Genomic DNA, 225,073 nt, shown 5'->3' with positions numbered 1-225,073 from the left:
CTTGCTCTACGGTTGGCACGTGCGGGTGATCCCCGGCGATGAGCGCGGCGTGGTGGCTACGTTGTCCTTCAGCGCCGACAGCGATACCGCCGTCGCGTAGGGCGGGCTTTCAATCCGCCGCTGGCACCAACGAACGACGTCTCGCCAGGTCCCGCAGGAGGGTTTCAACCCGCGGCTGGCAGCAGCCCGAACCGGAATGCCATGTATGCGATGGCGGATCCAGACCCGCCCTACACCTGCTCCAGCCAGCCATATCTGTCCGGCGTGCGGCCATCGAACAGGCCGAAGAACAGTTCCTGCATGCGCAATGTCAGCGGACCCGGCTTGCCGGCGCCGACCTGGCGACCGTCGACCGAACGGATCGGCGTGATCTCCGCCGCGGTGCCGCACATGAACAGTTCGTCGCACAGGTACAGGTATTCGCGCGGCAGGTCGCGTTCGACCACCGCGATGCCGTGGTCGCGCGCGAGCATGATCAGCGAATTGCGGGTGATGCCGTTGAGCAGCGCCGCGCTCACCGGCGGCGTGTGCAACGCGCCGTCGAAGACCAGGAACAGGTTCTCGCCGGCGCCTTCGCTCAGCAGCCCGGTGGATGCCAGCGCGATGCCTTCGCCGAAGCCCAGCCGCCGCGCCTCGCGCGCGACCAGTTGCCCGGACAGGTAGTTCCCGCCGGCCTTGGCGCCGGCGGGAATGGTGTTGGGCGCGAAACGCTGCCAGCTCGACACGCAGGCATCGATGCCGGCCTCGATCACGTCGTGGCCCAGGTACGCACCCATTTCCCAGGCCGACACCGCCACGTCGGTCGGGGTGTCGGCCGACAGGCCGAAACCGCCGAGGCCGCGGAAGGCGACCGGGCGCAGGTAGGCCTTCGACAGGCCATTGGCATCCAGCACCTCGCGGCATGCCGCGTTGAGCTGGTCGACCGTGTAGGGGATCGGCATGTCGTAGATCTTCGCCGAGGCGAACAGGCGTCGCGTGTGGTCGCTCAGGCGGAAGATCGCGGTGCCGTCGACGCCGTCGATCGAGGTCGGATAGCTGCGGATGCCTTCGAACACCGACGAGCCGTAATGCAGCGCGTGCGACATGACATGGGTGGTGGCCTCGGCCCACGGCTTGATCGCGCCGTTGTGCCAGATCCAATCGGGGTAGCGCTGCGCCATGGCGGGCTCCAAGGTCGAATTGCGTAGTCTAGCGGCGGGTCTCGATCCCTGCGCGTGCCGCCGCCTGGACTGGTGGCACTGGGCCGCGCGGCATGGCCCTGCATCGCCGGCGAAGGCATCGATCGCGGCTCGCGGCGACGAAGCTTCGACAGCATCGATGCAACCGACGTGCCCGGTACGCGCAGGCCGCGGGGGACGACCCGGCCTGGTCCGGCCACCGGCGAGTTCGATCGGCGTGTTGCACGACTGGAGCGAGGCCGCCGTCGAAGGCTAGAAGCTCACCCACCAGCAGCCCAGCGCACGCTTCAGGCCCAGCACCGAATGCGTGGGCGTCACGCCGTTGGCAAGCGTCTGCTCCAGTCGCAACGCCACCGGCGGTTGGCGTACGGCATCGGCGTCGGCGTCGGGCTGGTTTGCGTCGGGATAGACGGCGGTGATGTCGACCAGCGGCCGATCGGAGATGGCCTGCAGCCGATCCATGATGTGGAAGGCCACGCTGCTCGACTGGCCCCGCCATTGGTAGACGCTGGCGAGGCGGTTGACGTCGCGGGTGTCGATCGACGTGCTCAGGGTGTCGACCAGGTCGCGCAAGGTGCGCGGGCAGGCGGCACGGTAAGCGGGAGCAGCGATGCCGGAGGGCGGTTGCGGCGCTGCCTGTTCGACGGCGCCCATGTCGGCGCAACGCCGGTCGGTGAAGATCAGGGTGCCGTCGGCGGCGACGCAGCGACGCACCGTGGCTGCCGCCGGACAGACCGCGCATAGCAGCAGCAACAGGAAAGGAAGGCGCAAACGCACCGGCGCAGCCTAGCCCGTGTCGCGCGCCAGCGAAAGGCGCGCGCACCAATGACGGAAGTCGCGGCGACGTGCCGTTCAGGCTTGCGAGCCGACCACCGGTCCGTCCGGTGCGCGCCGCGGCCCGCGCGACGACGGGGCGCCGCCATCGTCAGAAGGTGACGAAATAACAGCCGGCGTAGCGATGCACGTCGAAGTCGATTGCGGTCGGCGCATCGCCGCCCAGCAGGACCTGCAGGATCCCTGCATCCCCGCCGATGCCATCATCGAGGGAGGCCACCGTGGATGCGTCGGCTGTCAGCGCCGGTCCGATCTGCGCGTCGAAGTAATGGCTGTCCAGCACTGGCCTGCCGGTCAGCGCCTGCAGCCGGTCGAGCGTGCGTTCGCCCTGCCGGCTGGACATGCCGACCCAGTGGTAGCTCTCGGCGACGCGATTGACGTCCGCCAGTGCCATCGCGGCGCGCAGGTCCATCGCCAGTTGCGTCGGTGTGTGTGCGCAGCCGAGGCTCGGATCGCGACGGGCGACGACGGCGGGCGCGTTGCCGATGGTGTCGTCGATGGCATCGCCATGCCGCGATTCGTCGCGGTAGATGCGGGTCAGCAATTCGCCAGGCAATGGCGCGGCCTCGGCTCCGAACGCACTGCAGGCCTTGTCGGTATAGACCAGCGAGCCGTCGGGGGACTTGCACCGCAGGATCGCGCTGCTGGCCTGCACAGGCAGGGTGGCCGGCACTGCGGACAACAGCAGCACGGCGGCAAGGGTGGCGAGCAGCGAGCGAAGCATGGCGTGCATCCGATGCGTTGAATGGCATGGATGATCGACATCGATGGGTCAACAGCGCGTGCCAACCCGCGCATTCACCATGAACCGCGTTGAAACTCAGCGCAGGTGCCGAAGCACGTTCAGTGTTGGTTTGGAGAGGTTCAACGTATAGAAGTGCAGCGCCGGCGCGCCGCCATCCACGAGACGACGGCACATGCCGGCCACAAGTTCGGCGGCGAAGTCGCGGATCGCATCGCCGTCGTCGCCGAAAGCCTGCATGCGCTTGGCGACCCAGCGCGGGATCTCGGCGCCGCAGGCATCGGAGAAGCGCTTGAGCTGGGAGAAGTTCGAGATCGGCATGATCCCGGGGACGATCGGCACCTGTACCCCGAGCCGGCGCACGTCGTCGACGAAGCGGAAGTACGCGTCGGCGTTGTAGAAATACTGCGTGATCGCGCCATCGGCGCCGGCGTCGATCTTGGCCTTGAAGTGGCGCAGGTCCGCCAGCGCGTCCTCGGCCTGCGGATGCGTTTCGGGGTAGCAGCCGACTTCGATGTGGAACCAGTCGCCGTGCTCGGCGCGGATGAAGCCGATTAGGTCCGACGCGTAGCGCAGGTCGCCCATGCGCGCCATGCCCGATGGCAGGTCGCCGCGCAGCGCCACCAGCCGCCTGCACCCCAGCGCGCGATACAGCCGCAGCAGCTCGCGGATCTCCTCGCGGCTGCCACCCATGCACGACACGTGCGGCGCGGCTTCCAGTCCGTGCGCCTGCTTCAGATGGCGCACGGTTTCGGAGGTATAGCTCAAGGTCGATCCGCCCGCGCCGAAGGTGCAGGACACGTACTCCGGCGCCTGCGGCTTCAGCCGTTTGGCCGTGCGATCGAGCAGCTGGCGCTGCTCATCGGTTTTCGGCGGATAGAACTCGAAGGAAATGGGAACCAGGGCCATGGGCGATCCGTCTGATGGCGATACACGCAGCACGCCTTTGCTCCACGTTCCCGCGAAAGCGGGAATCCAGTGCCCTGGTTTTGGTCGACCGGTGGCACTGGATCCCTGCTCGCGCAGGGACGACGGCAAAAGACATCAGTAGCGGTAGTGCTCCGGCTTGTACGGACCTTCCGGTGCCACGCCCAGGTATTCGGCCTGCGCCTTCGTCAGCGTCGTCAACTTCACGCCGATCTTCTCCAGGTGCAGCCGCGCGACCTCCTCGTCCAGCTGCTTGGGCAGGCGGTACACGGTCTTCTCGTACGTGTCCTTGTGCTGCCACAGGTCGATCTGCGCAAGCGTCTGGTTGGAGAACGAGTTGGACATCACGAAGCTCGGATGCCCGGTCGCGCAGCCCAGGTTCACCAGGCGGCCTTCGGCGAGCAGGAAGATCGCGTTGCCGTTCGGGAACACATACTTGTCGACCTGCGGCTTGATGTTGATCCGTTGCGCGCCGGATTCATTGAGCGCATCGACCTGGATCTCGTTGTCGAAGTGGCCGATGTTGCAGACGATCGCCTGGTCCTTCATCGCCTTCATGTGATCCAGCGTCAGCACGTCCTTGTTGCCGGTGGTGGTGACGTAGATGTCGCCACGGCCGAGCGTGCTTTCGACGGTGTTGACCTCGAAGCCTTCCATCGCCGCCTGCAGCGCGCAGATCGGGTCGATCTCGGTGACCACGACGCGCGCGCCATAGGCGCGCAGCGAATGCGCCGAGCCCTTGCCGACGTCGCCGTAACCGCACACGACCGCGACCTTGCCGGCGAGCATCACGTCCATCGCGCGCTTGAGGCCGTCGGCCAGTGATTCGCGGCAGCCGTAGAGGTTGTCGAACTTCGACTTGGTGACCGAGTCGTTGACGTTGATCGCCGGCACCAGCAGCTTGCCCTGCTCGGCGATCTGGTAGAGGCGGTGCACGCCGGTCGTCGTCTCTTCGGAGACGCCCTTCCAGTCCTTGACGACCGTGGTCCAGAAGCCCGGGCGTTCCCTGGCGACGCGCTTGAGCAGCGCCTTGATCACGCCTTCCTCGTGCGAGGCGGCGGGTTCGTCGACCCAGGTCGAACCCTGCTCCAGCTCGTAACCCTTGTGGATCAGCAGCGTCACGTCGCCCCCATCATCGACGACCAGTTGCGGGCCGAGGTATTGGTTGTCGCCGCCACCGGGGAAGGTCACCGCATCGAGCGTGCAGTCCCAATACTCTTCGAGCGACTCGCCCTTCCACGCGAACACCGGCGTGCCGGTCGCGGCGATCGCGGCGGCGGCGTGGTCCTGGGTGGAGAAGATGTTGCACGACGCCCAGCGCACGTCGGCGCCGATGTCCTTGAGCGTCTCGATCAGGACCGCGGTCTGGATCGTCATGTGCAGCGAGCCGGTCACCCGCACGCCCTGCAACGGCTTGGAGGCGGCGTGCTTGCGGCGGATCGACATCAGGCCCGGCATCTCGTGCTCGGCGATGTCGATTTCCTTGCGGCCCCAGTCGGCGAGGGCGATGTCGGCGACCTTGTAATCGCCTTCGGTGGAGAAGGTCTTGTTGACAGCGTTCATCTGGCTTTGCTCCGTTCAGTGCGTCCGGCGGGGGACGGTCATCAAACGGGCGCCGTTGGTGCGTGGGGACCATGCCGAGCCTGATTCCGGCTTCGCCTGACGGCATCCGGACTTGCAGCGCCCCTCGGCAGGGGCGGGCATTCTATCGCTTTCTCGCGATGGAGGGATGGATGGGAGATGAAAAACGGGCTGCCGAAGCAGCCCGCGAAGTCGAACCCGGAGACGTCACCCGGGTAAGCGCTGCGCACCCGGGTGGATCGATATCGGCCGCGTCCCGGGTGCGGCTTCGCCTTACCCGAGCCACGGTCCTGCGGTGACCGGTCCTCGCGGTCAGTCGCGCTCCTGCGCGGCGCGCGTATCGGGATCGCCCGAATAGCGCCACGCCACCGGCGCATGCTCGGGCAGGGCGATCTCCGGCATCCCATTGGCCTTGAGCGCGGCATTGGCGGCGGCCAGGTCGCCGTTGCTCAACTGGGTGAATGCGCCCTCGACATCGCCAAGCTCGCGCTCCAGCGCGCCGGAATAGGCCAGCAGCGTCGCCGCCGGCCGGCCTTCGTACGACATCAGCGCGCCGTACAACTGGTCCATGTGCTCGCGCAGGCGTTCCTCGCCGGTGATCGCGCCGCCTTCCTTGGTCGCGACGATCTGCTTGCGGATCGCATCGGCCTTGTCGGACAACGCGGCCAGTTGCGTGCGCAGGGCATCGCCTTCGGGCAGCTTCGCCGCCGCCGCGCCCGCACCGGCGCGCACCGCCTGGATGCGCGCGACCAGGTCGCTCATGCGACCGAACATCCCGTGCACCTTCATCGTCGCGTCGAACTGCGCCTGGCGATCGGCGACGGTGAACGGCGAGCGCGGATCCAGTGCGATGTCGATCTTCTCCTCGTAGACGTGGTCGCCCTTGGTCATGCGCACGGTGTAGGTACCCGGCGGCACGCGCGGCCCCTGCGTGCTGCTGCCGGCGATCGACGCCGCCGGCGGCACCAGCGGCGGCTTGACGTTCATCGGCCAGGCGACGCGATTGATGCCGCGGCGCTTGCCCGCGGGCAAAGTGTCGATGACGCTGCCCCTGGCATCGAGCACTTCCAGCTTCAGCGGCCCGAACAGGTGCCGCGACTTCTGGTAGTACGCGATCATCGCGTCGTCCGACGCACTCGTGCCCGCATAGCTGGCGTCGCCTTCCGGCCAGCCGCCGAATGCGTTGATGCGCTGCTGCTGCGGCCGCGAGGGCAGGAATACCGCTTCCTGCTGCAGCATCGCCGGCGTCAGCGCACGCAGCGGGGTCAGGTCGTCGATGATCCAGATGCCGCGGCCGTGGGTGGCGAGCACCAGGTCGCGGTCGCGCTTCTGCACCACCAGGTCGCGCACCGAGACGGCCGGGAAATCACCGCCCTTGAACTGCGCCCATCTCGCGCCATCGTCCGGCGAGATCCACAGGCCGAATTCGGTGCCGGCATAAAGCAGGCCGCGACGCACCGGATCCTCGCGCAGCACGTGCGCATAGCCCTGGATGCCCTTGGTCTGCGCCGCGTTGGCAAGCGGCTGCCAGTGCGATCCGTAGTCGGTGGTCTTGTAGAGCATCGGCGCCATGTCGCCGAAGGTGTGGCGGTCGAAGGCGACGTAGGCGGTGCCGGCGTCGAACTGCCCGGCGTCGATGTAGGACACCCACGAGTTCGCCGGCACGCCGGCACCGGCGGTGACGTTCTTCCACGACTTGCCGCCGTCGCGGGTGACCTGCACGTTGCCGTCGTCGGTGCCGACCCAGATCACGTCGTGGTCCTTGGGCGACTCGCTGATCGAATAGATCGTGGTGTGCATTTCCGCGGCGGAATTGTCGACGGTGATGCCGCCGGACTGTTCCTGCAGCTGCTTCAGCGGATCGTTGGTGGTCAGGTCCGGCGAGATCCGGTCCCAGGTCTGGCCGTGGTTGCGGGTGCGGAACAGGAACTGCGCGCCGATGTACAGGGTGTCCTTGTCGGTCGGCGACAACGCGATCGGCGCATTCCAGTTCCAGCGCAGCTTTTCCTTGTACCCGGGCCGCGGCTGGATGTCGCGGTACTGGTGCGTGATGCGGTTGACGCGGCCGATGTTGCCGCCCTGCGATTCGGCATAGACGTAATCGTGGTCGGTGGGATCCGGGAACATCCAGAAGCCGTCGCCGCCGAACATGTTCTCCCAGCGCGAGTTGGTGATGCCGCCGGGATACGACGAATCGCCTACCCACGAACTGTTGTCCTGCAGGCCGCCGTAGACGTGGAACGGATCATCGTTGTCCACGCTCACGTGGTAGAACTGCGACACCGGCAGGTTGTTGGCCTTCCACCAGCGGTTGCCGCCGTCCTTGGACAGCCACAGGCCGCCGTCGTCGCCGGCGATGACCTTCTGCGGGTCCTTCGGATCGATCCAGACATCATGGAAGTCGCCATGCGCGCCGCCGCCGACGTTGGCGAAGGTCTTGCCGCCGTCCAGGCTCTGGATCAGCACCAGGTCCGGCTTGAACAGGCGATCGGGATTGGTCGGGTCGACGATGAGGTTGCCGAAGTAGAACGGGCGCCACACCATCATCTGGCTGTCGTCGCGGCGATCCCACGTGTGGCCGCCGTCATCGGAACGGAACAGCGCGCTTTTCGTCGATTCGACGAACGCGTAGACGACGTTGGAGTTCGATGGCGCCACCGCGACCGCGATGCGGCCGTAGGGCTTGGCGGGCAGGCCGCCGCCGGTGACTTCGGCCCAGGTCCGGCCACCGTCGGCCGAGCGATACAGGCCGCTGCCCGACGACTGCTCGGCGTTCTCGCCGCCGGAGCGGAAGGTCCACCCCTTGCGGCGGAAGTCCCATAGCGATGCGAACACGACGTTCGGGTTCTTTGCATCCACGCTCATGCTGCCGCAGCCGGTGGAGGCATTGCCGCCCTTGAGCACCTGAGTCCACGACCTGCCGCCGTCGCTGGTGCGGTACACGCCGCGGTCGCTGGAATCGCTCCACAGCTTGCCGGTGACGCAGGCGAGCACGGTGTTACCGTCGCGCGGGTCCACCGCCATCTTCACGATGCGCTCGGAGTTCGGCAGGCCGACGTTGGACCAGGTCTCGCCGCCGTCGGTGGACCGGTACACGCCATTGCCGATCGACACGGAGTTGCGGGTCCAGGCTTCGCCGGTGCCGACCCACATGTTGTCCGTGTTCGACGGGTCGATTGCGATCGAGCCGATCGACTGCACCGGCTGCTTGTCGAACTTCGGCTTGAACGTCGTGCCGCCGTCGGTGGACTTCCACAGGCCGCCGCTGGCGCTGCCGACGTACAGCACGGTGTCGCCCTTCTTGTCGTGGGTGGCGGTCACGGCGGCGATGCGGCCGCTCATGGTCGCCGAGCCGATGTTGCGGATGCCCAGGCCGGAAATCACGCCCTGGTCGAAGCGCGCGGCGGGGGTCGCGCCGGCCGCCGGCGCGGGCGCCTGCGCGAAGGCGGGCGTCGCGAACGTCGTGGCGACGGCAAGCGCGAGCAATGTCATGGAGCGATGCATGGCGGTCTCCGGCTCAGCGCTTGGCGGGGGTGGAGGAGGGGAAGGCGAACATGGCCGTATCGATCGGGGTGTTGAGCTGCGCCGATTCGATGTGGTTCTGGCCCTGCTCGAAGGGGAAGTACACCCCGTCGACCTTCTCGTATTCGCCCAGGTCCGTGGTCTGCACCTGTTCCTGGCCGCGGATGTTGCGGTGGTCGACGACGCGGATCTCGAGGAAGTAATCCGGGTCCAGGTAGATCACACGGCTGTCGCCGTTCTTGAACGTCACCCGCAGCTTGTGCGCGTCGGTGCCGTCGATGTCCTCGGTGCCGAGGTATTCGATGCGCTCACCCTTCTTCTGCGCGTCGAGCAGCGGACCGGCGATGTCGGCGGCCTGCGCCAGCGCCTTGGTGTCGTCTCCACTGAGTTTCTGCGGGTCGCGACGTCCCTGGAAGGGGTCGATGACCCAACCCTGGTGCCCGTCCCAGGCGTTGACCTGCGTCATCCCCTGCAACGAGAAATCCTGGCGGGCCATGTCCGGCGCCACCATCCAGCTTTCGGCCTTGGCTTCGAGGCCACCACCCAGCCGCAGCTTGCCCAGGGTGTGCATCGAGGTAATGGCGCGCAACGCTTCGGCACCGCCGCGGGCTTCGAGATTCTTTGCGACCAGTTCGTCGGCGCTGACGTGATTGTCAGTGGCCGCCCACGCTGGCAACGACAGGCCGGCCAGCACGGCCGACAACGCGATCATGCACGGACGCATCGTGATCTCCTCGGGAGCGGCGCCGCCAGCCCCTGGCCGCGCGAATCCCGAGCCTACCGCGAAGGGGGTGAAGGCTGTCCCGGGCCGGAGGTCATGGAGGGGCAGGCGCAGGGGCGGGGCAATGTCCCGGATCACCGCATCGGCAGTTGCCGGTGGTGCATCGCAGGTTCCTGGACGAAGGCGGGCGCGTTCACCAACCCCGTTCCGTGCCGCATTCCGCTCGCCCCCAGGCACTGGAACTCCGCCTGCTGGAGTCGGTGCCGGGACTGCGCCAATGGCGTCGCGAACGCGGCATGGAGCGATACCTGCACCCGCCGATGCGCGGGATCGTCGAGCTTGCCCTGCACCACGAACAGCGACTCGCCATCGCGTCCAAGAACAAGATGATCGACGCGCTGGACCCCATGTTCGCGGGCCGATGTCAACAATACCGCCTTGAGTCGCCGCAGCTGCACCGGTGGCTGGTGGTTCAAAGGCCCGCCCAGCGCCTCCACCTGCCGTGAAATCTCCTTCTGGAGGGCGTGATCCGGATGCGCGGGATCAACAGGCGATGGCGATTGCTCCGACCGGCGCAACGCCGAGCGCGTGCGTGGTCCAACATGCCCGACCTCTGGCAATCCGTGTGCATGCTGGAACGCCTTCACTGCCTCCTGGGTACGCGCGCCCCAGACACCATCCAGCCGCAGGCAGTTGCCGCGGGCGTCGCGGTAACCAAGGCGGGTGAGGAGTCGCTGGAGGTGATCGACGTCGTTCGTTGTCGGTGCAGCCGGAACGAGCGGCGCTTGCAGTGAATCACCAACCAGGCTTGCTTCCGGCGCCGGCCGTTCTGGCGGCGGGCGCACGTGCTGGGCGAGGAACTTCTCGAATCCATCGACATACGGCATCACCTGCGCGCGCGAAACCGCGAGGCCGCCGTAGTCTCCATTGGGGCCATCATGGTGATACTTGTAGATGTATTCCTCGCCCTGGCCTCGTCGGTTGGCGATCGCTTCGTTGTCGAGGAAATGGGCGACCAACGCTTTTGCCTGCAATGGCACGTCCCCTCGGTTCTTATCGCTGATGCCGTAATTGGCAGCCGTCCGATCAATGAACTGCCCCAGCCCATAGGCCGATGTCGTACCCGCCGCGGCGTCCGGGTTGAACCCCGATTCCACCCGCGCAATCGCAAGCACGTATGCGGTCCGATGCGGGTTCAATCCGGCCTGCCGTGCAGCCTCGACCAGCATGTCCACGACGCGCGACTGGGTTGCCGCGGTGGCATCGCCCCATACATGCGAGCTGCCCGCCAAGCGACCGTTGCCGCGGTCGATCGGATCGAGATAATGGCTGTGGGCAACGACCTGGCTGGCCCGATATGCCTGCCCGCGGGGTTGGATCAACGCTTCATGGATCGCCGGCTCGGTCATCCTTGACCTCCTTCAGGCACACCGCGCGGCCGTCCTGGTCAGCCGTGCGGTCGCACCGTGCATAGTCGAAAGTCGGGTGCGACATGCCCATGCGACGACGCAACTGATCGTATTCGCGGTTGTTCGGCGATTGCTCCGTGCCGCCGCCGAGCATCGGTGGCTGGCTTCGGGTGAGCACCTTGCCGTCGGTCGAGTAGACGTAGAACCACTCGCAGGCCCCGCAGCCTTCCGGCAGCTCCCCGAACTGCACCACGAAGAACGCCTCGCCGGACCGTGAGTGCGCGCATGCCAGCCCGACCGGCGCGTACCCGGCCATCTCGATCGGCTGCGGCAAAGCCCTCGCCGACGATGCCTGTTCGAGCCGCATGGTTGGATGGGTGCACTCCATCTGCGTGCCGACAGCGGCCGAGCTGCATGTGAGCCTGAGCGTCGATTCGCCGCAGGTGGACGTCGCTAGAGCGACAGACGACATGGAGTCGACCGTGGAACCCGATCCATCCAGTTGGACGGAGGCCTGGGGTGCGGCGGCGGCTGCCGCGCCGGACGCCGTTGGCGAGGAGGCCTGGCTGCAGCCGGCAATCAGACCCAACCCAAAAACGATGAGCGGTGCATTCCTCATTGCATCCTCCCTGATGCGATACGCCCGGCCGACCATAGAGCATCGCGCGAGGCATTTCCATCAGGGGGCGCCCTGCCGGGCTGGCGCGCGCGGGCGCCTTGCGCTGGCCCAAAAAAGAAACGGACCCCGAGGGGGTCCGCTTCCTGCCTGGCGATGCTTCGCGGAGGTTGCCCGTCGCGGCGGGTTACTTCTTCAACCCCGCATCCGCGCGCAGTTCTTCGGCCTTGTCGGTCTTCTCCCACGAGAACGCGGTGGCGGACTGCGACTTGCCGTTGGCGTCGGTGTAGTTGACGTCCTTCGGCTTGCGGCCGAAGTGGCCGTAGGCGGCGGTCGCCTGGTACACCGGGTGGATCAGGTCGAGCATCTTGACGATGCCGTAGGGGCGCAGGTCGAAGTGGCGGCGGATCAGCTGCTCGATCTTCTCGTCGCTGATCTTGCCGGTGCCGAAGGTGGTCACCGAGATTGACGTCGGCTGCGCGACGCCGATCGCGTACGACACCTGCACCTCGCACTTGTCGGCCAGGCCGGCGGCGACGATGTTCTTGGCGACATAGCGCGCGGCGTACGCGGCCGAGCGGTCGACCTTGGACGGATCCTTGCCCGAGAACGCACCACCACCGTGGCGCGCCATGCCGCCGTAGGTGTCGACGATGATCTTGCGGCCGGTCAGGCCGCAGTCGCCGACCGGGCCACCGATGACGAAGATGCCGGTCGGGTTGATGTGGACCTTGTTCTTCGGCAGCGAGGCGAGCATCGGCTTGGGCAGCACCGGCTTGAGGATGTGCTCGTAGACGCCCTCGACGAGGTCCTTCTGCTTGATGCCGGGATCGTGCTGGGTGGATAGCACGACGGCATCGAGGCCGATCACCTTGTGCTGGTCGTCGTAGCGCAGGGTGACCTGCGACTTGGCGTCCGGGCGCAGCCAGGGCAGCTTGGAATTCTTCTGCTTGCGCACCTTGGCCTGCTGCTCGACCAGGCGATGGGCGTAGTAGATCGGCGCCGGCATGAATTCCGGCGCTTCGTTGCAGGCATAGCCGAACATCAGGCCCTGGTCGCCAGCGCCCTGTTCTTCGGGCTTCTTGCGGTCGACGCCGGCGGCGATGTCGGGCGACTGCTTGCCGATGAGGTTGAGCACGCCGCAGGTCTCGCCGTCGAAGCCGACGGACGAGGAGTCGTAGCCGATGTCGAGGATGACCTTGCGGGTGAGGGCTTCGAGATCGATCCAGGCGGACGTGGTGACTTCGCCGGCGACGATCGCCACGCCGGTCTTGACCATCGTCTCGCAGGCGACGCGGGCGCGCTTGTCCTTCGCCAGCAGCGCGTCCAGCACCGCGTCGGAAATCTGGTCGGCGACCTTGTCCGGATGGCCTTCGGACACCGACTCGGAAGTGAAGAGGTAGCTGGACATCGACGGCGGCTCCGGTAGCGGGCTCCCCAAAGGGATATCCCTTGATGCGGATGAAAGGATGGCCGCGCATGATACATGCCCGGCGGCGCCGGCGCATTGTGCGCGAGCGGGGGTTAAGCGGACGGAGGGCCTGGTCACGGGTGGTCCCCGGGCGGCGCCGTTCCCGGGCTGGATGCTCCCGGGCGCCGCGCGGCGTTCGAATCGAGCACCTCCAGGCGCGAAACTGCAACGTGCCTCCGTGTGGAATGCCTGCCGACAAGCAAAGCGCGCAGCCGGGCCGCGGCCTTTAGACTGGCGCGATGGATTCCATCACCCATCTTTTCCTCGGTGGCGCCATCGTCGCCGCCATCGCCCCGGCGCGGGACCGGCGTGCAGCGCTGCTGGCAGGCGCCGCCCTCAACACGCTGCCGGACCTGGACGTGCTGCTGTTGGCGTTCAGCGACAACCCGGTGGTGCGGATGACCTGGCATCGCAGCGCATCGCACTCGTGGCTGGTACTGCCGCTGGTGGCCGCGATCCTTTGGTGGTTCTTCCGCTCGCGCGGCGGGCGCGTGGCGCGGTCGCCGGTTCGCTGGTGGTGGGGGATGTTCGCGTGCCTGATGGCGCATCCGCTGTTCGACGCATTCACCAGTTACGGCACGCAGTTGTTCTGGCCGCTGCCGATGCGACCGGTGATGTGGTCGAGCCTGGACATCATCGATCCACTGTTCACCCTGCCGTGGCTGGTGGCATGCGTGGTCGCCTGGCGTGCGCGCAGCCAGGTGGTGGCGCAGCGTGCCCTGTTGGCGGGCATCGCGCTGGGCGTGGCTTACGTTGGCTGGTCGCTGGCGGCCAAGGCGCTCGTCGAGCGGGACGCGGACCAGGCATTGGCGACGATGGGCCTTGGCGATGCACCGCGGTTCTCGGCGCCGGCGACGATGAACACCGTGCGCTGGCGGGTCATCGCGATGACCCCGGCCGGCTTTGTCGAAGGCCAGCGCTCGCTTCGCGATCCGAACGCACCGATGCGGTTCGTCGCCTATCCATCGGATACCCGGGCCTTGGCGGACGTCCGCGGGGTTCCTGCGGTGCGTCGGCTGGCGTGGTTCAACCACGGCTTCGAACAGGTGCAGGTCCACGGCGGAACGTTGACGATCGTCGACCTGCGCATGGGCAGGGCGCCGGACTTCCCTTTCCGCTTCGATGTTGCCACGCGCGGCGCGGATGGCTGGCAGGCGATCAATCCGCCGCACATGCCCAGCCTGTTCGATGTCGATTACCGGCCGTTGGCCAGGGCGCTATGGCAGCGGCTGCTGCGCGCACTGGATCACGCCGCCACCGGCAGCTCCGGGACGACGCCGGCGACCAGCGCATCGAAGTAATCCTGGGTCAGGCGCACCTGTGCCTGCGCGCTGTCGGCGCAATTGACGATGGCGCGGAAGGCAAGGTGTTCCGGCCGGTCCTTCGCATACCACCCCAGGTGCTTGCGCGCGATGCGCACGCCGGACTGTTCGCCGTAGAAGTCGTGCAGGTGCCTCAGGTGCGCGAGCAGCACGTCGCGCACTTCCTTTAGCGTCGGCTCCGGTAGCAGGGTTTCGGTGGCCAGGTAATGCGCGACCTCGCGGAAGATCCAGGGTCGCCCCTGTGCGGCGCGGCCGATCATCACCGCGTCGCAGCCGGTCAGGCGCAGGACCTCGGCGGCCTTCCGTGGCGAGTCGATGTCGCCGTTGGCGATCACGGGGATCGAGAGTTCGGCCTTGATCGCGGCGATGGTGTCGTATTCGGCAACGCCGCCGTACTGCTGGTCGCGGGTACGGCCATGCACCGCTAGCGCGGCGATCCCGGAGGCTTGCGCGATCCGCGCGATGCTCGGCGCATTGCGGTGGGCGGCTTCCCAGCCGGTGCGGATCTTCAGCGTCACCGGCACGTCGACGGCGCGCACGACGGCGTCGAGGATGCGCCCCACCAGCGCTTCGTCGCGCATCAGCGCCGAGCCCGCCCAGGCATTGCAGACCTTCTTCGCCGGGCAGCCCATGTTGATATCGATCAGCTGCGCGCCGTGGTCCACGTTGTACCTGGCCGCATCGGCGAGGATTGCGGGCACCGTCCCGGCGATCTGCACGCTGACCGGGTCCGGTTCGCCGGCGTGGTCCATGCGACGCCGGGATTTGTCGGTGTTCCAGAAGCGCGGGTCGCTGGTGGTCATTTCCGACACCGCAAGCCCGGCACCCAGCCGCTTGCACAGCAACCGGAACGGCTTGTCGGTCACGCCCGCCATCGGCGCGAGGACGACCTTGGGCACGATGGAATGGGGGCCGATGCGCATGGGCCTAGTTTAAGGCGGGTCCAGCGGCCAGCAGAGCGCAGGCAGCAGGCAGCAGGCAGCAGGCAGCAGGCAGCAGGCAGCAGGTAGCGATGCGCGAGCGCGCCTTCGCCTGGCGTGCGCGTGGGTTGCGCGCCATGGCATCGACGAGGCCCGGTTGGGCCGCCGGGGTATTCCGGCCCTGCGCCTATACGTCGCGGGCGATCACCCGGTTGCAGCCGTCGCGCTTGGCCTGCTGCAGGCGGCGGTCGGCGCCGCGCAGCAGGCCCGACAGGTCGGCGCCGTCCTGCGGCCAGGCGACGAGGCCGGCGCTGAAGGTGATGCGCAAGGGTTCGCCGCCGACTTCCGGCAGGAACGGGCGTTCGGCGACCGCGCGCCGCAGCCGGTCCAGGCGCTCCCAGCCGCTGCCGATCGGGCATTGCAGCAGCAGCACGAACTCCTGGCCGCCGATGCGCACCAGGTGCTCGCGGGCGTCGAGGATTTCCGCCATCAGCGCCGCGGTCTGGCGCAGCGCGCGGTCGCCGTCGCGCGCACCGATCTCTTCGTTGATGCGGCGGAAGCGGTCCAGGTCGACCAGCGCCAGGGTCAGCGACTGGCCGCTGGCGCGCGCGGCATCGAACATCCGCGGCATCTGCTGCAGCAGCCACAGGCGGTTGGGCAGACCGGTGAGGCCGTCGCGCCCCGACAGCTCCACCAGGCGCTGGATGCGATAGACGATCGTCGTCGTCAGCATCCCGGTGAGCAGCAACAGAACCACGCGTTCGATCTGGCTGGCCATCGACACCGTGCCGTAATCCACCGACACCAGTTGTTCTGGCGTGTGCGCCGAGGCGATGATCGCGACCACCAGCATCGCGTACTGCACGATCGCCAGGCTGGTCACGAACAGCGTCAGCCGGCCGTCGTTGCGCAGCGCGGTCATGACGATGCTGATCGGGTAGAAGCCCCAGATCACCAGGCTGTTGAGGCCCGACGCGCGATCGCCCAGCGCCAGCAGCACCAGCACGGCGGTGGTGGTGGTGATGTCGTAGGTGCTGGTGGCGAACGGCAACCAGCCGTGCGCGCGGGGGTTGCGGGCCAGCGCGAGCCACAGTTGCGCCATGATGTTGATGAACACCGCCGCCGCCAGCCCGATCAGGGTTTCGCTGATCGGCGCGCCCGCGATCGCACTGGTCAGCGGCAGCAGCAGGCAGATCGCGGACAGCAGGGCGCGGATGCGCGCCACCAGCAGTTCGCCACCGGCCCCCAGTTCGAGCATGACTTCATCGGGCTGCGCGAACAGCGTCGCCAGCACATCGCCAAGCCATGGCGTCGATTTGCGCAATGTGCCTTCCCGACAGGTCCCGGGTTGCAGCATATCCGCCGCGGTCGCGGCCGCGCCACGCAAGCCCGGCGCGGGATGCAGGGGCAGGGCCGCGGGCGCGACCCGCGCGCCAGCTTCAGCGCACGCCGTGCCAGGCCACCCAGGCGGCCAAGGCCAGGAACAGCAACGCCGCGGCCGTCCGTGCCGCCCGCAGCGGCAGGCGGTGGGCAAAGCGCGCGCCGAGGATGACGACCGGGACGTTGGCCAGCAGCATGCCGATGGTGGTCCCGGCGACCACCTGCCACAGCGGCGAGTAATTGGCCGCCAGCAACACCGTCGCCACCTGGGTCTTGTCGCCGATCTCGGCCAGGAAGAACGCCACCACCGTCGCCATCAGCGCGCCATGCGCCGACACCGGCGTGTCTTCGTCCAACGTGTCCGGCTTGAGCGACCACAGCGCGATCGCCAGGAAGCTGCCCGCGACCACCCAGCGCAACACCTGCGGCGTGAGCCAGTGGGCCACCAGCGTTCCCAGCCAGCCGGCAAGGGCGTGGTTGAGCAGCGTCGCGACCAGGATGCCGGCAACGATCGGCACCGGCTTGCGGAAGCGCGCGGCCAGCACCAGGGCGAGCAGCTGCGTCTTGTCGCCGATCTCGGCCAGCGCGACGGTGCCCGCGGAGACCAGCGCCGGGCTGAAGGAAGCAATGTCCATCGAACACTCCGGGCCAGGCGAACGGTGGACGCGAAAGCGGACAGCGACGCCGCCCGGCCCGGGTGCGCGCTGCCTGCCTTCGGTCTTGCCCGGAACGACACCGACGATGCGATCGCCTGTGCGCTGCCCCACGCGCGCCATGGCCTGCAGGCCAAGTGTGTTGACGCGCGTCCCCGCCGCGCGGGCGACGGGTGGACTACTCCCCGGAGGAGGGAATCGCCATTGTACCGGCCGCTGCGTCGCGGTCGCTACACTGGCGCGCCGCACCCGCCGCCGAAGGAGCCACCGATGGAATACCGCCGCATGGGCGCGTCCGGCCTGCAGCTGTCCGCGTTGTCCTTCGGCGCCTGGGTCACCTTCGGCACCACCGTCGGTCGCAGTCTCGCGCGCGAACTGATCGCCGCCGCCTGGGACCACGGCGTCAATTTCTTCGACAACGCCGAGGTCTATGCCCGTGGCGAGGCCGAGCGCGTCATGGGCGACGTGCTCGCCGACCTGCGGTTGCCGCGCGACGGCTGGTGCGTGTCCAGCAAGGTCTTCTTCGGCTCGGTGGCCGAGCCGCGGCCAACCCAGAAGGGGCTGTCGCGCAAGCATGTCTTCGACGCCTGCCATGGCGCCCTCCGGCGTCTGCGCGTCGATTACCTGGACCTGTATTACTGCCATCGGCCCGATCCGGACACGCCGGTGGCCGAAACCGTGCTGGCGATGGATGCCCTGATCCGGCAGGGCAAGGTGCTGTACTGGGGCACCTCGGAGTGGCCGGCCGAACTCATCGTGCAGGCGCATGCGTTCGCCGCCGAGAACGGGCTGTATCCGCCGGCGATGGAGCAGCCCGAATACAACCTGCTGCACCGCGAGCGGGTCGAGGTCGAGTACGCCGATCTCTACGCGCGTTTCGGCATGGGTACCACCACCTGGTCGCCGCTGGCGTCGGGCCTGTTGACCGGCAAGTACAACGACAGCATTCCCGCCGATTCGCGGCTGGCGCAGAAGGGCAACGACTGGCTGCGGCGCAGCGTGCTCGATCCGCAGTCCACCCGCCTGCAGCGCGCGCGCGCGTTCACCATGATCGCCGCCGAGCTACGGATCCCGCCGGCGACGCTGGCGATCGCCTGGTGCCTGGGCAACCCGCACGTGACCTCGGTATTGCTGGGCGCGACGAAGCTGGAACAGCTGCTGCAGAACCTCGACGCGCTCGAGGCCGGGGCGCGGATCGACGCCGATACCTGGGCGCGGATCGAAGCAGTCACGCGTTGAGCGGACGCCGCCTGGCGCGGCGCGCCGAAGGCGGCCGCGGGGGAAGGGCGGGTTCGGCCGGAGCGGTCCAGCGCCCTGCGCGCCTATACTCGGTCCCGATAACCGGGGAGATGCGCGATGTTCAGTGGCTCGTTGCTGGCGATGGTGTTGCTGGTGGTGTTCGTGGTGATCGTGTCCAAGGCGGTGCGCATGGTGCCGCAGGGCTACGAGTGGACGGTGGAAGCCTTCGGCAAGTACACCCACACGTTGTCGCCGGGGCTGCATTTCCTGATGCCGATCTACCAGGGCATCGGCCGCAAGATCAACATGATGGAACAGGTGCTGGAAGTGCCCAGCCAGGACGTGATCACCAAGGACAACGCGGTGGTCAAGGTCGACGGCATCGTCTTCTTCCAGGTGCTCGATGCGGCCAAGGCGGCGTACGAAGTGGCGACGCTCGAGATCGCGATCCTGAATCTCGTCATGACCAACATCCGTACCGCGATCGGTTCGATGGACCTGGACGAGTCGCTGTCCAAGCGCGACGAGATCAACACCAAGGTGCTGGTCGCGGTCGACCAGGCGACGCACCCCTGGGGCATCAAGGTCAACCGCATCGAGCTCAAGGACATCGCGCCGCCGCGCGACCTGATCGAGGCGATGGCGCGGCAGATGAAGGCCGAGCGCGAGAAGCGCGCCAACATCCTCGAGGCCGAGGGCTTCCGCCAGGCGGCGATCCTCAAGGCCGAGGGCGAGAAGCAGTCGACGATCCTGGAAGCCGAAGGCAACAAGGAAGCCGCATTCCGCCAGGCCGAGGCGCGCGAACGCCTGGCCGGCGCCGAGGCCAAGGCGACGCAGTTGGTGTCCGACGCGATTTCCGGCGGCAACGTGCAGGCGATCAACTACTTCGTCGCGCAGAAGTACATCGAGGCCTTCAAGTCGCTGGCCGAAGCTCCCAACCAGAAGTTCGTGATGATGCCGATGGAGTCGGCCGGCGTGATCGGATCGCTCGGCGGCATCGCCGAACTCGCGCGCGAGGCGATGGAGCGCCAGCCTGCGCGCGTGGTCGCGCCGTCGCCGGCGCCGCGCCAGGGGGGCTGAGCCATGCGCTGGGACGTGTTCGCCTGGGCGGTGGCGGCGCTGCTGCTGTTCGCGGCCGAAGTCCTCGCGCCGGGGGCGTTCATGCTGTGGCTGGGGCTGGCCGCAGCCGTCACCTTCGTGATCGTCCTGCTGCTGCCCATGCCGCTGCTGGCGCAGGTGGGGCTGTTCGTGGTGCTGGGGCTGGTGTCGATCCAGGTCTACCGCACCTGGTTCCGCGGACGCGGCACCCGCAGCGACCAGCCGCTGCTCAACCGGCGCGTGGCGCAACTGGTCGGGCGCGTGGTGCCGCTGGAGCGGGCGATCGTCAACGGCCGCGGACGGGTGCAGATCGCCGATGCGCTATGGGATGTCGAAGGCCCGGAACTGCCGGCCGGCGCCGCAGTGCGGGTCGTCGGCGCCGATGGCACGACCCTGCGGGTCGAACCGGCCTGATGCGAGCCACGGTAGCCCGGAGAAGGCCGAAGGCCGCACCGGGGGGAACGACGAGCCCGTGTCGCCCATGCTGATGAACCCGCAGCCCGGATAAGGCCGAAGGCCGCATCCGGGATGTGCCAGCGCGCGGGCAAAGCCCCCGGGTGCGCTGCGCTTACCCGGGCTACGCACTGCGCACTTTCGCGTGCGGCGGCGCGCGATGTTCAGGCGCGTGCCTGCGGGCGCCGGACGGACAGGCGATAATGTGCGGCTTCCACGTCGAGTCGCGCGGCCCATGACCAGCAAGACCATCCTCAACGACAGCCATCGCGCGCTCGGCGCCAAGATGGTCGACTTCGGCGGCTGGGACATGCCGCTGCACTACGGCTCGCAGGTCGAGGAACATCACCTCGTGCGGCGGGACGCCGGCATGTTCGACGTTTCGCACATGACCGTCGTCGATCTCACCGGTGCGCGCGTGCGCGAGTTCCTGCGCCGGCTGGTCGCCAACTCGGTCGACAAGCTCAAGGTCCCGGGCAAGGCGCTGTACACGACGATGCTCAACGCACAGGGCGGGGTCATCGACGACCTGATCGTCTATTACCTGTCCGAGGACTTCTTCCGCCTGGTGGTCAACGCCGCCACCCGCGAGAAGGACCTGGCGTGGATCCGTTCGCAGGCCGGGGCCTTCGACGTCACGGTCGCCGAACGCAGCGACTTCGGCATGATCGCCGTGCAGGGCCCGACCGCGCGCGAGCGCGTGCTCGGCCTGCTCGACGCCGACGGCGCGCAGGCGGCCGGCAAGCTGGGCAAGTTCGCCGCCGCCGAAGTGAAGGCCAGGGACGGCACGTCGCTGTTCGTCGCCCGCACCGGCTACACCGGCGAGGACGGCTTCGAGATCGTCGTGCCGGAAGCCAGGGCGGTGGCGCTGTGGGACGCGCTGCTCGCCGCCGGCGTCAAGCCCGCCGGCCTGGGCGCGCGCGACACCTTGCGTCTGGAAGCGGGCATGAACCTCTACGGCCAGGACATGGACGAGACGGTCACGCCTTATGAAGCCGGGCTGGCATGGACCGTTGCGCTGGACGAAGGCCGGGCGTTCACCGGCCGCGAGGTACTGGAGCGCCAGAAGTCCGCGGGCGCGCCGCGGCAGCTGATCGGCCTGGTGATGGACGAGAAAGGCGTCCTGCGCCACGGCCAGAAGGTCCTCACCGCCAACGGCGAGGGCGAGATCCTCTCCGGCACGTTCTCGCCGACGCTGGGCAAGGCGATCGCGTTCGCGCGCGTCCCGGCCGGCGCGCCGGGCGACGTGCGCGTCGACATCCGCGGCCGCGAAGTCCCGGTCCGCGTGGTCAAGTTCCCCTTCGTCCGCGACGGCAAGCCGCAGGACGGGATGTGATCCCGCGCTGCCCCTGCTTCGCTAGACTAGGCATCCTTTCCATCGACCTGCCCGACCCGGCCTGGCCACTGCACGGAGCCCCACGATGAGCGAGATCCCCGGCGACCTGAAGTTCCTGAAGTCCCATGAGTGGGCCCGCGTCGAAGGCGACGGCAAGGTCACCATCGGCATTTCCGACCACGCCCAGGGGCTGCTTGGCGACCTGGTCTATGTCGAACTGCCGACCGTCGGCGACCGCGTCGAAGCCGGTAACGCGTGCGCGGTGGTCGAGTCGGTGAAGGCTGCGTCGGACGTCTACAGCCCGGTGACCGGCAAGGTCGTCGAGGTCAATGCCGCACTGTCGGACAAGCCCGAGACGATCAACGAAGACGCCTACGGCGACGGCTGGATCTTCGTGATCGAGGCCGAGGAACCCGAACAGCTCAACGAACTGCTCGACCCGGACGCCTACGCCGAGCTGCTCGAAGACGAAGACCACTAAGCCGCACCGCTCCGAACCCGACCGGCCGCCACGCGCGGCCGGTGTCATTTTCCGCTGTCACAGTCCAATACCCGCAGGTGGAAGTCGCATGCCCTTCATTCCCCACACCGAATCCGACGTCCACGAGATGCTCGCCGCGATCGGCGCGCCCGACATCGAGGCGCTGTTCGACGAGATTCCCGCCGCGCTGAAGGTGCAGTCGCTGGCGAAGGTGCCCGAGGGCCTGTCGGAAATGGACGTCGTCCGGCTGATGCGCGGGCGCGCGAAGCAGGACGAGGCGGTGCTCAACTTCGCCGGCGCCGGCGCCTACGAGCACCACATCCCGGCGGCGATCTGGCAGATCGTCGGCCGCGGCGAGTTCTATTCGGCCTACACGCCGTACCAGGCCGAGGCAAGCCAGGGCACGCTGCAGCTGATCTACGAATACCAGACGATGATGACCCGCCTGACCGGCATGGACATCAGCAACGCCTCCATGTACGACGGCGCCACCGCCGTGGCCGAGGCGGTGCTGATGGCCGAGCGCAGCGCGAAGAAAGGACCGCGCCGGGTGCTGGTGCCCGAGTCGCTGCATCCGGCCTACCGCAAGACGGTGCAGTCGATCGTCGGCCTGCAGGACATCGAAGTGGTGACGCTCCCGTGCCCCGGCGGCTCGCTCGATCCGGCCTCGCTCTCCTCGGTCGAAGGCGAGTTCACCGCGCTGATCGTCCCGCAGCCGAATTTCTTCGGGGTGCTCGAGGATGTCGACGCGCTGACCGACGCCGCCCACGCGCGCGGCATGCTGGTGATCGCGGTGGTCAACCCGATGTCGCTGGCGATGCTCAAGGCCCCGGGCGCATGGGGTGCTACCGGCGCCGACATCACCTGTGGCGACGGCCAGCCGCTGGGCGTGCCGCTGTCCTCGGGCGGCCCGTACTTCGGCTTCCTCGCCTGCAAGAAGGAGCTGGTGCGCAACCTGCCCGGGCGCATCGTCGGGCGCACCACCGACCTCGACGGCAAGGGCGGTTTCACCCTGACCCTGCAGGCGCGCGAACAGCACATCCGCCGGGCCAAGGCGACGTCCAACATCTGCACCAACCAGGGCCTGCTGGTGACGGCGGCGACGATCTACATGTCGCTGCTCGGTCCGGACGGGCTGGCGAAAGTCGCAGCTGCGTCGGCCAACAACCTGCGCGCGCTGCGTGAACGCCTGTTGAAAATCCCCGGCGTCGAGCCGCTGTTCGGCGGCCGCGTCCACTTTCACGAACTGGCGTTGAGGCTGCCCAGACCCGCCGCCGACGTGATCGAAGCGCTCGCCGCGCGCCGGATCGTCGCCGGTGTTTCGCTGGGCGAGGACTTCCCCGGCTTCGACGATGCGCTGCTGGTCTGCACCACGGAAACCAAGCGCGTCGAAGACCTGGACGCGTTCGCCGGCGCGCTCGCCAAAGCGCTGGCGTAGCCACCGGCATCGCGTCGTCCAACCGAACCCGCGATGGCGACATCGCGGGTTTTTCATTGCCCGCGATCTGCGCGCCGAGGTGCGCGACGGTGGCGGAGCGGCGCCGATCGCTTGCGCAATTCCGCGCAAATCGGTTTGTGCGACGCGAAAATCCGACCCTTCGGAGCAAATTATTTTCGACGCCGGATCCGGCCGATGGCGGCCGCGCCGGCTGCCGCGCACGCATTGCACGCGCACCGTGGTGCAACGGCGCCCGATGCCCCGCGCGAAAAAAAAGCGCTTTAAAAAAGCGCTTTGCTGGTACGTGGAATGTGCGCGATGCGATCGGGCATCCGTGATCGCGCGCGAGCATCGCGCTCGCGCCGTGCTTCGGGGCCGCCGGGACGCGTCCGGCCGGACGAAAATAATTGCCTGGAAGTGTTGACACCTGAAAAAACCGTGATTAGGTTTCGCCCAGCAGACGCGACCTGCGGAAGAGAGTGAGTCGAACAACCCGGACAACGAGCAGCACAACGAAGCCCTCCGCCCTGAACTTCCAAAAGGTGGACGCGGGCAGCATCTCCCCCGCGAAAGGCTTCCGCTCCTTCCAGAACACCGACCTGCACCGCTTGGCGATGCAGGTTTTTTATTGCCGGCGCGGTGGCGCCCGGCAACACGAATCCGTCCCGGCGCGCCTTGCGCGTCGGCGGTTGGTCGCGGGTCCGATACCCGCGATGCTGTTTTGCACTGGGCTGCAGTACCCGAAAGTCAACTGACGAGGAGCCATTCCATGGCCATGAAGAAAGCTGCCAAGAAGTCCGCCAAGAAGGCGACGAAGAAAGCCGCCAAGAAACCGGCGGCCAAGAAGACCGCGAAGAAGACCGCACGCAAGTCCGCCGCCAAGAAGCCGGCCGCGAAGAAGACTGCGCGCAAGACCGCCAAGAAGGCGACCAAGAAGACGGCCGCCAAGCGCCGTCCGGCCAAGAAGGCCGCGAAGAAGACCACCCGGAAGACCGCCCGCAAGGCAGCGAAGCGTCCGGCCAAGAAGACCGCGAAGAAGACCGCACGCAAGTCCGCAGCGAAGAAGACCGCCAAGAAGGCGACCAAGCGTCCTGCGAAGAAGGCTGCGAAGAAGACTGCCAAGAAGACCGCAAAGAAGGCCGCCAAGAAGCCTGCTGCGAAGAAGGCCAAGCGTCCGGCGAAGCGTAAGGCGGCCCCCGTGGCCATGCCTTCGGCGCCGGCGCCGATGATGTAAGCAATCCCCGATAAGCCGTACCTGAAGCTCCTCCTCCGCACGCCCAGGCGGAGGGGGAGTTTTTATTTGTGGGCTGGGGAAGGAGTATCAGGCCGGCTGTCAGTCGCGAGCGCGCCCCGCCCTGACGAAAACGGGGATCAGCGTTTTCTCGTCGTCCCGGCGAGAGCCGGAATGACGAGCGAAGGCATGGCGATGTCCGGCATCACGCGCACCCTCATGCCGAAAGTCGGCGGGGTGCCCACTCCGGAGCGGTCACGGTCCGGAGCGACGACCAGCACGTGCGCGGCCTCTCGCAGAGCAGGTGCTGGTTGCGACTTTCACCAGGCCGGCACACAGGCGGGAAGTCACCGGGTACCGGCTTCCGCGGGAACCAGCGGAAGCCGACCGGATTCCGTCCGTCACCGGATGACGACCCGGACAGTCCTTACCGCGGCTTCGCATCCGCCGTCGACGAATCCGTCCCCGGCGCATCGTCCGAAGCACGCGCGTAGTAGCTGTCGCCCAGCGTATCGTCGTCCAGCCAGTGCGGGGTCAACCCCAGGGCACTGTCCAGGATCGTCGGCATCATGCCGCTGGGCAGCGCGCTTTCGCTGTTCCAAAGGATGGCCACGCCCAGGTCGCGTTCGGGCAGCAGTGCGATCACCGCGCGATAACCCTGCACCGCGCCGCCATGGAACACCACCCGATGGCCGGCGTAGTCGTACACGCGCCAGCCCAGCGCGTAACCCGCGGCATTGAGCCGCTCGCCGCGCCAGGATGAGCCGTGCATTTCGCTGGGCGTGTCGATCACCGGTGCGTGCAGCGTCGCCAGCAGCGACGGCGACAGCACGTCGGGGCGATGGCCGCTCTGCGCGATCAGCCATTGCGCCATGTCGCTGATGCTGGCGTTGACGCCCGCGGCCGGCAGCACTTCGTAATAGCTTGGCTTGGGCATCACCGACACCCAGCCACCACCGCCGCGGACGTGGGGTTTCGCCCAGCGCGCGCTGTTCTCGATCCCGGCCAGGCCGGTGCTGGCGTCGGTCATGCCGAGCGGTTTGAACAGGCGGTTGGCGACGTTGTCGCCGTAGCTGTGGCCGGTCGTGGCCTGGATGGCGTCGCCGATCAGGCTGAAGGCGATGTTCTGGTAGGCATAGCACTCGCCCGGATGGCAGGCCATCGGCGCGTATGCCAACCGTTGCACCAGCGTGCGGTAGTCGACGTTGGCTTCCAGATCGCGGTCGTAGGTATTGCGGGTGAGGCCATCGCGATGGCTGAGCACGTCGGCGACCGTCAACTGCTCGGCGGCGCCCGGTTCGGAAAAGCGCAGCGAGGGCATGTAGTTGATCATGCGGCTGTCCCAGCGCAGGGTGCCGTCGGACACCAGCAGGCCGGTGACGGTGCCCGCGAACGCCTTCGACAATGAAGCCAGCCGGAAGACGGTGTGCGCGTCGATCGGCTCGGCGGCCTGCACGTCGGTGACGCCATAGCCGCGCGCGCTGAGGATGCGGCCGTCCTTGACGATCGCCATGGCCAGGCCGGGCACGCGCTGGTTGGCGACCAGGGCCTGGGCGATGGCTTCGAACTGATGCACGTCGAAACCCGCCGCCAGTGGCATCACCTGCCGCGGCGGCGGAACATAGGCGATCTGTTGCGCGCTGGCCGGGACCTGCGCGCTCGCGGGCGTGGTGGCGGCGGGCGTCGGAGCCGTCACGCTGGCGACCTGGTGGTCGGCGGTGGGCCAAGGCAGGCTGGTCTGGGCGGTGGAGCCCAGCGCCAGGGGAAGCAGCAACGCAAGCGTCGCCAGCCTCACGCTGCCCAGGTGCCGGGCCCGATGATTCCCCTCGTAGTGCCGCGCGGTGCCGTCTTTCATCGGCGCTGCCCCCTGCGTATGCTGCTGCTGCAGACAGGGATCATAGCGTCTGTTTTCGGTAGTGCATGAACAAGGGGAAGAACCATGGTCACGCTTTTGATCCTGTTGGTAATTGTGGTTGTGCTGGGGTTCTGGATCGTCGGCATGTACAACGGCCTGGTCACCGGTCGCAACGCCTATAAAAATGCCTTCGCCCAGATCGACGTGCAGCTGCAGCGCCGCTTCGACCTGATCCCCAACCTGGTGGAAACCGCCAAGGGCTACATCAAGCACGAGCGCGAGACGCTCGAGGCCGTAATCGCCGCCCGCAGCGCCGCGATGTCCGGGCTGTCGGTCGCCAAGGCAAATCCGGGCGATCCCTCCGCGATGGCCGAACTGGCCAGCTCGCAGGGCATGCTGAATGGGGCGCTGGGTCGCCTGATGGCGGTCGCCGAGGCCTACCCGGACCTCAAGGCCAACCAGAACATGATGCAGCTGTCCGAGGAGCTGACCTCCACCGAGAACAAGGTCGCCTTCGCCCGCCAGGCCTTCAACGATTCGGTGATGGCCTACAACAATCGACGTGAAGTGTTTCCGTCGAGCGTCGTCGCCGGCATGTTCCAGTTCACGCCCGCGGCGCTGCTGGAAATCCCCGCCGCCGACCAGGCGCAGGTACGGGCGGCGCCGAAGGTGCAGTTCTGACATCAAGCCCCTCTCCCATCGGGAGAGGGGTTGGGGTGAGGCGCGGCGAAGCGACGGGGCCATGGATTCTCGACGAACCTCCCAGCAAGCAGTTGCTCGATTCGCATCGCTCCGCCGCCCTCATCCGCCTTCGGCACCTTCTCCCGCGGGGAGAAGGGAGGAGCTAATACCCCATGAATTTCTTCGAACACCAGGCCGCTGCCCGTCGCGCATCGACGCGTCTTGTCGTGCTGTTCGGCCTTGCGGTCGCCGGCATCGTGCTGGCGGTGGATTTCGCGGTGTGGATCGCCTTTGGCGCCGCCACCGCGCGTGACTCCGGCAGTCCCGCGGCGCTGCTGGTGTTCAGCACCTTCGCGACGCTGGCGATCATCGGCCTGGGCTCGATGTACCGCATCGCCACCCTGCGCGGCGGCGGCGAACCGGTCGCCCTGCAGTTCGGCGGGGTGCCGGTGCCCGAAGGCACGACCGACTTCAACCTGCGCCGGCTGCGCAATGTCGTCGAGGAGATCGCGATCGCCTCCGGCGTGCCGGTGCCGAAGATCTACGTGCTCGAGCAGGAGACCGCCATCAATGCGTTCGCGGCGGGCTATTCGCCTTCCGACGCCGTGGTCGCGGTGACGCGCGGCGCGCTCGACCGGCTCAACCGCGATGAACTGCAGGGCGTGATCGCGCACGAGTTCAGCCACATCCTCAACGGCGACATGCGGCTCAACATCCGCCTGATGGGGATCCTGTTCGGCATCCTCATGCTCGCCATCATCGGCCGCAAGGTGCTGCAGTTCGGCGGCCGCGGGCGCGACAGCCGCGGCGCCGCGGCGATCCTGGTCGCGGCACTGGTGGCGATGATCGTCGGTTACATCGGCCTGTTCTTCGCACGCATGATCAAGGCCGGCGTGAGCCGCACGCGCGAGTCGCTGGCCGACGCGTCGGCGGTGCAGTTCACCCGCCAGACCCAGGGACTGGCCGGCGCGCTGAAGAAGATCGGCGGCATCGCCGAGGGCTCGCAGCTCAACGACCGTGCCGATGCCGAGGAAGCCAGCCACATGCTGTTCGGCGATGGCGTCGGTTTCTCCGGCCTGTTCGCCACCCATCCGCCGCTGCTGCAGCGCATCCAGGCGCTGGAGCCCAGCTTCCGCGCCGACGAACTCGATGCGCTGCAGCGCAAATGGCTCGCCACGCCGCCCGATGGCCTGGCCGAGGACACGCGCCTGGGCCTGGATGGCGGCAGCAGCGCGCGCCTGCCCGGCGCCGGCGACCAGTTCAACGTCACCCCACCGATGGTGGTGGCGCAGGTCGCGCAGCCGGCGGCGGACGATTACCGTCGCGCCGATGCGATCGTGTCGACCATCCCCGACAGCCTGCGCGCACTGGCGGCGCAGCGCGAACAGGTGATGGCGCTGCTGCTGGGCCTGCTGTTGGACGACGATGCCGCAATTGCAGCCGCCCAGCGCACCGAAATCTCCGCGCGCCTGGGCGCCGCCGTCGCCGACCAGGCCGCCTCGCTGCACCAGCGGCTGATCGAAGAACTCCACCCGATGCTGCGCCTGCCGCTGGCCGCGCTCGCCTTCCCCGTGCTGCGACTGCGGCCGCGGCCGGAACTGGACACGTTCATGGACACGGTGGAGGCGGTGGTGCACGCCGACGGCCAGGTGTCGCTGTTCGAATACTGCCTGGGCCGGCTGCTGCAGTCGCAGGTGCGCGAGTCGCTGGATCCCGCGCGGCACGTGCGCTTCGGCCGCACGAAGATTGCCAACGCGCGCAGCGAGATCGCGACGCTGCTGTGCGTGGTCGCGCAGGCGGGCAACGACAGCCCGCAGGACGCGCAGCGCGCCTACCTGTCGGGCGTACAGCGGGTGCTGCCCAGCGACTACCTGCCGTACCGCCCGCGCGAAGGCGGCCCGCTGGTGCTGGATGCGGTCTGGGGGCCGCTGGACGACCTGGATCCGCTGGCGAAACAGGCGCTGATCGAGGCGATCACCGCCACCGTCAGCCACGACAACCGGATCACGGTCGCCGAGTCGGAACTGCTGCGCACGATCTGCGGCGTGCTGCATTGCCCGCTGCCGCCGATGCTGGAACGCGCTGCCTGAGCAGCGGTGGTCGGCGACTGGCGTGGGCACGCACACGGCCCAGGTGTTGTCGAACGTTTGGATCACGCGTCGGCCAGGATCAGGTCGGCCACACGCTCGGCAATCATGATCGTCGGCGCGTTGGTATTGCCCCCGGGAAGCGTCGGCATCACCGAGGCATCCACCACCCGCAGCCCGGCGACACCACGCACGCGCAGCTGCGGGTCGACGACTGCGGCTTCGTCGTTGCCCATGCGGCAGCTGCCCACCGGGTGGTACACGGTCTCGGCCTTGGCGCGGATGAAGGCGACAAGGCCGTCGTCGTCGAGGTCGTCGCGCGCGGGGAAGATCGGCGCACCGCGATAGGCGTCGAATGCGGGTTGCGCCAGCACCTCGCGCGAAACCCTGGCGCATTCGAGCGCCATCCGCAGGTCGAAGCCTTCCGCATCCCCCAGGTAGTTGGCTTCGATCCGCGGCTTGTCGCCCGCACGGCTGCTCGTCAACGTGATGCGGCCACGGCTGCGCGGACGCAGGAAGCAGGCATGCACGGTATAGCCGTCGCCTTGCAGGCGGTGCCTTCCATGGTCGTCGAGCATGGCGGGGATGAAGTGCAGCTGGATGTCCGCGCGCGCATCCGGCGCCAGCGGCGAGCGCACGAAGGCGCCGGCCTCGGCGATATTGCTGGTGCCGGGCCCGCGGTGGCCGCGGAGGAAATAGTCGAAGGCCACGCGCAGATCGCTCAGCCGGTCATAGGTCACCGCCTGCGTGCAATGCCGCACGGTGCTGATGTCCAGGTGGTCCTGCAGGTTGGCGCCGACGCCCGGCAGGTCGGCCACCACGTCGATGTCGAGCCGCCGCAATGCCGTCGCCTCGCCGATGCCCGACAGCATCAACAGCTGCGGTGAATTGATCGCGCCGCCGCACAGCAGCACTTCGCGCGCGGCCTGCGGGTGGAACGCCTTGCCGCGTACCGAGTACATGACGCCGCCGGCACGGCGGCCGGAGCCGCTGCCCTCGAACGTGATCCCCGACACCAGCGCCCCGCTGCGGACCGTAAGGTTCGCACGCGCCTGCGCAGGGCGCAGGTAAGCGACCGCCGCCGAGCAGCGGGCGCCGTCGCGCTGCGTCACCTGGTACAGGCCGAAGCCCGTCTGGCGCGGGCCGTTGAAGTCGTCGTTGCGAGCGTATCCGGCCTGCCCGCCGGCGGTGACGAAGGCGTCCGACAGCACGTTGACGTGGCGCAGCTCCGAGACCGACAGCGGGCCATCGCCGCCATGCAGCGCGTCGGCGCCTCGCGCGTTGGCCTCGGCGCGCCGGAAGTAGGGCAGCACCGACGCCCAGTCCCATCCGCTGGCGCCGTGCGCGGCCCAGTCGTCGTAATCGCCGGCGACGCCGCGCACGTAGCACATCGCGTTGATCGAGCTCGATCCACCGAGGACCTTGCCGCGCGGCCACCACAGCGTCCGCCCGTCCAGATGCGGTTCCGGCGCGGTGCTGTAGTTCCAGTTGAGGCGCGTATTGCCTGCCAGCTTCGCCAGGCCTGCCGGCATGTGGATGAAGGGATGGCGGTCGCGCGGGCCGGCCTCGAGCAGCAGCACCCGGTTCGACGGATCCGCGCTGAGCCGGTTGGCGAGCACGCAGCCGGCGGAGCCGGCGCCGATGATGATGTAGTCGTACATGCGTCCCCTCGTCCCTCCGCGTGCAGCGGCCTGCGTCGTCATGGCACGGCGCGTGCGCCGGTTCGCGGATCCGCCGCGGCCCTGCCGGTCCACGCCGGCCTGCATGCCATCATGACGCCGGCTTCCCGAGGATATCCCGATGCGTCCTGCCTTCCTGCTCGCCACCGTGCTGTCGCTGTCGACGGCCGTCGCCACCCGCGTCCATGCCGCCGACGCCGCGCCGACGGCACCGGCACGGACCGCGGTGCATGCCGCGCACCTGCTCGACGTCGACAGCGGCCGGGTGCTGGACGATCCCTGGGTGCTGGTCGAAGGCGACAAGATCGTCTCGGTGACCTCCGGTGGCGGCGCGCCGGCCGGAGCGGCGGTCGTCGAGCTGGGCAACGCCACCCTGCTGCCGGGCCTGATCGACGTGCACGTGCACCTGACCGGCGACCCGACCACCAGCACCGGCAACTACTACCAGGATGCGCTGACGGCGGGCCCGATGGATGCGGCGGTGATGGCGCCGACCTTTGCCAAACGCACGCTCGACGCCGGCTTCACCACCGTGCGCAATGTCGGCGCGCCGGAATACATCGACGTGGCACTGCGCAACGCGATCAACCGTGGCCTGGTCGAAGGCCCGCGCATGCTGGTGGCGACGGTACCGATCGGTTCCACCGGTAGCCACGTCGACGAGACCACCGGCTTCGCTCCCAACATCGAATTCCACGGCGTGACCGGCGTGGCCAACGGCGTCGACGCCGTCCGCGAGCGCGTGCGCGAGAACGTCAAGCGCGGCGCCGACGTCATCAAGTTCATGGCCAGCGCTGGCGTGCTGAGCAACGAGACTTCGGTGGGTGCGCCGCAGTACTCGCAGGCGGAGATGGACGCGATCGTCGACGAGGCGCATCGCTGGGGCCGCAAGGTCGCAGCGCACGCGCACGGCACCGAGGCGATCAAGATGGCGATCCGCGCCGGCGTCGATTCGGTCGAGCATTGCAGCTTCATCGACGCCGAGGGCCTGAAGATGGCGAAGCAGCGCGGCACCTACCTCGACTTCGACATCTACAACGACGACTACATCCTGTCCGAATACGCCAAGCTCGGCGTCCCGCAGGCGCAGATCGAGAAGGAAAAGCTGGTCGGCCGCGTGCAGCGCGAGAACTTCCGCAAGGCGGTGCAGGCCGGCGAGAAGATGGCCTTCGCCACCGATGCCGGCGTCTATCCGCACGGCTGGAATGGCAAGCAGTTCGCGAAGGAAGTCGAGTGGGGCATGACCCCGCTGCAGGCGATCCGTTCGGCCACGATCAACGCCGCCGACCTGCTGGGCTGGAGCGACAAGGTCGGCAGCCTGAAGCCGGGGTATTACGCCGACATGGTCGCGGTCGACGGCGATCCGCTCGCCGATGTGGGCGTGCTCGAGCACGTGGCCTTCGTGATGAAGGGCGGGCGCGTGGTGCGCGCGCTGCAGCCATGAGCGGCACCTGCGCCGGATGAGCGTGCCCGCCGACCGCGCGCATCGCGATCGCCGGCGTCGCCGGCTCATCAAGCGGCTGGCGTGGCTGGTCACGGCCGCCACCTTCGTGTTCCTGGCCTGGGGGTTCGTCTGGGAGCCCGGCCGTCTGGTCGAACGCGACTACAGCATCGCGCTCAAGCGGTGGCCGGCGCAGTGCGATGGCCTGCGCGCCGACGTGGTGGCGGACATCCATACCGGCTCGCCGCGCAACGGCGTCGACAAACTCGACCGCGTGGTGCGGCAGCTGTCGGCCAGCGACAGCGACGTGGTCATCATGGCCGGCGACTACGTGATCCTGAAGGTCCTGCTGGGCAAGTACGTACCGCCCGAAGTGGTCGCCGCGCACCTCAAGCCGCTGCTCACGCACAAGCGCGTGTATGCCGTGCTGGGCAACCACGACTGGTGGAAGAACGGCCGTCGCGTGCGTCGCGCGCTGCAGTCGGTCGGCGTGACCGTGCTGGAGAACCAGGCGACGGAAATCACGCTGGGACAGTGCCGCCTGTGGCTGGTCGGCGTGGGCGACCTGTGGGAAGGCCATCCCGACATCCGCCATGCCTTCGCCGGCGTCGACGACGACGCGCCGGTGATCGCGATCACCCACAACCCGGACCTCTTCCCGCGGATGCCGGCGCGCGCGTCGCTGGTCATCGCCGGGCATACCCATGGCGGGCAGGTCAACCTGCTGCCCGGGCAACCTTCGGTGCGCTTCGGGCATTACATCGCCGGACCGATCTTCGACCAGGGGCGGCAGTTGTTCGTGACCCCGGGGATCGGGACCAGCATCCTGCCGTTCCGGTTCCGCGTTCCACCGGAAATCTCGCGCCTGACCCTGCGCTCCAAAGGCCCGCCTGCGTCGGCGCAGTGATCGCCGCGTCCGAGGACCCGGCCGCCTTAAACCCTGCGGCGCGTCCCGGCATCCGACTGGCTATGCTCACCGCCACCGTGACCGACTGTCCGCTCGAGTCCCCGTGCGCCGCACCGCCGGTCGATATCGACCAGGGGCTCGCGCGTTCCGCCGCGCGCGGCGAGGTGGCGGCGTTCGAGGCGTTGTACCGCCGCCATGCCGGCCGCGTGCACGGCGTCATCGCCAGGCTGGTTGGACACCATGGCGCGCGGGCCGAGGACCTGACCCAGGAAACGTTCGTGCGGGCTTGGCAGGCATTGCCGGGATACCGCTTCGAGAGCGCCTTCGGCACCTGGCTGCACCGGCTGGCGGCAAACACGGCCTTGATGGAACTGCGCGCGCGCCGCAGCCGGCCGCAGTCCGACGGCGATGGTGGCCTGGATGACATCGGCACCCCCGACTCGGCCGGCCACGCAACTGCATTGTCGCTGGACCTGGAGCGCGCGGTGGCGACGCTGCCGTCACGGGCGCGCGCGGTGCTGGTGCTCTACGACGTCGAAGGCTGGAAACACGAGGAGATCGCCGAGGCGCTCGGCATGGCGGTCGGTAGTTCGAAAGCACAGTTGCATCGCGCACGCGGCCTGCTGCGGGCGCGACTGGGAGGCGAGGCATGAGCGACATCGATGACGATGGGTTGACGACGGATTCCGGTGAAGAGGCCCTGCTCGGCGCACTGCGCCGGTTGCGCGCCGACCGCATGCCCGAGCACGATCTGTGGCCGGCGATCGCGGCGTCGATTGCGGGCGACGCACGGCCGACTCGCACGCCCTGGCCCGGGCGTCGCAGCCGGCGCGTGGTGCCGTGGGCGATCGCCGCCTCCTGCCTGCTGGCGCTCGGAGCCGCCTGGCAGTGGCAGCCATCGCGTCCCGCCGACGCACGGGCGCAACTGATCACGCACGAAGCGCAGGCGATGACGCGCGAATACCAGGGCGCATTGCAGGTCATCGCGCGCAGCGCGCCAGCCAGCGTCGAGGGCGATCCCGCGTTGCACGAGCTCGACGACAGCGCCGCGCAGATCCGCCGCGCGCTGCAGCAGGATCCGGACGCGCGCTTCCTGCTCGACCGCCTGCGTCGCACCTATGCCATGCGCCTGGAACTCACCCAGCGCGCCGCGCTCACCTGACAACCACAGCCATCGCTCGCGATGGCAAGGAGCCCACCATGCAACGCCGACACCAGATCACTTCCCTTGCCCTGGCACTCTGCGCCTGCGTCGCCAGCCCGCTGCTGTTCGCGGCCACGCCCATCGACCGGACGCGCCCGCTCGACGCGCAGGGCAAGGTGCAGATCGACAACCTCAAGGGCCGCATCGAAGTCCGCGCATGGGACCGCAACGAAGTCCACATCAGCGGATCCCTCGGCGACGGGGTCGAAAAACTCGTGATCGAAGGCGGGAGCGACGACCTCGTCGTGCGCGTGCAATATCCCAAGCAGATCGGCGCCTGGCGCGGCGATCGCACCGGACCGACGCTGTTGAAACTACAGGTTCCGTTGCGCGCAAGCCTGGATATCGACTCGGTGTCGGCTGACATCGATATCGATGGCATGGCGTCACGGGAGATCGGCATCGAGACGGTCAGTGGCAATGTGGTCGCCGCGGCCGCTCCAGGACATGCGGATATCGACAGCGTGAGCGGGGACCTGCAACTGACGCTCAACAGCGATGACGTCCGGGTTGAGACTGTCAGCGGCGACACCATCCTCAAGGGTCGCCTGGCGGGCGAGGTCCATGGTGAGACGGTGTCGGGGAAATTGTCCATCGACAGCCTGGGTGGTCGCCTGCGGCGGCTGTCGACCGGGACGGTTTCCGGAGACACCGTGCTCGCCGTCGGCCTGGCCGAAGGCGGCGAAATCCGCTCCGAGACCGTCAGCGGCGATGTCCTGCTGCGGATGCCGGCCAACCTGTCGGCCCGGGTGACCGGAAAAAGCTTCAGCGGAGAGCTCAGGGCTTCCGGGGCGAAAATCCGCAAGGAGGAATTCGGTCCGGGCTCCAGTTTCGAGCAGCGCTACGGCAGCGGTGCCGGCGATGTCCGCATGGAGACTTTTTCAGGCGACGCGACCCTGGAGCTGCGCTAGGACGCACAGGTCTTCCTCACGCCGCGTCGGAATGGCACCAGCGAGGGAGGCCGAGCGGTTCCTGGCGTCGCCGACTGACGACGCCGGGGTTGGAATCCGCGGTTGAAGCCGGCCCTGCGGAAGCGCTTTCACCACGACCTGGCGTGGCGTTCGACGGTCAGGCGAGGGCGCGATCGTGCTGGCGCATCGTGTCGCTGGGTGCACGCTCGCTGAAATCCCCGTAATACGCCGCGCCACGCAGTTCCCACGACGCGAAGTCGTCCACCGAGATCGCGTCGACCGTCATCGCACGCAACTCCTGCAACTGCACGCCCTCCGCGGCACTGATCCAGCCTTCGCGCACGGCCTCGTCGAGCTGGGCGTCGAAGTCCAGCGCCTGGATGTCGTTGTTCTTCAGCGCCTTGAGGAACTTGCGCTCCACCGGCTCGGCCTGGATCACCCTGGGCAGGTAGGCGTCGACACGACCGGCCGGATTGTTGTCGCAGGGCGTGAGGAAGACGCCCGCCGCCAGCCGCGCGCGTGCGTCGCATGGCGTCATGAGGATCGCGGCGGTGCGATGGCCCAGGCGATCGCTCGGCGCCTGCGCACGCCGGCCGAGCGGGAACACCAGCAGCCACAGCAGCCAACCGACTGGACGGATCGGAAAGTTGCGCAGCGCCCCGGACAGCGCGGTCTCGATCTTGTTGATGCTGTCGTGGAAGGCCCACGCCAGCAGCGGCTGGTCGCCGACCGGATTGCCTTCGTCCTGGTAGCGCTTGAGCATCGCGCTGGCGATGTAGAGCTGGCTGAGCACGTCGCCCAGGCGCCCGGACAGTGACTCCTTGAACTTGAGCTTGCCGCCCAGCATCAGCATCGAGGTATCGGCCATCACCGCCAGCGCGGCCGAATAGCGATCGAGCTTGCGATAGAAGCGGCGCGTATAGGCGTCGCCCGGCGCCGTGCCGATCAACGTGCCGGTGAGCCCGAACCAGAATGCGCGCACCGCATTGGAGATCGCGAAACCGATGTGCCCGAACAGATTGCGGTCGAAGGCATCGATTCGCTCGCGCGGATCTTCCAGCTGCGCGGCCTTCATTTCCTTCATGACCCACGGATGGCAGAGGATCGCGCCCTGGCCGAAGATCATCAGGCTGCGGGTCATGATGTTCGCGCCTTCGACCGTGATGCTGATCGGCAGCGCCTGCCAGCCGCGACCCAGGTAATTTCGCGGCCCCAGGATGATGCCCTTGCCGCCATGGATGTCCATCGCGTCGCGCAGCACTTCGCGGCCCATCTCGGTGCAGTGGTACTTGGCGATCGTCGACGGCACCGCCGGATTCTCGCCGCGCGTCACCGCCGCGGCGGTTGCCTGCGCCAGCGCGCTGATCGCGTAGGCCTTGCCGCCGATGCGCGCGAGCGCTTCCTCGACGCCTTCGAAACGCCCGACCGACAGGCCGAACTGCTTGCGGATGCGCGCGTAGGCGCCGGTCACGCACGCGGCCATCTTCGAGCCACCGCTGGCGATGGAGGGCAGGGTGATCGAGCGCCCGATCGACAGGCATTCCATCAGCATCTGCCAGCCGCGGCCGGCGTAATCCTCGCCGCCGATCAGCTGCGACAGCGGCACGAACACGCCGTCGCCATGGATCGGGCCGTTCTGGAACGGATTGTTGAGCGGGAAGTGCCGGCGCCCGATGTCCAGCCCCGGCGTCTCGCGCGGCACCAGTGCGAGTGAAATGCCGATGTCCTTCCTGTCGCCGAGCAGGCCGTCCGGGTCGTACATGCGGAAGGCCACGCCGATCAGCGTCGCCACCGGGGCCAGGGTGATGTAGCGCTTGTTGAGGGTCAGGCGGATACCGAGCACCTGCGCGCCGCCCCACTCGCCCATGCCGACGATGCCGTAGTCGGGGATGGAGGTCGCATCGGAACCGGCGAACGGACCGGTCAATGCGAAGCACGGCACTTCGCGGCCGTCGGCCAGGCGCGGCAGGTAATGCAGCTTCTGCTCCTCGGTGCCGTAATGCATCAGCAGTTCGGCGGGTCCCAGCGAGTTCGGCACCCCGACCGTGGTGCTGACGGTCGACGAGATCGACGACAGCTTCTGGATCACCTTGTGGTTCATCAGCGCGGTGAAGCCCAGGCCACCGTATTCCTTCGGGATGTTCAGCCCGAAGAATTTGTTGCGCTTCATGAAGTCCCAGAGCTCCGGCGGCAGGTCGGCGCGCACATGGGTGATGTCCCAGTCGTCGCTCATCCGGCACAGCGCTTCGCAGGGGCCGTCGAGGAAGGCCTGCTCCTCGGCGGTGAGCTCGGGCTTGGGCTGCGACAGCAGTTGCTGCCAGTCGGGCTTGCCGGAGAACAGTTCGCCTTCGAAACCCACCGTGCCCGACTCCAGCGCGGTGCGCTCGGTGTCCGACAGCGGCGGCAGGATGCGGGTGTAGAACTTCAGCAGGGGCGCGGTGATCAGCGGCTTGCGGATCGCAGGTACCAGCAGCGGGATCGCGACCAGCGCGAGCAGCACGGCGGCGATGGCGACCGCCACGTGGCTGGCGCCGAACAGCCAGCATCCCACCAGCAGCACCGCGCTCATCGCGACCCAGACGGCCAGCCGCAGGCGATGGTAGGCCGCGACCGCGCCGGCCAGCAGCAGGACGAGGAAGGGCAGGACGATGCTCATGCTGTGACTCCGATGGTGATCTGCAATGTGCGCTGGCTGGCCGAGCCGCTGCCGCGGTGCGTTTGCCCCGGCGGCGCGGCAGTCGAAAGCGGCTCTGCGTGTGGCCCGGGCTGGCGATCCCGGGTTCAGCACGTTACCATACGCCAAAGTATGGATAGCCTGCTCGCGGCCTGTCAATTGCCTTGCGGCGCAGTCACATACTGTTCCTGACGCCAGCGTATGGATACACTGTTTCGATGACCGGTGCGACCATAGTCCCCGTGGCGAAGGCCCCCGAGCGCGGCGCACGGCTCAGTGCCGAGGACTGGGCCCAGGGCGCGCTCGACGTGATCGCCGAGCAGGGCGTCGCCGCCGTCGCGGTCGAGCCGCTGGCCCGCCGCCTCGGCGTGACCAAGGGCAGCTTCTACTGGCATTTCCCCTCGCGCGACGCCCTCCTGCAGGCGGCGCTGGAGCGCTGGGAGCGGGTGGAGCAGGAGCAGGTCTTCGGCTCGGTCGAAGCCGTCCCCGAGCCGCGCGAGCGCCTGCGGGCGCTGTTCCAGGTCGTCGCCCACGAGGCGCGGTCGCACATCATCTATTGCGAGCTGCTCAAGGCGCTCGACCACCCGACCGTGAAGCCGGTCATCGAGCGCGTCTCCGGCCGTCGCCTGGACTACCTGACCGCCTCGCTGCGGCAGGCCGGGCTGGGCCGGGTCGAGGCGCAGCATCGCGCGCGGCTGGCGTACGCCGCCTATGTCGGCTTCCTGCAACTCAACCAGCTGCACCAGCCACGGATGCAGCACGACGAGTTCGAGGACTACGTCGGACACGTCATGGCCACGCTGATCCCCGCACCATGAGCGGATCGCCCGGCCGCAACAAACACCAAGCAATGAGGACCTGGTCTTGAACGCAGTCACACTCCCGGACGGTGCGTCCACACCGGCGCCGCACAAGGCACTGGACGATGTCACCACGCAGGCGAACGGTAGCGGCCTGGAATCGCTCAACCAGTGGGTGCTGCAGGTCGCGCTGCTGACCCAGCCCGACCGCATCCACTGGTGCGACGGCAGCGACAGCGAATTCGCTGCGCTGACGACGCAGATGGAGGCCGACGGCACCCTCATCCCGCTCAATCCCCAGACCCATCCGCGCAGCTGGCTGCACCGCTCGCATCCGGACGACGTCGCCCGCGTCGAACACCTGACCTTCGTCTGCACCAGCGAGCGCGACGACGCCGGTCCCAACAACCACTGGATGGCGCCGGCCGACGGCCACGCGCAGATGGACAGCCTGTTCGAAGGCTGCATGCGCGGCCGCACGATGTACGTGATTCCCTATTGCATGGGCCCGATCGGCTCGCCGCTGTCGCGTTGCGGGGTGGAGATCACCGATTCGCCGTACGTGGTCGCCAACATGCGGATCATGACCCGGATGGGCGCACCGGCACTGGCGCGGATCGAGCGTGAAGGCCGCTTCGTGCGCGGCCTGCATTCGACCGGCGAGCTGGATCCCAACCGCCGCTTCATCATGCATTTCCCGGAAGAACTGACGATCAAGTCCTACGGTTCGGGTTACGGCGGCAACGCCCTGCTGGGCAAGAAATGCCACGCGCTGCGCATCGCCTCCCACCAGGCGCGCGGCGAGGGCTGGCTGGCCGAGCACATGCTGATCCTCGGCATCGAGAATCCGCAGGGTGAAACCCATTACATCGCCGCGGCGTTCCCGTCGGCCTGCGGCAAGACCAACCTGGCGATGCTGATCCCGCCGGAAGGCTATCGCCGCGATGGCTGGAAGGTCACGACCATCGGCGACGACATCTGCTGGATGCGCCCCGGCGCCGACGGCCGCCTGTACGCGATCAACCCGGAGGCCGGGTTCTTCGGGGTCGCGCCGGGCACGTCGCAGAAATCCAACCCCAACGCGCTGGCGACGATCCAGCACGACACCATCTTCACCAACGTCGGCCTCACCGCCGACAACCAGCCATGGTGGGAAGGCATCGACAACGGCCAGGTGCCGGTCACCGACTGGCGCGGCGAGCCCTACGACCCGGCGAAGCGTCCCGCCGCGCATCCAAACTCGCGCTTCACCGTGAGCGCGCGGCAATGTCCGAGCTGGTCGCCGATGGCCGAGGACGCGCAGGGGGTTCCGATTTCCGCGATCGTCTTTGGCGGCCGGCGCGCTTCGCTGGTGCCGCTGGTGTTCGAGGCGCGCGACTGGGCGCATGGCGTGCTCGTCGGCGCCGCGATGGGCTCGGAGACGACCGCCGCCGCGACCGGAGCGGTCGGCGTGATGCGCCGTGACCCGATGGCGATGAAGCCCTTCTGTGGCTACAACTTCGCGGACTACTTCGCGCACTGGCTGTCGTTCGACAAACCCGGTGCGAAGCTGCCGAAGGTCTTCCACGTCAACTGGTTCCGCAAGGGCGACGATGGCAAGTTCCTGTGGCCGGGCTTCGGCGACAACCTGCGCGTGCTGGAGTGGATGATCGAGCGCGTGGAGGGCCGGGCGGGCGCGGTGGAGACTCCGATCGGCAACCTGCCGCGTGAAGGCGATCTTCACATCGACGACGTCCCGCTCTCGGACGAAGCCCGGTCCAAGCTGTTCGGATTCGATGCGCCCGGCTGGCGCTCGGAGTTCGCGTCCATCGGCGAGTACCTGGACGGCTATGGCGCCCGCCTTCCCGCCGCCCTGAAGGCGGTCCGTTCATCCATCGCGGCCCAGATGGAACCGCGCTAGGGGGTCACCCGCACCCTCGCCGAAGCCGTAACCAGCTGATATCAAAAGCGTTTTGGGGCCGCGTCACCGATCGCGGCCCTTATTGTTTCCTGTACGTAAAAATTGCGTTACCCTTCGGTCGGCAGCCGCGTCTGATTTGCGCCTGACCCCAGGCCAGGCCCACCAGGGCCGGTCTTTAAATTCAACCGTCATGGTTCGGAGAGAGAAGATGACCGATCGTAAAATGTTGCCCCAGGCGATTCGCCTAGCGTTGCTTGCGGGCTCTGTGTCTCTGGTGGCGGGCAATGCCTTTGCCCAGGACGCCCAGAGCACGGATACCACCACCACCGACACCACCCAGGACACCAAGTCCACCACGCTGGACCGCATCGAAGTCACGGGTTCGCGCATCAAGCGCGCCGAGGTCGAAGGTGCGCTGCCGGTCACCGTGATCACCCGCAAGGACATTGAAGTCAGCGGCAAGACCACCGTCGCCGACCTGCTGCAGAACTCCACCTTCAACTCGTTCGGTTCCAACAAGCCGACCTCGGGCAGCTCGGCCCAGTCGATGTCGGAACTCAGCCTGCGTGGCTTGGGTGGCGGTCGTTCGCTGATCCTGATCGACGGCCGCCGTGCGCCGCTGTCGCCGCAGTTCAGCGAGGCCGGTGCCGACCTCAACTCGATCCCGCTGGCCGCGGTCGAGCGCGTTGAGATCCTGTCCGACGGCGCATCGGCCATTTACGGCGCCGACGCGATCGGCGGCGTGGTCAACATCATCACCCGCAAGGACTTCAACGGCGTTGAAGCCACTGTGGGCATGGGCTCGGGCAACTGGGGTGGCGACACCGAGGAAGGCTCGTTGCTGATGGGCGCCTCCAGCGACAAGGGTCGCCTGCTGGGTGGAGTCTCCTACAACAACCGCGACATTTCGTACGTCAAAGACAAGCCGTGGATGGAAGGCTTCCGCGGTCCGTCGTCGTTCGCCAACAACTACACCACGCCGGCCGTCAACCCGGTGACGGGTGACGTGAGCTACGGCGGCCAGATCGGACCGGTTCCGGGCGGTTGCACCAACCCGGGCTTCTACCTCGACGGGAATAATTTCTGCCGGTACGACTACAACGTCTTCGCGGCGGACACGGCGCAGCTCAAGCAGAAGGGTCTGTTCCTGAAGGGCGACTACCAGATCAATGACGACTGGTCGGTCTACATGAACACCAGCGTGACGCAGGTCGCCAGCTTCGGCCGCTTCGCACCGGCGCTCGCCGACCACGGCATCTTCATCCCGGCCGACAGCCCGAACAATCACACCGGCGAGATCAATGGCACCGGCGTGAACACCGACACGGTGCTGAAGCATCGTTTTGCCGCGCTCGGTCCGCGCGACAACTTCGACACGACCACCACGGTGGACGCGAACATCGGCTTCAACTGGCAGGTCAACGACAGCACGTCGCTGGACTTCGGCGTTCGTCGCGCCCATTCGGGTTACACCAACTTCGGCTACAACTACGTCAACGTGCCGATCGCGACCCAGTTGATCCAGGACGGCACCTACGACATCGTCGATCCGATCAACAACGATCCGGACGTGCTGGATGCGATCCGCGCCACCACCACGCGCGACTCGCACTTCAACGAAGACGAGCTGTACGCATTGGCCAGCATCGACGTGTTCGACCTTGCCGGTGGCACCTCCGGCCTGGCGGTCGGCGTCGAACACCACAAGCAGAACTTCGCCGACATCTACGATGCGCAGTCGTCGGCCGGCAACATCGGTGGATCCTCGGGTAACTCGAGTGCCGGTAGCCGCAACTTCAACTCGATGTACGCCGAGTGGCTGCTGCCGTTCACCAACTGGTTCGAGGCCGACGTGGCTTACCGCTACGACAACTACTCGGATTTCGGCACGTCGTCGGTTCCGAAGATCTCGGTGCGCTTCCACCCGATGGACAACCTGACCCTGCGCGCGAGCTACGGCGAAGGTTTCCGCGCACCGCCGCTGACGATCCTGAACTCGGAGCCTGCGTTCTCCGCCGACACCGTCATCGACGGACCGACCGCTATTGCGTTCGGCCTGGACCCGACCAAGGGCGTCCAGATCGACGGCCTGCGCGTGGCGACCCCGGATCTGCAGGCGGAGAAGTCCAAGCAGTGGAGCGCGGGCGTGGTGTATGACCCGACCGACTGGCTGAGCATGAAGTTGGATTACTACAACATCAAGCTGACCAACCAGGTCAAGTTCTTCTCGAGCCAGGAAGTCGTCAACCGCACCAGGCTTGGCCAGTTCCTGCCCTCGAACCTGTTCGTCATTCGTGACCCGTCCAACGGCGCGATCGTGCAGGTCCGTGCGGGTTATGCCAACGAGGGCTTCATCAACACCGACGGCTTCGACTTCAATGCCGCGACCAAGTTCGACCTGGGCAGCTTCGGCACGCTGAAGAACAACCTGCAGGCGAGCTACATCCGCAAATTTGAAGTCAGTGGTAGCCCCGGTACTGCTCCCTCCGACCAGATCGGAACGACGGATGCGCCGAAGTGGCGCGCGACGTTGACCAACCAGTGGGAGAAGGGTGACTTCTCGCTGGTGTGGACGATCAATGCCATGCAGCAGACCCCGTCGTACACCACTGAACTCCTGGCCGACTACGGCTATGCCAATGCTTGCCAGGCCGGCGTGGACTACGGCTACTCGAACTCGCTGTCGTGCAAGAGCTACTACATGACCCACGACGTCTCGGCCACGATGAAGATGCCGTGGAACGGCAAGATCACCATCGGCGCCATCAACGTGACGAACAAGGAGCCGCGTCTCGACCAGTTCGCCTTCACGCCCCCGTATTACAACCAGGGGCTGTACTGGGGCTACGGTCGTCAGATTTACTTCCGCTACAGCCAGACTTGGTAATCGTTGTTCTTGCGATATCGAGGGGCCCCTTTCGGGGCCCCTTTTTTTTGCGCGCGGCGACGTGCAGGTTCGCAATCCGGCCTTGCTCCCTGTCTCCCGACGATCACTTGCACGAATCAGAAGGCACGTAGCCGGATGCACCGACGGATGTCGCAGTGCGACATCGTCGCGGTTCAATGGGATGCGCCCGGATTGACGCAAGCTCCGGCGACGCGTGATGGCTCGATTGGACCATCCATGTCGGCTCCATGGGTTTTCACCGAGGGGCCGGGAGTTGGCCCGGGAGCCGGGAAAGCGGGCCTGTTGCGGCTAGAATATGCGCGCGTTTTCGATAACCCCCCGGCACGAGTGGCGATGTCCAATATCCAAGAATTGCTTTCCCAGGCTCGCCGGTCGGTTGCCGCGCGGGACATGGCAGGCGCCACGCTGCATTACCGGAAAGTGCTCGAGTCCGCGGAAGATGCGGAGGCGCTATTGCACCTGTCGAATGTCGAGGCACGTTCCGGCCATTACCGGCGCGGTCGCGATCTCGCGCTTCGTGCGCTGGCTGCCGCTGCCGGCAAGCCCGCCCTCGCGCCCAGCGTCTTGTTGTGCCTGCGGCACTTCGAAGAGACAAGCGCGTTGCGCGACTACATCGACCAGTCGCCCTTTCTTCGCGAAATGGCCGACCCGCGCACCCTGCAGCTGGTGTCTGCCCAGCTGAGCTGGAGCGGCGATCAGGAGCAGGCGATCGAGTTCATCAGCAGGGCCATTCGCTGGGATCCGCAAATGGCATCCTTGCGCGTGGCGCGCGCGCAGATGGAGATCTTCCTGGGGGATTTCGATTCGGCGCAGGAAGATCTTGAAGCGGCCCTGCGCAGCGAGCAGGACAAACCAAACGTCTATTGGACGTTGGCGCAAGTCCGCAAGTGGACTGCCGACAACAACCACATCGACGCGATCCGGCGCACCCTCCAAAGGTCTGGCTTGTCGGTGCTGGACCGCACCCGGCTGCAGTACGCCATGCACAAGGAGCTCGATGACATCGGTGATATCCCCGGTGCGTTTGCGGCCCTGGAAGCCGGATGCAGGCTTCAACGGCCCAGCCAGAAATACAGCGCGGAGGAGAATCGCCGGCTGTTCTCAAAACTCAAGGCAATACGCGTCGGCGAATTCGATCCCGGAACATTCGGCTTCACGCCGGTTTTCATTGTCGGAATGTTCCGTTCCGGCACCACGCTGCTCGAACAATTGATGGGCGGTCATCCGGGCGTTCTCAATGCGGGTGAGTTGCACGACATGGCGGCTTGCATGCGCTACGCGGCCGATCATTTTTTCCCAGGTGGTACCGACGAGATCGTGGTCGATCGCTCCGGCGGCATCGACTTCGCGCAGGTTGGCCGGCAGTACATGGAAGGGGTTCGCTGGCGCCTGGCCGGGCATGACTACCTGACCGACAAGTGGCCGCCCAATCATATGAACGTCGGTTTCATCTGCCAGGCGATGCCGTCGGCCAAGATCATCCACATGTCGCGTGATCCGCGCGAAGTCTGTTTTTCGAACCTGCGTGAGCTGTTCGGGAATGCAGCGCCGTATTCGTACGACCAGCTGGAACTGGCAGATTACAGCAACCAGTATCGCGACCTGATGGACCATTGGCGCCAGCGCTTCCCGGGCCGGATCCTCGACGTCAATTACGCGGACCTGACCCGCAAGACCGAAGCGACGATGCGCAACGTCGCCGAGTTCTGTGGCTTCCCCTTCACCGAGAAGCTGTTGCAGCCCAATTCCGAAGGCAAGAGCGTAGCGACTGCCAGCGCCGTGCAGGTACGTGACAAGGTGGTCGCCAGGGATGTGCCGAAATGGGCGCCCTACGAACAATACCTGCAGCCGCTACTCGGTGCGCTGCGATGAATGACCTACCAGTGGAACAAACATGACATCGGCGATTGACCAGACCAAGGCGCGTTACGACGACTTGCCATACAGCTCGTACCCCTACCTGCACAGTGCGCCCGAGCAGCTGGCGGCGGTGGCGACCCTGTTCGGCCTTCCCGGCCCGGAAGTGGCGACGTCGCGCGTCCTGGAGCTGGGCTGCGCGTCCGGAGGCAACCTGATTCCATTCGCACTTCGCCATCCGGCCGCGAAGGCGGTCGGACTGGATATTTCGGGCGTCCAAGTTACGAAAGGTCGTGACTACATCTCCCGATTGGGTGCCGACAACGTTGTATTGCAAGAGGCCGATTTTCTCGGGGTCGAGCCAGCCAAGCTTGGCAAGTTCGATTACATCATCGCGCATGGTGTGTACAGCTGGGTATCGCCGGAAGCGCAGGATGCTGTTCTGCGCATCATCAGCGAGTGCCTCTCGGCGAATGGCGTGGCATTCGTCAGCTACAACACGTATCCGGGTTGGAAGGCCAAGGAAATCCTCCGTGACGCGATGCTCATGCATGGAGGAACCGGCCGAAACGCAACCGAGCAGGTGGCCTACGGGCGTTCGATGCTCGCGTTCCTGCAATCAACCGCGCCGAAAGGAGGATTGACGGCGGTGGCGCTGAACGAAAATCTTGCGCATATCGTACGTGCACCGATCAGCTACTTGGCCCACGATTACCTCGAACCTTTCAACCTCCCGTGCTATTTCCACGAATTCGTGGAGCGCATCCGCGGCCACCAGCTCGCCTACCTCGGCGAAGCCCAGCCTTCGATGATGATGCCTTCCAACTACGGTCCGGAATTGGCGCGGCAGTTGTATGGCGCCCTTGGCGAGGATCAGGTGCGCGTCGAGCAATACCTCGATTTTGCAATCAGCCGCTCGTTTCGGCAGACGTTGCTGGTCCGTGCAGAACGTGCGGCGACGCTGCGCTGGCAATTGGACGAAAAGGCGGTCGGCGACCTGAATTTCGCCGCGCATCTTTATTGCAAGGACGGTCCGATCCGGTTCGACGGACAACCACAGGAATTCGCCGCGCCCTCACATGCGGCGAATCTCACGGTCGGTTTGAGCGGCCTCAAACGCGCCATCGAATTGCTGGAAAAAAGGTGGCCTGCCACGGTGACGCGTGACGAGCTGGTGCACCATGCCCAGCTCACGCAAGGAGACGTGGGTGCGGTCGCCCCGGAAATTCTTGCGGACGCCGTCGACGAGTTGCTTGAGATGCTGGTCCTGCGCGGTATGGCGCGGATCAGGTTGGCGCCGGTCGAAGTCGCCGCGGAGGTTGATGGCGTGATCATTGATCCAATCGTACGGAGGCAAGTGAACGCCATCGATGCCTCCCAGAGCCACGTGGCGAACGTCTGGCACGACAGCGTGGACATCGGCGAAGCCGAACGACTCCTGCTTCCGACCATCGACGGTGCGATCGACCGCAACAAGCTTGCGGCCACCGTCGCGACGGCCCTCCGCGAGGGGCGCATTTCGATTTCCGATGCGGGCGAACAGACCGGTGCCGATCCTGATGAACAGGCAGAGGTTTTCGTGACCCGTTTCCTGCAGCGAATGCGCGAAGCGGCGGTATTGCGGCGCTCCGTTTAGAAGCGCTGGCCCACGTCCGCAAGGCGCCACTCGAGCGGCGTTAGGAACTCGCGGTACTCCTGCCATTTCGGTCGCAACGGAAGGCTTGGTTTCTGCCTGACCTGTACCGCGCTTGCGGTGTTGACACCGCGCACCTGGGAATCGGTCTCGAGCATGGACGGCTGGTACTCGATCCCGAGGTAGGATGCGGCACGTTTGAGCTCGGCGGCTGGGTTGGTCGCCAGGGCCGTATAGGTCACATCGTGGATGCGCCCGGGAAAGCATTGCCGCCAATGCTTCATCAGTGAGAAGTATTGGCGGTAGTAGGCCGCCAGTTCGTGTTGGTCGTAGGAATAGCGGCAGGTCGTGTCCGAGAATGGTTCGCGCAGGTTGGAAAAGCATGTCTCCATCGGATCACGCAGCATGTGCAGGATCTTCGCGTTGGGCAGTGCGCGCAGGATGAATCCGATATTGAGGAAGTTCGACGGAAGCTTGTCGGTGAGAAACCGTTTGCCACCGAGGCGCCAAGCCACTGAATCGGCGTAGCCACGGCCGATGGCGGCATAGTCGAAGTCCGCGGAGGCTTCAACGATGGCAAGGTCGACTTCGGTGGGGCAATGGTGATCGGCGGCAAGCCGCAGTTGGCTGGTGAAGTCGTAGAGCTCGCCTCCCGACGCGATTTCCCCATGTCCGGCGAGCATCTGCTCCAGTAGGGTGGTCCCCGATCGGTGCATGCCGACGATGAACACCGGCGTGAAGGCCGCATCCTCGAATCCGCCTTGGGAGCCGGCTGCCACCGGCAACGATTTGAGTGCCGAAAACAACCGCTCGTCCTGCTTGGGGTCGTAGTCCACGACCTTGCGCATTGAAGTGCAGGCCGTCGCGAGCGCGTTCTTGGCGGCGGCGTAATCCCCTTGTCGATCGAGTTCGCGATGGAGGGTAAAGCCGAGCAGCGCAGCGGCCCGGGGCGTATCGGCACCAGCCAAGTGACGTATTAGTTCATTCAGATCAAGACGGCCCGCCCCGTCCCCCGGCAGCCGCGACAGCTGCCACCACGCGGGGGCGTGGTCGGGCTCGATCCGAAGGCATTCACGCAAACGGGTTTCAGCTTCGTCGAATCGGCCCAGGTTCAGAAGCGCCAGTCCCAATGCAGCCTGCAGGTCCGCCGAATCGGGATGCTCGACCGCAGCCCGGGATGCGAATTCAAAAGCGGCTTGCGGTTCGTTGATCGAACCGAACAGCCGTGCCACCAGGATGGCCACGTCGGCGTCGGTGGCGATCTCCGCGGGAAGATCCGAGATCGCCTCGCGCATTTCAGCGACGAGGTTGAACAGGCGCAGTCGACGCAACAGGAGCAGGCATTGCAGTTTGTCGGTGACCGCGCCTGCACCGTGCGCCGCCAACGCGTACCCGCGCGCGCTGACGTAGTGGTCCTCGGCCGATTCCAAGCGGGAACGCTGGATCAGCGCAAGCCTGTTACCAGGATGCGCCGCGAGGATCTCGTCGCTGATGGCTCGGGCCGCGGCGATCTTGCCAGCGGCGATCAGTTGGCGGGCTCGCACCAGCTTTTGCTGCGGAAACGGCCCTGCCGCCTTGTCGCAAGGCGCCGGCGCGGGTGTAGGCAAAGTCAAAGATCCTGTTCGTACCGGATGTAGGGCATCGCGCCGTCATCCGCTTGCCCGGTGTCGGAATTGTGGAAGGAGAACGGATTCTTTCCCCGGGTAATGACGTTGTCGGCCCCCACGGACAGCTGGCCACTCCAGGGGGTGCGCCAGGTCAGGCCGATCCCGAGCACCTCCCACTTCGATTGACCGGGGGTGTCGATGACGTGTCCCAGGATATTGGCGCCGAAAACCCCGATGCCTCCACTGAGCGACAGCGACCGCGTCGTGAACTGGTTCGGCAACAGGCCACTGGCCTGCGCGTCCAGATAGGGCACCAGGCGCGCCTTGGCCACCGTACCCGCGATGGAGACGTAGCCTTCCTGCGGCAATGCCTTGCGGGCAAACACGGTCAGGTCGCTCACGTCGATCCTGGTCGGTCCGGCGGCTGGCATGAGCCAGGAAGGCAGGGTGTCCCGGCCGCTGCCGACTCCGAGGCCGATACGGGTTCCGCCATGGGAAAAGGGCGAATTGGCCACATTGCGATGGGGAGCACCGTCGGTATCGAGGGATGCGAGCAGGCAATTGTTCGCCAAGTTACCGATCGCCGTGGAAATACCGCTCTTGCGGTCGCACAGCAGGGCCAGAGAGTCGCCCGAATCCATGCCGAAGGTTGCATCCAGCGAATTGCTGCCGAAGCGGAAGCGCCCGCCGGCACTGCTGGCATTGGCGGGCTCGAGCACGAGGACGGCTTCGACCTTGCCGCTGGCGCTGTTCCAGACAGGAAGCACCGTCTTGTCGCCGCTCGGCATCGATTGGGCGCTCGCAGTGCTCGCCGCGCCGAAGGCGAGGAGCAGGGCGAACGACAAGGACAGGCGGCGTGACATGGCGTCGATGAGACCCGTCTGGGGCCGATGAGTTCCTGGAAATCAGACAGGTCGAGCTTAGTCGATTTATGTTTCCTTAACAACTGGCTCGACCCGGGAACCTCCCCCGAGGAGGCTCGCGTGCGGCCAAGCCCCCAGTGGGCGGAAAGTGGCCTACGGGGCGCGCCCGGCGTTGATCAAAGCTCCCCCGAGGCGTCGCTGGAGCCGTTGTAATCGAGGATGCCCTGGATCGTCTCGCAGACCAGCTCCCTCTCCAGGAGGGTCAGCATCGGGTGCCAGACGTCGAAGATCAGGACAACCCGCAGGCGGTCGCTGTAATTCCAAGCCTCGTGCAGGATGGTGTCGTCGAATAGCACCAGCTCGCCCGGCTTCCAGACGTGCGTTTCGCCGCCGACCCGCAACGCACAATCCGGTGGAATGATCAGCGGCATATGGACCGTCAGGCGACTGTTGGTGGCGCCGTTGTGTGCCCCGATGTGCGTTCCCGGCTTCAATGCGGAAAAGAATGTCACAGGCGCACGACCCGGAACCATGCACATCGGTGCGTTTTCCACCAATGCCGCCACCGTCCGTGGGCAGCGTGCCGCATGCTCCTCGATGAGTTTGCCGCTGTCCCAGAAATAATAGGCTCCCCAGTCCGCGTTGTTGTTCAGCGGCTCGAATGGACCCTTGGGTTCGTCATCCGGCATCTGCACGTAGGGAACGAATTCGGCCTGTTCTTCGAGTAGCGACTGCAGTTCCTGCAACATCGCCGGGAAGGCGGCTTCGACGGCCGGCGCCCATTCGAAATCCTCGCGATGAAAGATCGGGATCGATGGCAGTCGTGCGAACGGCAGCGTCTGTGGTTTGGACAGCGCCATGTCGCGCCTTCCGGTGAGCACGTCGAGGCTGTGCTCGAAGCGCTCGAGCTGGCGGGGCGTTCCGGTGCGCATCAGGCCGCCGATGCGTCCGAGCAGGAATTGCCGCAACTCGGACTGGTTCTGTACCTGCACGCTCCTGGCGTGGTCGACGAGTTGCTTCATTTCGGGGGCCTGCTGGACGGCCTCGGGCATGTAAGCGAGTGCCCTGCCGTAGGAAGCAGCGGCGGCGCGATGCTGGTGCTTCGCTTCCAGCAGCCTGGCCTTCTCGATGTGCGGACCCCAGGCGACGGGGTCGGCCTTGATGGCTGAATCGATGGCCAAGAGCGCCGACTCGGGGTCGCCGAGTTCGGAATGCACGCGCGACAGGTTGGCGTGCGCCATCGTGTAATCCGGTGCAGCCCGTACCGCGCGTTGCAGCAGGTCACGCGCCATGGAAAGGTCGCCACGGTGCATCGCCTGCATGGCGAGATTGTTGAGTGCAGGCGGAAAATCCGCTTCGATCTCGAGCACCTTCTGCCAGCACACCGCTGCGGAAACGGCCTGGCCGCGTTGGGCCAGCTGATCGCCTTCGATCATCAGGCGGCTGATCATGGAGTCGGTATTGGCATTCATTGGGTGCTGTCCGGGAAGCCGCTGAAGATCGGCATTTTCCCCCATCGTGGCATTCCGTGCGGGCGATGGCGATGCCCGATCGACTCCCCCCGCCAGGCTGGCGGTGTTCGCAAGTTTGGACCGGGGACTGCCGGCCCTCCCGAGCCGCAAGAGGCCTCTCTCGACAATCGCCTGGCAACGCGACCTGTCACTGCAGTCGCGCGGGCGGCTCGACCTCCACGCCACGCGGCCGGAACAGGTCGCCGATCTGTGCGGCATCGAAGCGGTACTGCTGGCCGCAGAATTCGCAATGAATTTCCGCCATGCCACTTTCCGCGGCGGCCAAGGCTTCCTCTTCGCCCAGCGACTGCAGCATCGACTCGACCCGTTCGCGGGAACACGAGCATGCGAAGCGTAGCGGCCGGTTGCCGAAGACCTCGATCGTGTCTTCCGGGAACAGCCGGTCCAGCAGTGTCTGCGTCGGCCAATCCAGCAGTTCGCGGGCGCTGAGCGTGTCGAACAGGATTGAGGCACGCGTCCACCCGTCCTCGTCGCCCGCATCGCCGGGCAGCTTCTGCAGCATCAGTCCGGCGACGCGCTCCGGGTCGACCGCGAGCAGCAATCGGGTCGGCAGCTGTTCGGATTGCTTGAAGTACGCTTCGAAAGCGCTTGCGAGGTCGTCGGATTCGAGACCGACGATGCCCTGGTAGCGAACAGGCTCGCGGTCGCCGACGCCCGGGTTCTCGATAGTGATGGCAAGCAGGGCGTTTTCCCCGAGCTCGCGCAGGTCGCGCGAAAGTGGTGTGTCGCCGTCGTACTGCGCGATGCCGCGCAGCGTGCCGGCCGCCGTGCATTCGGCGAAGAGCGTGCGCAGTGGCCCGTCGCCGCGCAACTGGACCGACAGGCGTCCATCCACCTTCGCGTGCCCGGTGAACAGCGCAGCCGCGGCGCATGCTTCCCCCAGCAGTTCCTCGACCGCGGCCGGATATTGGGCGCGCGCGCGGATCTGCCGCCAGGTTTCCTCCAGGCACACGCGCACCCCCCGCACGCCGGCCTCCTTCAACAGAAAGCGGGTCAGGGCATTGCGGTCGTCGTCGGGTGGCTTTCGGGTCATGGTCGGTGTTTGGCGCGCCGGGTATGGATAATGCACGCGCCTTTCTGGGGATGGTGTCAATGAGTGGGGACCGAAAACGCGCAAGACAAGCCAATTCCAGCCGTCATTCGCGTACGCGGCGCTGGCTGCGGCGGATCCTGTTGCTGGGTGTCGTCATGATCGGGGTGAGCATTGTGCAGGTCGCGGTCCTGCGCTTCGTCGACCCGCCGTTCTCGGCCTTCATGGCCAGCCGTACGCTGTCGGCCTGGGTCCATGGGGATTTCGGCGGCACCGTCGCCTACGACTGGCGGGATCTCGATCGCATGGCGCCCAGCCTCCCGCTGGCGCTGGTCGCCGCCGAGGACCAGAACTTCCCGGTGCACCACGGCTTCGATTTCAAGGCGATCGGAAAGGCTCGCGCGAGCAACGCGCGCGGGCGCAAGGTCCGCGGCGCCAGCACGATCAGCCAGCAGGTGGCGAAGAACCTGTTCCTGTGGAGCGGGCGCAGCTGGGTGCGCAAGGGGATCGAGGCCTGGTACACGGTGCTGATCGAAAGCCTGTGGCCCAAGCACCGGATCCTGGAGATGTACGCCAACGTCGCCGAGTTCGGCGATGGCGTCTACGGTGCGCAGGCGGCGTCTCGCACGTTCTTCGGCAAGGATGCCAGTCGGCTCACGCCAGCCGAAAGCGCGCGCCTGGCCGCAGTGCTTCCCAGCCCGCGGCGCTACAACGCCGCCCGTCCCGGGCCCTACGTGCAACGCCGCAGCAGGGGCATCCAGCGACAGATGCGCCACCTGGGCGACGGTTACCTGCGCGCCGCGCACTGAGTCGCGGGCGACCGCCGCCACGCCCACTGGCGCACCGGTCAGCCGCGGGCCTCGTACCAGCCGCGCGACCGGTTGACGATGCGCACGATCGACAGCATCACCGGCACTTCGATCAGCACGCCGACGACGGTGGCCAGCGCGGCGCCGGAATGCACGCCGAACAGGCCCACGGCGGCGGCCACCGCCAGCTCGAAGAAGTTGCTGGCGCCGATGAGCGCGGACGGACCCGCCACGCAGTGCGGCACGCCGAACCGCCGGTTGAGCCAGTACGCCAGGCCGGCATTGAAGTACACCTGGACCAGGATGGGGACGGCAAGGATCGCGATGACGGCCGGCTGGGCCAGGATCTGTTGTCCCTGGAAGCCGAACAGCAGCACCAGCGTGGCCAGCAGCGCGAGCAGGGACACCGGGCCGAGCCTGCGCAGCAGGGCCTGCAACCGGGCCATGCCGCCCGCCGCCAGCAGGGCGCGACGCAGGGCGACACTGATCGCCACCGGCACCACGATGTAGAGCCCGACCGACAGCAGCAACGTGTTCCATGGCACCGTGATCGAGGAGATCCCCAGCAGCAGCGCCACGATCGGCGCAAACGCCACCACCATGATGGCGTCGTTGAGCGCGACCTGGCTCAGCGTGAAATTGGGCTCGCCGTCGCACAGGTGGCTCCAGACGAACACCATCGCCGTGCATGGCGCCGCCGCCAGCAGGATCAAGCCGGCGATGTAGGAGTCGAGCTGCGCAGCCGCCAGGTTGGCGGTGAACACATGGCGCACGAAGATCCACGCCAGCAGCGCCATCGAGAACGGCTTCACCGCCCAGTTGACGAACAGCGTCACGCCGATGCCTTTCCATTGCCCGCGCACGCCGGCCAGGGCGCCGAAGTCGATCTTCAGCAGCATCGGGATGATCATCAGCCAGATCAGGCCGGCCATCGGCAGGTTGACCTGCGCGATTTCCAGGCGGGCGATGGCCTCGAACGTGCCGGGGAACCGGTGTCCGACCAGGGTGCCGGCAATGATGCACAAGCCCACCCACAGCGTGAGGTAGCGTTCGAAGAAGCCGATGCCGGCCGCGGCGGCGGGCGCGGGGTCGATGATGGCAGCCTGGCTCACGTGGCAGCCCTGCCGGTGTCGTTATCGGCATGTGCATCGAAACCGTCCAGCGCGCATGCGAGCGCCGCGTGGCGCGCGTAACCGCTCATGCAATCTCCCGCAGCAGCGCCAAAACGCGCGCGCCGATTTCATCGCGCACGCGTCGATAGCCGGCGTCGTCCATGTCGCGGGGATCGGGCAGCGCCCACTCCTCGCGTCGCCTGGCCGGAACCGACGGACACCGGTCGCCGCAACCCATCGTCACCACCGCGTCGAATTCCAGGCCCACGACCGCGTCGAGCGATTTCGATGCGTGCGCGCGCAGGTCATGGCCCAGCTCGTCCATGAAGCGGATGGCCTTGGGATTGACGTGCCCCGAGGGACTGGAGCCTGCGCTGTAGGCTTCGACCGCGTCGCCGCCGTGCACGCGCGCGAAGGCTTCCGCCATCTGGCTGCGATTGGAGTTCTCGACGCAGACGAACAGCACGCGTCGCGGCGTGGCCGGGGTCATGCGCAGCACGCGGCCGTCTCGCCGGCGACCTGCTCGGTGGCCGGCACGCTGCAGGAGGACTTGCAGCTGCCTGCCGCCGCGCCAGCCTTCGCGTCCGGACTTTCAATGCCAGCCAGCGACGGCCCGCAGCAGCGGTCACGCGCCACCGGATCGCTGGCGGGGTCGGCGTAGTACGTGGTCGCATCGCCATGGGTGTGGAAGGTTTCCCAGAGCACGCCCTGTGGATCCTGCGCCCAGAACTTGTCCGACCGCGCGTAGCAGCAGGTGGTGCCCGCCTCCGCCAGCCCGATGGCATCGGCCGACCGCAGCCGCTCGCCGACCGCGGCGAGCGCGTCGGCGGTTTCCGCCTGCAGCCCGAGGTGGGCGATTCCGGATGCGCCGGACTTGCCGGTGGAAATCGCGAAGTTCAAGCGCGGATCCTCGAGCATCCATTTGGCGTAATCGTCCTTGCGCACGCTCGGGGCGGCGCCGAACAGGCGCGAATAGAAGGCGAGGTTGGCCTCCAGGTCGGAAACGTGGAGGTGGACGTGGAAACGGTGGCTGGTCATGGCATCAACTCCGGGGTGGGCAGGTGGGATCGCAATCGCCGCTGGCGCAGCAGTTGTCGGTCAGGTAGGCAAGCAGGGCGTCCATGCGCGGGTAGCTCGCGCGCACGCGGATGACGCGGCCTTCGCGGGTGTCGTCGACCAGCCCGGCCGCGCGCAGCACGTTGAGATGCGCGCTGAGGGTGGCTGGCGGGATGTCGAGCAACTCGCGCAGGCCGCCGACCGGCAGGCCGCCGGCCCCGGCCTCCACCAGTGCGCGGAAGGCCGCCAGGCGGGTGGAGTTGGCCAGGGCGGAGAGGGCGTCGACGGCGTCTGCGTGATTCATAATTCCATAATTCCGGAAATATAGAACAGTGTCAACCCCCCGCGGCGCTGGCACCATCGCGCCATGGATCGAACCCTGTTGACCGTCGTCGTGGCCGCCTTCAATGAGGAAGCCGCCTTGCCGCTGCTGCATCCGCGCCTGGCCACGGTGCTGGACGGCTTGCGCGCCGGCGGCGTGGAGTCGCGCGTGCTGTACGTCGACGACGGCAGCCGCGATGGAAGCTGGCGCGTCCTGCAGCAGATCGCCGCGGCCGATCCGCGGGTGGCGCTGCTGCGGCTGTCGCGCAATTTCGGCAAGGAGGCCGCGTTGACCGCCGGGCTGGACCTCATCGACGAAGGCGCCGCGCTGCTGCTCGATGCCGACGGCCAGGATCCGCCGGAGCTGATCCCGCAGTTCGTCGCCAAATGGCGCGAAGGCTTCGACGACGTCCATGGCACCCGCACCTTGCGCGAGGGCGAGGGCTGGCTGAAGAAATCCACCGCGCACGGCTTCTACCGGCTGATCGGACGCCTGTCGAAGACGCCGATTCCCGCCGACACCGGCGACTTCCGGCTGCTGTCGCCGCGCGCGCTGGCCGCGTTGCGGCAGTTGCGCGAGCGCCATCGCTTCATGAAGGGCCTGTTCGGCTGGATCGGCTTCCGCCAGGTCTCGATTCCCTACCAGCGCGAAGCGCGCGTGGCCGGCGACAGCAAGTTCAACTTCTGGAGGCTGTGGAATTTCGCGCTCGAGGGCATCACCAGTTTCACCACCGCGCCATTGCGGCTGGCGACCTATCTCGGCGTCGTCACGGCGTTGCTCGCCTTCGCCTACGCGCTGTGGATCGTGGCCAAGGCGCTGCTGTGGGGCGACCCGGTCGCCGGCTGGCCGACGATGATGTCGGTGATCCTGTTCCTGGGCGGGGTGCAGCTGGTCGCCCTGGGCCTGATCGGCGAATACCTCGGCCGCCTGTACACCGAATCCAAGCAGCGGCCGCTCTACCTCGTCGACACGTGGCGCCCGGCGTCGGGAGTATCCTCGGCCCAGGCTCCCGCAGGAGACAGCGATGCGCACCGTACGCCAGTTGCTCGAGGCGAAAACGCCTGAGGTATTCGCGATCGGGCCCAACGCGCCCGTATACGAAGCGATCGGCCTGATGGCCGACAAGCGCATCGGCGCGCTGCTGGTGATGGAGGCCGGCAAGCTCGTCGGGATCGTTTCCGAGCGCGACTATGCGCGCAAGATCGTATTGCAGGGGCGCTCGTCGAAAGACACGCCGGTGCGCGACATCATGACCCCCCAGGTGGTCAGCGTCGGGCTCGACCACAACAGCGACCAGTGCATGCAGATCGTCACCGAGCGCCGCATCCGCCACCTGCCGGTAGTGGAAGGCAATGCCGTGCTTGGCGTGGTTTCGATCGGCGACCTGGTCAAGGCGGTGATCGAGGACCAGCAGGTCGAACTGGAACAGTTGCAGCGCTACATCGCCAGCTAGGGCCTGCCGTGCGGCGCCTGTGGACGATCATCGGCGTGGCGGACGTGGCCGTCGCCCTGCGCTGGTACCAGTCGCTGCTGGGACTTGCGATGACGCCAGCGGCGCACGGGGACTTCGGCCAGGTGCTCGATACCGACGGCACCGTGCTGCTGTGCCTGCATGCCTGGGGCGCGCACGAACACCCGCCATTGAAGGATCCAGGTCCAGGGGCTCCGGGCAAAGGCCTGCTGCTGTTTTTCCGCGTCGCCGATTTCGATGCGACGCTGCAGCGGGCGCGCAGGCTGGTCGAACGCCTCGAGCACGAGCCGCACCTGAGCCCGCATACCGGCACGATGGAATTCGCGCTGCGCGATCTGGATGGGCACTACGTCATGGCCAGCGCGCTGTCGATGGAAGACGGCCGCGCGGGCGGGCGGCCATCTCCGATGCCCACCGGTTGACCACCCGGCAACGCTGCCTTGGCTTCGGCTGGGTGCCGATGCGGTTGCCTGGTCCCGGTTCCCCAGCCACTCCAGGCCAGGCGACCGTCATTTGGCGTAATGCCCGCCGCAGTCGGCATTCTTCCCGGGTCCGAGTTCGAGCGTCGCCAATAGCGCCGCCGGGGGGGCGATGCTGCCCAGCGCCAGCGCGATCGCCCCCCGCAGCCCCAGGCGCTTGAGGTCGGGCCGGAAGCTGGGGTCCTTGAACGTCCCGCCCACGACCAGCGGCGAACGCAGCACCAGCAGGCTGCGGTCCTTCGGGCGCGGGCGCAACCGGAGATCCAGCGTCTCCTCGCGCAGGTTGATGCTGCCGTCGCCGACAATGATCGTGTCGGTGGTGTCGAACGCCAGCGCGCGCGACGTCATCACGCCGTTGGCGACGGAGAAGTCGCCGAACGCGCAGCGGATCGGGATCGTGTGGTCGCCTTCGATCAAGTATTTCAACGACTCCTCGATATCGATCCCGGCCAGTTCCATCACCAGGTTGCTGATGCGTCCGCGCCCCATGCCGACGGCAACATCGCCATCGGAGCTGCCCAGCATTTTCGCGATCGAATTGCCGCTACCCGTCAGCGCCGCCCGCCCGCCGACCTTGCCGATCGCCTCCTTCACCAGCTTGGGCTCGGGCATCAGCTTGCCCAGGTCCAGCCCGCGCATCGCGATCTCGGCGTGGGTCTGGATCGGCGTCCGGCTGGCATCCATGCGGATGGTCGATCGGATATGGCCGTCGGCCACGCCGAAATCCAGCGGAACCAGCTGCAGCACGCCGGCATCGAGTTTCAGGTGCGCATCCATGTCGTCCAGCGGCAACCTGGGCGCGTTGATCCGGCGCGCCTTCCAGCGCACGTCGGCATCCATCGCGCGCAGCTTGGCCAGGTTGTAGGGCGTGTCGGGGATCACGCGCGTGCTCGCGGCCTCGCGCGCCGACAGGGCGCTGAGGCTGGCGTTGGTGGATTCGCCGCCTCCGGACTGCGGCGCCTTGCCGATGAAGACCGCCAGGTCGTCGAAGTCCAGCCGTTGCGAAACCAGGTCCGCCTTCAGGAACGGTCGCTTGCCGCCGACCGTGATGTCGGCATCCCCTGCAAGGTCGCTGTCACCGACCTTGCCGTGGAAGTCGTGGTAGTGCCACGTCGACCGCTTGCCATCCAGGTCGCGTGTCAGCCGGCCGTCGAACGCATATGGCGGCGATGGCGGCAACGCGATGCCGAGCATCGGGTAGAGCGCTTCAAGATCCTGGCCGCTGAGTGCAAGCATGAGGTCGAAGTCGCGCAGTTGCAGCGGATCGACCAGGGTGCCGCGCGCATGCGCGCGGGTCGCGCCCGCCCTCGCGTTGGCATCGATCCGATACGGCTGCTGCTTGTCGCGCAACGCCAGCGGCGACTGCGCGTGGCCCTGCACGCTGAAGGGATTGCCCTGCCAGCGACCGCTGCCCTTGACGTCGATCGGCGGGGCAACATCGCCCTTGCCGGGCGCGGTGCTGTCGACCTGGACCTCGATGTCGGTCCTGGCCGCGGCGTCGCGGTAGTGCAGGTGGCCGTCGTCGATCCAAAGGCGCCCGAATCGCGCCCGGGTATTGCCCTGTTCGCCGAACACCCAGTTGCCGACGCCCTTGGGACCTTTCTCGAGCAACAGTTCCGGATGCGCCAGGTGGATCGTCGGGATGCGCACCTGGCGGTGGAACAGCAGTGGCCAGACTTCGATGCCGAAGTCGAGCCGGTCGACGCTCGCCATCGTGTCCTGCTTCGACCAATCGGCGTTGCCGAAGCGCAGCTTGTCGGCGCGGATGGTGGTGACGCGGCCCAAGTCGACATCCAGCTGGCCGCCGATGTCGAAACTGCGGCCGGTGCGCGATTGCACCTGGCGCTCCACCGGGCCCTTGAACCAGTTCCAGTCCCACATGGCGACGAGGACCACGATGGTGATCGCCAGCACCGCCAGGCCGGTTAGCCGGGGGTGGCGGCGCAATGCTGCGACGGGCGGGACGGTGGTGCTGGGCATCGGGACTCCCGCATCGCCGCGACAGGACAGTCCGAATGGCGACGCGATGCGATGAATGCGATCGCCACCTTCACTGCCGGCAGGTCAACCGGCGGTGAAAGCCTCCCACTGCGCGTCGGATCGGCTATGCCCGCCGTGTTCGCGAGATACCTCCCGGGCGGGCCGACACGGCGCATCCACCGCACGCCACCGATGCTTAGGTGGGTCAGTCCTGCCGGGCCGCCTGCGCGTGCTCGCGGGTGGCGGCGAACCGCACCGCGGGCGCGCGCTCCTGCGCCAGCTGCAGGTTGACCCGGGTCGGGGCGAGGTAGACCAGCTCGCCGGCGGCATCGACCGCGAGGTTCATCGCGTTCTTGTCGCGGAATTCCTCGAGCTTCCTGGCGTCATCACAATGGACCCAGCGCGCGGTGGTGACCTGCACCGGTTCGAACGACGCATCCACCCCATATTCGTCCTTCAGCCGATAGGCGACCACGTCGAACTGCAGCGTGCCCACCGCGCCGAGGATCAGGTCGTTGGACATCAGCGGCCGGAAGAACTGCGTCGCGCCTTCCTCGCTCAGCTGCGCCAGGCCCTTTTGCAGCTGCTTGAGCTTCAGGGGATCGCGCAGGCGCGCGCGACGGAACAATTCCGGCGCGAAGTTGGGAATGCCGGTGAACGACAGCGACTCGCCTTCGCTGAAGCTGTCGCCGATCGAGATCGTGCCGTGGTTGTGGATGCCGATCACGTCGCCCGGGTAGGCGGTTTCAACGATCTCACGATCAGACGCCATGAACGTCAACGCATTGGCAAGCTTGACCTCCTTGCCGGTGCGCGCCTGCAGCGCCTTCATGCCGGCGCTGAACGTGCCCGAACAGATGCGCATGAAGGCGACCCGGTCGCGGTGCTGCGGATCCATGTTGGCCTGGATCTTGAAGACGAAGCCCGACAGCTGCGGTTCGTCGGGCGCGACCTCGCGCGAGGTGGTCGCACGCGGGCGCGGCGACGGCGCGTGCTCCACGAAGAAATCCAGCAGCGGCTGCACGCCGAAGTTGTTCACTGCCGAGCCGAAGAACACGGGTGTCTGCCTGCCGGCGAGGTAGGCGCTGGCGTCGAAGGGATGCGACGCGCCCTGCACCAGTTCCAGTTCATCGCGCAGTTCGCGCAGCATGTCCGCGCCGATGCGCGCTTCCAGCCGCGGATCGTCCACCGACGCGAAGATCGTCGAGTCCTGGCGGGTGAAGTTTCGCCCCTGCTCGTACAAATGGACTTCGCCCGAAACCAGGTGCACGACGCCCTTGAGCCGCTGGCCCATGCCGATCGGCCAGGTCACAGGGGCGCACTGGATGCCGAGCACGGATTCGACTTCGTCCAGCAGGTCGATCGGGCTTCGGCCCTCGCGGTCGAGCTTGTTGATGAAGGTCATGATCGGCGTGTCGCGCAGCCGGCAAACTTCCATCAGCTTGATCGTGCGTTCCTCCACGCCCTTGGCGACGTCGATCACCATCAACGCCGAATCCACCGCGGTGAGCACGCGATACGTGTCCTCGCCGAAGTCGGCGTGGCCGGGCGTGTCGAGCAGGTTGACAATGCGGCCTTCGTAAGGGAACTGCATCACCGACGACGTCACCGAGATGCCGCGTTCCTTTTCCAGCGCCATCCAGTCAGAGGTCGCGTGGCGGGCCGCCTTGCGCCCCTTCACGCTGCCCGCCATCTGGATCGCGCCGCCGAACAGCAGCAGCTTTTCGGTCAGCGTGGTCTTGCCCGCATCGGGGTGCGAGATGATCGCGAACGTGCGCCGCCGCGCGGCTTCTCTGGCCACTTCGCTTTTCTGTTCGGACATGGGAACGGCGCGCAAAGGCGCGTCAGGAAGCGGGGAAGGCCGCGATTATAGCGGCTGCCGCCTCCTTTCCCTGTCCTGGCACGGGAACCGCCGGAAGCCGGACGCCGGCGGTCAGCGGCTGCTGCCGAATGCCAGCTTGCCCTGCGGGCCGCTCATGCGGAACGGGATCGATTCCAGCCGCATGCCCCGGTTGACCTGCACGACGAAGTGCAGGTGGGGGCCGGTGGTGAAGCCGGTATTGCCCGACGACCCGATCTGCTGTCCGGCCCGGACATGCTGGCCGACGCGGACCACGACGCCGTTTTCCTGCAGGTGGGCGTACAGCGCCATCGTCCCGTCGTCGTGCAGGATGCGCACGAAGTTCGCGCGGCCGCCGAATTTCTCCAGGTTCAACCCGGCCTTGTCGAAGTCGCTTTCGATTTCCATCACGATGCCGTCGCGCGCGGCCAGGACCGGGGTACCGATCGGCGCGACGAAGTCGACCGCGTAATAGTTCTGCTCGTCGTTGTGGCTGAAGCTGCCGCCATAGCCCTGGTCGATGCGCTGTTCCGACTGCCGCAACGGCAACTGGTACAGGACATCGCGCGGTCGTGCGTTGGGATCGCCGGGGACCGTCTGCAGCCGCAATGCCACCGAATGGTTGCTGCCGGTACCCACCGCCGACAGCACCGACACCACCGCGCTGGCGTTGGCGGCGACCGTGGCGCGCGCCGGCAGTGCGGGCGCACCGGTGATGCTGGTGTCGCCGTCGGCATCGAGCATGACTTCGATCGGGCCGTCGATCAGGTTGTCGGCCCAGGCCAGGGTGCGCCCGTTGCTGGTCTCGATGCGCAGTCGCGCGACGGCCGCGGGTTCGGCCCGCACCGGGATCGTGCGGACATCGCGCACCTGCTGGCGCTTGTCCGGCGGGCGATCGCCGTAGTGGGCGATGCCGCTGGCATCGGTCCAGCGATAGATCTTGGCCGGCATCGCGGCCGGTGCCCAGCACAGCGCCAGGACGCAGGCGATCCACGCGATCGGGAGGGAACGCGGGGAGCCGGCACGCCGAAGGTGGAAGAGTGGTTTCGACATGCCGCGGAGTATGCGCAAGGCGGGTGCAACCGCGGGTGGTTGCGTCAACATATCGCTACATCAGGATAAAGCGATTGCAAGCCGGCGCGGGCCGGGGCGCGGGCTTCGGGCCCGTTGCGCCGCCCGGCGACGAAGCCTAAGACCCCGTTGGTGGCAACCCCAGTCCGGCAAGATAGCTCTCGAACGGCTGCGGACGGTCGATCGCGAAGCCCTGCGCGTAGTCAACGCCCATGGCAGTCAGGGCCGCGCACACCGACTTGGTTTCCGTGTGTTCGGCGATCGTGCGCTTGTGCAACAGGTGCGCGATGCGGGTGATCGAACTGACCACTTCGGCCGCCAGCGGCGAGACCTGCATGTCGCGCACGAAGCTGCCATCGATCTTGATGAAGTCCACGTCCAGCGCGCGCAGGTGCCCGAACGAACAGAAGCCGGTGCCGAAGTCGTCCAGCGCGAAGCGGCAGCCCAGGCTGCGCAGTTCGTTGATCACCCTTTGCGCACGCGCCGGGTCGCGCATCGCGCTGGTTTCGGTGATCTCGAAGCACAGGCGTTCGGCAGGGAAGTCGCTGCGGTGCAGTCGCTCGGACACGAAGCCGACGAAACCTTCGTCCATCAGCGTGGCTGCCGACAGGTTGATCGCGCACATCGCCACGCCGCCAGCCGCGATGGGCTGGCTTTCCAGGCGTTCCAGCGCCAGGCGCACGACTTCGCGATCGATCCGCACCGACAACTGGAAGCGTTCGGCGGCGGGGATGAAGCGGTCGGGCAGGTGCGGAGTGCCGCCCCGGTTGTCGCGCATGCGCAGCAGCAGTTCGAAATGCGCACCGGTTTCCATCGCCGGGTGCAGTGGCGCGATCGATTGCGCATACAGCAGGAAGCTGTGTTGCTGCAGGGCCTCGCGGATGCGCACGGTCCAGCGCATGCCCGACGCGGGGTCGGAGGCGTTGCCGCCCACCCCCGCCATCGAGATCCGGTCGCCGCCCAGTTCCTTGGCGTTGAAGCAGGCGGCGTCGGCCTGCGACAGGACTTCCGCGAACTCCACCTGCTCGGGCTGGAACGGCACCAGCCCGATGCTGGCGGTGGTGCCGAACTGCTCGCCGCCGACCGCCTGGTGGCTGTTCTCCACCGCATGCAGCAGCGCCTGCGCGCGCTCGCGCGCGATGGTGGGAGTGGCGTTGTGCAGCAGCACCACGAACTCGTCCCCGCCCAGGTGGCCGAGCAGGTCGCCCGGGCGCATCTGCGCGTTGAGCGAAACGGCGACTTCGCGGATCAATGCATCGCCGACCTCATGGCTGGCGGTGTCGTTGACCAGCTTGAGGTTGTCCAGGTCCAGGTAGGCCAGCGCGAGCGGCACGTTGGTCGGGTCGCGCAGCGCGCGTCGGACCTGCGCCTCGAATTCGCCGCGGTTGGGCAAACCGCTCAATGGATCGGTGCTCGCGCGCCGCAGCAACCGTCGCGCCCCGGCGCGATGCTCGTCGACCGTCATCGACAGCACGATCGGCAGGATCGCGATCAGGCACAGGTACAGCAGCAGGATGGCGACCTCGAGCGTGCCCTGCGCGGCATGGAACCCGGCCAGCCCAAGGCCCGCGAAGCCGGTGATCAATGCCACCGTCAGCAACACCGAGACCGCCGTGCGCAACGGGGTGAAGCGCAGCGCGCTCCAGAGCATCACCGTCAGCGGCAGGCTGGTCAGGCCAAGCGCGAAGTCCCGGCTCAGGCTCATGCCCCAGGCCATCAGCAGGAAGCTGGTCACGAGCGCGATGTTCCACAGCAGGCCTTCGCCGACCCCCGCCGCGCGCCACTGCCGCTTGCCCATCCGGCGGCGGACGAACCAGTCGGCCGCCAGCAGCAGGGCCGGCGTCACGCTGGCCACGCCCAGCACCTCGGCCAGCGACCAGCGCAACTGCATCGACAGCAGTTCCGCCCAGCTGGCCCGGTCGCCCTGCCAGATCGCGATGCTGCCGATGCCCACGCTGAGCAGCACCATCAGCGCCCCGCCCATCAACACCTGGAAGCCGTAGCGGACGGTGCCCGGCCGCAACGCAGGATCCCGGTGCACCACCCAGCTGGCGGCAAGCACTCCCAGGAACGCACCGAGCATCGACCACGGCAGGAACGTATCGGGCCCGGTTGCGATCCACCAGTGCGACAACCACATGGCGATGGGCACCAGCGGTGCCCAGCGCCATCCCCAGAGCACCGCAAGCGCGAGGGCCAGACCGGCCGCGGGCCAGTAAAGCGGCACGTCCCCGGGGGCGGCGATGAACTGCAGCGAATACACCACCCCGGCCCCGTAGACCGCGAGGAAGCCGGCGATGCGGGCGGCATTGCGGACGCCGAGGCGAAGGCGGGTGCCCATCATTCGGCACCCAGCGCGTCGGGCGCGGATTTGGAGCTGAGCAGCTGCAAGCGGTTGGCGCTCAGCAGGTCGGCGCTGCCCTGCTGCAGGTCCCGCATCAATGCCGGCAGTTCGGTCTGCCTGGTCGGGCGGAACGCCGCCCAGCCATCGCGCCCGTGCTCCTTGACCCAGTACAGCGCCGCATCGGCCATTTCCACCATCTGTTCCCAGCCCAGCCCCTGTTGCGCATCGCGGAACAGCGGGTACTCCGACAACCCCACCGAGCAGGTCAGGTGCAACGGTTCGGCCAAGCCAACGTCGAAGTCCGCGGTGGCAATGGCATTGCGGATGCGATGGCCGATCGTTTCCAGGTAACGGCCGCCCATGGGACGGAACACCAGCAGGAATTCCTCCCCGCCCCAGCGGGCGAGGTAATCGCTGCTGCGCGCCAGGGAACCCAGCACCTGCGCCACCTGCAGCAGTACCTGGTCGCCGGCACGATGGCCGTGCTGGTCGTTGATGCGCTTGAAGAAGTCCAGGTCGACCAGGGCGAACACCAGCACCTGGTCGTAATCGCCGCTGCGCTTGCGCTCGCGGTCGTAGTAGGCCAGGTCCGCCGGGATCTGGTTGGCGAGGTAACGACGGTTGCGCAGGCCGGTCAGCGGATCGGTCTGGCTGGCCTTTTCAAGCCGCGCATTGGCGGCATGCAGCTCGCGCGTGCGCGCCTGCACCTGGCCTTCGAGCGCGACGCGTTGCTGGGCGTGCCGCTGCAACTGGTAGCGGTAGCCGGCGTAGAGCAGCACCAGGCCCAGGGCGGCGAGCAGCGCGCGGAACAGCCAGGTCTCATGGAACAGCGGCTGGATGCGGAAACGCAATGTCGCCGGGCGCGGATTCCAGACGCCGGCGTTGTTGGCGCCGATGACCTCGAAGGTGTAGTCCCCCGGCGGCAGGTTGGTGTAGTTGGCGCTGCGCCGGCGCGCATCCTCCAGGCGATGCCAGTTGCGGTCGTATCCACGCAGCCGGTAGCGCAGTTGCACGCTGCCGGGATCCTGGAAGCTCAGCGCGGTGAATTCGAACCCGAGGTCGCGCGCCGAGGCCGGAAGCACCTGCTTGGAACCGTCCGCTGGTACCGACTGCCAGCCATTCGGCGTGCGCAGGCGTTCGACCACCAGTGACGGCGGCTGCGGGTTGCGCTTGATGTCGTCCATGTCCAGTGCCACCACGCCGTCGCGCGATGGCAGCCAGAGCACGTTTCCGGCGCGGAAGCCCTTCGACATCCCGGCGCCGTTGCAGCAGAACCCCTGCTGGCCGGCGTTGGGGTCGCCACGCTCGTTGAGCACCATTTCGCCATGGACCGGGCGGCTTCCGGATTCGCCGCTGGTCGGCAGCTCGGACATCGGCACCCGGCTGATGCCGCGGATGCCGGCGATCCACAACCAGCCATGCGGATCCTGGGTCAGGAAGAACGGCGCGTTGGCCGGCATGCCCTGCTCGGGCCCCAGTGTGTGCCAGCGACCACCGGCAAGGACCAGCAGCTGGCCGGCCAGCGAGCCCAGCAACAGGCGGCCGTCGTCCAGCGGCAGCAGGGCCGAGACGTCCAGCGTGGAGGGTAGGCCATCGCGGACTTCCAGAGGGAGCACGCGCCCGTTACGCAGTTGCCAGACGCCGGACTGCGTGCCCAGCAACATGCGGTGGTCACGATCGAAGGCGATCACCCGCACCCGCGGATCGAGCAGGCCCTGTGCCTGTCCGATCCGGGTGAGCTTGCCGCCGACGTCATGGAACAGGCCGTCGGTGGTCGGGAACCAGAGACTGCCATCGCGATCGCGCACGATGCCGTTGATCTGCGCGCTCGCCATCGGCGCGAACTCCGGACTGGAGACGACCTTGCCGTCGCGCAGCGTGACCAGGCCGTGGCGGGTGCCGATCCAGACCACGCCGGGTTCGGCGAGGATGTTGTAGGCATGCGGATGCGGGAGCGCGCTGCCGGGCACGATCAGCTGGAAGCGGCCGTGGTCGAACAGGCTCAGGCCGTCGTTGCTGCCGACCCAGATTCGCTCGTCGGTGCCGTTGCCGTCCACGGCCGGCGACAGCGACCAGATGATCGGATCATGCAGGCCTTCGCCGGTGCTGTAGCGACGCGTCCAGCCATTCCAGACCCGCGCCAGGCCGTTGAGCTGGCTGCCCAGCCACAAACTGCCTTCGCGGTCTTCCATGCCAGCGGTGACCTGCGGGAATGCCCGCGGGTGGGTATCGGGCACGAACTCCCACAGTGCGCCGTTGCGGAAGCGCCCCAGGCCGGCGTTGCTGCCGACCCACAGGTTGCCGTCCCGGTCGCCCAGCAACATCGTGACCGGCGAACGGTCCAGCGGCGTGGCCGTGACGACCGCCTGCCAGCCCGCGGCGCCGAGCCGGTACAACCCCTGCGACGTGCCGGCCCATAGTTGCCCCTGTGCATCGCGCAGGTGCGAGACCGCGGCGCTGGCGGCATCGGCCGGCAGCGGCAGGCGTGCCACACGGCCATCGGGGCCGATCCGCTCGACTGCGCCGGTGGTCGCGACCCAAAGGCCATCGTGGCGCGGCAGCAGGTCCAGCGCCGGCACCGGCCCAGGCTGGCGCACCAGCTGGTCGCCCACCACCCGGAAGACGCCATCGGTGGTGGCGGCCAGCACGCTGCCGTCGCCCAGTTCGGCCAGCGCATAGATGTCCAGCGAGGGATAGCGCCTGGGATCGGCGGCACGGATCGACCTGAACCTGCCGTTCTCGTAGACCGCCATGCCCTTGTAGGTGCCGATCCAGAGCCGCCCCGCGCGGTCTGCCAGCAACGACCGGATCCAGATGCCGGCCAGTTCGGGGGTGTCCTCCGGCGTATAGCTGACGAAGCGCACGCCGTCGAAGCGGGCCAGCCCGCTCTGGGTCCCGACCCAGATATAGCCGGTGTGGTCCTGGGCCAGGCTCAACGCGCTGATCTGCGGCAGGCCGTCCTGGATCGACCAGGTGTTGAGCACGAAATTGGCGAAGGCCTTGTCGGGCTTGAGCGCCTGCGCGGGACCGGACAGCAGCAGTGCCAGCACGAACAGGCCGGCCAGCCAGTCGCGACCGACGCCGTCAGGTCGCCGGGCCACATCGCGCGCGCGCGCGCGCCTGCGACGCCCACGCAGGAGCGGCAGCCAGCGCATTGGTTGACGCAGCGGCTTCACCACGGTCGAGGCCCCCTTGCGGCGATCCTACGCCAGCCGCGCGCATTTGAGCGAAGGGCTTTGCAAGGGTGCCGGACGGTCCGCCACGAGGCCCTCAACACTCGATGACGTTGACCGCCAGGCCGCCGCGGCTGGTTTCCTTGTACTTGTCCTGCATGTCGCGGCCGGTGTCGCGCATGGTCTTGATGACCTTGTCCAGCGACACCTTGTGCTTGCCGTCGCCGCGCAGGGCCATGCGCGAGGCATTGATCGCCTTCACCGAACCCATCGCGTTGCGCTCGATGCAGGGGATCTGCACCAGCCCGCCGATCGGATCGCAGGTCAGGCCGAGGTTGTGCTCCATGCCGATCTCGGCGGCGTTCTCGATCTGTCCGGGCGTGCCGCCGAGCGCCGCCGTCAGCCCCGCGGCCGCCATCGAGCAGGCGACGCCGACTTCGCCCTGGCAGCCGACTTCGGCGCCGCTGATCGAAGCGTTTTCCTTGTAGAGGATGCCGATCGCCGACGCGGTCAGCAGGAAGTCGAAGATGCCTTTCTCGCGCGCGGCCGGGTCCTTGGCATCGGCGCAGAAGCGCTCGTAGTAATGCAGCACCGCGGGCAGGATGCCGGCGGCGCCGTTGGTGGGCGCGGTGACGACGCGGCCGCCGGCGGCGTTTTCCTCGTTGACCGCCAGCGCATACAGGTTGACCCAGTCGAGCACCGTCAGCGGGTCGCGCATCGCGGCTTCGGGCTGGGCCGACAGCTCCGCGAACAGCAGCGGCGCCCGTCGCACGACATGCAGGCCGCCGGGCAGGGTGCCTTCCTGGCGGATCCCGCGCGCCACGCACGACTGCATCGCCGCCCACAGTTCGCGCAGTCCGGCGGCGATCTGTTCGGGACTGCGCCAGGCCTGCTCGTTCTCGAACATCAACTGCGCGATCGACAGCCCCGTGCGCTGCGCGTGCGCCAGCAGTTCGGCGCCGCTGTGGAAGGGGTAGGGCAGCGGCGTGGTGTCGGCGACGATGCGGTCCTGCGCGGCATCGTCCTGGTTGACGACGAAGCCGCCGCCAACCGAGTAGTAGTCGCGGGTGGCGATCTCGTTGCCGTCCGCGTCGTACGCGCTGAAGCGCATGCCGTTGGTATGGAAGGGCAGCTTCTGGCGCTTGTTCATCACCAGGTCGCGCTTCTCGTCGAAGGCGATCGGATGGCGGCCGAGCAGCTGGATGGTTTTCGTCGCGCGGATGCGCTCCAGCGCGGCGGGGATGATGTCGGGATCGATTTCGTTGGGCCAGTGGCCTTCCAGCCCCATCAGCACGGCCTTGTCGGTGCCGTGGCCGCGACCGGTGAGCGCGAGCGAGCCGAACACTTCGGCGCGGACCCGCGCGGTGCGCTCGAGGTTGCCGTTGTCGGCAAGCCAGTGGCTGGCGAAACGCGCCGCCGCGCGCATCGGCCCGACGGTGTGCGAGGAACTGGGCCCGATGCCGATCTTGTACAGGTCGAAGGTGCTGACGGCCATGGCGCGCGTGGTCGGGAAGGGCCCGGAGGCATGTCTGGCTATTCTATGCGCCCGCCGACGAACGCCGGCTTGCCATCTTGGACTGCGATGCGCCTGGTCCTGTTCCAGCGAGACGATTGCCAGCTGTGCGACCAGGCGCTGTCGCTGCTGGCCCAGGTGCGCGCACCGGCGTTCGAGAGCGTGTTCATCGACGGCGACGCCGCGCTGGAGGCGCGCTATGGCGTGCGCGTGCCCGTGCTGCGTGACGAAGGCGACGGGCGCGAGCTCGGATGGCCCTTCGATCCGCCGCTGTTGCGCGCCTGGCTCGGCGGGGCGTAGGCGCCGGCATCGCAAGGCTCGTGCGGCGCGTACGGGATCGCGACCGCCGATCCCGGCGGAGCGGTCATTTCGCGGGTTGCAGGCGGACTTTGGTGCTGACCGCGATCGCATCCTGGATCAGGTCGGTATCGGACCAGTCGCCAACGCCGATTCCGAATGCGAGCCGTTGCACGGTCGCCTTGCCCGCCAGGACCGGTTGCGCACCACCGGTCCAGGTGAACTCGAGCGTGACCGGCCTGCTCACCGCGTGCAGCGTCAGCGTGCCGTCGGCAGCGTAGCGGTTGCCACCGAGCGGGCGGAAACCCTCGGCGTGGTAGCGCGCCTGCGCGAAGGTGGCCGCGTCGAGGAAAGCGTCGCCAAGCATCTGGGCGTCGTAGTCGGGATTGCCGGTGGTCGCCGAGGCCAGCGGGATGTCGACGTCGAGCGTGGCGCTGCCCGGATCGGCCGGGTCGAACGAGACGCGCGTGCTGAATCCCGGGAAGCGCCCGGTGAACACCTGGTCCTGGTAGCGGCCGGCGAAGGCGAGCGTCGAGCCCGGGGCCTGCACGTAGTCGGCGGCCCGGGCCATGGCCGGTGCGCAGAGGACCGCAAGCAGGACCATGGTGGCCGTCGTCAGCCTACGCCGCGGGGCAGTCGTCGCGGCGCCCGTGGCTGCTGCCGCCAGCGGCCGGCGAACTGCGCGTTTTGCCGCGGCGCCGGTGCGAGGCGAGCCCCGGAACGTCACCGGTTTGTGCGGGAATCGGACGGCGTCTTCACGCATGGGGGTGCTCCGTTTGCGCCTGGGCCGATGGTGCGCGCAGCCAGCCACGCGGCAGCATGCGCACCAGGGTGTCGTCGCGCTGAAAAAGGTGGTGGTAGATCGCCGCCGCCGCGTGCGCCAGCGCCAGCACCACCAGCGCCCAGAACAACGCTTCATGCAGTGGCCGCACGACTTCATGCAGCGCGTCGCTGCGACTGGCCAGTGGCGGCAGGTTGACCAGGTTGAACCAGCGCAGCGGGAAGCCGGTCGATGAATTGAGCAGCCAGCCGCTGAGCGGCAGTGCGAACAACAGCACGTACAGCGCGCCATGGGTGAGCGTGGCCAGGTGCGCCTGCCAGCGTGGAATCCCGCTGAGCACGGCAGGCCTGCCCGCGTACAGCCGCCATGCCAGGCGCAATACCCCCAGCACCAGGATCGTCATTCCGGTCGACTTGTGCAGCATGTAGAAGAAGATCTTGTGCGGCGTATCCGGCAGGTCGACCATGGTCAGCCCCAGGTAGGCCATCACCAGGATCAAGGCGACGATCAGCCAGTGGAACGCCTGGCTGATCGCACTCCAGCGTTGGCGGTCAGGCGCGGTCATGCCGGGTTGCCCATCGCGGGCGCGGCACCGGTGGGCGCGGGCGGCACGGCTGCAGGCACGGCCGGTTCTGGCGAAGGAGCGCCCGCGGAACGGTCCAGGATGGCTTCGGCCTCGATCCGCAACCGCACCTCGTCGCCGATCACGGTCGGCCAGGCGCGGATGCCGAAATCACTGCGGTGCAGCGTGGCAGTGGCCGAAAAACCGGCCACGCGATGGAATGGCGGCAGCGACAGGCGCTGCAGCTGGTTGAAGGTCACGGCCAGGCAGGTGTCGCGGCCGACCCCATGCAAGGTCAGTGTCCCGCACACCGACGCATGGGTCGGATCCCTCGCCTCAACCCGGTGCGAAACGAACGTCGCCACCGGCCACGCCTGGACATCGAGCAGGTTGCGCGCGGAGGCGGCGCGGTTCCATTCCGCATCGCCCAGGTCAAGCCGGCCAAGCGGCACGCTGACGGAAATGCTGGCCGACGACCAGTCATCGGGATCGAACACCAGCGTGCCCGTGCTGCCCGACACCGTGCCCAGCGCATGCGAGAACCCGGCGTGGCTGATCGCGAACACTACCCGCGTGTGCACCGGATCCAGTCGATAGGTGCCGCCCTGCGACTGCGCCGCCAGTGGCAGCGCGAGCAGGACGCAGGCCACGGCACGCGAAACGCGCCTGCCGCGCCGCGGCGTGTCGCGCCTGCATGCATCGTACGGTCGCGACACCAGCACCCGCATCGGTCTCTCCCGGTCACCGGCAATCCCGGCGCGATGGCGGATTCTAGGCCCGAGCCGATGAATGCCTTGCACGGGCCAGCTCGCGTTGCGACCATCGGGCCCCGCACCTTGCGGCTGGGGAACGACGTGAACGCACGATCCAAGGCCTGGTGGCGGGGGCTGCCGTTGTTGTTGTGCGCCTGGATCGCCGCGGCGCCTGTTGCCCGTGCCGGGCTGCCGGAAACCCCGCAGCCGCAGCAGATCACGGTCGCCGACGGCTTGCCGTCCAACCGCATCAACGACATTGCCGAAGACGCCTTCGGCTACCTGTGGATCGCCACCAGCGACGGCCTCGCCCGTTACGACGGCATCGGCTTCCAGGTCTGGCGCGTCGGGCAGGGCCTGCGCGACAACAACGTCTGGGCCGTGCATGTCGATGCACGCAACCGGGTCTGGGTCGGTACCAGCACGGCGGGACTGGCGGTGCTGGACGTCGACCGGCGCGTGTTCCGCTACTACGACCATGCCTCGGATCCGCGCATCGGCGGCGACGACATCTGGACGATCACCTCCACCCGCGATGGCGCGCTGTGGTTCGGAACCGCCGACGCAGGGCTGCACCGGCTGGATCCCGACGGCCGCATCACCCGCTTCCTCCCGCGCGCCGGCGATCCGCACAGCGTTCCGGATGCGGGGATCGTGCAACTGGTGGTGGCGCCGGACGGCACGCTCTGGGTCGGCACCAAGAATGGCGTCGCGCGCTGGAACGGCCGCGACTTCGACCGCCTTCCGGCATCGGCCTTGAACGCGCCCGCCGTCAACGGCCTGTCCGTCGACACCGACGGCGCGCTGTGGATCGGCACCCCGCGCGGCGTCAGCGTGCGCCGGCCCGACGGCAGCACGTCGCTGCGGCCTTGGCCCGGTTACGACAAACCCTTGTTCCACATGCTGCTGCGCGATGGCGGGGGGATCTACTGGCTGGACACCGTCGACGGCTTGGGACGCGACAGCGAATCCGCGCTGGATGCCTCCGGCGCGACCGAAGCCGGCGTCGTCCGCAACGTGCCGCTGTACAGCAACTCCGCCCACGGCGCGGTCAAGCCGTCGTGGTCGCGCGGCTATGAAGATCGCGAAGGCGGCCTGTGGTTCGGCAGCACCGACAGTGGCCTGTGGTACCTGCGCACCTACTGGCATCGATTCTCGGTGCTGTCGCGCCAGCTCGACGATCCGGCGTCGTCGGCCAACGCCTACGTGCACGGCATCTCCGCCTCCCGGTCGGGCGACATGTGGCTGGTCGGCAGCGGCGGCATGCTCGACCGGCTGGATCCGGAAACCGGCAACATCCAGCACGTGCTCGCCGACGCGGGCCTGGGCTACATGCCGATGGCGGTGCACGAGGATCGCGCCGGCAAGGTCTGGATCAGCTACTACCGCGGGCTGGCGCGGCTGGATCCCGACGACGGCCGCGTGCGCCGCTGGAGCGCCGACGATCGGGTCGACGCTGCGCTGCCGAGCGAGCGCGCGTGGTTCGCCGAGACCTCCGACGGCGTGTTGTGGACGGCCTCCGAACTCGATGGCGTGCAACGCCGCGACGGCGACGGACACGTGCTGGAAACCATACTGCCCGGACATTCCGGCCTGGCCGCGGGCAGCAGCCTGCACCAGATCGACGCTGGCGCCGATGGCGGCATCTGGATCGCCGGGTCCAACGGCCTGCTGGCGTGGAATGCGGGCGACCATCGGTTCCAGCCGGTGCCCGGCGTGCTCGATGCGACCGTCTACGGCTTCGCGCTGGATGCGGACGCGCATACGGTCTGGATCGCGCGTTTCGGCGCGCTGGAGGCCTACCGCTGGCAGGGCGACGGATTGCGGCTGCAACGCCGCTTCGATGCACGCCAGGGCCTGCCGGCGGTGGCGCCCAACGGCCTGACCATCGACAGCAACGGCGTGGTCTGGCTGACCAGCGTGCGCGGCCTGATCCGCTTCGATCCGGCCACGCGCTCGTCGCGCGTCTACGGCGTGCTGGACGGCCTGCCGAGCCAGGAGTTCGGCGAGCGGCCGATCCCGCGGCCGCAGGACGGCCGCATTGCCGCCGCAACGCCGGACGGGCTGGTGCTGTTCGACCCGGCGGTGGTGCATCCGGCGGCCACCGCGCCACGGCTGGTGATCGAGTCGGCCAGCGTGCGCCGCGGCGATGCGACGATCGAACTGCCGGCGACGGACGGCTTCGAGCTCGCGTACGGCGATCGCGACCTGCGCATCACCGCGCGCCTGCTGTCCTTCGACAACGCGCGCTCGCATCGCTACGGCTTCGACCTGAAGCATTACGACACCGACTGGGTCGAAGTCGGCGCCACCGGCGAGCGCACGTTCTCGCAACTGCCGCCCGGCGACTACCGCCTGCGCATCCGCGCCAAGACCGCCGACAACGTGTGGTCGCCCGTGCGCACGCTGGGCTTCCGGATCGCGCCGCCGTGGTGGCGCACGCCGTGGGCGATCGCGGCGCTGGTGCTGCTGGCGGTGCTGGCGGCCTGGCGGGTGGCGGCGACCTATCGCGCGCGCCTGCGGCAGAAGCACGAGTGGCAGCTGGCCGAGCACAAGCGCGACGTCGCCGAGCAGGCCTCGCTGGCGAAGACCCGCTTCCTGGCGACCCTGGGCCATGAAGTTCGCACGCCGATGACCGGCGTGCTCGGCATGAGCGAGCTGTTGCTCGGCACCGACCTGGATCCCCGCCAGCGCAGTTACACCGAGTCGATCCGGCGTGCGGGCAACCACCTGTTGCGGCTGGTCAATGACGCGCTGGACCTGGCGCGGATCGAGGCGGGCAAGCTCGAGCTCGACGACCAGGTGTTCTCGCTGCGCGGCATGCTGGAGGAAGTGGTCGAGCTGATGAAGCCTCTGGCACAGCAGCGGGGGCTGGCGTTCAACGAGCGCATCGATGCCGACGTCCCGTCGGTCGTGCGCGGAGACGCGGTCCGGATCCGGCAGATCCTGCTGAACCTGCTCGGCAACGCAATCAAGTTCACCGAGCACGGCAGCGTCGGACTGCACATCGCCGCGCTCGGTGCGCAGGACGTGCGCTTCGAGGTCAGCGACACCGGCCCGGGGCTCAATGCCGAACAGGCATCGCGCCTGTTCCGCCGTTTCGAGCAGGCCGATGCGCGCACGTCGGCGCGCTACGGCGGCAGCGGCCTGGGGCTGGCGATCAGCCAGGAACTGGCCGCGGCGATGGAAGGGCACATCGAGGTGGAGAGCACGCCCGGCCGCGGCACGCGCTTCATCGTCACCCTGCCGTTGCCGCGCGCCGATCCGCTACCGGGAACTGCCGGGAGCGCAGTTACGCCAACGCCGGGGGCCTCCCGGGGACTCGAGGTCCTGCTGGTCGAAGACGATCCCACCGTGGCCGAAGTCATGGTCGGCCTGCTGGGCGCGCAGGGCCACCATGTCGTCCACGTCGCGCACGGGCTGGCGGCGCTGGCGCGCGTCGCGGGTGGACGCTTCGACCTGGCACTGCTTGATCTCGACCTGCCGGGACTCGATGGCCTGGCGCTGGCGCGGCAGCTGCGGGCGCAGGGATTCAGCGCGCCACTGCTGGCAGTGACCGCGCGTGCCGATGCCGACGCCGAACCCCTGGCCCGCGCCGCCGGCTTCGACGGCTTCCTGCGCAAGCCGCTGACCGGCGGGCTCCTGCTGGCGGCGATCGAGTCGCTGCTGCCGGAGACCGAGGCGACGTAGGCGAACGCCGTCCGCATTCGGGCGGATGAATTTGCGTTTAGGAATGCGGTGATAGCGTGCGCGCACCTTCGCACCATCCGCGAAGCGCGGGCACGCATGAGCATCAACGACGAATCCGCGGCCACGCGGCTGCTATGGACCGGCGGCTGGGCCTCGACGTTCCAGTTGTTGCGGGTGCTGTTGCAGCAGCGCCGGCCCGTGGTCCCCTATTACCTGGTCGACTCCGGGCGGCCTTCGACGCAGGTCGAACTGGCCACCATGGAGCGCATCCGCGCGCGCCTGGCCCTGCTGCATCCCGGCACGCGTGCGCTGCTGGCTGGGACGCGCATCTGCCAGGTCGCCGACCTGGCGCCGGATGCCGAAGTGGATGCGGCTTTCCGGCGGGAATTGCAGGGCGCATTCATCGGCAGCCAGTACGCCTGGCTGGCGCGCTTCTGCCGCCAGCATTCGATCGACGACCTGCAGCTGTGCATCCATCGCGACGACCAGGCGCACGCGGTGATCGAGCCTTTAGTGATCCGCGTCGCCGGAGTCGACGGCACCTGCACCTGGCGCATGGATCCGAACTTCCGCGCCACCGACCCTGATCCCTGCCTGCTGTTCGATCGGTTCTCGCTCCCCTTGTTCGAGACCAGCAAGCTCGACATGTCGCGCGCGGCCGAGGAGCAGGGCTGGACCGCGCTCATGCACATGACCTGGTTCTGCCATCGTCCCGGCCGCGACCAGCAGCCTTGCGGCCGCTGCAACCCGTGCCTGTACACGATCGAGGAAGGCCTGGGCTGGCGCATCCCTGCAGGACGGCGCGCGACCTCGGCCGTCTACCGCACCTTCGTGCGGCCGTTCAAGGCGCCGGCGAAGGCGCTGCTGCAGAAACTGCAACCGCGCGCGGGCTGATCGACAGGCGCTTACGGTTCGCGCCCGGTCGACTCAGGCTGGGCGGTACGGCCGTGCGCTGTGCTCGTGGACGGCCGCGACCAGCGCGGCGACGTGCTGCGGATCCATGTCCGGCGACAGGCCGTGGCCAAGGTTGAAGACGTGTCCCGCACGTGAGCCGCCGTTGCCGGCCGCGTAGCTGTCGAGGGTAAGCCGCACCTGTGTGGCGATCGCTTCCGGCGCGCCGTAGAGCATCGCCGGATCGAGGTTGCCCTGCAGCGCCACCTGGCCCCCGGTACGGCGGGCGGCCTCTTCGAGCGTTACCGTCCAGTCGACGCCGAGACCTTCGCAGCCGCTGGCGGCGAGGTCTTCCAGGTAGGGTGCATTGCCCTTGCCGAACAGGATCAGCGGGGCGTGGGCGTCGCCTTCGCCGCGCGGGAGCTCGCGCGCGATCCGCTGCAGGTAGGGCAGCGAGAATTCGCGATACATCGCCGGCGACAGTGCGCCACCCCAGGTATCGAAGACCTGCAGCACCTGCGCACCGGCGGCGCGCTGCGCGGCGAGGTAGGCGATCACCGCATCGGTGTTGACCGACAGCAGCCGGTGCAGCGCGGCCGGATCGTTGAGCGCCATCGCCTTGATGGTCGGGAAGTTGTCGCTGCCGCCGCCTTCGACCATATAGCAGGCCAGCGTCCACGGGCTGCCGGAAAATCCGATCAGCGGCACGCGGCCGATGCCGTCGGCATCCCGCAGCTCGCGCCGGATCAGGCGCACCGCATCCATGACGTAGCGCAGTTCGGACTCCATGTCCGGCACGCCCAGGCGCGCGATATCGTCTGCCGTGCGCAGCGGGTGCTCGAACTTCGGACCTTCGCCTTCGACGAAATACAGGCCCAATCCCATCGCATCGGGGATGGTGAGGATGTCGGAAAACAGGATCGCGGCGTCCAGCGGGAACCGCGCCAACGGCTGCAGCGTGACTTCGCAGGCGAGTTCCGGCGTCTTGGCCATCGCCAGGAAGCTGCCGGCGCGCGCGCGGGTGGCGCGGTATTCGGGCAGGTAGCGTCCGGCCTGGCGCATCAGCCAGACGGGGGTGCGGTCGACGGGTTCGCGGCGCAGCGCGCGCAGCAGGCGATCGTTGTGCAGGGGCATCGGCGGGAAACTCACTCTTCTATGTCGTCATTCCCGCGACGGCGGAAATCCATGGATGTTGCGGTTGGTCCGGCGCGCAGTCGCAGCCGAGGTGATGCCGGTTTGGAACGCCGCTTGCGGGAAACAAAGGAAGCGGTCGCATTGACGACGCCGCCCGCCGTCAACGCGGTGCCTCCGCCCCCTGCGCGAACATCAGCTGGAAGCCCTTCTTCAACTGCGCATCGCGGGCGCGCTCGAAGGCCGCCTGCGCGCTCGCCTGGTCCAGGTACTGTTCGCGCTTGAGCTGGCTGCGGCCGCCGATCTGCCCGCTTTCGCGCACCAGCGCCCAGCCGCCAAGCAGGTCCGGTTCCAGCATCAGTTGCACGAAGCGGGGGGCTTCGCGGCCGTCGGGATGTTGTTGCAGCAGCAGGCGCATGGCCGCGCATTGTAGCCGGACGCCCCGGTCTTCCCGCTGCAACGCGACCCGCGCTGGGCGGCCGCGGCCGGTGCGGCGGCTGCGTGCGCCGGGAGTCAGGTGGAGTGCAGCACCTGCCGCACCGCGTCGTCCGGCACCGCAGGCTGCACCCGCGCCGCGCCCGCGCGTTCCCACAGCACGAAGCGCAGCCCGCCGGCCTGCGCCTTCTTGTCCAGGCGCATGCGTGCCAGCAGGGCCTCCGGATCCAGGCCGGGCGGCAGCGCTACCGGCAAGCCGAACTGCTGCAGCAGCATCCGCAACCGGTCGGCGTCGGCCGCGGGCGCCAGGCCGAGCGCCGTCGACAGCCTCGCCGCCAGGACCATGCCGATGGCGACGGCCTCGCCGTGGTTGCAGCCGCCGTAACCCTGTTCGCTCTCGATCGCGTGGGCGAAGGTATGGCCGAAGTTGAGCAGCGCGCGTTCGCCGTGCTCGCGCGGGTCGCGCGTGACGATCGCGGCCTTGTGTTCGCAGCTGCGTGCGATGGCCTGCGCCAGCGCGGTCGGGTCCGACGCCAGCAGGGCCTCGGCATGGGCCTGGAGCCAGTCGAGGAACGCAGCATCGACGATCGCGCCGTACTTGATCACCTCGGCAAAACCGGCGCGCAGTTCACGCGCAGGCAACGTGCGCAGGGTATCGGTGTCGGCGAGCACCGCGCGCGGCGGGTGGAAGGCGCCGATGAGGTTCTTGCCCTGCGGCAGGTCGACCGCGGTCTTGCCGCCGACCGAGGAATCGACCATCGCCAGCAGCGTCGTGGGCAGCTGCACAACATCGATGCCGCGCATCCAGCACGCCGCCGCGAAACCGGCCAGGTCGCCGACGACGCCGCCGCCGAGTGCGAACACGCAGGCATCGCGGGTGGCGCCGAGTTCGGCCAGCTCGCGGCTGAGCTCGGCGAAGCTGGCAAGGGTCTTGGACGCTTCGCCCGAGGCGATGCAGCTGACGATGACCTGCGCATCCGCGCGCTTTGCCTGCAACGCCGACGCCACGCGCGCGGCGTACAAGGGCGCGACGTGGGTGTCGCTCACGACCAGCACATGGCGACCGCGCACCTGCGCGGCCAGCCGCGCGCCATCGTCGAGCAGGCCCGGGCCGATGTCGATCGCGTACGGCGCCGCGCCGCCGACATCGACGCGTCGGATCCCGGACGTCATGCCGCGACCGCGCCGCGCTGCCAGCGGCCTTCGAGCAGTCGCGCCAGCGCGCTGGCGGCATCGGCCGACGACAGGCCCTCGGTGTCGAAGCACAGGTCGGCGACCTGCAGGTACAACGGGGTGCGGAAGGCGGACATCGCCTGCAGGACCTCGGCGCGGTCGTCGCGCTGCAGCAGCGGCCGGCTGCGATCGCGCGCCAGGCGTTGCAGCTGGCCGTCGACGCTGACCTGCAGGTGGACCACGAAGCCGCGTGCCTGCATCGCTTCGCGATTGCCGGCATCCAGGATCGCACCGCCACCGGTGGAAATCACGCGGCCGTCGCCGGCGAGCAGTTCGGCCAGCGCCAGTCGCTCGCGGGCGCGGAAACCGGCTTCGCCTTCGCATTCGAAGATCGTGCCGACGGCGGCGCCGGTGCGCAGTTCGACGTCGCGGTCGGCATCGACGAAGGCCAGCCCGAGCGCGTCGGCAAGCCGCCGCCCGATCGACGTCTTGCCCGCGCCCATCGGGCCGACCAGCACGAGGTTGGGTGCCGGGTTCATGTCAATGCGGCCATGTCAACGCGCCCATGTCATCTCGCCCAGCGGATGCCGCTGCGCGTCGAGCGCGATCGTGCGGTCGGCGATCGCGGGCCACGTGCGCATCGCCTGCCGGCTGACGCGCTCGAAGAACTGCACGAAGCGCTGCACCTGCGCCTGGCTCATCGCCTGGCGATCGGGGTGCTGCGCCTGCAGCGTCTGTTCCTGCTGCCAGCGCCACTGCGGCACGATGTCGAAGCCCGGTCCCTGCAGGAACAGCAGCCGGTCCAGTCGCGTCCACAGCGGCGGATAGTCGCGGCCGAGCGCAGCGTTGCTCCAGCGCCGCCAGGTGCCGTCGGGATCCTCGTCGCGTTCGAGCGCATTCATCGGTTCGACGAGATCATCCGGCGCCTGCGGTGGTACTTCCAGGAACCAGCCTTCCAGGATCACGCCGTCGGCGCCCTCCACCAGCGGCCACTGCGCGCGCGGCAGGCGGTCGTCGGCGATCTTGTCGAACCGCGGCAACGCCACCGGCCGCTGCGCGCGCAGGGCATCGAGGGTTTCACAGGCGAGCGCGACGTCGTGCGTGCCGGGTACGCCGCGGGTGGCGCACAACGGATGCACTTGGCGCGCGAGCGCCTGGCGTGCCTCGTGGCCGAGGTAGAAGTCGTCGATCGACAGCGCCACCAGTCGCCGGCCCCGCTGCGCGGCGCGCGCGACCATCTGTGCGCTCAGGGTCGACTTGCCGGTCCCCTGCAATCCGGCGATGGCGTAACAACGGCTGGCGTGGGCCTGCATGTCGGCCAGGATGGCGTCGACGAACGCGTCGGCGTAGCCGGCATGAGCCGGAGGGTGCGGTGCGGCGGTCATCGCGAGACAATGCGCCCGGGCAAGAACGGACGAATAGTATGGCCGACCTGTATGGACAAGCGCTGGCGACGTTCGATGCGCTGTTCGAGGAAGCGCTGGCCGCCGGCGAGCCCGACCGCACGGCGATGGCGGTCGCCACCGCGACGCTGGATGCGCGTCCGTCGCTGCGCACGGTGCTGCTCAAGGCGCACGACGCGCGCGGCTTCGTTTTCTACACCCACCTGGACGGGCGCAAGGGCCGGGAGCTGCAGGCCAATCCGCAGGCCGCGCTGCTGTTCCACTGGCCGCGCGTGCGGCTGGGCGTGCAGGTGCGGATCGAAGGCGCGGTCGAGACCGTGGCCGACGCCGAGGCCGATGCCTACTTCGCCTCGCGGGCGCGGGTGAGCCAGCTCGGCGCGTGGGCGTCGAAGCAGTCCGAGACGCTGGATGCGCGCGAGACCTTCGAGACGCGCCTGGCGCAGGTCGAACGTGAATTCGAAGGCCGCGACGTGCCGCGCCCGCCGCGCTGGACCGGCTTCCGGGTCAAGCCGAACCGGATCGAATTCTGGTACGCCGCGCAATACCGGTTGCACGACCGCACGGTGTACGAGCGCGACCGCGCGGGCGACTGGTCGACGCGGATGTTGTATCCGTGAGCCACGGACGGGCGATTCGTAGCAGCTTCAGCCACGAGCTCTTCCCTTGCGATCGATGCGGCAAGGATGGCTGCCAACTGAGGCCTTGTTTCCAACGATCGATGCCACGAGCGTCCGCGCGACGATCGCCAGAAGCGTTCGCATGAGCGGACCGCAACGGATCGTCTGCCTCACCGAGGAGCCGACCGAAGTGCTGTACGCGCTCGGTGAGCAGGCGCGGATCGTCGGCATCAGCGGGTTCACCGTGCGCCCGCCGATCGCGCGGCGGGAGAAGCCCAAAGTCAGCGCGTTCACTTCGGCCAAGATCGACGAGATCCTCCGGCTGGAACCAGACTTCGTCGTCGGCTTTTCCGACATCCAGGCCGACATCGCCAGTGCGTTGATCCGCCATGGCGTCGAGGTCTGGATCAGCAACCATCGCAGCGTCGACGGCATCCTCGACTACATCCGGCGGCTGGGTGCGCTGGTCGGTGTCGGCGCAAAGGCAGAGGTGTACGGCGACGGTCTCCGCGCAGGCCTGGACGCCATTGCCGCGCGGGCAGCGGCGTTGCCGCGGCGGCCGAAGGTCTACTTCGAGGAATGGGACGAGCCGCTGATCAGCGGCATCCAGTGGGTCGCCGAACTGGTGCGCATCGCCGGTGGCGACGACATCTTTCCCGAACGCGCGGCGCAGTCGCTGGCCAAGGGCCGGATACTCGAAGATTCCGGCGAGGTCGTCGCGCGCCGCCCGGACATCATCCTCGGCTCGTGGTGCGGCAAGAAATTCCGCCCCGACAAGGTGGCCGCGCGCGCGGGCTGGGCGGCGATCCCCGCCGTGCGCGATGGCCAGCTGCACGAGATCAAGTCACCGATCATCCTGCAGCCGGGTCCGGCGGCGTTGACCGACGGCGTGCGCGCGATCGCCGCGATCATCGATGCCTGGGCCGCGGCGCAGCCGCCTACTGCGGATAGAACTCGCGGCTGAAGCTCATCGCCGCCGGCGGCTGTCCCGGCACTGACAGTTGAAGGTCGAAGCGCAGCGTGGCCGGCAACGTGGTGGACATGGTGCCGATCGAATCCATTGCGTCGCCGTCGCGCACCTGCCGCATCGCGACGGTTTGGGTGCCGCCGGTCAGGTCACGTGCACGGGCAGTGACCATCACCGGCACCGGGGTGGCCGACGCCGGCGGCCCCTTGCCCGCGACCACCAGCAACAGCAACGTGCGTGGATCGCGCGCGACGCCATATTGCCGGGCGACGCTCGCCGGGAGGAGCGAGGTCTGCACGACGCTGGCCCGCACCCAGGTGTCGCCGACCTGAAGGACCGCATCGCCGGTGGCGACGGCCGCGGCGCTGTCGTTGTCGTTGGCCGCAGGGGCAGGCGATGGCGCGTTGCATGCGCTGGCCAGCACCATCGAAAGCGCCAGGGCTGCCAGCCTGAGGAGGCGAACGTTCATGCGCACGGCGCCTGCTCGAACTGCCGGGACAGTTCACGGCTGCGCCGGCTGGCCGCATCGATCGCATCGCCGACCAGCGCGGGCAGTCGCCCATGCTCGAAGACCTCGATCGCGGCCTCGGTCGTCCCGCCGCCGGAGGTCACGCGCGCGCGCAGCTCGGCCGGCGTCGCGTCCTCCTCCACCAGCATGCGCGCCGCCCCCAGGATCGTGCGCAACACCAGCGTCCGCGCCGCTGCTTCGGGCAGGCCCTGCGCGCGGGCGGCGTCGAGCATCGCCTCGGCCAGCAGGAACACGTAGGCCGGGCCGCTGCCCGACACCGCGGTCACGGCGTCCAGCAGCGCCTCGTCGTCGAGCCACACCACCGGGCCGGCGCTGGCGAGCAGGCGTTCGGCGCAGGCGCGGCCATCGGCGTCGACGCGCGCGTTGGCGAACAGACCGGTGACGCCCGCGCCCAGCAGCGCCGGGGTGTTGGGCATCGCGCGCACGATCGGCAATCCGCCGCCGAGCCATCGCTCCAGTTGCGCGGTGGTGATGCCGGCGGCAATCGAAACCACCAGCGGCGATGCTGCCTGCGCGGGCCCGGAGAGCGCCTCGCAGATGTCGCGCATCACCTGCGGCTTGGCGGCCAGCAGCCAGGTGCCGGCGCCAGCGACGGCGTCGCTGTTGTCCGAGAAGACCGGGACATCGAAATCGCGATGCAGGGCTTCGCGCACGCCTGGGACCGGTTCGGCGACCTGGATCGACGCCGCCGCGGTGCCGTCCCCCAGCAGGCCGGCGATCAGGCTGCGCGCCATGTTGCCGCCGCCGATGAAGGCAAGTGTGCCCGGCGTGGCCGGCAGTGCATCCGTATCCGTCATGGTCGTCCGTGTTTGCGGGCAGGGCAGTGTAAGGTGCCGTGAGTGATCCCTCAGTGCGCGCCCCGGCCGGTTGTCGGCGCCGGACGGGCCCCGAACAAGGCCGTGCCCACCCGCACCAGCGTGGCGCCTTCGGCGATGGCCTCGGAGAAATCGCCGCTCATGCCCATCGACAGGGTGTCGATCGCGGGATGGTCTTCGCGCAGGCGGTCGAACAGCCGCTTCATCCGCGCGAAGGCCTCGCGCCTGCGAGCCATGTCGGGAGCGGGCGCGGGAATGGCCATCAGTCCGCGCAGCGCCAGGCGTGGCTGGGCCACGATCGCCGACGCCAGCGCGGCGACATCCTGCGGCCGGCAGCCGTGCTTGCTGGCCTCGTCGTCGATGTTCACCTGCACCAGCACGTTCAGCGGCGGCATCGATGCCGGCCGGTGCCGTGCCAGGCCATCGATCAGTTTCTCCCGGTCGACGGTCTGCACCCAATCGAAGGTCTCGGCCGCATCACGCACCTTGTTGGATTGCAGGTGGCCGATCAGGTGCCACTCGAGCCCGGGATCGGCGAGCAGCGCGCGCTTGGCCTGTGCTTCCTGCACGTAGTTCTCGCCGAACGCCGGTCGCCCCTGTTCATCCCGGCCGCGTCCCTGTTCATGCAGCAGCACGCGCCATGCGGCCGCCATTTCCGCGACCGCGGTCGCAGGCTGGTGCTTGGAGACCGCCAATAATCGCGGCGATGGCCGACCAGCGCTGCCTGCGGCGTTTTCCAGTCGTTGCAGCAGGGATTTCAAGGCGCGCGCAGGCACGTCGGGATCCTGTCGGGTCGGCGGATTGACGCCGGAAATTTCAGCCTATACTGCGGCGCGGGGGGCCTGGATTCCACCCGGGTGCGGCTGGATGCGCATCCTGGCGGTCAACAAAGCGCCGCGGAAACTTCGCAAGCATCAGTCGAGCTCAGGGGAGCACGCATGGATATCGCCGAGCTGTTGGCGTTTTCGGTCAAGAACAAGGCTTCGGACCTGCACCTGTCGGCCGGCCTGCCGCCGATGATCCGGGTCGATGGCGACGTCCGCCGCATCAACATACCGGCGCTGGACCACAAGCAGGTCCATGCGCTGGTGTACGACATCATGTCGGACAAGCAGCGGCGCGATTACGAGGAATTCCTCGAGGTCGATTTCTCGTTCGAGATCCCCGGGCTGGCGCGCTTCCGTGTCAATGCCTTCAACCAGAACCGCGGAGCGGGCGCGGTGTTCCGCACCGTGCCGTCGGAAGTGCTGACGCTCGAGGACCTGGGTTGCCCCAAGATCTTCAAGGACCTGATCGACCAGCCGCAGGGGCTGATCCTGGTGACCGGGCCGACCGGCTCGGGCAAGTCGACCACGCTGGCGGCGATGATCGACCACATCAACAAGAGCGAATACGGTCATGTCCTCAGCGTCGAGGACCCGATCGAATTCGTGCATACCGCGCAGAAGTGCCTGATCAACCAGCGCGAGGTGCATCGCGACACGCATGGCTTCAACGAGGCGCTGCGCTCGGCGCTGCGCGAGGACCCCGACTACATCCTGGTCGGCGAGATGCGCGACATCGAGACCATCCGCCTGGCGCTGACGGCCGCGGAAACGGGCCACCTGGTGTTCGCCACGCTGCATACCTCGTCGGCGGCCAAGACCATCGATCGCATCATCGACGTGTTCCCGGCCGGCGAGAAGCCGATGGTGCGCTCGATGCTGTCCGAGTCGCTGCGTGCGGTGATTTCGCAGGCGCTGCTCAAGAAGGTCGGCGGCGGGCGCACCGCGGCCTGGGAAATCATGGTCGGCACCCCGGCCATCCGCAACCTGATCCGCGAAGACAAGGTCGCGCAGATGTACTCCTCGATCCAGACCGGCCAGCAGTACGGAATGATGACACTGGACCAGCACCTGCAGGACCTGGTCAAGCGCAACCTCGTCACCAAGGGCCATGCGCGCGATTATGCGAAGGACAAGCGGCTGTTCGACTGACCTCGACGGCCGTGGGTATTCGGACTGGGAATCCGGACCCGGATTGGCAGGCAGTCGTGTGATGCTTCCGCCATGAACCGTTTTCCCGAAGACCGATCCCGAACCGAACCCCCGGAGTCACGGCATGAGCAGCATCGATTTCACCTCGTTCCTGAAGCTGATGGCGCACCAGAAGGCGTCCGACCTGTTCATCACCGCCGGCATGCCGCCGTCGATGAAGGTCAACGGCAAGATCTCGCCGATCACCCAGAACCCGCTGACGCCGCAGCAGTCGCGCGACCTGGTGCTGAACGTGATGTCGCCCCCGCAGCGCGAGGAGTTCGAGCGCTCGCACGAGTGCAACTTCGCCATCGGCGTGTCCGGCGTCGGCCGTTTCCGTGTCAGCTGCTTCTACCAGCGCAACCAGGTCGGGATGGTGCTGCGCCGGATCGAGACCAAGATCCCGACGGTCGAGGAGCTCAGCCTGCCGCCGATCATCAAGACGCTGGCGATGACCAAGCGCGGGATCATCATCTTCGTCGGCGCCACCGGCACCGGCAAGTCGACGTCGCTGGCGGCGATGATCGGCTATCGCAACCAGAATTCCACGGGCCACATCATCACCATCGAGGATCCGATCGAATTCGTGCACAAGCACGAGGGCTGCATCATCACCCAGCGCGAAGTCGGGATCGACACCGACAGCTGGGACGCGGCGCTGAAGAACACCCTGCGCCAGGCGCCGGACGTGATCATGATCGGCGAGGTGCGCAGCCGCGAAGGCATGGACCACGCAATCGCCTTCGCCGAGACCGGCCACCTGGTGCTGTGCACGCTGCACGCCAACAATGCCAACCAGGCGATGGACCGCATCATCAACTTCTTCCCCGAAGACCGTCGCGGCCAGCTGCTGATGGACCTGTCGCTCAACCTCAAGGGCGTCGTCGCGCAGCAGCTGATTCCAACGCCCGATGGCAAGAGCCGGCGGGTGGCGATGGAGATCCTGCTCGGCACGCCGCTGGTCCAGGACTACATCCGCGACGGGGAGGTGCACAAGCTGAAGGAAGTGATGAAGGAATCCACCAACCTTGGCATGAAGACCTTCGACCAGGCGCTGTTCGAGCTGTACCAGGCCGGTGAGATCTCCTACGAGGACGCGCTACGTTATGCGGACTCGGCCAACGAGGTCCGCCTGCGGATCAAGCTCGCCCAGGGTGGCGATGCGCGCACGCTGTCGCAGGGCCTGGATGGCGTCGAGGTCGCGGAAGTCCGCTAGGGGTTTCCACCGCCGGCCAGCGGCCGGACCGGTCCGACACGGGACCCATCGGCATCGGCCGTGGGTCCCGTGGCCGTTTATCGCCGGCCCGGTATCGCCCGGATGCGCGCCATCAATGCCAATGCATCGAACGGCGCGTGCACCTTGGCGTCGTTGTCGAAATAACAATAGACGTCGCGCCCGCCCCGCTTGCGGGCCGCGCCGCCGATGCGCCGCGCGCCGGCGAGCTCGGCGCCCTGCGACCATGCCGTGATGCGCGTCGCCCAGCGGTCCAGGGCCGCGCCTGCGTAGCCACTCACGTAGAGCTGTGCATCGCCGTGCAGGCGGACGTAGACGAAGTCGGCGGTGACATCCTCGGCATAAGGGAATTTCCCCCCCGTGTCGGCGACGACGAGCGCGACGTTGTGGCGACGCAACTGGGCGAGGAAGGGAGCCGTGCAGAAGCTTTCGTGCCGGACCTCCATCGCGTGCCGGAGCGGACGATCGCGGTCGATCGCCAGTGCGCTGCGCCCGCGCATGCGGCCGACGTCGCGGCGGCGGGCGACCGCGAGCGCTTGCCCGCTGCTGCGCGGAAGTTTCGCCAAAAAGGCTTCGATGACATCGGCGTCGTAGCGGAAGGTTGGCGGCAATTGCCAGAGCATCGGCCCCAGCTTGTCGCGCAGGCGCAGCACCCCGGAGGCAAGGAAATTCGCCAGCGGCTTGTCCAGGTTGCGCAGCCGCAGGATGTGGGTCAGGTACCGCGGGCCCTTGACCGCGAATTCGAAATCTTCCGGCGTCGCGTCATGCCAGGCGCCGTAGCTCGCCGGCGTCTGCAGCGAGTAGAACGATCCGTTGATCTCGATGCTGTCGAAGCGGCGCGAAGCGTAGTCCAGCTCGGCACGCTGCGGCAGGTCGCGTGGATAGAACACGCCGCGCCACGGCGCATAGCGCCAGCCGGAAATGCCGATGCGGATCGCCATCGGGCGATGCTGGCGCGAGGGTGGTTGAAGCCGCGTGAGCCGCCTCCGGCATCCGGCATCCTGCGTCCCGGTAGAAGCGGCTTCAGCCGCGAGCTCTTGTTTTGGAACCGGCCGGAAAAGCCCGCGGTCGAAGCCGCTCCTACGTAGCGGTGCGGTTGCGCGAAGTCACGTTACTTCGGCGCCAGGCGCGTGGGCAGCGGAACGTTGCACAGGTCGATATGGCCAGCCGGCACCTTGTACCAGTCGTCGCGACGATTGCGGCGTGACTCGACCACGGCCCGGAACAGCGGTGTATCCGTGCGCAAGACCTGCAGGGCGGTGCGCTGCGCGGCCGGTACGTCCGAGGCCAATGCGATCGACTGGATCGGAACGCGCTGCGCCGCCTTTTCGTAGAAGCCCAGCGGTCCGGTGCCACGGGGCAGCGTGGATAGCAACTCCATCCCCTGCACCACGCGACCGACGACGGTGATGTTGCGATCCAGCTGCCGGGGCGACTGGCCATCGACCACGTACAGCTCGCTGCCGTTGCTGGAGTCCGCGGCCATGTCGCGCCCGGCCCCGACGGCGCCGTAGCAATGCGCCAGCCAGGTGCTCCCCTGCTGCGGATCGCGCGCGACCGGGAAGCCGTCGCTGAAGCCAACCTCGGGCGCCCAGCCGTCGCTGTCGGGCAGTCGTTCGAAGGGAACCCCGGTACTGCTACGAGTGAATTCCGCCGGCAGGTGCGCCTTCGCCGTGCCAAGCGACCTGCGGTCCTTGTCCTCTTCGGTCGGATCGCCCCATTGCACGACGAAATTGTCCTGCGAACGGTTGATGCTCAGCCCGTCCCAGTAATGTTCATGGGCCAGCGTGCGGATGTTGGCCACGTGGGCGGGTGCGAAAGCCGGCGCCAGTTCGATCACCACCCGGCCGCTCGCCAGTTGCAGGTAGAGCGTGTTGGCCGGATCCAGGCGACGCCAGTCCGAAGGCTGCGAGGCATCCAGCAGCTCCTGCATCGATTTGGGCTTGTCCGCGTTGGGCGCGACGCCATCCGCCGGCCGCGGCGTGACCGGCCCGGCGGCGCGTGCCGGCGCGCAGGCTGGCAGGAGACAGGCCGAAAGCAGGCAGGCGGACAGCAGGCAGGCGGACGGCGTGGCGATGCGCATGGGCAACTCCTCGAAGGTCGCCCGAGTTTAAAGGCGGTCGTGCGCCCTGCGGCGAGCCTGCCCATGCGCGTGTGGCGATCCTCAGTCGTCGTGGCTGCGACCGGAACCGGATTTCTTGCCGCCGCCGTCCTGCTTGTTGACGGTGGCCCAGGCGATGCGCTCGGCGTCGTCCTTGGATTTGCCTTCCTTCTTTTCGCTCTCCTCGATGTGCTGCGCCTGGCGCTTCTGCTTGTCGGTGTAGCTGGATTTATCGCCCTGTGTCATGGGTTCCTCCGACGGCCGCGAGGGGAAGGCGGCCTGCGCGGGAACCTTACGTCGGCGACCGTCAACGGCCAGCGAACCGGTGCCACGCAACGGGTCGTCTGTCCGGGGGACACGGTGACTACTGGCACATCCGCTATATCGGAGTGGACACTAGTATTGCCTCCGTCCTAGATGTAGGTCTCCCATGAGCGATCCCAATCCCACTGCCGAGCTCGTCGAGTCGCAATCGCGCAAGTTCCAGAAGGAACTCAGCGCAGGCACCGTGTCGCTGGCGCTGCTGGCGGTCCTCGGCGGCGCGCCCGAACCGATGTACGGCTACCAGATCGCCAAGCGGCTCGAGCAGACCGGCCAGGGCGTGCTCGCCGGCAAGCAGAGCGCCCTGTATCCGGTGCTGCGCAACCTCGAGGGAGCGGGCCTGCTCGACAGCCATGTCGAACCCTCGATCGCCGGCCCTCCGCGCCGCTATTACCGGATCACGATCGCCGGCCGCGAGGTGCTCGCGGCCTGGATCGGCGCCTGGCGCGCCACCCGCGATTGCGTCGAATCCGTCCTGCCGGGCGGCAGCAGCCCCAACCCCAGCGCCAATCACCTGGAACCTGCACCATGAACAGCCTTCCAACCAGCATCGCGTCCTACCTCGAGCAGCTGCGCGCCGCGCTGGGCAACGCCGATCCGGCCCTGGTGCAGGACGCGCTTTACGACGCCGAGGAATACCTGCGCTCGGAACTGGCCGAGCAGCCGGGGCGATCGGAAGCCGAAGTCATCGCCTCGGTCGCCGGCAGCTATGGCGCGCCGGCGGAAGTCGCCGACATCTACCGCGAAACCGAAGCCACCGTGCAGACGGCCCTGCGCGCGCCGCCACCGCCGCCGCGACGTTCGCTGATCGGCCGCTTCTTCGGCGTCGCCGCCGAACCCCGTACCTACGCCGCGCTGTTCTACATGGTGCTGGCGCTGGCGACGGGCATCTTCTATTTCGTGTGGGTGGTCACCGGGATCTCGATGTCGGCGGGATTCGCGCTGCTCATCATCGGGGTGCCGTTCGTGATCCTGTATTTCGGCTCGGTGCGCGTGCTGTCGCTGGTCGAAGGTCGGATGGTCGAAGCCATGCTGGGCGAACGCATGCCACGCCGCCCGTTGTACGGTGGGCGCGGGCGGCCGTGGCTGCAGCGCATCGGCGCGATGTTCACCGATCCGCGCACGTGGTCGACCCAGCTCTACTTCCTGCTGATGCTGCCGCTGGGGATCGTGTATTTCACCTTGGTGGTGAGCCTGCTCAGCCTGTCGCTGGCGCTGGTCGCTACGCCATTCCTGATGCTCGTCGGGCATGGCGACGCGATCACGCTCGATGGCGTCGGCATCGACCTGATCGGCGCGCCATGGAGCGGGCCCTTGGCAGGTATCGTCGGGGTCCTGCTGCTGTTCGCTTCACTGCACCTGGTGCGGCTGATCGGTGGCTGGCACGGGCTGCTGGCCAAGCACCTGCTGGTGAAGTCGGCGGGGTAGCGCGAAGCGTCGGGGAATCGAGTCGCGAGCGGCGAGCTCGCGGCTCAAGCCGCTCCTACGCAGGGCGGCGATCGGCGGCCGCGATGAAATCGCGGACCTGCGGGTAGACCTCGGTGCGCCAGCGGCGGCCACTGAAGATGCCGTAATGGCCAGCCCCGGCCACCGTCAGGTGCGCCCGCGCGGCTTCGTCGATGCCGGTGCACAGCGCATGCGCCGCGCGCGTCTGGCCCCGGCCGGAGATGTCGTCGAGCTCACCTTCGATCGTCATCAATGCGGTGCCATGGATCTTCGCCGGGTTTACGCGCTCGCCGCCGACGTCCCAGAGCCCGCGCGGCAACAGGTGCTCCTGGAACACGATGCGCACGGTGTCGAGGTAGTACTCGGCCGGCATGTCCAGCACCGCGTTGTATTCGTCGTAGAAGCGCCGGTGCGCGGCGGCGTCCTCGAGGTCGCCCTTGACCAGATCCTGATAGAAATCCCAGTGCGACTGGAAGTGGCGCTCGGGATTCATCGCCATGAAACCGGCGTGCTGCAGGAAGCCGGGATAGACGCTGCGCCCGCGCCCCGGGAAGTTGCCCGGTACGGCCTGGATGACGTTGTCCTCGAACCACGACAGCGGCTTGTGGGTGGCGAGGTTGTTGACTGCGGTCGGCGATTGCCGGGTGTCGATCGGGCCGCCCATCATCACCAGCGAGCGCGGCGTCGGCTCACCGGCCGTGGCCATCAGCGACACCGCGGCCAGCACCGGCACCGTCGACTGGCAGACACTGACCACGTGCAGTCGATCGCTGCCGATCGCGCGCATGAAGCGCTGCAGGCTGGCGACGTAATCGTCCAGCGTGAACGCACCGTCGCCGGCCGGCACCATGCGGGCGTCGATCCAGTCGGTGATGTAGACCTTGTGGCCCTGCAGCAGCGTGCGCACGGTGTCGCGCAGCAGCGTGGCGTGGTGCCCGGAGAGCGGCGCGACCACCAGCACCGGCGGATCGTCCTTCAGCCCGGCGATGCTGCCGGCGTCGTCGCTGTAGCGCTTGAAGCGCAACAGGCGGCAGAAGGGGGTGCGTTCGACTTCCTTCTCGACGACCGGGTAGGCGGCGCCGTCGATCTCGACCTCGTGCAGGCCGAACTCCGGCTTTTCGTAATCCTTGCCGATGCGGTAGAGCAGCTCGCAACCGGCCGCCACGCGAGTGGCCTCGGGCATGCCCGCCAGCCAGCTGCCGGGGGCGGAGAACATCTTGGCGCCGGCCTCGGCCCAGTAGGTGTAGGGCGCCATCCCGGCGCGCCAGAGTTCATGGAACTGGTAGAGACCTTGCCCGGCGAACAGCATGCGCATCCCCTGCACCTGCGGATCGGTGCGGCAGTGCAGCATAACCGTGCGAAGTCGCCGCGGCCGTCACCGGACTGTGACGCATGCCTCAGTTTGGCAGGCGTCAGTCCTGGGCCTCCAGCGCAGTCGCCGACCCCCGGCGCGCCGGCGAAAGCCAGCAATGCGAGCCGAGCGCGGTGAAGCCCAGTGCCGCCAAGCGCTGGCGATAGAACCGTGCCGGGCGCGGCTTGAACTCGTGCTCGTCGCCCTCGGCGGCATCCTCGCGGGCGAAAGTCTCCAGGAACGCCACCCCGCCGCACAGCGCCGCCAGCCCCGGCAGTCCGCGATCGAGCTCTCGGGTGGGCAGGTAATGCAGCACGTCGCTGCACACCAGCAGGTCGACCGGCGCGCAGGGGCGCAGCAGGCCGAAGTCGCCGAAGCGCGCGAAGTGCACGTTGCGCGCGCGCCCGTAACGCTCGATCGCGTAATGGCTGGCGTCGAAGCCCAGGTACCGGGCGTCCGGACGCAGCCGCCGCAACGGCGCGCGCCAGGCGCCTTCGCCGCAACCGATGTCCAGCACGCTGCGCAGCGGACGCTCGAGATGGTATTCGGCCGTCGCCACGGCCAGCGCGACCTTGCGCGCCAGCCGCTGCGCGCCGCCGATGCCGCGCTGGCGATACCACTGGTCGAAGTAGGCGCGGTCGTAGGTCTTGGTCATCGGGCGGGCGCCGGGAGGGTGCGTATCATCGCATCACGCCGCGGCCGCCCCGCCGCGCTGGAGCGATGCATGGGCCAGGCCTACTTCCTCACCAAGACCGCCCACGTGGTGTTCGTGATCGCGTGGATGGCGAGCGTGTTCTACCTGCCGCGGATCCTGGTCAACCTGGTCGAAGCCGGCGACGCGCCGGCGGTGCGTGCGCGGTTGCTGCTGATGGGGCGGCGGCTGTATCGCTTCGGGCACGTGATGTTCGGCTTCGCGCTCGTGTTCGGGCTGGCGCTGTGGTTCGGCTTCGGCATCAGCGGGGCGTGGCTGCACGCCAAGCTCGCGCTGGTCGTGCTGCTGCTGGTGCACTTCGTCGTCGCCGGGCGCTGGCTGAAAGGCGTCGATGCGGGACGCGCATTGCCCTCGACCACGGCGCTGCGCTGGTTCAACGAGCTGCCGGTGCTGCTGCTGGTGGCGATCGTCTACCTGGTGCTGGTCAAGCCGGCATTCCTGCACGGATGAGGGGCCGCCAGCGCGAGCTCGCACTGCGCTTCCTCGCCGAACCGGCCGACGTCAACTACGGCGGCAAGGTCCATGGCGGCGTGGTGATGAAGTGGATCGACCAGACCGGCTACGCGGCCGCGCTGGGATGGAGCGGCCGCTACTGCGTCACAGTCGCGGTCGGCGGGATCCGGTTCGTCGCGCCGATCCGCATCGGCGACCTGGTCACCGTCTCGGCCAAGCTGGTGCACACCGGCACCAGCAGCATGCAGTTCGCCGTCGACGTGACCGCGCGCGATCCGCGCGAGGGGGGTGCGGGCGAACGGTTATGCACCCATTGCGTGATCGTGTTCGTCGCGCTCGATGCGGTGGAAGGCGCACCGACGCCGGTGCCGGCCTGGGCGCCGGGCACCGACGAGGACCGCCGGCTGGCGGACTACGCGCGCCAGGTGATGGAATTGAGCAAGGGGATCGAGCAGACCATCGCGCGCTACCGCGACGCGGACGCCGACGCCTGAGCGACGCCTGGCCAGAACGGACGCGCAACAAAAAAGGCCGCCCGGAGGCAGCCTTCGCAATACACCATCAACTGCGCTCAGAGCCCGGCGACGCGCCGCGCTTCCATGTACTTGTCGCTCCAGTAGCCGCTTTCCAAGCTGGAGACGGTGACGTCGCGGCCGGTGCGCGGCGCGTGGAGGAAGCGGCCGTCGCCGACATAGATGCCGACGTGGTCGACGCGCTTGCCGTGGTGGGTGCCGAAGAACACCAGGTCGCCGGGGGACAGCTTGCTGCGGTCGCTGATCAGCTGGCCGCTGGTGGCCATGTCGCGCGAGACGCGCGGCAATTCGATCCCCAGCGCGCTGCGGAACACATAGCCGACCAGGCCGCTGCAGTCGAAACCGTCGGTGCTGGTGCCGCCCCAGCGATAGGGCGTGCCGAGCAGGGCGAGCGCGTGCTGGAGGACGCTCTGGATGCGGCCGGCGGGCGCGGGACGGCCATTGGCCTGGTGCGGGTGGATGGCCGACGGGCGCAAGGTGGCGCCGGCGAACATGGCGCTGCGGTTGGGAAGCTGGATTTCATCGCTGATCGCTGGTGCTGCCAGCGGCGCGGGCGTGATGCTGGCGGCGGCGAGCGAGCCGGTCTCCGCGACGGCGGGTACGGCCTGCTGGGCCAGGACCGGTGCGGCAGTCATCAGCAGCAGGCAGCCGCACAAGGCGGCGCGCAGGCCCCGGCGCGGGGCGGAGGAAGGGGTGGCGGCAGGGCGGCCAAGCGATAGGTCGGATGTCGTCACGCGGACTTCACTGCTGTGAGGTGGACGTGATGGTGCCCCAGCCTTCCCGCCAAAGGGTTCAAATTGCGTTATGAAAAGGTGAAAACAGGGGCGATGCCCGTCACGGTTCAGCCCCGTAACCCATTCATTTCAGTGAAGAACGCGCTTGGCGCCTGAATAGTGGTCGCGCCAGTAGGGTCCGTCGAGCCGGTCCAGCCGCACCGTGCCGCCGGTGCTGGGGGCGTGGACGAAGCGGCCTTCGCCGACATAGATGCCGACGTGGCTGACGGCGCCGGCGCTGCCGAAGAACACCAGGTCCGCGGTCGCCAGGCGATCTTCGGGAATCCGCGGCCCCTGCATCGCCGCCAGGTCGCGCGAGCTGCGCGGCAAGCGCAGGTCGAGCATGTCGCGGTAGACGTAATTGACCAGGCCGCTGCAGTCGAAGCCGCCTTCGGGCGTATTGCCGCCGTAGCGGTAGGGCGTGCCGACCAGGCCCAGGGCGCGCATCAGCACGGCATTGGCCGACGCCGGATCGGCCGGCGCCACCGTCGGCCAGGCGCGCGTGGAAGCCGACCGTGGTGGGGCACGGCGGACGGCGTCGTGGCCGCAGCCGGCGAGCAGTCCCAGGGCCAGCAGGCCGCCGAGCAGCCGTCCTCCGGGAAGGCGGTCCCATCGCGATGGCGCAATCCGCAACCGGCGCTTCGAATCCGTGCCAGCGCGTGCGCCGCACACAACCGCGATCAACGCCTGCCATCGCGCGGCGCGTGGCACAGGGGCGTGTCTCGAGGTCGCGTTGGCTGGCGCCGCGTCGGGTGAGCCGGGATAATGTGCGGCTCCGCGGAGGCCGGCTTGGGCATGCGTATTCACGCCGCACAGCTTCGCGCCTTCACGCCGCTGCGACAAGCGTGCGGGCGACCCGCACGTTTCTCCCCTGCCGCATCGCGGCCCAACACGAGAGCCGCCATGAAGATCGAGAAAGACCGCGTCGTGCGTTTCCACTACGCCGTGTCCGAGCCCGGCCAGGAGGCGCTGGAGAGTTCGCGCGAAGGCGAGCCGCTGGCGATCCTGTTCGGCCACGGCAACATCATCCCGGGGCTGGAAAAAGCAATGGAAGGGCACGAAGCCGGCGACAGCTTCAGCGCCGATGTCGCTGCCGCCGACGCCTACGGCGAGAAGCGCGACAACCTCAGCCAGCGCGTGCCCAAGAAGCACTTCGGCGCCCAGCGCCTGGAGCCTGGCATGCAGGTGGTGCTGAACACCAACTTCGGCCCGCGCGCGGTGACCATCCAGAAGGTCGGCATGAGCGTGGTCGACGTCGACCTCAACCATCCGATGGCGGGCAAGGACCTGCATTTCGACATCGACATCGTCGAGGTGCGCGAGGCGACCGCCGAGGAACTCGAGCACGGGCACGTGCACGGCGACGGCGGCCACCACCACTGATTGGCTGCGTGCGCGGCAGCAATGAAAACGGCCCGCTCGCGCGGGCCGTTTCCGTTTGCAGCCTGGAACGATGGATCAGTTGACGCCGACCGCACTCCACGCCGCGGCCACCGCGCTGGTCGAATATCCCAGGTCGGAGGCGGCGTTGATGGTCGCGGCGCGCGCACCGGCGTAGTTGGTGTTGGACGTCATGTACACCGTCAGCGCGCGGTACCAGATCTTCTCGGCCTGCACGCGGCCGATGCCGGTCACGCTGCTGCCGTTGCACGTCGGCGAGCTGACGGTATGGCCGCCGAACGACTTCGCCGCGCTGCCTTCGGCCAGCAGGTAGAAGAAGTGGTTGCCGATCGCCGAGCTGTAGTGCACGTCGAGCGAACCGACGTTGCTGCTGTAGCAGTCGGGCGACGTGCCATCCAGGCTCGGCTGGTACATGTAGCGCAGCGCCTTGGTGCCGTTGGGATTACTCATGTACAGCTCTTCGCCGATCATGTAGTCCGGGGTGTCGTTGGCATTGTTGGCATAGAACTCGACCATCGTGCCGAAGATGTCGGAGTTGGACTCGTTCAGGCCGCCCGACTCGCCGGAGTAGGTGAGGTTGGCGGTGCGCGCGGTGACGCCGTGCGACATCTCGTGGCCGGCGACGTCGATGTCGACCAGCGGATAGATCGAACGCCCGTCGCCGTCGCCGAAGGTCATGCAGAAGCAGCTGTCCGACCAGAACGCATTGGAATAGCTGCGGCCGTAATGCACGCGACTCAGCGCGCCCTTGCCGTCGTTGGCGATGCCGTTGCGGCCGTGGACGTTCTTGTAATAGTCCCAGGTGGTGGCGACGCCGTAATGCGCGTCGGCGGCCACGGTGGCGCGGTCGGCGGTGCTGTTGTTGCCCCAGCTGTTGTCGGCGTCGGTCAGCAGGGTGCCGGTGCCGCTGGTGCGACCGCCCAGGTCGGTGGTGTAACCGCCGCCGCGACTGTCGTCCTTCATCTGGTAGGTGCCGCTGCTGCACTTCTCGGTGGTGATGGCGACGTCGCCCGAGAACAGCGATTGGCCGGTGCCGCTGGCGCTGGTGATGCCCGAGCAGGTCGTGCCGCCACCGCCGCCGCCACCAGGCCGCTTGGCCTTGGCCTGGCGTGCGGTCTCCACCGTATCCCACTGGCCGAGCAGCGCGCCGGTATGCGCGTTGATGACGTAGTGCATGTCGGTCGGGGTCTGGTCGGCCTTGATGCCCGAATACATGACCTCGTAAGCCAGCGTCGGCGCGCCGCTGCGCGCGTCGATGATCAGGCGCGACGTCGGCACGCCGTTGAAGCCGGTGCCGAAGCGGGTGCCGGCCTCGACGATCGCCTGGTTGGCGCTGATGGTGGGCGTGATGTTGGGCCGGCCCGCGGTCTTCAGCGTCTGGCTGATCGACTTCAGGCTGCCGTTGCGCTCGTGGACGACGACGTCGCCGCCCAGAACGGGCAGGCCACGGTAGGTGCGGTCGAAGCGCACGTGTTCGGTGCCGTTGCGGTCGACGATCACGTCGCGCGCGACGAAGCGGTCGGCATCGGCGCGGTGCAGCGCCGCACCATGGCCGTCGATCAGGCCCAGCGCGCGGCTGACGGAGGCGGCGTGTGCCGGCATCGCGGCGATCGCGGCGGCAGGCAGCGTCAGCGCAGCGACGACAGCGACGCTGAGCAGGTGGTTTTGCAACTTCATTCGGTAGGACCCCTTAAGGTGTGGACGCCGTGCAGGCGGCGGCGTGCCATCTGGCACGGCAGCGACCATTACCCAGCCGGGGCCCTGCGTCATGGCGCGGTGCACCATACGGATGGCGCGACCGACGAATGGCTTCGGGAGCGTGATGTGGTTCACAGAAACCGGCTTGGTGCTCCGGTTTTTCGTGACCACCACCTCGGGAAGTATGTTGCGGTGCAAAATAAATGCGCAGCCGAAGGACGGGTTTTGGCCTGCGGCGAAGGTCCGGGGAGACGCGGTGAAGGAAGTGCTGATCATCGGGGGCGGCGTGGTCGGACTCGCCTGCGGGCTGGCCCTGCGCGAAGCCGGCCGTCCGGTGCGGGTCCTGGAGGCCGGCACCGTCGGCTGCGGAAGCTCGCATGGCAACTGCGGCACGATCACCCCCAGCCACGCGTTGCCGCTGGCCGCCCCGGGCACCGTCGGCCGCGCGCTGCGGTGGATGGCGACGCCGGATGCGCCGCTGTACGTGAATCCGAAATTCGATCCGGCGTTGTGGTCGTGGCTGCTGCGTTTTGCCGGGTGTTGCAACCGCCGCGACTGGCTGCGCGCGGGCGCGGCCAAGGCGGCGCTGTTACAGGCCTCGCGCCAGGCCTTGCCGGAGTGGGTCGCCCGTTACCGGCTGGAATGCGAATTCCAGCCTGGTGGCACCGACCACGTATTCCGCAGCGAACAGGCGCTGGCCGGCGTCCAGGCCGAGCGGCGCGCCCTCGCCGAGCTGGGGATCGCCAGCGAGCTCATCGATGGCCCGCGTTACCAGCGCGAGGAGCCCGCACTTCTCGACGGCGTCGTCGGTGCGGTGCGATTCCAGGGCGACGCCAGCCTGCGCCCGGACCGCTACGTCGCCGGGCTGGCACGCGCATTGCGCGAGGCCGGCGGCGAGATCGTCGAAGGCTGCGAGGTGACCGGCCTGCGCGAGGACGCCGACGGCCCGTGCCTGCGGACCAAGCGCGGCGACATCCGTGGCGCGGCCGTGCTGGTCGCCACCGGCGCATGGTCGCCGCGACTGGCCGCGGCGCTGTCGCCCGGCCTCGGCCCGCTGCGCCGGGCGATGCAGCCCGGCAAGGGCTACTCGATCACGTATGCGCGCCCGACCCCGGCGCCGCGGCGGCCGCTGGTGCTGCACGAGCGCAGCGTCTGCGTCACCACCTGGGAAGACGGCTACCGGCTGGGCAGCACGATGGAGTTCTCGGGCTTCGACGACACCCTCAACCGCCGTCGGCTGGCCGCGCTGGAGCGCGGTGCGCGCGAGTACCTGCGCCAGCCGCTGGGCCCGGCGCGACGCGAGCAGTGGTTCGGCTGGCGGCCGATGACCTACGACGACCTGCCGATCATCGGTGCGGTGCCGGGGACGCGGTCGCTATGGCTGGCGACCGGCCATGGCATGCTCGGCGTCAGCATGAGCGTCGCCACTGCGCAACTGGTCGCGGACCTGATGACGGGCCGCGCGCCGCACGTCGATCCGGCCCCTTATCGCCTGGAACGCTTCTGACGTGAGCCGCGCCCGCCACGACTTCGACCTGATCGTGCTCGGCGCCGGCTCCGGCGGCCTGGCCGCCGCGTTCCGCGCCGCCCACCACGGCGCACGCGTGGCGCTGCTCGGCGAAGGTCCGCTCGGCGGCACCTGCGTCAACGTCGGCTGCGTGCCGAAGAAGGCGATGTGGCTGGCCGCGGATCTCGCGCACCGGATGCAGCTGGCGCAGGCGCTCGGCTTCGACATGGGCACGACCGCGCCTGCGCTCGACTGGCCGGCGTTCATCGCCCATCGCCAGCGCTACATCGGCAACATCCACGCCAGCTACCAACAGCGGCTCGACGCCGCGGGGATCGCGTTGCTGCCGCATCGCGGCCGGCTGCTGGCGCCGGACAGCGTCGAATGCAGCAATGGAGTGCGATTGCACGCTCCTTCGATCCTGGTCGCCACCGGGGGGCGGCCGCAGCGGCCATCGATCCCCGGCGCGGAACGGGGCATCGATTCGGACGGCTTCTTCCATCTGAACGCAGCGCCGGCGCGGGTGGCGATCGTCGGCGCCGGCTACATCGCGGTCGAGCTGGCCGGCGTGCTGCAGGCGCTGGGCAGCCAGGTCGACATCTTCGTGCGCCGCCGCCGGCTGCTGGACAGCTTCGACGAAGACCTCACCACGCAACTGGTCGAGGACCAGCGACAGCACGGCATCCACACCCGCTTCGACAGCAACCTGCAGTCGTTGCATGCCGATGCTTCGGGCAGGCATGTCCTGCGCGACGCGACAGGACACGACAGCGGGCCCTTCGATGCGGTGATCTTCGCCACGGGCCGGAAGCCGGCGAGCGATGGCATCGGACTGGAGGCGCTGGGCGTGGCGATGGATCCGCGCGGGCACGTGCTCGTCGATGCCTTCCAGCGCACCAGCGTTGCCGGCATCCATGCCGTGGGCGACGTCACCCCGGCGGTGGCGCTGACGCCGGTGGCGATCGCGGCCGCGCGGCGCTTGATGGATCGCCTGTTCGGAGGCCAGGCCGACGCGAAACTCGATTACGACGGTATCGCGACGGTCGTGTTCACCCATCCGCCGATCGGCAAGCTCGGACTGACCGAAGCGCAGGCGCGCCTGCGGCATGGCGACGCGGTGCGGGTGTATCGCGCCGGGTTCCGGCCGATGCTGCATGCGCTGGCCGATTCGCCGCAGCGCAGCCTGTTCAAGCTGGTGTGCGCCGGGGAGGACGAGCGCGTGGTGGGCATCCACCTGCTGGGCGAAGGCGTGGACGAGATCCTGCAGGGTTTCGCGGTGGCGATGAAACGCGGCCTGCACAAGCGCGACCTCGACGACACCGTCGCGATCCACCCGACGTCCGCCGAAGAGCTGGTATTGATGCGCTAAGCGGTCGGACCACGCCTGCGCGATCAGGCATCCTTGGCTCGAAAAGGCAAACCGGATCCGCATGGACACCTTCACCCTGCACCACGGCACCGCGCCGCTGCTGGTCAGCCTGCCGCACGACGGCAGCGAAATCCCCGCCGACATCGCGGCACGGATGCATGCCAGCGCCCGTCGCGCACCCGACACCGACTGGCACGTCGCGCGCCTGTATGCCTTCGCGCGCGACCTGGGTGCGTCGGTGCTGGTGCCGCGTCATTCGCGCTATGTCGTCGACCTCAACCGGCCGCCCGACGACGTGTCGCTGTATCCCGGCCAGAACACCACCGGGCTGTGCCCGATCGTGCAGTTCAGCGGCGAGCCGGTGTACGTCGACGACGACCAGCATCCCACGCCCGCGGAAATCCAGGCGCGCGTGGAGCGCTACTGGCGCCCCTACCACGCGGCGCTGGCCGGCGAACTCCAGCGCCTGCGCGCGCAACACCCACGCGTGGTGCTGTGGGAAGGCCATTCGATCCGCGGCGAGTGCCCGTTCCTGTTCGACGGCCGGCTGCCGGACTTCAACCTGGGCACCGCCGGTGGTGGGAGTTGCAGCCCCGCACTGCAGGACACGCTGGTGTCGATTCTGTCGCGGACGGACGGATACGATTTCGTCGCCAACGGCCGCTTCAAGGGCGGCTACATCACTCGCCATTACGGGGATCCGGCCAACGGGATCGATGCCGTGCAGCTGGAGATCAGCCAGCGGACCTACATGGACGAGGACAGCTTCGCGTGGGACGACGCGCGCGCCGCAGGCACCCAGCGGGTGTTGCGCACGCTACTGGAGTCGGTGCTGTGACCGGTGCCTCCACGCGCCCACGCGGCGAGGGCATCGGCCAGCGCCTGCTGGTACTGGTGGTGTTCGCCGCTGTTGCCGGACTCGTGTGGCTCGCGCACAGCGGTCGCTACGACGCGCAGGTCAACCGCCTGGCGGCCGGGCTGCACCATCTCGCGGACGCGGTGCTGCACTGGAGGCACTGAGCGGCGCCGGCGTCGGTGCAGCCGCGTCCGGCAGTACCGGGGGCCCCGACCCGGCGTGCGCCGTGTCGCCGCCTGATCAGACTTCCAGCGTCGCGAGGTCGCCTTTGAGTTCCAGCCAGCTCTTGCGCTCGCCTGCGCGCTTCTTCGCCAGCAGCATGTCCATCAGCGAGCGCGTGCCGGCATCGTCCTCGTTGGTCAGCTGCACCAGCCGCCGCGTGTCGGGGTGGATGGTCGACTCGCGCAGCTGCTGCGGGTTCATCTCGCCCAGGCCCTTGAAGCGGGTGACGTTCACCGCACCGCCGAAGCCTTTCTTCGCATCGGCCTTTTCGCGCTCGATGCGCTCCAGCAACAGGCGCTTCTCCTCTTCGTCCAGCGCATAGAACACCTGCTTGCCGACATCGACGCGGAACAGCGGCGGCATCGCGACGAAGATGTTGCCGGCGGCCACCAGTGCGGGGAAATGCTTGAGGAACAGCGCCGACAGCAGGGTCGCGATGTGCAGGCCGTCGGAGTCGGCATCGGCCAGGATGATCACCTTGCCGTAGCGCAGCCCGGAGATGTCGTCCTTGCCCGGGTCGCAGCCGATCGCCACTGCGAGGTCGTGCACCTCGTTGGACGCCAGCACGCTGCCCGAGGCGACTTCCCAGGTGTTGAGGATTTTCCCGCGCAACGGAAGGATGGCCTGGAAATCCTTGTCGCGCGCCTGCCGCGCGCTGCCGCCGGCCGAGTCGCCTTCGACCAGGAAGAGCTCGGTACGCGAAAGATCCTGCGAAATGCAGTCGGCCAATTTGCCGGGCAGGGCCGGCCCCTGGGTGACCTTCTTGCGCGTCACCTGCTTCTCGGTCTTGAGCCGCGCGCTCGCGCGTTCGATCGCCAGCTGCGCGATCTTCTCGCCGAACTCGGTGTGCTGGTTGAGCCACAGCGAGAACGCATCGTGCGCGGCGCCCTCGACGAAACCCGCGGCCTGGCGCGAACTCAGGCGCTCCTTGGTCTGGCCGCTGAACTGCGGGTCGGTCATCTTCAGCGACAGCACGAACGCCACCCGGTCCCACACGTCTTCCGGCGCCAGCTTCACGCCGCGCGGCAGCAGGTTGCGGAAGTCGCAGAACTCGCGCAGCGCATCGGTGAAGCCGGTGCGCAGGCCATTGACGTGGGTACCATGCTGCGCGGTGGGGATCAGGTTGACGTAGCTCTCCTGCACCAGCTCGCCGTCGGGCACCCAGGCGACCGCCCATTCCACGATCTCGGTCTCTCGGGCCAGCTTGCCGACGAACAGCTGCGGCGGCAGCAGCTCGCTGCCCGCCAGTGCGCCGCGCAGGTAATCGCGCAGGCCATCCTGGTAATGCCATTCGTCGCGTTCGCCGCTGGCCTCGTCCAACAGGCGCACCGTCAGCCCCGGGCAGAGCACCGCCTTGGCGCGCAGCAGGTGGCGCAGCGCGCGCAGGTTGAATTTCGGGGTGTCGAAGTACTTCGCATCCGGCCAGAACCGCAGCCGGGTGCCGGTGTTCTTCCTGCCGACGCTGCCGACGATTTCCAGCTTCGACGTGCGGTCGCCATCGGCAAACCCCATCCGGTATTCATGGCCGTCGCGGCGGATGAAGACATCCACGCGCGAGGACAGCGCATTGACCACGCTGACGCCGACGCCGTGCAGGCCGCCGGAGAAGGTGTAGTTGCGGTTGTTGAACTTGCCGCCGGCATGCAGCCGGGTGAGGATCAGTTCGACGCCCGGGATCTTCTCCTCCGGATGGATGTCCACCGGCATCCCGCGGCCGTCGTCGGCCACCTCGCAGGAGCCGTCGGCGAACAGGGTGACCTCGATCGTGCCCGCGTATCCGGCCAGCGCCTCGTCGACCGCGTTGTCGACCACTTCCTGGGCCAGGTGGTTGGGCCGGGTGGTGTCGGTGTACATGCCCGGCCGGCGCTTGACCGGGTCCAGGCCGGAGAGGACTTCGATGTCGGCGGCGTTGTAGCGGGAGTTCATGGACGATCCGGTGCAGGTTCGGCGCACATTGTCGCAGCATCGCCGCGCAGGCCGCTCGCCGGGCCGCTGGACGCCGCACCGGGCGTGGCGGATGCCGCCGCGGTCGCCGCGCGGACCGCCAGCCGCTAGAATGCGGGTTTCCAGCCACGCCCTGCCCATGACTTCCGCAAGCTCGACCACCCCGCTCGTATTCGTCACCGGCGGCGTCGTCTCCTCACTCGGCAAGGGCATCGCGGCCGCCTCGCTGGCGGCGATCCTCGAAGCGCGCGGCCTGCGCGTGACGATGATGAAGCTCGACCCCTACATCAACGTCGATCCTGGCACCATGAGTCCGTTCCAGCACGGCGAGGTGTACGTCACCGACGACGGCGCCGAGACCGACCTGGACCTGGGCCACTACGAGCGCTTCCTGCGCACGCGCCTGTCGGGCAAGAACTCGATCACCACCGGCAAGATCTACGAGTCGGTGATCCGCAAGGAGCGTCGCGGCGATTACCTCGGTGGCACGGTGCAGGTCATCCCGCACGTCACCGACGAGATCCGCCGCTGCATCGACGATGCGACCGCTGGCTTCGACGTCGGCCTGGTGGAGATCGGCGGCACGGTCGGCGACATCGAGTCGCTGCCGTTCCTGGAGGCCATCCGCCAGATCCGCACCGAACGCGGGCCGGAGAAGGCGCTGTTCATGCACCTGACGCTGGTGCCGTTCATCGCCGCCGCGGGCGAGCTCAAGACCAAGCCCACCCAGCACTCGGTCAAGGAGCTGCGTTCGATCGGCATCCAGCCCGACATCCTCCTGTGCCGCAGCGAACAACCGCTGCCGGACAGCGAGCGGCGCAAGATCGCGCTGTTCACTAACGTGCCGGAGAAGGCGGTCATCTCCGCCGTCGACCTGGACAACATCTACAAGATCCCGATGTGGTTCCACGACCAGCGCCTCGACCAGATCGTCGTCGAGCGCCTGCACCTGCCGGTCACCGGCGAGGCGGACCTGGCCGAATGGGAAGCCGTCGTCGATGCCAGCGTGCATCCGGTCGACGAAGTCACCATCGCGGTCGTCGGCAAGTACATCGACCACCAGGACGCCTACAAGTCGCTCGCCGAGGCGCTCAAGCACGGCGGCATCCGCCAGCGCACGCGGGTGAAATTGAAATGGCTGGAGTCGCAGGACATCGAGCGCGAGGGCGGCCCGGCGCTGGCCGGCGTCGACGGCATCCTGGTGCCGGGCGGCTTCGGCGATCGCGGCTTCGAAGGCAAGGTCCTCACGGCGCAGTACGCACGCGAGCAGGGCATCCCGTACTTCGGGATCTGCTACGGCATGCAGGCGGCGGTCGTCGATTATTCGCGCCACGTGCTCGGGCTTAGCGACGCCAACAGCAGCGAGAATGACCGTCAGTCGGCGCACCCCGTGATCGGCCTGATCACGGAGTGGCGCACGGCGTCGGGCGACATCGAACGCCGCAGTGAAGCCAGCGACCTCGGTGGCACGATGCGCCTGGGCCTGCAGGACCAGCGGATCAAGCCCGGCACGCTCGCGCACAAGCTCTACGGCGCCGATGTCGTCGGCGAACGCCACCGCCATCGCTACGAGTTCAACAACCGCTACCGTTCGCAGCTCGAGGACGCGGGGCTGGTCATCAGCGCCAAATCGATGGACGACCTGCTGGTGGAAATGATCGAGTTGCCGCAATCGCAGCATCCGTGGTTCCTCGCCTGCCAGGCGCACCCGGAATTCCTGTCGACCCCGCGCGACGGCCATCCGCTGTTCGTCGGCTTCATCCGCGCCGCGCGTGAGCACAAGGCGCAGGCCGGTGGGCGCTTGTTGAAGGAGGCGACGGCGTGAGCGCGCTTCGCACGAACGCCCTACGCACCGGAGCGCAGGCATGAAGCTTTGCGGCTTCGAGGTCGGCCTCGACCAGCCGTTCTTCCTCATCGCCGGTCCCTGCGTGATCGAGTCGATGCAGCTGCAGCTCGACACCGCCGCGACGCTGAAGGAAGTCACTGGCGAGCTCGGCATCCCCTTCGTCTTCAAGTCCAGCTTCGACAAGGCCAACCGCACTTCCGGCACCAGCTTCCGCGGTCCGGGCGTGGAAGAAGGCCTGAAGGTCCTGGCCGAAGTGAAGCGCCAGCTCGGCGTGCCGGTGCTCACCGACGTGCATGAGTACACGCCGCTGGACGAAGTCACCGCGGTCGTCGATGTGCTGCAGACGCCGGCGTTTTTGTGCCGCCAGACCGACTTCATCCAGAACGTCGCGCGCGCCGGCAAGCCGGTGAACATCAAGAAGGGCCAGTTCCTGTCGCCGTGGGAAATGAAGCATGTCACCGCGAAGGCCAAGGCCACCGGCAACGAGCAGATCATGGCCTGCGAGCGCGGCGCGAGCTTCGGCTACAACAACCTCGTGTCCGACATGCGCTCGCTCAGCGTGATGCGCGATACCGGCTGCCCGGTCGTGTTCGACGCGACGCATTCGGTGCAGCTGCCCGGCGGTGCCGAAGGCCGGTCCGGCGGCCAGCGCGAATTCGTGCCGGTGCTGTCGCGCGCCGCGATGGCGGTCGGCATCGCGGGAATCTTCATGGAGACCCATCCGGATCCGGACAAGGCGCTCAGCGATGGCCCCAACGCCTGGCCGCTGGCGAAGATGCGCCCGCTGCTGGAGACGCTGCTGGAGATCGACCGGATCACCAAGAAGAACGGCTTCCTGGAATCGATGTAGGGCAGGTTCCGTCCAGCCCATTCTTCGTCTGCATCCAAACGTTCCGCTCGCCCGACCGGCGAATCGACCCCGACCCACAACGCAAGCATCCCCATGACCACGATCAGCAAGATCCACGCCCGCGAAATCCTCGACAGCCGCGGCAATCCCACCCTCGAAGCGGAAGTCACGCTCGACGACGGCAGCTTCGGCCGCGCGCTGGTGCCTTCGGGCGCGTCGACCGGCTCGCGCGAAGCCGTGGAACTGCGCGATGGCGACAAGACCCGCTACCTCGGCAAGGGCGTGCTCAAGGCGGTGGCCAACGTCAACGGCCCGATCGCGCAGGCCCTGCAGGGCTTCGATGCCGCCGACCAGGCGGGCCTGGATCGCCGCATGATCGATCTCGACGGCACCGAGAACAAGGGCCGGCTGGGCGCCAATGCGCTGCTCGGGGTGTCGCTGGCCAATGCGCACGCGATGGCCGGGTCGAGGAAGCTGCCGCTGTGGCGCTATCTCGCCGGCGACCGCGCGCCGATGCTGCCGGTGCCGATGATGAACATCATCAACGGCGGAGCGCATGCCGACAACAACGTCGACCTGCAGGAATTCATGGTGCTGCCGGTCGGCTTCGATTCGTTCTCCGAAGCGTTGCGGTCCGGCACCGAGATCTTCCACGCGCTGAAGTCGGTGCTCAAGGGCCGCGGGCTGAGCACCGCGGTCGGCGACGAGGGCGGTTTCGCGCCCGACCTGCGCAGCAATGCCGAAGCGCTGGACACGATCCTGGAGGCGATCGGCAAGGCCGGCTACAAGGCCGGCGAGGACGTGCTGCTGGGCCTGGACGTGGCCTCGAGCGAATTCTTCGAGAACGGCAAGTACAACCTGGTGGGCGAGGGCAAACGCCTGACCTCCGAGCAGTTCGTCGACTTCCTCGCCAACTGGAGCCAGCGGTACCCGATCATCACGATCGAGGACGGCATGGCCGAGCAGGACCGCGACGGCTGGAAGCTGCTCACCCAGCGCCTGGGCGCGCGCGTGCAGCTCGTCGGCGACGACAACTTCGTCACCAACCCGGCGATCTTCCGCGAAGGCATCCGCGAGGGGATCGCCAACGCGATCCTGGTCAAGGTCAACCAGATCGGCACCCTGACCGAAACGCTGGAAACGATCGCGATGGCCGACGCCGCGCGGTACGCGGCGATCGTCTCGCACCGTTCGGGCGAGACCGAGGACACCACCATCGCCGACATCGCGGTGGCCACCACCGCCACCCAGATCAAGACCGGCTCGCTGTGCCGCAGCGATCGCGTCGCCAAGTACAACCAGTTGCTGCGGATCGAGGAGCAACTGGGTGCTGGTGCGCGCTACGCCGGGCGCGACGCCTTCGTCTCGCTCCAGCGCTGACGCCGCACGCCACGCCATGCGCGCGCTGGGCATCGTGCTGGTACTGCTGCTCGCGCTGCTGGCGTGGCTGCAATACCGGCTGTGGTTCGGCAGCGGCGGCGAACGCGAGGTGGCCGCGCTGCAGGCGCAGGTGCAGCGGCAGGCGCGCGACAACGCCGGCCTGCGGCAACGCAACGACGCGCTGGCCGCCGAGGTGCAGGACCTCAAGTCCGGCGAGGCCGCGGTCGAGGAGCGCGCGCGCAACGAGCTGGGGATGATCAAGCCCGGCGAGACGTTCTATCGCGTGGTCGAGCCGGAATCGGCCGCAGCGCCGCCTGCCACGCCGGAGCGGGAGCCGGCGCCATGACCCGGGACCCCGGCCGCAGCGGCGTCTGGGCGGTGGTGCCGGCCGCGGGGCGCGGGACGCGCATGGGCAGCGACGTCGCCAAGCAGTACATCCAGATCGGCGGCCAGCCGCTCATCGCCCATGCGCTGCAGGCATTGCTGCGACACCCATCGGTCGAAGGCGCCGTCGTCGTCTTGTCGCCGGACGACGCCGCATGGCCAGGCTGGCAGTCGATGGCCGACAAGCCACTGCTTACCTGCAGCGGTGGCGACACGCGGGCCGATTCGGTCCTCGCGGGATTGGCGGCATTGCCCGACAGCGTGCGCGCCGACGATTTCGTGCTGGTGCACGACGCCGCGCGCCCGAACCTGGCGCAGTCGGACCTGGACCAGCTGCTCGAGCGCGGCCGCAACGATCCGGTCGGCGCGATCCTCGCCGCGCCGGTGCGCGACACGCTCAAGCGCGCCGGCGACGATGGCGGCATCGACGGCACCGAGCCGCGAGAGCGCCTGTGGCGCGCGTTGACACCGCAACTCTTCCGTCGCCTGCAGCTGGCGCGCGCGCTGGAAGCCGCGCGCGACGCCGGGCGGGTGGTCACCGACGAATCGATGGCGATGGAGCGCCAGGGACTGCGCCCCCTGCTGGTCGAAGGCAGCGAGGACAACTTCAAGATCACCACCATAGCCGACCTGTCGCGCTTCGCGCACGTGCTGTCGCAGCGATGACCGCCGTGCGCATCGGCCATGGCTTCGACGTCCATGCCTTCGGGCCTGGCGACCATCTCATGCTCGGCGGCGTGCGCGTGTCGTTCGAGCGCGGCGTGGTCGCGCACAGCGATGGCGATGTCATCCTGCATGCGCTTTGCGATGCGATGCTCGGCGCGCTGGCGCTGGGCGACATCGGCAGGCACTTCCCGCCGTCGGATCCGCAGTGGCGTGGCGCCGACAGTCGCGCGTTCCTGCGTCAGTGCAACGAGTTGCTCGGACAGCGCGGCTGGCGGCTCGGCAACGCAGACATCACCGTGGTTTGCGAGCGGCCGAAGATCGATCCGCATGCCGGCGCGATGCGCGCGGTGATCGCCAGCGACCTCGGGATTGATGCCGATGCGATCAGCATCAAGGCCACCACGACCGAGCGCATGGGCTTCACCGGCCGTGGCGAAGGCATCGCCGCGCACGCGGTGTGCCTGGTCGTGCGCGACCTCCCCGCGTGAGCAGCACCTCCCTTCCGCGTGCCCATGGCGGCGCCGTCCTGTCGGCGGTCATGCGACAGGCTCCCGAAGACTTCAGGGTCGAGGAACTCGATGGATTCGAGGCCACCGGCAGTGGCGAACACCTGCTGCTGGATGTCGAAAAACGCGGCATGAACACCGCCTTCGCCGCCGCGCGCATCGCGCAATGGGCGGGCGTTGGCGATGTGGCCATTGGTTATGCCGGCCTCAAGGACCGGCATGCGGTGACGCGGCAACGCTTCAGCGTGCACCTGCCAAAGCGGGTCGCGCCCGACGTGGCGATGCTCGATTCGCCCGAGTTGCGCGTGCTGGGACAAGCCTGGCATGCGAGGAAGTTGCCGCGGGGAGCGCTTGCGGGCAACCGGTTCGAAATCATGCTGCGCGCCGTGGTCGGCGAGCGTGCCGCGATCGACACCCGGCTTGCCGCGATCGCAGCCGAGGGCGTTCCGAATTTCTTCGGCGAGCAACGCTTCGGGCGCGAGGGCGGGAACGTACGCAATGCACTGGCGATGTTCGAAGGCCGCCGGGTCCGCCGCGACCAGCGCACCATGCTGCTGTCGGCTGCGCGCTCGGAACTGTTCAACCGGGTGCTGGCCGCCCGGGTTGAGGCCGGTCATTGGAACCGCGGTCTCCAGGGTGAGGTCTGGATGCTCGATGGCAGCCGCAGCGTGTTCGGCCCGGAAGATCCGACGCCTGCGTTGGAAGCGCGATTGGCGGCGTTCGACATCCACCCCACCGCGCCGCTCTGGGGGCGCGGTACTCCCCGGGTGCGCGACGCCGCGCTGGCGATCGAGCTTTCGGCGCTGGACGACGCGCTTTCGCTGACGTTGCGTGGGGGCCTGGAACAGGCGGGCCTCAAGCAGGAGCGGCGGGCGACGCGAATGCGACCGCAGGCGATGGCCTGGGACTGGCCCCAGGTCGATGTGCTGAGACTGCGATTCGAGCTGCCGCCGGGATGCTATGCGACCGCCGTCACGACCGAACTCGGCCCAACGCAGGACCGCTCGTCGGAAAGCGCCGGCGCGGACGCTCGCCTTCCTGCTGGCGGCGTATAAGCGGGGCCAGGGACATTGGTCTTCCCCGTGGCGATGGAATCGATGCCGAAAGTGCGGTGCCGATCCAGTAGCTTGCGCCCGCATCAAGAGCGCTTGCCCGCCGTAATGGCTGATCGATGCCCACTGCGGCCCACTGAAGGAGCGACCCCATGAATGCAGTGTTCAATGCCGGCTGTACGATCATCGCCGGGATGTTGCTGGCCGGGTGCGCCACCACCCGCGAACCCTCCGCCAATGCCATGAGCCGTGCGCCGGCATCCCAGGCGTCGCAGGAAATCGACACAGCCTACGTCCAGCGGGTCGAACGCGAAGCGCGGCGCGACGATGTCGACGTGCAATGGGTCCATCCGCCGACAAAGGCGGCATCTTCGTCCAGCGATTCCGACTAGGACTTGCCGCCGGCGCCCAGCAGCACCAGCACCGCGCCATGTCCGCCCTGGGCGGGCGGCGCGGAGTGGAAGGCGAGCACGTCCGCGCGCTGGCGCAGGACCCGATCGACGAGGTTCTTGAGCACCGGCACGCCGCTGTCCGAATGCAGGCCCTTGCCGTGCACGATCGACACGCAGCCCAGCCCCGACCGCGTGGCCTCGCGCAGGAAATCGCGTAACAGCGCTTCCGCCTTCACCGCATTGCTGTGATGCAGGTCCAGTTCGTCCTGCGCGGCGAAGTGTCCGCGGCGCAGGCGCTGCAGCACCCGCGCGGGGACGGTGTCGTGCCGGTAGGACAAGGCATCGCCCGCTTCCAGCCGGTCCGCATCCAGTGCGCGACGGAATTCATCGCGCGCGTCGGCTTCATCGCGGACGCGCATGCGCGGCAACGGGCGTGGCCGCGACGGCTGCGGCTGCGCGGGGGCCTGGGGTAATTCGCGCACCGGGCCGATCGCCGCGCGGAACAATGCGGCATCGTCTTCCTCGCCCAGCGGCGTGTCCTGCGGCGGCGGCTTTCGACCCGGGTTCATGCGGCCAGCCTAGCGTGCACGGCGTGCCTGCGCGACAACGTCGGAGTGCTCGTCCAGGTCGCGGCGAGGGCGCGACAGCCGTTCCGCTATCATGGCCGGGATGCGCTTGCGGATGATCGGACGGCGAATGCGGGTACTGGTGAGCAATGACGACGGTGTGGACGCGCCGGGCATCCGCATCCTCGCCGCAGCGCTGCGCGAGGCCGGGCACGATGTGCTGGTCGTCGCTCCGGACCGCGACCGCTCCGGGGCGAGCAATTCGCTGACCCTGGACATGCCGGTGCGGGTGATCCAGGACGACGCCTGCACCTGGCGCGTCTACGGCACCCCGACCGACTGCGTGCACGTCGCCATTACCGGCCTGCTCGATTGCGAGCCGGATATCGTCGTTTCCGGCATCAACAACACCGCCAACCTCGGCGACGATGTCATCTACTCCGGCACTGTTGCGGCGGCGATGGAAGGCCGCTTCCTCGGCCTGCCCGCGCTGGCGCTGTCGCTGGCCAGCCGCGACCACCGTGCCCACCATTACGAAACCGCCGCGCGCGCCGCGATCGAGCTGCTCGCACGACTGGCCGCCGATCCGCTGCCCGCCGACACCATCCTCAACGTGAACGTGCCGGATGTGGCCTGGGCCGACATTGCCGGCTTCGAAGTCACCCGGCTGGGCAACCGCCATCGCGCCGAACCGTGCGTGCAGCAGGCCGACCCCCGCGGCCGGACCTGGTGGTGGATCGGCGCGGCCGGCGCAGCGCAGGATGCGGGCCCCGGGACCGACTTCCATGCGGTCCGCGGCGGCTGCGTCTCGATCAGCCCGATCCACGTCGACCTCACCCGCATGCAGGCGCTGGAGCCGCTCGCGCGCTGGGTCGGCGGCCTGGCGCAATCGCTGCGCGTCGCCCCACCCGGATCCGCACCATGACCGCGCGCATGCGGCTGCAACCCGAGGCGGTCGGCCTGGGCATGACCTCGCAGCGGGTGCGCGACCGCCTGATCGAGCGCCTGCGCGCGGGTTCGCCGCAGACGCCGGGCATCGCAGACGAGCGGGTGCTCAATGCGATCCGCACCGTTCCGCGGCATCTGTTCGTGGATGAAGCGCTGGCCACGCGTGCGTATGAGGACACCGCGCTGCCGATCGGCCATGGCCAGACCATCTCGCAACCGTGGGTGGTGGCGAAGATGACCGAAGCGCTGTTCGCCGATGGCCGGCAGCCGGCGAAGGTGCTGGAGATCGGCACCGGATCCGGATACCAGGGCGCGATCCTGGCCGCACTCGGGTTGGAGGTGTACACCGTCGAGCGCATCGGCGAACTGCTGCGCGTCGCACGCAAGCGGTTCCGTACCCTGGGCCTGAACGTGCGCAGCAAACACGACGATGGCCGCATCGGCTGGCCGGAAGCGGCGCCCTTCGACGCCATCATCGTCACCGCCGCGGCACCGACGCTGGTGGATGCGTTGTCCGCGCAACTCGCGCCCGGCGGCACGCTGGTCGCCCCGGTCGGTGCCAGCGGCGCGCAGTCGCTGCTGCGTCTGCGCAAGCAGGCCGACGGCGCGATCGAAGCGGACACGCTGGCGCCGGTGGTTTTCGTGCCGCTGCTGTCCGGGATCGTCGATCGATGAGGACAGCGGCGGAATGAAATTGTTCGGGCCGCTGTACGAACGCACCCTGCGCTGGGCACGCCATCCGCGCGCGCCGGCCCTGCTGGTGCTGCTGAGCTTCGCCGAGGCGATCATCTTCCCGGTCGCGCCGGAAGTGATGCTCGCGCCGATGTGCCTGTCGCGCCCGCGTCGCGGTTTCTGGTTTGCGTTTCTGAGCCTGGCGGGGTCGCTGGCGGGCGCGATCGTCGGCTACCTGCTCGGGCATTACGCCTTCGAAGCGCTGCGCCCGGCGCTGGCGTCGATGGGATGGCTCGAGCACATCGACGCGCAGGTCGCGATGCTGCGCGGCATCGCCGCACAATCGCCGTGGAAAACATTCTGGTTGCTGGTGCTCGCCGGCTTCGCGCCGATTCCGCTGAAATTCTTCACCTGGGCCTCGGGCATCGTCGGCGTGCCGCTGCTGCCGTTCATGGCGAGCATGTTCGTCGGCCGCGGAAAGCGCGTGTTCCTGGTCGCCGCGGCGATCCGTATCGGCGGTCCGCGCGCCGAAGCGGCATTGCGGCGCTACATCGAACCCCTCGGCTGGATCGCGCTGGCGCTGATCGCCGCGCTCGTCGGCTACGTCGTCTGGAGATCCCGCACTTGATCGATTCGCGCTGGCCCGTTGCCCCGTCGATGTTCGCATTGCTGGCGATCGCGCTGCTGTCCGCACTGCTGCTGTCGTCCTGCGGCAGCGCGCGCGTTGTCCGCGGCTCGGGCACGCGCCATGGCGCCGGTCCGGTGCGCGTCTCGACGCCGAAGTACGGCGCCACCGCCCTCGTCCACCGCGGCCAGACGGTGTATCGGATCGCCACCGACAATGGCATCAGCGCCCTGGATCTGGCCGTGTGGAACGACATTCCGCCGCCTTACACGATCTATCCCGGGCAGCGCCTGCGCCTGTATCCCTCCAGCAATCGCGCCCGCGCGGCGACGCCGACACGCAGGCCGTCGACACGACCGCCGCCGCCACGCGGTTTGGTGGTCGCGCCGACGGAGCAGGAGCGTGCGCCGGTCACCGGCGCTCCGGCCGGCGCTCCCTTTGCATGGACCTGGCCCGCGGATGGCGCCTTGGTCGGCCGCTACGTCGCTGGCGAACCGACCCAGCAGGGCATCGACATCGCCGGCGACGCCGGACAGTCGATCCGCGCGGCGGCCGATGGCGTGGTGGTCTACTCCGGCTCCGGCCTGGTCGGGTATGGCGAGCTCGTGATCGTCAAGCACAATGACGAATGGCTTTCGGCCTACGGCCACAACCGGGCGCGCCTGGTCAACGAAGGCGAGCGGGTGAAAGCCGGCCAGCAGATCGCGGAAATGGGCCACAGCGGCGCGGCGCGCGACATGCTGCATTTCGAGATCCGCTTCAACGGCAAGCCGGTGGACCCGTTGGGATACCTGCCGCGCAAGTAGCGCCGGGAAACCTGACGCGCTCGGCCTGCGGCAGGTGGGGCCGTTTCAATGTCAGCCTCGATGGCGCGCCGGATCGGGCCGCGCGAGTCGACCGTGTTCAGCCACGTTGCCCACAGTCGTGGCGGCGCAGGCGCCTGCACGACGCCGCGCTTGGGACATCTTCAATACGCCGGGTCGTCGCCTGCATTGCGCATGACGAACGCCGCCACCACCCGCCGGCCTTCACCCGCCAGCACGCTGTAGGTGCGTGCGGCGGCGTCGTTGGCCATGACTTCCACGCCCAGTCCGCGGGTCAGGAAGGCGGCGAGGATCGCCGGTGGCGGGAAGACCTGGCGCGCGCCCGTGCCGAGCACGACCAGTTCGGGCGCCAGTGAAAGGATGGGTTCCAGTTGCGCCGGCTGTAGCGCGGCGGCGTCAACCACCGGCCAGTCCTCGACGAGGGCATCGGGTGCGATCAGGAAACTGGCGCGCAGCATGCGTTCATTCACCAGCGCGTGCGCGTGGTCGGCGCCGCGCAGGAACCAGCGGTAATCGGGGCGTTCAAGGTTGAGCTGCATCAGGCTGGACCTCCGAGCCAACGAAGCATCAGGCGTCAAGGCGGCGATACGCGGTCAAAGCGATTGCCGCACGGATCCGAAGGCCTTCGCGGCTAGCCGCGCGGCAACACGATCTGGCGATGATCCTGGCTGGGCTTGTAGAGCACGGCGACATGGCCGATCCGCTGCACCAGCGCAGCGCCGCAGCGCGCGACGAGTTCGTCGATCAGCGCATCGCGGGCCTCGCGATCTTCCGCGGCGACCTTCACCTTGATCAGTTCGTGATGCTCGAGCGCGGCGTCGACTTCCTGCACCAGCGCCGGGCTGATGCCCTTGCCGCCGACCTGCAGCATTGCTTTCAGGCCATGCGCCTGACCGCGAAGGAAACGGGTCTGGGCGTTGGTCAGGGAAAGCGACATGCGCAGCACGGGTGGTGAAGGGCGTGCAGGGTATCATGCGGGGATCGGCCCGCCCTCCGGGCCGCTCCGTCCCGCACGGACGCCCGAGCAAGGCCGCGCATGGCGACCCGCAGCAAATCCAGCCAACGCTGGCTCAAGGAGCACTTCTCCGACCCCTATGTGAAGAAGGCGCGGGCCGAGGGGCTGCGTTCACGGGCGGCGTACAAGCTCGAGGAACTGGTCGAACGCGACCGCCTCCTCAAACCGGGCATGGTGGTGGTCGACCTGGGCGCCGCACCGGGCGGTTGGTCACAGTGGCTGCGCCAGGCGATGGTCACGCTGTACCCCGCCAACAGCGGCCGGGTGATCGCGCTGGACATCCTGGAGATGCCAAGCCTGGCCGGCGTGGAGTTCCTTCATGGCGATTTCAGGGAGGATGCGGTCTTATCGTCGCTGGAGGGGATGCTGGGCGGCCTGCCAGTCGACCTTGTGCTGTCGGACATGGCCCCCAATAAGAGCGGTATGGATGCGGTCGACCAGCCGCGGATGATGCATCTGGCTGAACTGGCGATGGATTTCGCCGACCGCCACCTGCGTCCCGAGGGCACGTTCCTGATCAAGCTGTTCCAGGGCGTGGGGTTCGATGAATACGTGCGGGAGCTGCGGCGGCGTTATGCCAAGGTGGTGATCCGCAAGCCGGATGCGTCGCGCAAACGTTCCCCGGAGGTCTACGCGCTGGCGCTGGGTCGGTTGGCGCAGACGAAGAAATAAAGCGCCCGCGCCTGTGGTATCCGTGCCGGCACGATGCGCGATTGTGGTTCGATGATGTTTCCAAGCCCGTGTTTTGAGCCCGCGAGGGCAAGGTAGCGTAATGAACGATCTGGCCAAGAATCTGATGCTCTGGGTGGTGGTCGCCGTCGTGCTGATGGTGGTCTTCCAGAGTTTCAGCCCGAAGTCGGCCGCCGCCGATGCGCTGACCTACGACCAGTTCGTGCACGAGGTGAAGGACAGCCGCGTCGCCAAGGTCAACATCGCCGAGGATCGCACCAAGATCGAGGGCGAGCGCAAGGACGGCAGCAAGTTCACCACCTACAACCCGGGCGACAAGGATCTGGTCAACGACCTGATCAACCATGACGTCACCACCGTGCAGGCGCCGCCGTCGAGTGGCCTGTCGCTGGGCATGATCCTGCTCAACGTGGCGCCGTGGCTGCTGTTCATCGGCATCTGGGTGTATTTCATGCGCCAGATGCAGCAGGGCGGCGGCAAGGGCGCGATGAGCTTCGGCCGCTCGCGCGCCAAGCTGCTCAACGAGGACCAGACCAAGGCCACCTTCGCCGACGTCGCCGGTTGCGACGAGGCCAAGGAGGAAGTCTCCGAGCTGGTCGAATTCCTGCGCGATCCCGGCCGCTTCCAGAAGCTCGGCGGCAAGATCCCGCGCGGCGTGCTGATGGTGGGTCCGCCGGGTACCGGCAAGACGCTGCTGGCCAAGGCGATCGCCGGCGAGGCCAAGGTGCCGTTCTTCTCGATCTCCGGTTCGGACTTCGTCGAGATGTTCGTCGGCGTCGGCGCCTCGCGCGTGCGCGACATGTTCGAGCAGGCCAAGAAGCAGGCGCCGTGCATCATCTTCATCGACGAGATCGATGCGGTCGGCCGCCATCGTGGCGCGGGCTTGGGCGGCGGCCACGACGAGCGCGAGCAGACGCTCAACCAGCTGCTGGTGGAGATGGATGGGTTCGAAGGCGGCGAAGGCGTGATCGTCATCGCCGCGACCAACCGTCCCGACGTGCTGGATCCGGCGCTGCTGCGTCCGGGCCGTTTCGATCGCCAGGTCACCGTCGGCCTGCCGGACGTCAAGGGCCGCGAACAGATCCTCAAGGTGCACATGCGCCGCGTGCCGCTGGCCGACGACGTCGAGCCGATGGTGGTCGCGCGTGGCACGCCGGGCTTCTCCGGCGCCGACCTCGCCAACCTCGTCAACGAGGCGGCGCTGTTCGCCGCGCGCGAGAACGGCAAGGAAGTGCGCATGGATCATTTCGATCGCGCGCGCGACAAGATCCTGATGGGCACCGAGCGCCGTTCGATGGCGATGAGCGAGCAGGAGAAGACGCTCACCGCATACCACGAAGCCGGCCATGCGATCGTCGGACGGCTGATGCCCGAGCACGATCCGGTCTACAAGGTGACGATCATTCCGCGCGGCCGCGCGCTGGGCGTGACCATGTACCTGCCCGAGGGCGACAAGTACAGCTACAACCGCACCGCGATCGAGTCGCAGCTGTGCTCGCTGTACGGCGGCCGCGTCGCGGAGGAGCTGGTGTTCGGCGAAGGCAAGGTCACCACCGGCGCCTCCAACGACATCGAGCGGGCGACCAAGATGGCCCGCAACATGGTCACCAAGTGGGGCCTGTCGGAACTGGGCCCGATCACCTTCGGCGAGGAGGAGGACGAAGTCTTCCTCGGCCGCTCGGTGACCCAGCACAAGAACGTCTCGGACGAGACCGCGCGCCGGATCGACGAGGTCGTGCGCGGCATCCTCGACCGCGCCTACGAGCGCACGCGCGCGATGCTGACCGAGAACCTCGACAAGCTGCACACCATGGCCAAGCTGCTGCTGCAGTACGAGACCATCGATGCGCCGCAGATCGAGGCGGTGATGACCAATCGCGAACCGCCGCCGCCGACCAACTGGTCCAAGGGCGGGCCGGCGCGCGAGCAGCCCAAGCCGTTCACGATCGGCGGTCCCGCGCCGCAGACCTGAGCACGGCCGCCGCGCCCGACGCGTTTCAGGCCCGAAACCCCCGCCCGAGGCGGGGGTTTTTTATTGCCCGCTGCCGGGCGGCGGCCCGTGTAGCATTCCCGCGTGCCCGGCACCGCCGATGACAGGGAGGCACGCATGCGGAACTGGGCGGCAGCGCTGAAACGGTTCGTCGAGGAAGTCCGGCGCCGTCGCGTGTTCCGCGTCGCGGTGGTGTTCCTGGTCGTGGGCTGGATCGTGATCCAGGTGGCCGGCGCGACGTTCGGCCCGCTGGGGCTGCCGGACTGGTCGCTGAAGCTGGTGATCATGCTGGTGGCGTTGAGCTTCGTGCTGGCCTGCGCCCTGGCCTGGACCTACGACATCACCACGCGCGGCATCGAACGCACGCCGCCCGCAGCGGCGGTGGCTTCGCCGGCACAGCCGCACGCGCCCGAAGCATCGGTCGCCATCTTGCCGTTTGCCGACCTGAGCGAAGCCCACGACCAGGATTATTTCTGCGATGGCCTGGCGGAGGAGATCCTCAATGCGCTGGCCGCGATCAGCGGCATGCGCGTGGCGTCGCGGACCTCGTCGTTCCGCTTCCGCGACGGCCACGCCGACGCGCGCGAGATCGGCAAGGCGCTCAATGTCGCCGCGATCATGGAAGGCAGCGTGCGCAAGGCCGGCGACAGGGTTCGCGTCACCGCGCAGCTGGTCAATGCCGGCGACGGCTACCACCTGTGGTCGGAGAATTTCGATCGCGGGCTGGAGGACATCTTCGCGATCCAGGAGGAGATCGCGCGCAGCGTCGCGCGGGCCCTGCGGGTCACGCTGAACAGGCCGGAAGTGCTCGATCTGGAGCGTAACGCCCCGCGCAACGTCCGCGCCTACGAGTTCTACCTGCGCGGCCGCCAGATCCAGGCGATGAAGAGCACCAACAGCTGGCAGAGCGCGCCGGAAATGTTCCGTCGCGCGATCGAGCTGGACCCGGCCTATGCGCAGGCCCATGCCGGGCTCGCGGACGCGTTGACCGGCCTGTTGATCTGGCGCCTGGTCCGTCCCGAGGACGTGCTGGACGAGGCCTCCGCCGCCGCAAGGCGGGCGCTGGAGCTGGCCCCGGAGCTGGCCGAGGCGCACGTCGCCCACGCCAACACCTTGTCGCTGGCCGGCAACAACGACGAGGCGACGGCTGCCTTCGAGCGCGCGATCGCGCTCAACGGCGAACTCTACGAAGCCCATTACTACTTCGCCCGGCATTGCTATGCGCACGGGCAGTTCCGGCGCGCCGTGGACGAGTTCGAGGCGGCCCATCGCACGCGTCCGGATGAGTTCCAGGCACTGACGCTGGGCATGAATGCCGCCGACGCGCTGGGTGATTCCCGCGACGGCGAATCCATGGCCCGGCGCGCCCTGGCGCTGGCGCTGGCCGAAGCCGATGTGGATCCCGAGAACGGCCGCGCACGCTACCTCGCCGCCGGCCTCCAGGCCCGGCTCGGGGATTACGAAGGCGGGCGACGCAACATGGAGGTGGCCCTGCGGCTGCAGCCGGAGGATTTCGGCACGCTCTACAACGCGGCCTGCTTCCATGCGCAGATCGGCGACACCGAGCGCGCGCTGGACATGCTCGACCTGGCCGTCGACACCGGCCAGGGCTTCCGCGACTGGATCGAGCACGACCACGATTTCGTGGCCATCCGCCACCTGCCGAGGTTCCGGGCCATCGTGTCCCGGATCGACGCCACGCCGGACGCGAAGGCATGACGGCGATGACCGCTGCAACAGCCTGGGCACGGCACGAAACGATGGAGTCGCCCTGATGTTCGATCTCTCCCCACGCCTGGATTGCGCGGGACGCGCCTTGGTGCTCGATCGCCCGCGGGTGCTGGGCATCATCAACGTCACCCCCGATTCGTTCGCCGACGGCGGCGAGCACGCCACCACCCGATCCGCCATCGACCATGGCCTGGCGTTGGCGGAGCAGGGCGCCGACGTGCTCGACGTGGGCGGCGAATCCACGCGCCCGGGTGCGCGTGAAGTCGGCATCGATGATGAGTTGCGGCGGGTGATCCCGGTGATCGAGGCCCTGGCGCAACGCACCGCGCTGCCGATCAGCATCGACACCTCCAAGCCCGGGGTCATGCGGGCCGCGGTGGCGGCCGGGGCGGGAATGATCAACGACGTGTACGCGCTCCGGCGCGACGGCGCGCTCGAAGCCGCCGCCGCGCTCGGCGTGCCCGTGGTGCTGATGCACATGCAGGGCGAGCCGCGGTCGATGCAGGATGCGCCGACGTACGACGATGTCGTCGCCGAGGTGCACCGCTTCCTGGCCGAGCGGATCTTCGCGGCGGAGATGTCGGGGATCGACAAGAAGCGCATCGTCGTCGACCCCGGCTTCGGCTTCGGCAAGACGTCGGCGCACAACCTGCTGCTGCTGGCGCAGTTCGAACGCTTCACCGAGCTTGGCGTACCCGTGCTGGCGGGCCTGTCGCGCAAGAAGACCATCGGCGAGTTGACCGGTCGCGATGATCCGCGCGAGCGGGTGCACGGTTCCGTTGCCGCCGCGCTGATCGCCGCGCAACGCGGAGCGCGCCTGCTGCGCGTGCACGACGTGGCCGCCACCGTCGATGCGCTGAAGGTCTGGAACGCGGTGGCCGCGCAGCCGATGCCGAAACCGAAATCGGCGTCGCCGACGATCCGCTGGCCGGACGACGATTGAACGCCCTCGTAGCCTCCGCCCTGCGTAGCCCGGGCAAGCACAGCGCACCCGGGCGGGGGCGCGAAACAGCCTCGCGAGGCGCCCCTGGCGATGCCCCAGGCACGTCGCATTGCCCACGCCGATCCCGCACTATGCGCACTTCCCGTTCATGTCGCCCGAGGACCGCATGCAGACCTGGCTTCGCCGCAAGGACATCGACAAGGTCTGCATCCATGAGGAAGGGCGCCGGCTGGTCCCCAGCCTGGGCTGGCCGCACCTGGTCGCGCTCGGCATCGGCGCCATCGTGGGCACCGGCATCTACACCCTGATCGGCGTCGGCGCCAACCTCGCCGGGCCGGCGGTGCTGCTGTCGTTCCTGATCGCCGGCATCGTCTGCGCCTGCGCCGCGCTGGCCTACGCGGAGATGGCGACGATGATGCCGGCCGCCGGCAGCGCCTACACCTACAGCTACACCGTGCTGGGCGAAACCATCGCCTGGGTGGTCGGCTGGAGCCTGATCCTGGAATACACGCTGGTGGTCAGCACGGTCGCCGTCGGCTGGTCGGGTTACGCGGTGGGTTTCCTCAAGGGCGTCGGTATCGACATGCCCTTGGCGCTGACGGTGGGCCCGCACGCGGGCGGACTGATCAACCTGCCGGCGATCGCCATCACCTGGGTCGTCGCCGGGGCGCTCATCGCAGGCACGCGCGAAAGCGCCACCGTCAACGCCTTCCTGGTGGTGGCCAAGCTGCTGGCACTGGGCGTGTTCGTCGCCATCGCGCTGCCCGGCTTCGACGCCAGCAACCTGCATCCGTTCATGCCATACGGCTTCGCCGAATCCACCGGCCCGGACAATGTCAAGCATGGCGTGATGGCCGGGGCGGCGATCATTTTCTTCGCGTTCTACGGCTTCGACGCGATTTCCACCGCGGCGGAAGAGACGAAAAATCCGTCGCGCGATCTTTCGATCGGCATCATCGGCTCGATGGTCGGCTGCACGCTGATCTACATGATCGTGGCGCTTGCGGCGGTCGGTGCGATGCACTACACGGTGTTCGGCCACAGTCCCGAGCCGCTGGCGCTGATCATGCGCGAGCTCGGCCACGGCGTGGCGGCGAAGGTCATCGCCGCGGCGGCCGTGATCGCGCTGCCGACGGTGCTGCTCGCGTTCTTCTACGGCCAGAGCCGGATCTTCTTCGTGATGTCGCGCGACGGACTGCTTCCCCGCAGCCTGTCGAAGGTGGGCCGGCGCGGCACGCCGGTCGCGATCACGGTCTTCACCGCGATCGTGACGTCGGCGCTGGCCGGGGTCGCGAGCCTGGACGAGATCGCCGCGCTGGCCAATGCCGGCACCCTCATCGCCTTCATCGCGGTCGCGGCCTGCATGCTGGTGCTGCGCAGGCGCGATCCACGGCGCACGCGCGCGTTCCGGGCGCCGCTGGCGTGGGTGATCGGCCCGGTCGCGATCCTGGGTTGCGCCTATCTGTTCACCAGCCTGCCGACCCGGACCCAGCTGTGGTGCCTGGCGTGGAATGCCTTCGGGCTGCTGGTCTACCTGCTGTATGCGCGTCGCAGCAGCCTGCTCGCGCAGGGCCGCGATACCTGATGCCGGCGCGATGAGTGCCGGCGTGCGACCGTGCGCCATCGCGCTGATGGGCCCGACCGCATCGGGCAAGTCGGCGCTGGCGCTGGAATGGGCGCAACGCTTCGATGGCGAAATCGTCAGCGTCGACTCCGCCCTGGTCTATCGCGGACTGGACATCGGCGCCGCCAAGCCCACGGCGGCCGAGCGCGCGCTCGTCGCGCACCACATGCTCGACCTGCGCGATCCCTGGCAGACGTATTCGGCGGCGGAGTTCGCCCACGATGCGCGCGCGGCCATCGACGACATCGTGTCGCGCGGGAAACTGCCGATCCTCGCCGGCGGCACCGGGCTTTACTTCCGCGCGCTGCTGCGTGGACTGGCGCCGATGCCGGAGGCCGACCCACAGCTGCGCGCGCAGCTGGCCGCGCAGGCGCAGGCGCGCGGCTGGGATGCGCTGCATTCGGAACTCGCTGCCGTCGACCCGCAGGCGGCGGCGCGCATCCATCCCACCGATGCGCAGCGCATCCAGCGTGCGCTGGAAGTCTGGTGCGCCAGCGGGCGCTCGATCAGCGACTGGCAACGCGACCACCGTGGGAAGCCGCTGCCGTTGCGCGTGCTCAAGCTCGCCCTGGCCCCCGTCGATCGCGCGCAGCTGCACGCCCGCATCGAGCACCGCTTCGACGCCATGCTCGACGAAGGTTTTCTGGACGAAGTGCGGCGGTTGCGCGCGCTGCCGGGTCTGCAATCGCATCCGCATCCGCTCGAGTTGCCGGCGGTGCGCGCCGTGGGCTACCGGCAGGCCTGGGAATACCTGTCGGGCGACACCGATGCCGATGCGTTCCGCGACCGCGCGATTTTCGCCACCCGGCAACTGGCCAAGCGCCAGCTCACCTGGCTGCGCGGCGAACTCGACGCGCGCTGGCTGGACACCATCGCCCAGCGCGACGAGCTGGACGCTGCCGCGCGCCTGTTCCTGCGGCAACGCCCCGCGTAGGAGGGGCTTCAGCCGCGAGCCCCTGGCATCGGTCGGGCATTCGGATCCAACCACGCCAAAAGCCTGCGGAAGCCGGCAAGTCCGTTCCCCGAACGCGACGCAGTTCCCTATCCCCGCCGCCGCGGTTGTGCAACCATCGGGCGGTCGCCGCCATGGGGTATGGGTCGGGCGACGCCGAACCGGCACAGACCGGCGGCATCCAACACCGAGAAAATGGGGAAAACACCATGTCCAAGGGGCAATCATTGCAGGATCCCTTCCTGAATGCGCTGCGTCGCGAGCGCGTGCCGGTTTCGATCTACCTGGTCAACGGCATCAAGCTGCAAGGCACGGTCGAATCCTTCGACCAGTTCGTCGTGCTGCTGCGCAATACCGTCAGCCAGATGGTCTACAAGCATGCAATCTCCACCGTGGTGCCCGCGCGCAACGTCCGCGTCGGCCCGGGCGGTGGGTACGTGCAGTCGGGCGAAGGCGAGCCGGGCGAGGGCGACGACGAGGCCGAATGACGCGACCGGCGGGTTGCACCGGGCGGCATGGCCACGACACCTGCGCCTGCCCGGCATGCGGGTCGAACTTCACCCGTGCGTCGTAGCGCCCGGATCGACGCCACCTTGAACCCGGGCCCGGCGACCCCCATTGCATCCTTCCCCGCGCCGTGGGGCAGGAGCCGCCCTTGTTCGAACGATCCCGCCGGGGCGAAATCGCCCTGTTGATCCAGCCCCACGCCGGCGGTCCGCCGGACGACGGCGCGCTGGAGGAATTCTCCGACCTGGCGCGTTCGGCCGGGGCCACCGTCGCCGCCACGCTCAACGCGCGCATCGACAAGCCCAATCCGGCCACCCTGATCGGCAGCGGCAAGCTCGGGGAGGTCAAGGCCGCCTGCGACGCCACCGGCGCCGACCTCGTGCTGGTCAACCACCCGTTGTCGCCCGGCCAGGAGCGCAACCTGGAAAAGGCCCTGCAGCGCCGCGTCGTCGACCGGACCGGGCTGATCCTGGACATCTTCGCCCAGCGCGCGCACAGCCACGAAGGCAAGCTGCAAGTCGAACTGGCCCAGCTCAAGCACATGGCCACGCGCCTGGTACGTGGCTGGACCCACCTGGAGCGCCAGCGCGGCGGTTCGATCGGCCTGCGAGGCCCGGGTGAAACGCAGCTGGAAACCGACCGCCGCCTGCTGCAGAAGCGCGTCGAGCAACTGCAGAAGCGCTTGGACAAGGTCGACGTGCAACACACGCAGATGCGCCGCGCGCGCGTGCGCAGCGAATTGCCGCGCGTCGCGCTGGTGGGCTATACCAACGCCGGCAAGTCAACGCTGTTCAATGCGCTGACCGGTGCCGATGCGTACGCTGACGACCGCCTGTTCGCGACGCTCGATCCGACCGTGCGCCGCATCGTCCTGCCCAGCGGCAGCGCGGTGCTCGCCGACACCGTCGGCTTCGTGCGCGACCTGCCGCACGAGCTCGTCGCCGCCTTCCGCTCGACCTTGTCCGAAGCGCGCGAGGCCGACCTGCTGCTGCACGTGGTCGATGCCGCCGATCCGCTGCGCGACGAGCGCATCGCGCAGGTCGACTCGGTGCTGCGCGAGATCGGCGCGGGCGAAATCGCGCAACTGCTGGTGTTCAACAAGATCGACCGGATCACCGTGGGCGGCGACGATGGCGCGGAGGCGGCGATGGCGCCGCGCCGCGATCGCCCGGCTGCCGATGGTGGCGCACGCGAGCGGGTATGGCTTTCCGCGCGCGACGGCGATGGACTGGAGCTGCTGCGCCAGGCCCTCGGCGCCCGGCTTGGGTTGCGACGGATCCACGCCGAACTGCAATTGCCCTCGTCCTGCGGCCAGCTGCGGGCTCGCCTGCACGAGATCGGCGCCATTCGTGGCGAGCAGCACGACGAGCACGGCTGGACGCTGCGGTTGGACCTGGCCGAAGCCGACGCGCTGAAGATCGCCGCACAAGCCTACGGCCGCCCGCTGCAGCCGCTGCTGGACGGCGCGGCGGCCGCATCGCGGGCCGAACCGGTGGCGGCCGGTTAGAATCCCGCGGTCGACCGGCCCTGCGCCGGACGAACGCCGATGCACCCTTTTCATGGAGCAGGCATGGCCTGGAACATCCCCGGCGGATCGAACAAGGATCCGCGCAACCCCCGCGATCGCAGTGGCGCTGCCGGTGTCGTCGACCGTTTCCTCGCGCCGGTGCGCGGGTTGTTCGGCGGCAGCGGCGGCATCGCGCGCTGGATCGGCCTGCTGGTCGCCTTGTGGCTGGTGTTCAACTGCTTCGTGCTGATCACCGAGCAGCAGCGCGGCGTGGTGCTGCGCTTCGGCCAGTTCGATCGCGTCCTGCAACCCGGTCCGCACCTGAAGTGGCCATGGCCGGTCGAGCGTACGATCAAGGTCAACGCGACCCAGAGCCAGGCGTTCAACGACACCGTCCCGGTGCTGACGCGCGACGGCAACATGGTCAGCGTCGAGCTCAACGTGCAGTACCGGATCAACGATCCGAAGCTGTTCCTGTTCGGCACCCGCGATGCGACCAAGGTGCTCGAACAGGCGGCGTTGAGCACCGTGCGCGAAACCGTCGGCCGCTCGGACCTGGACACCGTGCTGGGTGCGCGCGGCGGCCTGATCGGCACCGTCAACCGGCAGCTGCAGGCGTCGCTGGACGAATACCGCACCGGCCTGATCGTGTCGGAGCTGAACCTGCAGAACGCGCGCTTCCCCGATGAGGTGAAGGACGCCTTCGACGAAGCCCAGCGCGCCAACGCCGACAAGACCACGGCCATCAACCAGGCCAAGGCGTACGCGGCGAAGATCGTGCCCGAAGCGCGCGGCCAGGCGGCGCGCCTGCGCACCACCGCCGAGGGTTACAGGACGGCGTCGATCGCGCGCGCCACCGGCGATGCCGAACGCTTTTCGCTGCTGCTCGACCAGTACAAGCTCGCGCCGGAAGTCACCCGCAAGCGGCTATGGCTGGAAACCGTGCAGGAGGTGCTGTCCGAGAACCGCAAGGTCGTCGGCGGTGACAGCCGCCAGCTGATCTACGTGCCAATGCCGGGCGCCGGCAATGGCGGCGGAAGCACGAGCGGCAACGCACTGCCGCCGCTGCCGGTCGACATCGCCGCGCCGACCGTCAATGCCACCAGGGGCGTCGCCGACAGCGACGCCCGGCCCGAACGCAGCACGCGCCCGACCGGACGCGAGGAGCCATCGCGATGAAATATTCCGCCTGGGTACCGCTGGCCGTGGTGCTGGTGCTGGCGCTGTTCGGCTCGTTCTACGTGGTCAGCGAAGGCCAGAGCGCGATCGTGCTGAACCTGGGCAAGGTCGTGCGCAGCGACATCGGCCCGGGGCTGCATTTCAAGATCCCGTTCGTCGAAAGCGACCGTGTGTTCGACCGCCGCCTGCAGGTGCTCGATGCCAATCCCGAGCGCTACCTGACCTCGGACAAGCAGGACATCAGCCTGGACTTCTTCGCCATCGGGCGCATCGATGACGTGCGCGCGTTCTATCGCGCCACCGGCGGCGACGAGGAAGTCGCCGTGCAGCGCCTGGCGCCGATCATCAAGAACGCGCTCACCGGCGAGATCAATTCGCGCACGTTGCAGGAAGTGGTGTCGGGCGACCGCGAGAAGGTCGTCGCGCGCCAGCTCAGCAGCATCAACCGCGGTGCCGGCACACTCGGTGTGCACATCCTCGACATCCGCATCAAGCGCGTCGACCTGCCCGAGGACAGCAACGTGCTGAAGTCGGTGTATGACCAGATGCGTTCGCAGCGCCAGCAGGTCGCCAGCCAACTGCGCGCCGAGGGCGTCGAGCAGGCGCAGACGATCCGCGCCGAAGCCGATCGCCAGCAGCAGGTGCTGCTCGCCGAAGCCGAGCGCGATGCGCAGAAGCTGCGCGGCGAAGGCGACGCCAAGGCGGCCGGCATCTATGCCGCCGCCTACGGGCGCGACCCCGGGTTCTATGCGTTCCATCGCAGCCTGGAGGCGTATCGCAACGCCTTCGCCGACGGCGACGCGGTGATCGTGCTCGACCGCAACGATGCCTTCCTGCAGTACCTGCGCAGCGACAAATAAGCGATGACCGATCTGTGGTCGGCGCTGTGCCTGGTCGCGGTGCTCGAGGGCCTGTTCCTGTTCGCGACCCCGGGGGCATGGAAGCGCGCGGCCGAAAAGCTGCACGCCATGCCCGACCGCAGCCTGCGCGCCGTCGGCGCGGTGGTGGTCGTGCTGGGCCTGCTGGCGCTGTTCGTCGTCCGGCGGGCTGTAGGAGAGGGCTGAGCCCTCCGTCCATCCGCGCCTTGCCAGGGTAGGCAGCCATCCGGCGGCGTTACGACGCGCCTCTCCCTACCATGGGCGCAGCGCTGGCCCCGGCCGGTCAAAACCCGGATAATGCACAAAAGCCGGGGGGCGACCTCCCGGCTTTTTTCGTGACCGGGTTCTGTGGGCGCGGCTTCAGCCGTGAGTTCTCCCTACGGCCACCGTATCGAAATGCTCGCGGCTGAAGCCGCTCCTACGAAACGCTGCAGGGAGTTCCGCCATGGGTCAGTCAGTCGTCGTTCTCGGGGCCCAGTGGGGCGATGAAGGCAAGGGCAAGATCGTCGACCTGCTGACGCAGGACATCGGCGCGGTGGTGCGCTTCCAGGGCGGCCACAACGCCGGCCACACCCTCGTCATCAACGGCAAGAAGACCGTCCTGCACCTGATCCCGTCCGGCATCCTGCGCGACGATGCGTTGTGCCTGATCGGCAACGGCGTGGTGCTGCATCCGGGCGCGCTGCAGAAGGAAATCGCCGAACTCGAGGAAACCGGCGTCGACGTGCGCTCGCGGCTGAAGATCAGCCCGGCGACGCCGATCATCATGCCGTACCACATCGCACTGGACCAGGCCCGCGAGAAGGCCGCCGGCGGCAAGGCGATCGGTACCACCGGCCGCGGCATCGGCCCGGCTTACGAGGACAAGGTCGCGCGCCGCGGTATCCGCGTCGCCGACCTGAGTTATCCGAAGGAATTGGCGGAGAAGCTGCGCAGCACGCTCGATTACCACAACTTCGTGCTCACGCAGTACCTGAAGGTCGAACCGGTCGACTTCCAGAAGACGCTCGATGAGGCCTTGGCCTTCGGCGAATACATCGAGCCGATGAAGTCCGACGTCGCGGGAATCCTGCACGACCTGCGCAAGCAGGGTAAGCGGGTTCTGTACGAGGGCGCACAGGGCTCGCTACTCGACATCGACCATGGCACGTATCCGTACGTCACCTCGAGCAACACCACCATCGGCGGCGCGCTCGCGGGCACCGGCGTGGGGGCCGATGCGATCGACTACGTGCTCGGCATCGCCAAGGCGTACGCGACGCGCGTCGGTGGCGGTCCGTTCCCGACCGAGCTCGACGACGACATCGGCGAAGGCATCCGCAAGCGCGGCCAGGAATTCGGCGCGACCACTGGCCGCCCGCGCCGCTGTGGCTGGATCGATCTCGTCGCGCTCAAGCGCGCCGTCGCGATCAACGGCATCAGCGGCCTGTGCATCACCAAGCTCGACATCCTCGACGGCATGCCGACGCTGAAGATGTGCATCGCCTACCAGTACCGCGGCAAGCGCACCGAATACGCGCCGCTCGACGCCGAAGGCTGGAACGAGTGCGAGCCGGTGTATCTCGAATTCCCGGGCTGGCAGGAATCCACCCACGGCATCACCGAATGGGAAAAACTCCCCGCCGCCGCCCGCGCCTACCTGCGCGCGCTGGAGGAGTTGTCGGGTTGCCCGCTGGCGATGGTCTCAACGGGACCGGATCGCGACGCGAATATCGTGCTGCAGGATCCGTGGGCGTAATCCAGCGTTTCGAACCCCCATTGCCCTGAATCTGGGTTTCGGAAGCGTTGAAGGGCAAGCATTTTTAATGCAATGTCGCACTTTCAGCACGTCGCCAAGGAAGGCGTCGGCAAAGCGGGAACAACATGCGTGACCTCACATGGAGTAGTGAAAATGCGTCAGATCGAAACTCGATTGCGGCGGGTGCGCCTTGCCACGTTGATCCTCGTCCTTGCCAGTATGTGTTTGGCTGCTTGCCACCCGGAACCTTCGCCCGCCGCCGCCGCGCAGCCATCTAAGAGCGACCTCGCCCAAAGTCGAACAGGCGTGCCCGTAGCGAAGGGTATGACAGAAGGCATGGCGTACGCTGACATGCGCGCCCTCGTTCTGGCCGACGGCTGGGTTCCAGTTGCCGACAAGAAATGCAACTACAACGTAGTCGGCGCCGGCTTCAAACCGCTGTGCGCAGAGCACCCTGACTTGGGCTCATGCAGCATCTGCTCCAACCTCCCCGAACTCAGTGCCTGCAGCGGTGACGCCTATTGCGGCATGTACTTCTCCAAGGACGGGAAGCGCTTGCATGTTGTCAGCTACGGCGATATCCGGGACTGGAATGTCCATGGCGACCGTTCCCAGTTAACGGTAAGCGGATGGGATGCCGCCGTAGAACCCGCTCCGCGTTGAGCAAAGGCACGAATGAGCAAGGAGGCTCAATGACGAATCAGTTGGGAGATCTGATAAGCCGTGGAGAAGGAGGTTATAACTCCTACAATCGTGGCACTTTGCATGGGCACATAGTGCCCGCTTCGAAAGCCTGCGATTTCTCCAATGTGACGATCGGCGAGTTGCTGCGCCGGCAGAGCCTGCCTCCGGGAGATCCCGAAAAGATATTTGCGGTTGGCAAATATCAAATCATTCCGACAACAATGCTGGATGCCGTCCAGAAGATGCGCATTGAGCCAGAAGAACGCTACACGCCCCAATTGCAGGAGCGGATCTTTGCCGACTACCTGATCAAAATCAAACGCCCTCCCATCTACGACTATATTGTCGGGAAAGCAGGCTCGACACTCTACGCAGCGCAAAAAGCAGCCGCGCAGGAGTGGGCGAGCATCGACGATCCGGACACGCCGGGCAAACCGTTTGGGAGCTATGCGAAACACGGGAATCGATCGACCACGCGATCAGACCAAGTCGCTGCGGCACTTGATTCGATGCGTGAAGCCTATGGGGCCGCCATCAATCGGGGATTTGCTTCAGGCGAGGCTTGGCGACTTGTAAGTGGGCAAATCTCAGGGCGAGACCATACTAAAAACGTACTTGATGATGCGCGGGCAACGCCTGCGCGAAAGGATACATCCGAGCAACGCGAAATCCAGACGCTTTTGCAACGGATGGGCTACAAAGGCGAAAACGGTCGGTTGCTCAAGGTTGACGGCGACCTAGGCCCCAACAGCAGGCACGCCATAAGATCATTCCAGTGTGCTCACCACCTCCACGTCGACGGCGTCATCGGCAAGGAGACATCGGCTGCCTTGGAAGACGCCCGCCGTTGGCCATTGCTCTCGGAGGAGACGCATCCACAGCATCGGTTGTACGAACAGGTCGAGCACGGCTTGCGCCAGTTGTCGAATAATCCCCTCCGTGGAAGTCAGGATCTGGCAAACACGGCCGTGGCGCTGACCATCGCCGCGCATGTCAATGGGATGGACCGGGTGGACCACGTCGTGCCCGGATCGAACGGGGTCAACCTGTTTGCGGTGCAGGGTCGCTTGGATGATCCGGCACATCGCCGAGTGCATGTCGAGCTTGCGCATGCGCTGGCGCATGTCGACCGGCCATTCGAAATGCCCGCGCGGCGGCTCGCGCCCACGCAGTCGACACTGCATGCCCCGCACTTGGCTCCGTCTGCGCAGCAGGCGACAGGTGCGCCTGCCATGGCCGGCCCCTGAAGAGGCGTGGATCGTCGTCACCCGACGCGGGGCGCCGGTTCCGGCGAGGGCGGTCGCTTCGCCAGCGATGAAATTCGTCCTCGACTGCTGCCAGAGCGGTAGGATCGCGTAACCGTAATCATGCGTCGAAGTTCGCCTCGTACCTTCTGCCCGCCCAGGGTCAACATGCAGATGAGAGCCATCCTGTCGGTCGCCGCACTGTGCTTACTGGCACTGCCGGCGCACGCGGACCAATACCAATACCTGACGCTGGAGCAGGCGACGCGGGCGATGCAGGCCATCGGTACGGACACCGTCGTCCAATCGTTCTGCGCTCCATGTGACGAAGTGAAGTCGCAGCCGTTGACCGTCGCCTCGATTTCGATCGGCCGTATCTGGGAAGGCGACTCAGCGGAGCCGTACGCGTCCGATGGACGGACGTTCTGGGAGGTGGTGGTCAACGATCAATCCGTCGACCTCGCCTATGTGTACCTCCACCGGGATGGCCGCTGGGAGAACCTGGCGCTCCTGCTGGGCCTGGATGCGGTCAAGGTGCCCCGTTACCTCTCGGCGCAACAGCTCACGCCTTAACCTGGCAGTGCGGGCTCGGCGGAGCCTTCCACGCGTGTCGGCCCAACCGGCATTCGCGCTTTTTTCATGCCTTCCTGCCGAGCATGGCCGGCGCGAGGATCGCTCGCGCCCGCGGCCCGTGCATGAGTCTGGTCGAGTACCAACGCAAGCGCCAGTTCAACAAGACGCGCGAACCTGCGCCCGGCAAGCCGCTGCCCGAGGGCAAGCGGGCGATTTTCGTGGTGCAGCTGCACCACGCGTCCCGTCGGCACTACGACTTCCGGCTGCAGGTCGGCGATGCGCTGAAGTCCTGGGCGGTGCCGAAAGGGCCGAGTTACGATCCGTCGGTCAAGCGCATGGCGGTGGAGGTCGAGGACCACCCGATCAGCTACGCGAACTTCGAGGGCGAGATCCCGAAAGGCCAGTATGGTGGCGGCCACGTGGCGCTGTTCGACACTGGCGTATGGTCGACGCCGCACGATGCCGAGGCGCAGCTTGCCAAGGGCCACCTGCGCTTCGAGCTGTTCGGCGACAAGCTCAAGGGCGGCTGGCACCTGGTGCGCAGCGGCAAGCCGGCGAAGCAACCGCAGTGGCTGCTGTTCAAGGAGGACGACCAGTACGCCGGCGACCTCGAAGCCGACGACCTGCTCGCCGATGTCACCGCGCCGCCCGAGGCCGACGCCAAGCGCGCGGGCCGCGGCAAGGCCAACAAGAAAAAGCAGGCGACCGTGGCGCCGAAGCGCAGGCCGCGGCGCATCGACTGGGCGAAGAAGGCGGCGAAACTCACCGGCGCCCGTAAAAAGGCCCTGAAGAACGAAGCCTTCGAACCGCAACTTGCGCGCCTGGGCGATCACCCTCCGGAAGGGCCGCAATGGCTGCACGAGATCAAATGGGATGGCTATCGCCTCGTGACCACGATCGTCGACGGCGTCGCGCGGATCTGGTCGCGCAATGCCATCGAGTGGACGGCGAAGGTGCCCGAGATCGCAGCAGCCATCACACAGCTCGGGCTCAAGGCGGGCGCACTCGACGGCGAGCTGATCGCGGGCACGGGAACGCAGCAGGATTTCAACCTGCTGCAGGCCACGCTGTCGGGCGAGCAGCAAGGCACGCTCGTGTACGTGCTCTTCGACCTGCTGCATGTCGACGGGATCGCCATCGACAACGCACCGCTCGTGGAACGCAAGCAACTGCTGGCCGAGCTGCTGGACGACCCGCCCAGGCATCTCGCGCTGAGCACACACATCGAAGCCGACGGCGATGCCGCCTACAAGCTCGCGAGCGAACAGAAGTTCGAAGGCATCATCTCCAAGCGCGGGGACCGGCCCTACATGTCCGGTCGCGGCGACGACTGGCGCAAGACCAAGCACCTGCAGACCGAGGAATTCGCGGTGGTCGGCTACACGCCGGGCAAGGGCAATCGCGGTGGGTTCGGGTCGCTGCTGCTGGCGCGGCCAGACCCCGTGCATGGCTGGAGTTACGCCGGGCGCATCGGCTCGGGATTCAACAACGAACAGATCCGCAAGCTGACCCGGCGCATCGGCAAGGCCGGCAGGACGGAGCCGACCGTGCATGTCACCGAGGCGGTGCGCAAGGACATCCGCGGCGCGCTGTGGTTCGATCCGATGTTCGTGGTCGAGGTCTTCCTGCGCGGCACCGGTGGCTCGGGCGTCTTGCGGCAGGCCTCGCTCAAGGCGGTGCGGCCGGACAAGGATGTGGGAAGTCTCGCCGACACCGATCGGGTCGCAGGCGGGACGGGGACGCCGCCACGGACGGGCAGGTCGACGGCACGCAAGGCGACCACGGCAAGATCACCAGGGGCCGTGAGTCGCGGCCGAGGCGAGGGGGCATCGACGCCCGTGCGCATCACCAGCCCTGGAAAAATCATCTTCCCCGACAGCAACATCACCAAGCAGCAGGTCGCCGACTATTACCTGGCGGTCATGGACCACCTGCTGCCCGGTGTTGCGGGCCGACCGCTGTCGATCATCCGTTGCCCCGAAGGCGCGGGGAAACCGTGCTTCTTCCAGAAACACCACACGCCGGGCCTCGAGCACGTCAGCCTCGTGCGCCTGAAGGAAGAGGCCGGCAACAATGCCAGCTATCTCGTCGCCTACGATGCCGCCGGGATCATGGAGCTGGTGCAGTTGAATGGCCTGGAGTTCCATCCGTGGGGCTCGCATGCCGACGATCCCGATGTCGCCGACCGCGTGGTGTTCGACCTCGACCCCGGGCCCAACGTGCCGTGGAGCGAGGTCAAGAAATCCGCCGAGCACGTGCGCGGCCTGCTCAGGCAGGCCGGGCTGAAGTCGTTCCTGCGCACGACCGGCGGCAAGGGCCTGCACGTCGTGGTGCCGCTCAATCCCGGCTGCCATTGGGACATCGTGAGGAATTTCGCCCGCGGCTTCGCCGAAGCTCTCGCCAGGGCCGAGCCGCAGCGCTACCTCGCGGTGTCGACGATCAAGCTGCGGCCGAACAAGATCTTCGTCGACTACCTGCGCAACGGTCGGGGCGCGACCGCGGTGGCGTCGTATTCGCTGCGCGCGCGCGATCGTGCGCCGGTGGCGATGCCGATCGCCTGGTCGCAGCTGGCGGCGCTCAAGCGCGGCGATGCCTTCACCCTGAAGGACGTCCCCGCGTTGCTGAAGCGGCGCAAGCGCGATCCCTGGGCCGGCATCGATGACGTCGGGCAGGACCTGTCGCGCTGGGCGGGCGGCTGATGGCGCGGCCGGACCATGGCCACTGGCCCCGGCGGCCATGGAGCGTCCGCCATGGGCAGAGTGCAGGGACGGTGCGCGGCTGGCACGCCGCATCGGCACGCTGGGCTTCCTGGCGCGCGCGATCGCCGGGCAGATCCCGGCCCTGATGGATGCCTTCGGGCGCCACCACCGCAGGACCCGTCCCGCACAGGCATGATGGCGGCCTGCCAGCCGCGGGAGCATCGCTCCGGGAGCCGCCATGATCGAACTCGTCATCGACCAGCGCCGCAAGGATCTCGGCGGTTTCGAAGTCGGCCGCGTGCTGCCGTATGCAAAGCGGCGCATGGTCGGCCCCTTCGTCTTCTTCGACCACATGGGGCCGGTGGCGTTTGCCCCGGGCATCCCGCGCAGCGTCGACGTGCGGCCGCATCCGCACATCGGCCTGTCGACCGTGACCTATCTTTTCGCCGGCGAGATCATGCATCGCGACAGCGTCGGCTCCGAGCAGCCGATCCGCCCGGGCGAAGTCAACTGGATGACGGCCGGGCGCGGCATCACCCATTCCGAGCGCTTCGAGCAGGCGCGCCACTTCGGCGGGCCCATGGATGGCATCCAGGCGTGGGTGGCGCTGCCGGAGGACGTGGAGGAAATCGCGCCGTCGTTCTCGCATTTCGACGCGGCGGCGTTGCCGTCGTTCGACGATGCCGGCGTGCGCATCCGCCTGATCGCCGGCCAGGCCTGGGGCAGCAGCGCGCCGGTGCCGACGCATTCGCCGATGGCGTATTCGCACTGCGTGCTCGAGGCCGGCGCGCGCCTGTCGGTGCCCGACGACTACACCGAGCGCGCGGTGTATGTCGCCGACGGTTCGGTAGAAATCGCACGGCAGACCTTTGGTGCAGGGCGCATGGTGGTGCTGACCGCCGGCGTGCCGGCCACGGTGCTGGCACTGGAGGCGTCGACGGTGATGCTGCTGGCGGGCGAACCGCTGGGCGAGCGCTTCATCGAGTGGAACTTCGTGTCGTCTTCGCGCGAGCGCATCGCCCAGGCCAAGGCGGACTGGGTGGCCGGCCGGATGAAACTGCCCGACCTGGACCACGAGGAATGGATCCCGCTCCCCCCCGAGCCGGCGCCGCCAAATCCGATGTCCTGATGCGATCGGGCAGGGCGGCGGGCGCGGGCGGCCCGCGGGTGCTGGCGCGACAAACGACGACTCGCGACGGACGCGGCGGCGTTCACCGCGGCACGGCCGGCTTCGCAGCACGCTTACAGCCGCTGGACTAGCGTGACGACAGGAGGGCTGCAATGTCCGAAATCCACTTCGATAGCCTGCAGGACGCGTTGCAGCACGCCAACGACCGCATCGACGTGGCGCTGGCCCGCACGATCCAGCTGGAGGCCATCACCGACGCCCACCACGCGCTGTTGAGCGCGGTCGCCGCGACGCATCCGGACCCGGTGGCCTTGCGCGAGGAATGGCGGCGCATCTCCTCGCTGATCGTCGCCAGCTCGCAGATCCGCCCGCCCGACGATGCTGCAATGGAGATCCGCGCCGAACAGACCCAGGCGCAGGTGGAACTGATCAGCGAAATCCTCGACAGCCTGGCGTCGGAATCGGAGGAGTGAGGGCGGCGTTGTAGCAGGGTAGGCAGGCGATGCGGGTCGGGATGTCAGGGGGCGCCGGTTGCGGCGCAGGAAAGCGCCGCGCCGTTCGATGTCTTCTGGCACGACGGCCCCTCATCCAGCCCTCGGGCACCTTCTTCCCAGCGCTGCGGGGAGAAGGGAACTTCGTCAGAACTCGTACGACGCGCCGATGTAATAGCTGCGTCCCAAGCCCGGCTCCAGGCCGCCGCCGAACACGCGCGAGTAGTACTTGCGGTCGGTGAGGTTGGAAATGCCGCCCAGCAGGCGCACGTGCGGTGCCACCCACCAGTCGGCGGAGGCGTCGACGACCGTGTGCTGCGGCACCCTGGCCGGGATGTAGTTGGCATCCACCGGCGTCCCCAGCGGGTTGTTGGAGTCCTGCCAATACTGGCTGGCGACGGTGACCGCCGACAGCGACAGCTTCAGGTGCTTGTCCTCGCGATACGCGACGCCGACGCGAGCCAGATAACGCGGCGAGAACGCAGGCGTGTTGCCGGCGTTGGCCGGGTTGATCGTCGAGGTGAACCGCGCATCGAGCAGGCTCAAGCTGCCGAACACCGACAGGTGCCGCGTCGTCTGCGGGTCGCGTGCGGCGAGGAAGTCGTAGTCGAGCTGGCCTTCGAAGCCGCGATGGCGGGTGTTGCCGGTATTGACGTTGATGGTGTTGCCGGGAGGCGCCGAGGGGCCCGCCGGCTGGCTTTCGATACGGTCCTTGACGTCGATCCAGAACAGGCTCGCGTCGTAGAACAAGCCCGCAACCGGCGTGCCGTGCACGCCGCCTTCCCAGGACAGCACGTGGGTCGGGTCCGGATCGTTGATGTCGCCGGCGGCGGTACTGCCGAAGGGCGAGCCGATGTCGAAATACCGCACCGGGCGCCAGCCCTGCGAGACGTTGAAGTAGCTCTCGTTGGCGTGGCCGAAATCGTTGCCCAGGCCCAGCCCGAACAGCGGCACGGTGTGCGACACATGGCGATCGACCAGCTCGCGCGACAGCGACAGGGGCTTGATCGTCTCCTTGATGTCGATGCTTTCGTGGTCGATGCGCAGCGACGGCACCAGGTGCCAGCCGTTGCTGAAGCGGAACACGTTTTCCGCGAACACGGCGGCATAGCGGCTCGACCGCGCCTGCCGCAGGCGTGCGCAGGCGACGTCGGCGAAGTCGGCGCAGGCACGGCCGAAGCGGTCGTCCTGCGCGGGCGCGAGGCCGGCTTCGGTCCACTGCCGGAACGGCGCATCCGAGCCGTACAGGGTGGTGCCGACGGTGAAGGCGTTGCCGCGTCCCCAGCGGTGGACCACGCGCGCATCCACGCCGCTGAAACGGAACTGCTCGTCCTGCAGGGTCGAGGTCGTCGGCGCCGGGCCGCGATCCTGCGACCGCGACGCCTGGTCCTGGTAGCCGGTCCAGGCCTTGGCGACCAGCTTGGTCTTCTCGTCGAACTGGCGCTCATGGCTCACGCTCAGCACGTGCCGCTGCGTCCACAGGCGATTGAATGGCGTGGTCGTCTGCGTTTCGTCGGCAGCGAACTGCGGATAGCTCAGCTTGCCCGCTTCGCCCGCGTGCAGGTCGTAGGAGTGCAGGTCCAGCGCCGTGTACGAGTTCGCATCGGGGCGGTAGCCGAGATGCAGGTCGAGCCCGCGCAGCGTGGAGTTGCCATTGTCGCGCTGGCCGTCGCTGCGGCGGTAATGCACGTCGGCCAGGTAGTCCCACCGGCCCGACGTACCCGATACCTGGTTGAAGGTGGCGAACATGCCGTCGCTGCCGACGACGTTTTCGCTATAGCCGGCGAACGGACGATCGGCGACCGGCTTGCGGCTGACAAGGTTGACGGTCGGCGGCGGCTCGGGGCCATACAGCAGCGAGCTGCCGCCACGGATCAGCTGCACTTCCGACAACGACTGCGGCGGCGGGAAGGTGTAGACGGTCGGGAACCCGACCCAGTCGCCTTCCAGTGGAATGCCGTCGAGCAGCACGGTGACGAATTCGGATTCCTGCGGATTGCCGATGCCGCGGTAGCTGAGGTTCAACTGGCCCGGCGCCTGCTGCTCGGACACCAGCAGCCCCGGCGTCTGCGCGAACAGGTTGCGCAGCGTGTTGTCGGGCACCGTGGGGATGTTCTCGACCTTGGTGATCGAGGTCTTCTTGGTCACCGTGATCAGCGCGCCGTCGACCTCCGGCATGATGTGGAGCAGCTTCGGCCAGCGGTCCTCGGGGGAATGTCCAAGCACCTCGACCTTGTCCAGCGTGGCCGCCTGCTGCGGGTCGTCCTGGGCGGGCTGCACCGGCGCAGCGGATTGCGCCAGCGCGGGACAGGACAGGCATTGGGCGACGGCGAGCGCAAGCGCGCCGGGAACGAAGGCGATTGGTTTCATCGGTGATCCTGGGTTTTGACGACGAAGGCGCGGCCCGTTTCCCGCAGGGCCGCGCAAAGCAGGGCGTGATGCTGGCATGGTCCGGACGCGGATGCCAGTCGACGAATGGCAGGGTGGCCGATGGCGGGAATGTGCCCCGGGCCGCCAGGACCCGTGGCCGTGATGCCGCATTCGAGGGCGCCGGCCGCAGGTTCGCCACGCAGCGGCAACGGCTGCGGCGCCAGGCTGCGGACTCGCGGGACCGGCGGTACAAGTGCCGATACCGTGTCCGTCAGCGCGCGCCCGGCGTCGACGAACATTTCACCGCTCCGGGCCTTCATCGGAAACCTCCTCCTTCGCTGCGAGCCAACCATGCCGATCACCATCGCCGCCTTTTCCGGCAGCCTGCGCCGGGGCTCCTACAACACCGCGCTGCTGCAGGCCGCCGCCGGCCTCATGCCTGAAGACAGCCGCATCCAGATCCACTCGATCGCGGCCTTCGGGCTCTACAACGGCGATGTCGAGGCCGACGAGGGCATTCCGCCACCGGTGTCCGCGCTCAAGGATGCGATCGCCGCCGCCGACGGTTTCCTCATCGCCACGCCCGAATACAACAACAGCATTCCGGGCGTGGCGAAGAACGCCATCGATTGGCTCAGCCGTCCGCCTGCCGACATCCGGCGCGTGTTCGGTGGCAAGCCCGTGGCGATGGTCGGAGCCAGCCCCGGCGGTTTCGGCACGATCCTGTCGCAGAACGCCTGGCTGCCGGTCTGGCGCACCCTCGGCGCGGAGCTGTGGACCGGGGCAAAGCTGATGGTGTCGGGCGCCGCCAAGGTGTTCGACGCGCAGGGCAGCCTGGTCGACGAACGCACGCGCGACTCCCTGCGGGGTTTCCTGCAGGGCTATGTGGAGTACGTGCGCGACAGGCAGCGACCCTGATCGCCGCGGGTAGCGGCACGGACCAAGGGCGGCCCGGCGGACTCCGGAAACGGTGACAGGTCACGTTCCTGCCGGTCGGCGGCCGGCATGATGGCGTGATTTTCGCCACAGGGGGCGTTGCGATGAACGATGGGGGCGGGCGGCCATGGGCCGAACCGGAGACGTACCGGACGTTGCTGGAATCCACGCGCGCGATTCCATGGAAGATCGACTGGGCCTCGATGCGCTTCGCCTACATCGGCCCGCAGATCGAGCCCTTGCTCGGTTGGTCGCCGCAGAGCTGGGCGACGGTGCAGGACTGGGCCGAGCGCATCCATGCCGACGATCGCGAGCGCGTGGTGTCGTTCTGCGTGGCGCAGTCGCAGGCGGGCGTCGACCACGAGGCCGACTACCGCGCGCTCACCGCCGCTGGCGACTACGTCTGGATCCGCGATGTCGTGCACGTCGTGCGCGATGCCGACGGCGCGGTCGAGGCGCTGGTGGGTTTCATGTTCGACATCAGCGAGCGCAAGCGCACCGAAGAGCACGTGCTGCGGCTGCAGGCGGAACTGGAGGTGTTGTCCTACACCGACGCGCTCACCGGGCTGGCCAACCGTCGCCGATTCGACGCGGTGATGGCGCAGGCCTGGGCGCAGGCCGCACGCACGCAGGAGCGGCTTGCGTTGGCGATGTTCGATATCGACGATTTCAAACCGTACAACGATGCCTACGGGCACCTGCAGGGCGACGCCTGCCTGAAACAGGTGGCCGGCCTGCTGGCCGCTGCGGTGACGGCGCCCGATGCCTTGCTGGCGCGCTTCGGCGGCGAGGAATTCGCGCTGGTGCTGCCGCGCACCGATGCCGACGGTGCGCGTGCGATCGTCGAGGACTGCCGCGCGCGGCTGGCGGTCGCGCGGATTGTGCATCCGCATTCGCGCACCGGCGGCATCCTCACCATGAGCGCGGGCATCGGCAGCGCCGTGCCTGCCTGGGACGCACCCTGGCTTGCATTCGTGGAGACGGTCGACGGCCGCCTGTACCGGGCCAAGGATGCCGGCCGCAACCGCGTCGTCGGCGAGCCCTAGAGGCTCCAAATCCTCTTTAGACATGGCTGTATGGCGCCTCCGGCTGGAGGCGGACAAGCTGCGCCCGACACCACCACGGGAACCGCCATGAAGCTGCTCGCACCCGCCACCGCGCCCGCACTGGACCTGGTCGACATCTACGGCCTGCCGATCAACATCGGCCGCACCGGGCGTCGGACGCTGCTGTCGTTCTTCCGCGACGCGGCCTGCCCGTTCTGCAACTTCCGTGTCTACGAGCTGACCCATCACCACCAGAGCCTGTCGTCGCTGGGGCTGGACATCGTCGCGGTGTTCGGATCCTCGCAGGCCGAAGTGCTGCGCTTCGTCGCGCGCCACCCGCGCCCGTTCCGCGTCGCCGCCGATCCGGTCGGGCAGTCGCACGCGCGCTATGGCATCGAGCGTTCCCTGCTGCGCAAGCTCAAGGCGATCGTGACCCGCGTGCCGACGCTCCTGCGTGGCCTGCGCATCGTCGGCCTGGCCGGGCTCAACACCAACAACCTGATGCCGGCGGACTTCCTGATCGACGAGGACGGCCGCATCGTCGAGACGTGGTACGGCAGCGATGCCGGCGACCGCATCCCGCTGGAACGGGTGGAACTGTTCCTGGCGCGTGGCCTGATCGCGCGCGCCGCGAAGACACCGGTGCCCACCGCGGAAAGCACGCCGGTCGCGCGCAGGGCATCGGCTTGACGATGGGCTGACCGGCATCGGGCCGCGGTCCGCGCGACGTGTCGCGTGCCGGCCATGTCGCGATGCGGTCAGCAAGATGAACACCAGCGTCGCAGCATCCGCGACGTCGTCACGGCATCGTGCGCCTCCTTTGGAGGCGTCCATGACCCGTCGTTCCGGCAGCGCCGATCTTCCCCTGCACGGTGGCCGCGTGCCGGCGTGGCTGGCCGATCGCATGACCCGCCTGGGCGCGGTGATGTGCGAGGCGATCGTCCACGAATACGGACGCGATGAACTGCTGCGTCGGCTCGCGCATCCGTTCTGGTTCCAGTCCTTCGGCGCGGTGATGGGCATGGACTGGCATTCCTCCGGCATCACCACCAGCGTGATCGGCGCGCTCAAGCGGGGCCTGGCGCCGCTCTCGGGCGAGTTGGGAATCCACGTCTGCGGCGGCCGCGGGCGGCATTCACGCAAGACGCCGGGGGAACTGCTGGCGATCGGCGAGCGCGTCGGGATCGACGGCGCGGGACTCGCGCGCGCCAGCCGGCTGGTGGCGAAGGTCGACAGCGCGGCGGTGCAGGATGGCTTCGACCTGTACCTGCACGGCTTCATCGTCGCCGACGACGGCAAGTGGGTCGTGGTGCAGCAGGGCATGAACGGCGCATCGAAGCAGGCGCGCCGCTATCACTGGCTGTCCGAGCAGCTGACGAGCTTCGTCGACGATCCGCATGCCGCGGTGGAAGGCCAGGGGCAGGGCAACATCGTCAACCTCGCCGACCGGCGCGCGGCGCGCTCACGCGATGCGCAGGTCGAGCTGCTGCGATCGATGGGCGTGGAGGCCATTGCGCGCGAGTACTCCAGGATCGCAGCGGCGGAGGACGCGCCTGGTGCGAAGCGCGCACGTGTCCGGCCTGGCGGTGAAGGCGGAACGGGTGCGATGGAAGGCCGACAGGCGGCACGGTTGCCCGTAACGGCGCGGGCCGCGGGCGGCAGCAACGATGCGACGGCGCCATTGCAGCTTGGCCTGCTGCCGCACCTGTCGCTCCCCGACCACCACGACGTGCGCGGCAGCGATGTCGTCCTGCGCCGCCTGCACGGCAACCTCGCCGCAGCTGCCGAATGTGGACCGCAGGATTTCACCGAGTTGCTGCAGGTCCCGGGCGTCGGCGCGCGCACCGTCCGCGCGCTGGCGCTGGTCGCCGAAGTGCTGCATGGCGCGCCCTGCCGCTTCACCGATCCGGCGCGCTTCTCGCTGGCGCATGGCGGCAAGGACCGGCATCCGTTCCCGGTGCCGACGAAGGTCTACGACCACACGATCGCCGTGCTCAAGCGCGCGGTGCACGACGCCAGGCTCGGGCGCGAGGAACAGCTGCAGGCGTTGCGGCGGCTGGACGCGCAGGCACGCCGGCTCGAAGCACGCGCGCGCGGCCCGTCGGTGGAGGCGCTGATCGCGGACGAGCTTCGCGCCTCGCACGGCTACGGCGGCCGCAGCATCTTCGGCTGGGAGGCCGAGATCGACGCAGCCGCCGCGCACCGCCAACAGGCCTCGCAGTCCGCACGCCGGTAGGAGCGGCTTCAGCCGCGAGCTCCTGCCCTCGATGCGGGTAATGGGTGTCGATGGCTCGATGGCCGGAGGGTCCAGGCTGGGGGAGCTCGCGGCTAAGCCGCTCCCACCGCGACCGCCTGCGAATTACACCCGCTGTCGCCGCTGTCGCCGCTGTCGCCGCTGTCGCTGCTGTCGCGATGGTGCCGCCATCAATCCGTAGGCGCCGTCTCCACCAGCTTGGCCAGCAGCACCAGCGAGTCCTGCCAGCCCAGGTAGCAGTTCTCCAGTGGGATCGCGTCCGGCAGGCCTTCCTGCACCACGTGCAGTTCGGTGCCGCAGGACACCGCGCGCAAGGTGATCGTCACCATGATTTCGCCCGGCAGGTTGGGATCCTCGAAGCGGTCGCTGAAACGGATCAGCGTGTTGGGCTCCAACTCGAGATAGGTGCCGCCGAACGCATGGCTTTCGCCGGTGGCGAAGTTGGTGAACGACATCCGGTAACGGCCACCGACGCGGGCATCGACTTCGTGCACCTTGCCGGTGAAGCCGTTGGGCGGCAGCCACTTGACCTTGGCGTCGGCGTCGAGGAAGGCGCGGTAGACACGCTCTGGCGGCGCGCGCAGCACGCGGTGCAGGCGGACGGTGTTGGGCATGGCGATCTCCTGGTGGCGGGCCTGGCGATCATGCGACGGTTGCGGCGTCATGGCGAATGCGTGCGTCCGGCGATGGCGTGCGTACCTTGGGGCGGCTCCACCGCCGGAGCCGTGCTGACGACAGCTGCGCGTGCTGCGAAGACGTCCAGTCATACTGCGTCGCCACCCGCCGCTGAACCGATCTCCATGGGCGACACGACCGCCACACCCACGTCGCCGACGCGGCCTGCAGGGACCGCGCCGCGGACGATCGGCCTGTTCGCCTACGACGACATGCAGGCGCTCGACCTGGTCGGACCGCTGGACGTGTTCGGGGCCGCCAATGCGCATGCGGCCGGCTCGGCGCCCTACGCATTGTGCGTCATCGGTTTGACGTCCGCCCCGGTGCGGGCGGAAAACGGACTGACGGTCATTCCGGACGTCGTGCTCGAAGATGCCCCGGCATTGGATACGCTGCTGATCCCCGGCGGCGTCGGCAGCCGCACGCTCGCCGGCGATCGGCTGCTGTTGGATTTTCTCGTCCAGCGCGCGTCGTCGACCCGCCGCATGGTGTCGGTGTGCACCGGCATCTACCTGCTGGCGGCCACCGGACTGCTCGATGGCCGCCGCGCCACGACGCATTGGCGGTTCGCCGCGGACGTCGCCCGTCGCTTCCCGGCGGTGCGGCTGCAACCGGAGTTCCTGTTTTTGCGCGACGGCGGCTTCGCGACCTCCGGCGGACTGACTGCCGGCATGGACCTGGCGCTGGCGTTGGTGGAAGAAGACCTCGGCGCGCAGGCGGCACTGGAGGCGGCGCGCGAACTGGTCATGTACGTCAAGCGGCCGGGCAACCAGGCGCAGTTCTCCGCGCCGCTGGCGGCGCAATGCCAGGGCGGAGGACGCCTGGGCGCACTGGTGGACTGGCTGATCGCGCACCCGGGCGAACACATCACGGTTGATGCCATGGCCGATTCCGTGGCGATGAGCGCGCGCCATTTCCGCCGCGTCTTCGTCGAAACCTTCGGCAGCACGCCGGCGCGTTTCGTCGAGCACCTGCGCCTGGACCAGGCCTGCCTGCAATTGGCCGAAGGCCGCACGCCGATCGGCCGCATCGCGGCGAACGTGGGGTTCAACAGCAGCGATGCGTTCGGTCGCGCCTTCCGGGTGCGCTTCGGTGCGTCACCGCTGGAATACCGCGAGCGTTTCGGACGCTGACCTTGGCCGGAATCGTCGGCTGCGTGGCCGCTGCCGCCGTGCGCACGCCGGGACAATGCGGCATCACCACCGCAATGGAATCCCATGAAACTGCTCCTGCCCATCGCAACCATCGTTGTCGCCGGTGTGGCAATCGCCATCGCATCGAACCTCGCATCCGGGGCGCGGGCGAACGACGTGCCCGCGACGCTGGCCCAGGCGCCGGTCTATTCGCTGACCGGGAAGCTGGAGTTGCCGGCCAACTATCGGCAATGGATTTACCTCGGCACCGGGCTGGACATGAGCTACAACCCCAAGGCGACGGCCTCGGATGCGCCGGTGTTCGACAACGTTTTCGTCGACCCGGCGTCCTGGCAGGCGTTCCAGGCCACCGGCACCTGGCCCGAGCAGACCCAGATGCTGCTGGAAGAGCGCGCCTCGTCCAGCAAGGGGTCGATCAACCAGCGCGGGCATTACCAAAGCGGGCAGGTGCTCGGGCGCGAAATGCACGTCAAGGACAGTGCGCGCTTCGACGGTGGCTGGGGCTTCTTCAGCTTCGATGACGACACCGCGGCCGGACAGATCCCGACCACGGCGGCCTGCTACGGCTGCCATCGCGCCCACGCCGCGGTCGACACGACGTTCGTGCAGTTCTATCCAACCCTGTTGCCGGTCGCGCAGGAGAAGCGGACGCTCAGTGCCGGCTACCTGCGCGATGAGGTGCAGCGGCTGCAGGCGTCGCGCAGTCGCTAGCTTCTTTCTCGCCGAGCGCGCCCGCCAGGCGGCGGAGGCATCGCCAGGCCGGCGCACGGCGGGATTGCACCGCGCAACGCGCGCTTGCGCACGCAACGGCTGCCACGATCCCAGGTCGACCTGGCAGTGGGGACTTCGGCCACGCTGTACAGGCCGTTTGCACGGGCCGTCGCCGCGCCATCGCCAGGTCGCGCCTGGCGACAGTCGGTAGTCGCAGGCGCAAGTGGGCCGCTCGACCGGCACCGGCGAAGCGATCCGTCGCCGCGGGCCGTCGCCCGTTCCATCGACAGCGTGGTTCGTCCATGGGGCGGTTCCGCCGGCGTGGCGGATGGCGAGACTGCCTCATCCGCGATGGGGGCTTGTCATGCAGGCAATGGACGGTATCGATGCGAACGGCGTATCGCTCGCGCACACGCCTGCCGTGGCGCCGGCCGCGCGCACGCCGGCCATCGGGCGACGCACGCGCGCCGCGTCGCGCATGGCGGCGATGGCCTGGTTCGCGACCGCGGTCCTGGGGCAGGGCATGTTCGCCACGTACGTCGTCGGCTTCTATGGGCGCGCGGCGGCACACGGCCATCCCGAGCGCTGGAACGAGGTGCTCGCTGTCGGTATGTGCCGGGCGATACCGTCGGCAACCTGGTGCTGGCATCGCACCTGCTGTTCGCGCTGGCGGTGACCGCCGGGGGCCTGCTGCAGCTGGTGCCCGCGATTCGCAACCGATGGCCGCGCCTGCACCGCTGGAACGGACGTGCCTTCGTGGTGTCCGCGATGGCCGATGCTTCGGGCGGGCTGCAAATGGTCTGGACTCGCGATGTCGTTGGCGATGCCTGGCAGGACGTCGGCATGACCGTCCTTGCGCTGCTGATCCTGGGTTGTGCCGCGCTGGCCTGGCGCTAGGCGCGGGCACGCCGCTTCGAGGCGCATCGGCGCTGGGCGCTGCGGCTGTTCCTCGTCGCCAATGGCGGCTGGTTCTTCCGCATCGGCGTGATGTTCTGGCTGGTGGTCAACCAGGGTCCGGTCGGCTTCGATCCCAAGACCTTCACCGGACCCTTCCTCAACGTGCTGTGTTCGCGCAGTTCGTGCTGCCGCTGTGCGCGCTGGAGGCGTACCTGCGCGCCTGGAAGTCCAGCGCAACCGGCGCTGGCCTGATGCGCGCGACAGCCCTCATCGCCGACGACGAACCGCTGCTGCGCGATGCCCTCGCGCGGCAGCTGGCGCAGGCCTGGCCCGAGCTGGCGATCGTCGCGCAGGCCCGCAATGGTCGCGACGCGGTCCGGCTGTTCGAAGCGCACCGCCCCGACATCTGCTTCCTCGACGTGCACATGCCGGGCCTGTCGGGGATCGATGCCGCACGCCAGATCGGCCGGCGCGCGCACCTGGTGTTCGTGACCGCCTACGACCAGTACGCCGTGGAGGCGTTCGCCAGGGCGTGCTCGACTACCTGGTCAAGCCGGTCGAACCGCCGCGCCTGGCCGAGACCGTCGCGCGACTGCGCGAGCGGCTGGCCGTCGCGCCGCCGGCCCCGGACCTGCAGGCGCTGCTGCAGCAACTGGCCGCGCAACTGCAACCACCGGTGGCGTTGCCAGCGCCGGTTCGCTGGATCCGCGCCCAGGCCGGGCAGGGGTTGCGCACGATCGCCGTCGATGACATCGATTACCTGCGCGCGGATGCCAAGTACACCCGCGTCGCCTGGCACGAGGATGGCGGACGCGCCGCCGAAGCCCTGATCGGTACCGCATTGAAGAACCTCGTCGCGCAGCTGGACCCGCTGCAATTCGCACAGGTGCACTGCTCGACGGTCGTCAACCTGCGCGCGATCCTGCGCAATCGCGGCGAAGTACTGCCGGTGAGCCGCAGCTACCTGCACCTGTTCCGGCAGATGTGATCTGGCGCGCCGCGCGCCGCTCATTCGCCGGGGTGGTAGACGCGCTCGATGTGGCCCTTGCGCTGCTCGGGCCAGAAATAGACCGTGCGCAGGTTGCCGGTGGTGTAGCGCTCGGCATCGTCATTGAAGTGCGGCGACTGCGGATGGCCGCTTTCGCCGCCCGCGGTGATCGCGCGCGCCTGGACCTTGTCGCCGAATTCGACCACCGCGACGAAACTGTTGCCGCTGGTGCCGTAGTAGCGCTTCGTGCCGGGCCAGCGGTGCGCGCCGAACGATGCAAGCGAGCCCCAGCGCGATGAGGTGAACGGCACCGGGATGCTCGGTTTTGCGTCGTCGAACGGCTGCACGATTTTACCGTCGATGCGCTGGAAGCGGTTGATCTCGCCCCAGGGCGTGCCCCAGTGGCCGAAGTCGTGCCGCAGCCGGTCGACAGCTTCCACCAGCGCATGCAGGCGCGCCTTCGCGCCGGCTTTTCCCGCCATCGCGTCATAGATCGACAGGCCTTCGGCGGCATCGGCGCGACTGAGCTCGTCCCAGAGCGTGTCGCCCCAGAACACCGCCAGCGAGGTCGGCATCGACGCGATGCCCCAGCGGTAGTCCCAATGGCGCAGCATCGCGATCGGCCCGGCAAGCCGCGCCTTCAACGGATCACTCGCCGGCAGCGCGTCGTAGTCGGCGACCAGGATCGGCAGCTGGCGTTCGAACGCCGGCAGCCACGGATCGAAAGCGGCCGCGATCAGCGAATCCAGGGTGAAATCGCGTCTGCCGTCGAGCACCCGGATCGCATGCAGGCCGCGCGGATTCTCGCCGAAGGTGTCCATGTAGCGCGGATAGTCGGCGCGTTTTGGACTGTATTTCCCGGCGGCAGAATACGGCCAGTCGTTGGTGTTGAACAGCCAGCCGTTGGGCGGGCTGAGCAGGTGCGGCGCCTCGTTGAGCGCGTGCAGGCCATGCCAGTCCGTCGCCGGATCGCTGCCGTCGACCGGCCGGGTGTAGTCGAAGCGGTCGTCGCGGCGCGGGATGAACTGCGGATGCAGATAGGCGATCTCGCCCTTGTCGTCGGCGAAGATGGTGTTGTTGGAGGAATTGGCCTTCAGTTCGGCGACCTTCAGGTAGCTGGCATAGTCGCTGGCCTTGGTGCGCAGCCAGCTCTGCTCGAGCGCCTCGACCGGCTTGTTCATCAGCGCGATCGCGATCCACTTGCCATCGGCGGCGCGCACGATCGGACCGTGATGGGTGGAATACGCGGTGAAGCTTCGCGTTGCCATCGTGCCATCGGGCCTGCGGTACGGCACGTCGATGCGGCGTTCGGCCACCGGCCACAACGCATCGCCGTAGCGATAGGAGCGATGGCCGTCCTTTTCGACGATGGTCTCGGCGAATTCATCGACGACATCGGCGCCGGTCGAGGTGTGCATCCAGCCGATGTGGTGGTTGAAGCCCTGGTAGACGAAGAACTGTCCCCACGTCACCGCGCCGTAGGCATCGAGCCCGGCGTCGCTGGTCATCTGCAGTTCGGAGCGGAAGAAGAACGAGGTGTGCGGATTGATCAGCAGCAGCGCGTGGCCGTCGGTGGTGAGTCCTGGCGCGATGGCAAACCCGTTGGAGCCGGTCGGTTCCTGCCAGCTGGCGGGTTCGGCGCGAGCAACGGATTCCGATCCGTGGTCGTAGAACGCCTGCAACTGCGGCAGCGACACCCGCTCGATGTCGCCACCGATGCTGCCTTCGCTGAAACTCAGCGCCATCCACGGCTCGAAGTGGCGGATCACCCGCGGATGCACGTCCGGGTGCGTGGCCAGGAACAGATTCAGGCCGTCGGCCCAGGCGACCATCAACGACCGCAGCCAGTCGGGGCTTTGCGCATACAGCGTGCGCAACTGCACGGGATCGACGAAGAGTTTCTGTCGCAGGTCGGACCACAGCGCCGACTCGCCTTCGGCCTCGGCCAAGCGTCCGAGCGCGTTGAGGTAGTTGGTTTCGATCCGGTTGAAGTCGTCCTCCGCCTGCGCGTAGGCCATGCCGAACACCGCATCGGCGTCGCTGTGGCCATGCACATGGGCGATGCCCCAGTCGTCGCGCGTGATCGTGGTCGCGGCGACTTCACGCTGCCAGCGTGCGGATTCGGTGGTCGCCGGTGGCGCTGCCGCCTGCGCGCCGCAGGCGAAGAGCAGCGCGGGGAAGACGACGGCAAGCATGCGCGGACCGCGCGTGTTAGACCACGTGTCAGGCCGGCGCATGGCGACTCCGTCGGAGGGTATCGACCGGCAGGATAAGTCGATCCCCGCGCGACCGCACCACTGCACGACTGGGTCTGCCGCACGGCTGCGTGCAGCGGCGCGCAGTGACTCAGCCGATCAGCAGCGTCGCAACCACCACGCCGCCAGGCCGATGCCGACCAGGCCGACCGCGGCGGAGCGCGCGCCAGGCGACTTGCGCACGGGCCTTCCCGGGAACCTTCGTCGGTCCGATGTCGGTGAACGGCACGCGCAGGTACTGCGCCTGGCCGCCGTCGTAACCGCCTGCGGCGTGCGAACAGCCGTAGACACCGCCGACCGCGGTCGCTTCCGGATTGACGTCGTGGCAGTTGGAATGCAGCTCGCGCGGGCAGAAGCAGCCGGTGCCGCAGAAGATGTTGGACGGCACCAGCACGTGGTCGTCGGGCTTGGGGTTCTGCATGTTGCCGCCGACCTCTTCGACGATGCCTGTGAACTCGTGCCCGAAGATCGTGCCCACGCGCGTGTCGGGAACCAGGCCGTGGTGGAGATGCAGGTCCGAGCCGCGGATTCAGTGCGCGTCACCCGTACGATGGCGTCGCCGGGATGCTCGATGTGCGGATCGGGCACGTGTACGGCGCGCACTTTGTAGGGGCGGCGATAGGGGGTCGCAAGCATCGGCGGGTCCTCGATCGGTCGGTATCCGAACTTGGCCGCTGCACCAATCGCGGGCGCCATGGCGAGCGGCCCGCGTGCGCATTCACGATTGCGAATTGTCGCCGTCCGTCGCGGGATCCGACCGGACAGGCTCGACAGTGGGCGGAACTGTGACGACGATGGTTTGCATGAGGCTCGACATGCGATTTGCTTGCGCGATCGGGCTGGGGGGCATCGGCGTCATGGAGCGATTGGGGTGGTGGTTGTGTGCCGGCCTGGCCTCGCTGGGGCTGCCGGTCACCGTGGGCGCGGCGGAGCCGCCGCGGGCGGAGGTTGCCGATCCGGGCGATGGCCACCTGGCGTCGCCGGCGGCGGACGCCTTGCGCGAATCACATATCACCTATCCGCTCGAGGTCGACGGCTGGCACGCGGTGGGTGAGCATCGGTTCGAGGACCAATCGCATGGCGTTTGCGTGCGCTTCGTGCACGGCGACGACCTGGATCGCTGGATCGACCTGTACTTCTATCCCGCTGGCGCGCTGTCACCATCGCAGTTCGCTGCTGCCGCACGCGAAGAGGCAGACCTGATCCGCCAGGCGCATGTCCAGGCCCGGCACGAAGCATTCGACATGGGGCCGCTGCAGGCATTCGCGCCTGTCCCGCAGGATGGAGGCGGCGGCTTGCTTCCCGGGCGGTCGCTGGACCTGGCCTATGCCGTCGACGGTGCGAGCTACAGCTCGGCCATGACCCTGTTGCTGGACAGGATGCATTTCATCAAGGCGCGTTTCAGCATTCGAGACGAGCACCTCTCGCGTGGCGCCACCCGCGAACAGTTGGAACTGTTCACGGCGCGGCTGCAGCAGCGGGTTCGGATCGTGGCGATCGGTGCCAACCAGGGGCCGAACATGGCGGCAGCGGTCCCGCCGCCGTTGCTGATCGCCGATCGACCGGGCATGCGCCAGATCCGGCTCGACTATGGCGTCGCCGGGCTGCTGGGCGCCCGCGAGCCAGCCGCGCAGGCCTCGCAGGCCCAGTCCGGCTGAGCCATGCCTGGGATGCGTGACCGCGTCCGAAGTTCGTGTTCCGCGAAGGACACCATCTTGCGATGCTGTGACCGGTTGCCCAGAAGCGCGCAGCCGCTGGCGTTTCCATTTGCTCCCGAGGAGTGAACGCCATGAGCGCCAGACTGCCCAGCCGCATCGATCGCTTTGAACCCATCTTCCGCGGCCTACTTGGCCTGGCCCTGGTGGCGGGCGTGGCCTGGGCGTTGACCCACGGCAGCACTCCGGGCGGACTGGGCCTGCCGCTGCACTGAATCGTCGCAGCGTAGCGGTGGGTCCGGCGCCGCCTGGCGTCGAGCTTGGCGACGTGCCATTCGACCCGGCGCCCTTTCCTGCGCGCCGACTCAGTGATCCAATATCCGCCGGTTTTGCGCAGGACTCCCCATGTCGTTGCTGTCGGATCGCATCACGGCGGACGACGTCGTGGCGGCGGCCCCATTTCCCCTGCTGGTGGCCCGGGGCGTGCTCGATCCGCTGGCCGCTGCCGCCTTGGGCGAAGATTTTCCCCGTTATCGTGGCGCAGGCTTTTTCCCGCACGCGCGCGAGGATTGCGGACCGGCGATCAACTCCCTGGTCGATCAACTCACCGGGCCGGCGTTCTCCGACGCACTGGGGGAGCTGCTGGGCATCGCGCAGATGTCGCAATACCCCGTACTGGTGACGATCTGCCGCGCGCTGAACCTGCGGCACGGCACCATCCACACCGATAGCCCATCCAAGGTCGCCACTGCGCTGGTCTACCTCAATCCGGACTGGATGCCGTCGCATGCCGGCTGCCTTCGCTTCCTGCGGGCGAGCAACGACATCGAGGCGCTGGCCTGCCCTGAAATCAGGCCGGTCTATGGAACGCTGGCGGCATTCCGTCGCACCGACAATTCCTTCCACGGACACCTGCCCTACCAGGGCGAACGCCACGTGATCCAGGTCGCCTGGCTCGTCGACGCCGCCGCAGTGGATCGCAAGGCGAGGCGCGGTCGCACATCGCGTGCGATCAAATGGCTGATCGGGCGGATCGATCCCTGGTTCGGCAAGGGCCGCGACAAGGACGCCGCGCACCTGGGCTGAAACTGCGTCAGGCCACGCTGATCTCGTCGTCGCCCACCCGCACCACTTGCCCGGCGTGGATCTTGCAGGTCTTGCGCAGCTCGATCCGGCCGTCGACGCTGACGATGCCCGAAGCCACGATCGCCTTGCCCGCGCCCCCGCTATCGCACAGGCCCGTGAGCTTGAGGAGCTGGTTGAGTTCGACGTACGCCTGTTCGAGCTTGAACCGATGGTGTCGCATAGGGGCGGCGATGAGGGGATCCTCCCAGATTTGCAGCGGCGCAGGCCGGATGCAAGCGCCGTGCGGCTCAACCGCCGCGCGGCTCAACCGCCCTTGTAGAGGCCGGGGAACATGGCCTTCAGGTGTACAAGCTTGGGCGCGTCGTTGTAGACGATGTAGGGATCGTTGGGATGCTGGCTCAGGTAGTTCTGGTGGTAGCGCTCCGCGCGATAGAACCCGTCGAGCGGTTCGACCCGGGTCACGATCGGCGCGGAAAACACCTTGGCTGCCGTCAGTTGCGCGATGTAGGCATTGGCGACTTTCTGCTGCGCGGGAGTCGTTGTGAAGATCTCGGACCGGTATTGCGGACCGACGTCGGGAGACTGCCGGTCGAGCTGGGTCGGATCGTGCGCCACCGAGAAATAGATCTTCAGCAGTTGTCCGTAGCTCACTTTCGTCGGGTCGAAAACGACCTTGACCGACTCGGCATGGCCGGTGCGTCCGGTGCCGACGACATGGTATTGCGCGGTCATTGCCGTGCCGCCGCTGTAGCCCGAGATGGCGCTGGTGACGCCGCGCACGTGGTCGAAGACGGCCTCCACGCCCCAGAAACAGCCGCCGGCGAACACCGCCGTCTGCTCGCCCCGGGCCGCAGTGGCTGGAATGTCGAGCTTGGGATCGGGCAACGCAACCGGATTGCTGCGCGCGAAGCCGGCGCTGCAGGCCATCAGGCCGGCCAGCAGCGACATCCCCAGCAGCGCCTGCATGGGCCGCCCCCGGTTCGGTTCCGCCTGCGGGGACCAGGGCCGGGCATGGGATCGTGGCTGACGCATGGCGAGGCTCCAGTCAGGCGGGGTCATGCCGCGGCGAATGCCAGCGCGACGGAATTCATGCAATAGCGCAGGCCGGTGGGATCGGGTCCGTCGTTGAAGACATGACCCAGGTGCGCGTCGCAACGCGCGCAGGAAATCGCCGTGCGGAGCATCCCGAACCCCTTGTCGGTGGATTCATGCACGTTGCGCCGCGAAATTGGCTTCCAGAAACTCGGCCAGCCGGTGCCGGAGTCGAACTTGGTCCTGGAGTCGTAGAGTGCGGTGTCGCAGCAGATGCACCGGAAGACGCCCCGGCGGTGCTCCTCGAGCAGCGATCCGGTGAAGGCGCGTTCGGTAGCGGCATGGCGGGTGACCTCGAATGCCAGCGGGGTGAGCTGCTGCCGCCACTGGGCCTCGGTCTTGGCCAGCTTGTCGACGCTGACACTGCGCAGCAACCGGCCGTCATTGGAGAACTCGCTGAGCTTGACCTTGGCCGGCAAGGCCGTCGTCCCGGCGACCGCGGCTTCGCTCTGGCGGGCGCAGCCGATCGCCAACCCGGCCAGCACGATGCCGGAATGGGAGAGGAACGCGCGCCGCGACAGGGGCGCATGCGGCAGAGGGTGGGGCGGATGACGATTCATGCCTGACGCGTCCTGGGAAATGAATGCGGGGCGAAAAAACCTATGCGCGCGACGTCGGCCGCGCCATGGTCGGACCGCGCGCCGCCGCGGCGGTTCACCCTGGGGGCGCATCCGGCGTCTGCCCCGGCATCGGGTTTCGGGTCGGTTCAGCGTCCCCTGGACGTCGGCGCGTGCCCGCCTGGCCCGCTCAGCGCGCGTTGATGCCGTAGCGTCCCGGACCGAGCAGGATCAGTGCCAGCGCGGTGCCCAGGAACATCCCCTGCAGCTCCAGCGCCCAACCCCCCTGCGGGCCCAGTTGCGTCAGCATGGCCATGTGCGCGAGTGCGAAGGCGAACAGCATGTTGATCGCCACCAGCGCCGCGCCGATACGGGCGTAGAAGCCCAGCAGGAGCATCAGCGGGCCGAGGACCTCGCCGACCAGCACGCCGTAGGCGATGAAGGTCGGCCAGCCATGCGCGGCGACCATGCCCTCGATCGGTCCGATGCCGCCGCGGAGCTTGGCGATGCCGTGCAGCAGCACAAGCACACCCAATGCAATCCGCAGGATGAGCTTGCCAACGTCGACCTGGTTGTTCTGGTTCATGCATCGCTCCCCGATGGTCGCCGGCCCCCGGCCGGCTGTCGCGAGCATAACCCCAGCGTGCGCCTGCATGCGGCCTTGACGTGCGCTGCGACAGCGTTGGAGGCGGGACCGCAGGAGTCGCCATGCGCACGACCGAATTGAAGTTCGAACCTGGCTTCAGGGTGGCCTTCGATATCCGCCAGCTGCAGGCGGCGGAAATGGTGATCGCCCCGGGCGAAAGCGAAGGCGGGCCCGGCAATCGCCATCGTGGCGCGGACCAGTGGCTGTTCGTGGTCGGTGGCGAGGGTGTCGCCGTCGTTCAACCCGCCGGGGGCGAACGTCGCGAAATCGCGTTGCGCCCCGGCACCCTGCTGGTGATCGAGCGTGGTGAGGCGCACGAGATCCGCAACGACGGCAACGCCCCGTTGCAGACGGTGAACTTCTACTCCCCGCCGGCGTTCGACCGCGACGGCAATCCGGTGGGGCCAGGGCAGGATTGATCCGCGTTTTGAGCAATGAATTCCGCGACCCGGGAGCAGCGGCTGCAGTCGCGAGTTCACGCGCGATCCGGCATGCCTTCGGACGGGGGCACGCTTGCGGCAGGCGCCGGATCGAACGAAGCGTTTTTCGCGTCGCGGGTGCTTCCGCCGGCTGGCTAGCGGATCGACAAGCGGATCCGCCGACCGTTCCAGTCGAGGATCACGCCGTCTTCGGTGATCGCGGTCACCACCGCGTCGCCGGCACGATCGCCTTCGCGCAGCCGGTTGCCGTCGATGATGACGAAGCGCCTGGACGAATCGGCATTCCACAAGTGCATGCTCAGCTTCAACGGCGGCAAAGCCTTGCGCTCGCCGATGCTCAGGTCGGAGAGGGCGATGGTGTCGTCGATGGTGTTTGCCGGCGAGGCCGGCTGCGCCGGCGTGGGGGACGGCATCGGCGTGTCGCGGCCCGCTGCAGCCGGTGGTGGCGGCGCGGGCGCCACAACTCGAGCCGGCGCGGAGGCGCCGGGTGCTGCGGTCGATGCGGAGGCTGCTGGCATGGGCGCCGGTTGCCTTGGCACCTGGTCCACCGGCGAGAGGCGTGCGACCGGTGGCAACGTTGCCCGCGCGGCTTCGTGGCGGTCACTTTCGACGCCGGCAGGCACGGATGGCGTGGGCGCCCGGGCAGGCCACCGGTGCCAGGCGACAAACAGCAATACGGAGACGACCACGGCCGCGCCCGACCACCCCAGCCACGACGGCGGTCCGAGACGGGTGCTGGCCACGGCGAGCGGCAGTTCGCGGTGGATGTCGGGTGCCTGCCCGCGGCGGCGCTCGGCCTCGGACTTGCGCAGCGCTTCCAGGATCAGCGACATGTCAGTCGAGCTCCCGCAGCAGGCGTGGTCCGGGGCCGTCGGCTGCGAGCGCGAAGCGTGTTTCCGGACCGATCACGCCATCGCTGGCCAGGCCATGCTCGGCCTGGAACGCGCGCACGTCGCCGCTCGGCGTCGGGGACGCATTGCCTGCGCGCGGGGTACGCCAGATGGCAATGCAGTCGCCGGTCCAGATTCGCTGCAGTGCGACGCGTGGGACGTCGATGACTGCGCCGCCAACGTCCAGGCGCGCATCCAGCGCGTCGACGCCCAGCAACAGCGCCCATGCGCCGTGGTCGGCAGCGTGCAATCGCAACAGCACCGGTCGTCCGATCGTCGCCAGCGTGTCGATGCCAGCGCGCAGCCGCAGGCAGAACACATCCGCCGCCAGGGTCGGCGCACAGCGCGCGGCGATGGTGATGTCGGCGTCGTCGGTCGGCAGGCTCCACGCCTGCAACAGCGCACGCCATGCCTCGGGGGACGCCGACGGGACTGCAGCGACATGCTGGACCAGCGCATCGCCCTGCAGTCGCGGGGGCCGGATCGTTCCCTTCCCGGTGGGCGGTGGCGCGGTGATCGCGGCCATGCGCGGCGCTGCCGCGCGGGCGACGGCGACCGTTGCGGTCGGTGCTGGGCGCAGGACCAGCCAGGCCGCGCAACCGAGCACGACCAGCGCGCACGCAGCAAGAAGTTCCTTGGAGAAGCCTTCCTGCCGCCTGCGGGGTGCCAGCGCTTCCTTCGCGGCACTGTCCACCAGTCGCGCATCCACGCGCGTGGCTTCGCGCGCGTAGCCCGCCAGCAGGCTGCGCTCGGCAATGATGTTGATCAGGCGCGGCACGCCGCCGGCATGCGCATGCAGGCGCTTGATCGCCGCGGGCGAAAACGGCAGGTGCAGCCCGCCAGCGATGGCGTGGCGATGGCGCAGGTAACGCTCGGTCTCCGCGGCGTCCAGCGGGGTGAGGTGGAAGCGCGCGGTGATGCGCTGCGCGAGCTGGCGCAGGTCCTCGCGCGCCAACAGCGTGCGCAGCTCCGGCTGCCCGAGCAGGATCACCTGCAGCAGTTTCTGGGTATCGGTTTCCAGGTTGGTGAGCAGGCGCACCTGTTCCAGTGCTTCGATCGACAGGTCCTGCGCCTCGTCGATGATCAGCACCACGCGCAGTCCCTGCGCGTAGGCATCGAGAAGGTAGCGGTTGAGTGCGTCGACCAGTGCCTTCAGGCTGCCGCGCGCGGGGCGCTGGGCGCCGTCGATGTCGACGTGCAGTTCCTCGCAGATCGTCTCCAGCAATTCCACCGGCGTCTGCCGCGGATTGAGCACGAGTGCGACGCGGGTGTTGGCCGGCACCTGCTCCAGCAGCAGCCGGCACAGGGTGGTCTTGCCGGTGCCGACTTCGCCGGTCAATTGCACGAAACCGCCGCCGCCGCCCTGGCCGATCCCGAACAACAGGTGCGCCAAGGCATCCCGGTGGCGCTCGCTGAGGAAGACGAAGCGCGGATCCGGGGTGATCGAGAACGGCGGCTCCTTCAGGCCGAAGTGCTCGAGATACATGCGTGGACCGGTCGGACGGGAGCGCTAGCCTGCCACGAAAGCGGCAATGCCCGAAACCAGGCGCTGCGCGGCGCGTTTCCAGGAGTGGCGCGAACTGTGATCACTCAGCCGCGGTCCAGCGCCGCGGCGATCGTCGTCACTCGGCCGCCCCCTTCGCCTCCGCCGTCCCGAGCATTTCCGGATGCTGCAACGGCCGGGGACGGCTGATCAGCGGATGCACGACCACCGCGCCGAGGATGATGGCGACGCCGGCGTAGAACTGCACGGACAGTTGGCGCTGTTCGTGCAGCAGCAGCATCGCCAGCACGATGGCGTAGACCGGCTCAAGGTTCACCGCCAGCTGCGCGGCGAAGGCACTCATGTGACGCAGCGCCACCAGCGACAGGGCGAACGGCAGCAACGTGCAGGCCAGCGAGAGCGCGAGCAGCAGCAGTGCATCGTGCAGGCCCGGCAACACCAACAGGCTTCCGGACAAGGCGGGGAACAGCCGCGGCAGCAGCGGCGCCAGCAGGGTCAGCGCCAGGGTGCCGGCGCCGAGCTCGATCGCGGTCACGGTCAGCGGATCGGCGTGTTCGACCAGGCGCTTGTTGAGCGAACTGAACAGCGCCACGAACACCGCAGACACCGTGCCCACGGCGATCCCAAGGCGCATGCCGTGCGGGACGCCGCCCACAACGAGCGCGACGCCAGGCAGCACCGCGATGCCCAACAGCAGCTCGCGGCGCGAAAAGCGCCGGTGCGCGAGCCTGGGCTCGACCAGGGCGGTGAACACCGTGGCCAGCGCGATGCAGGTGGCGCCGACCGAAGCATTCGACAACTTGATCGCGCCGTAGAACGTCAGCCAGTGCAGCGACACCAGCACGCCGATCCCGGCATACGCCAGCAACAGGCGTGGGCTCATCGCGCGCAGGCCGCGCCACACCGGCGGCAGCAGCGCCAGAGCGACCACGACGATGAGCATCCGCCACCACACCAGCGGCAGCGCGGCGAGGGTGATGAGCTTGCCCAGGATCGCCGTGAATCCCCACAGCAGCACGCAGGCGTGGATCTGCAGGAACGCCTTGCGGGTGTCGGTCATGGGCATCCGTGCATTATCGCCGCCGGGCCGCGGCACGATGCGGGTCTTGCCTCACTCGTCGCGCGGGAAGCCACGACCGGCCTTTGCCAGCCGCTGCCGTGCACCGGGCGCCTCGCCCGGCTCGCCTTCGACGTCCTCCAGCGCGCCGGGGAAGCTCGACAGCGTCCGCAGGATGCTGAATGACCCGTCGGTTTCCGGCACGACGGCAGCGACGGCCTGCACCGAGTCGATGCCTGCTCGCCTCGGGCCTGCCATCCAGGCACGGGACGCGGCACGCGACCGTCAAGGCGACGGGCCGTCCCGGGCGCTATTTAGCGAGCGCGCGCAGCAGCGAGATCGCGGCGGCCGGGTTGCGCTCCTTGGCACTGGCGATGAAGTAGATGAAGACGTCGCGTGGCCGACTGGCGAGCCTGCGGGCCGGCTCCAGCCGCGGCAGGTCGTCCGGTTGCCCGCCGCTGGCCCAGGTCCGCGCGCGTTGCATCCATCTGCGCAGTTGCGGCGCCGTGTAGCCGGTGGCGATGTCGCTGCGCGAACGCATCAGGCGCGCGTAGACGAAGTCGGCAGTGACGTCGGCGAAGGACGGATGTTCGTCCGAGTCGGTGAAGACCGTCGCCATGTCGCGGCGGCGGGCCAGCGCCAGGTACCCGGCGTCGACGAAGTCGTGCACGCGCACGTCGAGCACGTGCCGGATGCTTCGCCCATCGACCGTGTCGGGCAGCAGGTCGAGGAAGGCGGCGAAATCCTTCTTGGCCAATGTTCGCGCCGGGTCGAACTGCCACACGATCGGCCCGAGCTTGTCGCCCATGACGGCGATGTCGCCGAGGAAGGCGTCGACCTGCGCGCCGGTGCTGGCGAGCGTGCGCGCCATGGTGATGCGCATCGGCGCCTTGGCCGAGAACACGAATCCGGCTGGGGCCTCGTCACGCCACTTCGCGTAGGTTGCCGGCTTCTGCGCGCCGTACCAGGTGCCGTTGACCTCGATCGTGTTGACATGGCGGCTGGCGAACTCCAGCTCGCGTCGCTGCACCAGGCCCTTCGGGTAGAAGTTGTCGCGCCACGGCGCGTAGGTCCAGCCGCCGATGCCGACGCGGATGCCATCGACGGCCGGCGGGCACGTCGATGGCAACTGCGGGCCGGTGGCTGGCTTGGCCATGTTCGATTATCGGATCGGTTCGTCCAGCATCAGCTCATGGACGTAGCGCGTCGGCGGCGCCCCATAGGAAAGCACGCGGTCGTGGTAGGCCTTGAGGTTGAACCTGTCGCCAAGCCTGGCCTCCATCGCGCGGCGCAGGTCGTACTGCTCCTGCACGCCGACGAAGTAGGTCGGCAGCTGCGCCGACGACAGCTGCGCGCGCACCCACTTGCCGGCGGCCTCGCGCTCCTGCTGGAACGCCTGCTGCGTCATCAGCTGCATCGCCTGCTCGCGGCTCCAGCCGTCGACGTGCACGCCCTGGTCGAGGATCGCGTTGGCGATCGTGCGCAGGTAGAACTTCAGCTGCACCAGCCGGAACAGCGGGTCCGAATCCATGTAACCGGCCTGCGTCATCATGTTTTCGGTGTAGACCGCCCAGCCTTCTGCGAACAGGCCCGACCGCAGCACCGCGCGCAGGGTGGAGGGGAACTGCGCCGAATGCGCGCCTTCCAGGTAGTGGCCCGGCATCGCCTCGTGGATGGTGAGCAGCTGGATCATCCGCGAGTTGTATTCGCGCAGGAAGCTTTCGGCCTGCGCATCCGTCCAGTCGTCCGGGATCGGCGAGATCGCGAAATAGGTATCCAGCCCCTTGTCCAGCGGCCCGGGTGAATCGCAATAGGCCACCGCGACGCCACGCTGGAACTCGGGCATCAGGATCACCTTCACCGGATCGTTGGGCACGGTGACCAGGTCCTTGTCGCGCACGAACGCCGTCGCCTTCACCAATGCCTGCTTGGCGGCATCGACGACATCGCTGCGCGCCGGATGCTGCACGTAGGCCAGTTCCAGCGCCGCCTCGATCGCCTTCTGCTGCTGCGCATCGGTCGGCGCGGCCGGGGTCGGCGGCGCATGCGGCTTGCCCTTCAGCACGCCGCGCGCGATGTCGTACATCTCGCCGCGCACGCGTGTGAGCTCGGCCTGTGCGCGCTGCTTGATCTCCTGCCGGGACAGCGCCGAATCCAGCGAGAACCGCAGCTTCTCGTCGTAGAGCTTCTGGCCGATGCGGAAGTCGCCCTTGGCGTTGGGAACCAGCGATGTGTCCAGCCACGCCTGGTTGTCGGCCACCGCCTTGCGCAGGCCGGCCACAGCGGCGTCCAGCCGCGAGCGGTCGGCGCCGGTGAGCTGAGCGGCGTTGGGCGTGATGAATTCATCGACCAGGCTCAGGATGCCGGCGTTCTGCTTGGCGACGGTTTCGGCGTGGATCGCCGGCACCCGCGCCGGGTCGAGGTTGGCACGCATCTGGGCGAAGATCCCCGGGATCTTCTCCATGCGCACGGTCGCCGCCTTCAGCCGCTGCGGCAGCGGCGCGTAATCGCGCGCCATGGTGTTGTAGATCGCGCCGCCGGCAAGGCTGTTGTAGACCTGAGGATCCCAGACCCAGCTCTGGAACGTCTGCATGTTCCAGATGTCCGAACGCAGCTGGTTGCGCAGGATCGCGGCGTCGACCTGGTTCTCGCGCGACAGGCGCGCGGGATCCATCGCATCCAGTTCGGCCAGCAGCGCCTGGCTGAAATCGACCATGCGCTGGCGGCCGTCGGCGCTGAGGTCGTCGACCTCATTGTCGAAGCGATGGTCGCCCAGCTGGGTGGCGGTGATCGGGTTGAGCTGCATCCAGCCATCGAGCCAGCGTCGGGACAGATCGGCGAAACGCGCGTCGGCACTGGAGGTCATGGGTGCGCCGGCGGGTGCGGCGGCGGAAGACGCGACGGTGGAAGCAGGCATCGACTGGCACCCCGCCACCACGGCGGTGAGCAGGGCAGCGGCAAGCAGCGAAGGGCGCATGGCAGGTCCCGGCGTTGGAGAATCGCAAGCATACGGACCGCGGGCCCCGGGGCGCCAATGGGGATCGCGGTACGGGACGCCTTACGCCTCGTGGGGGTGTTGTGCCAGCCAGTATTCAGCCGGCTGCGGGCGGCCGAACAGGTAGCCCTGGCCGTACACGCAGCCCATGTCACGCAGCATGCGTAGTTGCTGCTGGTTCTCGATGCCCTCGGCGACGACTTCCAGCCCGAGCGAGCGCGCCAGGGCAAGGATCGCGCCGATCACGGCCAGGCTGCGCGAGGACTCCTCCTGTCCCAGCGGCGAGACGAACGACTGGTCGATCTTGATCATCTTCAGCGGGAAGCGGTGGACGTAACCCAGGGACGAATAGCCGGTGCCGAAGTCGTCGAGCGCCGCCTCGATGCAGGCCGCGCGAAGTCTTTGCAATACCTTGGCCACCGCCGCTGGGTCGCCCAGCAGCGTCCCTTCGGTGACTTCGATCCGAAGCTTGGCGGGATCGAAGCCGGTATCGGTGGTCACCGCGAGCAGGCGTTCGTCGAGGTCCTCGTTCTGGAAATGGCGGGGCGAGATGTTGACGGTGATGAAGCCGCCCTCGCGCACCAGTCCGGCACCCGCGGTGCAGGCCATGTGGTACATCTGCCAGTCGATCGCCTCGATCTGGCCGCTGTCCTCCGCGACGCGCAGGAATTCCCCCGGCAGCAGGACGCCGCGTTGCGGGTGGTTCCAGCGCACCAGCGCCTCGTAGCCGACAGTGTGCGCATCGGCCAGGCGCACGAGCGGCTGGAAATATGGTTCGAACTGGCCATCGGAAAGCGCGGTGCGCAGCTCGTGCTCCACGCCCAGGACGTCCATGGCGGTGCGCTGAAGCGACTCGTCGAACAACACGAAGCGGTGCCGCCCGGCGCTCTTGGCCCGGTACAGCGCGATGTCTGCATCGCGCAGGATCTCGTCGGTGGTCTGGTAACGCGCATCACCGACCGCGATGCCGATGCTCGCCGATGGATGCAGCTCGTGGTCGTTGACGACCAGCGGGCGCTTGAGCGCCTCGAGCACGCGCTGGGCAACCTTGCAGGCGGTCTGCGGGATGGGGGCGTTCTCCAGCAGCAAGGCGAATTCGTCGCCCGACAGGCGGGCCACCACGTCGGGTTCGCGCACGCACTCGCCCAGTCGTCGCGAGACTTCCTGCAGCACCTGGTCACCGGCCAGGTGCCCCAGGCTGTCGTTGATCACCTTGAACCGGTCGACATCCAGGTACAGCAGGGCGAAATGGCGATCGCCATTGCGACGCACGCCGGCTATCGCACGTTCGACCCGGTCGCGCAGGTACACCCGGTTGGGCAGTCCGGTCAGCGGGTCGTGCATCACCTGGTGCTGCAACTGTGCCTCGACCTGCTTGCGCACCGCGATCTGCTCGCGCAGCTCCAAGGTGCGCTCCTCGACGCGCTCTTCCAGGCGCACGTTCGATTCCAGCAGGGCTTCGGCCGCGCGCCGGCGCTGGATGCTGCTCGCCAGCTGGTAGGACACGAATGTCAGCAGTTCGGCGTCGCGCGGGTTGTAGCGGATCTGCGGCATGTAGCTCTGCACGGCAACCACGCCGAAGGCCGCGTCGCTGCCGATCAGCGGTACCCCGAGCCAGCATGCGGTAGGCGAGTCGATGTAGTTGCTGTCGATCTCGCCGGACTCGACCAGCGCGCGTGCGGCCTCGGGGCCGTCGACGAGTTGCGGGCGCACGCTGCGCAGGGTGTATTCGGTCAGCCCGCGCCCGAGAGGCCGCGCGGCCGGGTGCGCCCCTTTCTGGTCGACGCGGTAGGGAAACTCGAGGGTCTGGCCGTCCTCGGACAACAGTGCGATGTAGAAGTTGTCGGCGTTGATGAGGTCGGAAATTATCGAGTGCACGTGCGCGAAAAACCGCTCGCTGCTCTCGTCGGAACTGGCGAGCGCGGCGATCTGGTACAGGGCCGCCTGCAAGCGCTCGCCGCGCAGGCGTTCAGTCACTTCCTGGCGCAACTCCTCGTTGATGTCGGCCAGCTGGCGCGTGCGCTCGTCGACCCGGCGCTCCAGTTCCTCCTGGGTCTGCTTGCGCTCCAGCGCGGTGAGGATGTGCTGGGAGACGAAACCGAGCAGCGCCATGTCGGAGCTGCTGAAGATGCTCTGCTGCTGGTAGCTCTGCACCACGATCACGCCCTGGACCTGGCCTTCGCGCAGCATCGGCACGCCCAGCCAGTCGATGCTGTCGGCGCCATGCGGGCTCATCGGGCCCGGCACCTGCAGCTTGTGCTGCTCGGCGTTGCCGATGAGCGGCTTGCCCTCGCGGATCACCCACCAGGTGGGGCCATGCTTGATCCGGTCCAGGGGGAATTCGGTGCCGGCGACGGGGCCTTCCTCGTCGACGCTGTCGACGAAGTACAGGAAGCGGATGCTGTCGGACGCCTGGTCGAACAAGGCAATGAAGAAGTTCTCCGCATACATCAGTTCGCCGACGATGCGGTGTACTCCGCGCAGCATGTCGGGCATGTCGAGGTCCGAACCGGCCATGTCGGCGATCGCGAACAGCGCTCGTTGCAGCTTTTCGGTCTGTGCGAGCTGGGCCACGGTGTCGTGCAGCCGCTGGATCACCAGCACTTCGGCCATGCGCGCCCCGGCGGCCTGGAGCGTGACCAACCGGTCGCTGGAGATGGCCTGGGACTCGTGCAGCACGGCGACGCCGCCGTCGCGGTCGCAAAGCACGCACGCCTGCGGCGGGCGGTCGCGGCCTTCGCGCGCGGCACCCAGGGCCTGCGTGGCCGCGGCCAAGGCAGCGGGTTCGAGCGCTGGCGAGGGATAGGATTCGATGTTCTGCGGCCATTGGTTCGACCAAAACAGGCAGGTGCCCGCCTCGGCGGGTGCGCCATCGCCATCGAGCAGCACGGCGGCGACCTGCGAAGGCGTCGTGGCATGCAGGAGCCGGTCGGCCAGTGACGCGGCTTCGCTTTCGCAGGTGGAATCCGACATCCTGGTGTCCATGGCGAAATCTTCGTCAAGTATCCATCAAAGCCGCCATCCTGGCGGTGATGGGTGCCGTCAAGGGCGCGGGCCATGCGCCAGGCGCCGGCTGGCGCTGCCGGCGCGGGATGGTCGGCAATCCGGTCGCGCGCCGGATCAGTCGTCTTCGGCCTCGAATTCCACCAGGACATCCAGGTCGAACGCGAGCGCTTCGACGGCTTCGCGGACCTTGGATGCGGTTGCCTGGTTGGGGGCGTTGATTTCGATGTCGTGGGCATCGGCCGCGATGGTGTTCTCGCTCAGGCCCGCGGAACTGGAGTCGGCGTCGTCCATGTGCGGCATCAGGTCGCCCACCTCCTCGACGTGCTCGATTCCGTCGAGGCTTTGCAGCAGGTTGATGACGGCCCGGGTATCGTCTTCGGAACCGGTCAGGCGCATACGCAGGGTGGGCATCGCGGGCTTCTCTTGGCGGGGTGGAAGGAGCCTAGGCAGCCGCTGGCTAAATCGACGTGATGGCGCCCACCCCGGCCCGTACTGAACGTGCGGAACGGGCGCATCGTAGATTGCCGGTGGCCGACGGCAGCGTGGAGAGCGCCGATTCCTTCCCGTGCGATCCAGCGCTTGTGCGGCATCGGGGCAGGCGTGCGCGCGTCGCGGCCATCGCGTCGTCGTGCGGCCGGCCACGTGCATGGGTGAGGGCGACGCCACCGGGCCGCTTGCGCAGGCGCTGGCGCACGCGGAGCGGCTGTTGGCGAGCCACCCGGCGCTGGCGGTCGAGCAGGCCGCCGAGATCCTCGCCGCTGCCCCCGGCCACCCGGTGGCACGGCTGCTGCAGGCGGCCGGCTGCAATGCGCTGGGCCGCCACGCCGAGGCACTGGCGCTGGCCGCCCCGCTGGCCGCCGCGCATCCGTCCTGGGCCCGCGCGCACCTGGAACATGGGCAGGCGTTGGCCGGAACCGGCCGGGCGGACGATGGCATCGTCGCGATGCGGCATGCGCTTGCGCTCAAGCCCGACATGCCGGGAGGCTGGCGGATCCTTGCGGACGTGCTGCAGGCGTCCGGCGACACCGACGCCGCGGGCCAGGCCTATGCCCGCCACGTGCGCCACTCGACCCGCGACCCGGGCCTGCTGCAGGCCGCCGCCGCGCTTTGCGACGATCGCATCCCGGAAGCCGAGGCGTTACTGCGTGCGCACCTGGGTCGCGCGCCTACGGACGTCGCCGCGATCCGGATGCTGGCCGAGGTCGCTGCGCGACTGGGCCGCGACGATGATGCGCTGCAATTGCTCGCGCGCTGCCTGGAACTGGCGCCCGGCTTCCACGCCGCCCGCCACAACCACGCGCTGATCCTCAATCGCTGCAACCGCCACGCCGAAGCGCTGGCCGAAGCGGAGCTACTGCTGGCCGCCGCGCCCGGCAACGCCAGCTATCGCAACCTCAAGGCGGTGATCCTCAGCCGCATCGGCGACGCCACTCAGGCAATCGAACTGTATGAAGCGCTGGTCGCCGAGCATCCCGCGCACCCCAGGCTCTGGACCAGCCACGGCCACGCGCTGAAGACAGCGGGATTCCAGCCGCGCGCGATCGATGCCTATCGTCGCGCTATCGCGCTCGACCCGGGGCACGGCGAAGCCTGGTGGAGCCTGGCCCACCTGAAGACGTTCCGCTTCGACGCCGACGACATCGTCGTGATGCGCCAGCAGTTGCAACGCCCCGGACTGACGCAGGAAGCCCGCCACCACCTGGAGTTCGCCCTGGGCAAGGCCCTGGAGGACGAGGGCGACTACGCCGCGTCGTTCCGCCATTATCTGGCCGGCAATACGCTGCGCAAGGCGACCGCGCCGCATGACCCCGACGACATCACCGCGCGCATGCGCCGGGCACGGCAGGTCTATACGCGCGAGTTCTTCGAGGCACGCGCGGGCGCTGGCAGCCAGGCGCGCGATCCGATCTTCATCGTTGGCCTGCCGCGCGCCGGGTCCACCCTGGTCGAGCAGATCCTGTCGAGCCATTCGGCGGTGGAAGGCACGATGGAGCTGCCGGAGGTCATCGCCATCACCCGGGAACTCCGGCAGCGTTCGGCATCGCCGTGGGCGACGTCGCACGGCGCAACGGCAGGCGCCCGCTTCGGCGGGCGTCCTGCTGTCCGGCCCCGGCCGCCGTGTCCCTGCGATCCGTCACAGGGGCGGCGCAATCCGGATACGACTTGATCGATTCACCAGGGGTATCCGCTGCGGGCATCTTCCGCCCCCTTGTTAGAATTGGCGCATGTCCGACATGTCGTCCCAGGCCGCGGTTTCGCTGGCCAACCAGGTGCTGATCGCCTTGCCGGCGTTGGCCGATTCCCCGTTCGAGCGCAGCGTGGCGCTGATCTGCCAGCACGACGAGGAAGGGGCGATGGGCGTCGTGTTCAACCGCGCTTCGGAATACACCCTGGGAGAGGTCTTCCAGCAGATGGGCATCGAAAGTGCCGACCAGGCCCTGTGCGCACAGCCCGTGCTCGCCGGCGGTCCCGTGCATCCGGAGCGCGGCTTCGTGCTGCACGACGGGGAGCGCGAATGGGATTCGACGCTCGCGATCGCCTCGCGGCTGTACGTCACCACCTCGCGCGACATCCTGGAGGCGATCGCGCGCGGCGACGGCCCGGCTCACGCCACGGTTGCGCTGGGCTGCGCCGGATGGGGCGCTGGCCAGCTGGAAAGCGAGCTGGTGGACAACAGCTGGCTGACCGCCCCGGCGGATCCCGAACTGCTGTTCTCGCTGCCGCTGGATGCGCGCTGGCGGGCGGCGGCAGGACGCATCGGCGTCGACATGAGCCGCATCGCCGATTACAGCGGCCATGCCTGAGGACGCCATCGCCACCGACCCGATGCCTGGCGCAATCCCCCGCGATGGGACGGTGCTTGGTTTCGATGTCGGTTCGCGCCGGATCGGGGTCGCGGTCGCCAGCCTCTTCGGCCAGGGCGCGCGGGCGCTGGCGGTGATCGACGTGCATGGCCACGGCCCGGACTGGGTCGCGATCGATCGCCTGCACGCCGCATGGCGGCCCAATGGACTGATCGTCGGCGACCCGATGACGCTCGACGGTGGCGACCAGCCGATCCGACAGGCCGCCCATGCGTTCGCAGCCCAGCTGCGCTCGCGCTATGCGCTGCCGGTGGTGCTGGTCGACGAGCGCGCGAGCTCGATCGAGGCCGCGCAGCGTTTCGCCGCAGAGCGTGCGCAGGGGCGAAGGAAACGCCGTGATGCGGTCGCCCTGGATGCCGTGGCCGCCGCGGTCATCGTCGAACGTTGGCTGGCGGCGCCGAAAGATGCGGTCGCGATCCCCTGAATCTTCCTACTTCGACGACGTCAACGATGAACCAGCAAACCGACGACGATGGCCGCCTGCGGCACCTGCTCACGCTCGACGGCCTGCCGGCAGCGACGATCCGCGGGCTGCTCGATCGTGCCCAGCAGCTGCATGCCTCCCCTGCGGCATCGCATGCGTTGCGCGGCATGCTCGCCGGTACCGCGGTCTGCACGCTGTTCTTCGAGCCGTCGACACGGACGCGTTCGAGCTTCCAGCTGGCGGCAACCCGACTGGGCGCTGACGTGCTCAACTTCGATGCCGCGACGTCGTCGACCAGCAAGGGTGAGACGGCCGTCGATACCTTCCGCAACATCGAAGCGATGGGCGTGCGCGGTTTCGTGGTGCGCGACAGGATCGATGGCGCGGTCGCGGCGCTCGCCAGCGCCGCCCGCCCGGGCACGGCCCTGGTGAACGCCGGCGATGGGCGCAGCGCGCACCCGACCCAGGGCCTGCTCGACATGCTGACGATCCGGCAGGCCAAGGGCGACCGCTTCGAGGACCTGGCGGTGCTGATCGTCGGCGACATCAGGCATTCGCGGGTCGCGCGATCGGATCTCCATGCACTGCGCGCGCTGGGCGTACGACGCATCCGCGCCTGCGGCCCGGGCAGCCTCCTGCCCGACGACGACACGTTGCAAGGCTGCGAGGTTTTCGACGATTTCGACGCCGCGCTCGAAGGCGTCGACGTGGTGATGATGCTGCGCCTGCAGCGCGAGCGCATGCAGGAAGGGCTGATCGAATCGATCGATGGCTACCACCGCGATTACGGCCTGGGCGTCGAGCGCCTGCGCCGTGCCGCTGCCGATGCCATTGTGCTGCATCCGGGGCCGATGAATCGCGGCGTGGAGATCGACGATGCCGTCGCCGACGGACCGCAATCGCGCATCCTGCAGCAGGTGGCCAATGGCGTCGCGGTGCGGATGGCGATACTGGAAGCCGTGCTGGGTCGCTAGGGAGTCCCGGCTGCGGCCTTTGGCCTTACCCGGGCTGCGTCGCGTGGAATTCCAAATTGCCGCAGCCCGGATAAGCGCAGCGCATCGGCGGACTTCGCGCCAGTCATCGTAGCCAGGACAAGCGCAGCGCATCCGGGGCGCTCTGCGCCAGGTTGCAGCGCGGGCGGTGTCGATGCGACCACTGGCATGGTCGCGCAGTGCGCGATCGCTAGTGCAGCAGCACCAGTGTCGCCAGTCCGAGGAAACTCAGGAACCCCATCACGTCGGTCACCGTGGTGAGGATCACGCTTCCCGCCAGCGCCGGATCGAAGCCCATGCGCTTGAGCGTCACCGGCACCATGACGCCGGCCAGCGCGGCCGAGGCGAGGTTGATCGTCAGCGCACTGGCGATCACCAGCGCCAGCGGCCATTCGCCGAACCACAACCAGACGATTCCGCCCAGCAGCAGTCCGAGCGCCAGCCCGTTGAGCAACGCGACCCGGATCTCCTTCCAGATCAGCACCCGCACGTTGGACGCCGCCAGTTGCCCGAGCGCGAGCCCGCGCACCACCAGCGCCAGCACCTGGGTGCCGGCGTTGCCGCCCATGCCGGCGACGATCGGCATCAACACCGCCAGCGCGACGATGTGCGCGATCGTGCCCTGGAACTGCTTGACCACGCCGGCGGCGAGGAACGCGGTGCCGAGGTTGATCGTCAGCCACAGCAACCGGCGCTTGGTGGCGCGCTTGACCGGCGAGAACAAGTCCTCGTCCTCGTCCAGGCCGGCGGCGCCGAGCGCCTGGTGCTCGGCCTGGTCGCGGATGATGTCGACCACGTCGTCGATGGTGATGCGGCCGAGCAGGATGTTGTTGTCGTCCACCACCGGCGCGGAGATCCAGTCGTGGTCGGAGAACTGCCGTGCGACCGCGCCCGAGGATTCCTCGACGTCGATTGCGGGTTGCTCGTCGTCGAGCAGCTCGTTGATCGGGGTGCTGGCTTCGTGCGTCAGCAGCGATTGCAGCGCGATCCGCCCCAGGTACTGGTGGCGGCGGCTGACGACGTAGATGTGGTCGGTGTGGTCGGGCAACTCGCCGCGCAGGCGCAGGTAGCGCAGCACGACGTCGACGGTGGTGTCGGCGCGCACGGTGACCACGTCGGGGTTCATCAGGCGCCCGGCGCTGTCCTCCGGATACGACAGAACCTGCTCCAGCCGCTCGCGGTTCTCGCGGTCCATCGACTTGAGTACTTCGTCGATGACGGTGTCGGGCAGGTCCTCGACGAGGTCGGCGAGGTCGTCGATGTCCAGGTCCTCGACCGCGGCCAGGATCTCGTCCGGGTCCATGTCGGCGATGAGCCCTTCGCGCACGTCGTCGCCGACATGCAGCAGCACCTCGCCATCATCCTCCGGATCGACCAGGCCCCAGACCACGGTACGCTCGCCGGGCGGCAGCGATTCGAGCAGGTTGCCGATCTCCGCCGGCGACAGGGTGTTGACCAGCCGCCGCACCGGACCCAGGCGCCCGCTGTCCAGCGCGTCGGAAAGCAGACGCAGCTGGCGCGCGGTCTTGTCGTGGCGGACGGCTTCGACCATGCGGGGGTCCGGTTGCCTGGGGCGGGGCGCGCGTCCCCGCGAGGGCGGGACGACGTCAATGCAGGGCGTGCATGCGGGGCATTATCGCCCGCGGCCTGCCTGCTGCCCACCCCGCGCGCGAATGGCCTGGGCAGGACCGCCTAGCGTTCGCGCAGTCGTCCCAGCATGCGACGTATCGCGTTGAATACCTGCCCGGCGAAACCGCCATCCAGCCGCGATTGCAGGGTGGCGATGTCGCAATACAGGCGCCGGTTGTGGCCGTCCCGGGTGGCGAGCAGCTCGCGCAAGTCGGCGACATCGCGCTCGGTCAGCACGCGCCCGGGTTGCAGGTGCGGGGGCAGGGCGCGATCGACGTAGACGGTGGAATGCTTCAACGCCGTCTGCTCGGCCGGACGTTCGCGGGTATGGAAATACAGCGCGATCGACCTGCGGCTCAGATCCTTGCGGTCCGCGGGCAGGGTGATGCGCGGGAACCCATGCCAGCTGTGCTCGGTGGTCTCGACAATCACGCAACGGTTGAAGGCCGGCACGACTTCGACCACTTCATCGGTGTCCGGATCGGGGGGGCGCGATGCAGCTCCAGCGCGCCGCCCCAGCCAGCTTGCCACTCCGGCGTCGGGTACACGATCAGGTTCAGCCGCCGATGCCCCGCCGGTGCCCGGGTGGAGGTTGAAGTCGATGTGGTTGTCCAGCGCCTGCCCGTGGCGGTTCTCATGCGTGCCGCCGCCGCAGTAATCGCGGTCATAAAGCAGGTCCGGGATGTTGGTCAGGCGTCCGACGAATTCGAGGAAGGCTGGCGACTGCACCAGGCGTCGAGTTGCTGGTAGGCGCCGCCGGGCGCTTGGATGCGTTCGAGCACCGACTTATTGCCGGCCACGCCATCCTCGTTGAGCGGGTTGCCGCGCTCGAATGCCGGAACGCGTGCAGCAGCGTCTGCGCGAACGGTGTGGTGAAGAAGCCATCGATGACGCAGTGGCGGAACGGTCGCGCCTGCCCGAAGCCGGCGCGGATCGTGCCCGCCCGGGCGATGACGGCAGGCGCGATGCAGGTGGACAGGTCGCTCGGAAAGGATGTCATCCAGCGGCAGGCCGGTTGTCGTCGAGCCAGGCCTGGATCGCGGCACGGTCGCCCGCCCGGAGCAAGGCCGGCGCGCGCGCGCGCAGGGTCGTCAGGTCGCAGGCTCGGATGGCGCGGCGCACTTCCAGCAGGGTGCCCGGGTGCATGCTGAACTCCACCAGGCCAAGGGCCAGCAGCAGCGGGACGAAGTCCGGTTCCGATGCCATCTCTCCGCAGACCGCCACCGGGATGCCGCGCTTGTTGGCCAGCGTGATCACCGATTGCAGCAGCCGCAGTACCGCGGGGTGCAGCGGCGTGTACAGGTCCGCCAGCGCCTCGTTGTTGCGATCGATGGCCAGCAGGTACTGGACGAGGTCGTTGGTGCCGATCGACAGGAAATCGGTGAGGCCGACGAAACCCGGCACTGCGATCGCCGCCGCCGGCACCTCGATCATCGCCCCCACCGGGATCGCGTCGGCGACCTCGTGGCCTTCGCGACGCAGGTCGGCAACCACCTTCCTGAGCAGGCTGCGCACGGCGACCATTTCCTCGCGGCAGCACACCATCGGCACCAGCAGGCGGACGGGTCCGTAGCCAGAAGCGCGCACGATGGCGCGCAACTGTGCTTCGAACAGGCCGGGATTGCGCATCGACAGGCGTACGCCGCGCACGCCCAGCGCGGGATTGGGCTCGTTGCCCAATGCCAGCCCCGTGCGATCGGCCTTGTCGGCGCCGACGTCCAGGGTGCGGATGGTGACGGTGCGGCCGGTCATCCCCAGGACGAGGTCGCGATAGGCGCGGAACTGGGTGTCCTCGTCTGGAAGCACCCGGCTGTTCAGGAACAGGAATTCGGTACGGTACAGGCCGATGCCCGCCGCCCCGAGCGCGTGGGATTCGGCCACGTCCTCGCGCGATTCGGCATTGGCCCACAGTTTGATGTCGACGCCATCGCGGGTGCGCGATGGCTCGCGGCGCAGGCGGTTGAGCTGCTTGCGCTCGCGTGCATACTCGCGGGTGCGGGCGCGATGCGCGCGAAGGTCGTCGGCATCCGGGTCGCGCACCACCAGGCCGATGCCGCCGTCGACCACCAGGACGTCGCCATCGTTGATCTTGGACAATGCCTGGGCCACGCCGACCACCAGCGGCAGGTGCAGGCTGCGGGCGAGGATGGCGCTGTGCGACAGCGTGCTGCCGCCGGCGGTGACCACCGCCATGACGCCCTGTGACTGCAGTTGCAGCATGTCGGTCGGGGCGATGTTGTCGGCGACCACGATCTCGCCGGCCACCCCGCTGACGTCGGTCTCGCGTCGATGCAGCGCGGCATGGATGCGGCTGATCACCTGGTCGATGTCGTCGATGCGGGTGCGCAGGTACGCATCGTCCATGCCGGTGAAGATCGCGGCGATGCGGTCGCGCTGCAGGCGCAGCGCATAGTCGGCCGAGTAGCGCTCCTTGCGGATCAGCGCGTCCAGGCCCTGCAGCAGTTCCGGATCGTCCAGCAGCAGGGCGTGCAACTCGAGGAACTCGCCGACCTCCTGCGCCAGCACGCCCTGCAGGCGCTGGCGCAGCGCGCGCATCTCGCCCCGGACCACGCGGATCGCATCGTGCAGGCGATCCAGTTCGGCATCGACGTCCTCGATGCGCTGCTCGGTGACCTCCAGCACGTGCGGCAGCCGCACGCGTGCGCGCCCCAGCGCGCTGCCGCGCGAGGCGCCGTTGGCGGGCAATGACAGCCGCATCAGGCGTCCTCGTCGAACTTGCGCTCGAACAGGTCGGCCACGGCGGCGGCGGCGGCGGTTTCGTCCACGCCATCGACGCGCAGCAGCACGCTGGTACCCGGCCCGGCGGCGAGCAGCATCACGCCCATGATGCTCTTGGCGTTGACCTCGCGACCCTTGGCGATAAGCGTTGCATTGGAGCGGTAACCGGCAAGCACCTGGACCAGGCGCGCGCTGGCGCGGGCATGCAGGCCCAGGCGGTTGCCGATGGTGAGTTCGCGCTCGATCACGTCAGGCATCGTCCTGGATGACGCCATTGCGCGCGCCGGCGGCGGCAATGGCAGGGAGTTCGTCGAGTTCGAGGTCGGCGTAATTCATCACCCGCAGCAGCATCGGCAGGTTGAGCGCAGACACCCGCCGCACGGGCGTGCCGATGCGTGCCAGCTTCGACGCCAGGTTGCTGGGCGTGGCGCCATAGAGGTCGGTCAGCAGAAGCGCGCCGTCCCCATCGTCGACGCGCCGCAGTGCCGCGCTCGCGGCCGGCAGCAGGGTGTCGGCATCGCCGTCCCAGGGCACTTCGAACGCCTCGGTCTTCAGCGGCAGCTGGCGAAGCAGCCGCGTGGCCGCGGCGATCAGCGCCGAGCCGATGCCTTCGTGGGTGATGAGCAGGACGCCGACCGTCATGTCATGAAGTTAGCAGGCGCGGCGATGCACCGGAAGCACCGTGGTCGCGTCGGCACCCTCGTCGCTCAGTCCAGCTCGCGGTGGTAGACCGCGACCTCGCCGTAATCGCGGGTGCGGCAATGCTGGGCCAGCCGTTCGGCCAGGTACACCGAGCGGTGGCGTCCCCCGGTGCAGCCGAAGGCGACGGTGACGTAGCTGCGCGTGTCCGAGCGCAGGCGCGGCAGCCAGGTGTCGAGGAACTGCTCGACCTGGTTGACGTACTCGTTGACGAAGTCCTGGCTGTCCAGGTACCAGCGCACGGCCTCATCGCGTCCGGACAGCGGCCGCAGTTCCGGATTCCAGTGTGGGTTGGGCAGCACCCGTGCATCGAAGACGAAATCCGCGTCCGCCGGCACCCCGCGCTTGTAAGCGAAGGATTCGAACAGCAGCGACAGTGAATCCTCGGTCGCCAGGCCGAAATCGGTGATTACCTGGCGTCGCATCTGGTGGACGTTGAGCTGGCTGGTGTCGATCACGATGTCGGCGATCTGCCGCAATGGCTTGAGCACCTGGCGCTCCAGCGAGATCGCGTCGGCGAGCGCAAGCCCGAGGTGGCTCAGCGGATGCCGCCGACGCGTGTCGGCGTAGCGCTTGAGCAGCACCGTCTCGGTGGTGTCGAAGAAGACGAGCTTCGGGTCAAGGCCCAGCGCCCCGACCGCCGACAGCCACTCCGGGATGTTGGACAGGTCGGTATGCCGGTTGCGCACGTCGATGCCGACGGCGAGCTTGCCTGGCGCGCCATCGTCGCGCGCGACGCTGCGCACGAATTCGGGCAGCAGTTCCGCGGGCAGGTTGTCGACGCAGTAGAAGCCAAGGTCTTCGAAGGTGTTGAGCGCGACCGACTTGCCCGAGCCGGACATGCCGCTGACGATGATCAGGGAGGGGGCGGTGGGCGGCTGCATGCCGGTCAGGAGGAGCGTTCGAGGAAATGGCTGTGGCGGGCCATGAATGCAGCGGCCGGATCGACACCCTTGGCGCGCAGGATGTGCCCGCGCGCGGCGGCTTCGGTCAATACCGCGAGGTTGCGGCCCGGCATCACCGGCAAGGTGATCATGGGAACGTCGAGGTCGAGCACGCGGCGCGCGCCGATGTCGCCGGTGATGCGCTCCAGCCCGCCGGTGGACCGGGCGGTTTCGGTCGAGCCTTGGTTCGGCTGGGTCAGGTGCACGATCAGGCGCAGGTACTTGTTCTTCTTCACCGCGGTGTCGCCGAACATCTGGCGGATGTCGAGCACGCCCAGGCCGCGCACTTCCAGCATGTCCTGCAGCATTTCCGGACTGGTGCCGTCGAGCACGTCGGGTGCGATCTGGGTGAACTCGGGTGCGTCGTCGGCGACCAGCCGGTGGCCACGCGTGATCAGCTCGAGCGCGAGCTCGCTCTTGCCCGAGCCCGATTCGCCGGTGATCAGCACGCCGATCGAATAGATCTCCATGAACACGCCATGCAACGTCACCCGCGGCGCCAGTGTGCGTGCCAGGTGGTATTGCAGGTGGTTGAGCAGCTCGTGGCCGCGCTTGGGCGACGTCCACAGCGGCGTGCCGAATTCCTCGGCGGCCAGGCGCAGGTCCTCCGGGCAGGGCTGGTCCTTGCTGATCACCAGCGCCAGCGGCGCGAAGCCCACGATCTTGGCGATCGTCTCCCAGCGCTGGCGCGAATCCAGGCCGTCGAGCCAGGTGAGTTCCTCGCTGCCCAGGATCTGCACCTTGTTGGGATAGATCGCGTTGAGGTAGCCGGCCAGCGATGGCCGCCGGGCGACCGTGTCGACCGACTCCAGCACGCGGCATGCGCCATTGAGCCCGGCCAGCCAACGCAGGCCGAGGCGTTCGCGCTGCTGTTCGAACAATTCGCGGGCGCTGATCTTGGACGTCATGCGGGCAGCGGGGTGGTCGCGGATTCGTGCGGTATCGCCAGGCCAGGCCAGCCTGCCGCGGGGCCCGGCGCAAATCGCAGGCCGCGCGCCATCATGGAATCCCGGCGCCCAGCACGCCGCGCAACGCCAGGACATCCGGCGCGTCGCGAAGCGCCGCGCGGAATTCCGGGTCGGCGAAGCGTTCGGCCACCTGCGACAGCAATTGCAGGTGTTGCTGGGTGAAATGCTCCGGCGCGGCCATGGCGAGCACCAGGTCGACGGGCGCGCCGTCGGCCGCGGTGAAATCGATCGGCGGTTGCAGGCGCAGGAATGCCGCGCGCGTCCGGGTGATCCCGGCGATGCGCCCATGCGGGATCGCCACGCCATGGCCGATCGCGGTGCTGCCCATGCGTTCCCGCTGGCGCAGGCCCTCGGCGATCGTGCCGGCCGGCCCATCGCCGGCCGGTCCAGCCAGCAGGCGCGCGGCGGCGTCGAGCACGCCATCGCGACTGCCGGCATCGGTCAGCACCACGATGCGGTCGGGCGCTAGCACTTCGGACAGGGACATCGCGGGCAGGGTCCCGGGCAACTCAGGCGAAATCGCCGCTGCGGGCGGGGCTTTCGCCGCGGTGGTGGTCGACGAGCTTTTCCTTGTGCTTGCCAAGCAGGCGGTCGAGCTTGTCGGCCAGCAGGTCGATCGCCGCGTACACGTCGACGCCGCTGGCGTCCGCGTGCAGCGTGCGGCCGGCAAAGTTGACCGTGCACTCGGCGCGCTGGTCGGTCTTTTCCACGCCCAGGATGACACGGGCGTCGATGGGCTGGTCGAAATGCCGCTCCAGCCGGGCCAGCTTGCTCTGCACGTATTCGTGCAGCGCCGGGGTGACGTCGATCTGCTGGCCGTGGGTCTCGATGCGCATCGGCAACCTCCTTGAACGGTGGGTGGACCGTGGCCGCGTCGCTTTCGACAGGCCACGGCCACAGACTACCCCGGGACGGCGTGGGGCGGCATGAGCCGTACGCCGTTCAGCCGATCCGAACGCGCTCCTGCGAGGACACGATCCCCATTGCCTCGCGGTATTTGGCGACCGTGCGCCGCGCCACCGGGACCCCGGCGGCCTTGAGCGCTTCCGACAGGAGGGCATCGGACAGGGGCTTTCGGGGGTTCTCGGCTTCGACCAGGCGCCGGATCATGCTCTGGATGGCGATGCTGGAGGCCTCCCCGCCGCCGTCGGTGTCGATCCCGGAGGCGAAGAAACTGCGCAACGCCACCGTGCCACGCGGGGTACGCACGTATTTACGCGCGATCGCGCGCGACACCGTCGATTCGTGCAACCCGACCTCCGCCGCCACTTCGCGCAGGGTCAACGGACGCAGCGCCTGGGCTCCGAACTCGAGGAAGCCGGATTGCTGCCTGACCAGGCAGCGCACCACCTTGAGCAGGGTTTCACCGCGGGCCTCGATGTTGCGCAGCAGCCAGCGCGCCTCCTGCAGGCGACCACGCAGGTAGCCGTCGCTGGCCCCGGCGTGGCCGATCATCTGCTCGTAGCCGCGATGGATGGTCAGGCGTGGCGCGCGCCCCGAGGCCAGTCCGACGCGCCAGACGCCCTGCCGCCGCCAGATGACGCAGTCCGGCGTGATGTAGGTATCGGCCGGCAGGCTGCCGATCTGGGCGCCCGGGCGTGGATCGAGCGAGCGCAGCAGTCGCAGCGCGGTATCGGCTTCGCAGAGCGTGCAGTGCAACTCGCCGGCGACGCCGTCGATGCCGATTTTCGGCAGCCGGTCGATCGGGCCAGCGGCGATGCGCAGTGCCAGCGGCTTGCCCGGGGTGTCGTCCGGCAATGGCGCCAGTTGCAGAAGCAGGCACTCGCCGAGGTCACGCGCGCCGACTCCGGCCGGATCGAATCCCTGCAACTGGCGCAGGACCGCGAGCATCTCGTCTTCGCTTACGACCAGGTCGGGACGGACCGCCTCGCACAGCGCCTGCAGCGACTCGCGCAGGTAGCCGTCGTCGTCGATGGCGTCGATGAGCGCGGCACCGATGCGACGGTCGCGCGCGGACAGGTGGGTCAGGTGCAATTGCCACTGAAGGTGGTCGCGCAGCGACTGCGGTTCGGCGACCCGGTCGGCGGCATCGCCATCGTCGTCATCGTCGGAATGGCCAATCCGTTGCTGCCAGGGCTCGTCGCCGCCGGTCCAGGGCGCCACGTCGTCCGGCGGCGGCGCGTCGTCATCGCCGCCAGCGGTACCCGGGGCGTCCCCGGCGCCAGCTTCGGTCGTGCGCAGCTCCCCGGGTTCGGCCCAGTCCAGCAGTGGGTTGGACTCCACGGCTTCGGCCAATTCGGCCTCCAGTTCCAGCGCCGACAGCTGCAGCAGGTGGATCGCCTGGCGCAGCTGTGGTGTCAGCACCAGCTGCTGGCCTAGCGATGTCGTCAGACGGGGCTTCATACCGGAGGACGCGTCCAGGGTTCGGACGGCGATGCGCTCTGGCCGGTCGCTGGGCCCCCGGCGCACCGGGAACTACAGACGGAAGGATTCGCCCAGGTAGACGCGTCGCACGTCAGGATTGGCCAGCAGCGCGTCCGGAGCCCCCTGCGCGAGCACGCCACCCTCGCTGAGGATATACGCGCGGTCGCAAATGCCCAAGGTCTCGCGGACGTTGTGGTCGGTGATCAATACACCGATGCCGCGGTTCTTCAGGTGACGGACGATGCGCTGGATTTCCCCTACCGAGATCGGGTCGACACCGGCGAACGGCTCGTCCAGCAGCATCAGCCGCGGCTTGGCCGCCAGCGCGCGGGCGATCTCCACCCGGCGCCGTTCGCCGCCGGAGAGGCTGGCGCCGCTCTGGTCGGCCACGTGCGCGACCTGCAATTCCTCCATCAGGCTCTGGAGTTCGCGCTCGCGGCCGGCACGATCCAGGTCCGGGCGCAGTTCCAGGACCAGGCGCAGGTTGTCCGCGACGCTGAGCTTGCGGAACACCGAGGGTTCCTGCGGCAGGTAGCCGACCCCGAGCTTGGCGCGGGTATACATCGGCTCGGCGGTGATGTCCCGGCCGTCGAGCACGATGCGCCCGGCGTCCGCCGGCACCAGGCCGACGATCATGTAGAAGCAGGTGGTCTTGCCGGCGCCGTTGGGGCCAAGCAGCCCGACCACCTCGCCGGCGTCCAGGGTCAATCCGAAATCATGGACGACTTCGCGCGCGCGATAGCGCTTGCGCAGTCCTTCGGCGACCAGCATCAGGGCGTGGTCGGCGTCGAGGTGGGCGCCGCGGGGGGGGTCGCCCCGGCCCCCGGAGTGGATTCCGGAGCCGTTCCGGTCGCCGGAGTCGCGGCTGCGGGCGGCGACGCCGGGTGCTTGGGCATGATCCGCATTTTGACCCGGCCGTTGCCTTCGCCGCCGCTTTCGATCGCACCCGTCTTGAGGTTGTAGACGACCCGCTCGCCGCTCATCGACCCGCGTGGCTGCTGCAATTCGACATTGCCGGTGAAGACCACGACCTCGTTGTGCAGGTTGTAGTCGACGTTGCCCGCACGCGCCGTCATCGGCGTACCGTCGTCCATCTGCTGGTTCAGCACGACCGGATTGCCCTTGAAGACGGCACGTGCAATCTCGTCGTCGTGCATCGTGATCTCGGCCGTCGCGGACGTGATGTGCAACGTGCCCTGCGTGATCTCGACACCACCCGTCAGCAACGACACGCTGTCACTCTGGAACGTCCCGCTCTGGTGGCCGGATTCGATGTTCATCGGCTGGTTGCGGTCCGAGGTCCGGGCCCATGCCGCGCCGAAGGCCAGCAATCCCAGCAGGAGCATCGTCGATTTAGCGAGGCGGGACATAGTGGGAGCGTACCTGGGACATGAGTTGGTAGCGTCGCGTGCCGAAGTCGACCTGCATGCCACGAGCATGCATTGTAAGGCCGGGCTGGGTCACGGTCACAAACGCGCGGGTGGCTGCCTTGCGGGAGTTGGGGAAAACGTTCAGCTGCGAGGTCTTCATCGCGATCCGGCTGGGCTCCTCCGATGGACTGAGCGTCCGCACGTTGCCCGTCAGGCGGATCTGGTCACGATTGGCGCTTACCCAACCCTTGTTCGATTTCACATGCCAGTAGTGGCCGCTCTCGTTGGGGAGCAGGAACAGCGGCGTCGTCAGGTCCATGGTCCTGGCGCCCGGGGTCTGCTGCAGCATCGGCGCGCGTAGGGTGAACGCCTCCTTCCCATGGTCGTCCAGCGAGATCAACTCGAAGTCCCGCAGGACGTAATCAGACAGGCCGGTGCCCGCCCCCTGGGTGGGCGCCTTGGGCCGCTGGTGCAGCACCGCCCAGCCGCTGACCAGCGCGCCGGCCAGCAGCAACACGGTGGCGACGGCACGCCAGTTCATTGCGTCACCGCAGGGGTGAGTTGCGCCGAGGGTGTCTGCGATTCCAGAGACTGTGCCAGGGCGTCGCCAGCCTTGCCGTGTGCGGCGAGCAGCAGGTCGCACAGTTCGCGCGCGGCGCCGAGGCCACCGCAGGCGACGGTGCGCCAGTGCACGCGCTCGCGTACCCATGCGTGCGCATCGGCCGGCGCCACCGACAGGCCCGCCGCCTGCAATGCGGCAAGGTCGACCAGGTCGTCGCCCATGAAGGCGACGGCGGGCATGTCGATGCCGAGCTCGCTGGCGATGCCGCCGACGCAGGCCAGTTTGTCGGCGATCTTGGTGCAGGCGCGCACGCCCAGTTCCCGCGCCCGGCGCTCGACGATCACGCTGGCGCGGGCGGTGACGAGCGCGACTTCGAACCCATGCCGGCGCAGCAAGGCCAGGCCGAGCCCATCGCGGACGTGGAAGGCCTTGAGTTCACGCCCTTCGCTGTCGAACAGCAGCCGCCCGTCGGTGAGCGTGCCGTCGACGTCGAAACACACCAGTCGCACGCCGGCCGCACGGGCAAGCACGTCGGCGGGATAGTCGGAAATATGCGAGTAGGTCATCGAATGTCGCGAAGGGTGGTGGCGAAGTCACGGCCGTGGAGGGGTGGCCCGATGCTGTCGGTAAGGCAGGCGGACGGCGGTGGCCGGTGGCATGTCGGGCTGCCGCGATCCCTCGCGGGCGGGGCGACATGGGCCGGGCCCTTAAACCACCCGCGCCCGCAACAGGTCATGAATGTTGAGCGCGCCGACCACGCAGCCGGCGCCATCGAGCACCAGCAATGCGTTGATCTGGTGCGTTTCCATCAGCTTGGCGGCTTCGACGGCAAGGGCGTCGAAGCCGATGGTTTTCGGCGCCCGGGTCATGACCTCGTCGATGCGCGTGCGGCGCAGGTCGATCGCGGCGTCGTCGAGCGTGCGTCGCAGGTCGCCGTCGGTGTAGAGGCCCAGCAGCCGGTTGTCGTCGTCGACGACGGCCGTCATCCCCAGGCGCTTGCGGCTCATCTCCACCAGCGCCTGGCTCAGGGTCGCATCGGCGCGCACGCGCGGGACATCGTCGCCCGAATGCATGACGTCGGTGATGTGCAGCAACAACCGCCGGCCAAGCGCGCCGGCCGGATGCGAGCGGGCGAAATCATCGGCGGTGAACCCGCGCGCCTCGAGCAGCGCGACCGCCAGCGCGTCGCCCAGCGCCAGCGCGGCGGTGGTGCTCGTGGTGGGCGCCAGCGCCAACGGACAGGCTTCGGCGGGCACGCTGACATCCAGGTGCACGTCCGACTCCAGCGCCAGCGTCGACGATGGCCGCCCGGTCATCGCGATCAGCCGGTTGCCCTGGCGCTTGAGCACCGGCAGCAGCATCAGCAGTTCGTCGGTCTCGCCGGAATTGGACAAGGCCAGCACGACGTCGGCATCGGTGATCATGCCCAGGTCGCCATGCCCGGCTTCGCCCGGATGGACGTAGAAGGCGGGGGTGCCGGTGGAGGCGAAGGTCGCGGCGATCTTGCGCGCGACATGCCCCGACTTGCCCATGCCGATGCACACCACGCGGCCGTGGCAGGCGAGCAGCAGCTGGCAGGCGGCGGTGAAGGCGCCGTCGATCCGCGCGGCCACCGCCTCGAGGCCTTGGATCTCCACCGCGAACACGCGCCGGCCGCTCTCGGCGACATCGAACGCGACCGCCTTGGGCATCGAAATCAGGGACTCGGACGGCATGCGGGTCGCGGCTTTCCGCTAGACTGAATGGCTCTTAGTTTACGCGCTTCGCGCAGCGGCCCATGAATCCCGACCAGATCCGTCAGCTGATCGAACAAGGCCTGCCCGGCGCGCGCGTCGAGGTCCAGGGCGCCGACGGGGTGCATTTCGATGCGACCGTCGTGTCGGAGGCCTTCGCCGGCAAATTGCCGCTGGCGCGCCACCGGATGGTCTACGCGACCCTGGGCGGGCGCATGGGCGGCGAAATCCATGCCCTGGCGCTGAAGACCCTCGCCCCCGGCGAAGCGGGGGCCTGATGGACAAGATCCTGGTCGAAGGCGGCCGCGCGCTGCGCGGCGAGGTGCGCATTTCCGGCGCCAAGAACGCCGTGCTGCCGATCCTGTGCGCGGCGCTGCTGGCCGATGGGCCGGTGACGATCCGCAACGTGCCGCGCCTGCACGACGTGCGCACGACCCTGCGCCTGCTCGGCGAACTGGGCGCCGGCATCGACGTCAGCGACGACCACGTCATCGGCATCGACCCGACCCGGGTCAACAGCCACGTCGCGCCCTACGAACTGGTCAAGACCATGCGCGCCTCGGTGCTGGTGCTCGGGCCGTTGCTGGCGCGCCATGGCGCGGCCGAAGTGTCGTTGCCCGGCGGCTGCGCGATCGGTTCGCGCCCGGTGGACCAGCACATCAAGGGCATGCAGGCGCTGGGCGCCGAAGTCAGCGTCGACCACGGCTTCATCAAGGCCAGCGCCAGCCGCCTGCGCGGCGGCCGTGTCGTGTTCGACATGGTCAGCGTCGGCGCCACCGAGAACGTGCTGATGGCGGCCACGCTCGCCGAAGGCCGCAGCGTGCTCGAGAACGCCGCGATGGAGCCTGAAATCGTCGACCTGGCGGCGTGCCTGGTGGCGATGGGCGCGCGCATCGAGGGCGCCGGTACCGGGCGGATGGTGGTCGAAGGCGTCGAGCGGCTGCACGGCGGCGAACATTCCGTGGTGCCCGACCGGATCGAGACCGGCACGTTCCTGGTGGCGGCGGCGATGACCGGCGGCCACGTGACCGCGACCCACGCCCGCCCGGACACCATGGATGCGGTGCTGGGCAAGCTGCGCGAAGCCGGTGCCGCGATCGAATGCAGCGACGACCGCATCACCCTGGACATGCAGGGCCGACGCCCGCGTGCGGTCAACATCACCACCGCGCCGCATCCGGGATTCCCGACCGACATGCAGGCGCAGTTCATGGCGCTCAACTGCATCGCCGACGGCGTCGGCGTGATCAACGAGACGATCTTCGAGAACCGCTTCATGCACGTGCAGGAGCTGCTGCGCCTGGGTGCGGACATCCGCGTCGAGGGCCACACCGCGATCGTGCGCGGCGTGGACGTCCTCAGCGGGGCGCCGGTGATGGCGACCGACCTGCGCGCATCGGCGTCGCTGATCCTGGCCGGACTGGTTGCCCAGGGCCAGACCACGATCGACCGCATCTACCACCTGGATCGCGGTTACGAGAACATCGAAGCCAAGCTGTCGGCGCTGGGCGCGAGCATCCGGCGCGTTTCGTAACCCGTTTGGCAGGAGCGGCTCCAGCCGCGAGCTGCTGCTCTTGCGATCGACACGAGAGCGCGCGGCTGAAGCTGCGGCTACACAAGCCGCTGCGGCGGGGAGCGGGCGCCGCGCTAGTGCAGCGCGGTCAGCTTCAGGTCCATCTCGTCCTTGCCATCCTTGCGCTGCAGGATGCGCGCCGGCACCGGAATGCCGTCGACCACCCATAGCATCGTCTGCTTGTCGCCGTCGGTGCGGGTGACCTTGGTCGCTTCCTGCGGCTTGCCTGCGATGGTGATGGTTTCCTTGCCGGCGACCTGGTAGCTCATCTGCTTGGCGCGGCCGTCGTCGACCATCCGGTAGTTGAGCGGCTTGCCCGCGGCGACATCGCGCGCGATCGCCAGGTTGACCAGCATCGCATCGAGGTCGCCGGCCTGCAGCGCCACCGGACCGCTGCGTTCGGGTTTGACGTCGCCGCTCCAGCGCGCCTCGCCCTTGGCCCAGTCGTAGGTTGCGTTCTTGTCGCTGTGCTTGACCAGCAACATCGAGGAATCGGTGCCCGACAGCGGCCGCCACTTGCCGTCCTTGTCCTCGAACGTCGTGCTCTGGCTGAGGTTGGCCAGGCCGTTGTGCACGTCGAGCGTGTATTTCCAGCGGTTGGCGCCCGCCGATGCCAGCGTCATCCGGCCCTGCGCCTGCAGGCCCATGTAGTTGGCCTGGTAGTCGGCGGTGAACGGCTTGATCGCCAGTGCCGGTGCGCTGGCGGCGAGGACGAAGGCACCCAGCAGCAGCGGTGCCAGGCGCTGGCCGACGGCGGCGCGGAACAACGGAACTCGGTTCATCGGGCGACTCCTTGGTATTGGATCAAGCGCAGGTCGGTGCTGTCGGCACCGTCCTCGCGTTGCAGGATGCGGATCGGCGTGGGGACGCCGGCAGCCACCCAGATCAGGGTGTCGTCGCCGCCGTCCTGCAGGCGGTTGGCGCGCATGGCGTCGTAAGCCAGGTCGCCTGCCGCCATGGTTTCGGTCTGCGGTGCGACGATCCAGTGATGGTCGCGCACGCGGCCGTCGTCGACGAAGCGATAGTCGAGCACGCGCCCCGGCGCCGCATCGCGGATCACGGCCAGGTCGATCAGCAGGCCGCTCATGTCGCCATCGCGCAACGCGACGGGGCCGGCGTGACCGGGCTTGACGTCGCCGGTCCAGGTCGCCGTGCCGCGCGTCCAGTCGTACACGCCCACGGTCTTGCGGCTGGAGAAAAAGGCGCGCTTGACCGTGCTTTGCGCCAGCGGCCGGTAAGCGTGGCCGTCGGTGTCGAACAGCGTGCTCTGCTGCAGGTTCAACCCGGTCAGGCGCGCCAGTCCGCGGCCCTGCATGCCCAGGTCGATGCGCCAGCGCGCGCCGTCGACATGCGTCAGCTGCAGCGTCGCCTGTCCCAGCTCATGGCCATCATGGAAGACCTGGTAGGTGGCGCTGAACGGTTGCAGTGGCGGTACCGGCAGCGTCGACATCTCCGCCGTCGCCGGCACCACGGGTGCCAGCTGCTGGGCCGGGAGTGGTCGCGGCGCCGCGAGCAATGCCAGCGGCAACAGCGCGGCGAGGGGAAGGAGACGGCTCATAGGGGCGCCATCATGGGAAGCGCTGGTTGGCTGCCAGCTGAAGCGGGGTCGCGAGCGGCCTGCCATCGAGCTGCACGCGCTCGTCCCGCAGGGCGATGCGGCCTTGCGCGATCAGCTGCAACGTCCGCACCAGCAGTGGATGCTCGCGCGCCAGCACCCGGCGGGCGAGGGTTTCGGCATCGTCGCCAGGTTGCACCGGCACCCGCGCCTGCGCGATCACCGGGCCGCCATCGAGATCCGGGGTCACGTAATGCACGCTGGCGCCGTGCTCGGCCACGCCGGCCGCCACCGCCTGGGCGTGCGTATGCAGGCCCTTGAAGGCGGGCAGCAACGACGGATGGATGTTGACCAGGCGTCCACGCCGCGCCTGGACCTCGCGTTCGCCGATCAGGCGCATGTACCCGGCGCAGACGATCAGGTCCGGCTTCCGGGCATCGATGGCATCGAACAGGGCCGCGTCGTGCTCCAGCCGCGTCGCGAAGCCGCGCGGCGCCACCACCTGCGTCGCAAGTCCCGCCGATCGCGCGCGCTCCACCGCCGGGGCATTGGCGCGATCGCAGAACACGCCGACGATGCGCGCGTCCAGCTGTCCGTCGCCGATCGCATCGACCAGCGCCTGCAGGTTGCTGCCACGGCCGGAGACGAGGACGGCGAGATCGAGGCTCATGGGGCTGGGTTTTCGTAGCCCGGGTAAGCACGGCGCACCCGGGGTCTGGCTGGGAGAATCCGTGGTGTCGTCGCGGCGCGATTCGTCCCGGGTGCGCTGCGCTTACCCGGGCTACGGACCATCGCGGTCAGCCGATGCGGACGCGTTCGCCGCCGGCCGCGGCCACGACCTCACCGATCGGCCGATGCGCCAGGCCGAGGCGATCGAGGTCGGCGCCGACCGCGGCGACATCGCCCGCGGCAACCACCAGCACGAAGCCGACGCCGCAGTTGAACGTGCGCCACATTTCCTCGTCGGCGACCGCGCCTTCGCGCTGCAGCCAGTCGAACACCGGCGGCAAAACAATCGTCGACGCTTCGATCCGCAGCCCGAGCCCGTCGGGGATCACGCGGATGATGTTCTCGGTCAGGCCGCCGCCGGTGATGTGCGCCATCGCATGGATGCCGCCGTCGCTGACGTCGTGCCGGGACAGCAGTTCGAGGATGGGTTTGACGTACAACGCCGTCGGCGCCATCAGCGCGTCGATCAGCTTGACCCCACCGACGTCGACATCGCCCGGACGCCCGGCGCGGTCGAAGATGCGCCGGATCAGCGAGTAGCCGTTGGAATGCGGGCCGCTGGACGCGATCCCGACCAGCACGTCGCCCGCGCGCACCTTGTGGCCGTCGAGCAGCTTCGATTTCTCCACCGCGCCGACGGTGAAACCGGCCAGGTCGTATTCGCCCGGCGGATACATGTCGGGCATCTCGGCGGTCTCGCCGCCGATCAGGGCGCAGCCGGCGAGTTCGCAGCCCTTCGCGATGCCGCCGACGACCGCGACCGTGGTCTCGACGTTGAGCTTGCCGGTGGCGAAATAGTCGAGGAAGAACAGCGGCTCGGCGCCCTGCACCAGCACGTCGTTGACGCACATGCCGACCAGGTCGATGCCGATGGTGTCGTGGCGGCCGAGCTGTTGCGCCAGCTTGAGCTTGGTGCCGACGCCATCGGTGCCGGACACCAGCACCGGCTCGCGGTATTTCCCGGAGAGGTCGAACAGCGCGCCGAAGCCGCCGAGTCCGCCCATCACCTCGGGCCGGAAACTGCGTCGCACCAGCGGCTTGATGCGCTCGACGACGGCATTGCCGGCATCGATGTCGACGCCGGCATCGCGATAGGTCATCGGCGCCGGAGCGCCCGAAGCAGGGGAGTTGGGGCTGTTCACGCCGATCCAGGCAGCACGCGCGCAGGCGCTGGGCCGGCGATTTTAGCAGCGCGCGGACGCCGGCATGGACGCGATGGCGCGGGTACGGCACCATTTCGGCTCGTTTCGCGGAAGGATGGACGATGCGTCGGGCAATCCGGATGGCGTGGATCACGGGGTCGCTGCTGGGCCTGCTTGCCATGGGGATGGGCGTGGCCTCGGCGCAGCGTGTCGAGGGCGATCGCGCTGCCGCGCAGGGCCTCTACCAGGCCGAAGTCAGCGTCCACAGCCAGGGCGAGAGCGAGCGCGGTACCGGCTTCGCGCGCGCGCTGGCGCAGGTTCTCGGCAGGATCTCCGGCGACCGCAACGCCGCCCAGCGCCCAGGCGTGGGCCAGGCGCTGCGCACTGCGAAGGACCTGGTCGACAGCTACGACTACCGCCAGGACGAGGGGGTCTCGCCCACCACCGGCGCGCCGACCTTCGACACGACCCTGATCGTGCGGTTCGACCCGGACAAGGTCGACAACCTGGTCGCCGCCCTGGGCGTTCCGGTGTGGCCGCAACCCCGGCCCAAGCCGGTGCTGTGGCTGGCGATCGACGACGGCCGCGGTGCGCGCCTGGTGGGCCTGCCGCAGGCCAGCGCAGCGCGCGCGGTGCTCGATCGCGCGGTCGACCGCGGGTTCAAGCTCGGCCTGCCCGCCGGCAGCGCCGCCGAACAGGCCGCGGTCGGCGCGATCTGGCGCGGGGATACGGCTGCCGTTGCGCGCATCTCGGCGCGCTACAACCCGCCGATGCAGCTGATCGGCAAGCTCTACCGCAGCAGTGGCGGCTGGACCGGCGACTGGACATTCGTCGACCACGGCCGGGTCCTGGGCCACTGGACCGACGAGGAGCCCGATGCCCGCCGCGCCATGGCGGCCGGCGCCGATGGCGCGGCCGATGCGCTGGTGCGTCGCTACGCCAAGGCCGAGAGCGCCGGGACGCCGGGCATCTTCCGCGTCACCTTCGTGGGGATCGACAGCAGCGAGGACTTCATGCGCCTGTCGGGCTACCTGCAGGGGATCGCCGTCGTACGCCACATCACCCCGGTGCGCGCGACCCCGGCTGGACTGGAGGTCGACCTGGACCTGGCCACGGGAATGGAAGGCTTCCGGCGCCTGATCGATGACGACGTGCTGGTCGATGAATCCGGCGAGCGGCCGGCCGACGCCGGTGCCCAGGACATCGGCTCGGTCTTCCGGTTGCGCTGACACAGCCATGACCCCGTCGGCGAATCACGAGGTGGCGCTCTTCCTCCGGCGCCTGCAGTGGGGGCTTGGCGCGCTGCTCGCCGGCTGGCTGCTATGGCTGCTGGCGCCGGTGCTGACACCGTTCGTGGTGGCGGCGCTGCTGGGCTGGCTCGGCGACCCGCTGGTGGACCGCCTGGAACGTTCCTGCCGCTCGCGCAACGCCGCCGTCGCGGTGGTGTTCAGCGTGATGACGGCGCTGGTGCTGCTGGCGTTGCTGCTGCTGTTGCCACTGCTGCAGCGCCAGGTCGTGACCCTGGTCGAGTCCCTGCCGCATTACCGCGACTGGCTGGTCGGCACCGGCCTGCCATGGCTGGAGCAGAAGACCGGCCTGGTGCTGGTGGAATGGCTGGATCCGCAGCACCTGATCGCGCTGGTGCGCGCGCACTGGGAGCAGGCGGGCGGAACCGCGGCGACGCTGCTGGGCTACCTGTCGCGCTCGGGCTTCGCGCTGCTGGGCTGGGTGACCAACCTGGTGCTGCTGCCGGTGCTGACGTTCTTCTTCCTGCGCGACTGGGACCTGATCGTGGAGCGGGTGGCGGCGCTGGTGCCGCGCGACCACGCACCGGTGGTGTCGCGGCTGGCGCAGGAGTCCAGTTCGGTGCTGGGTGGGTTCCTTCGCGGGCAACTGCTGGTGATGCTGATCCTGGGCGTGCTCTACGCCGCGGGCCTGACCGGCATCGGCCTGGACCTGGGCATCCTGATCGGCCTGATCGCCGGCGTGCTGACCTTCGTGCCCTACCTGGGCCCGGCGACGGTCATCGTGCTCGGCGGCATCGCGGCGCTGGTCGAATACGGCGACTGGCAGCACGTCGCCGGCGTGCTGGCGGTGTTCGGGATCGGCCAGGTGATCGAAAGCTTCTGGCTGACGCCGAAGATCGTCGGCGATCGCATCGGATTGCATCCGGCGGCGGTGATCTTTGCCGTGCTCACCGGCGGCCAGCTCTTCGGATTCCTCGGCATGCTGCTGGCGCTGCCGGTGGCGGCGATCGCCAACGTGCTGCTGCGCTACGCACACCAGCGCTACACGCACAGCCGGCTGTACGCGGGCGAGGGGCCGGTGTCCGCCCACGCGCGTGTCGATGCCGACGTCGATGCCGGGCTGGCGGCGGTTGCGGTCGTCGCAATCGAGCCCGTCGCGGCATCCGTGCAGGAAACCGCGACTGGCCACCCCGCCGCGGGCCGATCGCCCGCCGGGGACGCTCCGGCGTGAGCGACGACCAGCCGCTCGCCGAGCGCGCGACGATCGCCAGGCAGTTGCCGCTGGCGCTGCGGTACCCGCCCGACCAGCGCCTGCAGACCTTCGTCGGAGCAGGCGGGGCGACCCTGGCGCAATTGCGCGCGCTGGCCGGGGGGCAGGTTGGCGATGCCTACCTGCAAGGCGGCGAGGGCGCCGGCAAGACCCACCTCGCACTGGCCGTCTGCGCCGCCGCCGAAGGCGCGGGCCGGCAGGCCACGTACGTGCCACTCCCCGTCGCGCGCGGCCGGCTGGGCGACGCGCTGGACGCGCTGGAAGGCAGTGCGCTGGTGGCGCTCGATGGGCTGGATGCGATCGCAGGCATGCGCAACGACGAAGTGGCACTGTTCGATTTCCACAATCGTGCGCGCGCCGCGGGCATCGCCCTGCTGTACACCGCGCGGGTCGCGCCCGATGCGCTCCCGCTGACCCTGCCGGACCTGCGCTCGCGGCTGGCGCAGTGCGCGCGGATCGTGCTGTCGCCGCTCGACGACGCCGGACGTCGTGACGTGCTGCGCGAACGCGCCCAGCGGCGCGGCCTGGTCGTGGACGAAGCGGCCTACGACTGGCTGCTGCGTCGGGTCGGCCGTGACCTGGGCGGACTGACGGCGTTGCTCGACCGGCTGGATCGCGCTTCGCTTGCGGCCAAGCGGCGGATCACGGTGCCGTTCCTGCGCGAAGTGCTCGACGCCGACGCCTGAGCGGGCGCGTCGCGGGTTTCGGCCTCCAGGCAATCCGGTTCGGTGTCGTAGCCGAGATAGAAGTACGCGTGCCAGAGCGGCGTACCAACCGGACGTGGGGTGGCCCAGGCGCCCAGGTGCAGGCCTTCGCTGCTCGTGCAGCTGACGAACCAGGCGCTACCCGAGGCCAACTGCGCGACGACGCGCGCATGGCGTTGCCCGAATCCGCGTGCGCCGCGCACGACGATACCGATCCCGCCGTCGTCGTCCGGAAGCGGCTGCTCGAGTTGCAGCACGAACAGCCGTCCCGCGGGGTCGCGGGCGCGCAATGCCGCGCATTGGCCGGCATCGCGGATTGCCTCCAGGCGGGCCCAGGCCGCGGCCTGCGGCAGCGAGGGAAACACCACCGCCACGCGTTCGCCAACCCGTGCATCGGCGCCATCGATCGTCGCGCACAGGATGCCATCGCGAGCGCTGGCAACGCCAAAGGATGGCGCCGCGCTGCGCCCAGCGCCTGCAACCGCCGCCGGCATCAGCGACAGCGCCAGCAGCGCGACGGCGATGCGGGTCATCATCGCGCCGCCAGCGCGTGGTCGAGCTGCGCCAGCCGCTCGGGGGTGCCGACATCGGTCCAGGCGCCGCGGTGGTATTCGCCGCCGACCGCGTCGCGCGCCATGGCCGCACGCAGCAATGGCGCAAGCTTGAAACGCGGCGGTGTCGCATCGACGCCGGGCGCCTGGCCGATCACTGTGCGCCAGTCCCCGAGCAATCCGGGCCGGTACACGCCGATTCCGGAAAACGTCAGCCGTGCGTCGCCTTCGCATGCGACCCGATCGCCGCGCAAGGCGAAGTCGCCCTGCGGATGCTGCGGCGGATTGTCGACCAGCACCAGGTAGGCATCGCCGGCCGGTTGCGTCGGCAATCGCGCGAAGTCGTAGTCCGTCCAGATGTCGCCATTGACGGCGAGGAAGGGCGCGTCGCCCAGCAGCGCCAGCGCGTGCAGCATGCCGCCGCCGGTTTCCAGTGGCGTCGGTCCTTCGTGGGAGTAGTGCAGGCGCAGGCCCCAGCGTCCACCGTCGCCGAGGGTGGCGGGAAACTGTTCGGCCAGCCACGAAGTGTTGACCACCACGTCGCGCACGCCGATCGCCGCGAGCTTTTCCAGGTGCCACGCGATCAGTGGCTTGCCGCCGGCGGGCAGCAGCGGCTTGGGCGTCGTCGCGGTCAGCGGCCGCATGCGCTCGCCCAGGCCGGCGGCCAGGATCAGCGCCTTCACCGAACGCCGCCGAGGACGATTATGGCGTCGGTCATGTCGAAGCCGGCATCGCCGGCTTGAGACGGTTGTCGATCAGTGACTGCAGCGGCGCCAGCTCCGGATACTTCGGTAGCACCGCATCCATGTAGGCGAAGAAACGCGGCACGTCCTGCAGGTATTTCGGCTTGCCATCGCGATGCCACAGCCGCGCGAAGATTCCGATCACCTTCAGATGCCGCTGCACGCCGATCCAGTCGGCGTCGCGACGGAAGCATTCGCGCGCCGGCACCGGCAGGCCGGCCTCGCGCGCGCGCTGATGGTAGCGATCGAGCCAGCCTGCGACGCGATCCTCCGGCCAGCTGAGGAAGGCATCCTTGAACAGGCTCAGGGCGTCGTAGGCGATCGGGCCGACCACCGCGTCCTGGAAATCGAGCACCGCCAGTCCTTCGGGAACCGGCATCAGGTTGCGCGGCATGAAGTCGCGATGCACCAGGACCCGCGGCTGCGCCAGCGCCGCATCGATCAGCCGCCGGTAGACGAGCTCGAGCGCCTCCAGCTCGCCGCAATCCAGCGTGAGCCCGAGGTGCCGGGCGATGAACCATTCGTCGAACAGGCGCAGTTCGCGTGCGAGCAGCGCCTCGTCGTACGCGGGAAAACCAGCCGGCGGCGCGATCGCCTGCAGCTGCAGCAACTGGGTGATGGCGGCGTCGAAGACCCCATCGGCGTTGCCGGAATCGATCACCTGCAGGCAGGTCCGCGCGCCGAGGTCCTCGAGCAGCAGGAAACCGGCATCGACGTCCTGCGCCAGCACCCGCGGCACGCGCACGCCGCCGCCTTCGAGCAGCGCGCGGATGCGCAGCCATGGCCGCACGTCTTCCTTGTCCGGTGGCGAATCCATGACGATCCGCGCCGGCGCGATGCCGGTCGTGCGCCAGTAGCTGCGGAACCCGGCGTCGACCGACGCACGTTCCAGTCCGGCGGTCGCATCGCCCAGCGCCGCACGCGCCCAGGCCAGGCGATCGTGTTCGCGCGTGGCGATCGGGTCGGCGTCGCGGGGCATGCGGTCTCCGGCAGGGCAGCGTCGATGCGCAGGGTAAACTGCGCGCCGGATCCTTGCGAGGCGACCATGACCCAACTGCAACCGGTGCTGCTGTCCGGCGGATCGGGCACGCGCCTGTGGCCGCTGTCGCGCGAGGCCTATCCCAAGCAGTTCCTGCCACTGGCCGGCGACGAGACGATGCTGCAGGCGACCTGGCAGCGCGTCGCCGCGATCGCTGGCGCACCGCCGATCGTGATCGCCAACGAGGAGCACCGCTTCCTGGTCGCCGAGCAGCTGCGACAGATCGGCGCGCCAACGCCGGCGATCGTGCTCGAGCCGGTCGGGCGCAACACCGCACCGGCCATCGCGGTGGCGGCGCTCCAGGCGATGGCCTCGGGAGAGGATCCCCTGCTGCTGGTGCTGCCTTCGGATCATGTGGTGCGCGATGCTGGCGGGTTCCGTGCTGCCGTCGTTGAAGCGGGCGTGGCGGCCGCGCAGGGCGCGCTGGTGACTTTCGGCATCGTGCCGACCGCGGCGGAAACCGGCTTCGGTTACATCCAGGCCGCCACCGGCCAAGGCGACGGACTGCGCAGGGTCGCGCGCTTCGTCGAGAAGCCCGATGCCGACACCGCGCGGTCCTATCTCGCCGCGGGCGACTATTACTGGAACAGCGGCATGTTCCTGTTCCGCGCCTCGCGCTACCTGGCCGAGCTCGAACGCTTCCGCCCCGAGATCCTGGCCGCGAGCCGGCAGGCCTTCGCGCTGGCGCGACGCGACGGCGATTTCATCCGCCTGGACAAGGACGCATTCGTCGCCTGCCCCGCCGATTCGATCGACTACGCGGTGATGGAGCATACCGACGAGGCTGCGGTATTGCCGGTCGACATCGGCTGGAGCGACCTGGGCTCCTGGGCGGCGCTTTGGGATGTGGCCGCACGCGATTCCGAGGGCAACGCCACGTTCGGCGACGTCATCGCCATCGACAGCCACGACAGCTATGTGCATGCGCACAGGCTGGTGGCGTTGGTGGGAGTGGACGAACTGGTGGTGATCGACACCGACGACGCGGTGCTGGTCGCGCGCAAGGACCGCGTGCAGGACGTCAAGCACGTCGTTTCCCGGCTCAAGGCCGACCAGCGCAGCCAGGCCGCGTTGCACCGCGAAGTGCATCGGCCGTGGGGCAGTTACGACTCGGTCGATGTCGGCCCCGGCTTCCAGGTCAAGCGGATCAAGGTCAAGCCGGGAGCGCGGCTGTCGCTGCAGTCGCATACCCGGCGCGCCGAACACTGGATCGTGGTCAGCGGCACGGCGCGGGTGACGCGCGACAACGACGTATTCGAGCTGCATGCCAACCAGTCGACCTACATCCCGATCGGCGCCAGGCATCGCCTGGAGAATCCCGGCAGGCAGACGCTGGAGCTGATCGAGGTGCAGTCGGGCGATTACCTGGGCGAGGACGACATCGTCCGCTACGACGACGTGTACGGGCGCGCTTAGCGCGTTCCAGATCGCCACGTCGTTCGGAAGGCGCCTGGGATCGCGGCGGCCCGGCGGCATGGCGTTCATTTTCGCGCTGCGACCCGGGTGCGCCGCGCTTACCGCGGCCACGGTTTCGCGAAGAGTGTGGTGCTCGGGATCGTGTAGCCCGGGTAAGGCCGAATGCCGCACCCGGGGTGCTGCGACAAGTGCGACTATTTCGCGTGCAAGTCGCCGGGCACCGTCAGGGCAGGCGACGCCGCCGGCGGAACAGGCTCACCACCAGCAGGATCGCGATCGCGCCCAGCAAGGCACCGAGGAATCCCGCCGGCTGGCCCGGCCGGTACCAGCCCATCTGCTGGCCGAACCAGCCCGCCAGCAGCGCGCCGGCGATGCCCAGCAACGTGGTGAAGATCAGGCCCATGCGATCGCGGCCGGGCTTGAGCAGGCGTGCGAGCACGCCCACGACGAAGCCGATCAGGATGATGGCCAGCCAGTTGTGGGTGCCGAACAGGTTCCAGTGCATGCGGGCCTCGGTGGCGGAGCAACGGACGCGAGCTTAACCAGCCGCGGTGTACGCACGGCGAAGGAGACCCACGCCGTGGGCATCGGGCCGCACGATCAGCAGCAGCCGTGCTTGCCGTGGTGCTCGCCACCGGCCACGGCGCCGACCCCGGTGGTTTCCCCGCGCAGGCTCGCCGCATGGTGCTCGGCGATCACCCGCGCCACGCACGACGTCACCCGCTTGCCCATCGGGACGTGCAGGAATTCGTTGGGGCCGTGCGCGTTGGAATGCGGCCCGAGGACGCCGGTAATCATGAACTGCGCGCCGGGGAATTTCTCACCAAGCATGCCCATGAACGGGATCGTGCCGCCTTCGCCCATGTACATCGCCGGGCGGCCGAAGAATTCCTGGCTGGCGGTGTCGATCGCGCGCTCCAGCCACGGTGCGCTGGCCGGTGCGTTCCAGCCGCTGCTGGCCTTCTCCAGCTCCAGCGTGACCTTGGCGCCATTGGGCGGATCGCGTTCGATGATGCGCTTGAGGTCCTCGCCGGCGCGCTTGCCGTCCAGCGTCGGCGGCAGCCGCAGGGACAGCTTCAATGCGGTGAACGGACGCAGCACGTTGCCGGCCGAGGCCAGCGGCGGGATGCCGTCGACGCCGGTCACCGACAGCGCCGGCCGCCAGGTGCGGTTGAGCACGAGCTCGGATACGTCATCGCCGCCGTCGAACATCGGCGTCATTCCCGGCAGCAGCGGGAACTTGTCGTAGACCTCGTCGCCCAGCACCTCGGCGACCTTGCGCGCTTGCGCCAGGCGGTCGGGCGGGACTTCGACATGCAGGCTGTCGACCAGGATGCGGCCGGTGTCGGCGTCCTCGATCCGCGCCAGCAGTTGCCGCATCAGCCGGAAGCTCGATGGCACGATCCCGGAGGCATCGCCCGAATGCACGCCTTCCTCCAGCACCTGCACGGTGAGGTTGCCACCGGCCAGGCCGCGCAGCGACGTCGTGCACCACAGCTGGTCGTAATTGCCGCAGCCCGAATCCAGGCACACCACCAGCGACGGCTTGCCGATACGATCGGCCAGGTGGTCGACATAGGCGGGAAGGTCGCCGCTGCCGGATTCCTCGCAGGCTTCGATCAGCACCACGCAGCGCGCGTGCGGGGCGCCCTGCTGCTGCAGCGCCTGGATCGCCGCCAGCGAACCGAAGATCGCGTAGCCGTCGTCGGCGCCGCCGCGGCCATAGAGCCGGTCCTCGCGCAGCACCGGTTCCCACGGACCCAGGCCTTCATCCCAGCCGGTCATTTCCGGTTGCTTGTCCAGGTGGCCATAGAGCAGCACGCAGTCCTCGCCGCTGCGTCCGTCGGTCGCCGGGATGTCGAGGAAGATCAGTGGCGTGCGGCCGTCCAGCCGCACCACCTCGACGATCATGCCGTCGACAGGCTGCTTCCGTGCCCAGCGCTCCATCAAGGTCACTGCGGCGTCCATATAGCCATGGGCGACCCAGTCGGCATCGAACATCGGCGACTTGTTGGGGATCCGGATGTAGTCGCACAGCTGCGGGACGATGTCCTGGTCCCACATGTCGGACACGAAGCTGTCGATCGCGGTCGCCTGCAGCGACGCGGGGCCCTGTGGCGCGGGGGCGGTGGGCTGGGCGGGGGTGGCATCCATGGGCAGCGGTTCCGAAGGTCGAACCGTCATTCTACAAGCCCGCTCCTCACGGGCTCGTCTGTAGGACTTTTCCGACAGCCTCGCGCGGCATTGACCGGCTTCGCGCCAGGGGCTGCGGCGATACGGTGCCTGCATGGGATTCGCGCAGACTTTCTCCACCGGCAGGGACCAGGCCGGCATGAACGGAATCCCACCCTCGAAGGAATCGACATGAATACTGCAATCGCCACCAGGGCCCGGCTGCTGGGCCGTGCACTCGCCCTCTCGCTGCTGCTCGCCAGCGCCGCCCATGCCGCCGACCGTGCCCCTGCAAGTGGCGTGGACCGGGTCAACCTCAACACCGCCGACGCCGCCACCATCGATCGCGTGCTGCTCAACATCGGCCCCTCCAAGGCCGAAGCCATCGTTGCCTATCGCAAGGCGCACGGCAGCTTCAAGAGCCCCGAGCAGCTGGCGCTGGTCAAGGGCATCGGGCTGAAGACGGTCGAGAAGAACCGCGGGCGCATCGTGCTTGGCGGCAGCGCCGTGCCGGCACACGCATCGCGGCCAGCGGCCCCGTCGGCCCGCCGCTGACGCAACGCGACAACCGGGGCGCGCGCGGCCGCGTGCCGCCCCCGATCCACTGGGGCAGGCAGCGCGGAGCGCGCCTGGCACCAGGCAAGGACGCCCCGAGGAAGCCCGGCAAGGAGGCCGGAACAGGGACGTATGCCGCCCGGCCCCGCTGGAAGCAGGGTCGGGCGGCTTCTTTTCGTCGCTCGCGTGCATGGCTCCGATGCGCCGGACGATGGCCGGGACGCGCCCGCCAACGGCCGCCGTCGCGGCCGCACTACACTGTGGGCATGCCTTTGTCCGCCGAACGCACCCGCGTCATCCCCGCGCGCCTGTACCGGCGCGAGCGCTGGAAGAACCAGCTCGGATGGACGCGCGAGATCGCCCGTTCGGCCGGCGAGGGCGACTGGACCTGGCGGTTGTCGATCGCCGAGATCGAACAGGATGCGGCGTTTTCGCGTTTCGATGGCGTCGACCGCGAGCTCGTGCTGCTGTCGGGCAACGGTCTGCGGTTGTGTTTCGACGATGGCCAGGTCAACGAGTTGCTGCCGCCTCACGATCGCCTGCGGTTTTCCGGTGAGCGCGCTGTCAGCGGGCAGCTGATCGATGGCCCGACCCAGGATTTCAACCTGATGTGGCGTCGCGATGCGATCGATGCCCAGCTCTGGCACCGGCCGCTGGTGGGGCCGATGGTGGTGTTCGTCGAACCAGGCAGCCTGTGGGCCGTGCACCTGATGGCCGGCCAGGCGCGTTTTGCCGCTGCCTCCGGGCTACCGGATCTGGCGACGGCGGACACCGCGCTGCTGGCGGCGCCGGGCAGCGCGCGCGAGCGCTTCGTGCTCGATGGTGGCGGCGAACTGCTGCTGGCCCGCTTGCAGCCACAGCGCTGACCGGATACCGGGCGCCGTTAGAACAACGCCGGCAACACCACCGCGGCCGATACCGCGGCACCCAGCCCGAACACGCTCAGCGCCCATTGCCGCGCACTGCGTCCGCGCGCCCACATCCACAGCCCCGACAGCCCCAGCAGCAGCATGCCGACGGCGAAGCTGTCGCCGAGCAGCACCCACGCCCAGCCGCCGCCGACACCCTTGTGCAGGCGGTTGAAGGCCGCCAACCAACTTTGCCGGCTGTGTTTGACTTCGGCCTGCGCCGCGCCCGGTGTGTATTGCAGCGACCACGAGGCGCGCGCGTCGCCTCCCGACAGGTTCCATTGTTCGGCGCCGCCATCGCTGCCGCGTGGCGGTCCCTTGCGGATCGTCTGCGCGTCCAGGTGCTGGCTGTCGCGCAGCCAGAGCGACAGCGCCTCGGCCGATGCGCGTGCGGAAACCGGGACAGACAGTTGCACACGACCGGCATCGCTGCTTTCGCCCTGCGGCCAGGCGTTGTCGCCGCTGCGATGGTTCATCACCAGCCCGGTCAAGCCGTAGAGCACGGCGGCGAGCGCGCCCCACGCGCCGATCCACAGATGCAGTTGCCGGATCCAGCGGTGGGTACGCGCGTGGTGGGTGCGGGTCGGGGTGGGCTTGCGGTGCATGGAAGGAATGGTCATTGCGCGGCGTGGAAGATCGGATGGCGGCCTGGCTGCGCTCAGGGCTCGGCCCAGAGTCGCAGCAGGTTGTGATAGAGGTTGGTCAGTTGCAGCAGCGCATCGCGATCGGCGTTGGCGGCCGTGAGTTTGCGCACGCTGGCATCGAGCTCCAGCAACATGCGGCGCCGCTGCGCGTCGCGGACCATGCTCTGTACCCAGAAAAACGCCGCCAGTCGCGCACCGCGCGTCACCGGCTCGACCCGATGCAGGCTGTCGGCCGGGTAGACGACGAGGTCGCCTGCGGACAGCTTCACTTCGTGCTCGCCGTAGGTGTCGCTGACGATCAGCGCGCCGCCGTCGTAACTGTCCGGTTCGCTGAGGAACAACGTGCCGGCCACGTCGCTGCGCAGCCACCCGCCGCCATCGAGTGCCATCATCGCGCCGTCGACATGCATGCCGTATTCGCCGCCGCCTTCGTAGCGATTGAAGCGCGGCGGCATCGTTTGCGCCGGCAGCACGGCGGCATGGAACAGCGCATTGCCCGCCAATGCCGCCAATACCTCGGCCCCCAGTTCACGCCGCAGCGGGGAGGCGTCGGGCAACTGCCGGTTGCGCTTGACCTGCGCCCCCTGCGCGCCCACGGTCTCGCGCCCGTCGACCCATGGCGCGGCTTCCAGGCGCTGGCGCATGCGCTCGACCTGGGACGGTTCCAGCACCTGCGGAATGTGCAGCAGCATCGAAGGCTCCGTGTGCGTTGGCTCTGGCGATGTCCGCCGGCCATCCACGCTCGATCAGAAGTGGAAATCCGCGCTCAGCAGCACCGAACGGCGCACGCCGGGGACGTAGCGATAACCGCTCTTGTTGATCGCCGCGACATAATCCCTGTCGAACAGGTTGTAGACATTCAGCCGCAAGCCGAACTTCGGGCTGAAGGCATACGTCGCCACCGCATCGACCACCCAGTAACCGTCGGTGCTGGCGGGCGTGCCGATGGCGCGGTCTGTGCCGCGGTGCAGCCCGCCGTTGTAGCGGGCGCCACCGCCAAACGTCAGGCCGTTGCCGGCGTCGTAGGTCGACCAGCTGGTGAACGCGTTGCGCGGCGTGTACGCCAGGTTGCCCGAGCCATCCGCGGTCACCGCCGGTCCGGCGGCGACGCTGGTATCCATGGTGGTGTAGCCGGCCGAGAGCGACCACGCGTCGGTGATGCGGCCGATCGCACCGAGCTCCACGCCGCGCACGCGCTTCTCGCCCGCCTGCAGGTAGGCGCTGTCGTCGGTGGGATCGACGATGACTTCATTGCTGATGCGGGTGTCGTAGAGCGCCGCGGCCAGCAGCAGGCGACCATCGGAGAACTCCCACTTGGTGCCGGCTTCCGCAGTGCGCGCCTTCTGGGGGTCGAAGATCGGGTTGTTGGCGTTGTTGCTCGCCGTGCTCAGCTCCAGCGTGGCGCCGCCGGGAGGCTGTTGCGAAGTCGCGTAGTTGGCGTAGAGGCTGCCGTTGGCCGCCGGCTTGTACAACAGGCCGACGTTCCAGTTGAACAGCGTGTCGCGGGCACGCGCGTTGTTGGGGACCAGCGAGCCCGCCGGCAACGTGCCACACAACGGCGAGCGGGTGGCGCTGCAGACCGCGATCGCGTCCAGCGCGGTGCGGTAGCGATCCAGGCGGACGCCGGCATTGGCCTGCCAGCGCGCATTGAACGCGAGCGTATCGAATGCGTACAGCGCCGCGGTGTCCGTGCGCGCGCGGCCGTGCGCGCCGTTGCGTCCGTAGGCCGGGCTGCTAGCGCTGGCATCGGGCCGATAGAGGTTCGCGGCTGGCCAGGTGCTGCCATCAAGGGCGGCCTGTCCGTGCGTGAGCAGCGTTTCCCGGCTGACTTCCACGCCTGCGCTCAGGTCGTTCTGCATGCCGCCGACCTCGCCCGAATGCAGGCCGAAGTTGGTCTGGTTGGTGACGATGGTGTTGCGCTGGTCCTTGAAGTTGGGATTGCTGCGCGCGATGGTCCAGGTCGAGCGGTCGTCCGGATCGGGCGTGACCCAGTTCGCCTCGGTGGTAGTGAACGAGGTCAACAGGAAGTCCTGCTGGTTGCGGCCCCAACGCGTGGTGTTCTGCAACCGCGCGCCGTCGGAGAACGCGTGCTCCACGCGCACCGTCGCCATGTCGATCGTCTGGTCGTCATGGTCGGACGCGGTGCCGTAGAAATTGCTGCTGTCCACCGGCGGCGCGTCCGACAGCCACGGGCGCGCGGGATCGGGCGAGGAAAATCCAGGCAACCCGATCGTCGGCACGAAGCCATCGGGAATGTTGTCCTGGCGCACGTGCAGGTAGTCCAGATAGACGCGGGTCGACGTGCCCAGCCCGAAGGCCAGCGTCGGCGCGATGCCCCAGCGTTTGTTCCTCACTTCGTCGCGACCGGCGACGCCGCCGTCCTGCGCCATCACGTTGACGCGGAATGCACTGTGCTCGCCGATGGCGCGGTTGAGGTCGGCCGTGGTGCGCTTCTGGTCCGCGCTGCCGAATGAAACGCTGCCGTCGACGGCGTCCTCCATGCGCGGCTGCTTGCTCACCATGTTGATCGCGCCGGTCGGCGAACTGCGGCCGAAATCCGTCCCCGCCGGCCCCTTCAGCACTTCGACCTGCTGGATGTTGAACACATCACGCGACACCGAGCCCAGGTCGCGCACGCCGTCGACGAAGATGCTGCTGGACGCGTCGAACCCGCGCATGTACACGGTGTCGCCGGTGCTGGTGCTGCCATTTTCCCCGGCATAGAAGGTGCCGACGCCCGGGCTGTTGCGCAGCGCCTCGACCAGCGAAGTCGCGCCCTGCTCGTTGAACAGGTCGTTGCCGATCACGCTCACCGTGCGCGTGGTGTCGACCAGCGGCTGGGTGAATTTCGGCGAGCTCAGGTCCGAGGGGCCGTACTTCAGTCGCTGGGCCACCACAGAAATATGGTCGAGGGCCTCGGCAGGGCCGGACGTGCCGCCGCTGCCCCCCGCGGCGTTCACCGCGTCCTGGGCATCCTGCGCCGATGCCGGCAGGGCAAGCAGGCCCCCGGCGAGGAGGGTGGCGAGCGACAACGGGCTGGCGAACAGGAGCGGATTGCGCAGGTGCTTACGGCTACGGATGGGGGACATGCAGGGAGGGAAACCGGTGCGGGAATCCGCCCATTCAACCGCAAATGATAAGCATTCGCAACAACTGGACGGCGCATGTCGCGTCCGGGAGCGGGCGTCCAAGCCGCAAACGGGCTCAGCCGGATGACGGGAGGATCAGTCGCGGATCGTCCGCGGGTCGTCCATTGGCGTGCCGCCAGCGACCATGCACCGCTGCCGCGCGCAAACCGGTCACCCGCGATCGTCGCGCGTCCAGACCGCGCCTTCCGCCACCTGGGTGGGGAACTTCACCACCGGCGAATAGGCCGGCGGATTGAGCGCGAGCCCATTGCGCACGTCGAATTTCGAACCGTGCAGCACGCATTCGATGGTCGCCTCCTCGGCGTCGAACGGGCCGGCCGACAATTCGAAATCCTCGTGGCTGCAGCGATCCTCCAGCGCGTAGAAATCGCCGTCGTAGTTGACGACCAGGATCGCCGTGTCGCCGTCCCACGCCACCCGCGATTCGCCCGGCAGCAGCTCGCCGGTGGCGCACACACGCACCCAGCCGACAGTGCCGCCAGCCGCGCTCACAGCGGCTTCTCCAGCACTTCGAAGCGCAGGTCGTCGCGTTTGGGATCGCCGAAGCGCGCGTCGCCATAGGGGAAGGGCTTGTGGATCCCGGTGCGGCGATACCCGCGTCGCTCGTAGAAGGCGATCAGTTCGTCGCGCACGTCGATCACGGTCATGCGGATCGCCGGCAGCTGCCAGTCATCGCGCACGATGCGCTCGGCTTCGGCGAGCACCTGCTTGCCGATGCCGGCGCCCTGCAGGCGCGGCTGCACCGAGAACATGCCGAAGTAGCCGGCGCCGTCCTGTTCGGCGATGTGCGCGCACGCGAGCAGGTCGCGCGTGCCCGCTCCCCCGGACGCCTGCTCGGCGAGCAGGAACACATTGCCCGGCGATGCCAGCGTCGCCAGGATTTCATCGTCACCAGTGCGACGGCCATCGAGCAGGTCCGCTTCGGTCGTCCAGCCCGCGCGACTGGCGTCGCCGCGGTACGCCGATTCCACCAGCGCGACGATCGCATCGACGTCGTCGCGGCCGGCAAGACGGAACTGCAGCGCGGCCGTCATGCGAATCGGTACGCGAGATAGCGCAGCCACGGCCACGCCATCGCTGCCAGCAACAAAAGCAGCAGGGGCAGCGCAACCCAGAGCACGAGCTTGATGGCCTTCGCGGCGCGACCCTGGATGGCTTCGGCGCGGGTATTGATGTTCTCCACCCGGCCCAGCTGCGCCTCGTACATCTCGAACTGCCGCCGCTGCAGCGCCAGCGCCTCGCCCTGGCGTTCGATCTGAAGCCGCTGCTGGTCGCGAATCTCACGCAGCAGGCTGGCGATCTCTTCGGTCATCGTCATCGGTCCCCGTTCGCCTTCCCCAGGAGCGGCTCCAGCCGCGAGCCCTCGCGACACCACCGGAAAATTCTAGCCCAGCAAGCGCCGGACCTTGCGCAGCGCCGCGACGAACGCCTCGATCTCGTCATGCGTGTTGTAGAACGCGACCGACGCGCGGCAGGTCGCGGGCACGCCGAAATACTGCATCAGTGGATGCGCGCAGTGATGGCCGGAGCGCACTGCGACGCCTTCCAGGTCGAGCAGCGTGGCCAGGTCGTGCGCATGCGCGCCTTCGACCAGGAAGCTGACGACGGACGCCTTGTGCGGCGCGGTGCCGAAGATGCGCAATCCCTCGACCTGCTGCATGGCCTGGGTGAGATGCGCCAGCAGGTCGGCCTCGCGCTCGGCGACGCGGTCCATGCCCAGAGCATCGAGGTAATCGACCGCGGCCCCGAGGCCGATGTGGCCGGCGATGTTCGGCGTGCCGGCTTCGAACCGGTGCGGTGGATCGTTGAAGACCGTGCCCTCGAAGCGCACCTGCCGGATCATCTCACCACCGCCAAGGAACGGCGGCATCGCCTGCAGGTGTTCGCGGCGGCCCCACAAGCCGCCGGTGCCGGTCGGCCCGCACATCTTGTGGCCGGTGAAGGCATAGAAGTCGCAGCCGATCGCGGCGATATCGACCGCCATGTGCGGCACCGCCTGCGAGCCGTCGACGACGGTGACGATCCCGCGCCGGCGCGCCTCGCGGCAGATCCCGCGCACCGGATTGACCGTGCCAAGCACGTTGGAGACGTGCGTGACGCCGAGCAGCTTGACCTCCGGCGTCATCGCCGCGTGCAGCGCATCCAGGTCGAGGGCGCCGTCGGGCGTGATCTCGGCGACCCTGATCACCGCGCCGGCGCGCTCGGCGATCAGCTGCCAGGGAACGATGTTGGCGTGGTGCTCCATTCGCGTGAGCAAGATCGCGTCGCCCGGCTTGAGCCGCGGCAACGCCCACGCATAGGCGACCAGGTTGATCGCGAAAGTGGTGCCGCTGGTGAGGACCATCTCGTCGGCGCGCACGTTGAGGTGGCGTGCGAGCTTGCCGCGCGCGGCCTCGTAGGCTTCCGTCGCCTCGCTGCCGAGCGCGTGCACGGCGCGGCTGACGTTGGCGTTGTGGCGTCGGTAGAAGTCGTCGACCGTGTCGATGACGACCGCGGGTTTCTGCCCGGTATTGGCCGAATCCAGGTAGACCAGCGGCTTGCCATGCACCTGGCGCGTGAGCAGCGGGAAGTCGGCGCGCACGCGCGCCCAGTCGACGGCCGGGTCGGCCGCGCCCGCCAGTGCTGGCGTCGGGCGGGCGGTGTTCATGCCACCTCCATCCGCGCCAGCGCGTGGTCCAGCGCGGCCGTGAGGACATCGCGCAGGGCAGCGTGTTCGATCAGCGCGACGACTTCGCGGCAGAACGCCCCGGTCAGCAACCGGCGCGCGGCCGGTTCCGGCAGGCCGCGCGAACGCAGGTAGAACAGCGCGGTGGGATCGAGCTGGCCGACGGTTGCGCCATGCGCGGCCTTGACCTCGTCGGCATGGATCTCCAGCACCGGCTGCGCATCGATCTCGGCGTTGTCGCCGAGCAACAGGTTCTTGTTCGACAGCGTCGCATCGCTGCCGTCGGCGCCCGGCCGGATGACGATGCCACCGTGGAAGACGCTGCGCGCGCGGCCCGCGGCCAGCCCGCGCCAGACCAGGTCGCAGCGGGTGTCGCGCGCGATGTGCTCGATGCCCAGGCGGGTTTCCAGGTGCTGCCGGCCGCTGCCGAGCAGCACGCCGTTGGCCCGCACGCTGGCGCCGGTGCCTTCCAGCCGCACGTTGAGTTCATGCCGCGACAGGGCGCCGCCGAGCTCGAGGTCGACGCGGGTGTAGCGCGCCTGGCCCGCCAGTACCGCATCGGTGCGCGCCAGCGCGATCGCGCCCGTGGCTTCGTCCTGCACGCGGGCGTGGACCAGTTGCGCGCCCCGGCCCAGGTGCACGTGGGCGAGCGTATTGCCGAGGTTGGCGTGCGCGCCGCCGCAAAGATGGTGCTCGACCACCGAGGCGCTTGCGTCCGCGCGCAGTGCGATGAGATGCCGCGCGTGCCAGGCGACATCGCCCATCGCCGGCGCGCCGATGAAGACCAGGTGGATCGTTGGCGCGACCGACACGCCGTCGTCGATCCGCAGCACCGCGCCTTCGTCGGCGAGCGCGGCATTCAAACGTGCGAAGACTTCGTCGCGACCGTCGAAGCGCCGCTGCAGCACGTTGCCGTCGCGTGGGCTGCCTTCGCGCAGCAGCTGCGACAAGGGCAGCAGTTCGACCCCGTCCGGCAAACCGCGGCCATCCGAAGCGGAGGGATCGAAGCGGCCATTGACGAACACCAGCCGCGGCGCGGGGAGGGCAGCGACCAGTGCCGGGTCGTACGTCGCGAGCGCGATCGGTGCCGGCTCGAAATTCCGGCGCTCCAGCGCGCGCAGCGGCGCGTACTTCCAGGCTTCGCTGCGCGGACCCGGCAGGCCTTCGGCGACGATCGCGTCGAGCTGCGCGCGCCGTCCGGCGTCGCCACCAAAGCCAGCCGCCAGCGAGTCGAGCAGGGCGCTCATCAGGCGGCGGCCCCGGGCGCCACGCGGTCCTGCAGCCAGGCGTAGCCGTGCTGCTCGAGCTCCAGTGCCAGTTCAGGCCCGCCGGTCTCGACGATGCGGCCGTCGGCGAGCACGTGCACCACGTCCGGGCGGATGTAATCGAGCAGGCGCTGGTAGTGGGTGATCACCAGGAATGCACGCTCGGGCGAGCGCTGCGCGTTGACGCCATCGGCGACGCTCTTGAGCGCATCGATGTCCAGTCCCGAATCGGTCTCGTCCAGGATCGCCAGTTTCGGCTCCAGCACGGCAAGCTGGAAGATCTCGTTGCGCTTCTTCTCGCCGCCGCTGAAACCTTCGTTGACGCCCCGCTGCAGCAGCCGGTCGTCCAGGTGCAGCACGGCGAGCTTCTCGCGCACGCGCTTGAGGAACTGCATCGAGTCCAGCTCCGCCTCGCCGCGCGCCTTGCGCTGCGCGTTGAGCGCCGAGCGCAGGAAATAGGTGTTGTTCACGCCCGGGATCTCGACCGGGTACTGGAAGGCGAGGAACACCCCCGCGGCCGCGCGCTCCTCGGGTTCAAGCGCCAGCAGGTCGCGGCCTTCGAACCGGACCGAACCTGCGGTGATCTCGTAGCCCTCGCGGCCGGCGAGCACGTTGCCCAGCGTCGACTTTCCGGCGCCGTTGGGGCCCATGATCGCGTGCACCTCACCGGCCTTCACGTCGAGCGAAAGGCCCTTGAGGATGTCGCGCCCGTTGATGCGGGCATGGAGATTTTCGATGGTGAGCATGGGCATGCAACGGTTCCAGGATTCTTTGGTAGGAGCGGCTCCAGCCGCGGGCTTTTTGTCCGGGAAGTCTGTGGCTGGCGATGGCGGGTACGGCAGAGCTCGCGCTTGGCGCCGCGCCTGCCCACCACGGCCGGGTCAGCCGACGGCGCCTTCCAGGCTGACTTCCAGCAGCTTCTTGGCTTCCACCGCGAATTCCATCGGCAGCTCGCGGAAGACCTGCTTGCAGAAGCCGTCGACGATCAGCGACACCGCGTCCTCCTCGCTGATCCCGCGTGAGCGGCAATAGAACAGCTGGTCGTCGGAGATCTTCGAGGTGGTCGCCTCGTGCTCGACCGTCGCCGACGGATGCTTGACCTCGATGTACGGGAACGTGTGCGCGCCGCATTGCTTGCCGATCAGCAGCGAGTCGCACTGGGTGTGGTTGCGGGCGCCGACCGCGCTGCGCTCGACCTTGACCAGCCCGCGGTAGGAATTCTGCCCGCGGCCGGCACTGATGCCCTTGCTGACGATCTTGCTCTTGGTGCGCTTGCCGACATGGATCATCTTGGTGCCGGTGTCGGCCTGCTGGCGATGGTGCGTGAGCGCGACCGAATGGAACTCGCCGACCGAGTCGTCGCCCAGAAGAACGCAGCTGGGATATTTCCAGGTGATCGCCGAACCGGTCTCGACCTGCGTCCAGGTCACCTTGCTGCGCGCGCCGCGGCATTGCGCGCGCTTGGTGACGAAGTTGTAGATGCCGCCGACGCCGTTCTCGTCGCCGGGATACCAGTTCTGCACCGTCGAATACTTGATCTCGGCATCGTCCAGCGCCACCAGCTCCACCACCGCCGCGTGCAGCTGGTTCTCGTCGCGCATCGGCGCGGTGCAGCCTTCCAGGTAGGAAACGTGCGAGCGCTCCTCGGCGATGATCAGCGTGCGCTCGAACTGCCCGGTGTGGCTGGCGTTGATGCGAAAATACGTGCTCAGCTCCATCGGGCAGCGCACGCCCTTGGGGATGAACACGAAGCTGCCGTCGGAAAACACCGCGGCGTTGAGGGCGGCGAAATAGTTGTCGCCGGTCGGCACGACGCTGCCGAGGTATTGCCGCACGAGGTCTGGATGCTCGGCGATCGCCTCGGACATCGAGCAGAAAATGATCCCCTTGTCGGCCAGTTCCTTGCGGAAGGTGGTGCCGACGGACACCGAATCGAACACCGCGTCGACCGCGACGCCGGCGAGCTTGGCGCGCTCGTGCAAGGGCACGCCGAGCTTGTCGTAGGTATCCAGCAGTTCCTGCGGGACGTCGTCGAGCGACTTGTATTTGGGGCCCTTGGGCGCGGAGTAATAGCTGATCGACTGGAAGTCGATCGGTGCGATCTCGAGTTTCGCCCAGTGCGGCGGCGTCATGGTCAGCCAGTGCCGGTACGCGTCCAGGCGCCACTGCGTCATCCACTCCGGCTCGTGCTTGCGCGCGGACAGGGCGCGGATCGTGCCTTCGTCCAGCCCCGGCGGGAGCGCGTCGGATTCGATGTCGGTGACGAAGCCGGCGTCGTAGCGACGGCCCAGCTGCTCGATGATCCCGGCGTTTTCAACCACGGTGGTTTCGATGCCCATGTCGTGCCTCAGGCCGTGGCCAGCGTGGCGGGGATGCGTCGCGGGAGCCGCGGCGGCGGGGCCAGCATCTGCGCCAGGGTGACTTCGCGCAGGGCATCGGCGACGACGTCGTTGATCCGGCGCCAGTTGGCGCGCACGCCGCAGGAGGATTCGATGCCGCAGGCGCCGTCATGCAGGCTGCATTCGGTCATCCCCAGCGGGCCTTCCATCGCCTCGACGATCTGCACCAGCGAGATGTCGCTCGCGGCGCGCGCCAGCCGGTAACCGCCGTTGCTGCCACGGAAGGCCGCGACCAGCCCGGCCTGCGCCAGCGGCTTGAGCAGCTTGGCGACGGTGGGGACCTCGAGTCCGGCCTGCTCGGCCAGTTCGGTCGCGCTGAGCACGTCGTCCGGCCGCGCGGCGAGCACGGTCAGGACCACGGTGGCGTAATCGGTGAGCTTGGTGACGCGGAGCATGGCCCTGGCCGGAGAAAGCGTACCGAAATTGTACGATTTCCCCGTCCCCGGGCCAAGCACTCCCGGCGGCCGGGTCAGGTACCGGTTGGCGCCGGTGGCTGGGGCGGCGGCAGTACGAGATCGAGGTAGGGCGGTGGCGGGGTCGCGCCGGGCGGCAGGTAGGCCGGTGCGGGCTGGCCCGCCGGGCCCAGCGAATGCACGAAGCGGTACAGCGCGCGGCGATCGTCTTCATGCATCGCGCGCAGGGTGAAGTCCGGCATCAGCGGGCGGGTATGCAGGTTGGCGCTGTACTGCATCCAGCCCGCCTCATCCATATCGGCCAGTTTCAAGCGCAGGTTGGCCGGATAGGTCGTGCCCCACGGGCCGTGGTTGCCCAGCGGCGAACCGACCAGCCATTGCGATGTCGGCAAGGTGCCGCCGCTCTCGTTCCAGCCCGGGGTGTGGCAGTCGTTGCAGCCGCCCATGCGCACGAGGTACTCGCCGCGGGCGAGGGTGTCCGCTTCGCCGCCCCTGGCGCCGGCCGCAGCAACAGCCGCGTCGCTGCGAGGTTCGGCGCTCGCCGGGGCGACGCCGCGACTGCAGCCGGCGGTGGCCGTCACGACGGCGGCGCAGAGCATGATGGTGCCGATCGACGTCAGGGGCAGGGCGGGGCGGTTCAACGGAAGGATCATGGTCGTGGTGCAGGAGGAGACAAGCGCCAATACGCAAGCCATGGCGCGCAGCGGCCATGGCCATGGCTTCGTCACGCCACTCCGGGCGACAATGGCCGACTCCAGCACGGAACCCAACGCATGCCCCGCAAGATCGTCGCCCGCAAATCCGCCATCCACGGCAACGGCGTGTTCGCGCTGGTCCCCATCGCCAAGGGCGAACGCATCGTCGAATACAAGGGCCAGCGGCGCACCCATGCCGAGGTCGATGCCGGCGACACCGGCGCGGCGGACAGTGGCCATACCTTCCTGTTCACGCTGGACGACGACTGGGTGATCGACGCCAACTTCGGCGGCAACAGCGCGCGCTGGATCAACTACAGCTGCAATCCCAACTGCGAAGCGGTGCTCGAGGAAAACGAGAAAGACCCGAAGAAGTCCAAGGTCTTCATCGAAGCCAAGCGCGCGATCAGGCCCGGCGACGAGTTGACCTACGACTACGGCATCACCCTGGACGAGCCGCACACCGCGCGCATGAAGAAGATCTGGGCCTGCCACTGCGGCGCGAAGAACTGCACCGGCACGATGCTCAAGCCCAAGCGCTGAGCGGCGTTCCCCGCAGGAGCGGCTGCCGCGCGGAGGAGCGGCTCCAGCCGCGAGCTCTTGACTGCACCAGGACCGCCGGAAGCTCGCCGCTCAAGCCGCTCCTACCGGGACCCGGGCGTAGCGCAGGGCGGATGCGCAAGCCATGCAAAGGGTTGCCATGACTTCCGTCAGGCGGCAGCGCGGGCGCTGGCGCGTAGGCTGCGCGCCACTGGCTGGAGTCCCCGCGCATGCGCCGCTTGTTGCTGCTCGCCCTCATCGGCGCCGCGCTGGCACCTCCGGCCCGGGCGCAGGACACCCATCCCGTCGACGCGAGTCGCGTCGTCATCGACGGCCGCATCGATCCGGCCGAGTGGGCCGGCGCGCGACATGTCACCGACTTCCGCCTGACCGTCCCGGCGTCGAAGGCGCCGGCACCGTATCCGACCGAAGGCTGGATCCTCGCCACGCCCGAAGGCCTGGCGATCGCGATGCACAACACCCAGCCTGCGAGCGTGCCGCGCACGCGCCAGGTCGCGCAGCGCGATGCCGGAGCGCAGGCCGACCGCGTCAACCTCTATGTCGACTTCGATGGCGACGGCCGCACCGGCTACAACTTCACGGTGCTGCTGTCCGACAGCATCATCGACGCCACGATCACCAACCAAAACCAGTTCAGCACCGATTGGGATGGCAACTGGCGGCACGCCGTCAGCGACGATGCCGAAGGCTGGTCGGTGGAGTTGCTGATCCCCTGGAACGCCGCCCCGATGCGCGCGGGCAAGGGAGGCAAGCGCACGATCGGCGTCTCGATCGATCGCGTCGTGGGCGTGACCGGCGAGCGCATGTCGTGGCCCGCGGTGCCCTTCGCCGAGCCGCGGTTCCTGTCGGTGCTGGCGCCGATCGAGATCCCCGCCTACAGCCAGTCACTGCTGGCGATCACGCCGTTCGCCGTCGGCGTCTTCGACAACATTCGCGGCCGGAGCGACTTCGATACCGGCGCCGACGTCTTCTGGAAGCCCAACGGCGGCTTCCAGCTCAGCGCCACGCTCAATCCCGACTTCGGCCAGGTCGAGAGCGACCAGCTGGTGGTCAATTTCAGCGCGGTCGAGACCTTCTTCAGCGACAAGCGTCCGTTCTTCACCGAGAACCAGGGGTTCTTCGATGTGCCGTTCGGATCACTCGGCGCCGATCGTCTGATCTACACCCGCCGCGTCGGCGGCCCCGCCGACGACGGCAGCGGCGCCGGCGACGTCACTGCCGCGGTGAAACTCAACGGCAGCGCGGCGGGCATCAATTACGGCCTGTTCGCCGCCACCGAAGCCGATGAGGTCGGCCGCGACTTCTACGCGATGCGCGCCACGCGCGATTTCGATTCGCAGGGCATCGGCGCGATGGTGACGCGCGTCGACCGTCCGTTCCTCGATCGCGAGGCGACCGTCTACGAGTTCGACCATCGCTGGAATCCCAATCCCCGGCTCGGCATCCGCACCACTGTCGTCGGCAGCGACATACAGCCGCAGGGCCAGGCGACACGGGACACAGGCGTGCAGGTGCTGGTCGACCAGGACCTGGGCAACCAGTGGCGCCAGCAGCTCTATGCCGAGCACCTGGGCGACGGATTGCAGCTCAACGACTTCGGCTACCTGCAACGCAACAACTACAACTACCTGCGTTACCAGTTCGCGCATCGCGAGACCGGGCTTCCGGCCGCCTCGCGGTACGCCGCGCACGACTGGCGCTACACCTTCGCCGCGCGCCGCAACGACCATGGCGTGCGCCTGTCGGACGCCGCCCAGGCCGAGGTGGCCAGCGACCTGCGCAACGGCGGCAACGACTTCATGCAGCTGGCGTACTTCAGCGCCGGCCACGACGACCTGGTCACGCGCGGCAACGGCGTCGTCGACGTACCCGGCAAACTCTACGGGTTCTACGAGCGCTTCACGCCGCGCAAGGGTCGCTGGTCGCGCTACTGGCACCTGCGGTACGCGGCCGAGGGGCTCGATGGGCCGGCGCATGGTTCGATCGAGCTCGATTTCGAGCCGACGTATTTCGTCAACGACAACCTGAGTTTCTCGGCGGGGTTGTTAGCACTGCACAACCCGGACTGGTTGCTGCAGCCGCCGACCGTCGACGCTCCCGGCAACCTGCTTGCCAGCTACCGCGCCAACCAGCTGTCGCTCAACGGCGGCGTGCAATGGATCATCAGCCCGAAGCAGGAACTGCGGGTGAAGCTGGAGACGATCGCGCTCGATGCGCGCGTGCGCCAGGCGTGGCGCGTGGCGCCGGACGGGGCGGCGGTGGCCAGCGACGAGCCGGTGTCGGACTTCAGCCTGCGCAACCTCGGGTTTCAGATCCGCTATCGCTATGAGCTGGCGCCGCTGTCCAACCTCTATATCGCCTACGTGCGCGGCGGCGCCGGAACCCAGGCGTACGCGCAGCAGGTCGGTCCCTTGCTGGGGGATGCGTTCTCGCTGCGCGACAGCGAGCAGTTGCTGGTAAAGCTGAGTTACCGGTTCGAGCTCTAGTCGGCAACAGGCGCGAAGCAGCGGCCAGAAGCCGGTGCCAGCCGTGCCTAGGGGCTGCCGGCCGCCTTCGGGGTGGCGAAGAACAGATGCTTCGGCTCCGGGCGCGAGCGATCGAATTGCCTTCCCACCAGCGTGTGCATCCTGTCTGCTGGCGGCAGGACGATGTCGACGGCAGTCCGCACGCGCGATCGAACGCCATGCCATCCAAGCTCTGAAACCTCACGCTGCGAATACGAGCGTTGGCGTGTGTATTTTTCCACAGCATGCGAATAGCTCAACGCGACGTAATGGCGCAGGATGAAGGGCGATGGATGGATCTTGCGACCTTCGAACACCGCGGCGTGGCCACCGGTAGATACGAGGTCAACAGGACTCCCTGTCCGCTTCCAAAGCTTTACCTGGCGATTTTCCCGCGGCGCGAAGAAGTAATACCTGCGCATCGCGGCAACGTAATCCGTGCCCTCGTACCGCTCGTCGCATGACGTCGGGAAGAACAGGAATTCGTCGAAATTGATCGCGTTGAATCCTTCGAGATCGGCGGCTTCGATGGCCTCACGCAAAGAGGCGAATGGCTCGGGTGCTTCGCGGATCTCATCCGCGTCGTAATGCATGAACCAGTCGGCATCGAGTGTCCGAGCAAGGCGCTCCTCGTTGCGAAGGATCCCCTCGAGATCGAAGTAGCCCGGATAGGGATACCGTTCCAGGAAGATGCCGCGCCCGGCGAACTCCCGCACGATGTCGGCGCTGCCGTCGCTCGAATCGTTGTCGATCACACAGACATCGATGCCCTGCTCCAGGAGGTGGGACAGGCAGCGACGCAGGTAGAGCGCCTCGTTGCGGACGGTCATCAAGGCAACGATCCTCACGCGGCCGGAACTCCGGCTCGGTCTCCGGCGAGCGCCATCGCGAGGTCCGCGCTTGCCGCCTGTGCGTGGCCGCGAACGCCTTGCGAGATCGCATGGACCAGCGCGTCATCCCCGGCCTTGGCAAGGATGCGCGCTTCGCGTGCGGCAAGAGCGGCCGCGTCCGCGGCTTCTTCCGGACGGATCAGGAAATCCAGGATGTCGTACTGGCTGTAGAAGACTTCACGCTTGTCGCGCCAGTAACCATTGCGGCCGCTGTTGACGCTTTGCGCAGCGGGCGAGAACGGGTTGAAGAACATCACTGCGGGAATCCCGAGCGTCCAGGCCACGACCCCGAGATGGTAGGTGTCCGTCACGACCATCCGGCATTCGAGCAGTCTGCGCAGCAGCGAAGGAAACGAGGTCGTCGGATGCCCCTCGCCGGCGGCCAGCGCCGGAAACGCGGAGCGGGATCCCCAAGGCAACCAGTGCCGTTGCAGGCCCAGTGCCGTTGCCCACCGAAGCGCCACGTCGCCGATGACGTCCCGACTGCCGCCGCCGCGCCCGACGAACCAGCCGACAACGTCGGCAGTCGCCGTTCCCGCGCATGACGGGTAAAGCGACGCCAGTCCGTCCCGATCAATCGCCTGTGCGCAGTCACCGCCCCAGAATCCGGTGCGATAGTCCCCAGACAGGCGTGCCAGCTTGCCGGCGGAGATCACATCGCGCACCCATAACCGACGTGCCCCGGCGATGAAGCGCCTCAACGCGGCGCCATAACCAGGCGAGGATTCATCCTCGATCGTGTTGAACAGCAGGGTGGTGCCGAACGAACAGGTGCGGGCAAGTACCGGATCCGGCGTGCCGGACATCAACAAGTCATCGTTGATCGACGGTCCGGCCGCTGCCTTCGCGGCGTCACGCAAGCGTGAATCGATGCCTTGGAGCGCGCGGAGGTACTGGGCCATGTGCAGGAAATCGCCCCAGTACAGGATGCGATCTGCCGCGAGGAACCGTTCCCGCTCCCCGGGCTGGGAAAAATCGCGGCAGGCCAGCCCGGAACTTGCGGCAGCGTCCAGGAGCGCTGTGTCCGTACGTTCCTTGCTGGGCACCCGATCCTCGATCGAGTGCACCCGATAGACGGTCGCCGAAGATTCCAGCCGATGCCGGCGCAGGAAAAGACGCAGGCCCGTTTCGACCGCTGACATGCCCGGGTTGTATCCAGGCGGCGTGGCGACGAGTATTGAAAGCGACATCAGCTCATTCTGGTTAGGCGCAGGCGCTGCCGTTGTGCCCATTTTGCATGGGTCGGGCGACACGCCGTCCCGTTGGCATCATCGGATCGTACGATCCCGCCCACTTTCGTGGATCGGACTGGGATGCGATCCCAGCCGGCCGAGTCCCGATGAAGGCCGCCAATTGCGCATGGCGGCAGCCTCAGGGCTCCACCGCGCGCAGGCTTGCCGAACCGATATGCCACGCGCGCTGGTCGGCGCTGGCCCCATCGACTACCGCGCGCCGGAGCGTGTAGCTGCCGATGTAACGCCGCGTGGCCCCGTCATGCAGCGTCGCGGTGATCGTGACCGGGACCTGGAGATAACGCGAACCCGCGGCGGCATCGATGCGCCCCGGCGCACCCAGCTGCACGCTCACCGCATCGGTATTGGCGAAGCCGTCGGCGAACTGCTGCAGCGTCTGGCCGCTGCTGCGTCCACCATCGGACCACAGCGCCCAGGCATGCGCGTAATCGTGGTGCTGGATTGCCGCGTAGTAATCGGCGATCACGGCGAGCGCGTCCTGCACCGAAGGCTCGGCGCCGGTGACCGGTATCGAGCTGTCGCTGGGAGCCACGCCCGCGGAACTTCCTTCCATCGTGATATCGCCGCTGACATTCGCCAGGGCTGCCGATGCATTACCTGGGGGCACCGCGTCGGTTACCGCGGCGCCCTGGGCAATGAGCGCCTCGCCGACCGGGTTGGGGCCTGGCTTCGCCGGCATCCCGGTCACCGAGCCGCCGGTGGGCGCGGGCTTGGGGAGGATCACCTGATCTTCGCTGGCCGCGCCGGGATCGGCGTCGCCATTGCCGGTGCCGGGGTTCGGGTTGCAGCCGAGGATCGCGACGAGCGATGCCAGCAGAACGACCAGTGCGGCTGTGCGCGGAAGGCTCATCGCGATTGATCCAGGTGCACGACCACCCGCCCGTCGTCGATCGTGGTCGCCCCGATTCGACGCGCACCCAGGCGTTGCAGGAGGCTGCCGTCGAATTTGTAGACCGGTTCATTGCGGGCGTAATCGGCCAGCCAGCGGCTGATGAGTTCACGCCCGGTGCCACCCATGGCGCCGCCGAGCGAGGGGACATCGACCGACTCCAGCGTGGGCTGGTCCAGGTGCAGGCCCAGCGAACGTGCATCGAAGCGCAATCCGCTCGCGACCGCGAAATGCCCGGCCGGTTGCTGGCTGTTGCGCCCGAGCGCGCCGAAACCCACGTCGAAGTCCAGCCGCAGGCGATGGCTGCCGGGCGGAATGCTCAGGCGCGGATGCAGCACGGTGAGCGTGACCAGGCCACCGAGCTTGTCGTAATCGCGCGGAAACCGCGTATCCAGGTAGCCCTGCAATTGCGGTGCACCCAGCGAGATCTGGTTGCCGAGCAACCCGGCGATCGCGCCCATGCTGGTGCAGGCAGCCAGCACGCCGGCGGCGGCGAAGGCCAGGCCCAGGGTACGCATCAGTCGCATGGGCCTGCTCCAGCGGTCGGGACCGACACCATCGGGCTGCATGGGTGAAAGTGGGGTGGCGAGGCGGGCAGCGACGTTCCGGGCGATCACAGCGTCCTTCGTCCCGGGTTCAACCATGCAAGCAACAGGCCGAGCAGCAGGGTGGCGATCGTGCCGAACACCAGCTGCTTGTGCACCAGCGCGGCCGGCAGCGGCTGCACGGCGTAATGGATCAGGTAGCCCGGCACGGTGGCGACCGCCGCGATCGCGGCGCCGAAACGCAGGCCCTGGCCCAGCGCCGGACGATTGGGGTGCATGCCCATGCGATACAGCCAGGTCAGGCCGAAGCCGATCAATACGTGCGCGGCGAGCATGTACGGCAGGTAGGCCTGCGCCGATACCTGGTCGCGCATCAGGCCGGCGGCGACCAGCGCGTTGTAATCGCCCTGCAGCAACCAGCCATGCACGACGAAATCCAGCAGCAAGGCAGCGATCGACACCACGATCCCGCACACCCAGAAGCGCTTGTCGCCCATGGTCTTGTCCATCCTGTGTCCGCGACCACCCTTCGGGGCCGCGCTCCGTAATGGGGAATGAGGTCGCCGCGGGGGACGGCGACCGCGCGATGCTAGCGCGCCGGGCCGGCGCACGATAGGCGCCCACACGCCGGATTGTGCGCTGGCGGCGCTCCTACGAAGGACGATCCGGCGCTGGCCCGGATGGCCTGCGCACGCTGTCGATCGCGGCGATGAAGGCGTCCGGGCCGGGCCAGGGGCTGATGCGGCCGAGCTTCTTCCTGCCGCGGAAGACGAGGAACGTGGGGATGCCATGCAAGCCGAACCGCGTGGCCATCGCGCGATCGTCGTAGACGTTGTCGTGCAGCCATTGCACGTCCGGCCAGGCGAAGGCCGCGGGCGACTGCGCCAGCTGCGCCTTGGCGATGTCGCAATTGGGACAGTCGCCGCCCCACAGGAAGAGGATGCGCAGCCCCTCGTCGTCGGCCAGCCGTGTGTCCAGGGTGGCGCTGGTCACCGCCTGCATCGGGAAGCGGGAAAAGAAGCCGGGCAGTTCCGATCCGGACATGCGGCGTCGCTCAGTCGATCGCGCGCCGCAGGCCATCGATCGTGGCTTCGTCGAGCAGCAGCACGATCGAGGTGTCGGTTTCGATCGCCGCCAGGATCGCCTCGCGCGGGCCCGTCCGCCATTCATCACTGCCGTAGAACGCCTCCTGGCTGGCCTCGCGTTCGGCCAGGTCGACGTAGGCACGGATCAGCACATACGCGTCGCGGTCGTGCGCCGACGGCCGGCAGGCGACGACATCGACATGCCAGCGCCGCAGCATCGGCAGCGACTGGGTTTCCATCAGCCGCGCGAAGTCCCCACGGCGGCCGGGCTTGAGCTGGTAACTGCGGATTTCGACGGCGCGTGCCATGCCGGGCATGGTAGCGGCAACAAGCAGCCGCGCCAGCCATCCACTGTGAAATCGGAAGCCACCGAGGCAGAAAAAGCCTGGCTCGGCTGGTTTCCCCCCGGCCTCTTGATTGGTGTTGACGTGGCCATGGCCTGGCCATGGCCGTTGCCGTTGCTCTTGCTGCGGCTACTGCCCTCTTGTGACTTAAAGGCCGCCGAGCATCGCAGGCGCGGGGGGCCGCAGAGGCGCCCATGTCTGAGCGCAGCGAGTTTGGGCGCCGTGCCGCCCGTGCCGAGAAGCGCAGGGCACCGGGGACGGCTTCACCGTCTCCGGCGGCTGTCAGGAGCAAACGGTTTTGGTGACTTTTGCCAAGACAAAAGTCACTCGCGCGAAGCGCGAAAGCCTTGGGCTTGATCTGACGACGTCCGCAGGACGAGTTGCCGTTGCCTCATTGTTTGTGGCGACAAAAGAGCAGGCACTGGATCCAAGCTTTAGCAGAAAACACCCCAGCGGCAGCCACAAAAAAGGGCCGGTCGAAACCGGCCCTTCCTGCAGGCGGACGAACCGCCCGCGACGCGTTGCCGATGGATCAGGCAGCGGCGTCCTTGAGCTTCTTGAGCGGACGCACCTTGACCTTGACCGAAGCCGGCTTGGCCGCGAACCACTGCTCTTCCTTGGTGAAGGGGTTGATGCCCTTGCGCTTGGGCTTGGCCGGAACGTTGACCGCGGTGATCTTCAGCAGGCCCGGCAGGGTGAACGAACCGACGCCCTTCTTGCTGACCGATCCATGCACCGCGCCTTCCAGCGACGACAGCACGGCGCGCACGTCGCGCGGCGCCACGCCGGAATTCTCGGAGATGTGCGCGACCAGGCCGGACTTGCCCAGTGCTTCCTTGATCGGCTTCGGTGCGGCCGGCTTCGCGGCCGACTTGGCGGCCTTCGGAGCGGCTTTCTTCGTTGCGGCTTTCTTCTTCGCCATATGTGTCCCGTGGTACTCGATAGATGGATGGGTTCGCCAGGAATTCCCCTCGGCCTGCGGAATGTAGGCGATGCGCAACGCGCCGCCAAGCCCCGCGAGGCGGTTTTTCGCGGGTTTTTTCATCCCGGCGGCGCGGTGGTTCCGATCCGGTGCCTTCGCGCCGCCGGAAAACGCGTCAATCCTCCTCGTGCCGGGGGCGCCAGGCGTCGACCAGCCGCTGCTGCACCTGCGGTGGAACCGGCTCGTAATGGCTGAAATCCAGCGCATAGCGGCCACGCCCGGCGGTCACCGACTTGAGCTCGGCGGCATAGCCCTCGAGCTCCGACAGCGGCACCTGCGCCTTGACCACGATCTCGCCACCGCGCGCCGAACCGGTGCCGTTGATGCGCGCGCGCTTGGACGCCAGTCCGCCGCTGATGTCGCCCATGTGCTGCTCGGGGGCCGCGACTTCGAGGTCGACGATCGGCTCCAGGACCTGCGGCCGGGCCTTGGCGATCGCGTCCAGGAAGGCCTTCTTGCCGGCGGTGACGAAGGCGACCTCCTTGCTGTCGACCGGATGGAACTTGCCGTCGAACACGGTGACGCGCACGTCCTGCAGCGGATAGCCCGCCACCGCGCCGCTGGCCAGCACCTGGCGCACGCCTTTCTCGACCGCGGGAATGAACTGCCCCGGAATCGTGCCGCCCTTGACCTCGTCGGTGAACTCGAAGCCGGCGCCGCGCTGCAGCGGTTCCACCCGCAGGAACACCTCGCCAAACTGGCCCGCGCCGCCGGTCTGCTTCTTGTGCCGGTGGTGGCCTTCGGCCTTGCCGCTGATGGTTTCGCGGTAGGCAATCCGCGGCGGACGGGTGCTGACTTCGACCCCGTATTTTTCCTTCAGCCGGTCGAGCATCACCCGCAGGTGCAGGTCGGACAGGCCGCGCAGGACGGTCTCGTTGAGCTCCATGTTGTGCTCGACCACGAACGCCGGATCCTCCTCGGCGAGCTTGTGCAGGGCATTGGCGAGTTTCTGCTCCTGGCCCTTGTGCGCGGCCGTCACCGCCAGCCCGAACATCGGCCGCGGGAATTCCATCGGCGCCAGGTGGATCTGGTCCTCGTCATGGCTGTCGTGCAGCACCGCGTCGAAATGCAGCTCCTCGACCTTCGCCACCGCGGCGATGTCGCCGGGAATCGCCTGCGCGATCTCGACATGGTCCTTGCCGCGCAGCTTGAACAGGTGCGCGACCTTGAACGGTTTCTTGCCGTCGTCGACGAACAGCTGCGAATCGCGGCGGACCGTGCCCTGGTAGACGCGGAACACGCCGAGCTTGCCCACGAACGGGTCGTTGCTGATTTTGAACACGTCGGCGATGACATGCGCGTCCGGATCGGGCGTCGCTTCCAGCGGCGTCGCACCGTCGCCCTGGCCCTTCACGAACGGCGGCGGATTGGCCTCGCCCGGATGCGGCAACAGGCGCTCGAACACGTCGAGCAGTTCCATCACGCCGGCGCCGCTGCGCGCGGAGACGAAACACACCGGCACCAGGTGGCCTTCGCGCATGCACTGTTCGAAGGCGTCGTGCAGTTCCTGCCCGGAAAGGCCGCCTTCGCCGAGGTCCAGGTAATGGTCCATCACTGTCTCGTTGATCTCGACCACCTGGTCGATGATCTTCTGGTGCCAGTCGGACACCGGCCCCAGGTCGCTGGTGCCGCTGGATTGGCGGAAGCAATCGGCCACGCGCTTGCCGCCTTCGGCCGGCAGGTTGAGCGGCAGTACTTCCGGCCCGAAGGCGCGGCGCAGTTCGTCCAGCAGCTCGCCGAGCTTGGCGCCGGGATGGTCGATCTTGTTGACCACGATCAGCCGGCACAGCCTGCGCGCGCCGGAGTATTCCATCATCCGCCGGGTGCCGTGGCCGATGCCGGTGTCCGCATCGACGACGATCGCGACCGTTTCCACCGCCGTCAGCGCCGACAGCGTCGGGCCACGGAAGTCCGGGTAGCCGGGAGTATCGATCAGGTTGACGTGCACCGGCGGCTGGCCGGCCGGCGCGTGGTCGATGCTGGCGATCGCCGCATCGATGGAATGGCCGCGGTCCTTTTCGATCGGATCGAAATCCGACACCGTGGTCCCGCGCTCGATGGTGCCTGCCGTGGTCAGGGCGCCGCCGGCATGCAGCAGGGCTTCGAACAGGATGGTTTTGCCGGCGCCGGGATGGCCCGCGAGGGCCACGTTGCGGATCTGCTGCGTGGAATAGGACATGAGGCCGTTGCTCCCGTGGTTGGGGTCGAAGGCCGTCATGGCTGTCCGCTGCGGAAGCGCTGCCGTCCGAGCGGGCGCTCGGCGGGCGGTCATGGCGGGTACCGGCAGGCGGGTGCCGGGAGCAAGAGACTCCCGCACGCCGGGGCGGGGGTCAAGCGATGCGATGGCGACGTCGCCACGATCGCGCCGGCGCGAATCCGTCGCCATCCCGCTCACGTCCGGCGGCGTACCCTGCGGTTCCCGTCCGAAGGAGTGCGCCCATGTCCATCACCCGTTACGCCACCGCGCATTGGCAGGGCGACCTCAAGAGCGGACAGGGCACGCTCGCCACGCCCGCGAGCGGCCTGCTCGATGGCACCCGTTACGGCTTCAACACCCGCTTCGGCGATGCCAGAGGCACCAATCCGGAGGAACTCATCGCCGCCGCGCATGCCGGCTGCTTCGCGATGGCGCTGTCGGCCAAGCTTGCCGAGGCCGGCCATCCGCCGGCATCGCTGGACGCGCGCGCGGACGTGACGCTGTCGACGGACGGCGGCCCGTCGATCTCGTCGATCCGGCTGACAGTGAACGCCGACGTGCCCGGGATCGACGCGATGAAGTTCCGCGCCCTGGCCGAGGATGCGGAAAAGCACTGCCCGGTGTCGCGCGCGCTCAGCGCAGTGCCAATCAGCATGGAGGCGAACCTGGGGTGAGTCGCGATCCGGCGCGGACGCAGCCGGCGGCGGGTTTCCAGCCCGCGGTTGCCTGCATCAAGGCCAGTCGATTTCCCCGCGCACCACTGTGCACGCGCGACCGCCGGACCACACTTCGCCTTCGCGGTCGACCAGCAGTTCGATGATCGCGTCGTGGCCAACCTCACGCCCCTGGCTGACGCGATAGAAGCCGGTGTCGCCGGGAAGGGCGTCGCGCGAGGCAAGCCATGCGGCGAGCGTGGCGTTGGCGGCGCCGGAAGCGGCATCCTCGAAATGCGCCGGCGCGCCGACCCAGGCGCGCACCGCCAGGTAGTAGACCGGATCGTCGCTGCGCGCGAACACGCACAGGCCCATGCTGTCGGTGGCGTGCGCCAGTGCACTCACCGCATCCCAGTCCGGCGTCGCCGCGCGCAACGCACGTTCGTCGGCGATCTCGACCAGCCACCAGCGGCGGCCGCCATCCATCAATGCCGGCGGCAACCGGCCCAGCGGCAGGCCATGCAGCACGGCCTGCAGCTTCGGATCGTCGGCAGCGGCGACGGCCATCACCCGCGCCGGCGGCGTGCGCACCGCGATCGTGCGGGTCGCGCCTTCGCCAACCACGCGCAGGGGCAGCAGGCCGGCGATGCCTTCCTGCACCAGCAGGCCGTCGCGCGGTCGTGCCAGACCCGCCTCCAGCACCGCATGCGCGGTGCCGACGCTGGGATGGCCGGCGAAAGGCACCTCGCGGCGCGGACTGAAGATGCGCAGGCCGTAACTGGCCGCGTCGCTGGACGGTGGAAACACGAAGGTGGTTTCCGGCAGTCGCGTCCAGCGTGCGATGGCCTGCATGTCGTCGTCGCCCAGGCCGTGCGCGTCGAGCACGACCGCCAGGGGATTGCCGTCGCCCGGGCGTCCGGCGAAAACGTCCAGCTGCACGTAAGGCCGTTTCATGCGCGCACCTGCGATGCGGCGCCCCAGGCGAGCGCTCCATCGATCACGCATTGCACCTGGCCACCGATCCACGCCTCGCCGTCGGCGTCGATGCGCACATGGACGATGCCGTCGCGCCCCAGTTCGCGGCCCTGGCTTGCGACATAGCGCCCACCGGCGCCGGGCAGCGCGCCGGCGGCGGCCAGCTGCGCGGCGATGCAGGCGTTGACGCTGCCGGTCACTGGATCCTCCGGAATGTTGTCGGCCGGGCAGTACGCGCGGACGACGAGTTGATGGTCCGGCGCATCGCTGCGCCCGTAGACGGCGAGCCCGACAGCGTCGCTCGCACACGTCAGCGCCGCGATCGCGGGCACGTCCGGCTGCATCGCGCGGACGACGTCGCCATCGGCAAGCTCGACCACCCACCACGATGGCCCGTTGTTCCACAGTGCGGGCGCCTGGCGGCCGCGTGCCAGGCCGGCCACGGCCGCCTCGAGCAGCGCCGCACGCGCCTGCGCTGCGCCGTCGACGGGATGCGCACGCGGCGCCCGGACATGGATGCGGCGCGCCTCGCCGTCGGTGTCGACCTGCACCGGCAGCAGGCCCGCCGCGCATTCCTGCACGAGCCGGCCGTCGCGGGGTTGCGCGAGGGCGGCGTCGAGCACCGCCCAGGCGGCACCGACGCTCGGATGCCCGGCGAAGGGCAACTCCTGGCGCGGGGTGAAGATCCGCACCCGGTAATCGGCGTCCGCCGTGGTCGGCGGCAACACGAAGATCGTTTCGGAAAGATTGGTCCAGGCCGCGAAGGCCTGCATCGACGCCGCGTCGAAGCCGTGGCCGTCGAGCACCACGCCCAGCGGATTGCCTGCACCGGGACGGTCGGCGAACACATCCAGCTGCAGGTAGCGGCGCGACGCGGGCGAAGAGGGCATGGCAGGGCGACCGGGAACGGCCGCCCAGTGTCGCAGACGCCGCCACCGCCGGGGCGGTTGGCGCCCGGTCCTGGCTGCCTTCCGTCGGCGCCCGGCGTCGGGAATCGCGCCTGCAACGTCTAGAATGCGGCGCTTGCCTGCGCCGTCCGCCCGTCCGTCGGGCGCCCGCTGCCGGGCGCGTCACTCCGGATCGTTTCCGCGCCAGGACCCCATGTCGATTCCCGATCGCTGGATCGTGCTCAAGTTCGGCGGCACCTCGGTGTCGCGCCGCAACCGTTGGGACAACATCGGTGCGATCGCCCGCAAACGCATGGCGGACGAAGGCGTGCGCGTGCTGGTCGTGGTCTCGGCGCTGTCGGGCGTGACCAACGCGCTGCAGGCGATCGCCGACGGCGGTGACGTCGCGGGCATCGAAGCGCTGATCGCGCGCCACCAGTCCTTCGCGGGCGAACTCGATCTCGATCCGCAGGCGGTGCTCGGCGAGCGATTCGCGGTCCTGCGCGCGCTGGCCGCCGATGCGCGCGCCGCGCCGCGCACGCTCGACTGGCAGGCCGACCTGCTGGCGCAGGGCGAATTGCTGTCCTCGACCCTCGGCGCGGCCTACCTGCGGGCGCAGGGACTCGACTTCGGCTGGTGCGACGCGCGCGAATGGCTGGCGGCGATCGCGTTGCCGAACCAGAACGCGTGGTCGACGCGGTTGTCGGTGTCCTGCCGCCACGATGGCGACGACGCCCAGCGCGCACGCTTCGCCGCGCAGGCGTCGCCGCTGCTGCTGACCCAGGGCTTCATCGCCCGCCACGCCGACGGCGGCACCGCGATCCTCGGCCGCGGCGGTTCGGACACGTCGGCGGCGTATTTCGGCGCGTTGCTCGGCGCGCAGCGGGTCGAGATCTGGACCGACGTGCCGGGCATGTTCAGCGCCAATCCGCGCGAGGTGCCCGACGCGCGCCTGCTGGCGCGATTGGACTATGCCGAGGCGCAGGAAATCGCCACCACCGGCGCCAAGGTGCTGCATCCGCGCTCGATCGGCCCTTGCCGCGATGCCGGCGTGCCGATCGCCATCCTCGACACCGAGCGCCCGGACCTGCCCGGCACGCGCATCGACGGCGGCGTGGCGACGGTGCCCGGCGTCAAGGCGATCAGTCGTCGCAACGGCATCGTGCTGGTGTCGATGGAAAGCATCGGCATGTGGCAGCAGGTCGGTTTCCTGGCCGACATCTTCGAGCGTTTCAAGCGCCACGGGCTGTCGGTGGACCTCATCGGCTCGTCGGAAACCAACGTCACCGTGTCGCTGGACCCGAGCGAGAACCTGGTCAGCAGCAACGTGATCGAAGCGCTGAGCGCGGACCTGGCGCAGATCTGCCGGGTCAAGGTGATCGCGCCCTGCGCGGCGATCACCCTCGTCGGTCGCGGCATGCGCTCGCTTCTGCACCGGTTGTCGGACATCTGGGCCGCGTTCGGTCGCGAACGCGTGCACCTGATCTCGCAGTCGTCCAACGACCTGAACCTGACGTTCGTGGTCGACGAGGCCGATGCCGAAGGCCTGGTGCCGCAACTGCATGCGCAGCTGATCCGCAGCGGCGCGATGCCGGTGCAGGACGCGGGCGTGTTCGGCCCGAGCTGGCGCGAGATCGCGCAGGGCCGGCCATTGCGCGAGATTCCATGGTGGCAGCGCGAACGCACGCACCTGCTGGCGCTGGCGGAAGCCGGCACACCGCGCTACGTCTACGACCTGGCGACCGTGCGCGCGCGCCTGCATGCGCTGCTCGACGCCGGCCCGGTCGACCGCTGCTTCTATGCGCTCAAGGCCAATCCGCACCCGGCGATCCTGCGTGTGCTGGAGGCCGAAGGCTGCGGATTCGAATGCGTCTCGCGCGGCGAGCTCCAGCACCTGTTTGCGGTCCTGCCGGCGCTGCCCCCGGCGCGCGTGCTGTTCACCCCGAGCTTCGCGCCGCGCGCCGAATACGAAGCCGCGTTCGCGCGCGGGGTCACGGTCACGGTGGACAGCATCGAACTGCTGCAATGCTGGCCGGAGCTGGTGCGCGGCCGCGCCGTGTGGCTGCGGCTGGACCTGGGGCGCGGCGACGGCCATCACCAGAAGGTGCGCACCGGCGGCAGCGATGCCAAGTTCGGCCTGCCGATCGCGCGGATGGATGCGTTCGTCGCCCAGGCGCGCGCGCTGGACGTGCGCATCACCGGGCTGCACGCGCACCTGGGCAGCGGCATCGAAGCGACCGGGCACTGGCGCGACGTGTATGCGGAACTGGCGGCGCTGGCCGATGGCATCGGCACGGTGGACACCATCGATGTTGGCGGCGGCATGCCGGTGCCGTACCGGCCGGACGACGTGCCCTTCGACGTGGCCGCCTGGGCGCAGGGCCTGGCCGCGATCAAGGCCGCGTATCCGGCGCTGGCGCTGGCGATCGAGCCTGGCCGCTACCTGGTTGCGCAGTCCGGCGCGCTGCTGCTGCGGGTGACGCAGGTGGTCGACAAGGATGGCGTGCGCCGCGTCGGTGTCGATGCGGGCATGAATGCATTGATGCGGCCGGCGCTGTACGAAGCCTTCCACGACATCCGCAACCTGTCGCGCGCGGATGCCGCGGAGATGGCGATCTTCGACATCGTCGGCCCGATCTGCGAGAGCAGCGACGTGCTCGGCCAGCAGCGCGCGCTGCCGGCCGACACGCGCGAAGGCGATGTGCTGCTGGTCGCCGACGCCGGTGCCTACGGCATGGCGATGGCCAATACCTACAACCTGCGTGCGCTGCCCGCGGAAGACGTGATCGAAGAAGGTGCGAGCGATGTCTGAGTGGCGGTTCCAGCGCGATGCGATCCAGGCATTCGCCTTCGTGCGTTGCGATTTCGACCCGGCGACCGGCGTCGCGCGACTGGTTTATGCGTTCGACGACGGTCCCGAGCTGGTCGAGACGATCACGGTCCCGGGTGCGCCGTTCGTGCTGGACGAAGCGTGCGCGCAGGCGGCGCAACGCGCGCTGCAACTGCTGCACCTCATTGCGGGCGTGAGCTATTACAAGGCGGCGGTGCCCGGGACGATCCGCATCGACGGCTATGCGATCGATGCGGAGACGGCGGCATTGCTGGAAACGATCTACGTCCAGGGCCTGGGCGAGTTCGCGTACCGCAATGGGTTGAACGTGCACGGGATCAGGTTCCCCGCTGTGCTCCCCTCTCCCCGCGGGAGAGGGGCTGGGGGTGAGGGTATGCAGTACCTTGGAGCTTCGTCGGATGGCGCACCCTCGCCCCAACCCCTCTCCCGGAGGGAGAGGGGCTTGAACGCACCCTCACTCGGACTGCGCCACCACGCGCTGGTCGCCATCGGCGGCGGCAAGGATTCGCTGGTGTCGATCGAGTCGCTGCGCAGCCTCGGCGTCG

The 225,073-nt window shown here is 68.3% G+C and carries 216 protein-coding genes, 2 pseudogenes and 1 riboswitch (2 of these 219 cut by a window edge); of the genes and pseudogenes, 103 read left to right on the top strand and 115 right to left on the bottom strand.

All coding sequences use genetic code 11. The annotated features are described in order from the left end of the window. Window positions 1–100: the end of a sensor histidine kinase gene (locus G7B67_RS01600; protein WP_166206889.1), read on the top strand. It extends 1,244 nt beyond the left edge of the window; 100 of the gene's 1,344 nt are visible here — the last part of the coding sequence; its start codon lies off the left edge, out of view; the stop codon is at window positions 98–100. Window positions 101–230: 130 nt separating this feature from the next. On the opposite strand, the gene G7B67_RS01595 is transcribed toward G7B67_RS01600, so the two are convergent. The 10 genes from G7B67_RS01595 to metK form a co-directional block, all read right to left on the bottom strand. After that, complete coding sequence (locus G7B67_RS01595; protein WP_166206726.1) at window positions 231–1,160, bottom strand: branched-chain amino acid transaminase; 930 nt, start codon at window positions 1,158–1,160, stop codon at window positions 231–233. Window positions 1,161–1,430: 270 nt separating this feature from the next. After that, a complete protein-coding gene (locus tag G7B67_RS01590; protein ID WP_166206723.1) occupies window positions 1,431–1,955 on the bottom strand; it encodes a DUF4124 domain-containing protein in 525 nt (174 codons plus the stop codon). Window positions 1,956–2,103: 148 nt separating this feature from the next. Then, entirely contained in the window at window positions 2,104–2,736 is a 633-nt protein-coding gene (locus G7B67_RS01585) for a hypothetical protein (protein ID WP_166206720.1), read from the bottom strand. Between the two features lie 96 nt (window positions 2,737–2,832). Next, window positions 2,833–3,657, bottom strand: coding sequence for a methylenetetrahydrofolate reductase [NAD(P)H] (gene metF, locus G7B67_RS01580; protein WP_166206886.1), 825 nt, complete (start codon window positions 3,655–3,657; stop codon window positions 2,833–2,835). Window positions 3,658–3,798: 141 nt separating this feature from the next. After that, window positions 3,799–5,244 (bottom strand): adenosylhomocysteinase, encoded by a 1,446-nt coding sequence (ahcY, locus tag G7B67_RS01575; RefSeq protein WP_166206717.1) that lies wholly within the window; start codon window positions 5,242–5,244, stop codon window positions 3,799–3,801. A 40-nt stretch (window positions 5,245–5,284) separates the two neighbouring features. Beyond that, window positions 5,285–5,376, bottom strand: a riboswitch (S-adenosyl-L-homocysteine riboswitch). Between the two features lie 198 nt (window positions 5,377–5,574). Further along, on the bottom strand, window positions 5,575–8,766 hold the full coding sequence (locus G7B67_RS01570; protein ID WP_207780845.1) for a WD40/YVTN/BNR-like repeat-containing protein: 3,192 nt from the start codon (window positions 8,764–8,766) through the stop codon (window positions 5,575–5,577). 13 nt (window positions 8,767–8,779) lie between these two features. Then, complete coding sequence (locus tag G7B67_RS01565) at window positions 8,780–9,508, bottom strand: LolA-like protein (RefSeq protein ID WP_166206714.1); 729 nt, start codon at window positions 9,506–9,508, stop codon at window positions 8,780–8,782. Window positions 9,509–9,639: 131 nt separating this feature from the next. Continuing rightward, window positions 9,640–10,914, bottom strand: a complete 1,275-nt coding sequence (locus G7B67_RS01560) for an XVIPCD domain-containing protein (protein WP_166206711.1) — start codon at window positions 10,912–10,914, stop codon at window positions 9,640–9,642. Then, window positions 10,892–11,533 carry a hypothetical protein gene (locus tag G7B67_RS01555; RefSeq protein WP_166206708.1) on the bottom strand — a complete coding sequence of 214 codons (642 nt, stop codon included), beginning with the start codon at window positions 11,531–11,533 and terminating at the stop codon, window positions 10,892–10,894. The genes G7B67_RS01560 and G7B67_RS01555 overlap by 23 nt, the downstream gene beginning before the upstream one ends. A gap of 184 nt (window positions 11,534–11,717) precedes the next feature. Continuing rightward, window positions 11,718–12,941 (bottom strand): methionine adenosyltransferase, encoded by a 1,224-nt coding sequence (metK, locus tag G7B67_RS01550; RefSeq protein WP_166206705.1) that lies wholly within the window; start codon window positions 12,939–12,941, stop codon window positions 11,718–11,720. Window positions 12,942–13,240: 299 nt separating this feature from the next. Between metK and G7B67_RS01545 the strand changes: the two genes are divergently transcribed. Further along, window positions 13,241–14,302 carry a metal-dependent hydrolase gene (locus G7B67_RS01545; RefSeq protein WP_166206702.1) on the top strand — a complete coding sequence of 354 codons (1,062 nt, stop codon included), beginning with the start codon at window positions 13,241–13,243 and terminating at the stop codon, window positions 14,300–14,302. Here the strand turns inward: G7B67_RS01545 and dusB are convergent. The 3 genes from dusB to G7B67_RS01530 form a co-directional block, all read right to left on the bottom strand. Further along, complete coding sequence (gene dusB, locus G7B67_RS01540) at window positions 14,248–15,246, bottom strand: tRNA dihydrouridine synthase DusB (protein WP_166206699.1); 999 nt, start codon at window positions 15,244–15,246, stop codon at window positions 14,248–14,250. The two genes, G7B67_RS01545 and dusB, sit on opposite strands and share 55 nt — an antisense overlap. A gap of 184 nt (window positions 15,247–15,430) precedes the next feature. After that, entirely contained in the window at window positions 15,431–16,567 is a 1,137-nt protein-coding gene (locus tag G7B67_RS01535) for a GGDEF domain-containing protein (RefSeq protein ID WP_166206696.1), read from the bottom strand. A 115-nt stretch (window positions 16,568–16,682) separates the two neighbouring features. After that, a complete protein-coding gene (locus tag G7B67_RS01530; protein WP_166206693.1) occupies window positions 16,683–17,258 on the bottom strand; it encodes a TMEM165/GDT1 family protein in 576 nt (191 codons plus the stop codon). A gap of 288 nt (window positions 17,259–17,546) precedes the next feature. Between G7B67_RS01530 and G7B67_RS01525 the strand changes: the two genes are divergently transcribed. From G7B67_RS01525 to G7B67_RS13595, 7 genes are all read left to right on the top strand, one after another. Next, complete coding sequence (locus tag G7B67_RS01525) at window positions 17,547–18,515, top strand: aldo/keto reductase (RefSeq protein ID WP_166206691.1); 969 nt, start codon at window positions 17,547–17,549, stop codon at window positions 18,513–18,515. Between the two features lie 117 nt (window positions 18,516–18,632). Continuing rightward, a complete protein-coding gene (locus G7B67_RS01520) occupies window positions 18,633–19,595 on the top strand; it encodes an SPFH domain-containing protein (RefSeq protein ID WP_166206688.1) in 963 nt (320 codons plus the stop codon). Window positions 19,596–19,598: 3 nt separating this feature from the next. After that, window positions 19,599–20,027, top strand: a complete 429-nt coding sequence (locus G7B67_RS01515; RefSeq protein ID WP_166206685.1) for an NfeD family protein — start codon at window positions 19,599–19,601, stop codon at window positions 20,025–20,027. Window positions 20,028–20,301: 274 nt separating this feature from the next. Next, window positions 20,302–21,402, top strand: a complete 1,101-nt coding sequence (gene gcvT / locus G7B67_RS01510) for a glycine cleavage system aminomethyltransferase GcvT (protein ID WP_166206682.1) — start codon at window positions 20,302–20,304, stop codon at window positions 21,400–21,402. Between the two features lie 85 nt (window positions 21,403–21,487). Further along, window positions 21,488–21,883, top strand: a complete 396-nt coding sequence (gcvH, locus tag G7B67_RS01505) for a glycine cleavage system protein GcvH (RefSeq protein WP_166206679.1) — start codon at window positions 21,488–21,490, stop codon at window positions 21,881–21,883. 88 nt (window positions 21,884–21,971) lie between these two features. Then, the gene (gcvPA, locus tag G7B67_RS01500) at window positions 21,972–23,321 is read left to right on the top strand and encodes an aminomethyl-transferring glycine dehydrogenase subunit GcvPA (RefSeq protein ID WP_166206677.1); all 1,350 of its coding nucleotides are present in this window, start codon (window positions 21,972–21,974) and stop codon (window positions 23,319–23,321) included. Window positions 23,322–24,090: 769 nt separating this feature from the next. Continuing rightward, window positions 24,091–24,555 (top strand): hypothetical protein, encoded by a 465-nt coding sequence (locus G7B67_RS13595; RefSeq protein ID WP_166206674.1) that lies wholly within the window; start codon window positions 24,091–24,093, stop codon window positions 24,553–24,555. A gap of 424 nt (window positions 24,556–24,979) precedes the next feature. Here the strand turns inward: G7B67_RS13595 and G7B67_RS01490 are convergent, their stop codons facing one another. After that, window positions 24,980–26,407, bottom strand: coding sequence for a serine hydrolase domain-containing protein (locus G7B67_RS01490; protein WP_166206671.1), 1,428 nt, complete (start codon window positions 26,405–26,407; stop codon window positions 24,980–24,982). An 84-nt stretch (window positions 26,408–26,491) separates the two neighbouring features. Between G7B67_RS01490 and G7B67_RS01485 the strand changes: the two genes are divergently transcribed. Both G7B67_RS01485 and G7B67_RS01480 read left to right on the top strand, forming a co-directional pair. Beyond that, a complete protein-coding gene (locus tag G7B67_RS01485) occupies window positions 26,492–27,088 on the top strand; it encodes a LemA family protein (protein ID WP_166206668.1) in 597 nt (198 codons plus the stop codon). Between the two features lie 173 nt (window positions 27,089–27,261). Then, a complete protein-coding gene (locus tag G7B67_RS01480) occupies window positions 27,262–29,178 on the top strand; it encodes a M48 family metallopeptidase (protein WP_166206666.1) in 1,917 nt (638 codons plus the stop codon). Window positions 29,179–29,240: 62 nt separating this feature from the next. Here the strand turns inward: G7B67_RS01480 and G7B67_RS01475 are convergent, their stop codons facing one another. Beyond that, window positions 29,241–30,836 carry a GMC family oxidoreductase gene (locus tag G7B67_RS01475; RefSeq protein WP_166206664.1) on the bottom strand — a complete coding sequence of 532 codons (1,596 nt, stop codon included), beginning with the start codon at window positions 30,834–30,836 and terminating at the stop codon, window positions 29,241–29,243. Window positions 30,837–30,975: 139 nt separating this feature from the next. Here G7B67_RS01475 and G7B67_RS01470 point away from each other — a divergent pair, with 139 nt between their 5' ends. The 5 genes from G7B67_RS01470 (at window position 30,976) to G7B67_RS01450 (ending at window position 35,317) form a co-directional block, all read left to right on the top strand. Beyond that, window positions 30,976–32,298: a Xaa-Pro dipeptidase gene (locus G7B67_RS01470; RefSeq protein ID WP_166206662.1), complete on the top strand. Its 1,323-nt coding sequence runs from the start codon at window positions 30,976–30,978 to the stop codon at window positions 32,296–32,298. Between the two features lie 22 nt (window positions 32,299–32,320). Then, window positions 32,321–33,202 carry a metallophosphoesterase gene (locus tag G7B67_RS01465; RefSeq protein WP_207780844.1) on the top strand — a complete coding sequence of 294 codons (882 nt, stop codon included), beginning with the start codon at window positions 32,321–32,323 and terminating at the stop codon, window positions 33,200–33,202. Window positions 33,203–33,264: 62 nt separating this feature from the next. Then, window positions 33,265–33,855: an RNA polymerase sigma factor gene (locus G7B67_RS01460; RefSeq protein ID WP_166206658.1), complete on the top strand. Its 591-nt coding sequence runs from the start codon at window positions 33,265–33,267 to the stop codon at window positions 33,853–33,855. After that, window positions 33,852–34,364 carry a hypothetical protein gene (locus G7B67_RS01455; RefSeq protein WP_166206656.1) on the top strand — a complete coding sequence of 171 codons (513 nt, stop codon included), beginning with the start codon at window positions 33,852–33,854 and terminating at the stop codon, window positions 34,362–34,364. Before G7B67_RS01460 ends, G7B67_RS01455 begins: the two co-directional genes overlap by 4 nt. Window positions 34,365–34,402: 38 nt before the next feature. Next, complete coding sequence (locus G7B67_RS01450; RefSeq protein ID WP_166206654.1) at window positions 34,403–35,317, top strand: DUF4097 family beta strand repeat-containing protein; 915 nt, start codon at window positions 34,403–34,405, stop codon at window positions 35,315–35,317. A gap of 157 nt (window positions 35,318–35,474) precedes the next feature. On the opposite strand, the gene G7B67_RS01445 is transcribed toward G7B67_RS01450, so the two are convergent. Beyond that, a complete protein-coding gene (locus G7B67_RS01445) occupies window positions 35,475–37,973 on the bottom strand; it encodes an acyl-CoA dehydrogenase (RefSeq protein WP_166206652.1) in 2,499 nt (832 codons plus the stop codon). Between the two features lie 236 nt (window positions 37,974–38,209). Between G7B67_RS01445 and G7B67_RS01440 the strand changes: the two genes are divergently transcribed. The 5 genes from G7B67_RS01440 (at window position 38,210) to G7B67_RS01420 (ending at window position 47,092) form a co-directional block, all read left to right on the top strand. Further along, window positions 38,210–38,809 carry a TetR/AcrR family transcriptional regulator gene (locus G7B67_RS01440; protein ID WP_166206650.1) on the top strand — a complete coding sequence of 200 codons (600 nt, stop codon included), beginning with the start codon at window positions 38,210–38,212 and terminating at the stop codon, window positions 38,807–38,809. A gap of 157 nt (window positions 38,810–38,966) precedes the next feature. Further along, a complete protein-coding gene (locus G7B67_RS01435) occupies window positions 38,967–40,691 on the top strand; it encodes a phosphoenolpyruvate carboxykinase (GTP) (RefSeq protein ID WP_425482397.1) in 1,725 nt (574 codons plus the stop codon). Between the two features lie 208 nt (window positions 40,692–40,899). Continuing rightward, window positions 40,900–43,578, top strand: coding sequence for a TonB-dependent receptor plug domain-containing protein (locus G7B67_RS01430; RefSeq protein WP_166206646.1), 2,679 nt, complete (start codon window positions 40,900–40,902; stop codon window positions 43,576–43,578). A 354-nt stretch (window positions 43,579–43,932) separates the two neighbouring features. Further along, window positions 43,933–45,471 (top strand): tetratricopeptide repeat-containing sulfotransferase family protein, encoded by a 1,539-nt coding sequence (locus G7B67_RS01425; RefSeq protein WP_166206644.1) that lies wholly within the window; start codon window positions 43,933–43,935, stop codon window positions 45,469–45,471. 22 nt (window positions 45,472–45,493) lie between these two features. Next, entirely contained in the window at window positions 45,494–47,092 is a 1,599-nt protein-coding gene (locus tag G7B67_RS01420) for a methyltransferase regulatory domain-containing protein (protein WP_166206642.1), read from the top strand. Here G7B67_RS01420 and G7B67_RS01415 read toward each other — a convergent pair. The 4 genes from G7B67_RS01415 to hslO all read right to left on the bottom strand — a co-directional run bounded on the left by G7B67_RS01415 (window position 47,089) and on the right by hslO (window position 52,124). Further along, the gene (locus G7B67_RS01415; RefSeq protein ID WP_166206640.1) at window positions 47,089–48,633 is read right to left on the bottom strand and encodes a tetratricopeptide repeat-containing sulfotransferase family protein; all 1,545 of its coding nucleotides are present in this window, start codon (window positions 48,631–48,633) and stop codon (window positions 47,089–47,091) included. The two genes, G7B67_RS01420 and G7B67_RS01415, sit on opposite strands and share 4 nt — an antisense overlap. Window positions 48,634–48,698: 65 nt before the next feature. Continuing rightward, the gene (locus G7B67_RS01410; RefSeq protein ID WP_166206638.1) at window positions 48,699–49,559 is read right to left on the bottom strand and encodes an XOO1806 family protein; all 861 of its coding nucleotides are present in this window, start codon (window positions 49,557–49,559) and stop codon (window positions 48,699–48,701) included. Between the two features lie 176 nt (window positions 49,560–49,735). Then, window positions 49,736–51,289 (bottom strand): aspartyl/asparaginyl beta-hydroxylase domain-containing protein, encoded by a 1,554-nt coding sequence (locus G7B67_RS01405; protein ID WP_166206637.1) that lies wholly within the window; start codon window positions 51,287–51,289, stop codon window positions 49,736–49,738. Next, window positions 51,219–52,124, bottom strand: coding sequence for an Hsp33 family molecular chaperone HslO (hslO, locus tag G7B67_RS01400; RefSeq protein ID WP_166206635.1), 906 nt, complete (start codon window positions 52,122–52,124; stop codon window positions 51,219–51,221). Before hslO ends, G7B67_RS01405 begins: the two co-directional genes overlap by 71 nt. A gap of 59 nt (window positions 52,125–52,183) precedes the next feature. Between hslO and mtgA the strand changes: the two genes are divergently transcribed. Further along, window positions 52,184–52,930, top strand: coding sequence for a monofunctional biosynthetic peptidoglycan transglycosylase (gene mtgA / locus G7B67_RS01395; protein ID WP_166206633.1), 747 nt, complete (start codon window positions 52,184–52,186; stop codon window positions 52,928–52,930). Between the two features lie 38 nt (window positions 52,931–52,968). On the opposite strand, the gene arsB is transcribed toward mtgA, so the two are convergent. The 4 genes from arsB to G7B67_RS01375 form a co-directional block, all read right to left on the bottom strand. Beyond that, window positions 52,969–53,994: an ACR3 family arsenite efflux transporter gene (gene arsB / locus G7B67_RS01390; RefSeq protein ID WP_207780850.1), complete on the bottom strand. Its 1,026-nt coding sequence runs from the start codon at window positions 53,992–53,994 to the stop codon at window positions 52,969–52,971. Between the two features lie 133 nt (window positions 53,995–54,127). Beyond that, window positions 54,128–54,532 carry an arsenate reductase ArsC gene (locus G7B67_RS01385; protein ID WP_166206629.1) on the bottom strand — a complete coding sequence of 135 codons (405 nt, stop codon included), beginning with the start codon at window positions 54,530–54,532 and terminating at the stop codon, window positions 54,128–54,130. Further along, on the bottom strand, window positions 54,529–55,080 hold the full coding sequence (locus G7B67_RS01380; protein ID WP_166206626.1) for an ArsI/CadI family heavy metal resistance metalloenzyme: 552 nt from the start codon (window positions 55,078–55,080) through the stop codon (window positions 54,529–54,531). Before G7B67_RS01380 ends, G7B67_RS01385 begins: the two co-directional genes overlap by 4 nt. A gap of 4 nt (window positions 55,081–55,084) precedes the next feature. Then, window positions 55,085–55,402 (bottom strand): ArsR/SmtB family transcription factor, encoded by a 318-nt coding sequence (locus tag G7B67_RS01375; RefSeq protein ID WP_166206623.1) that lies wholly within the window; start codon window positions 55,400–55,402, stop codon window positions 55,085–55,087. Window positions 55,403–55,465: 63 nt separating this feature from the next. Here G7B67_RS01375 and G7B67_RS01370 point away from each other — a divergent pair, with 63 nt between their 5' ends. From G7B67_RS01370 to G7B67_RS01360, 3 genes are read left to right on the top strand one after another with little or no spacing between them, the layout of a single operon-like run. Next, window positions 55,466–56,485, top strand: a complete 1,020-nt coding sequence (locus G7B67_RS01370; RefSeq protein WP_166206620.1) for a glycosyltransferase family 2 protein — start codon at window positions 55,466–55,468, stop codon at window positions 56,483–56,485. Next, window positions 56,445–56,873 (top strand): CBS domain-containing protein, encoded by a 429-nt coding sequence (locus G7B67_RS01365; RefSeq protein WP_166206617.1) that lies wholly within the window; start codon window positions 56,445–56,447, stop codon window positions 56,871–56,873. Before G7B67_RS01370 ends, G7B67_RS01365 begins: the two co-directional genes overlap by 41 nt. Window positions 56,874–56,881: 8 nt before the next feature. After that, window positions 56,882–57,313, top strand: coding sequence for a VOC family protein (locus G7B67_RS01360; protein WP_166206614.1), 432 nt, complete (start codon window positions 56,882–56,884; stop codon window positions 57,311–57,313). A gap of 87 nt (window positions 57,314–57,400) precedes the next feature. On the opposite strand, the gene G7B67_RS01355 is transcribed toward G7B67_RS01360, so the two are convergent. The 6 genes from G7B67_RS01355 to G7B67_RS01330 form a co-directional block, all read right to left on the bottom strand. Further along, window positions 57,401–59,350 (bottom strand): AsmA family protein, encoded by a 1,950-nt coding sequence (locus G7B67_RS01355; protein WP_166206611.1) that lies wholly within the window; start codon window positions 59,348–59,350, stop codon window positions 57,401–57,403. A gap of 205 nt (window positions 59,351–59,555) precedes the next feature. Continuing rightward, complete coding sequence (locus tag G7B67_RS01350) at window positions 59,556–61,172, bottom strand: peptide chain release factor 3 (protein ID WP_166206608.1); 1,617 nt, start codon at window positions 61,170–61,172, stop codon at window positions 59,556–59,558. Between the two features lie 111 nt (window positions 61,173–61,283). Further along, a complete protein-coding gene (locus G7B67_RS01345) occupies window positions 61,284–62,243 on the bottom strand; it encodes a peptidoglycan DD-metalloendopeptidase family protein (RefSeq protein WP_166206605.1) in 960 nt (319 codons plus the stop codon). A 136-nt stretch (window positions 62,244–62,379) separates the two neighbouring features. Then, window positions 62,380–64,602 carry a putative bifunctional diguanylate cyclase/phosphodiesterase gene (locus G7B67_RS01340; protein ID WP_166206602.1) on the bottom strand — a complete coding sequence of 741 codons (2,223 nt, stop codon included), beginning with the start codon at window positions 64,600–64,602 and terminating at the stop codon, window positions 62,380–62,382. Further along, window positions 64,602–67,706, bottom strand: coding sequence for a ligand-binding sensor domain-containing diguanylate cyclase (locus G7B67_RS01335; protein WP_207780843.1), 3,105 nt, complete (start codon window positions 67,704–67,706; stop codon window positions 64,602–64,604). Before G7B67_RS01335 ends, G7B67_RS01340 begins: the two co-directional genes overlap by 1 nt. Window positions 67,707–67,875: 169 nt before the next feature. After that, window positions 67,876–69,273 carry an L-serine ammonia-lyase gene (locus G7B67_RS01330; RefSeq protein WP_166206596.1) on the bottom strand — a complete coding sequence of 466 codons (1,398 nt, stop codon included), beginning with the start codon at window positions 69,271–69,273 and terminating at the stop codon, window positions 67,876–67,878. An 87-nt stretch (window positions 69,274–69,360) separates the two neighbouring features. Here G7B67_RS01330 and G7B67_RS01325 point away from each other — a divergent pair, with 87 nt between their 5' ends. Beyond that, entirely contained in the window at window positions 69,361–69,591 is a 231-nt protein-coding gene (locus G7B67_RS01325) for a glutaredoxin family protein (RefSeq protein WP_166206593.1), read from the top strand. 64 nt (window positions 69,592–69,655) lie between these two features. Here the strand turns inward: G7B67_RS01325 and G7B67_RS01320 are convergent, their stop codons facing one another. The 3 genes from G7B67_RS01320 to G7B67_RS01310 form a co-directional block, all read right to left on the bottom strand. Beyond that, window positions 69,656–70,192, bottom strand: a complete 537-nt coding sequence (locus G7B67_RS01320; RefSeq protein ID WP_166206590.1) for a YceI family protein — start codon at window positions 70,190–70,192, stop codon at window positions 69,656–69,658. Between the two features lie 151 nt (window positions 70,193–70,343). Next, window positions 70,344–70,934: a cytochrome b gene (locus G7B67_RS01315; protein ID WP_166206587.1), complete on the bottom strand. Its 591-nt coding sequence runs from the start codon at window positions 70,932–70,934 to the stop codon at window positions 70,344–70,346. After that, window positions 70,931–71,581: a YceI family protein gene (locus tag G7B67_RS01310; protein ID WP_243412194.1), complete on the bottom strand. Its 651-nt coding sequence runs from the start codon at window positions 71,579–71,581 to the stop codon at window positions 70,931–70,933. Before G7B67_RS01310 ends, G7B67_RS01315 begins: the two co-directional genes overlap by 4 nt. Before the next feature lie 204 nt (window positions 71,582–71,785). On the opposite strand from G7B67_RS01310, the gene G7B67_RS01305 reads away from it, so the two are divergent. Further along, window positions 71,786–75,373, top strand: coding sequence for an ATP-binding protein (locus G7B67_RS01305; protein WP_243412193.1), 3,588 nt, complete (start codon window positions 71,786–71,788; stop codon window positions 75,371–75,373). A 96-nt stretch (window positions 75,374–75,469) separates the two neighbouring features. Beyond that, on the top strand, window positions 75,470–76,267 hold the full coding sequence (locus tag G7B67_RS01300; protein WP_166206579.1) for a 7-cyano-7-deazaguanine synthase: 798 nt from the start codon (window positions 75,470–75,472) through the stop codon (window positions 76,265–76,267). A 33-nt stretch (window positions 76,268–76,300) separates the two neighbouring features. Here the strand turns inward: G7B67_RS01300 and hemE are convergent, their stop codons facing one another. The 5 genes from hemE to G7B67_RS01275 form a co-directional block, all read right to left on the bottom strand. Continuing rightward, window positions 76,301–77,398, bottom strand: a complete 1,098-nt coding sequence (hemE, locus tag G7B67_RS01295) for a uroporphyrinogen decarboxylase (protein ID WP_166206576.1) — start codon at window positions 77,396–77,398, stop codon at window positions 76,301–76,303. 160 nt (window positions 77,399–77,558) lie between these two features. Next, on the bottom strand, window positions 77,559–77,813 hold the full coding sequence (locus tag G7B67_RS01290) for a WGR domain-containing protein (protein WP_166206573.1): 255 nt from the start codon (window positions 77,811–77,813) through the stop codon (window positions 77,559–77,561). A 95-nt stretch (window positions 77,814–77,908) separates the two neighbouring features. Beyond that, the gene (aroB, locus tag G7B67_RS01285; protein ID WP_166206570.1) at window positions 77,909–79,003 is read right to left on the bottom strand and encodes a 3-dehydroquinate synthase; all 1,095 of its coding nucleotides are present in this window, start codon (window positions 79,001–79,003) and stop codon (window positions 77,909–77,911) included. Further along, entirely contained in the window at window positions 79,000–79,542 is a 543-nt protein-coding gene (locus tag G7B67_RS01280) for a shikimate kinase (RefSeq protein ID WP_166206567.1), read from the bottom strand. The genes aroB and G7B67_RS01280 overlap by 4 nt, the downstream gene beginning before the upstream one ends. Window positions 79,543–79,557: 15 nt before the next feature. Further along, entirely contained in the window at window positions 79,558–80,388 is an 831-nt protein-coding gene (locus G7B67_RS01275) for a kinase (RefSeq protein WP_425482394.1), read from the bottom strand. A gap of 38 nt (window positions 80,389–80,426) precedes the next feature. On the opposite strand from G7B67_RS01275, the gene pdxH reads away from it, so the two are divergent. Together pdxH and G7B67_RS01265 are read left to right on the top strand one after the other, a co-directional pair. Beyond that, the gene (gene pdxH / locus G7B67_RS01270; protein WP_166206564.1) at window positions 80,427–81,023 is read left to right on the top strand and encodes a pyridoxamine 5'-phosphate oxidase; all 597 of its coding nucleotides are present in this window, start codon (window positions 80,427–80,429) and stop codon (window positions 81,021–81,023) included. A 142-nt stretch (window positions 81,024–81,165) separates the two neighbouring features. Further along, a complete protein-coding gene (locus G7B67_RS01265; protein WP_166206561.1) occupies window positions 81,166–81,987 on the top strand; it encodes an ABC transporter substrate-binding protein in 822 nt (273 codons plus the stop codon). On the opposite strand, the gene G7B67_RS01260 is transcribed toward G7B67_RS01265, so the two are convergent. Genes G7B67_RS01260 through G7B67_RS01250 form a run of 3 tightly spaced genes read right to left on the bottom strand, consistent with a single transcriptional unit; the run spans window position 81,962 to window position 84,110 of the window. Beyond that, window positions 81,962–82,459 (bottom strand): DUF4426 domain-containing protein, encoded by a 498-nt coding sequence (locus G7B67_RS01260; RefSeq protein ID WP_166206558.1) that lies wholly within the window; start codon window positions 82,457–82,459, stop codon window positions 81,962–81,964. The genes G7B67_RS01265 and G7B67_RS01260 overlap by 26 nt on opposite strands. Continuing rightward, window positions 82,456–83,316, bottom strand: coding sequence for a pyrroline-5-carboxylate reductase (gene proC, locus G7B67_RS01255; protein WP_166206555.1), 861 nt, complete (start codon window positions 83,314–83,316; stop codon window positions 82,456–82,458). Before proC ends, G7B67_RS01260 begins: the two co-directional genes overlap by 4 nt. 50 nt (window positions 83,317–83,366) lie before the next feature. Beyond that, window positions 83,367–84,110 (bottom strand): YggS family pyridoxal phosphate-dependent enzyme, encoded by a 744-nt coding sequence (locus G7B67_RS01250; RefSeq protein WP_243412192.1) that lies wholly within the window; start codon window positions 84,108–84,110, stop codon window positions 83,367–83,369. Window positions 84,111–84,272: 162 nt separating this feature from the next. Here G7B67_RS01250 and G7B67_RS01245 point away from each other — a divergent pair, with 162 nt between their 5' ends. Beyond that, window positions 84,273–85,310 carry a type IV pilus twitching motility protein PilT gene (locus G7B67_RS01245; RefSeq protein WP_166206552.1) on the top strand — a complete coding sequence of 346 codons (1,038 nt, stop codon included), beginning with the start codon at window positions 84,273–84,275 and terminating at the stop codon, window positions 85,308–85,310. 124 nt (window positions 85,311–85,434) lie between these two features. Continuing rightward, on the top strand, window positions 85,435–86,565 hold the full coding sequence (locus tag G7B67_RS01240) for a PilT/PilU family type 4a pilus ATPase (protein WP_166206549.1): 1,131 nt from the start codon (window positions 85,435–85,437) through the stop codon (window positions 86,563–86,565). 77 nt (window positions 86,566–86,642) lie between these two features. Here G7B67_RS01240 and G7B67_RS01235 read toward each other — a convergent pair whose 3' ends face one another. The 3 genes and pseudogenes from G7B67_RS01235 to G7B67_RS01225 all read right to left on the bottom strand — a co-directional run. After that, a complete protein-coding gene (locus G7B67_RS01235) occupies window positions 86,643–87,524 on the bottom strand; it encodes a DUF72 domain-containing protein (RefSeq protein WP_166206546.1) in 882 nt (293 codons plus the stop codon). Window positions 87,525–87,694: 170 nt separating this feature from the next. Further along, window positions 87,695–88,666 carry a peptidylprolyl isomerase gene (locus G7B67_RS01230; protein WP_166206543.1) on the bottom strand — a complete coding sequence of 324 codons (972 nt, stop codon included), beginning with the start codon at window positions 88,664–88,666 and terminating at the stop codon, window positions 87,695–87,697. Window positions 88,667–88,762: 96 nt separating this feature from the next. Continuing rightward, window positions 88,763–88,930 (bottom strand): annotated as a pseudogene (locus G7B67_RS01225) (HupB); the annotation flags it as partial. A gap of 184 nt (window positions 88,931–89,114) precedes the next feature. On the opposite strand from G7B67_RS01225, the gene G7B67_RS01220 reads away from it, so the two are divergent. Beyond that, window positions 89,115–89,537 carry a PadR family transcriptional regulator gene (locus G7B67_RS01220; RefSeq protein WP_166206537.1) on the top strand — a complete coding sequence of 141 codons (423 nt, stop codon included), beginning with the start codon at window positions 89,115–89,117 and terminating at the stop codon, window positions 89,535–89,537. Then, a complete protein-coding gene (locus tag G7B67_RS01215; protein WP_166206534.1) occupies window positions 89,534–90,433 on the top strand; it encodes a sensor domain-containing protein in 900 nt (299 codons plus the stop codon). Before G7B67_RS01220 ends, G7B67_RS01215 begins: the two co-directional genes overlap by 4 nt. 55 nt (window positions 90,434–90,488) lie before the next feature. On the opposite strand, the gene G7B67_RS01210 is transcribed toward G7B67_RS01215, so the two are convergent. Together G7B67_RS01210 and G7B67_RS01205 are read right to left on the bottom strand one after the other, a co-directional pair. Then, a complete protein-coding gene (locus G7B67_RS01210; protein WP_166206874.1) occupies window positions 90,489–91,766 on the bottom strand; it encodes a polyhydroxyalkanoate depolymerase in 1,278 nt (425 codons plus the stop codon). Window positions 91,767–91,863: 97 nt separating this feature from the next. Further along, window positions 91,864–92,457, bottom strand: a complete 594-nt coding sequence (locus G7B67_RS01205; RefSeq protein ID WP_166206531.1) for a class I SAM-dependent DNA methyltransferase — start codon at window positions 92,455–92,457, stop codon at window positions 91,864–91,866. Between the two features lie 69 nt (window positions 92,458–92,526). Here G7B67_RS01205 and G7B67_RS01200 point away from each other — a divergent pair, with 69 nt between their 5' ends. Both G7B67_RS01200 and G7B67_RS01195 read left to right on the top strand, forming a co-directional pair. Then, on the top strand, window positions 92,527–92,964 hold the full coding sequence (locus G7B67_RS01200; RefSeq protein WP_166206528.1) for a CopD family protein: 438 nt from the start codon (window positions 92,527–92,529) through the stop codon (window positions 92,962–92,964). Further along, window positions 92,961–93,461: an acyl-CoA thioesterase gene (locus G7B67_RS01195; protein ID WP_166206525.1), complete on the top strand. Its 501-nt coding sequence runs from the start codon at window positions 92,961–92,963 to the stop codon at window positions 93,459–93,461. Before G7B67_RS01200 ends, G7B67_RS01195 begins: the two co-directional genes overlap by 4 nt. A gap of 77 nt (window positions 93,462–93,538) precedes the next feature. On the opposite strand, the gene G7B67_RS01190 is transcribed toward G7B67_RS01195, so the two are convergent. Further along, complete coding sequence (locus G7B67_RS01190; RefSeq protein ID WP_243412191.1) at window positions 93,539–94,234, bottom strand: C40 family peptidase; 696 nt, start codon at window positions 94,232–94,234, stop codon at window positions 93,539–93,541. 129 nt (window positions 94,235–94,363) lie between these two features. Then, on the bottom strand, window positions 94,364–94,900 hold the full coding sequence (locus G7B67_RS01185) for a C40 family peptidase (RefSeq protein WP_425482396.1): 537 nt from the start codon (window positions 94,898–94,900) through the stop codon (window positions 94,364–94,366). 276 nt (window positions 94,901–95,176) lie between these two features. Between G7B67_RS01185 and G7B67_RS01180 the strand changes: the two genes are divergently transcribed. Next, the gene (locus G7B67_RS01180) at window positions 95,177–95,656 is read left to right on the top strand and encodes an FKBP-type peptidyl-prolyl cis-trans isomerase (protein ID WP_166206519.1); all 480 of its coding nucleotides are present in this window, start codon (window positions 95,177–95,179) and stop codon (window positions 95,654–95,656) included. Window positions 95,657–95,731: 75 nt separating this feature from the next. On the opposite strand, the gene G7B67_RS01175 is transcribed toward G7B67_RS01180, so the two are convergent. After that, window positions 95,732–97,345 carry a M4 family metallopeptidase gene (locus G7B67_RS01175; RefSeq protein WP_166206869.1) on the bottom strand — a complete coding sequence of 538 codons (1,614 nt, stop codon included), beginning with the start codon at window positions 97,343–97,345 and terminating at the stop codon, window positions 95,732–95,734. A 283-nt stretch (window positions 97,346–97,628) separates the two neighbouring features. On the opposite strand from G7B67_RS01175, the gene G7B67_RS01170 reads away from it, so the two are divergent. The 4 genes from G7B67_RS01170 to G7B67_RS01155 all read left to right on the top strand — a co-directional run bounded on the left by G7B67_RS01170 (window position 97,629) and on the right by G7B67_RS01155 (window position 101,268). Further along, window positions 97,629–98,879, top strand: a complete 1,251-nt coding sequence (locus tag G7B67_RS01170) for an NAD(P)/FAD-dependent oxidoreductase (RefSeq protein ID WP_243412190.1) — start codon at window positions 97,629–97,631, stop codon at window positions 98,877–98,879. A gap of 1 nt (window position 98,880) precedes the next feature. Continuing rightward, on the top strand, window positions 98,881–100,248 hold the full coding sequence (gene gorA / locus G7B67_RS01165; protein ID WP_166206513.1) for a glutathione-disulfide reductase: 1,368 nt from the start codon (window positions 98,881–98,883) through the stop codon (window positions 100,246–100,248). 61 nt (window positions 100,249–100,309) lie between these two features. Further along, the gene (hutG, locus tag G7B67_RS01160; RefSeq protein WP_166206510.1) at window positions 100,310–101,086 is read left to right on the top strand and encodes an N-formylglutamate deformylase; all 777 of its coding nucleotides are present in this window, start codon (window positions 100,310–100,312) and stop codon (window positions 101,084–101,086) included. Next, window positions 101,083–101,268, top strand: coding sequence for a hypothetical protein (locus G7B67_RS01155; RefSeq protein ID WP_166206507.1), 186 nt, complete (start codon window positions 101,083–101,085; stop codon window positions 101,266–101,268). Before hutG ends, G7B67_RS01155 begins: the two co-directional genes overlap by 4 nt. A 76-nt stretch (window positions 101,269–101,344) precedes the next feature. On the opposite strand, the gene parE is transcribed toward G7B67_RS01155, so the two are convergent. Continuing rightward, window positions 101,345–103,252: a DNA topoisomerase IV subunit B gene (gene parE / locus G7B67_RS01150; protein ID WP_166206504.1), complete on the bottom strand. Its 1,908-nt coding sequence runs from the start codon at window positions 103,250–103,252 to the stop codon at window positions 101,345–101,347. 157 nt (window positions 103,253–103,409) lie between these two features. Between parE and pyrG the strand changes: the two genes are divergently transcribed. From pyrG to G7B67_RS01110, 8 genes are all read left to right on the top strand, one after another. Beyond that, entirely contained in the window at window positions 103,410–105,095 is a 1,686-nt protein-coding gene (gene pyrG, locus G7B67_RS01145) for a CTP synthase (protein WP_166206501.1), read from the top strand. Window positions 105,096–105,135: 40 nt separating this feature from the next. Beyond that, a complete protein-coding gene (kdsA, locus tag G7B67_RS01140; RefSeq protein WP_166206498.1) occupies window positions 105,136–105,966 on the top strand; it encodes a 3-deoxy-8-phosphooctulonate synthase in 831 nt (276 codons plus the stop codon). Between the two features lie 93 nt (window positions 105,967–106,059). Next, on the top strand, window positions 106,060–107,346 hold the full coding sequence (gene eno / locus G7B67_RS01135; protein ID WP_166206495.1) for a phosphopyruvate hydratase: 1,287 nt from the start codon (window positions 106,060–106,062) through the stop codon (window positions 107,344–107,346). Window positions 107,347–107,362: 16 nt separating this feature from the next. Then, on the top strand, window positions 107,363–107,692 hold the full coding sequence (ftsB, locus tag G7B67_RS01130) for a cell division protein FtsB (protein WP_166206492.1): 330 nt from the start codon (window positions 107,363–107,365) through the stop codon (window positions 107,690–107,692). Further along, window positions 107,689–108,396, top strand: a complete 708-nt coding sequence (gene ispD, locus G7B67_RS01125; protein ID WP_166206489.1) for a 2-C-methyl-D-erythritol 4-phosphate cytidylyltransferase — start codon at window positions 107,689–107,691, stop codon at window positions 108,394–108,396. The genes ftsB and ispD overlap by 4 nt, the downstream gene beginning before the upstream one ends. Further along, on the top strand, window positions 108,393–108,884 hold the full coding sequence (gene ispF, locus G7B67_RS01120) for a 2-C-methyl-D-erythritol 2,4-cyclodiphosphate synthase (protein WP_166206486.1): 492 nt from the start codon (window positions 108,393–108,395) through the stop codon (window positions 108,882–108,884). The genes ispD and ispF overlap by 4 nt, the downstream gene beginning before the upstream one ends. Next, window positions 108,881–109,957 (top strand): tRNA pseudouridine(13) synthase TruD, encoded by a 1,077-nt coding sequence (gene truD, locus G7B67_RS01115; protein ID WP_166206483.1) that lies wholly within the window; start codon window positions 108,881–108,883, stop codon window positions 109,955–109,957. Before ispF ends, truD begins: the two co-directional genes overlap by 4 nt. A 149-nt stretch (window positions 109,958–110,106) precedes the next feature. Further along, window positions 110,107–110,346: a hypothetical protein gene (locus tag G7B67_RS01110; RefSeq protein WP_166206480.1), complete on the top strand. Its 240-nt coding sequence runs from the start codon at window positions 110,107–110,109 to the stop codon at window positions 110,344–110,346. Here G7B67_RS01110 and G7B67_RS01105 read toward each other — a convergent pair. Beyond that, window positions 110,343–110,915 carry a Smr/MutS family protein gene (locus G7B67_RS01105; RefSeq protein WP_166206477.1) on the bottom strand — a complete coding sequence of 191 codons (573 nt, stop codon included), beginning with the start codon at window positions 110,913–110,915 and terminating at the stop codon, window positions 110,343–110,345. The genes G7B67_RS01110 and G7B67_RS01105 overlap by 4 nt on opposite strands. Before the next feature lie 127 nt (window positions 110,916–111,042). On the opposite strand from G7B67_RS01105, the gene surE reads away from it, so the two are divergent. Genes surE through G7B67_RS01085 form a run of 4 tightly spaced genes read left to right on the top strand, consistent with a single transcriptional unit; the run spans window position 111,043 to window position 113,963 of the window. Next, complete coding sequence (gene surE, locus G7B67_RS01100) at window positions 111,043–111,837, top strand: 5'/3'-nucleotidase SurE (protein WP_166206866.1); 795 nt, start codon at window positions 111,043–111,045, stop codon at window positions 111,835–111,837. Continuing rightward, window positions 111,834–112,535 carry a protein-L-isoaspartate(D-aspartate) O-methyltransferase gene (locus G7B67_RS01095; RefSeq protein ID WP_166206474.1) on the top strand — a complete coding sequence of 234 codons (702 nt, stop codon included), beginning with the start codon at window positions 111,834–111,836 and terminating at the stop codon, window positions 112,533–112,535. The genes surE and G7B67_RS01095 overlap by 4 nt, the downstream gene beginning before the upstream one ends. 13 nt (window positions 112,536–112,548) lie before the next feature. Further along, window positions 112,549–113,160 carry a YqaA family protein gene (locus tag G7B67_RS01090; RefSeq protein ID WP_166206471.1) on the top strand — a complete coding sequence of 204 codons (612 nt, stop codon included), beginning with the start codon at window positions 112,549–112,551 and terminating at the stop codon, window positions 113,158–113,160. Between the two features lie 29 nt (window positions 113,161–113,189). Continuing rightward, a complete protein-coding gene (locus G7B67_RS01085) occupies window positions 113,190–113,963 on the top strand; it encodes a peptidoglycan DD-metalloendopeptidase family protein (protein WP_166206863.1) in 774 nt (257 codons plus the stop codon). 161 nt (window positions 113,964–114,124) lie between these two features. Here G7B67_RS01085 and G7B67_RS01080 read toward each other — a convergent pair whose 3' ends face one another. Together G7B67_RS01080 and yhbY are read right to left on the bottom strand one after the other, a co-directional pair. Further along, the gene (locus G7B67_RS01080) at window positions 114,125–114,520 is read right to left on the bottom strand and encodes an Mth938-like domain-containing protein (RefSeq protein ID WP_166206468.1); all 396 of its coding nucleotides are present in this window, start codon (window positions 114,518–114,520) and stop codon (window positions 114,125–114,127) included. Window positions 114,521–114,612: 92 nt separating this feature from the next. Next, window positions 114,613–114,918 carry a ribosome assembly RNA-binding protein YhbY gene (yhbY, locus tag G7B67_RS01075; RefSeq protein ID WP_166206465.1) on the bottom strand — a complete coding sequence of 102 codons (306 nt, stop codon included), beginning with the start codon at window positions 114,916–114,918 and terminating at the stop codon, window positions 114,613–114,615. 99 nt (window positions 114,919–115,017) lie between these two features. Here yhbY and rlmE point away from each other — a divergent pair, with 99 nt between their 5' ends. From rlmE to G7B67_RS00980, 19 genes are all read left to right on the top strand, one after another. Beyond that, the gene (gene rlmE, locus G7B67_RS01070; protein WP_166206462.1) at window positions 115,018–115,668 is read left to right on the top strand and encodes a 23S rRNA (uridine(2552)-2'-O)-methyltransferase RlmE; all 651 of its coding nucleotides are present in this window, start codon (window positions 115,018–115,020) and stop codon (window positions 115,666–115,668) included. Window positions 115,669–115,768: 100 nt separating this feature from the next. Beyond that, window positions 115,769–117,658 (top strand): ATP-dependent zinc metalloprotease FtsH, encoded by a 1,890-nt coding sequence (gene ftsH, locus G7B67_RS01065; protein WP_166206459.1) that lies wholly within the window; start codon window positions 115,769–115,771, stop codon window positions 117,656–117,658. 135 nt (window positions 117,659–117,793) lie between these two features. After that, a complete protein-coding gene (locus tag G7B67_RS01060; RefSeq protein ID WP_166206456.1) occupies window positions 117,794–119,395 on the top strand; it encodes a TPR end-of-group domain-containing protein in 1,602 nt (533 codons plus the stop codon). 55 nt (window positions 119,396–119,450) lie between these two features. Continuing rightward, complete coding sequence (gene folP / locus G7B67_RS01055; protein ID WP_166206453.1) at window positions 119,451–120,350, top strand: dihydropteroate synthase; 900 nt, start codon at window positions 119,451–119,453, stop codon at window positions 120,348–120,350. Window positions 120,351–120,516: 166 nt separating this feature from the next. Next, a complete protein-coding gene (locus G7B67_RS01050; protein ID WP_166206450.1) occupies window positions 120,517–121,935 on the top strand; it encodes an amino acid permease in 1,419 nt (472 codons plus the stop codon). A gap of 10 nt (window positions 121,936–121,945) precedes the next feature. Next, a complete protein-coding gene (gene miaA, locus G7B67_RS01045; RefSeq protein ID WP_166206447.1) occupies window positions 121,946–122,908 on the top strand; it encodes a tRNA (adenosine(37)-N6)-dimethylallyltransferase MiaA in 963 nt (320 codons plus the stop codon). Between the two features lie 227 nt (window positions 122,909–123,135). Beyond that, window positions 123,136–123,414, top strand: a complete 279-nt coding sequence (gene hfq / locus G7B67_RS01040; RefSeq protein WP_166206444.1) for an RNA chaperone Hfq — start codon at window positions 123,136–123,138, stop codon at window positions 123,412–123,414. 167 nt (window positions 123,415–123,581) lie between these two features. After that, window positions 123,582–124,940 carry a ribosome rescue GTPase HflX gene (gene hflX / locus G7B67_RS01035; RefSeq protein ID WP_166206441.1) on the top strand — a complete coding sequence of 453 codons (1,359 nt, stop codon included), beginning with the start codon at window positions 123,582–123,584 and terminating at the stop codon, window positions 124,938–124,940. 63 nt (window positions 124,941–125,003) lie between these two features. Further along, window positions 125,004–126,119 (top strand): FtsH protease activity modulator HflK, encoded by a 1,116-nt coding sequence (hflK, locus tag G7B67_RS01030; protein ID WP_166206438.1) that lies wholly within the window; start codon window positions 125,004–125,006, stop codon window positions 126,117–126,119. Continuing rightward, the gene (gene hflC, locus G7B67_RS01025; protein WP_166206435.1) at window positions 126,116–126,979 is read left to right on the top strand and encodes a protease modulator HflC; all 864 of its coding nucleotides are present in this window, start codon (window positions 126,116–126,118) and stop codon (window positions 126,977–126,979) included. The genes hflK and hflC overlap by 4 nt, the downstream gene beginning before the upstream one ends. Window positions 126,980–126,982: 3 nt before the next feature. Further along, complete coding sequence (locus G7B67_RS01020; RefSeq protein WP_166206432.1) at window positions 126,983–127,183, top strand: DUF2065 domain-containing protein; 201 nt, start codon at window positions 126,983–126,985, stop codon at window positions 127,181–127,183. Between the two features lie 259 nt (window positions 127,184–127,442). Further along, a complete protein-coding gene (locus tag G7B67_RS01015; RefSeq protein ID WP_166206429.1) occupies window positions 127,443–128,735 on the top strand; it encodes an adenylosuccinate synthase in 1,293 nt (430 codons plus the stop codon). A gap of 153 nt (window positions 128,736–128,888) precedes the next feature. Continuing rightward, complete coding sequence (locus G7B67_RS01010; protein WP_166205908.1) at window positions 128,889–129,398, top strand: hypothetical protein; 510 nt, start codon at window positions 128,889–128,891, stop codon at window positions 129,396–129,398. A gap of 29 nt (window positions 129,399–129,427) precedes the next feature. Continuing rightward, a complete protein-coding gene (locus tag G7B67_RS01005) occupies window positions 129,428–130,666 on the top strand; it encodes a peptidoglycan-binding domain-containing protein (RefSeq protein ID WP_166206426.1) in 1,239 nt (412 codons plus the stop codon). Between the two features lie 171 nt (window positions 130,667–130,837). Continuing rightward, on the top strand, window positions 130,838–131,236 hold the full coding sequence (locus tag G7B67_RS01000) for a hypothetical protein (RefSeq protein WP_166206423.1): 399 nt from the start codon (window positions 130,838–130,840) through the stop codon (window positions 131,234–131,236). A 122-nt stretch (window positions 131,237–131,358) separates the two neighbouring features. Next, the gene (gene ligD, locus G7B67_RS00995) at window positions 131,359–133,935 is read left to right on the top strand and encodes a DNA ligase D (RefSeq protein ID WP_166206420.1); all 2,577 of its coding nucleotides are present in this window, start codon (window positions 131,359–131,361) and stop codon (window positions 133,933–133,935) included. Window positions 133,936–133,972: 37 nt separating this feature from the next. After that, complete coding sequence (locus G7B67_RS00990; protein WP_166206417.1) at window positions 133,973–134,131, top strand: hypothetical protein; 159 nt, start codon at window positions 133,973–133,975, stop codon at window positions 134,129–134,131. 42 nt (window positions 134,132–134,173) lie between these two features. After that, window positions 134,174–135,064 carry a pirin family protein gene (locus tag G7B67_RS00985; protein WP_166206414.1) on the top strand — a complete coding sequence of 297 codons (891 nt, stop codon included), beginning with the start codon at window positions 134,174–134,176 and terminating at the stop codon, window positions 135,062–135,064. Window positions 135,065–135,216: 152 nt separating this feature from the next. Then, entirely contained in the window at window positions 135,217–135,537 is a 321-nt protein-coding gene (locus G7B67_RS00980; RefSeq protein ID WP_166206411.1) for a hypothetical protein, read from the top strand. A 165-nt stretch (window positions 135,538–135,702) separates the two neighbouring features. On the opposite strand, the gene G7B67_RS00975 is transcribed toward G7B67_RS00980, so the two are convergent. Next, window positions 135,703–137,925, bottom strand: a complete 2,223-nt coding sequence (locus tag G7B67_RS00975) for a TonB-dependent receptor family protein (protein WP_166206408.1) — start codon at window positions 137,923–137,925, stop codon at window positions 135,703–135,705. 264 nt (window positions 137,926–138,189) lie between these two features. On the opposite strand from G7B67_RS00975, the gene G7B67_RS00970 reads away from it, so the two are divergent. The 4 genes from G7B67_RS00970 (at window position 138,190) to G7B67_RS00955 (ending at window position 142,143) form a co-directional block, all read left to right on the top strand. Beyond that, entirely contained in the window at window positions 138,190–138,843 is a 654-nt protein-coding gene (locus G7B67_RS00970; protein ID WP_243412189.1) for an NADPH-dependent FMN reductase, read from the top strand. Window positions 138,844–138,965: 122 nt separating this feature from the next. Next, window positions 138,966–139,907 (top strand): GGDEF domain-containing protein, encoded by a 942-nt coding sequence (locus tag G7B67_RS00965; RefSeq protein WP_166206405.1) that lies wholly within the window; start codon window positions 138,966–138,968, stop codon window positions 139,905–139,907. An 87-nt stretch (window positions 139,908–139,994) separates the two neighbouring features. Then, window positions 139,995–140,597 (top strand): redoxin family protein, encoded by a 603-nt coding sequence (locus G7B67_RS00960; protein WP_166206403.1) that lies wholly within the window; start codon window positions 139,995–139,997, stop codon window positions 140,595–140,597. Window positions 140,598–140,739: 142 nt separating this feature from the next. Then, on the top strand, window positions 140,740–142,143 hold the full coding sequence (locus G7B67_RS00955) for a DUF763 domain-containing protein (RefSeq protein WP_166206400.1): 1,404 nt from the start codon (window positions 140,740–140,742) through the stop codon (window positions 142,141–142,143). A 188-nt stretch (window positions 142,144–142,331) separates the two neighbouring features. On the opposite strand, the gene G7B67_RS00950 is transcribed toward G7B67_RS00955, so the two are convergent. Beyond that, window positions 142,332–142,775, bottom strand: a complete 444-nt coding sequence (locus G7B67_RS00950; protein ID WP_166206397.1) for an SRPBCC family protein — start codon at window positions 142,773–142,775, stop codon at window positions 142,332–142,334. Between the two features lie 186 nt (window positions 142,776–142,961). On the opposite strand from G7B67_RS00950, the gene G7B67_RS00945 reads away from it, so the two are divergent. The 6 genes and pseudogenes from G7B67_RS00945 to G7B67_RS13550 all read left to right on the top strand — a co-directional run bounded on the left by G7B67_RS00945 (window position 142,962) and on the right by G7B67_RS13550 (window position 146,586). Next, window positions 142,962–143,969: a GlxA family transcriptional regulator gene (locus G7B67_RS00945; protein WP_166206394.1), complete on the top strand. Its 1,008-nt coding sequence runs from the start codon at window positions 142,962–142,964 to the stop codon at window positions 143,967–143,969. An 84-nt stretch (window positions 143,970–144,053) separates the two neighbouring features. After that, on the top strand, window positions 144,054–144,701 hold the full coding sequence (locus G7B67_RS00940; RefSeq protein WP_166206391.1) for a cytochrome P460 family protein: 648 nt from the start codon (window positions 144,054–144,056) through the stop codon (window positions 144,699–144,701). Window positions 144,702–145,065: 364 nt separating this feature from the next. After that, entirely contained in the window at window positions 145,066–145,377 is a 312-nt protein-coding gene (locus G7B67_RS13270) for a hypothetical protein (protein ID WP_207780841.1), read from the top strand. Further along, complete coding sequence (locus tag G7B67_RS00935; protein ID WP_207780840.1) at window positions 145,341–145,598, top strand: DUF2306 domain-containing protein; 258 nt, start codon at window positions 145,341–145,343, stop codon at window positions 145,596–145,598. Before G7B67_RS13270 ends, G7B67_RS00935 begins: the two co-directional genes overlap by 37 nt. Window positions 145,599–145,849: 251 nt before the next feature. Continuing rightward, a pseudogene (locus tag G7B67_RS13555) lies at window positions 145,850–146,059 on the top strand (LytR/AlgR family response regulator transcription factor); the annotation flags it as partial. Window positions 146,060–146,130: 71 nt separating this feature from the next. Then, window positions 146,131–146,586, top strand: a complete 456-nt coding sequence (locus G7B67_RS13550) for a LytR/AlgR family response regulator transcription factor (protein ID WP_341480452.1) — start codon at window positions 146,131–146,133, stop codon at window positions 146,584–146,586. 20 nt (window positions 146,587–146,606) lie between these two features. Here the strand turns inward: G7B67_RS13550 and G7B67_RS00925 are convergent, their stop codons facing one another. Beyond that, window positions 146,607–148,823: a penicillin acylase family protein gene (locus tag G7B67_RS00925; RefSeq protein ID WP_166206385.1), complete on the bottom strand. Its 2,217-nt coding sequence runs from the start codon at window positions 148,821–148,823 to the stop codon at window positions 146,607–146,609. A gap of 109 nt (window positions 148,824–148,932) precedes the next feature. Next, window positions 148,933–149,319, bottom strand: coding sequence for an alcohol dehydrogenase catalytic domain-containing protein (locus tag G7B67_RS00920; protein WP_243412188.1), 387 nt, complete (start codon window positions 149,317–149,319; stop codon window positions 148,933–148,935). Between the two features lie 337 nt (window positions 149,320–149,656). On the opposite strand from G7B67_RS00920, the gene G7B67_RS00915 reads away from it, so the two are divergent. The 3 genes from G7B67_RS00915 to G7B67_RS00905 all read left to right on the top strand — a co-directional run bounded on the left by G7B67_RS00915 (window position 149,657) and on the right by G7B67_RS00905 (window position 151,582). Further along, the gene (locus tag G7B67_RS00915) at window positions 149,657–150,499 is read left to right on the top strand and encodes a hypothetical protein (RefSeq protein ID WP_166206382.1); all 843 of its coding nucleotides are present in this window, start codon (window positions 149,657–149,659) and stop codon (window positions 150,497–150,499) included. Between the two features lie 131 nt (window positions 150,500–150,630). After that, complete coding sequence (locus G7B67_RS00910; RefSeq protein ID WP_166206379.1) at window positions 150,631–150,771, top strand: hypothetical protein; 141 nt, start codon at window positions 150,631–150,633, stop codon at window positions 150,769–150,771. Window positions 150,772–150,901: 130 nt separating this feature from the next. Continuing rightward, entirely contained in the window at window positions 150,902–151,582 is a 681-nt protein-coding gene (locus G7B67_RS00905) for a 2OG-Fe(II) oxygenase (RefSeq protein WP_166206376.1), read from the top strand. A 7-nt stretch (window positions 151,583–151,589) separates the two neighbouring features. Here G7B67_RS00905 and G7B67_RS00900 read toward each other — a convergent pair whose 3' ends face one another. The 4 genes from G7B67_RS00900 to G7B67_RS00885 form a co-directional block, all read right to left on the bottom strand. Continuing rightward, entirely contained in the window at window positions 151,590–151,802 is a 213-nt protein-coding gene (locus G7B67_RS00900) for an RNA-binding S4 domain-containing protein (RefSeq protein ID WP_166206373.1), read from the bottom strand. A gap of 83 nt (window positions 151,803–151,885) precedes the next feature. Then, on the bottom strand, window positions 151,886–152,548 hold the full coding sequence (msrA, locus tag G7B67_RS00895) for a peptide-methionine (S)-S-oxide reductase MsrA (RefSeq protein WP_166206370.1): 663 nt from the start codon (window positions 152,546–152,548) through the stop codon (window positions 151,886–151,888). Between the two features lie 89 nt (window positions 152,549–152,637). Beyond that, complete coding sequence (msrB, locus tag G7B67_RS00890; RefSeq protein ID WP_166206367.1) at window positions 152,638–153,234, bottom strand: peptide-methionine (R)-S-oxide reductase MsrB; 597 nt, start codon at window positions 153,232–153,234, stop codon at window positions 152,638–152,640. Window positions 153,235–153,421: 187 nt separating this feature from the next. Further along, the gene (locus G7B67_RS00885) at window positions 153,422–153,817 is read right to left on the bottom strand and encodes a DoxX family protein (RefSeq protein ID WP_166206364.1); all 396 of its coding nucleotides are present in this window, start codon (window positions 153,815–153,817) and stop codon (window positions 153,422–153,424) included. Window positions 153,818–153,939: 122 nt separating this feature from the next. Between G7B67_RS00885 and G7B67_RS00880 the strand changes: the two genes are divergently transcribed. Next, on the top strand, window positions 153,940–154,296 hold the full coding sequence (locus tag G7B67_RS00880) for a cupin domain-containing protein (RefSeq protein ID WP_166206361.1): 357 nt from the start codon (window positions 153,940–153,942) through the stop codon (window positions 154,294–154,296). A 155-nt stretch (window positions 154,297–154,451) separates the two neighbouring features. On the opposite strand, the gene G7B67_RS00875 is transcribed toward G7B67_RS00880, so the two are convergent. From G7B67_RS00875 to G7B67_RS00840, 8 genes are all read right to left on the bottom strand, one after another. Next, complete coding sequence (locus G7B67_RS00875; protein ID WP_166206358.1) at window positions 154,452–155,150, bottom strand: general secretion pathway protein GspB; 699 nt, start codon at window positions 155,148–155,150, stop codon at window positions 154,452–154,454. A gap of 1 nt (window position 155,151) precedes the next feature. Beyond that, the gene (locus G7B67_RS00870) at window positions 155,152–156,693 is read right to left on the bottom strand and encodes an ExeA family protein (RefSeq protein ID WP_166206355.1); all 1,542 of its coding nucleotides are present in this window, start codon (window positions 156,691–156,693) and stop codon (window positions 155,152–155,154) included. A gap of 136 nt (window positions 156,694–156,829) precedes the next feature. After that, window positions 156,830–157,777 (bottom strand): DMT family transporter, encoded by a 948-nt coding sequence (locus G7B67_RS00865; protein WP_166206352.1) that lies wholly within the window; start codon window positions 157,775–157,777, stop codon window positions 156,830–156,832. Between the two features lie 45 nt (window positions 157,778–157,822). Next, on the bottom strand, window positions 157,823–158,026 hold the full coding sequence (locus G7B67_RS00860; protein WP_166206349.1) for a hypothetical protein: 204 nt from the start codon (window positions 158,024–158,026) through the stop codon (window positions 157,823–157,825). A 52-nt stretch (window positions 158,027–158,078) separates the two neighbouring features. Then, complete coding sequence (locus tag G7B67_RS00855; RefSeq protein WP_166206346.1) at window positions 158,079–158,924, bottom strand: DUF72 domain-containing protein; 846 nt, start codon at window positions 158,922–158,924, stop codon at window positions 158,079–158,081. A 6-nt stretch (window positions 158,925–158,930) separates the two neighbouring features. Then, window positions 158,931–160,745 (bottom strand): DUF885 domain-containing protein, encoded by a 1,815-nt coding sequence (locus tag G7B67_RS00850; protein ID WP_166206343.1) that lies wholly within the window; start codon window positions 160,743–160,745, stop codon window positions 158,931–158,933. A gap of 81 nt (window positions 160,746–160,826) precedes the next feature. After that, window positions 160,827–163,736 (bottom strand): sensor domain-containing diguanylate cyclase, encoded by a 2,910-nt coding sequence (locus G7B67_RS00845; RefSeq protein ID WP_166206341.1) that lies wholly within the window; start codon window positions 163,734–163,736, stop codon window positions 160,827–160,829. Window positions 163,737–163,883: 147 nt separating this feature from the next. Continuing rightward, window positions 163,884–164,180 carry a hypothetical protein gene (locus G7B67_RS00840; RefSeq protein WP_166206338.1) on the bottom strand — a complete coding sequence of 99 codons (297 nt, stop codon included), beginning with the start codon at window positions 164,178–164,180 and terminating at the stop codon, window positions 163,884–163,886. A 235-nt stretch (window positions 164,181–164,415) separates the two neighbouring features. On the opposite strand from G7B67_RS00840, the gene G7B67_RS00835 reads away from it, so the two are divergent. From G7B67_RS00835 to G7B67_RS00820, 4 genes are all read left to right on the top strand, one after another. After that, window positions 164,416–165,936 (top strand): tetratricopeptide repeat-containing sulfotransferase family protein, encoded by a 1,521-nt coding sequence (locus G7B67_RS00835; RefSeq protein WP_166206335.1) that lies wholly within the window; start codon window positions 164,416–164,418, stop codon window positions 165,934–165,936. Window positions 165,937–166,003: 67 nt separating this feature from the next. Next, a complete protein-coding gene (locus G7B67_RS00830) occupies window positions 166,004–166,573 on the top strand; it encodes a YqgE/AlgH family protein (protein ID WP_166206857.1) in 570 nt (189 codons plus the stop codon). After that, the gene (ruvX, locus tag G7B67_RS00825) at window positions 166,566–167,057 is read left to right on the top strand and encodes a Holliday junction resolvase RuvX (RefSeq protein WP_166206332.1); all 492 of its coding nucleotides are present in this window, start codon (window positions 166,566–166,568) and stop codon (window positions 167,055–167,057) included. Before G7B67_RS00830 ends, ruvX begins: the two co-directional genes overlap by 8 nt. A 26-nt stretch (window positions 167,058–167,083) precedes the next feature. Next, window positions 167,084–168,031: an aspartate carbamoyltransferase catalytic subunit gene (locus tag G7B67_RS00820; protein ID WP_166206329.1), complete on the top strand. Its 948-nt coding sequence runs from the start codon at window positions 167,084–167,086 to the stop codon at window positions 168,029–168,031. A 208-nt stretch (window positions 168,032–168,239) separates the two neighbouring features. On the opposite strand, the gene mgtE is transcribed toward G7B67_RS00820, so the two are convergent. The 15 genes from mgtE to G7B67_RS00740 form a co-directional block, all read right to left on the bottom strand. Continuing rightward, on the bottom strand, window positions 168,240–169,601 hold the full coding sequence (gene mgtE / locus G7B67_RS00815; RefSeq protein WP_166206326.1) for a magnesium transporter: 1,362 nt from the start codon (window positions 169,599–169,601) through the stop codon (window positions 168,240–168,242). A 140-nt stretch (window positions 169,602–169,741) separates the two neighbouring features. Continuing rightward, the gene (locus G7B67_RS13370; RefSeq protein WP_243412187.1) at window positions 169,742–170,407 is read right to left on the bottom strand and encodes a 2OG-Fe(II) oxygenase; all 666 of its coding nucleotides are present in this window, start codon (window positions 170,405–170,407) and stop codon (window positions 169,742–169,744) included. 267 nt (window positions 170,408–170,674) lie between these two features. Beyond that, a complete protein-coding gene (gene ptsP / locus G7B67_RS00800) occupies window positions 170,675–172,396 on the bottom strand; it encodes a phosphoenolpyruvate--protein phosphotransferase (protein ID WP_166206317.1) in 1,722 nt (573 codons plus the stop codon). Next, window positions 172,396–172,665 carry an HPr family phosphocarrier protein gene (locus G7B67_RS00795; RefSeq protein WP_166206854.1) on the bottom strand — a complete coding sequence of 90 codons (270 nt, stop codon included), beginning with the start codon at window positions 172,663–172,665 and terminating at the stop codon, window positions 172,396–172,398. The genes ptsP and G7B67_RS00795 overlap by 1 nt, the downstream gene beginning before the upstream one ends. Window position 172,666: 1 nt before the next feature. Further along, entirely contained in the window at window positions 172,667–173,059 is a 393-nt protein-coding gene (locus G7B67_RS00790) for a PTS sugar transporter subunit IIA (protein ID WP_166206314.1), read from the bottom strand. Between the two features lie 65 nt (window positions 173,060–173,124). Next, window positions 173,125–174,000 (bottom strand): RNase adapter RapZ, encoded by an 876-nt coding sequence (rapZ, locus tag G7B67_RS00785; RefSeq protein ID WP_166206311.1) that lies wholly within the window; start codon window positions 173,998–174,000, stop codon window positions 173,125–173,127. Between the two features lie 5 nt (window positions 174,001–174,005). Beyond that, window positions 174,006–174,968: an HPr(Ser) kinase/phosphatase gene (gene hprK / locus G7B67_RS00780; protein ID WP_166206308.1), complete on the bottom strand. Its 963-nt coding sequence runs from the start codon at window positions 174,966–174,968 to the stop codon at window positions 174,006–174,008. 91 nt (window positions 174,969–175,059) lie between these two features. After that, complete coding sequence (locus G7B67_RS00775) at window positions 175,060–175,515, bottom strand: PTS sugar transporter subunit IIA (RefSeq protein WP_166206305.1); 456 nt, start codon at window positions 175,513–175,515, stop codon at window positions 175,060–175,062. Window positions 175,516–175,537: 22 nt separating this feature from the next. Next, window positions 175,538–175,864, bottom strand: coding sequence for a ribosome hibernation-promoting factor, HPF/YfiA family (hpf, locus tag G7B67_RS00770; protein ID WP_166206302.1), 327 nt, complete (start codon window positions 175,862–175,864; stop codon window positions 175,538–175,540). Between the two features lie 106 nt (window positions 175,865–175,970). Continuing rightward, on the bottom strand, window positions 175,971–177,392 hold the full coding sequence (locus G7B67_RS00765; protein WP_166206299.1) for an RNA polymerase factor sigma-54: 1,422 nt from the start codon (window positions 177,390–177,392) through the stop codon (window positions 175,971–175,973). A gap of 72 nt (window positions 177,393–177,464) precedes the next feature. Then, a complete protein-coding gene (gene lptB, locus G7B67_RS00760; protein ID WP_166206296.1) occupies window positions 177,465–178,184 on the bottom strand; it encodes an LPS export ABC transporter ATP-binding protein in 720 nt (239 codons plus the stop codon). Next, window positions 178,184–178,783 (bottom strand): lipopolysaccharide transport periplasmic protein LptA, encoded by a 600-nt coding sequence (gene lptA, locus G7B67_RS00755; RefSeq protein WP_166206293.1) that lies wholly within the window; start codon window positions 178,781–178,783, stop codon window positions 178,184–178,186. The genes lptB and lptA overlap by 1 nt, the downstream gene beginning before the upstream one ends. Continuing rightward, window positions 178,767–179,324: an LPS export ABC transporter periplasmic protein LptC gene (gene lptC, locus G7B67_RS00750; RefSeq protein WP_166206290.1), complete on the bottom strand. Its 558-nt coding sequence runs from the start codon at window positions 179,322–179,324 to the stop codon at window positions 178,767–178,769. Before lptC ends, lptA begins: the two co-directional genes overlap by 17 nt. Next, the gene (locus G7B67_RS00745; protein ID WP_166206287.1) at window positions 179,321–179,911 is read right to left on the bottom strand and encodes a KdsC family phosphatase; all 591 of its coding nucleotides are present in this window, start codon (window positions 179,909–179,911) and stop codon (window positions 179,321–179,323) included. The genes lptC and G7B67_RS00745 overlap by 4 nt, the downstream gene beginning before the upstream one ends. Window positions 179,912–180,052: 141 nt before the next feature. After that, window positions 180,053–181,036, bottom strand: coding sequence for a KpsF/GutQ family sugar-phosphate isomerase (locus tag G7B67_RS00740; RefSeq protein ID WP_166206851.1), 984 nt, complete (start codon window positions 181,034–181,036; stop codon window positions 180,053–180,055). 86 nt (window positions 181,037–181,122) lie between these two features. Here G7B67_RS00740 and G7B67_RS00735 point away from each other — a divergent pair, with 86 nt between their 5' ends. Beyond that, a complete protein-coding gene (locus tag G7B67_RS00735) occupies window positions 181,123–181,356 on the top strand; it encodes a BolA family protein (protein ID WP_166206284.1) in 234 nt (77 codons plus the stop codon). Further along, window positions 181,356–182,612, top strand: coding sequence for a UDP-N-acetylglucosamine 1-carboxyvinyltransferase (murA, locus tag G7B67_RS00730; protein WP_166206281.1), 1,257 nt, complete (start codon window positions 181,356–181,358; stop codon window positions 182,610–182,612). Before G7B67_RS00735 ends, murA begins: the two co-directional genes overlap by 1 nt. Window positions 182,613–182,725: 113 nt before the next feature. Here murA and G7B67_RS00725 read toward each other — a convergent pair whose 3' ends face one another. The 4 genes from G7B67_RS00725 to purM all read right to left on the bottom strand — a co-directional run bounded on the left by G7B67_RS00725 (window position 182,726) and on the right by purM (window position 186,035). Continuing rightward, complete coding sequence (locus tag G7B67_RS00725; RefSeq protein ID WP_166206278.1) at window positions 182,726–183,433, bottom strand: DUF3108 domain-containing protein; 708 nt, start codon at window positions 183,431–183,433, stop codon at window positions 182,726–182,728. Further along, window positions 183,430–184,209, bottom strand: a complete 780-nt coding sequence (locus G7B67_RS00720; RefSeq protein WP_166206275.1) for a DUF3108 domain-containing protein — start codon at window positions 184,207–184,209, stop codon at window positions 183,430–183,432. The genes G7B67_RS00725 and G7B67_RS00720 overlap by 4 nt, the downstream gene beginning before the upstream one ends. Before the next feature lie 10 nt (window positions 184,210–184,219). Further along, the gene (purN, locus tag G7B67_RS00715; RefSeq protein WP_166206272.1) at window positions 184,220–184,876 is read right to left on the bottom strand and encodes a phosphoribosylglycinamide formyltransferase; all 657 of its coding nucleotides are present in this window, start codon (window positions 184,874–184,876) and stop codon (window positions 184,220–184,222) included. Window positions 184,877–185,003: 127 nt separating this feature from the next. Further along, on the bottom strand, window positions 185,004–186,035 hold the full coding sequence (purM, locus tag G7B67_RS00710; RefSeq protein ID WP_166206848.1) for a phosphoribosylformylglycinamidine cyclo-ligase: 1,032 nt from the start codon (window positions 186,033–186,035) through the stop codon (window positions 185,004–185,006). 164 nt (window positions 186,036–186,199) lie between these two features. On the opposite strand from purM, the gene G7B67_RS00705 reads away from it, so the two are divergent. From G7B67_RS00705 to hda, 3 genes are read left to right on the top strand one after another with little or no spacing between them, the layout of a single operon-like run. Further along, window positions 186,200–187,306 carry a DUF2066 domain-containing protein gene (locus G7B67_RS00705; protein ID WP_166206269.1) on the top strand — a complete coding sequence of 369 codons (1,107 nt, stop codon included), beginning with the start codon at window positions 186,200–186,202 and terminating at the stop codon, window positions 187,304–187,306. 7 nt (window positions 187,307–187,313) lie between these two features. Beyond that, window positions 187,314–188,555: an AI-2E family transporter gene (locus G7B67_RS00700; protein ID WP_166206266.1), complete on the top strand. Its 1,242-nt coding sequence runs from the start codon at window positions 187,314–187,316 to the stop codon at window positions 188,553–188,555. Between the two features lie 32 nt (window positions 188,556–188,587). Next, window positions 188,588–189,280, top strand: coding sequence for a DnaA regulatory inactivator Hda (hda, locus tag G7B67_RS00695; RefSeq protein WP_166206845.1), 693 nt, complete (start codon window positions 188,588–188,590; stop codon window positions 189,278–189,280). Window positions 189,281–189,830: 550 nt separating this feature from the next. On the opposite strand, the gene murU is transcribed toward hda, so the two are convergent. Further along, window positions 189,831–190,532, bottom strand: coding sequence for an N-acetylmuramate alpha-1-phosphate uridylyltransferase MurU (gene murU / locus G7B67_RS00690; protein ID WP_166206263.1), 702 nt, complete (start codon window positions 190,530–190,532; stop codon window positions 189,831–189,833). 31 nt (window positions 190,533–190,563) lie between these two features. Next, window positions 190,564–191,571, bottom strand: coding sequence for an aminoglycoside phosphotransferase family protein (locus tag G7B67_RS00685; RefSeq protein ID WP_166206260.1), 1,008 nt, complete (start codon window positions 191,569–191,571; stop codon window positions 190,564–190,566). A 66-nt stretch (window positions 191,572–191,637) separates the two neighbouring features. On the opposite strand from G7B67_RS00685, the gene G7B67_RS00680 reads away from it, so the two are divergent. Next, window positions 191,638–193,047, top strand: coding sequence for a mannose-1-phosphate guanylyltransferase/mannose-6-phosphate isomerase (locus G7B67_RS00680; protein ID WP_166206257.1), 1,410 nt, complete (start codon window positions 191,638–191,640; stop codon window positions 193,045–193,047). 223 nt (window positions 193,048–193,270) lie between these two features. On the opposite strand, the gene G7B67_RS00675 is transcribed toward G7B67_RS00680, so the two are convergent. Both G7B67_RS00675 and G7B67_RS00670 read right to left on the bottom strand, forming a co-directional pair. Further along, window positions 193,271–193,552 carry a GlsB/YeaQ/YmgE family stress response membrane protein gene (locus G7B67_RS00675; protein ID WP_166206254.1) on the bottom strand — a complete coding sequence of 94 codons (282 nt, stop codon included), beginning with the start codon at window positions 193,550–193,552 and terminating at the stop codon, window positions 193,271–193,273. A gap of 95 nt (window positions 193,553–193,647) precedes the next feature. Then, on the bottom strand, window positions 193,648–195,111 hold the full coding sequence (locus G7B67_RS00670; protein ID WP_425482395.1) for a M20 family metallopeptidase: 1,464 nt from the start codon (window positions 195,109–195,111) through the stop codon (window positions 193,648–193,650). A 300-nt stretch (window positions 195,112–195,411) separates the two neighbouring features. On the opposite strand from G7B67_RS00670, the gene G7B67_RS00665 reads away from it, so the two are divergent. Beyond that, window positions 195,412–195,774 (top strand): ComEA family DNA-binding protein, encoded by a 363-nt coding sequence (locus G7B67_RS00665; protein ID WP_166206251.1) that lies wholly within the window; start codon window positions 195,412–195,414, stop codon window positions 195,772–195,774. Window positions 195,775–196,040: 266 nt separating this feature from the next. After that, window positions 196,041–196,640 carry a HutD/Ves family protein gene (locus G7B67_RS00660; protein WP_166206249.1) on the top strand — a complete coding sequence of 200 codons (600 nt, stop codon included), beginning with the start codon at window positions 196,041–196,043 and terminating at the stop codon, window positions 196,638–196,640. A 17-nt stretch (window positions 196,641–196,657) separates the two neighbouring features. On the opposite strand, the gene G7B67_RS00655 is transcribed toward G7B67_RS00660, so the two are convergent. The 12 genes from G7B67_RS00655 to G7B67_RS00600 all read right to left on the bottom strand — a co-directional run bounded on the left by G7B67_RS00655 (window position 196,658) and on the right by G7B67_RS00600 (window position 207,858). Continuing rightward, the gene (locus G7B67_RS00655) at window positions 196,658–197,302 is read right to left on the bottom strand and encodes a PepSY-associated TM helix domain-containing protein (RefSeq protein WP_166206247.1); all 645 of its coding nucleotides are present in this window, start codon (window positions 197,300–197,302) and stop codon (window positions 196,658–196,660) included. A gap of 38 nt (window positions 197,303–197,340) precedes the next feature. Beyond that, entirely contained in the window at window positions 197,341–198,018 is a 678-nt protein-coding gene (locus tag G7B67_RS00650) for a Fe2+-dependent dioxygenase (RefSeq protein ID WP_166206245.1), read from the bottom strand. A 54-nt stretch (window positions 198,019–198,072) separates the two neighbouring features. Beyond that, the gene (locus tag G7B67_RS00645) at window positions 198,073–200,415 is read right to left on the bottom strand and encodes a catecholate siderophore receptor Fiu (RefSeq protein ID WP_166206243.1); all 2,343 of its coding nucleotides are present in this window, start codon (window positions 200,413–200,415) and stop codon (window positions 198,073–198,075) included. Window positions 200,416–200,625: 210 nt separating this feature from the next. Further along, window positions 200,626–200,967, bottom strand: a complete 342-nt coding sequence (locus tag G7B67_RS00640; RefSeq protein WP_243412186.1) for a non-heme iron oxygenase ferredoxin subunit — start codon at window positions 200,965–200,967, stop codon at window positions 200,626–200,628. Then, window positions 200,964–201,509 (bottom strand): GNAT family N-acetyltransferase, encoded by a 546-nt coding sequence (locus G7B67_RS00635; protein WP_166206241.1) that lies wholly within the window; start codon window positions 201,507–201,509, stop codon window positions 200,964–200,966. The genes G7B67_RS00640 and G7B67_RS00635 overlap by 4 nt, the downstream gene beginning before the upstream one ends. Next, entirely contained in the window at window positions 201,506–201,787 is a 282-nt protein-coding gene (locus tag G7B67_RS00630; protein ID WP_166206239.1) for a hypothetical protein, read from the bottom strand. Before G7B67_RS00630 ends, G7B67_RS00635 begins: the two co-directional genes overlap by 4 nt. Window positions 201,788–201,859: 72 nt before the next feature. Further along, on the bottom strand, window positions 201,860–203,122 hold the full coding sequence (locus G7B67_RS00625) for a cysteine desulfurase (protein WP_166206237.1): 1,263 nt from the start codon (window positions 203,120–203,122) through the stop codon (window positions 201,860–201,862). After that, entirely contained in the window at window positions 203,119–204,387 is a 1,269-nt protein-coding gene (gene sufD, locus G7B67_RS00620; RefSeq protein WP_166206235.1) for a Fe-S cluster assembly protein SufD, read from the bottom strand. Before sufD ends, G7B67_RS00625 begins: the two co-directional genes overlap by 4 nt. Beyond that, window positions 204,387–205,151: a Fe-S cluster assembly ATPase SufC gene (gene sufC / locus G7B67_RS00615; RefSeq protein ID WP_166206836.1), complete on the bottom strand. Its 765-nt coding sequence runs from the start codon at window positions 205,149–205,151 to the stop codon at window positions 204,387–204,389. The genes sufD and sufC overlap by 1 nt, the downstream gene beginning before the upstream one ends. Before the next feature lie 135 nt (window positions 205,152–205,286). Next, window positions 205,287–206,744 (bottom strand): Fe-S cluster assembly protein SufB, encoded by a 1,458-nt coding sequence (sufB, locus tag G7B67_RS00610; protein ID WP_166206233.1) that lies wholly within the window; start codon window positions 206,742–206,744, stop codon window positions 205,287–205,289. A gap of 8 nt (window positions 206,745–206,752) precedes the next feature. Continuing rightward, window positions 206,753–207,199 carry an SUF system Fe-S cluster assembly regulator gene (locus G7B67_RS00605; RefSeq protein ID WP_166206231.1) on the bottom strand — a complete coding sequence of 149 codons (447 nt, stop codon included), beginning with the start codon at window positions 207,197–207,199 and terminating at the stop codon, window positions 206,753–206,755. A gap of 74 nt (window positions 207,200–207,273) precedes the next feature. Further along, window positions 207,274–207,858, bottom strand: a complete 585-nt coding sequence (locus G7B67_RS00600) for a hypothetical protein (RefSeq protein WP_207780838.1) — start codon at window positions 207,856–207,858, stop codon at window positions 207,274–207,276. Between the two features lie 132 nt (window positions 207,859–207,990). On the opposite strand from G7B67_RS00600, the gene G7B67_RS00595 reads away from it, so the two are divergent. Both G7B67_RS00595 and G7B67_RS00590 read left to right on the top strand, forming a co-directional pair. After that, window positions 207,991–208,455 carry an SET domain-containing protein gene (locus tag G7B67_RS00595; RefSeq protein ID WP_166206228.1) on the top strand — a complete coding sequence of 155 codons (465 nt, stop codon included), beginning with the start codon at window positions 207,991–207,993 and terminating at the stop codon, window positions 208,453–208,455. A gap of 227 nt (window positions 208,456–208,682) precedes the next feature. Next, window positions 208,683–210,959, top strand: coding sequence for a DUF5916 domain-containing protein (locus tag G7B67_RS00590; protein WP_166206226.1), 2,277 nt, complete (start codon window positions 208,683–208,685; stop codon window positions 210,957–210,959). Window positions 210,960–211,006: 47 nt separating this feature from the next. Here the strand turns inward: G7B67_RS00590 and G7B67_RS00585 are convergent, their stop codons facing one another. From G7B67_RS00585 to fusA, 9 genes are all read right to left on the bottom strand, one after another. Next, window positions 211,007–211,807, bottom strand: a complete 801-nt coding sequence (locus G7B67_RS00585) for a glycosyltransferase family 2 protein (RefSeq protein WP_166206223.1) — start codon at window positions 211,805–211,807, stop codon at window positions 211,007–211,009. A gap of 14 nt (window positions 211,808–211,821) precedes the next feature. After that, window positions 211,822–213,057, bottom strand: a complete 1,236-nt coding sequence (locus G7B67_RS00580) for a hypothetical protein (protein ID WP_166206220.1) — start codon at window positions 213,055–213,057, stop codon at window positions 211,822–211,824. A 181-nt stretch (window positions 213,058–213,238) separates the two neighbouring features. Further along, complete coding sequence (locus tag G7B67_RS00575) at window positions 213,239–213,970, bottom strand: hypothetical protein (protein ID WP_166206217.1); 732 nt, start codon at window positions 213,968–213,970, stop codon at window positions 213,239–213,241. Then, on the bottom strand, window positions 213,967–214,536 hold the full coding sequence (locus G7B67_RS00570; RefSeq protein WP_166206214.1) for a DUF1439 domain-containing protein: 570 nt from the start codon (window positions 214,534–214,536) through the stop codon (window positions 213,967–213,969). The genes G7B67_RS00575 and G7B67_RS00570 overlap by 4 nt, the downstream gene beginning before the upstream one ends. 86 nt (window positions 214,537–214,622) lie before the next feature. Beyond that, the gene (locus G7B67_RS00565) at window positions 214,623–215,063 is read right to left on the bottom strand and encodes a hypothetical protein (RefSeq protein WP_166206211.1); all 441 of its coding nucleotides are present in this window, start codon (window positions 215,061–215,063) and stop codon (window positions 214,623–214,625) included. A gap of 142 nt (window positions 215,064–215,205) precedes the next feature. Further along, entirely contained in the window at window positions 215,206–215,598 is a 393-nt protein-coding gene (locus G7B67_RS00560; protein ID WP_166206208.1) for a thioredoxin family protein, read from the bottom strand. 10 nt (window positions 215,599–215,608) lie between these two features. Beyond that, window positions 215,609–215,947, bottom strand: coding sequence for an NIPSNAP family protein (locus G7B67_RS00555; protein WP_166206205.1), 339 nt, complete (start codon window positions 215,945–215,947; stop codon window positions 215,609–215,611). A gap of 568 nt (window positions 215,948–216,515) precedes the next feature. Then, entirely contained in the window at window positions 216,516–216,905 is a 390-nt protein-coding gene (locus G7B67_RS00550) for an HU family DNA-binding protein (protein WP_166206830.1), read from the bottom strand. 175 nt (window positions 216,906–217,080) lie between these two features. Next, window positions 217,081–219,144 (bottom strand): elongation factor G, encoded by a 2,064-nt coding sequence (fusA, locus tag G7B67_RS00545; RefSeq protein ID WP_166206202.1) that lies wholly within the window; start codon window positions 219,142–219,144, stop codon window positions 217,081–217,083. 260 nt (window positions 219,145–219,404) lie between these two features. On the opposite strand from fusA, the gene G7B67_RS00540 reads away from it, so the two are divergent. Beyond that, window positions 219,405–219,836, top strand: coding sequence for an OsmC family protein (locus G7B67_RS00540; RefSeq protein WP_166206199.1), 432 nt, complete (start codon window positions 219,405–219,407; stop codon window positions 219,834–219,836). A gap of 57 nt (window positions 219,837–219,893) precedes the next feature. On the opposite strand, the gene G7B67_RS00535 is transcribed toward G7B67_RS00540, so the two are convergent. Then, window positions 219,894–220,769, bottom strand: a complete 876-nt coding sequence (locus tag G7B67_RS00535; protein ID WP_166206197.1) for a PhzF family phenazine biosynthesis protein — start codon at window positions 220,767–220,769, stop codon at window positions 219,894–219,896. Then, complete coding sequence (locus G7B67_RS00530) at window positions 220,766–221,680, bottom strand: PhzF family phenazine biosynthesis protein (RefSeq protein ID WP_166206194.1); 915 nt, start codon at window positions 221,678–221,680, stop codon at window positions 220,766–220,768. The genes G7B67_RS00535 and G7B67_RS00530 overlap by 4 nt, the downstream gene beginning before the upstream one ends. 211 nt (window positions 221,681–221,891) lie before the next feature. Here G7B67_RS00530 and G7B67_RS00525 point away from each other — a divergent pair, with 211 nt between their 5' ends. Continuing rightward, window positions 221,892–224,489, top strand: a complete 2,598-nt coding sequence (locus tag G7B67_RS00525; RefSeq protein WP_166206191.1) for a bifunctional aspartate kinase/diaminopimelate decarboxylase — start codon at window positions 221,892–221,894, stop codon at window positions 224,487–224,489. Continuing rightward, window positions 224,482–225,073, top strand: the 5' portion of a protein-coding gene (murL, locus tag G7B67_RS00520; RefSeq protein WP_166206188.1) for a UDP-N-acetyl-alpha-D-muramoyl-L-alanyl-L-glutamate epimerase. 863 nt of this gene lie beyond the right edge of the window; the window shows 592 of its 1,455 coding nt (coding positions 1–592); it begins with the start codon at window positions 224,482–224,484; the stop codon falls past the right edge of the window. Before G7B67_RS00525 ends, murL begins: the two co-directional genes overlap by 8 nt.

The organism is Cognatiluteimonas telluris, assembly GCF_011320095.1.
GTDB lineage: Bacteria > Pseudomonadota > Gammaproteobacteria > Xanthomonadales > Xanthomonadaceae > Cognatiluteimonas > Cognatiluteimonas telluris.
This window is presented reverse-complemented; position numbering and strand designations above follow the sequence as displayed.

Coding starts and splice junctions, on each gene's coding strand:
- ftsH (WP_166206459.1), top strand. CDS start 115,769: ATGAACGATCTGGCCAAGAATCTGATGCTCTGGGTGGTGGTCGCCGTC.
- G7B67_RS00625 (WP_166206237.1), bottom strand. CDS start 203,122: ATGAACACCGCCCGCCCGACGCCAGCACTGGCGGGCGCGGCCGACCCG.
- G7B67_RS00940 (WP_166206391.1), top strand. CDS start 144,054: ATGAAACTGCTCCTGCCCATCGCAACCATCGTTGTCGCCGGTGTGGCA.
- G7B67_RS00525 (WP_166206191.1), top strand. CDS start 221,892: ATGTCGATTCCCGATCGCTGGATCGTGCTCAAGTTCGGCGGCACCTCG.
- G7B67_RS00605 (WP_166206231.1), bottom strand. CDS start 207,199: ATGCTCCGCGTCACCAAGCTCACCGATTACGCCACCGTGGTCCTGACC.
- G7B67_RS01420 (WP_166206642.1), top strand. CDS start 45,494: ATGACATCGGCGATTGACCAGACCAAGGCGCGTTACGACGACTTGCCA.
- G7B67_RS01595 (WP_166206726.1), bottom strand. CDS start 1,160: ATGGCGCAGCGCTACCCCGATTGGATCTGGCACAACGGCGCGATCAAG.
- G7B67_RS00680 (WP_166206257.1), top strand. CDS start 191,638: ATGACCCAACTGCAACCGGTGCTGCTGTCCGGCGGATCGGGCACGCGC.
- G7B67_RS00980 (WP_166206411.1), top strand. CDS start 135,217: ATGTCCGAAATCCACTTCGATAGCCTGCAGGACGCGTTGCAGCACGCC.
- G7B67_RS01520 (WP_166206688.1), top strand. CDS start 18,633: ATGTTCAGTGGCTCGTTGCTGGCGATGGTGTTGCTGGTGGTGTTCGTG.
- G7B67_RS00955 (WP_166206400.1), top strand. CDS start 140,740: ATGACCCGTCGTTCCGGCAGCGCCGATCTTCCCCTGCACGGTGGCCGC.
- hslO (WP_166206635.1), bottom strand. CDS start 52,124: ATGACCCGAAAGCCACCCGACGACGACCGCAATGCCCTGACCCGCTTT.
- G7B67_RS00830 (WP_166206857.1), top strand. CDS start 166,004: ATGTCGTCCCAGGCCGCGGTTTCGCTGGCCAACCAGGTGCTGATCGCC.
- G7B67_RS01570 (WP_207780845.1), bottom strand. CDS start 8,766: ATGCATCGCTCCATGACATTGCTCGCGCTTGCCGTCGCCACGACGTTC.
- lptB (WP_166206296.1), bottom strand. CDS start 178,184: ATGCTGGTCGCCGAAGGACTGCGCAAGCGCTATCGCGCGCGCGAAGTC.
- proC (WP_166206555.1), bottom strand. CDS start 83,316: ATGACGGATACGGATGCACTGCCGGCCACGCCGGGCACACTTGCCTTC.
- G7B67_RS00965 (WP_166206405.1), top strand. CDS start 138,966: ATGAACGATGGGGGCGGGCGGCCATGGGCCGAACCGGAGACGTACCGG.
- G7B67_RS00530 (WP_166206194.1), bottom strand. CDS start 221,680: ATGCCCTCTTCGCCCGCGTCGCGCCGCTACCTGCAGCTGGATGTGTTC.
- G7B67_RS01080 (WP_166206468.1), bottom strand. CDS start 114,520: ATGCAGCTCAACCTTGAACGCCCCGATTACCGCTGGTTCCTGCGCGGC.
- gcvH (WP_166206679.1), top strand. CDS start 21,488: ATGAGCGAGATCCCCGGCGACCTGAAGTTCCTGAAGTCCCATGAGTGG.
- G7B67_RS00845 (WP_166206341.1), bottom strand. CDS start 163,736: ATGTCGGATTCCACCTGCGAAAGCGAAGCCGCGTCACTGGCCGACCGG.
- miaA (WP_166206447.1), top strand. CDS start 121,946: ATGAGTGCCGGCGTGCGACCGTGCGCCATCGCGCTGATGGGCCCGACC.
- eno (WP_166206495.1), top strand. CDS start 106,060: ATGACCACGATCAGCAAGATCCACGCCCGCGAAATCCTCGACAGCCGC.
- G7B67_RS00720 (WP_166206275.1), bottom strand. CDS start 184,209: ATGAGCCGTCTCCTTCCCCTCGCCGCGCTGTTGCCGCTGGCATTGCTC.
- G7B67_RS00905 (WP_166206376.1), top strand. CDS start 150,902: ATGTCGTTGCTGTCGGATCGCATCACGGCGGACGACGTCGTGGCGGCG.
- G7B67_RS00860 (WP_166206349.1), bottom strand. CDS start 158,026: ATGGCAGGCCCGAGGCGAGCAGGCATCGACTCGGTGCAGGCCGTCGCT.
- sufD (WP_166206235.1), bottom strand. CDS start 204,387: ATGAGCGCCCTGCTCGACTCGCTGGCGGCTGGCTTTGGTGGCGACGCC.
- G7B67_RS00555 (WP_166206205.1), bottom strand. CDS start 215,947: ATGGCACGCGCCGTCGAAATCCGCAGTTACCAGCTCAAGCCCGGCCGC.
- gcvPA (WP_166206677.1), top strand. CDS start 21,972: ATGCCCTTCATTCCCCACACCGAATCCGACGTCCACGAGATGCTCGCC.
- hemE (WP_166206576.1), bottom strand. CDS start 77,398: ATGCCCCTGCACAACGATCGCCTGCTGCGCGCGCTGCGCCGCGAACCC.
- aroB (WP_166206570.1), bottom strand. CDS start 79,003: ATGACGTCCGGGATCCGACGCGTCGATGTCGGCGGCGCGGCGCCGTAC.
- fusA (WP_166206202.1), bottom strand. CDS start 219,144: ATGTCCTATTCCACGCAGCAGATCCGCAACGTGGCCCTCGCGGGCCAT.
- G7B67_RS01050 (WP_166206450.1), top strand. CDS start 120,517: ATGCAGACCTGGCTTCGCCGCAAGGACATCGACAAGGTCTGCATCCAT.
- G7B67_RS00580 (WP_166206220.1), bottom strand. CDS start 213,057: ATGTCGCTTTCAATACTCGTCGCCACGCCGCCTGGATACAACCCGGGC.
- G7B67_RS01560 (WP_166206711.1), bottom strand. CDS start 10,914: ATGACCGAGCCGGCGATCCATGAAGCGTTGATCCAACCCCGCGGGCAG.
- metK (WP_166206705.1), bottom strand. CDS start 12,941: ATGTCCAGCTACCTCTTCACTTCCGAGTCGGTGTCCGAAGGCCATCCG.
- purN (WP_166206272.1), bottom strand. CDS start 184,876: ATGAGCCTCGATCTCGCCGTCCTCGTCTCCGGCCGTGGCAGCAACCTG.
- G7B67_RS01455 (WP_166206656.1), top strand. CDS start 33,852: ATGAGCGACATCGATGACGATGGGTTGACGACGGATTCCGGTGAAGAG.
- hflK (WP_166206438.1), top strand. CDS start 125,004: ATGGCCTGGAACATCCCCGGCGGATCGAACAAGGATCCGCGCAACCCC.
- G7B67_RS01020 (WP_166206432.1), top strand. CDS start 126,983: ATGACCGATCTGTGGTCGGCGCTGTGCCTGGTCGCGGTGCTCGAGGGC.
- G7B67_RS01005 (WP_166206426.1), top strand. CDS start 129,428: ATGACGAATCAGTTGGGAGATCTGATAAGCCGTGGAGAAGGAGGTTAT.
- G7B67_RS01445 (WP_166206652.1), bottom strand. CDS start 37,973: ATGAGCATCGTCCTGCCCTTCCTCGTCCTGCTGCTGGCCGGCGCGGTC.
- dusB (WP_166206699.1), bottom strand. CDS start 15,246: ATGCGCATCGGCCCCCATTCCATCGTGCCCAAGGTCGTCCTCGCGCCG.
- G7B67_RS00570 (WP_166206214.1), bottom strand. CDS start 214,536: ATGCGACTGATGCGTACCCTGGGCCTGGCCTTCGCCGCCGCCGGCGTG.
- G7B67_RS00975 (WP_166206408.1), bottom strand. CDS start 137,925: ATGAAACCAATCGCCTTCGTTCCCGGCGCGCTTGCGCTCGCCGTCGCC.
- hutG (WP_166206510.1), top strand. CDS start 100,310: ATGGACACCTTCACCCTGCACCACGGCACCGCGCCGCTGCTGGTCAGC.
- G7B67_RS01485 (WP_166206668.1), top strand. CDS start 26,492: ATGGTCACGCTTTTGATCCTGTTGGTAATTGTGGTTGTGCTGGGGTTC.
- G7B67_RS00565 (WP_166206211.1), bottom strand. CDS start 215,063: ATGGACAAGACCATGGGCGACAAGCGCTTCTGGGTGTGCGGGATCGTG.
- G7B67_RS00685 (WP_166206260.1), bottom strand. CDS start 191,571: ATGCCCCGCGACGCCGACCCGATCGCCACGCGCGAACACGATCGCCTG.
- G7B67_RS00950 (WP_166206397.1), bottom strand. CDS start 142,775: ATGCCCAACACCGTCCGCCTGCACCGCGTGCTGCGCGCGCCGCCAGAG.
- ligD (WP_166206420.1), top strand. CDS start 131,359: ATGAGTCTGGTCGAGTACCAACGCAAGCGCCAGTTCAACAAGACGCGC.
- G7B67_RS00540 (WP_166206199.1), top strand. CDS start 219,405: ATGTCCATCACCCGTTACGCCACCGCGCATTGGCAGGGCGACCTCAAG.
- ftsB (WP_166206492.1), top strand. CDS start 107,363: ATGCGCGCGCTGGGCATCGTGCTGGTACTGCTGCTCGCGCTGCTGGCG.
- ahcY (WP_166206717.1), bottom strand. CDS start 5,244: ATGAACGCTGTCAACAAGACCTTCTCCACCGAAGGCGATTACAAGGTC.
- hfq (WP_166206444.1), top strand. CDS start 123,136: ATGTCCAAGGGGCAATCATTGCAGGATCCCTTCCTGAATGCGCTGCGT.
- G7B67_RS01280 (WP_166206567.1), bottom strand. CDS start 79,542: ATGAACCCGGCACCCAACCTCGTGCTGGTCGGCCCGATGGGCGCGGGC.
- G7B67_RS01440 (WP_166206650.1), top strand. CDS start 38,210: ATGACCGGTGCGACCATAGTCCCCGTGGCGAAGGCCCCCGAGCGCGGC.
- msrB (WP_166206367.1), bottom strand. CDS start 153,234: ATGAATCGTCATCCGCCCCACCCTCTGCCGCATGCGCCCCTGTCGCGG.
- G7B67_RS01370 (WP_166206620.1), top strand. CDS start 55,466: ATGGATCGAACCCTGTTGACCGTCGTCGTGGCCGCCTTCAATGAGGAA.
- G7B67_RS01095 (WP_166206474.1), top strand. CDS start 111,834: ATGACCGCGCGCATGCGGCTGCAACCCGAGGCGGTCGGCCTGGGCATG.
- G7B67_RS01220 (WP_166206537.1), top strand. CDS start 89,115: ATGAGCGATCCCAATCCCACTGCCGAGCTCGTCGAGTCGCAATCGCGC.
- G7B67_RS00880 (WP_166206361.1), top strand. CDS start 153,940: ATGCGCACGACCGAATTGAAGTTCGAACCTGGCTTCAGGGTGGCCTTC.
- G7B67_RS01200 (WP_166206528.1), top strand. CDS start 92,527: ATGGGCCAGGCCTACTTCCTCACCAAGACCGCCCACGTGGTGTTCGTG.
- G7B67_RS01090 (WP_166206471.1), top strand. CDS start 112,549: ATGAAATTGTTCGGGCCGCTGTACGAACGCACCCTGCGCTGGGCACGC.
- G7B67_RS01240 (WP_166206549.1), top strand. CDS start 85,435: ATGAGCAGCATCGATTTCACCTCGTTCCTGAAGCTGATGGCGCACCAG.
- G7B67_RS01340 (WP_166206602.1), bottom strand. CDS start 64,602: ATGGGCACCCGCCTTCGCCTCGGCGTCCGCAATGCCGCCCGCATCGCC.
- G7B67_RS00765 (WP_166206299.1), bottom strand. CDS start 177,392: ATGAAGCCCCGTCTGACGACATCGCTAGGCCAGCAGCTGGTGCTGACA.
- ispD (WP_166206489.1), top strand. CDS start 107,689: ATGACCCGGGACCCCGGCCGCAGCGGCGTCTGGGCGGTGGTGCCGGCC.
- yhbY (WP_166206465.1), bottom strand. CDS start 114,918: ATGTCGCTTTCCCTGACCAACGCCCAGACCCGTTTCCTTCGCGGTCAG.
- murA (WP_166206281.1), top strand. CDS start 181,356: ATGGACAAGATCCTGGTCGAAGGCGGCCGCGCGCTGCGCGGCGAGGTG.
- G7B67_RS01460 (WP_166206658.1), top strand. CDS start 33,265: ATGCTCACCGCCACCGTGACCGACTGTCCGCTCGAGTCCCCGTGCGCC.
- G7B67_RS01110 (WP_166206480.1), top strand. CDS start 110,107: ATGAATGCAGTGTTCAATGCCGGCTGTACGATCATCGCCGGGATGTTG.
- mtgA (WP_166206633.1), top strand. CDS start 52,184: ATGAGTGGGGACCGAAAACGCGCAAGACAAGCCAATTCCAGCCGTCAT.
- G7B67_RS00960 (WP_166206403.1), top strand. CDS start 139,995: ATGAAGCTGCTCGCACCCGCCACCGCGCCCGCACTGGACCTGGTCGAC.
- G7B67_RS00550 (WP_166206830.1), bottom strand. CDS start 216,905: ATGGCGAAGAAGAAAGCCGCAACGAAGAAAGCCGCTCCGAAGGCCGCC.
- G7B67_RS01195 (WP_166206525.1), top strand. CDS start 92,961: ATGAGGGGCCGCCAGCGCGAGCTCGCACTGCGCTTCCTCGCCGAACCG.
- G7B67_RS01555 (WP_166206708.1), bottom strand. CDS start 11,533: ATGAGGAATGCACCGCTCATCGTTTTTGGGTTGGGTCTGATTGCCGGC.
- G7B67_RS00650 (WP_166206245.1), bottom strand. CDS start 198,018: ATGCTGCTGCACATTCCGCAGGTGCTGGAACCGTCCCAGGTCGAGCGC.
- G7B67_RS00870 (WP_166206355.1), bottom strand. CDS start 156,693: ATGTATCTCGAGCACTTCGGCCTGAAGGAGCCGCCGTTCTCGATCACC.
- G7B67_RS00595 (WP_166206228.1), top strand. CDS start 207,991: ATGCCCCGCAAGATCGTCGCCCGCAAATCCGCCATCCACGGCAACGGC.
- G7B67_RS01405 (WP_166206637.1), bottom strand. CDS start 51,289: ATGCCGCACAGATCGGCGACCTGTTCCGGCCGCGTGGCGTGGAGGTCG.
- G7B67_RS01525 (WP_166206691.1), top strand. CDS start 17,547: ATGGAATACCGCCGCATGGGCGCGTCCGGCCTGCAGCTGTCCGCGTTG.
- G7B67_RS01545 (WP_166206702.1), top strand. CDS start 13,241: ATGGATTCCATCACCCATCTTTTCCTCGGTGGCGCCATCGTCGCCGCC.
- msrA (WP_166206370.1), bottom strand. CDS start 152,548: ATGCAGGCGCTGCTGGGGATGTCGCTGCTGGCCGGCCTGATGGCCTGC.
- G7B67_RS00535 (WP_166206197.1), bottom strand. CDS start 220,769: ATGAAACGGCCTTACGTGCAGCTGGACGTTTTCGCCGGACGCCCGGGC.
- G7B67_RS00655 (WP_166206247.1), bottom strand. CDS start 197,302: ATGACCATTCCTTCCATGCACCGCAAGCCCACCCCGACCCGCACCCAC.
- G7B67_RS01085 (WP_166206863.1), top strand. CDS start 113,190: ATGTTCGCATTGCTGGCGATCGCGCTGCTGTCCGCACTGCTGCTGTCG.
- G7B67_RS00585 (WP_166206223.1), bottom strand. CDS start 211,807: ATGACCGTCCGCAACGAGGCGCTCTACCTGCGTCGCTGCCTGTCCCAC.
- G7B67_RS00740 (WP_166206851.1), bottom strand. CDS start 181,036: ATGCCCAAGGCGGTCGCGTTCGATGTCGCCGAGAGCGGCCGGCGCGTG.
- G7B67_RS01490 (WP_166206671.1), bottom strand. CDS start 26,407: ATGAAAGACGGCACCGCGCGGCACTACGAGGGGAATCATCGGGCCCGG.
- G7B67_RS00915 (WP_166206382.1), top strand. CDS start 149,657: ATGCGATTTGCTTGCGCGATCGGGCTGGGGGGCATCGGCGTCATGGAG.
- G7B67_RS01470 (WP_166206662.1), top strand. CDS start 30,976: ATGCGTCCTGCCTTCCTGCTCGCCACCGTGCTGTCGCTGTCGACGGCC.
- rapZ (WP_166206311.1), bottom strand. CDS start 174,000: ATGCAGCCGCCCACCGCCCCCTCCCTGATCATCGTCAGCGGCATGTCC.
- G7B67_RS00735 (WP_166206284.1), top strand. CDS start 181,123: ATGAATCCCGACCAGATCCGTCAGCTGATCGAACAAGGCCTGCCCGGC.
- lptA (WP_166206293.1), bottom strand. CDS start 178,783: ATGTCCCGCCTCGCTAAATCGACGATGCTCCTGCTGGGATTGCTGGCC.
- G7B67_RS00925 (WP_166206385.1), bottom strand. CDS start 148,823: ATGCGCCGGCCTGACACGTGGTCTAACACGCGCGGTCCGCGCATGCTT.
- G7B67_RS01425 (WP_166206644.1), top strand. CDS start 43,933: ATGTCCAATATCCAAGAATTGCTTTCCCAGGCTCGCCGGTCGGTTGCC.
- G7B67_RS01290 (WP_166206573.1), bottom strand. CDS start 77,813: ATGCGCCTGCTGCTGCAACAACATCCCGACGGCCGCGAAGCCCCCCGC.
- G7B67_RS00835 (WP_166206335.1), top strand. CDS start 164,416: ATGGGTGAGGGCGACGCCACCGGGCCGCTTGCGCAGGCGCTGGCGCAC.
- G7B67_RS00660 (WP_166206249.1), top strand. CDS start 196,041: ATGCCTTTGTCCGCCGAACGCACCCGCGTCATCCCCGCGCGCCTGTAC.
- G7B67_RS00790 (WP_166206314.1), bottom strand. CDS start 173,059: ATGACGGTCGGCGTCCTGCTCATCACCCACGAAGGCATCGGCTCGGCG.
- G7B67_RS01450 (WP_166206654.1), top strand. CDS start 34,403: ATGCAACGCCGACACCAGATCACTTCCCTTGCCCTGGCACTCTGCGCC.
- G7B67_RS01385 (WP_166206629.1), bottom strand. CDS start 54,532: ATGACCCCGGCCACGCCGCGACGCGTGCTGTTCGTCTGCGTCGAGAAC.
- G7B67_RS00675 (WP_166206254.1), bottom strand. CDS start 193,552: ATGCACTGGAACCTGTTCGGCACCCACAACTGGCTGGCCATCATCCTG.
- G7B67_RS00990 (WP_166206417.1), top strand. CDS start 133,973: ATGGAGCGTCCGCCATGGGCAGAGTGCAGGGACGGTGCGCGGCTGGCA.
- G7B67_RS00700 (WP_166206266.1), top strand. CDS start 187,314: ATGACCCCGTCGGCGAATCACGAGGTGGCGCTCTTCCTCCGGCGCCTG.
- G7B67_RS01205 (WP_166206531.1), bottom strand. CDS start 92,457: ATGACCAAGACCTACGACCGCGCCTACTTCGACCAGTGGTATCGCCAG.
- sufB (WP_166206233.1), bottom strand. CDS start 206,744: ATGGGCATCGAAACCACCGTGGTTGAAAACGCCGGGATCATCGAGCAG.
- G7B67_RS00865 (WP_166206352.1), bottom strand. CDS start 157,777: ATGCCCATGACCGACACCCGCAAGGCGTTCCTGCAGATCCACGCCTGC.
- G7B67_RS00630 (WP_166206239.1), bottom strand. CDS start 201,787: ATGACCGAAGAGATCGCCAGCCTGCTGCGTGAGATTCGCGACCAGCAG.
- G7B67_RS00670 (WP_425482395.1), bottom strand. CDS start 195,111: ATGTGGGACCAGGACATCGTCCCGCAGCTGTGCGACTACATCCGGATC.
- G7B67_RS01515 (WP_166206685.1), top strand. CDS start 19,599: ATGCGCTGGGACGTGTTCGCCTGGGCGGTGGCGGCGCTGCTGCTGTTC.
- G7B67_RS01260 (WP_166206558.1), bottom strand. CDS start 82,459: ATGAACGTTCGCCTCCTCAGGCTGGCAGCCCTGGCGCTTTCGATGGTG.
- G7B67_RS13270 (WP_207780841.1), top strand. CDS start 145,066: ATGCAGGCAATGGACGGTATCGATGCGAACGGCGTATCGCTCGCGCAC.
- G7B67_RS00635 (WP_166206241.1), bottom strand. CDS start 201,509: ATGACGGCCGCGCTGCAGTTCCGTCTTGCCGGCCGCGACGACGTCGAT.
- G7B67_RS01275 (WP_425482394.1), bottom strand. CDS start 80,388: ATGACCGCCGCACCGCACCCTCCGGCTCATGCCGGCTACGCCGACGCG.
- G7B67_RS01235 (WP_166206546.1), bottom strand. CDS start 87,524: ATGGCGATCCGCATCGGCATTTCCGGCTGGCGCTATGCGCCGTGGCGC.
- lptC (WP_166206290.1), bottom strand. CDS start 179,324: ATGAACTGGCGTGCCGTCGCCACCGTGTTGCTGCTGGCCGGCGCGCTG.
- G7B67_RS01320 (WP_166206590.1), bottom strand. CDS start 70,192: ATGGTCCTGCTTGCGGTCCTCTGCGCACCGGCCATGGCCCGGGCCGCC.
- G7B67_RS00875 (WP_166206358.1), bottom strand. CDS start 155,150: ATGTCGCTGATCCTGGAAGCGCTGCGCAAGTCCGAGGCCGAGCGCCGC.
- G7B67_RS00850 (WP_166206343.1), bottom strand. CDS start 160,745: ATGCGCCCTTCGCTGCTTGCCGCTGCCCTGCTCACCGCCGTGGTGGCG.
- hprK (WP_166206308.1), bottom strand. CDS start 174,968: ATGACGTCCAAGATCAGCGCCCGCGAATTGTTCGAACAGCAGCGCGAA.
- G7B67_RS01180 (WP_166206519.1), top strand. CDS start 95,177: ATGAAGATCGAGAAAGACCGCGTCGTGCGTTTCCACTACGCCGTGTCC.
- rlmE (WP_166206462.1), top strand. CDS start 115,018: ATGGCGACCCGCAGCAAATCCAGCCAACGCTGGCTCAAGGAGCACTTC.
- surE (WP_166206866.1), top strand. CDS start 111,043: ATGCGGGTACTGGTGAGCAATGACGACGGTGTGGACGCGCCGGGCATC.
- G7B67_RS00560 (WP_166206208.1), bottom strand. CDS start 215,598: ATGTCCGGATCGGAACTGCCCGGCTTCTTTTCCCGCTTCCCGATGCAG.
- G7B67_RS01345 (WP_166206605.1), bottom strand. CDS start 62,243: ATGTCGAAACCACTCTTCCACCTTCGGCGTGCCGGCTCCCCGCGTTCC.
- ptsP (WP_166206317.1), bottom strand. CDS start 172,396: ATGCGGCTGTCATTGCCCGCCAACGGCGCCTCGCGCGGCAGCGCGCTG.
- G7B67_RS01000 (WP_166206423.1), top strand. CDS start 130,838: ATGAGAGCCATCCTGTCGGTCGCCGCACTGTGCTTACTGGCACTGCCG.
- G7B67_RS00665 (WP_166206251.1), top strand. CDS start 195,412: ATGAATACTGCAATCGCCACCAGGGCCCGGCTGCTGGGCCGTGCACTC.
- G7B67_RS01015 (WP_166206429.1), top strand. CDS start 127,443: ATGGGTCAGTCAGTCGTCGTTCTCGGGGCCCAGTGGGGCGATGAAGGC.
- G7B67_RS00840 (WP_166206338.1), bottom strand. CDS start 164,180: ATGCCCACCCTGCGTATGCGCCTGACCGGTTCCGAAGACGATACCCGG.
- G7B67_RS01365 (WP_166206617.1), top strand. CDS start 56,445: ATGCGCACCGTACGCCAGTTGCTCGAGGCGAAAACGCCTGAGGTATTC.
- G7B67_RS01330 (WP_166206596.1), bottom strand. CDS start 69,273: ATGGCCGTCAGCACCTTCGACCTGTACAAGATCGGCATCGGGCCCAGT.
- G7B67_RS01010 (WP_166205908.1), top strand. CDS start 128,889: ATGCGTCAGATCGAAACTCGATTGCGGCGGGTGCGCCTTGCCACGTTG.
- G7B67_RS00725 (WP_166206278.1), bottom strand. CDS start 183,433: ATGAACCGAGTTCCGTTGTTCCGCGCCGCCGTCGGCCAGCGCCTGGCA.
- G7B67_RS00855 (WP_166206346.1), bottom strand. CDS start 158,924: ATGGCCAAGCCAGCCACCGGCCCGCAGTTGCCATCGACGTGCCCGCCG.
- G7B67_RS00590 (WP_166206226.1), top strand. CDS start 208,683: ATGCGCCGCTTGTTGCTGCTCGCCCTCATCGGCGCCGCGCTGGCACCT.
- G7B67_RS00900 (WP_166206373.1), bottom strand. CDS start 151,802: ATGCGACACCATCGGTTCAAGCTCGAACAGGCGTACGTCGAACTCAAC.
- pdxH (WP_166206564.1), top strand. CDS start 80,427: ATGGCCGACCTGTATGGACAAGCGCTGGCGACGTTCGATGCGCTGTTC.
- gcvT (WP_166206682.1), top strand. CDS start 20,302: ATGACCAGCAAGACCATCCTCAACGACAGCCATCGCGCGCTCGGCGCC.
- G7B67_RS00820 (WP_166206329.1), top strand. CDS start 167,084: ATGAACCAGCAAACCGACGACGATGGCCGCCTGCGGCACCTGCTCACG.
- G7B67_RS01480 (WP_166206666.1), top strand. CDS start 27,262: ATGAATTTCTTCGAACACCAGGCCGCTGCCCGTCGCGCATCGACGCGT.
- pyrG (WP_166206501.1), top strand. CDS start 103,410: ATGACTTCCGCAAGCTCGACCACCCCGCTCGTATTCGTCACCGGCGGC.
- hflC (WP_166206435.1), top strand. CDS start 126,116: ATGAAATATTCCGCCTGGGTACCGCTGGCCGTGGTGCTGGTGCTGGCG.
- G7B67_RS01210 (WP_166206874.1), bottom strand. CDS start 91,766: ATGCGCATGCTGTTCGCCGGGCAAGGTCTCTACCAGTTCCATGAACTC.
- G7B67_RS00775 (WP_166206305.1), bottom strand. CDS start 175,515: ATGTCCCTGTCCGAAGTGCTAGCGCCCGACCGCATCGTGGTGCTGACC.
- folP (WP_166206453.1), top strand. CDS start 119,451: ATGTTCGATCTCTCCCCACGCCTGGATTGCGCGGGACGCGCCTTGGTG.
- hpf (WP_166206302.1), bottom strand. CDS start 175,864: ATGCGCATCGAGACCCACGGCCAGCAGATCGACGTCACCCCGGCGCTG.
- G7B67_RS00910 (WP_166206379.1), top strand. CDS start 150,631: ATGAGCGCCAGACTGCCCAGCCGCATCGATCGCTTTGAACCCATCTTC.
- G7B67_RS01245 (WP_166206552.1), top strand. CDS start 84,273: ATGGATATCGCCGAGCTGTTGGCGTTTTCGGTCAAGAACAAGGCTTCG.
- ispF (WP_166206486.1), top strand. CDS start 108,393: ATGACCGCCGTGCGCATCGGCCATGGCTTCGACGTCCATGCCTTCGGG.
- G7B67_RS01215 (WP_166206534.1), top strand. CDS start 89,534: ATGAACAGCCTTCCAACCAGCATCGCGTCCTACCTCGAGCAGCTGCGC.
- G7B67_RS00885 (WP_166206364.1), bottom strand. CDS start 153,817: ATGAACCAGAACAACCAGGTCGACGTTGGCAAGCTCATCCTGCGGATT.
- parE (WP_166206504.1), bottom strand. CDS start 103,252: ATGAACTCCCGCTACAACGCCGCCGACATCGAAGTCCTCTCCGGCCTG.
- G7B67_RS00945 (WP_166206394.1), top strand. CDS start 142,962: ATGGGCGACACGACCGCCACACCCACGTCGCCGACGCGGCCTGCAGGG.
- G7B67_RS00575 (WP_166206217.1), bottom strand. CDS start 213,970: ATGAGCCTTCCGCGCACAGCCGCACTGGTCGTTCTGCTGGCATCGCTC.
- G7B67_RS00645 (WP_166206243.1), bottom strand. CDS start 200,415: ATGTCCCCCATCCGTAGCCGTAAGCACCTGCGCAATCCGCTCCTGTTC.
- G7B67_RS01350 (WP_166206608.1), bottom strand. CDS start 61,172: ATGTCCGAACAGAAAAGCGAAGTGGCCAGAGAAGCCGCGCGGCGGCGC.
- G7B67_RS01300 (WP_166206579.1), top strand. CDS start 75,470: ATGAGCATCAACGACGAATCCGCGGCCACGCGGCTGCTATGGACCGGC.
- G7B67_RS01565 (WP_166206714.1), bottom strand. CDS start 9,508: ATGCGTCCGTGCATGATCGCGTTGTCGGCCGTGCTGGCCGGCCTGTCG.
- G7B67_RS01380 (WP_166206626.1), bottom strand. CDS start 55,080: ATGACCAGCCACCGTTTCCACGTCCACCTCCACGTTTCCGACCTGGAG.
- ruvX (WP_166206332.1), top strand. CDS start 166,566: ATGCCTGAGGACGCCATCGCCACCGACCCGATGCCTGGCGCAATCCCC.
- G7B67_RS01475 (WP_166206664.1), bottom strand. CDS start 30,836: ATGTACGACTACATCATCATCGGCGCCGGCTCCGCCGGCTGCGTGCTC.
- kdsA (WP_166206498.1), top strand. CDS start 105,136: ATGAAGCTTTGCGGCTTCGAGGTCGGCCTCGACCAGCCGTTCTTCCTC.
- G7B67_RS01530 (WP_166206693.1), bottom strand. CDS start 17,258: ATGGACATTGCTTCCTTCAGCCCGGCGCTGGTCTCCGCGGGCACCGTC.
- G7B67_RS01315 (WP_166206587.1), bottom strand. CDS start 70,934: ATGACCGCGCCTGACCGCCAACGCTGGAGTGCGATCAGCCAGGCGTTC.
- G7B67_RS00705 (WP_166206269.1), top strand. CDS start 186,200: ATGCGTCGGGCAATCCGGATGGCGTGGATCACGGGGTCGCTGCTGGGC.
- G7B67_RS01430 (WP_166206646.1), top strand. CDS start 40,900: ATGACCGATCGTAAAATGTTGCCCCAGGCGATTCGCCTAGCGTTGCTT.
- purM (WP_166206848.1), bottom strand. CDS start 186,035: ATGACCTATCGCGATGCCGGCGTCGACATCGATGCCGGCAATGCCGTC.
- G7B67_RS01375 (WP_166206623.1), bottom strand. CDS start 55,402: ATGAATCACGCAGACGCCGTCGACGCCCTCTCCGCCCTGGCCAACTCC.
- G7B67_RS01265 (WP_166206561.1), top strand. CDS start 81,166: ATGAGCGGACCGCAACGGATCGTCTGCCTCACCGAGGAGCCGACCGAA.
- G7B67_RS01325 (WP_166206593.1), top strand. CDS start 69,361: ATGCGCCTGGTCCTGTTCCAGCGAGACGATTGCCAGCTGTGCGACCAG.
- G7B67_RS01585 (WP_166206720.1), bottom strand. CDS start 2,736: ATGCTTCGCTCGCTGCTCGCCACCCTTGCCGCCGTGCTGCTGTTGTCC.
- G7B67_RS00745 (WP_166206287.1), bottom strand. CDS start 179,911: ATGACCTACTCGCATATTTCCGACTATCCCGCCGACGTGCTTGCCCGT.
- G7B67_RS00985 (WP_166206414.1), top strand. CDS start 134,174: ATGATCGAACTCGTCATCGACCAGCGCCGCAAGGATCTCGGCGGTTTC.
- G7B67_RS01060 (WP_166206456.1), top strand. CDS start 117,794: ATGCGGAACTGGGCGGCAGCGCTGAAACGGTTCGTCGAGGAAGTCCGG.
- G7B67_RS01105 (WP_166206477.1), bottom strand. CDS start 110,915: ATGAACCCGGGTCGAAAGCCGCCGCCGCAGGACACGCCGCTGGGCGAG.
- mgtE (WP_166206326.1), bottom strand. CDS start 169,601: ATGGTCGAAGCCGTCCGCCACGACAAGACCGCGCGCCAGCTGCGTCTG.
- G7B67_RS01355 (WP_166206611.1), bottom strand. CDS start 59,350: ATGCCCAGCACCACCGTCCCGCCCGTCGCAGCATTGCGCCGCCACCCC.
- sufC (WP_166206836.1), bottom strand. CDS start 205,151: ATGCTCACCATCGAAAATCTCCATGCCCGCATCAACGGGCGCGACATC.
- G7B67_RS13595 (WP_166206674.1), top strand. CDS start 24,091: ATGGCCATGAAGAAAGCTGCCAAGAAGTCCGCCAAGAAGGCGACGAAG.
- G7B67_RS01410 (WP_166206638.1), bottom strand. CDS start 49,559: ATGTCACGCCGCCTGTCCTTGTCGTTCGCCCTGCTCCTCGCCTTCGGC.
- G7B67_RS01230 (WP_166206543.1), bottom strand. CDS start 88,666: ATGCGCATCGCCACGCCGTCCGCCTGCCTGCTGTCCGCCTGCCTGCTT.